Annotated in this window: 197 protein-coding genes, 5 tRNA genes, 7 pseudogenes and 1 riboswitch; of the genes and pseudogenes, 92 read left to right on the top strand and 117 right to left on the bottom strand. The window is 69.3% G+C overall.

Features of this window, described 5'->3' with window-relative positions; genetic code table 11:
* Positions 1-22: 22 nt before the first annotated feature.
* The 4 genes and pseudogenes from ACFYWI_RS14475 to ACFYWI_RS14460 form a co-directional block, all read right to left on the bottom strand.
* On the bottom strand, positions 23-880 hold the full coding sequence (locus tag ACFYWI_RS14475; protein ID WP_389230653.1) for an ABC transporter permease: 858 nt from the start codon (positions 878-880) through the stop codon (positions 23-25).
* Positions 877-1,848: an ATP-binding cassette domain-containing protein gene (locus ACFYWI_RS14470; protein ID WP_389230650.1), complete on the bottom strand. Its 972-nt coding sequence runs from the start codon at positions 1,846-1,848 to the stop codon at positions 877-879. The genes ACFYWI_RS14475 and ACFYWI_RS14470 overlap by 4 nt, the downstream gene beginning before the upstream one ends.
* 101 nt (positions 1,849-1,949) lie before the next feature.
* Positions 1,950-2,503 (bottom strand): annotated as a pseudogene (locus ACFYWI_RS14465) (NADPH-dependent FMN reductase).
* 93 nt (positions 2,504-2,596) lie between these two features.
* Complete coding sequence (locus tag ACFYWI_RS14460) at positions 2,597-2,980, bottom strand: hypothetical protein (RefSeq protein WP_389230647.1); 384 nt, start codon at positions 2,978-2,980, stop codon at positions 2,597-2,599.
* Between the two features lie 177 nt (positions 2,981-3,157).
* Here ACFYWI_RS14460 and ACFYWI_RS14455 point away from each other — a divergent pair, with 177 nt between their 5' ends.
* The 3 genes from ACFYWI_RS14455 to ACFYWI_RS14445 all read left to right on the top strand — a co-directional run bounded on the left by ACFYWI_RS14455 (position 3,158) and on the right by ACFYWI_RS14445 (position 7,316).
* Positions 3,158-4,198 (top strand): endonuclease/exonuclease/phosphatase family protein, encoded by a 1,041-nt coding sequence (locus ACFYWI_RS14455; RefSeq protein ID WP_389230644.1) that lies wholly within the window; start codon positions 3,158-3,160, stop codon positions 4,196-4,198.
* A 99-nt stretch (positions 4,199-4,297) separates the two neighbouring features.
* Positions 4,298-5,242, top strand: coding sequence for an NADP-dependent oxidoreductase (locus tag ACFYWI_RS14450; protein WP_389230641.1), 945 nt, complete (start codon positions 4,298-4,300; stop codon positions 5,240-5,242).
* A 130-nt stretch (positions 5,243-5,372) separates the two neighbouring features.
* On the top strand, positions 5,373-7,316 hold the full coding sequence (locus ACFYWI_RS14445; protein WP_389230972.1) for an FUSC family protein: 1,944 nt from the start codon (positions 5,373-5,375) through the stop codon (positions 7,314-7,316).
* 93 nt (positions 7,317-7,409) lie between these two features.
* Here the strand turns inward: ACFYWI_RS14445 and ACFYWI_RS14440 are convergent, their stop codons facing one another.
* Entirely contained in the window at positions 7,410-7,817 is a 408-nt protein-coding gene (locus ACFYWI_RS14440) for an RNA-binding S4 domain-containing protein (RefSeq protein WP_389230638.1), read from the bottom strand.
* 235 nt (positions 7,818-8,052) lie between these two features.
* Between ACFYWI_RS14440 and ACFYWI_RS14435 the strand changes: the two genes are divergently transcribed.
* Both ACFYWI_RS14435 and ACFYWI_RS14430 read left to right on the top strand, forming a co-directional pair.
* Positions 8,053-9,531 carry an APC family permease gene (locus ACFYWI_RS14435; RefSeq protein WP_389230635.1) on the top strand — a complete coding sequence of 493 codons (1,479 nt, stop codon included), beginning with the start codon at positions 8,053-8,055 and terminating at the stop codon, positions 9,529-9,531.
* A 97-nt stretch (positions 9,532-9,628) separates the two neighbouring features.
* Positions 9,629-10,621, top strand: a complete 993-nt coding sequence (locus ACFYWI_RS14430) for a hypothetical protein (RefSeq protein WP_389230632.1) — start codon at positions 9,629-9,631, stop codon at positions 10,619-10,621.
* An 11-nt stretch (positions 10,622-10,632) separates the two neighbouring features.
* Here the strand turns inward: ACFYWI_RS14430 and ACFYWI_RS14425 are convergent, their stop codons facing one another.
* Positions 10,633-12,684, bottom strand: a complete 2,052-nt coding sequence (locus ACFYWI_RS14425; RefSeq protein WP_389230969.1) for a PhoX family protein — start codon at positions 12,682-12,684, stop codon at positions 10,633-10,635.
* 308 nt (positions 12,685-12,992) lie between these two features.
* Here ACFYWI_RS14425 and ACFYWI_RS14420 point away from each other — a divergent pair, with 308 nt between their 5' ends.
* A complete protein-coding gene (locus ACFYWI_RS14420; protein ID WP_389230629.1) occupies positions 12,993-14,789 on the top strand; it encodes a VWA domain-containing protein in 1,797 nt (598 codons plus the stop codon).
* On the opposite strand, the pseudogene ACFYWI_RS14415 reads toward ACFYWI_RS14420, so the two are convergent.
* Positions 14,789-15,835: pseudogene (locus ACFYWI_RS14415) on the bottom strand (sensor histidine kinase); the annotation flags it as partial. The gene ACFYWI_RS14420 and the pseudogene ACFYWI_RS14415 overlap by 1 nt on opposite strands.
* Before the next feature lie 35 nt (positions 15,836-15,870).
* Complete coding sequence (locus tag ACFYWI_RS14410; protein WP_389230966.1) at positions 15,871-16,524, bottom strand: response regulator transcription factor; 654 nt, start codon at positions 16,522-16,524, stop codon at positions 15,871-15,873.
* Between the two features lie 145 nt (positions 16,525-16,669).
* Between ACFYWI_RS14410 and metG the strand changes: the two genes are divergently transcribed.
* Both metG and ACFYWI_RS14400 read left to right on the top strand, forming a co-directional pair.
* Positions 16,670-18,310 (top strand): methionine--tRNA ligase, encoded by a 1,641-nt coding sequence (gene metG / locus ACFYWI_RS14405; protein ID WP_389230626.1) that lies wholly within the window; start codon positions 16,670-16,672, stop codon positions 18,308-18,310.
* A gap of 244 nt (positions 18,311-18,554) precedes the next feature.
* The gene (locus ACFYWI_RS14400; RefSeq protein ID WP_389230623.1) at positions 18,555-21,614 is read left to right on the top strand and encodes an FG-GAP repeat domain-containing protein; all 3,060 of its coding nucleotides are present in this window, start codon (positions 18,555-18,557) and stop codon (positions 21,612-21,614) included.
* Between the two features lie 223 nt (positions 21,615-21,837).
* On the opposite strand, the gene aspS is transcribed toward ACFYWI_RS14400, so the two are convergent.
* The 4 genes from aspS to ACFYWI_RS14380 form a co-directional block, all read right to left on the bottom strand.
* Positions 21,838-23,637: an aspartate--tRNA ligase gene (gene aspS, locus ACFYWI_RS14395; protein ID WP_389230620.1), complete on the bottom strand. Its 1,800-nt coding sequence runs from the start codon at positions 23,635-23,637 to the stop codon at positions 21,838-21,840.
* Positions 23,638-23,899: 262 nt separating this feature from the next.
* Positions 23,900-24,997 carry an AI-2E family transporter gene (locus ACFYWI_RS14390; RefSeq protein ID WP_389230617.1) on the bottom strand — a complete coding sequence of 366 codons (1,098 nt, stop codon included), beginning with the start codon at positions 24,995-24,997 and terminating at the stop codon, positions 23,900-23,902.
* Positions 24,998-25,125: 128 nt separating this feature from the next.
* Entirely contained in the window at positions 25,126-26,082 is a 957-nt protein-coding gene (locus tag ACFYWI_RS14385; protein ID WP_389230614.1) for a pirin family protein, read from the bottom strand.
* 135 nt (positions 26,083-26,217) lie between these two features.
* On the bottom strand, positions 26,218-26,670 hold the full coding sequence (locus ACFYWI_RS14380; RefSeq protein WP_389230611.1) for an SseB family protein: 453 nt from the start codon (positions 26,668-26,670) through the stop codon (positions 26,218-26,220).
* 218 nt (positions 26,671-26,888) lie between these two features.
* Between ACFYWI_RS14380 and ACFYWI_RS14375 the strand changes: the two genes are divergently transcribed.
* The 4 genes from ACFYWI_RS14375 to ACFYWI_RS14360 all read left to right on the top strand — a co-directional run bounded on the left by ACFYWI_RS14375 (position 26,889) and on the right by ACFYWI_RS14360 (position 31,455).
* Entirely contained in the window at positions 26,889-28,715 is a 1,827-nt protein-coding gene (locus tag ACFYWI_RS14375) for an acyl-CoA dehydrogenase (protein ID WP_389230608.1), read from the top strand.
* A gap of 87 nt (positions 28,716-28,802) precedes the next feature.
* On the top strand, positions 28,803-29,546 hold the full coding sequence (locus ACFYWI_RS14370; RefSeq protein WP_389230605.1) for a hypothetical protein: 744 nt from the start codon (positions 28,803-28,805) through the stop codon (positions 29,544-29,546).
* Positions 29,547-29,709: 163 nt separating this feature from the next.
* A complete protein-coding gene (locus tag ACFYWI_RS14365) occupies positions 29,710-31,008 on the top strand; it encodes a M18 family aminopeptidase (protein WP_389230602.1) in 1,299 nt (432 codons plus the stop codon).
* 75 nt (positions 31,009-31,083) lie between these two features.
* Complete coding sequence (locus ACFYWI_RS14360; RefSeq protein WP_389230599.1) at positions 31,084-31,455, top strand: hypothetical protein; 372 nt, start codon at positions 31,084-31,086, stop codon at positions 31,453-31,455.
* A 65-nt stretch (positions 31,456-31,520) separates the two neighbouring features.
* On the opposite strand, the gene ACFYWI_RS14355 is transcribed toward ACFYWI_RS14360, so the two are convergent.
* Both ACFYWI_RS14355 and ACFYWI_RS14350 read right to left on the bottom strand, forming a co-directional pair.
* Complete coding sequence (locus ACFYWI_RS14355) at positions 31,521-33,311, bottom strand: NHL domain-containing thioredoxin family protein (protein WP_389230596.1); 1,791 nt, start codon at positions 33,309-33,311, stop codon at positions 31,521-31,523.
* Positions 33,312-33,421: 110 nt separating this feature from the next.
* Entirely contained in the window at positions 33,422-34,057 is a 636-nt protein-coding gene (locus ACFYWI_RS14350; protein ID WP_389230593.1) for a TetR/AcrR family transcriptional regulator, read from the bottom strand.
* Between the two features lie 102 nt (positions 34,058-34,159).
* Between ACFYWI_RS14350 and ACFYWI_RS14345 the strand changes: the two genes are divergently transcribed.
* Together ACFYWI_RS14345 and ACFYWI_RS14340 are read left to right on the top strand one after the other, a co-directional pair.
* Positions 34,160-34,345, top strand: coding sequence for a hypothetical protein (locus ACFYWI_RS14345; protein ID WP_389230590.1), 186 nt, complete (start codon positions 34,160-34,162; stop codon positions 34,343-34,345).
* Positions 34,346-34,429: 84 nt separating this feature from the next.
* Positions 34,430-34,819: a VOC family protein gene (locus tag ACFYWI_RS14340; RefSeq protein ID WP_389230963.1), complete on the top strand. Its 390-nt coding sequence runs from the start codon at positions 34,430-34,432 to the stop codon at positions 34,817-34,819.
* Between the two features lie 433 nt (positions 34,820-35,252).
* Here the strand turns inward: ACFYWI_RS14340 and ACFYWI_RS14335 are convergent, their stop codons facing one another.
* Positions 35,253-36,059, bottom strand: coding sequence for a carbon-nitrogen family hydrolase (locus ACFYWI_RS14335; RefSeq protein WP_389230587.1), 807 nt, complete (start codon positions 36,057-36,059; stop codon positions 35,253-35,255).
* A gap of 189 nt (positions 36,060-36,248) precedes the next feature.
* Between ACFYWI_RS14335 and ACFYWI_RS14330 the strand changes: the two genes are divergently transcribed.
* On the top strand, positions 36,249-37,073 hold the full coding sequence (locus tag ACFYWI_RS14330) for a maleylpyruvate isomerase family mycothiol-dependent enzyme (RefSeq protein WP_389230584.1): 825 nt from the start codon (positions 36,249-36,251) through the stop codon (positions 37,071-37,073).
* A gap of 146 nt (positions 37,074-37,219) precedes the next feature.
* On the opposite strand, the gene ACFYWI_RS14325 is transcribed toward ACFYWI_RS14330, so the two are convergent.
* Entirely contained in the window at positions 37,220-38,461 is a 1,242-nt protein-coding gene (locus ACFYWI_RS14325; RefSeq protein ID WP_389230960.1) for a nitrate/nitrite transporter, read from the bottom strand.
* Positions 38,462-38,523: 62 nt separating this feature from the next.
* Positions 38,524-39,177: a GntR family transcriptional regulator gene (locus ACFYWI_RS14320; RefSeq protein ID WP_389230581.1), complete on the bottom strand. Its 654-nt coding sequence runs from the start codon at positions 39,175-39,177 to the stop codon at positions 38,524-38,526.
* A gap of 165 nt (positions 39,178-39,342) precedes the next feature.
* Between ACFYWI_RS14320 and ACFYWI_RS14315 the strand changes: the two genes are divergently transcribed.
* Positions 39,343-40,236, top strand: coding sequence for a D-alanyl-D-alanine carboxypeptidase family protein (locus ACFYWI_RS14315; RefSeq protein WP_389230578.1), 894 nt, complete (start codon positions 39,343-39,345; stop codon positions 40,234-40,236).
* Between the two features lie 89 nt (positions 40,237-40,325).
* Here ACFYWI_RS14315 and ACFYWI_RS14310 read toward each other — a convergent pair whose 3' ends face one another.
* From ACFYWI_RS14310 to pdhA (ACFYWI_RS14300), 3 genes are read right to left on the bottom strand one after another with little or no spacing between them, the layout of a single operon-like run.
* Positions 40,326-41,768 (bottom strand): dihydrolipoamide acetyltransferase family protein, encoded by a 1,443-nt coding sequence (locus ACFYWI_RS14310; RefSeq protein ID WP_389230575.1) that lies wholly within the window; start codon positions 41,766-41,768, stop codon positions 40,326-40,328.
* 14 nt (positions 41,769-41,782) lie between these two features.
* Positions 41,783-42,763 (bottom strand): alpha-ketoacid dehydrogenase subunit beta, encoded by a 981-nt coding sequence (locus tag ACFYWI_RS14305; protein ID WP_389230572.1) that lies wholly within the window; start codon positions 42,761-42,763, stop codon positions 41,783-41,785.
* A 2-nt stretch (positions 42,764-42,765) separates the two neighbouring features.
* On the bottom strand, positions 42,766-43,923 hold the full coding sequence (gene pdhA / locus ACFYWI_RS14300) for a pyruvate dehydrogenase (acetyl-transferring) E1 component subunit alpha (protein WP_389230568.1): 1,158 nt from the start codon (positions 43,921-43,923) through the stop codon (positions 42,766-42,768).
* 689 nt (positions 43,924-44,612) lie between these two features.
* On the opposite strand from pdhA (ACFYWI_RS14300), the gene ACFYWI_RS14295 reads away from it, so the two are divergent.
* Positions 44,613-45,620, top strand: coding sequence for a phosphotransferase (locus tag ACFYWI_RS14295; protein WP_389230565.1), 1,008 nt, complete (start codon positions 44,613-44,615; stop codon positions 45,618-45,620).
* 106 nt (positions 45,621-45,726) lie between these two features.
* Here the strand turns inward: ACFYWI_RS14295 and ACFYWI_RS14290 are convergent, their stop codons facing one another.
* Positions 45,727-47,250, bottom strand: a complete 1,524-nt coding sequence (locus ACFYWI_RS14290; protein WP_389230562.1) for a protein kinase — start codon at positions 47,248-47,250, stop codon at positions 45,727-45,729.
* 386 nt (positions 47,251-47,636) lie between these two features.
* On the opposite strand from ACFYWI_RS14290, the gene ACFYWI_RS14285 reads away from it, so the two are divergent.
* The 6 genes from ACFYWI_RS14285 (at position 47,637) to ACFYWI_RS14260 (ending at position 55,134) form a co-directional block, all read left to right on the top strand.
* Positions 47,637-49,256 (top strand): protein kinase, encoded by a 1,620-nt coding sequence (locus ACFYWI_RS14285; protein WP_389230559.1) that lies wholly within the window; start codon positions 47,637-47,639, stop codon positions 49,254-49,256.
* Positions 49,257-49,428: 172 nt separating this feature from the next.
* The gene (locus ACFYWI_RS14280) at positions 49,429-49,911 is read left to right on the top strand and encodes a hypothetical protein (RefSeq protein WP_389230556.1); all 483 of its coding nucleotides are present in this window, start codon (positions 49,429-49,431) and stop codon (positions 49,909-49,911) included.
* 84 nt (positions 49,912-49,995) lie between these two features.
* Positions 49,996-50,661, top strand: coding sequence for a PadR family transcriptional regulator (locus ACFYWI_RS14275; protein ID WP_389230554.1), 666 nt, complete (start codon positions 49,996-49,998; stop codon positions 50,659-50,661).
* 211 nt (positions 50,662-50,872) lie between these two features.
* The gene (locus ACFYWI_RS14270; RefSeq protein WP_389230551.1) at positions 50,873-51,625 is read left to right on the top strand and encodes an ABC transporter ATP-binding protein; all 753 of its coding nucleotides are present in this window, start codon (positions 50,873-50,875) and stop codon (positions 51,623-51,625) included.
* Complete coding sequence (locus ACFYWI_RS14265; protein ID WP_389230548.1) at positions 51,622-54,483, top strand: FtsX-like permease family protein; 2,862 nt, start codon at positions 51,622-51,624, stop codon at positions 54,481-54,483. The genes ACFYWI_RS14270 and ACFYWI_RS14265 overlap by 4 nt, the downstream gene beginning before the upstream one ends.
* Before the next feature lie 108 nt (positions 54,484-54,591).
* Complete coding sequence (locus ACFYWI_RS14260; RefSeq protein WP_389230546.1) at positions 54,592-55,134, top strand: bacterial proteasome activator family protein; 543 nt, start codon at positions 54,592-54,594, stop codon at positions 55,132-55,134.
* A gap of 172 nt (positions 55,135-55,306) precedes the next feature.
* On the opposite strand, the gene ACFYWI_RS14255 is transcribed toward ACFYWI_RS14260, so the two are convergent.
* The 7 genes from ACFYWI_RS14255 to pdhA (ACFYWI_RS14225) all read right to left on the bottom strand — a co-directional run bounded on the left by ACFYWI_RS14255 (position 55,307) and on the right by pdhA (ACFYWI_RS14225) (position 63,387).
* The gene (locus tag ACFYWI_RS14255; protein WP_389230544.1) at positions 55,307-56,317 is read right to left on the bottom strand and encodes an NAD(P)H-quinone oxidoreductase; all 1,011 of its coding nucleotides are present in this window, start codon (positions 56,315-56,317) and stop codon (positions 55,307-55,309) included.
* Between the two features lie 10 nt (positions 56,318-56,327).
* A complete protein-coding gene (locus ACFYWI_RS14250; RefSeq protein WP_389230957.1) occupies positions 56,328-57,383 on the bottom strand; it encodes a potassium channel family protein in 1,056 nt (351 codons plus the stop codon).
* A gap of 20 nt (positions 57,384-57,403) precedes the next feature.
* Positions 57,404-58,810, bottom strand: a complete 1,407-nt coding sequence (locus tag ACFYWI_RS14245) for a molybdopterin molybdotransferase MoeA (protein ID WP_389230541.1) — start codon at positions 58,808-58,810, stop codon at positions 57,404-57,406.
* Positions 58,807-59,754 (bottom strand): NTP transferase domain-containing protein, encoded by a 948-nt coding sequence (locus ACFYWI_RS14240; RefSeq protein ID WP_389230538.1) that lies wholly within the window; start codon positions 59,752-59,754, stop codon positions 58,807-58,809. Before ACFYWI_RS14240 ends, ACFYWI_RS14245 begins: the two co-directional genes overlap by 4 nt.
* 107 nt (positions 59,755-59,861) lie before the next feature.
* Complete coding sequence (locus ACFYWI_RS14235; RefSeq protein WP_389230535.1) at positions 59,862-61,247, bottom strand: dihydrolipoamide acetyltransferase family protein; 1,386 nt, start codon at positions 61,245-61,247, stop codon at positions 59,862-59,864.
* Positions 61,247-62,251 carry an alpha-ketoacid dehydrogenase subunit beta gene (locus ACFYWI_RS14230; protein WP_389230532.1) on the bottom strand — a complete coding sequence of 335 codons (1,005 nt, stop codon included), beginning with the start codon at positions 62,249-62,251 and terminating at the stop codon, positions 61,247-61,249. The genes ACFYWI_RS14235 and ACFYWI_RS14230 overlap by 1 nt, the downstream gene beginning before the upstream one ends.
* Positions 62,248-63,387: a pyruvate dehydrogenase (acetyl-transferring) E1 component subunit alpha gene (gene pdhA / locus ACFYWI_RS14225; RefSeq protein ID WP_389230955.1), complete on the bottom strand. Its 1,140-nt coding sequence runs from the start codon at positions 63,385-63,387 to the stop codon at positions 62,248-62,250. Before pdhA (ACFYWI_RS14225) ends, ACFYWI_RS14230 begins: the two co-directional genes overlap by 4 nt.
* 239 nt (positions 63,388-63,626) lie before the next feature.
* Between pdhA (ACFYWI_RS14225) and ACFYWI_RS14220 the strand changes: the two genes are divergently transcribed.
* Entirely contained in the window at positions 63,627-64,178 is a 552-nt protein-coding gene (locus ACFYWI_RS14220; protein WP_389230952.1) for an Lrp/AsnC family transcriptional regulator, read from the top strand.
* Between the two features lie 145 nt (positions 64,179-64,323).
* Here ACFYWI_RS14220 and ACFYWI_RS14215 read toward each other — a convergent pair whose 3' ends face one another.
* Both ACFYWI_RS14215 and ACFYWI_RS14210 read right to left on the bottom strand, forming a co-directional pair.
* Positions 64,324-64,917 (bottom strand): TetR/AcrR family transcriptional regulator, encoded by a 594-nt coding sequence (locus ACFYWI_RS14215; protein WP_389230529.1) that lies wholly within the window; start codon positions 64,915-64,917, stop codon positions 64,324-64,326.
* Positions 64,917-66,431 (bottom strand): 3-hydroxyacyl-CoA dehydrogenase, encoded by a 1,515-nt coding sequence (locus tag ACFYWI_RS14210; RefSeq protein ID WP_389230526.1) that lies wholly within the window; start codon positions 66,429-66,431, stop codon positions 64,917-64,919. The genes ACFYWI_RS14215 and ACFYWI_RS14210 overlap by 1 nt, the downstream gene beginning before the upstream one ends.
* A 123-nt stretch (positions 66,432-66,554) precedes the next feature.
* Between ACFYWI_RS14210 and paaN the strand changes: the two genes are divergently transcribed.
* Positions 66,555-68,231: a phenylacetic acid degradation protein PaaN gene (gene paaN, locus ACFYWI_RS14205; protein ID WP_389230523.1), complete on the top strand. Its 1,677-nt coding sequence runs from the start codon at positions 66,555-66,557 to the stop codon at positions 68,229-68,231.
* A 151-nt stretch (positions 68,232-68,382) separates the two neighbouring features.
* Here paaN and ACFYWI_RS14200 read toward each other — a convergent pair whose 3' ends face one another.
* The 4 genes and pseudogenes from ACFYWI_RS14200 to ACFYWI_RS14185 all read right to left on the bottom strand — a co-directional run.
* Complete coding sequence (locus ACFYWI_RS14200; RefSeq protein ID WP_389230520.1) at positions 68,383-68,889, bottom strand: hypothetical protein; 507 nt, start codon at positions 68,887-68,889, stop codon at positions 68,383-68,385.
* 344 nt (positions 68,890-69,233) lie between these two features.
* Positions 69,234-69,650: pseudogene (locus ACFYWI_RS14195) on the bottom strand (TrmH family RNA methyltransferase); the annotation flags it as partial.
* Positions 69,651-69,660: 10 nt separating this feature from the next.
* Positions 69,661-70,461 (bottom strand): TrmH family RNA methyltransferase, encoded by an 801-nt coding sequence (locus ACFYWI_RS14190; RefSeq protein ID WP_389230517.1) that lies wholly within the window; start codon positions 70,459-70,461, stop codon positions 69,661-69,663.
* Between the two features lie 115 nt (positions 70,462-70,576).
* A pseudogene (locus tag ACFYWI_RS14185) lies at positions 70,577-70,676 on the bottom strand (holo-ACP synthase); the annotation flags it as partial.
* Positions 70,677-70,918: 242 nt separating this feature from the next.
* Here ACFYWI_RS14185 and ACFYWI_RS14180 point away from each other — a divergent pair.
* A complete protein-coding gene (locus tag ACFYWI_RS14180; protein WP_389230514.1) occupies positions 70,919-73,270 on the top strand; it encodes a hypothetical protein in 2,352 nt (783 codons plus the stop codon).
* Positions 73,271-73,611: 341 nt separating this feature from the next.
* Here the strand turns inward: ACFYWI_RS14180 and ACFYWI_RS14175 are convergent, their stop codons facing one another.
* Both ACFYWI_RS14175 and ACFYWI_RS14170 read right to left on the bottom strand, forming a co-directional pair.
* The gene (locus ACFYWI_RS14175; protein WP_389230511.1) at positions 73,612-74,814 is read right to left on the bottom strand and encodes an HTTM domain-containing protein; all 1,203 of its coding nucleotides are present in this window, start codon (positions 74,812-74,814) and stop codon (positions 73,612-73,614) included.
* Positions 74,811-75,665, bottom strand: coding sequence for a DUF5819 family protein (locus tag ACFYWI_RS14170; RefSeq protein WP_389230508.1), 855 nt, complete (start codon positions 75,663-75,665; stop codon positions 74,811-74,813). The genes ACFYWI_RS14175 and ACFYWI_RS14170 overlap by 4 nt, the downstream gene beginning before the upstream one ends.
* 112 nt (positions 75,666-75,777) lie before the next feature.
* On the opposite strand from ACFYWI_RS14170, the gene paaA reads away from it, so the two are divergent.
* The 6 genes from paaA to ACFYWI_RS14140 all read left to right on the top strand — a co-directional run bounded on the left by paaA (position 75,778) and on the right by ACFYWI_RS14140 (position 80,604).
* Positions 75,778-76,746: a 1,2-phenylacetyl-CoA epoxidase subunit PaaA gene (paaA, locus tag ACFYWI_RS14165; RefSeq protein WP_389230505.1), complete on the top strand. Its 969-nt coding sequence runs from the start codon at positions 75,778-75,780 to the stop codon at positions 76,744-76,746.
* Positions 76,743-77,033: a 1,2-phenylacetyl-CoA epoxidase subunit PaaB gene (gene paaB / locus ACFYWI_RS14160; protein WP_389230502.1), complete on the top strand. Its 291-nt coding sequence runs from the start codon at positions 76,743-76,745 to the stop codon at positions 77,031-77,033. The genes paaA and paaB overlap by 4 nt, the downstream gene beginning before the upstream one ends.
* A 92-nt stretch (positions 77,034-77,125) precedes the next feature.
* Positions 77,126-77,791 (top strand): 1,2-phenylacetyl-CoA epoxidase subunit PaaC, encoded by a 666-nt coding sequence (gene paaC / locus ACFYWI_RS14155; RefSeq protein WP_389230949.1) that lies wholly within the window; start codon positions 77,126-77,128, stop codon positions 77,789-77,791.
* Positions 77,785-78,324, top strand: coding sequence for a 1,2-phenylacetyl-CoA epoxidase subunit PaaD (gene paaD / locus ACFYWI_RS14150; RefSeq protein ID WP_389230499.1), 540 nt, complete (start codon positions 77,785-77,787; stop codon positions 78,322-78,324). Before paaC ends, paaD begins: the two co-directional genes overlap by 7 nt.
* Positions 78,325-79,380, top strand: coding sequence for a 2Fe-2S iron-sulfur cluster-binding protein (locus tag ACFYWI_RS14145; RefSeq protein WP_389230496.1), 1,056 nt, complete (start codon positions 78,325-78,327; stop codon positions 79,378-79,380).
* 90 nt (positions 79,381-79,470) lie between these two features.
* On the top strand, positions 79,471-80,604 hold the full coding sequence (locus tag ACFYWI_RS14140) for an acyl-CoA dehydrogenase family protein (protein ID WP_389230493.1): 1,134 nt from the start codon (positions 79,471-79,473) through the stop codon (positions 80,602-80,604).
* Between the two features lie 122 nt (positions 80,605-80,726).
* On the opposite strand, the gene ACFYWI_RS14135 is transcribed toward ACFYWI_RS14140, so the two are convergent.
* The 4 genes from ACFYWI_RS14135 to ACFYWI_RS14120 form a co-directional block, all read right to left on the bottom strand.
* The gene (locus ACFYWI_RS14135; protein WP_389230490.1) at positions 80,727-81,071 is read right to left on the bottom strand and encodes a rhodanese-like domain-containing protein; all 345 of its coding nucleotides are present in this window, start codon (positions 81,069-81,071) and stop codon (positions 80,727-80,729) included.
* Positions 81,072-81,135: 64 nt separating this feature from the next.
* On the bottom strand, positions 81,136-81,981 hold the full coding sequence (locus tag ACFYWI_RS14130) for a hypothetical protein (protein WP_389230487.1): 846 nt from the start codon (positions 81,979-81,981) through the stop codon (positions 81,136-81,138).
* Between the two features lie 34 nt (positions 81,982-82,015).
* Positions 82,016-83,485 carry a DUF2252 domain-containing protein gene (locus ACFYWI_RS14125; protein ID WP_389230484.1) on the bottom strand — a complete coding sequence of 490 codons (1,470 nt, stop codon included), beginning with the start codon at positions 83,483-83,485 and terminating at the stop codon, positions 82,016-82,018.
* A 165-nt stretch (positions 83,486-83,650) separates the two neighbouring features.
* The gene (locus tag ACFYWI_RS14120; protein ID WP_389230481.1) at positions 83,651-84,013 is read right to left on the bottom strand and encodes a winged helix-turn-helix transcriptional regulator; all 363 of its coding nucleotides are present in this window, start codon (positions 84,011-84,013) and stop codon (positions 83,651-83,653) included.
* Between the two features lie 123 nt (positions 84,014-84,136).
* Here ACFYWI_RS14120 and ACFYWI_RS14115 point away from each other — a divergent pair, with 123 nt between their 5' ends.
* Positions 84,137-84,748, top strand: a complete 612-nt coding sequence (locus tag ACFYWI_RS14115; protein WP_389230478.1) for an FMN-dependent NADH-azoreductase — start codon at positions 84,137-84,139, stop codon at positions 84,746-84,748.
* Between the two features lie 343 nt (positions 84,749-85,091).
* Here the strand turns inward: ACFYWI_RS14115 and ACFYWI_RS14110 are convergent, their stop codons facing one another.
* The 3 genes from ACFYWI_RS14110 to ACFYWI_RS14100 all read right to left on the bottom strand — a co-directional run bounded on the left by ACFYWI_RS14110 (position 85,092) and on the right by ACFYWI_RS14100 (position 87,572).
* Complete coding sequence (locus ACFYWI_RS14110; protein ID WP_389230475.1) at positions 85,092-85,826, bottom strand: TIGR03943 family putative permease subunit; 735 nt, start codon at positions 85,824-85,826, stop codon at positions 85,092-85,094.
* Positions 85,823-86,833: a permease gene (locus ACFYWI_RS14105; protein WP_389230472.1), complete on the bottom strand. Its 1,011-nt coding sequence runs from the start codon at positions 86,831-86,833 to the stop codon at positions 85,823-85,825. Before ACFYWI_RS14105 ends, ACFYWI_RS14110 begins: the two co-directional genes overlap by 4 nt.
* Before the next feature lie 652 nt (positions 86,834-87,485).
* A tRNA-Leu gene (locus tag ACFYWI_RS14100) sits at positions 87,486-87,572 on the bottom strand.
* Positions 87,573-87,888: 316 nt separating this feature from the next.
* Here ACFYWI_RS14100 and ACFYWI_RS14095 point away from each other — a divergent pair.
* From ACFYWI_RS14095 to pknB, 6 genes are all read left to right on the top strand, one after another.
* Positions 87,889-88,761, top strand: coding sequence for an FhaA domain-containing protein (locus tag ACFYWI_RS14095; protein ID WP_389230469.1), 873 nt, complete (start codon positions 87,889-87,891; stop codon positions 88,759-88,761).
* A 10-nt stretch (positions 88,762-88,771) separates the two neighbouring features.
* Positions 88,772-89,284, top strand: a complete 513-nt coding sequence (locus ACFYWI_RS14090) for an FHA domain-containing protein (protein ID WP_389230466.1) — start codon at positions 88,772-88,774, stop codon at positions 89,282-89,284.
* Positions 89,285-89,413: 129 nt separating this feature from the next.
* On the top strand, positions 89,414-90,904 hold the full coding sequence (locus tag ACFYWI_RS14085; RefSeq protein ID WP_389230462.1) for a Stp1/IreP family PP2C-type Ser/Thr phosphatase: 1,491 nt from the start codon (positions 89,414-89,416) through the stop codon (positions 90,902-90,904).
* Positions 90,905-90,928: 24 nt separating this feature from the next.
* Positions 90,929-92,329, top strand: a complete 1,401-nt coding sequence (locus ACFYWI_RS14080; RefSeq protein ID WP_389230459.1) for an FtsW/RodA/SpoVE family cell cycle protein — start codon at positions 90,929-90,931, stop codon at positions 92,327-92,329.
* Positions 92,326-93,789 (top strand): peptidoglycan D,D-transpeptidase FtsI family protein, encoded by a 1,464-nt coding sequence (locus ACFYWI_RS14075; protein ID WP_389230456.1) that lies wholly within the window; start codon positions 92,326-92,328, stop codon positions 93,787-93,789. Before ACFYWI_RS14080 ends, ACFYWI_RS14075 begins: the two co-directional genes overlap by 4 nt.
* A gap of 168 nt (positions 93,790-93,957) precedes the next feature.
* Positions 93,958-95,949 carry a Stk1 family PASTA domain-containing Ser/Thr kinase gene (gene pknB / locus ACFYWI_RS14070; RefSeq protein WP_389230452.1) on the top strand — a complete coding sequence of 664 codons (1,992 nt, stop codon included), beginning with the start codon at positions 93,958-93,960 and terminating at the stop codon, positions 95,947-95,949.
* 92 nt (positions 95,950-96,041) lie between these two features.
* Here the strand turns inward: pknB and ACFYWI_RS14065 are convergent, their stop codons facing one another.
* The 6 genes from ACFYWI_RS14065 to ACFYWI_RS14040 are packed head-to-tail and all read right to left on the bottom strand — an operon-like array spanning position 96,042 to position 100,367.
* A complete protein-coding gene (locus ACFYWI_RS14065) occupies positions 96,042-96,719 on the bottom strand; it encodes a class E sortase (RefSeq protein WP_389230448.1) in 678 nt (225 codons plus the stop codon).
* Between the two features lie 55 nt (positions 96,720-96,774).
* Positions 96,775-98,010 carry a class E sortase gene (locus ACFYWI_RS14060; RefSeq protein ID WP_389230445.1) on the bottom strand — a complete coding sequence of 412 codons (1,236 nt, stop codon included), beginning with the start codon at positions 98,008-98,010 and terminating at the stop codon, positions 96,775-96,777.
* The gene (locus ACFYWI_RS14055; RefSeq protein WP_389230442.1) at positions 98,007-98,645 is read right to left on the bottom strand and encodes an aminodeoxychorismate/anthranilate synthase component II; all 639 of its coding nucleotides are present in this window, start codon (positions 98,643-98,645) and stop codon (positions 98,007-98,009) included. Before ACFYWI_RS14055 ends, ACFYWI_RS14060 begins: the two co-directional genes overlap by 4 nt.
* Positions 98,642-98,875 carry a hypothetical protein gene (locus tag ACFYWI_RS14050; protein ID WP_389230987.1) on the bottom strand — a complete coding sequence of 78 codons (234 nt, stop codon included), beginning with the start codon at positions 98,873-98,875 and terminating at the stop codon, positions 98,642-98,644. The genes ACFYWI_RS14055 and ACFYWI_RS14050 overlap by 4 nt, the downstream gene beginning before the upstream one ends.
* Positions 98,872-99,573: a class E sortase gene (locus ACFYWI_RS14045; RefSeq protein ID WP_389230439.1), complete on the bottom strand. Its 702-nt coding sequence runs from the start codon at positions 99,571-99,573 to the stop codon at positions 98,872-98,874. Before ACFYWI_RS14045 ends, ACFYWI_RS14050 begins: the two co-directional genes overlap by 4 nt.
* Positions 99,574-99,599: 26 nt before the next feature.
* Entirely contained in the window at positions 99,600-100,367 is a 768-nt protein-coding gene (locus ACFYWI_RS14040) for a DUF881 domain-containing protein (protein ID WP_389230436.1), read from the bottom strand.
* A 141-nt stretch (positions 100,368-100,508) separates the two neighbouring features.
* Between ACFYWI_RS14040 and crgA the strand changes: the two genes are divergently transcribed.
* Positions 100,509-100,766 (top strand): cell division protein CrgA, encoded by a 258-nt coding sequence (crgA, locus tag ACFYWI_RS14035; protein WP_389230433.1) that lies wholly within the window; start codon positions 100,509-100,511, stop codon positions 100,764-100,766.
* A gap of 256 nt (positions 100,767-101,022) precedes the next feature.
* Here the strand turns inward: crgA and ACFYWI_RS14030 are convergent, their stop codons facing one another.
* Positions 101,023-101,922: a rhomboid family intramembrane serine protease gene (locus ACFYWI_RS14030; protein ID WP_389230430.1), complete on the bottom strand. Its 900-nt coding sequence runs from the start codon at positions 101,920-101,922 to the stop codon at positions 101,023-101,025.
* 129 nt (positions 101,923-102,051) lie between these two features.
* Complete coding sequence (locus ACFYWI_RS14025; protein ID WP_389230427.1) at positions 102,052-102,585, bottom strand: peptidylprolyl isomerase; 534 nt, start codon at positions 102,583-102,585, stop codon at positions 102,052-102,054.
* Between the two features lie 274 nt (positions 102,586-102,859).
* Between ACFYWI_RS14025 and ACFYWI_RS14020 the strand changes: the two genes are divergently transcribed.
* Positions 102,860-103,540 carry a DUF5324 family protein gene (locus ACFYWI_RS14020; RefSeq protein ID WP_389230424.1) on the top strand — a complete coding sequence of 227 codons (681 nt, stop codon included), beginning with the start codon at positions 102,860-102,862 and terminating at the stop codon, positions 103,538-103,540.
* 208 nt (positions 103,541-103,748) lie between these two features.
* Here the strand turns inward: ACFYWI_RS14020 and ACFYWI_RS14015 are convergent.
* Both ACFYWI_RS14015 and ACFYWI_RS14010 read right to left on the bottom strand, forming a co-directional pair.
* Positions 103,749-104,081 (bottom strand): annotated as a pseudogene (locus ACFYWI_RS14015) (DUF6344 domain-containing protein); the annotation flags it as partial.
* 237 nt (positions 104,082-104,318) lie between these two features.
* A tRNA-Ala gene (locus ACFYWI_RS14010) sits at positions 104,319-104,391 on the bottom strand.
* 191 nt (positions 104,392-104,582) lie between these two features.
* Here ACFYWI_RS14010 and ACFYWI_RS14005 point away from each other — a divergent pair.
* Both ACFYWI_RS14005 and ACFYWI_RS14000 read left to right on the top strand, forming a co-directional pair.
* Positions 104,583-105,131, top strand: coding sequence for a helix-turn-helix domain-containing protein (locus ACFYWI_RS14005; protein WP_389230421.1), 549 nt, complete (start codon positions 104,583-104,585; stop codon positions 105,129-105,131).
* 46 nt (positions 105,132-105,177) lie between these two features.
* Complete coding sequence (locus tag ACFYWI_RS14000) at positions 105,178-106,509, top strand: protein kinase (protein WP_389230418.1); 1,332 nt, start codon at positions 105,178-105,180, stop codon at positions 106,507-106,509.
* 23 nt (positions 106,510-106,532) lie between these two features.
* Here ACFYWI_RS14000 and ACFYWI_RS13995 read toward each other — a convergent pair whose 3' ends face one another.
* From ACFYWI_RS13995 to ACFYWI_RS13985, 3 genes are all read right to left on the bottom strand, one after another.
* Positions 106,533-108,011 (bottom strand): hypothetical protein, encoded by a 1,479-nt coding sequence (locus ACFYWI_RS13995; protein WP_389230415.1) that lies wholly within the window; start codon positions 108,009-108,011, stop codon positions 106,533-106,535.
* Positions 108,008-109,996: a VWA domain-containing protein gene (locus tag ACFYWI_RS13990; protein ID WP_389230412.1), complete on the bottom strand. Its 1,989-nt coding sequence runs from the start codon at positions 109,994-109,996 to the stop codon at positions 108,008-108,010. Before ACFYWI_RS13990 ends, ACFYWI_RS13995 begins: the two co-directional genes overlap by 4 nt.
* A 214-nt stretch (positions 109,997-110,210) precedes the next feature.
* Positions 110,211-110,345 carry a DLW-39 family protein gene (locus ACFYWI_RS13985; protein ID WP_003958712.1) on the bottom strand — a complete coding sequence of 45 codons (135 nt, stop codon included), beginning with the start codon at positions 110,343-110,345 and terminating at the stop codon, positions 110,211-110,213.
* A 556-nt stretch (positions 110,346-110,901) separates the two neighbouring features.
* On the opposite strand from ACFYWI_RS13985, the gene ACFYWI_RS13980 reads away from it, so the two are divergent.
* Positions 110,902-111,390 (top strand): VOC family protein, encoded by a 489-nt coding sequence (locus ACFYWI_RS13980; RefSeq protein WP_389230409.1) that lies wholly within the window; start codon positions 110,902-110,904, stop codon positions 111,388-111,390.
* Between the two features lie 27 nt (positions 111,391-111,417).
* Positions 111,418-111,606 carry a bleomycin resistance protein gene (locus tag ACFYWI_RS13975; RefSeq protein ID WP_389230406.1) on the top strand — a complete coding sequence of 63 codons (189 nt, stop codon included), beginning with the start codon at positions 111,418-111,420 and terminating at the stop codon, positions 111,604-111,606.
* Positions 111,607-112,030: 424 nt separating this feature from the next.
* Here ACFYWI_RS13975 and ACFYWI_RS13970 read toward each other — a convergent pair.
* The 9 genes from ACFYWI_RS13970 to dnaA all read right to left on the bottom strand — a co-directional run bounded on the left by ACFYWI_RS13970 (position 112,031) and on the right by dnaA (position 124,452).
* Positions 112,031-112,107 (bottom strand) — tRNA-Ile (locus ACFYWI_RS13970).
* Between the two features lie 82 nt (positions 112,108-112,189).
* Positions 112,190-112,798 carry a DUF3566 domain-containing protein gene (locus tag ACFYWI_RS13965; protein ID WP_389230403.1) on the bottom strand — a complete coding sequence of 203 codons (609 nt, stop codon included), beginning with the start codon at positions 112,796-112,798 and terminating at the stop codon, positions 112,190-112,192.
* A 114-nt stretch (positions 112,799-112,912) separates the two neighbouring features.
* Positions 112,913-115,531, bottom strand: coding sequence for a DNA gyrase subunit A (gyrA, locus tag ACFYWI_RS13960; protein ID WP_389230400.1), 2,619 nt, complete (start codon positions 115,529-115,531; stop codon positions 112,913-112,915).
* Positions 115,532-115,572: 41 nt separating this feature from the next.
* On the bottom strand, positions 115,573-117,642 hold the full coding sequence (gyrB, locus tag ACFYWI_RS13955; protein WP_389230397.1) for a DNA topoisomerase (ATP-hydrolyzing) subunit B: 2,070 nt from the start codon (positions 117,640-117,642) through the stop codon (positions 115,573-115,575).
* A gap of 340 nt (positions 117,643-117,982) precedes the next feature.
* On the bottom strand, positions 117,983-118,543 hold the full coding sequence (locus ACFYWI_RS13950) for a DUF721 domain-containing protein (RefSeq protein WP_389230394.1): 561 nt from the start codon (positions 118,541-118,543) through the stop codon (positions 117,983-117,985).
* Entirely contained in the window at positions 118,540-119,691 is a 1,152-nt protein-coding gene (gene recF, locus ACFYWI_RS13945) for a DNA replication/repair protein RecF (RefSeq protein ID WP_389230391.1), read from the bottom strand. Before recF ends, ACFYWI_RS13950 begins: the two co-directional genes overlap by 4 nt.
* 56 nt (positions 119,692-119,747) lie before the next feature.
* Positions 119,748-120,626, bottom strand: a complete 879-nt coding sequence (gnd, locus tag ACFYWI_RS13940; protein ID WP_389230387.1) for a phosphogluconate dehydrogenase (NAD(+)-dependent, decarboxylating) — start codon at positions 120,624-120,626, stop codon at positions 119,748-119,750.
* A 91-nt stretch (positions 120,627-120,717) separates the two neighbouring features.
* Positions 120,718-121,848 carry a DNA polymerase III subunit beta gene (gene dnaN, locus ACFYWI_RS13935; RefSeq protein WP_389230383.1) on the bottom strand — a complete coding sequence of 377 codons (1,131 nt, stop codon included), beginning with the start codon at positions 121,846-121,848 and terminating at the stop codon, positions 120,718-120,720.
* Between the two features lie 852 nt (positions 121,849-122,700).
* Complete coding sequence (gene dnaA / locus ACFYWI_RS13930) at positions 122,701-124,452, bottom strand: chromosomal replication initiator protein DnaA (protein ID WP_389230380.1); 1,752 nt, start codon at positions 124,450-124,452, stop codon at positions 122,701-122,703.
* A gap of 360 nt (positions 124,453-124,812) precedes the next feature.
* On the opposite strand from dnaA, the gene rpmH reads away from it, so the two are divergent.
* The 9 genes from rpmH to ACFYWI_RS13885 all read left to right on the top strand — a co-directional run bounded on the left by rpmH (position 124,813) and on the right by ACFYWI_RS13885 (position 131,635).
* On the top strand, positions 124,813-124,950 hold the full coding sequence (rpmH, locus tag ACFYWI_RS13925) for a 50S ribosomal protein L34 (RefSeq protein ID WP_003967884.1): 138 nt from the start codon (positions 124,813-124,815) through the stop codon (positions 124,948-124,950).
* A gap of 17 nt (positions 124,951-124,967) precedes the next feature.
* A complete protein-coding gene (gene rnpA, locus ACFYWI_RS13920; protein ID WP_389230375.1) occupies positions 124,968-125,339 on the top strand; it encodes a ribonuclease P protein component in 372 nt (123 codons plus the stop codon).
* Positions 125,336-125,695, top strand: coding sequence for a membrane protein insertion efficiency factor YidD (gene yidD, locus ACFYWI_RS13915; RefSeq protein WP_389230372.1), 360 nt, complete (start codon positions 125,336-125,338; stop codon positions 125,693-125,695). The genes rnpA and yidD overlap by 4 nt, the downstream gene beginning before the upstream one ends.
* 3 nt (positions 125,696-125,698) lie before the next feature.
* Positions 125,699-126,946 carry a membrane protein insertase YidC gene (gene yidC / locus ACFYWI_RS13910; RefSeq protein ID WP_389230369.1) on the top strand — a complete coding sequence of 416 codons (1,248 nt, stop codon included), beginning with the start codon at positions 125,699-125,701 and terminating at the stop codon, positions 126,944-126,946.
* A 14-nt stretch (positions 126,947-126,960) separates the two neighbouring features.
* Positions 126,961-127,473: a protein jag gene (locus tag ACFYWI_RS13905; protein WP_389230366.1), complete on the top strand. Its 513-nt coding sequence runs from the start codon at positions 126,961-126,963 to the stop codon at positions 127,471-127,473.
* Between the two features lie 113 nt (positions 127,474-127,586).
* Positions 127,587-128,303 (top strand): 16S rRNA (guanine(527)-N(7))-methyltransferase RsmG, encoded by a 717-nt coding sequence (rsmG, locus tag ACFYWI_RS13900; protein WP_389230362.1) that lies wholly within the window; start codon positions 127,587-127,589, stop codon positions 128,301-128,303.
* Between the two features lie 233 nt (positions 128,304-128,536).
* Positions 128,537-129,616 (top strand): ParA family protein, encoded by a 1,080-nt coding sequence (locus ACFYWI_RS13895; protein WP_389230945.1) that lies wholly within the window; start codon positions 128,537-128,539, stop codon positions 129,614-129,616.
* The gene (locus ACFYWI_RS13890; RefSeq protein WP_389230359.1) at positions 129,613-130,707 is read left to right on the top strand and encodes a ParB/RepB/Spo0J family partition protein; all 1,095 of its coding nucleotides are present in this window, start codon (positions 129,613-129,615) and stop codon (positions 130,705-130,707) included. The genes ACFYWI_RS13895 and ACFYWI_RS13890 overlap by 4 nt, the downstream gene beginning before the upstream one ends.
* A gap of 310 nt (positions 130,708-131,017) precedes the next feature.
* A complete protein-coding gene (locus ACFYWI_RS13885) occupies positions 131,018-131,635 on the top strand; it encodes a GNAT family N-acetyltransferase (RefSeq protein ID WP_389230356.1) in 618 nt (205 codons plus the stop codon).
* A gap of 88 nt (positions 131,636-131,723) precedes the next feature.
* On the opposite strand, the gene trxA is transcribed toward ACFYWI_RS13885, so the two are convergent.
* From trxA to ACFYWI_RS13850, 7 genes are all read right to left on the bottom strand, one after another.
* Positions 131,724-132,056 carry a thioredoxin gene (gene trxA / locus ACFYWI_RS13880; protein ID WP_389230353.1) on the bottom strand — a complete coding sequence of 111 codons (333 nt, stop codon included), beginning with the start codon at positions 132,054-132,056 and terminating at the stop codon, positions 131,724-131,726.
* Positions 132,057-132,105: 49 nt separating this feature from the next.
* Positions 132,106-133,080, bottom strand: a complete 975-nt coding sequence (trxB, locus tag ACFYWI_RS13875) for a thioredoxin-disulfide reductase (protein ID WP_389230349.1) — start codon at positions 133,078-133,080, stop codon at positions 132,106-132,108.
* Positions 133,081-133,204: 124 nt separating this feature from the next.
* On the bottom strand, positions 133,205-134,110 hold the full coding sequence (locus ACFYWI_RS13870; RefSeq protein WP_389230346.1) for a hypothetical protein: 906 nt from the start codon (positions 134,108-134,110) through the stop codon (positions 133,205-133,207).
* The gene (sigM, locus tag ACFYWI_RS13865; protein WP_389230343.1) at positions 134,107-134,811 is read right to left on the bottom strand and encodes an RNA polymerase sigma factor SigM; all 705 of its coding nucleotides are present in this window, start codon (positions 134,809-134,811) and stop codon (positions 134,107-134,109) included. The genes ACFYWI_RS13870 and sigM overlap by 4 nt, the downstream gene beginning before the upstream one ends.
* 36 nt (positions 134,812-134,847) lie before the next feature.
* Positions 134,848-136,569 carry a protein kinase family protein gene (locus ACFYWI_RS13860; RefSeq protein WP_389230340.1) on the bottom strand — a complete coding sequence of 574 codons (1,722 nt, stop codon included), beginning with the start codon at positions 136,567-136,569 and terminating at the stop codon, positions 134,848-134,850.
* Positions 136,570-136,688: 119 nt separating this feature from the next.
* Entirely contained in the window at positions 136,689-138,824 is a 2,136-nt protein-coding gene (murJ, locus tag ACFYWI_RS13855; RefSeq protein WP_389230337.1) for a murein biosynthesis integral membrane protein MurJ, read from the bottom strand.
* A 45-nt stretch (positions 138,825-138,869) separates the two neighbouring features.
* A complete protein-coding gene (locus ACFYWI_RS13850; RefSeq protein ID WP_389230334.1) occupies positions 138,870-141,191 on the bottom strand; it encodes a DUF6049 family protein in 2,322 nt (773 codons plus the stop codon).
* Positions 141,192-141,374: 183 nt separating this feature from the next.
* Between ACFYWI_RS13850 and ACFYWI_RS13845 the strand changes: the two genes are divergently transcribed.
* The gene (locus ACFYWI_RS13845; protein WP_389230331.1) at positions 141,375-142,841 is read left to right on the top strand and encodes a CCA tRNA nucleotidyltransferase; all 1,467 of its coding nucleotides are present in this window, start codon (positions 141,375-141,377) and stop codon (positions 142,839-142,841) included.
* 106 nt (positions 142,842-142,947) lie between these two features.
* On the opposite strand, the gene ACFYWI_RS13840 is transcribed toward ACFYWI_RS13845, so the two are convergent.
* The 4 genes from ACFYWI_RS13840 to ACFYWI_RS13825 form a co-directional block, all read right to left on the bottom strand.
* Positions 142,948-143,490 carry a hypothetical protein gene (locus tag ACFYWI_RS13840; protein WP_389230328.1) on the bottom strand — a complete coding sequence of 181 codons (543 nt, stop codon included), beginning with the start codon at positions 143,488-143,490 and terminating at the stop codon, positions 142,948-142,950.
* Positions 143,491-143,538: 48 nt separating this feature from the next.
* Positions 143,539-144,807, bottom strand: a complete 1,269-nt coding sequence (locus ACFYWI_RS13835; RefSeq protein ID WP_389230325.1) for an MFS transporter — start codon at positions 144,805-144,807, stop codon at positions 143,539-143,541.
* A gap of 77 nt (positions 144,808-144,884) precedes the next feature.
* Positions 144,885-145,967, bottom strand: coding sequence for an inositol-3-phosphate synthase (locus ACFYWI_RS13830; RefSeq protein ID WP_389230322.1), 1,083 nt, complete (start codon positions 145,965-145,967; stop codon positions 144,885-144,887).
* A 59-nt stretch (positions 145,968-146,026) separates the two neighbouring features.
* Entirely contained in the window at positions 146,027-146,743 is a 717-nt protein-coding gene (locus ACFYWI_RS13825; protein ID WP_389230319.1) for a helix-turn-helix transcriptional regulator, read from the bottom strand.
* A 371-nt stretch (positions 146,744-147,114) separates the two neighbouring features.
* On the opposite strand from ACFYWI_RS13825, the gene ACFYWI_RS13820 reads away from it, so the two are divergent.
* Both ACFYWI_RS13820 and ACFYWI_RS13815 read left to right on the top strand, forming a co-directional pair.
* Positions 147,115-149,829 carry a transglycosylase domain-containing protein gene (locus ACFYWI_RS13820; protein ID WP_389230316.1) on the top strand — a complete coding sequence of 905 codons (2,715 nt, stop codon included), beginning with the start codon at positions 147,115-147,117 and terminating at the stop codon, positions 149,827-149,829.
* A 117-nt stretch (positions 149,830-149,946) separates the two neighbouring features.
* The gene (locus ACFYWI_RS13815) at positions 149,947-151,485 is read left to right on the top strand and encodes a glycosyltransferase family 87 protein (RefSeq protein WP_389230314.1); all 1,539 of its coding nucleotides are present in this window, start codon (positions 149,947-149,949) and stop codon (positions 151,483-151,485) included.
* A gap of 89 nt (positions 151,486-151,574) precedes the next feature.
* On the opposite strand, the gene ACFYWI_RS13810 is transcribed toward ACFYWI_RS13815, so the two are convergent.
* The 3 genes from ACFYWI_RS13810 to ACFYWI_RS13800 all read right to left on the bottom strand — a co-directional run bounded on the left by ACFYWI_RS13810 (position 151,575) and on the right by ACFYWI_RS13800 (position 154,302).
* Positions 151,575-152,606 (bottom strand): alanine racemase, encoded by a 1,032-nt coding sequence (locus ACFYWI_RS13810; RefSeq protein WP_389230311.1) that lies wholly within the window; start codon positions 152,604-152,606, stop codon positions 151,575-151,577.
* A 94-nt stretch (positions 152,607-152,700) separates the two neighbouring features.
* A complete protein-coding gene (locus ACFYWI_RS13805) occupies positions 152,701-153,819 on the bottom strand; it encodes a lipid II:glycine glycyltransferase FemX (protein ID WP_389230308.1) in 1,119 nt (372 codons plus the stop codon).
* Between the two features lie 168 nt (positions 153,820-153,987).
* A complete protein-coding gene (locus ACFYWI_RS13800) occupies positions 153,988-154,302 on the bottom strand; it encodes a hypothetical protein (protein WP_389230305.1) in 315 nt (104 codons plus the stop codon).
* A 271-nt stretch (positions 154,303-154,573) separates the two neighbouring features.
* Between ACFYWI_RS13800 and rpsF the strand changes: the two genes are divergently transcribed.
* From rpsF to rplI, 4 genes are all read left to right on the top strand, one after another.
* Positions 154,574-154,864: a 30S ribosomal protein S6 gene (gene rpsF / locus ACFYWI_RS13795; RefSeq protein ID WP_004950685.1), complete on the top strand. Its 291-nt coding sequence runs from the start codon at positions 154,574-154,576 to the stop codon at positions 154,862-154,864.
* 73 nt (positions 154,865-154,937) lie between these two features.
* Positions 154,938-155,537, top strand: a complete 600-nt coding sequence (locus ACFYWI_RS13790) for a single-stranded DNA-binding protein (RefSeq protein ID WP_389230302.1) — start codon at positions 154,938-154,940, stop codon at positions 155,535-155,537.
* Positions 155,538-155,580: 43 nt separating this feature from the next.
* Entirely contained in the window at positions 155,581-155,817 is a 237-nt protein-coding gene (gene rpsR, locus ACFYWI_RS13785; RefSeq protein ID WP_003956534.1) for a 30S ribosomal protein S18, read from the top strand.
* A gap of 18 nt (positions 155,818-155,835) precedes the next feature.
* Complete coding sequence (gene rplI / locus ACFYWI_RS13780; protein ID WP_389230299.1) at positions 155,836-156,282, top strand: 50S ribosomal protein L9; 447 nt, start codon at positions 155,836-155,838, stop codon at positions 156,280-156,282.
* A 94-nt stretch (positions 156,283-156,376) separates the two neighbouring features.
* On the opposite strand, the gene ACFYWI_RS13775 is transcribed toward rplI, so the two are convergent.
* Positions 156,377-157,714, bottom strand: coding sequence for an MATE family efflux transporter (locus ACFYWI_RS13775; RefSeq protein ID WP_389230296.1), 1,338 nt, complete (start codon positions 157,712-157,714; stop codon positions 156,377-156,379).
* Between the two features lie 424 nt (positions 157,715-158,138).
* On the opposite strand from ACFYWI_RS13775, the gene dnaB reads away from it, so the two are divergent.
* Positions 158,139-159,620: a replicative DNA helicase gene (dnaB, locus tag ACFYWI_RS13770; RefSeq protein WP_389230293.1), complete on the top strand. Its 1,482-nt coding sequence runs from the start codon at positions 158,139-158,141 to the stop codon at positions 159,618-159,620.
* Positions 159,621-160,047: 427 nt separating this feature from the next.
* Here the strand turns inward: dnaB and ACFYWI_RS13765 are convergent, their stop codons facing one another.
* On the bottom strand, positions 160,048-160,803 hold the full coding sequence (locus ACFYWI_RS13765; protein WP_389230290.1) for a helix-turn-helix domain-containing protein: 756 nt from the start codon (positions 160,801-160,803) through the stop codon (positions 160,048-160,050).
* Between the two features lie 225 nt (positions 160,804-161,028).
* Between ACFYWI_RS13765 and ACFYWI_RS13760 the strand changes: the two genes are divergently transcribed.
* From ACFYWI_RS13760 to ACFYWI_RS13745, 4 genes are all read left to right on the top strand, one after another.
* Positions 161,029-161,700 (top strand): DUF4097 family beta strand repeat-containing protein, encoded by a 672-nt coding sequence (locus ACFYWI_RS13760; RefSeq protein ID WP_389230287.1) that lies wholly within the window; start codon positions 161,029-161,031, stop codon positions 161,698-161,700.
* Between the two features lie 12 nt (positions 161,701-161,712).
* Positions 161,713-162,684 carry an ATP-binding cassette domain-containing protein gene (locus ACFYWI_RS13755; protein WP_389230284.1) on the top strand — a complete coding sequence of 324 codons (972 nt, stop codon included), beginning with the start codon at positions 161,713-161,715 and terminating at the stop codon, positions 162,682-162,684.
* A complete protein-coding gene (locus ACFYWI_RS13750; RefSeq protein ID WP_389230281.1) occupies positions 162,681-163,472 on the top strand; it encodes an ABC transporter permease in 792 nt (263 codons plus the stop codon). Before ACFYWI_RS13755 ends, ACFYWI_RS13750 begins: the two co-directional genes overlap by 4 nt.
* Positions 163,473-163,557: 85 nt before the next feature.
* Positions 163,558-164,946 carry a serine hydrolase domain-containing protein gene (locus tag ACFYWI_RS13745; protein ID WP_389230278.1) on the top strand — a complete coding sequence of 463 codons (1,389 nt, stop codon included), beginning with the start codon at positions 163,558-163,560 and terminating at the stop codon, positions 164,944-164,946.
* A 43-nt stretch (positions 164,947-164,989) separates the two neighbouring features.
* On the opposite strand, the gene ACFYWI_RS13740 is transcribed toward ACFYWI_RS13745, so the two are convergent.
* From ACFYWI_RS13740 to ACFYWI_RS13725, 4 genes are all read right to left on the bottom strand, one after another.
* Positions 164,990-165,442 (bottom strand): GNAT family N-acetyltransferase, encoded by a 453-nt coding sequence (locus ACFYWI_RS13740; RefSeq protein ID WP_389230275.1) that lies wholly within the window; start codon positions 165,440-165,442, stop codon positions 164,990-164,992.
* A 10-nt stretch (positions 165,443-165,452) separates the two neighbouring features.
* Positions 165,453-165,929, bottom strand: a complete 477-nt coding sequence (locus tag ACFYWI_RS13735) for a MarR family winged helix-turn-helix transcriptional regulator (protein ID WP_389230272.1) — start codon at positions 165,927-165,929, stop codon at positions 165,453-165,455.
* A 129-nt stretch (positions 165,930-166,058) separates the two neighbouring features.
* The gene (locus ACFYWI_RS13730; RefSeq protein ID WP_389230269.1) at positions 166,059-166,913 is read right to left on the bottom strand and encodes a GNAT family N-acetyltransferase; all 855 of its coding nucleotides are present in this window, start codon (positions 166,911-166,913) and stop codon (positions 166,059-166,061) included.
* 5 nt (positions 166,914-166,918) lie between these two features.
* Complete coding sequence (locus ACFYWI_RS13725) at positions 166,919-167,464, bottom strand: DUF2269 domain-containing protein (protein ID WP_389230266.1); 546 nt, start codon at positions 167,462-167,464, stop codon at positions 166,919-166,921.
* A 104-nt stretch (positions 167,465-167,568) separates the two neighbouring features.
* Between ACFYWI_RS13725 and ACFYWI_RS13720 the strand changes: the two are divergent.
* Both ACFYWI_RS13720 and ACFYWI_RS13715 read left to right on the top strand, forming a co-directional pair.
* Positions 167,569-167,856: pseudogene (locus ACFYWI_RS13720) on the top strand (HAD hydrolase family protein); the annotation flags it as partial.
* Positions 167,857-168,157: 301 nt separating this feature from the next.
* A complete protein-coding gene (locus ACFYWI_RS13715) occupies positions 168,158-169,684 on the top strand; it encodes a globin domain-containing protein (protein WP_389230263.1) in 1,527 nt (508 codons plus the stop codon).
* Positions 169,685-169,817: 133 nt separating this feature from the next.
* Here ACFYWI_RS13715 and ACFYWI_RS13710 read toward each other — a convergent pair whose 3' ends face one another.
* From ACFYWI_RS13710 to ACFYWI_RS13690, 5 genes are all read right to left on the bottom strand, one after another.
* A complete protein-coding gene (locus tag ACFYWI_RS13710) occupies positions 169,818-170,297 on the bottom strand; it encodes an NUDIX domain-containing protein (protein WP_389230260.1) in 480 nt (159 codons plus the stop codon).
* Between the two features lie 94 nt (positions 170,298-170,391).
* Positions 170,392-171,282 carry a LysR family transcriptional regulator gene (locus tag ACFYWI_RS13705; protein ID WP_389230257.1) on the bottom strand — a complete coding sequence of 297 codons (891 nt, stop codon included), beginning with the start codon at positions 171,280-171,282 and terminating at the stop codon, positions 170,392-170,394.
* A gap of 271 nt (positions 171,283-171,553) precedes the next feature.
* The gene (locus ACFYWI_RS13700) at positions 171,554-172,675 is read right to left on the bottom strand and encodes a cystathionine gamma-lyase (RefSeq protein WP_389230255.1); all 1,122 of its coding nucleotides are present in this window, start codon (positions 172,673-172,675) and stop codon (positions 171,554-171,556) included.
* Entirely contained in the window at positions 172,672-173,169 is a 498-nt protein-coding gene (locus tag ACFYWI_RS13695; RefSeq protein ID WP_389230251.1) for a low molecular weight protein-tyrosine-phosphatase, read from the bottom strand. The genes ACFYWI_RS13700 and ACFYWI_RS13695 overlap by 4 nt, the downstream gene beginning before the upstream one ends.
* Before the next feature lie 7 nt (positions 173,170-173,176).
* Positions 173,177-173,554: a phage holin family protein gene (locus tag ACFYWI_RS13690; RefSeq protein ID WP_389230248.1), complete on the bottom strand. Its 378-nt coding sequence runs from the start codon at positions 173,552-173,554 to the stop codon at positions 173,177-173,179.
* Positions 173,555-173,605: 51 nt separating this feature from the next.
* Between ACFYWI_RS13690 and ACFYWI_RS13685 the strand changes: the two genes are divergently transcribed.
* From ACFYWI_RS13685 to ACFYWI_RS13670, 4 genes are all read left to right on the top strand, one after another.
* Positions 173,606-173,923 carry a cupin domain-containing protein gene (locus ACFYWI_RS13685; protein ID WP_389230245.1) on the top strand — a complete coding sequence of 106 codons (318 nt, stop codon included), beginning with the start codon at positions 173,606-173,608 and terminating at the stop codon, positions 173,921-173,923.
* Between the two features lie 137 nt (positions 173,924-174,060).
* Positions 174,061-174,273 (top strand): DUF5326 family protein, encoded by a 213-nt coding sequence (locus ACFYWI_RS13680; RefSeq protein ID WP_389230942.1) that lies wholly within the window; start codon positions 174,061-174,063, stop codon positions 174,271-174,273.
* 259 nt (positions 174,274-174,532) lie between these two features.
* Positions 174,533-175,300, top strand: coding sequence for an IclR family transcriptional regulator (locus ACFYWI_RS13675; protein WP_389230242.1), 768 nt, complete (start codon positions 174,533-174,535; stop codon positions 175,298-175,300).
* Positions 175,301-175,430: 130 nt separating this feature from the next.
* Complete coding sequence (locus tag ACFYWI_RS13670; RefSeq protein ID WP_389230239.1) at positions 175,431-175,865, top strand: SsgA family sporulation/cell division regulator; 435 nt, start codon at positions 175,431-175,433, stop codon at positions 175,863-175,865.
* A gap of 28 nt (positions 175,866-175,893) precedes the next feature.
* Here ACFYWI_RS13670 and ACFYWI_RS13665 read toward each other — a convergent pair whose 3' ends face one another.
* Complete coding sequence (locus tag ACFYWI_RS13665; protein WP_389230236.1) at positions 175,894-177,243, bottom strand: YibE/F family protein; 1,350 nt, start codon at positions 177,241-177,243, stop codon at positions 175,894-175,896.
* A gap of 71 nt (positions 177,244-177,314) precedes the next feature.
* Positions 177,315-177,428: riboswitch (TPP riboswitch) on the top strand.
* Between ACFYWI_RS13665 and thiC the strand changes: the two genes are divergently transcribed.
* From thiC to ACFYWI_RS13650, 3 genes are all read left to right on the top strand, one after another.
* Entirely contained in the window at positions 177,421-179,211 is a 1,791-nt protein-coding gene (thiC, locus tag ACFYWI_RS13660) for a phosphomethylpyrimidine synthase ThiC (RefSeq protein WP_389230233.1), read from the top strand. It overlaps the preceding riboswitch by 8 nt.
* Positions 179,212-179,473: 262 nt before the next feature.
* On the top strand, positions 179,474-179,719 hold the full coding sequence (locus tag ACFYWI_RS13655; protein WP_389230230.1) for a hypothetical protein: 246 nt from the start codon (positions 179,474-179,476) through the stop codon (positions 179,717-179,719).
* 16 nt (positions 179,720-179,735) lie between these two features.
* The gene (locus ACFYWI_RS13650; RefSeq protein ID WP_389230227.1) at positions 179,736-180,656 is read left to right on the top strand and encodes a DUF2637 domain-containing protein; all 921 of its coding nucleotides are present in this window, start codon (positions 179,736-179,738) and stop codon (positions 180,654-180,656) included.
* Positions 180,657-180,756: 100 nt separating this feature from the next.
* On the opposite strand, the gene ACFYWI_RS13645 is transcribed toward ACFYWI_RS13650, so the two are convergent.
* The 3 genes from ACFYWI_RS13645 to ACFYWI_RS13635 form a co-directional block, all read right to left on the bottom strand.
* Positions 180,757-181,581 (bottom strand): hypothetical protein, encoded by an 825-nt coding sequence (locus ACFYWI_RS13645; RefSeq protein WP_389230224.1) that lies wholly within the window; start codon positions 181,579-181,581, stop codon positions 180,757-180,759.
* Positions 181,582-181,730: 149 nt separating this feature from the next.
* The gene (locus ACFYWI_RS13640) at positions 181,731-182,819 is read right to left on the bottom strand and encodes a metallophosphoesterase (protein ID WP_389230939.1); all 1,089 of its coding nucleotides are present in this window, start codon (positions 182,817-182,819) and stop codon (positions 181,731-181,733) included.
* 159 nt (positions 182,820-182,978) lie between these two features.
* Positions 182,979-184,091, bottom strand: a complete 1,113-nt coding sequence (locus ACFYWI_RS13635; RefSeq protein WP_389230221.1) for a LacI family DNA-binding transcriptional regulator — start codon at positions 184,089-184,091, stop codon at positions 182,979-182,981.
* Positions 184,092-184,463: 372 nt separating this feature from the next.
* Between ACFYWI_RS13635 and hisC the strand changes: the two genes are divergently transcribed.
* The 5 genes from hisC (at position 184,464) to ACFYWI_RS13610 (ending at position 193,045) form a co-directional block, all read left to right on the top strand.
* Positions 184,464-185,543 (top strand): histidinol-phosphate transaminase, encoded by a 1,080-nt coding sequence (gene hisC / locus ACFYWI_RS13630; RefSeq protein ID WP_389230218.1) that lies wholly within the window; start codon positions 184,464-184,466, stop codon positions 185,541-185,543.
* Positions 185,544-185,777: 234 nt separating this feature from the next.
* A complete protein-coding gene (locus tag ACFYWI_RS13625) occupies positions 185,778-187,286 on the top strand; it encodes a cytochrome ubiquinol oxidase subunit I (RefSeq protein WP_389230215.1) in 1,509 nt (502 codons plus the stop codon).
* 20 nt (positions 187,287-187,306) lie between these two features.
* Positions 187,307-188,308, top strand: a complete 1,002-nt coding sequence (gene cydB / locus ACFYWI_RS13620) for a cytochrome d ubiquinol oxidase subunit II (RefSeq protein WP_389230212.1) — start codon at positions 187,307-187,309, stop codon at positions 188,306-188,308.
* A gap of 15 nt (positions 188,309-188,323) precedes the next feature.
* Positions 188,324-191,854, top strand: coding sequence for a thiol reductant ABC exporter subunit CydD (cydD, locus tag ACFYWI_RS13615; RefSeq protein ID WP_389230209.1), 3,531 nt, complete (start codon positions 188,324-188,326; stop codon positions 191,852-191,854).
* A 144-nt stretch (positions 191,855-191,998) separates the two neighbouring features.
* Complete coding sequence (locus ACFYWI_RS13610) at positions 191,999-193,045, top strand: peptidoglycan DD-metalloendopeptidase family protein (protein ID WP_389230205.1); 1,047 nt, start codon at positions 191,999-192,001, stop codon at positions 193,043-193,045.
* 19 nt (positions 193,046-193,064) lie between these two features.
* Here ACFYWI_RS13610 and ACFYWI_RS13605 read toward each other — a convergent pair whose 3' ends face one another.
* A complete protein-coding gene (locus ACFYWI_RS13605; RefSeq protein ID WP_389230202.1) occupies positions 193,065-193,928 on the bottom strand; it encodes a Cof-type HAD-IIB family hydrolase in 864 nt (287 codons plus the stop codon).
* 95 nt (positions 193,929-194,023) lie between these two features.
* Between ACFYWI_RS13605 and ACFYWI_RS13600 the strand changes: the two genes are divergently transcribed.
* Positions 194,024-194,923, top strand: a complete 900-nt coding sequence (locus ACFYWI_RS13600; protein WP_389230199.1) for an LLM class flavin-dependent oxidoreductase — start codon at positions 194,024-194,026, stop codon at positions 194,921-194,923.
* Between the two features lie 87 nt (positions 194,924-195,010).
* Here ACFYWI_RS13600 and ACFYWI_RS13595 read toward each other — a convergent pair whose 3' ends face one another.
* The 3 genes from ACFYWI_RS13595 to ACFYWI_RS13585 all read right to left on the bottom strand — a co-directional run bounded on the left by ACFYWI_RS13595 (position 195,011) and on the right by ACFYWI_RS13585 (position 198,745).
* The gene (locus tag ACFYWI_RS13595; RefSeq protein WP_389230195.1) at positions 195,011-195,580 is read right to left on the bottom strand and encodes an RNA 2'-phosphotransferase; all 570 of its coding nucleotides are present in this window, start codon (positions 195,578-195,580) and stop codon (positions 195,011-195,013) included.
* A 126-nt stretch (positions 195,581-195,706) separates the two neighbouring features.
* Positions 195,707-196,648, bottom strand: coding sequence for a MerR family transcriptional regulator (locus ACFYWI_RS13590; RefSeq protein WP_389230192.1), 942 nt, complete (start codon positions 196,646-196,648; stop codon positions 195,707-195,709).
* Positions 196,649-196,975: 327 nt separating this feature from the next.
* Positions 196,976-198,745, bottom strand: a complete 1,770-nt coding sequence (locus ACFYWI_RS13585; RefSeq protein ID WP_389230936.1) for an SDR family oxidoreductase — start codon at positions 198,743-198,745, stop codon at positions 196,976-196,978.
* 400 nt (positions 198,746-199,145) lie between these two features.
* On the opposite strand from ACFYWI_RS13585, the gene ACFYWI_RS13580 reads away from it, so the two are divergent.
* The 6 genes and pseudogenes from ACFYWI_RS13580 (at position 199,146) to ACFYWI_RS13555 (ending at position 203,855) form a co-directional block, all read left to right on the top strand.
* Positions 199,146-200,111 (top strand): ABC transporter ATP-binding protein, encoded by a 966-nt coding sequence (locus ACFYWI_RS13580; protein WP_389230933.1) that lies wholly within the window; start codon positions 199,146-199,148, stop codon positions 200,109-200,111.
* The gene (locus tag ACFYWI_RS13575; protein WP_389230189.1) at positions 200,108-201,007 is read left to right on the top strand and encodes an ABC transporter permease; all 900 of its coding nucleotides are present in this window, start codon (positions 200,108-200,110) and stop codon (positions 201,005-201,007) included. Before ACFYWI_RS13580 ends, ACFYWI_RS13575 begins: the two co-directional genes overlap by 4 nt.
* Before the next feature lie 49 nt (positions 201,008-201,056).
* Entirely contained in the window at positions 201,057-201,968 is a 912-nt protein-coding gene (locus ACFYWI_RS13570) for an ABC transporter ATP-binding protein (protein WP_389230186.1), read from the top strand.
* Positions 201,969-201,992: 24 nt separating this feature from the next.
* A complete protein-coding gene (locus ACFYWI_RS13565) occupies positions 201,993-202,712 on the top strand; it encodes an ABC transporter permease (RefSeq protein WP_389230183.1) in 720 nt (239 codons plus the stop codon).
* Positions 202,713-202,984: 272 nt separating this feature from the next.
* Positions 202,985-203,440: pseudogene (locus ACFYWI_RS13560) on the top strand (hypothetical protein); the annotation flags it as partial.
* A gap of 328 nt (positions 203,441-203,768) precedes the next feature.
* A tRNA-Ser gene (locus ACFYWI_RS13555) sits at positions 203,769-203,855 on the top strand.
* A gap of 19 nt (positions 203,856-203,874) precedes the next feature.
* Here the strand turns inward: ACFYWI_RS13555 and ACFYWI_RS13550 are convergent.
* The 9 genes from ACFYWI_RS13550 to ACFYWI_RS13510 all read right to left on the bottom strand — a co-directional run bounded on the left by ACFYWI_RS13550 (position 203,875) and on the right by ACFYWI_RS13510 (position 213,664).
* Positions 203,875-204,687: an HAD family hydrolase gene (locus ACFYWI_RS13550; protein WP_389230180.1), complete on the bottom strand. Its 813-nt coding sequence runs from the start codon at positions 204,685-204,687 to the stop codon at positions 203,875-203,877.
* Positions 204,684-205,982 (bottom strand): serine--tRNA ligase, encoded by a 1,299-nt coding sequence (gene serS / locus ACFYWI_RS13545; protein ID WP_389230177.1) that lies wholly within the window; start codon positions 205,980-205,982, stop codon positions 204,684-204,686. Before serS ends, ACFYWI_RS13550 begins: the two co-directional genes overlap by 4 nt.
* Positions 205,983-206,628: 646 nt before the next feature.
* The gene (pheA, locus tag ACFYWI_RS13540; RefSeq protein WP_389230175.1) at positions 206,629-207,564 is read right to left on the bottom strand and encodes a prephenate dehydratase; all 936 of its coding nucleotides are present in this window, start codon (positions 207,562-207,564) and stop codon (positions 206,629-206,631) included.
* 78 nt (positions 207,565-207,642) lie between these two features.
* On the bottom strand, positions 207,643-208,872 hold the full coding sequence (gene efeB / locus ACFYWI_RS13535) for an iron uptake transporter deferrochelatase/peroxidase subunit (RefSeq protein WP_389230172.1): 1,230 nt from the start codon (positions 208,870-208,872) through the stop codon (positions 207,643-207,645).
* Between the two features lie 7 nt (positions 208,873-208,879).
* Positions 208,880-210,817 carry a copper resistance CopC/CopD family protein gene (locus tag ACFYWI_RS13530; RefSeq protein ID WP_389230169.1) on the bottom strand — a complete coding sequence of 646 codons (1,938 nt, stop codon included), beginning with the start codon at positions 210,815-210,817 and terminating at the stop codon, positions 208,880-208,882.
* 23 nt (positions 210,818-210,840) lie between these two features.
* Entirely contained in the window at positions 210,841-211,263 is a 423-nt protein-coding gene (locus ACFYWI_RS13525) for a copper chaperone PCu(A)C (RefSeq protein ID WP_389230930.1), read from the bottom strand.
* Between the two features lie 20 nt (positions 211,264-211,283).
* Positions 211,284-211,988 carry an SCO family protein gene (locus ACFYWI_RS13520; RefSeq protein ID WP_389230166.1) on the bottom strand — a complete coding sequence of 235 codons (705 nt, stop codon included), beginning with the start codon at positions 211,986-211,988 and terminating at the stop codon, positions 211,284-211,286.
* 36 nt (positions 211,989-212,024) lie between these two features.
* Entirely contained in the window at positions 212,025-212,765 is a 741-nt protein-coding gene (locus tag ACFYWI_RS13515) for a YcnI family protein (protein WP_389230162.1), read from the bottom strand.
* 101 nt (positions 212,766-212,866) lie between these two features.
* Entirely contained in the window at positions 212,867-213,664 is a 798-nt protein-coding gene (locus ACFYWI_RS13510; RefSeq protein WP_389230159.1) for a hypothetical protein, read from the bottom strand.
* A gap of 230 nt (positions 213,665-213,894) precedes the next feature.
* Here ACFYWI_RS13510 and ACFYWI_RS13505 point away from each other — a divergent pair, with 230 nt between their 5' ends.
* On the top strand, positions 213,895-214,359 hold the full coding sequence (locus tag ACFYWI_RS13505; protein WP_389230156.1) for an ATP-binding protein: 465 nt from the start codon (positions 213,895-213,897) through the stop codon (positions 214,357-214,359).
* Between the two features lie 32 nt (positions 214,360-214,391).
* On the opposite strand, the gene ACFYWI_RS13500 is transcribed toward ACFYWI_RS13505, so the two are convergent.
* Positions 214,392-215,879 carry an aminopeptidase P family protein gene (locus ACFYWI_RS13500; RefSeq protein WP_389230153.1) on the bottom strand — a complete coding sequence of 496 codons (1,488 nt, stop codon included), beginning with the start codon at positions 215,877-215,879 and terminating at the stop codon, positions 214,392-214,394.
* Positions 215,880-216,020: 141 nt separating this feature from the next.
* Positions 216,021-217,574 (bottom strand): PP2C family protein-serine/threonine phosphatase, encoded by a 1,554-nt coding sequence (locus tag ACFYWI_RS13495; RefSeq protein WP_389230150.1) that lies wholly within the window; start codon positions 217,572-217,574, stop codon positions 216,021-216,023.
* 497 nt (positions 217,575-218,071) lie between these two features.
* Here ACFYWI_RS13495 and ACFYWI_RS13490 point away from each other — a divergent pair, with 497 nt between their 5' ends.
* On the top strand, positions 218,072-218,788 hold the full coding sequence (locus tag ACFYWI_RS13490) for a bifunctional DNA primase/polymerase (protein WP_389230147.1): 717 nt from the start codon (positions 218,072-218,074) through the stop codon (positions 218,786-218,788).
* Positions 218,789-219,028: 240 nt separating this feature from the next.
* Positions 219,029-219,625: a hypothetical protein gene (locus ACFYWI_RS13485; protein WP_389230144.1), complete on the top strand. Its 597-nt coding sequence runs from the start codon at positions 219,029-219,031 to the stop codon at positions 219,623-219,625.
* Positions 219,626-219,821: 196 nt separating this feature from the next.
* On the opposite strand, the gene ACFYWI_RS13480 is transcribed toward ACFYWI_RS13485, so the two are convergent.
* The 3 genes from ACFYWI_RS13480 to ACFYWI_RS13470 form a co-directional block, all read right to left on the bottom strand.
* On the bottom strand, positions 219,822-220,814 hold the full coding sequence (locus ACFYWI_RS13480; protein WP_389230141.1) for a DUF5926 family protein: 993 nt from the start codon (positions 220,812-220,814) through the stop codon (positions 219,822-219,824).
* 194 nt (positions 220,815-221,008) lie between these two features.
* A complete protein-coding gene (locus ACFYWI_RS13475; RefSeq protein ID WP_389230138.1) occupies positions 221,009-221,608 on the bottom strand; it encodes an ATP-binding protein in 600 nt (199 codons plus the stop codon).
* 47 nt (positions 221,609-221,655) lie between these two features.
* A complete protein-coding gene (locus ACFYWI_RS13470) occupies positions 221,656-222,462 on the bottom strand; it encodes a glycerophosphodiester phosphodiesterase (RefSeq protein WP_389230135.1) in 807 nt (268 codons plus the stop codon).
* A gap of 230 nt (positions 222,463-222,692) precedes the next feature.
* Here ACFYWI_RS13470 and ACFYWI_RS13465 point away from each other — a divergent pair, with 230 nt between their 5' ends.
* A complete protein-coding gene (locus ACFYWI_RS13465) occupies positions 222,693-224,168 on the top strand; it encodes a S1C family serine protease (RefSeq protein WP_389230132.1) in 1,476 nt (491 codons plus the stop codon).
* An 88-nt stretch (positions 224,169-224,256) separates the two neighbouring features.
* Positions 224,257-224,343 (top strand) — tRNA-Ser (locus ACFYWI_RS13460).
* A 134-nt stretch (positions 224,344-224,477) separates the two neighbouring features.
* Here ACFYWI_RS13460 and ACFYWI_RS13455 read toward each other — a convergent pair.
* From ACFYWI_RS13455 to ACFYWI_RS13435, 5 genes are all read right to left on the bottom strand, one after another.
* Positions 224,478-224,633, bottom strand: coding sequence for an integrase (locus ACFYWI_RS13455; protein ID WP_389230129.1), 156 nt, complete (start codon positions 224,631-224,633; stop codon positions 224,478-224,480).
* On the bottom strand, positions 224,630-224,872 hold the full coding sequence (locus tag ACFYWI_RS13450; protein ID WP_389230127.1) for a hypothetical protein: 243 nt from the start codon (positions 224,870-224,872) through the stop codon (positions 224,630-224,632). Before ACFYWI_RS13450 ends, ACFYWI_RS13455 begins: the two co-directional genes overlap by 4 nt.
* A 1,468-nt stretch (positions 224,873-226,340) precedes the next feature.
* Positions 226,341-227,720: an FG-GAP-like repeat-containing protein gene (locus tag ACFYWI_RS13445; RefSeq protein ID WP_389230123.1), complete on the bottom strand. Its 1,380-nt coding sequence runs from the start codon at positions 227,718-227,720 to the stop codon at positions 226,341-226,343.
* Between the two features lie 1,343 nt (positions 227,721-229,063).
* A complete protein-coding gene (locus ACFYWI_RS13440) occupies positions 229,064-229,327 on the bottom strand; it encodes a hypothetical protein (protein ID WP_389230120.1) in 264 nt (87 codons plus the stop codon).
* Between the two features lie 668 nt (positions 229,328-229,995).
* Positions 229,996-230,463 (bottom strand): cupin domain-containing protein, encoded by a 468-nt coding sequence (locus ACFYWI_RS13435; RefSeq protein ID WP_389230117.1) that lies wholly within the window; start codon positions 230,461-230,463, stop codon positions 229,996-229,998.
* Between the last annotated feature and the right edge of the window lie 223 nt (positions 230,464-230,686).

The raw sequence follows: 230,686 nt of genomic DNA, 5'->3' as shown, positions 1-230,686 counted from the left end.
GCGGGCGATCGTGGTACGGGGGTCACTTGCGGTTGTAGAGCCGCATCGTCACCGAGCCGAAGACCACCACCAGCGCCGCGGACCAGCCCAGCGACCAGGCGATGTCCGCCGACGGCCACTCGCCTGCCATCAACTCGCGTACCGCCGTGGCCAGATGGGTCACCGGACTGTTGTTGACGAAGGCCTGCAGCCAGCCCGGCATGGTCTTCGGATCGACGAAGACATTGCTCAGGAACGTCAGCGGGAAGATCACCATCATGCTGACGCCCATCACCGACTTCTCGGTGCGCAGCAGCAGGCCGAACATCGTCCAGACCCAGGAGAAGGAGAACGAGAAGACCATCAGCAGCGCGACCCCGAGCAGGATGCCCACCGGACCGCCGTCCGGGCGGTAGCCGATGATCATGCCGACCGTCAGCATCACCACGGAGGCGAGGAAGTAGCGCACGAGGTCGCCGAGCAGATAGCCGACCATCGGGGCCGGGCGCCAGATCGGCAGCGTACGGAAGCGGTCGAAGACGCCCTTGTCGATGTCGGTGTTGACCGCGACGCCCGTGTACATCGTGATCATCACGACGCTCATCACCAGGATGCCCGGCAGCAGGAACTGGATGTACGCCGAGACCGAGCCGGCCAGCGCCCCTCCGAAGAGGTACGTGTACATCAGCACCATCATGATCGGGAACGCCGTCACATCGAAGAGCTGCTCCGGCACATGCTTGATCTTGAGCATGGCCCGCCAGCCGAAGGTCAGCGACGCCGACAGGGCGCTGGGCCGCGGTGGCCGTTCCGTGCCGACCAGCAGCTCGGCCAGATGCTCGGCCTTCGGGGAGTCGAGTGCGATGTCGCCGATGTCCTTGGTGGTGGTCGCGGTGCTCATGCCGCTTTCCCCTTCTTGTCGGTCAGGGCGAGGAAGACCTCGTCCAGGCTGGGCTGGCCCAGCGCGAAGTTGTCCACGGTGATTCCGGTGCGGGCCAGTTCGGCCAGTGCCTGCGCGGCCTGCTCCGCCGCGCCCCGCTCGGTGCCGTGTCCGCCCACCCGGGCGGTCAGCGCGACCGGATCGGCGTCGAGCAGTACTTCCGCACCGAGCGCCGCGGCCAGCACCCGTTCGGCCGAGGGCCGCTGCTCGGCGTCCCGCAGCCGCAGATGCACGGTGCCGGAGCCGACCGATGCCTTCAACTCGCCCTTGGTGCCTTCCGCGATCACCTTGCCGTGGTCGATCACGGCGATCCGGGACGCGAGCTGGTCGGCCTCGTCCAGATACTGCGTCGTCAGCAGCACGGTCGTGCCCTGGGCGACGACCGCGCGCACGATGTCCCAGACCTGGTTGCGGCTGCGCGGGTCGAGGCCGGTGGTCGGCTCGTCGAGGAAGAGCAGGTCCGGCGTGTTCAGGATGGACGCGGCGATGTCGATACGGCGCCGCATGCCGCCCGAGTAGTTTTTCACCTGCTTGTCCGAGGCCTCGGACAAGCCGAAGGCCGCGAGCAGTTGGGCGGACCGGTCCCGGGCGGCCGGCCTGGAGTGGCCGAGCAGCCGGCCCAGCAGCACCAGGTTCTCGCTGCCGGTGAGGTCCTCGTCCACCGAGGCGTACTGACCGGTGAGGCTGACCCTGCTGCGGACCGCGTCCGCGTCCTTCTGTACGTCCTTGCCGAAGACGCGGGCCTCGCCGCCGTCCGGCCGCAGGAGGGTGGCGAGCATCTTCACGGTGGTCGTCTTGCCCGCGCCGTTCGGCCCGAGGACGCCGTAGACCGTGCCGGCCGGCACGGCGAGATCGACACCGTCCACGGCCCGGTTCTCACCGAAGACCTTCACCAGGCCCGCGGTCTCGATCGCCAGTTCTGCAGTCATCGTCAGTTCCTTCGAAGGTCATCGGGAGGGTCGTGGGGAAGTCCACGGGGGTTGACCGCGGTGGCCCGCGGAAGTCATCGGCGACGCCCGGAAACTTCGCGTCAGCAGACATACGGCCGGGCGGCACGGGCCTCACGCAGGGCAAGTCCCCACCACTGGAGCTGGTCGAGCATCAGGGCCGCCGCACGGCCCTGGTCCCTGGGGAGCCCCGTTGAGCAGGTTGATGCTCACCCGTTGCGCAGGGTCACCGTGTGGAGCTCGGTGAACACCGAACCCAGCTGCTCGACCGCGTACAGACCGCTGGACCCGTGGCCGTAGCTGACGAAGGCGACGGGCTTGGTGTGCCATTCGTCGTATGCGCAGTCGATGGCCTGTTGAGTGACGCGGGGAACGAGCGGTTGTACTCGGGCGTCACGACGACGAACGCGTCCGCGCGTGCGAACCCGGCGCTGAACTCCCGCGTCGGCTCGGTGGCCCGGTGGGGACAGCGGGCCGGGAAGTCGAAGTCGACCAGGTCGAGCACCGCCGGCTCCAGATCGGCACGCCGCTCGGCGCACTCCAGGAACCAGCGTCCGATCTGCTCCCCGACCCGCCCCTCCCGCGTACTGCCGATGATCACCGCGACACGCAGCGGCGGTATGTCCTGCTCCCGCACGAGGCGCCTCCCTCCACCGGTCCTCGGCCCTCAGCCGGAAGGCGCGAGAAGGATGCGAGACGTGGTGCTACGCAGGGCTCCGCGTCGGCGGGCTCATGTCTCGTGCACGTACAGGGCGTAGAAGGTCACGAGGCCCACTCCCACACCGACCGCCACGCCGATGCCCGCGGACCTGAGCACGCTGCCGTCGGACAGGCTGGTCAGGAACCCGATACCCGCCGCGGTCAGTGCCCCGTACGCCATGGCCCGCTGCTCACGCAGCAGTTTGTGCTGGATCCGGCCGATTCCGTACGCCAGCGCGCCGAAGACCACCGCGGAGACCAGCCCGAGGAAGAACTGGCTTACGGTGAAGACCCCGCCGTCCTCGAAGCGCTTGAGGACCATGGCGTAGATACCGAAGGACACGCCCAGCAGGACGGGCATCGCCCAACTGAGAGAAACGTGGCGCCGCGCCGGCACCCCTGCGTGTACGGCCATGGCGGAGAGCTCCTTCCCTGGACCCTGCATGTCACCCCTTCAGAGCACACCCGCCGACGGCCCCGGGCAAGTCGGAAGGAGCGGAAGCCGGGGCAGCAGCCGCAACGAAGTCGCCGAAACCGGCGTCCTCACGACAGACGGACATCGCACGGGACATCTCTCGGCTCGGAGGCCGGCTTGGACAGGGCAGCGAGGAACGGCGCGACGACGGACACGGACCCGTCCGGCGCCCGGTACGACGACGCCCCCCTCCGCCCCTCCGGCGGCCGGCGCGCGGCCGCCTGGCTCGCCGGTCTGCTGCTGCTCGTCCCGACCGCTGTCGTCGGATGCCGCCTTGCGGACACCGACGCCGTCACGCCCGTACCGCAGCTGCTCGCGTTCCTGCCCTGGCTGCTGCTGCCTGCCGGGGCCGCTCTGCTGTCGGCGCTGGCGGCGCGCCGCCGCACCCTGGCGGCATGGGCGGCCGTGGTGCTCGCCGTCACCGGCTGGTTGGTCAGGCCCTACGACACCGGGCTGACCGACGATCCGCCCGGGCCCGTCGTCGCCCGACTCGACGTCCTCACCTCGAACGTCGAGTTCGGCGGGGCCACCGCGGCACTCGTGGCCACGATCCGCCGGGAACAGCCCGACCTCGTGTTCGTCCAGGAATGCGACCACCGGTGTGCCGGGGCGCTCGCGGCACAGGTGCCCCGCAGCGACTATCCGTACCGCGAGGTCGTCGAGGGCGGCGGGGCCTCCGGTTCCGCGATCCTCAGCATGCATCCGCTGCGCCCGGCACCCACGATCGACTCCCAGCTCGCCATGCCCGCGGCCACGGCGGTCGTCGCAGGACGGGATGTCAGCCTCCAGCTCGCCCACCCGCTGCCGCCCGTCCCCGGCAGGGTCGGCGACTGGCGCGGGGAACTGGACAGGCTGCGTGAGCGCGCCGCCTCGGCCAAGGGCGGGCCGGCCGTGATCGCCGGCGACTTCAACGCCACCCAGGACCACGCCGCCTTCCGTCGGGTGCTCGACGCGGGCGGTCTGCGCGACAGCGCCACGCTCGCGGGCGCGGCCCGCACACCGAGCTGGCCGGCGTCGGCACGCCGCCCGTTCGGCGCGCAGATCGACCATGTGCTGGTCAGCGAGGACTTCTCGGTGCGCGATGCCCGCTTCATCGACCTGGCGGACACCGACCACCGGTCGCTGCTCGTCCGGCTCGAACTGCACGACGTGCGCTGACCGCCCGTCCGGGTGACAGTGAGGACGGGGCGCGGGGGACCCACAGCCCTGCTCCGGGCTCCCACGGCCGGGCGAGCCGTCAGTCAGGAGGCGTTCGCTATGCGCGCTGTCGCGGTCAAGCGGTTCGGGGCCGAGCCCGAACTTCTCCAGGTCCCCACGCCCGAGCCCGGGCCGGGCGAGCTGCTGGTGAGGGTCGCGTACGCGGCGCTGAACCCCGTCGACCGGCAGATGGCCGACGGAGCGGTCGACGGCCGCGCCGCTCATGAGTTCCCGCTGGTCCTGGGAGTCGATTTCGCGGGCAGGGTGGAGGCCGTGGGCACCGGCAAGAACCGCTTCCGGGTCGGCGACCCGGTGTTCGGGCAGGCCATGCGGCCCCCGGTCGGCGCCGGCACCTTTGCCGAGTACGTCGCCGTGCCGCAGGACGGGCCGATCACGGTCGTGCCCGACGGCCTCGATATGCGCACCGCGGCGATGCTTCCCACCGCCGGGATGACCGCCGCCCAGCTGCTCGCCGTCACGGCCCTGCGCACCGGGCAGAGCCTTCTGGTCATCGGCGCCGCAGGCGGCGTCGGCTGCTGTCTCACCCAGCTGGCGGCGGCCCGCGGCGTCCAGGTGGTGGCGGTGGTGCGGGGCGACGAGAGGCGGCTGATGAGCGGGCTCGGGGCGGACGTCACCGTAGACAGCACCGCCGAGGACGTGGCCGGCGCGGTGCGCGGGGTCCGCCCCGACGGGGTGGACGCCGTTGCCGACCTCGTCTCGGACGGGCCCGGTTCCTTCACCGGATACGCCGGGCTCGTACGGCCCGGTGGACTGGCCGTCGCGACCCGTTTCGCCGCCGGCTCCGTGACGCTCGAGGGCGGAGCCGAGGCGGTCGGCTTCCGGTTGCACGCCTCGTCCACCCTGCTCGACGCGCTCGCCGCGGCGGCGGCCGACGGGGAGCTGCAGACACCGGTCGACGCAGAACTCCCTCTGGAGAAAGCCCCGGAGGCCCTCGCCCGCAGCCGCGTCGAAGGAGCGCGCGGCAAAACGGTCTTCGCCCTGTGAGGGACGACCCGTCGAAGGCTGCCGACCGGGTTGCGCCGGGCGGCCTGTCCGAGGTCTTTGGATGACCATGGGAGAACGTGAGGGCGGAACCGGACGGCGCACGGCACGCCTCGCGCCGCCCGAGTGGCTGATGCGCAGCCTGCGCCCGCAGGCCACGCCCGTCCCGCGGGCCGCCGTCGGCCGCGCCGCGGTCGCACTCGCCGCGCCGCTCGCCGTCGGTCTCGCCGTCGATCAGCCCGCGTACGGGGCGCTGGCGTCGATGGGCGCCCTGTCCGGGGTGATCAGCGACACCGCGGCCGCCTACCGGATGCGCATCCTCACCATCGCGATCCCCCAGCTGTTCGGCATGATCGGCGTCACCCTCGGCACGCTGGTGTACGGGGAGGGCTGGATGGCCGTCGCCGTGCTGAGCCTGGTCGCGCTCCTCTCCGGGATGATCTCGTCGGTCGGCGCGGTCGCCTCCGTGTCCGGACTGCTGCTCCTGCTCAACTCGGTGGTGGGCGCGGGGCTGCCGATGCCCCGACCGTGGTGGCTGGCGCCTGTGCTGCTCGGTGTGGGCGGGCTGTTCGTACTGTTCCTGGCGCTGCTGGCGTGGCCGTGGCGCGGGCGCGCGCCGGAGCAGGCGGCGGTCGCCGCGACATACCGCAGCGTCGCCGAACTCCTCGCGGCGGCGGGCACCGTGCGCTACGACGAGCGCCGCCAGGACGTCACCCAGTCGCTCAACACCTCCTACGACCTGATCCTCGCCCGGCGCGCCCGGGAGCACGGACGCCACAGCCCGCTCGTGGAACTGCTCGCCCAGCTCAATGTGGTCATTCCGCTGGTCGAGGCGGCCGCGGCGGCGCACCGGTACGGGCGCGCCTCGCGGCGCCCCGAGATCGCCGCGGCGGTGCGGGAGCTGGCGGACTCGGTCGCCCTGGGCCGGCGCACCGCGCCCCCGCTGGCGCTGCCCACCCCCGAGGGGCCCGCCGACCGTGCGGTGGACTCGGCGCTGCGCCATGCGTCGGTGGTGGTGCACCAGGCCGACCACGATCCGAGGAATGTGGACGACCGGCTCGGCCGCCCGGCGTCGCTGCGTGTCCGGGTCCGGCGCACGGTCCGCGACGTCCTGCTGTCCGAGCCGTCCTGGCGCTACGGGCTGCGCCTGGCGCTGTGCATCGGGCTCGCGCAGGCGCTGGTGTCGCTGGTGGCGGTGCCCCGCTCGTACTGGGTCCCGCTCACCGTCACCTTCGTCCTCAAACCCGACTTCGGCTCGGTGTTCTCCCGCGCTGTGCTGCGTGCGCTCGGCACGGCGGCCGGCCTGCTCGTCGCCGCGGCCGTGCTGGCGGCGCTGCCGCGACCGGGGTCCCCCACTGCCGAGGGCTACGGGGGATGGTGGGACGTGCCCGTGATGATGGTGCTGGCGGCGCTGATCCCGGCGTTCTCGGCGAAGGGCTACGCCTTCCAGACCGCGGCGATCACCCCGGTGATCCTGCTGCTCTCGGACATCCTCAACCACCAGGGCTTCCATCTGGTGCTGCCACGGCTCGTGGACAGTCTCATCGGCTGTGCGATCGTGCTGGTGGCGGGCTATCTGCTGTGGCCGGAGAGCTGGCACACCCGGATCGGCGACCGCCTGGCGGTGGCGGTCGAGGACACCGGGCGCTATGTGTCGTGCGCGTTCGGCACCGATCCGGATGAGCCGCACGACCACAGTGAACGGGTGCGGCGGCGCAGGCGGCTCTACCGGGATCTGTCGTCCGTACGGTCGGAATTCCAGCGCGCCCTGACCGAGCCACCCCCGACCGGGGCACGGGCCGCCGCCTGGTGGCCGCTGGTCGTGGCGGTCGAGCGGATCGTGGACGCGACGACGGCGGCCCGGGTCAGGGTCGACCACGGGGCCCGGCCGCCGGCCGCGACGGAGGTCGCGGGCATCGAGCAGCAGCTGCGCGAGCTGGCCGAAGGCGTGCGCAGGAGCGAGGTGCTGGTGGAGGTCAGGGCGGATCTGCCGGGCGACGAGGAGGGGGTCCTGGAGCCGCTGCGTCAGGAAGTGCGGGCGGCACGGGCGATCGCGTCACCCGCACCGCGCTCGTGACCCCCGACCGGAGCGCGCCCGGGAACCCGGGTATGCGAGCCGGCACGGCCCGAAGGACCCGAACGATCCGAACGACACGCCCCAGGCCGTGCCTCAGGTCTTCGGCCTGCCCAGACCGTGCAGCCGCTCCAGCTCCCGCCGGTCGCGCTTGGTCGGGCGGCCCGCGCCACGGTCCCGTACCGCGGCCGGGGCCGTGAACTCCCTCGGCGGAGGCGGCGGGCTGTTGTCCACGTAGCACTGCACGGCGACCGGCGGACCCACACGCTTGCGCACGATCTTCGACACGACGACCAGCCGCTCACGGCCCGCGTGGAACACCCGCACCTGGTCGCCGGTCCGCACCGACTGCGCCGGCTTGACCCGCTCGCCATTGACGCGCACATGGCCGGCACGGCAGGCGGCAGCGGCCTGTGAGCGGGTCTTGGTGAGCCGTACGGACCAGATCCATGCGTCGACCCGTACGGACCCCTGGTCCGGCGGGGACGATCCTTCTGAAGCCATGCCCCGACTCTACGACTCCTCGGCCCGGCGGGCCGTGGAGTTGTTTCCGGCGCCGGCCCACCTCGCACCCGCCTCGTGCGGGTGGGGGCACGACCCACCCCCCTCACCACAGCGCACACATCCGACTACGATGCGCACGATCTCCCTTTACGGAGGCGTACTCCTCCGTACCCGGGCGTTCGCTTCTGATGTGCCGTCACACATCGCGCGGTACAAGGGCATTTCGGAGATTTCCATGCGCAGCAGCTCCGGCAGAGGGCTTCGGCCCAATGTCCTCGGGACGTTCGACACCATCGTCATGGCCGTCGCGGGCAGCGCTCCCGCCTACTCGATCGCGGCCACCACCTCCGTACTCGTCGCCGCCGTCGGTCCGGCGGGCCCGGCCGCGCTGCTGTACTGCGCGATACCCATGCTCGGCATCGTCCTCGCCTACGGCAGACTCGGCCGGCTCGACGTCAACGCGGGTGCGGGCTACTCCTGGGTGGGCCGCACCCTCCACCCCTTCCTCGGCTTTCTCTCCGGCTGGGCCCTGGTCGTCTCGACGACGATCTTCATGGTCGCGGGCTCGCTCCCGGCCGGTGCGCTCACGCTCTCGCTCTTCGACCCGGCACTCGCCGAGAACACCGCGCTGGCCACACTCGTCGGCGCCGCCTGGTTCCTTGCCATGCTGCTGGTCGTGCTGGGCGGCGCGCGGCTCACGGTGCGCGCGCAACTTATCCTGTCGGGCGTCGAGTTGGTGATACTGCTGCTCTTCATCGGCGCCGCACTGCTGCGGGGCGGTGGCCAACTGGCCTTCGACTGGTCCTGGTTCGGCTTCTCGCACTTCGAGGGGACGGCCGGATTCGCCTCCGGCGCACTGATCGCCACGTTCTACTACTGGGGCTGGGACGTCACCAGCAACCTCAGTGAGGAGACCCGCAACAGCCGCCGCACCGCCGGACTCGCCGCGCTGGTCGGCGTCGGCATCGTCTTCCTCCTCTTCGAGGCGTGCACGGTCGCGGTGAACATGACCCTGTCCGCCACCGAGATCCGGGCGGCGGGCTCGAACGTCCTGGGCGCGCTCGGCGAGGCCGTCTGGCCCGGGATCGGCGGGAAACTCCTGGTCATCGCAGTCCTGCTGTCGACCGTCGCCACCTTGGAGACCACCTTGATCCAGGTGACGCGCTCCCTGTTCGCGATGGGCCGCGACCGTACGATGCCCGCCGCACTGGGCCGGGTGCACCGCCGCTGGAACACCCCGTGGGCAGCCGTCACCGCCGTCGGCGCGGTGGCGGTCGCGATGTTCGCGGCGTCCACGGCACTCGGCTCGATCGGCGAGGTACTGGGAGCGGCGGTCACCGCGATCGGTCTGCAGATCGCGTTCTACTACGGTCTGGCCGGGATCGCCGCGGTCGTCGCGTACCGCAGGACGCTGCTGCGCTCGCTGCGCGACTTCGTGCTCGGCGGCGCCTGGCCGCTGCTCGGCGCGCTGTTCATGCTGTGGATCTTCGTCGAGTCCCTGGGCGAGCTGAGCGGGGCGGCGATCGCGATCGGCGTCGGCGGACTCGCCACCGGCCTGGTGCCGCTGGTCCGGTACTGGCACCGGGGGAGCCTGTACTACCGGCCGGCCGCCCGGCTCGACGCGACTCACGCCGTCACCTCACAGGATCTCGACGGGGATGGACCGTCCCAGCGCCCGGACTACACCGACCGGGCCCTGGCCACGGACTTCTGACCGACCCGCACCCGCCGCCCGCACCCACCACCCGAATTCACACTCGGACTTCTCACCGCCGAGGGCAACGCCGAGCACACCGAGGGAAGTGCCGCAGATGGCCGCACGACGCCGCTTCATACCCGATTTCGACCCCGCCCACGGCGACCGGCCACTGTCCGACGCCCTGCATGACATCGTTATCGGACGCTGGCAGGGCATCCGTGACCTGCTGTCCGCCACCGGAGACGACTGGGCGTGCCGCACCCACCGGCTGCGGCTGCTCGCCCATGCCGCCGCGGGCTCGTCGGCAGCGGAGAGCTGGCAGATATCCGAGCCCGACAACCCCGACGCGGCGGTGCTGCGCGCGGCGACGGACGTCGTGCGGGTCTTCCACCGGGCGATCGCGGCCGGAGGCGGCCGGGACGGAGACCCCGGAAGCGGTCATGGCGGCGGGGTGGTGGAGCGCGCGCGCCTCGACGTCGCCGTGCGGTCCTGCCTCGCCGCGGCCGCGGCCCACCCCGCCGACCCCATGCCCTGGGTGTCGATGCTGACCGTGGCCCGGCTGTACGAGGACGGGGTGCCGCGGCGCGAACTGCGTCGCTGGTGGGACGAGATGCGCCGGCGCGACCCGTACAACTTCGAGGGCCATGTGCAGCTGCTGCGCTACCACTCGGCGCGCTGGCACGGCACGCACGGCAGGATGTACGACTTCGCGCGGGACGCGGCGGGGGTCTCTCCGCCCGGGTCGCCCCTGCCGGTGCTGATGCAGATCGCCCGGGTGGAGGAGTTCCGCTATATCGCCGCGGCGGCGCAGGGCCGCCAGGTACGCGGCTTCGACCAGCACTGGAAGCACGAGCTGGCGATCGTGGAGATACGGCGCACCTGGCAGCGCTGGATCCTCGGACGCCCCGACGCCCCGGTCGCACCTGAGGAGGTGGGCGAGCTCAACTACCTGGCGCATGCCGCCTGTTACGCGGGACTCGCGACGGAGGCCCGCGAGCTGTTCCAGCTGCTGGGACCGCGGGCGGCGCTGGTCCCCTGGTCGTACACGGGCGATCCGGCGGAGCAGTTCACGAGGTGGCGCACACAGGTGGGCGCCACCTCGTGAACAGCGGATGATCAGACGCCGATGTCGCAGCCGTCCTTGCGCCAGACGGCGACGACCGACGGGCGGACGATCTTGCCCGGGCCGTCGGGCCACACACTCGCGGGCTTCTCGACGGACGCGCCGTCGATCTCGCCCGGGTGCTGTACGGCGACGAGCACACGGCGGTCCTGGATGATAGGACCGCAGGTCTCGGCGCCCGCCGGCACGGTCAGGAACTGCTTGAGCTCACCGCGCTTCTCGCCCCGCGTCGCCACGCCGAACAGGCCGTCGTGCGAGCCGAGCTGGTTGCCGTCCGTCGAGATCCACAGGTTGCCGTGCGGGTCGAAGGCAACATTGTCCGGGCAGGAGATCGGGCTGACCTTGTCCTTCGGGAAGCCCGCGAAGTAGGTGGCGGGGTCGTCCGGGTCGCCCGCGACCAGGAACAGCCGCCAGGCGAAACCGTCGCCCGCCGGGTCGTCCCAGTGCTCGGCGAGCTCCAGGATCTGCCCGTGCTTGTTGGCGTTGCGCGGGTTCGCCTCGTCCGCCGGGGCCTTGCCCGCGGTGCCGCGGTCCTTGTTGTTGGTGAGCGCGACATAGACACGGCCGCTGCGCGGGGACGGCTCGACGTCCTCGGGGCGGTCCATCTTGGTGGCGCCGACCTTGTCACCGGCGAGGCGGGTGAAGACGTACACCTCCTCGGCGCTCATGCCGGGGACGTGCGAGACGTTGCCGGTGGCGAGCGGAATCCACTGGCCGCTGCCGTCGAACTCACCGTCGTTCGGGAGCTTGCCGGTGCCGTCGATCTCGCTGGGCGAGTCGCCCGTCAGCTTGGCGACGTACAGAGTGCCCTCGTCGAGCAGCGTGAGGTTGTGCTCGCGGGCGGCGCGGCTGCTGCCCTTCTTCATCCGCTTCGACGACACGAACTTGTAGAAGTAGTCGAAGCGCTCGTCGTCGCCCATGTAGACGACCGGACGCCCGTCGTCGGTGAGGCGGGGCTGCGCGGCCTCATGCTTGAAGCGGCCCAGCGCGGTGCGCTTGCGGGGCGTGGACTGCGGGTCGTACGGATCGAGCTCGACGACCCACCCGTGGCGGTGCGACTCGTTCGGCTCCTGCGCCACGTCGAAACGCTTGTCGAAACGCTCCCACTTGCGCTCGGTCGCGCCCGCGGCGATGCCGTAGCGCTTGTCGGTCGCGCTGGAACCGTTCGCGAAGTACTGGTTGAAGTTCTCCTCGCCGTGCAGCGTGGTGCCCCACGGGGTGGTGCCGCCGGCGCAGTTGTTCAGCGTTCCGAGCACCTTGGCGCCGGTGGGGTCGGCCGACGTCCTCAGCAGAGCGCTGCCCGCGGCGGGGCCGGTGAGCTCGAACTCGCTGGTCGCGGCCAGGCGGCGGTTGAGGGGGTGCCGAGTGACCGGCGTGAGCTTGCCGCCACGGCTGTGCTCCTGCACCACGACGACGGACAGACCGTGCGCGGCCCAGGCGATCTCGACCTGCTCGCGGGTCGGGTTCGCGGGGTCGTAGCCCCGGAACATCAGGATCTCGTCCGTGTACTCGTGGTTCGCCACGAGAACCTGGCGGCCGCGCTCGCCGTGCAGGGGCAGCAGCGACAGGAAGTCGTTGTTGTAGCCGAACTGCCCGGCCTGGGCCTCGGCCGACTGGTTGTCGGGGTCGAAGGCCGGAGCGCCGCGCAGGATGGGCTCGCCCCAGCGGATGACCACGCTCTGCTCGTAGCCCGCGGGGACGGTGACCTTGTCGTCCTTGTTCGGCGCGACGGGCGCGAAGCGCAGCCCGCGGGCGCCGTCGGGGGTGCTTCCGTGGCCGTGCCCGTGGCCCGGGGTGGCGGCGGCGGGGGCCGCGCCCTGCGCCACGACCGCGCCACCGGCCGCGGCGGCGACGGTCACGACGGCGGCGGCACGCATCATCGAACGCCGCGAAAGGGCGCTGGCTATGACATCGCCGACGTACTCGTTGTCGCTCGTGTTCGGGACCTCATGGAAACAGGCGTCGCCGCAGCGGTAGCGGCAGGTGAGGGCGGAACGTCCGCCTGCGTGCGGATTCGTGTTCAACAGCGGCAGCAGTTTGCGCACTTCGTCCTCCTTCGGCGCACCCTGCGCCGACATGGTGTCGGAATGATTCCGGCCGTGACGTTATGCGGGCACATCTGCACGGCGGCGGACATGACATGAACGCAGGATGAATGCAGCGCGGACGAGGCGCGGTTGAGGTGTGGGGACGGTGACCGAATGTGGCACCCGTGGGACCTCGTGCCGCCCCTCCCCGAACCCGGCCGGAGGGGCCGCTACCCTGCGGCTAACCTTACGTGTCCGCCCTGGCCAGGGTTGTCGGCGCAGGAGCGGACCATCACCGCACCCAACTCATGCGAAAGGCCTCGCCCATGGGTATCCGGAGTTTGCTGCGCAAGGTGTTCGGACGCGACCGCGCTGAGCAGAACGAGTCGGCGGCAGCCTCCGTTCCGCCCCAGACCGAACGCACACAACCGGCCACGCCGACAGTGCCGCCGCAGTCGACGGCGTCCTCCCCGGAGGACCGGGCGGCGGACCTGGTCTCCGCGGCCTTCGACAGCCCGAACCAGCGCTCCGCGTCGGTCCCCTCCCAGACGACGACGTCGCCGGGACGGGAGTCCACGGCCGCGGACGCGGGGACCGCTGCGGAGACCGCCGCGGAGCACGAGCACACTGCGTCCGCGTCGGCCGCGGAGACCGTTGAGGAGGCCGCGGCGGAGTCCGAGGTCACCGGGTCGGTCGCCGAGGCCGCCCCCATCGGGGCGCGCACCAAGGGTGTGGTCGGAGCTCAGGCGACGTCGCCCGAGGCCGAAAGGGAGGCCGAGCCTGCCGAGGCGGAGCCTGCCGAGGCCGCCGCCGAGGCGGACCCGGCCGCGCAGGGCGAGGCTTCCGCGGATGCGGAGCCGCAGGCTGAGCCCCTGGTTGCCGAGACGGAGCCCGTCGCGGCTGCCCAGCCGGAAACGGAGACTCCGGCCGAGGCGACCGCCACCGACGACGAAACGACCCCGGAGGCGGACGCCGGCTCGCAGGAGACTGCGCCCGAGCCGGAAGCGGCCGCAGAGGCCGAAGCGGTCCCGACCGAGGAGGCCGACACCCCCGCCGCCGCCGAGCCGGAGCCGACCGCGGACGCCGCCGCCCCCGCTGCAGCTGAGGCAGAGCACGTCCCGGCTGCCCAGCCGGAAACGGAGACTCCGGCCGAGGCGACCGCCACCGACGACGAAACGACCCCGGAGGCGGACGCCGGCTCGCAGGAGACTGAGCCCGAGCCGGAAGCGGCCGCAGAGGCCGAAGCGGTCCCGACCGAGGAGGCCGACACCCCCGCCGCCGCCGAGCCGGAGCCCGTCCCGGCTGCCGAGGCCGCCGCCGAGCCGGAGGCCGCCGAGGCCGAGGCCGAGGCCATCCCGGCGGACGCCGCCGCCGAGGCCGAGGCGGAGCCCGTCGCGGCCGCCGCCGAGGCGCAGCCCGGCCCGGTGTCCGAGACCGCGGACGACACCGCATCCGCAGGCAAGCCCGCCGTCTCCCGTGCGCGGGTCACGTCCAGTGCGCCCCAGCTCGTCGAGGCCTACAGCGCCGCAGGCGCCGTCCTCAAGAAGCAGGGGCTCAGCGGGGCCCGTGCCCGTGTGTACCTCGTGCTGGACCGGTCCGGGTCGATGCGGCCGTACTTCAAGGACGGCAGCGCCCAGCGGCTCGGCGAGCAGGCCCTCGCGCTCGCCGCGCACCTCCGCGAGGACGCCGCCGTGGACGTCGTCTTCTTCTCGACCGAGATCGACGGCACCGGCGAGCTCACGCTCGACACGTACGAGGGCCGCATCGACGAACTCCACGCCGGCCTCGGCCGCATGGGGCGGACGAACTACCATCTCGCCGTCGAGGAGGTCCTCTCCCTGCACGCCAAGGCGGACACGGACGGCCCAGCGTTCGTGATCTTCCAGACGGACGGCGCGCCCGAGTCCAGGACCGCGGCCACCGCCGCGCTCACCGCGGCCGCCGACAAGCCCGTCTACTGGCAGTTCGTGGCGTTCGGCGAGCACGACGCCAAGGCGTTCGACTATCTGCGCAAGCTCCAGGCCGACAACGCCGGGTTCTTCCACGCCGGCCCCGCGCCCCGCGAGCTCCCGGACGCCGAGCTGTTCGAGGGCGTCCTCGCCTCCTGGCGGCCCCGCTCCTAGGAGACAGGCAGCACCACGGTGACGGCCAGGCCGCCCTCCGGGCCCGGCTCGGCCGTCACCGTGCCGCGGTGGGCGTGGGCGATCGACCGTACGATCGACAGCCCGAGCCCCGCCCCCGGCCCCATCCGGTCCCGGCCCTCGCCCCGCCGGAACGGCTCGAACAGCCCCGGGATGTCCGCCGCGGCGACCACCGGCCCGGTGTTGGTGACCGTCAGGACCCCGCCCTCCACGGCCACGTCCGCCGTCCCGCCCGGCACGTTGTACGCGAGCGCGTTGGCGAGCAGATTGCCCACCAGCCGGGCGAGCAGCGCCCGATTGCCCCGTACGACGCCCCCGCGACCACCGCCCGCGTCCGGCGCCGGGGCCACGTCGTACCTCGCGCACTCCTCGGCCACGACCTCCCCCAGGTCGACGTCCTCGCGCTCCTCCAGCCCCCGGTCGCTGCGCGCCAGCGCGAGCAGTCCGTCGATGAGGCGCTCGCTGCGCCGGTTGGACTCCAGCAGCATGGCCTTCGTGGCGGCCCGTTCCGCCGCCGAGGCATCGTCGCCCAGCCCTACCTGCAGGGCCGTACGCTGCGTGGCCAGCGGCGTGCGCAGTTCGTGCGACGCGTTGGCGATGAACCGCCGCTGGCTGTCGAACGCCCGCTCAAGCCGTGCCAGCAGCGCGTCGATGGTGTCCCCGAGCTCCTTGAGCTCGTCGTCCGGACCGTTCACGGCCATCCTCTTGTGCAGCGTGTGCTCCGACAGCCGCTGCGCCTTCGCCGTCATCCGGTGTACGGGACGCAGCACCCGCCCCGCCGTCCACCACCCCACGACCACCGCGCACGCCGCCGTGCCCAGCAGCGCGAACGCCGACCAGATCAACATCTGCTCCGACGCGGCATCGGACACGTTGGCAGTCAGCCGGTGCACGGTGACCGGCTCCAGCCCCCGGACCTCGCGCATCGCGATCGCCGCCGCCTCGTCCCGCGTACCGACCCGGGACAGCAGATTGACGATCCCGAGCAGACAGGCCCCGAGGACCAGGAAGACCGCCCCGTACACCATTGCGATCCGGGTCCGGATCGTCGAACCGGGCCCGATCACAGCGCATACCCCACGCCCTGCACGGTCCGGATCAGCGCCGGCGCCCCGAGCTTGGCCCGCAGCTTGCTCATACACACCCGTACGGCCCCGGTGAACGGGTCCGCGTGCGCGTCCCAGGCGCGCTCCAGCAGTTCCTCCGCCGAGACCGTCGCCCCGTCCGCCTCCAGCAGGATCTGCAGCACCGCGAACTCCTTCGGGGACAGCTCCAGATCCCGCCCGTCCCGCTCCGCCGTCCTGCGCACGGCGTCCAGCGACACCCCGCGCCGCTCCAGCAGCGGCGGCACGGGCCGGGCGCTGCGCCGCCGCAGTGCCCGCACCCGCGAGACCAGCTCGGGGAACTCGAACGGCTTGCCCAAGTAGTCGTCGGCACCCAGGTCGAGACCCGCCACCCGGTCCTCCATGGCGGATGCGGCGGTGAGCATCAGGATCCGGGTGCGGGCGCCCGATGCCACGAGCGTGCGGGCCACCTCGTCGCCGTGGACACGCGGCAGATCGCGGTCGAGGACGACGACGTCGTAGTCGTGCAGGCCCAGATACGCGAGGGCCGCGTCACCGCTGTAGACGGTGTCGACGGCGAATCCGGCCCGTCGCAGCCCCGTGGCGACCAGCTCGGCCAGCACCTCCTCGTCCTCGGCGACCAGTACCCGCATGCCGCAGCCCTCTCCCTCGGTCATCGCGTCCCCTCCTCCCAGGAGGCGTTTCTACCGGAGAGGATGTTTCGCCGAGGTCTCGTTGGCCCCCGTCCCCTTTTCAGGGGTGTGAGGGGATCTTCCACGGGCCGATAGGATTTCGACCATGGCGGCCACTGAATCTGAGAAGCTGAACTCCGCGGAGCGTCTTCCCCGCGAAGGCGGGGGTGAGCCGGCGTACTACGTATCGACGCCGATTTACTACGTCAACGACGCTCCGCACCTGGGCCACGCCTACACGACCGTCGCAGGCGACGTGCTCACCCGCTGGCACCGCCAGCGTGGCGAGAAGGTGTGGTACCTCACCGGCACGGACGAGCACGGTCAGAAGATCATGCGCACTGCCGAGGCGAACAACGTCACGCCCCAGGAGTGGTGCGACAAGCTCGTCGAGGAGGCATGGAAGCCCCTCTGGGAGCACCTGAACATCGCGAACGACGACTTCATCCGTACGACGGAGAAGCGGCACACGGACCGTGTGCAGGAGTTCGTGCAGGACCTGTACGACAAGGGCGAGATCTACAAGGGCGGGTACGAAGGCCCGTACTGCGTGGGCTGTGAGGAGTACAAGCTCCCCGGCGACCTCATCGAGGCCGAGGACGGCACCAGGCTGTGCCCGATCCACAAGAAGCCGGTGGAGATCCTCAAGGAGGAGAACTACTTCTTCAAGCTGAGCGAGTACGGCCCGAAGCTGCTGGAGTTCTACCAGTCCAACCCGGGGTTCATCCAGCCCGAGTCGGCCCGTAACGAGGTGCTGAACTTCGTCAAGCAGGGCCTTCAGGACCTGTCGATCTCGCGCTCGACCTTCGACTGGGGCGTCCCGGTCCCGTGGGACGAGAAGCACGTCATCTACGTGTGGATCGACGCGCTGCTCAACTATGCGACGGCGGTCGGCTACAACGAGAACCCGGAGAAGTTCGAGGGGACCTTCCCGGCGGACGTGCACCTGATCGGCAAGGACATCCTGCGCTTCCACGCGATCATCTGGCCCGCGATGCTGATGGCGAACGACCTGCCGTTGCCCGGCAGGGTCGCGTGCAACGGCTGGCTGATGGTCGGCGGCGAGAAGATGTCGAAGTCGAACCTGACCGGCATCAAGCCGCAGGATCTGACCTCGCACTTCGGCGTGGACGCCTATCGCTGGTACTTCCTGCGCGCGATCGCGTTCGGCCAGGACGGCTCGTTCTCCTGGGAGGACTTCACCGCCCGCTACACCAGCGAGCTGGCCAACGACTACGGCAACCTCGCCTCGCGTGTCGCGGCGATGGTGGGCAAGTACTTCGACGGCGCGCTGCCCGCGGCGACGGCCGACAGCGACGCCGAGAAGGCCGTCCAGGTCGGTCTGGCGAAGGCGGTAGCCGAGGCGGACCGGAAGATCGGCGACGAGCTGGACTTCCAGGGCGGCATCCTGGCGGTCTTCGACTTCGTGAAGCAGGTCAACGGCTACATCACGGAGCAGGAGCCGTGGAAGGTGGCCAAGGACCGGTCCGAGGCCGGCCAGGCCCGGCTCGCGACGATCCTGTACACGGCCGCGGAGTCGCTGCGGGCCGTGGCGGTCCTGCTGAACCCGGTCATGCCGGACACCTCGCAGAAGCTGTGGGACTCCCTGGGCGCCGAGGCGCCGCTGGGCGCGCTCGCCGACCAGAAGGTCCAGGAGGCGGGCGAGTGGGGCAGGCTCCCGGCCGGCACGACGGTGACGAAGGGTGCGGTGCTGTTCCCGCGCCTGGAGGAGCCGAAGAAGGACTAGCGGGTCCGCGCGGGAACACACGGGGATCTGGGGGTCGCCCCCAGAAGACACAGCCCGCGCCTGGAGGAGCCGAAGAAGGACTGACGGCACTCTCGTACGCGAAACAGGACGGCCCGGGATCTCAGGTCCCGGGCCGTCGTCGTATGATCACGCCGCTTCTGTGTGGAGGGGCGCCGCGGCGCCGGTCATGCGTGTTCGAGCGCCCTCCTCGTACCGCCCTGGAGGGGTTCCGCTCTTGTTCCGCATGCGTACGCGCATCGCCCTGGCCGCCACGGCCCTGCTCACGCTCACCTCCGTCACCGCCGCTCTGCCCGGGCCGGCCACCGCCGTCGCCGCCGGGGCGGTCGAAGGCCAGGAGCTGGTCCTGGCGAGCCCGCGCACCGACATCCCGCGCCCCACGCAGCTCCTGGCGGGCGGCCGCACCGGCTTCCTCCAGCGGCAGGACGACGGCACGAAAACCCTCCTGTGGACGCGGTACTCGGACGGCACGAGCACGCCGGTGCCGCACGACAGCCTCGGCCCCTGCGCCGACATCGAGAAGCCGTGCCCGGCCGGATGGTTCGGGCAGGGCGGGGATCTGATCGCGCAGCCGAACTCCGCCGATCCGGATGTCATCTCCCTGTCGGACGCACAAGGCACGTTCAGCTCGACCGTGTCCACATGGGGCGGCGCGTACCTCGGCACCTTCGGCGAAACGGTCGTCATCGACGACGGCGCCAAGCTCCGCCTCACCGACTTCCCCGAAGGGCAGTCGCGCATCCGCCAGGTGGCGCTCCCCGAGGGCGTCATCTTCGACGGCGGCATGATGACCGCCGGCGACACGGCGGGCGCCGCCCTCGGCTACCGGACCGCCGACGGCGACCACCGCATCGCCTGGGTCGACTTTGCGGCCGGTACCTTCACCGACGTCTACACCGACCTCGCGGACGACCTCGTCCCGCTGCTCGACGACGAACGCATCGGCTGGTACGCGCAGGGCGGTGTCCTCTCCTACAAGTCGCGCACCGCGCCGGACGCCGAGCCCACCACGGTCACGTACCCGTCGCTCGGCGACGCGGACGACGCACGCGCCGTGTTCGCGCACGACCGGCTGCTGGTCACGTCGACCCGCTTCGCGGAGTCCGACGCCGTGAGCCTGTCCCTGACGGGTGACGAGCAGACGCAGCTCACCGGCACCTGGTCCGGCGTCACCGTCCAGCTCCCGGACGGCGACGCCCTGCTGACCGGCGGCTCCGGCGCCACCGACTGGTGGGTGCAGCGGGCGGGCGCTTCCCGGACCAAGGTCGCCCAGGTCCCCCCGTACGAGTACGCCAAGACCGGCATCGCCCTTGACCGGGGCCTGCTGCGCGTCGCCGAGAAGAACGCCACCGGCGACCGCACCAGCACCTGGACGGTGACGGCCGCGTCCGACGGCACGCTCACCGCCTCCGCGCGCGCCACGGGGCAGCCGACCATCGCCAGGTGCGCGTACCCGAAGACCGACTGCCACACCCTGTGGGGCAACGCGGTCGCGGGCGACACCGGCCTGATCACCACAACCGGCGGCAACGACCGCGTCACCGCCCTGGACAGCGACGAGATCCCCATCGACTTCGGCACCCCTTCGGGCGGCACCCTTGTGGACGCGTCGGCGCGTTGGGTGGTCTACCACTCGGGCGGAGCGTCGCCCAAGCAGTACGTCGGCGAGTTCGGCCGGGGCACTCCGCTGCTGACGCGCTCCGTGCGCGCCGCCGCGCTGAGCGGCCCCCTGCTGTGGAGCGCCGACCCTGCGGCCCCGGGCACCCTCACCGCGTACGACCTCGTCTCGAGGAAAACGACCGCGACGATCTCCACCGGCGTCTCCTGCCTGCCCGAGGAACTCCAGGCGGCCGGCCGCTGGGTCTACTGGAGCTGCGCGGACGGCAGCAGCGGAACGTACGACATGAAGTCGAAGTGGCACCGGCGCATGCCCGGCGGCGATCTGCTCCTGGGCGACGGCTTCCTGGTCCGCCACGACCACGCCGCGCACACGCTCAGTGTCGAGGACGCGGCGACGGGCCTCGGCCATGTCCGGGTCACGGACGTGCCGGTGAGCACGGACTCGACGGGAGCCGAACTCCGCCACGACCGGCGCCTGCGCTGGACGATAGACGAGGCCACCGGCCTGGTGGCGTGGATCGGCGCTCTGGACAAGGTGCATGTCGTCCAGGCGGAGGTCACGCCCTCGGCCCACACGGTGTACACCTCCGAGACGGAGAACACCCAGCTGAACCTCAAGTCCCCGGACGTCGGTTCACGTACCTGGCGCGGCAACTGGCTGATGTCCCGTCCGGTCGGCTCCTGGTCCCTCACCTTCACGTCGGCGCAGGGCAAAGTGGTCCGCACGCTGACCGGGGGCGCGGCGCGGACGTCCGTCGACGCCGCGTGGGACGGCAGGTCGAGCAAGAAAAGCCTCTTCCCGAACGGCCCGTACACCTGGCAGCTGAAGGCCGAGGGCGCCACCGTCGCCTCCGGCTCGGGTCAGGTGACCGGCGGCTCCGCCGTCCACCACGACTACGGCGCGTACGCCGACCCCGAGCCCGACGGCCGGGGCGACCTGCTCACCCTGAACTCCTCGGGTGGGCTGACGTACCAGCTGGGCACGGGGCAGGGCACGTTCTCCGGCAAGCGTTCCGGCTCGGGCTGGCCCTCCGGCACCCGCCCCGTCGCCTTCGGCGACCTCAGCGGGGACCGCTGCAACGACGTGCTGATCCGTACGTCGGGCGGCACACTGCGCGCGTACCGACCGGGCTGCGGCGCGGCGGCGACTCCGTCGACCCCCTACACCTCGCTCGGCACGGGCTGGAACCAGTACGACGTCCTCACCTCGCCCGGTGACGTGACGGGCGACGGCCGCCCCGATCTGATCACCCGCGTCACCTCCACCGGGGCCGTGTACCTCCACAAGGCCACGAGCGACGGGAAGTTCGCGGCCCGGGTGAAGCTGTACGCGGACTGGCGCGGCTACAGGAAGGTGATCGGCGCCGGGGACCTGAACGGCGACGGCATCGGCGACCTCCTCGCCCAGGACAAGTCCAACGAGCTCTGGCGCTACAACGGGACCGGCGCGGGCACCTTCGCGGGCCGCGTGAAGGTCTTCGACGACTGGGGCTCCTCGTACAACGCGGTCGTCGGCGTCGGCGACATCACGGGCGACGGCAAGGCCGACCTTGTCTCCCGCGACACCGGCGGAACGCTGTGGCGCAGCGCCGGGAACGGATCGGGGTCGTTCGCGAGCCGGGTCAAGGTCTCCACGGGGTGGGGCGGGTACACGTTCCTGACGTAGCACCCGGATCGGACGACGTCGATCACCTCGACGCCTGACGCGGAATGGCCCGGAACCGGTCACCGGTTCCGGGCCCTCGTGGCGTCTCAGCGGCCCAGCGCCGCCGCGTCCCCCGTCACCACCACCGGCCGGTCGTGTCCGGGCCGACGCCGGGCGCACGGGAAAGCCCCGCACCGCCCGTGGGGGCGATACGGGGCTCCTTGTCCCGTGGTGCCTGCTCGCCCTACTTCTCGGCGGGCTTCTCGCCCGACTTCTCGGCGGGCTTGGCGACCGGCTTGCGCAGCGCGATGTTCAGCTCCCGCAGCCGCGCCTCCTCGAGCTCCGTCGGCGCGCCCATCATCAGGTCCTGGGCGTTGCCGTTGAGCGGGAAGGCGATCGTCTCGCGGATGTTCGGCTCGTCCGCAAGCAGCATCACGATGCGGTCGACGCCCGGGGCGATACCGCCGTGCGGCGGGGCGCCGAACTGGAACGCGCGCAGCATGCCGGAGAACTCGCGCTCGACGGTCTCCCTGGAGTAGCCGGCGATCTCGAACGCCTTGAACATGACCTCGGGCTCGTGGTTACGGATCGCACCGGAGGACAGCTCGACGCCGTTGCAGACGATGTCGTACTGCCAGCCCAGAATGTCCAGCGGGTCCTGCGTCTCGAGGGCCTCGAGGCCGCCCTGCGGCATGGAGAACGGGTTGTGCGAGAAGTCGATCTTGCCGGTCTCCTCGTCCTTCTCGTACATCGGGAAGTCGACGATCCAGGCGAACCGGAACACGCCCTCCTCGAAGTGGCCTGCGCGCTTCGCGGCCTCGACGCGGACCGCGCCCATGATCTTGGAGACCTCGTCGAAGTCGCCTGCACCGAAGAAGACCGCGTGGCCGGGCGCGAGCGAGAGACGCTCGGTGAGGACCTTGACGTTCTCCTCTGTCAGGAACTTGGCGATCGGGCCGCTCAGCGAGCCGTCCTCGCCGACACGCACCCAGGCCAGGCCCTTCGCCCCGTGCTCGACGGCGAACTCACCGAGCCCGTCGAAGAACTTGCGCGACTGGCCGGCGGTGTCCGGCACCGGCAGTGCGCGGACGTGCTTGCCGGCGAAGGCCTTGAACTCCGAGCCCTCGAAGACGTCCGAGATGTCGACCAGCTCGAGCCGGGCCCGCAGGTCCGGCTTGTCGTTGCCGTACTTGAGCATCGACTCGCGGAACGGGATGCGCGGGAAGGGCGAGGTGACGTGGCGGCCGCCTCCGAACTCCTCGAAGAGCTCGGTCATCAGCTTCTCGATCGGCTGGAAGACGTCCTCCTGCTCGACGAAGCTCATCTCGACGTCGAGCTGGTAGAACTCGCCCGGCGAGCGGTCGGCGCGGGCGTCCTCGTCGCGGAAGCAGGGCGCGATCTGGAAGTAGCAGTCGAAGCCGGAGATCATCAGCAGCTGCTTGAACTGCTGCGGGGCCTGCGGCAGTGCGTAGAACTTGCCGGGGTTCAGCCGGGACGGCACCACGAAGTCGCGCGCGCCCTCGGGGGAGGTCGCGGTCAGGATGGGGGTGGCCATCTCGTTGAAGCCGAGCGCGGTCATCTTGTGCCGGATGGCGGAGATGACGGCGGTGCGCAGCATGATGTTGCGGTGCATGCGCTCGCGGCGCAGGTCGAGGAACCGGTACTCCAGGCGGCGCTCCTCGCCCACCCCGTCGTCGGTGTTGATCTGGAACGGCAGCTGCTGGGACGCCCCGAGCACCTCGACCGCGGAGACCTCGACTTCGATCTCGCCGGTGGCCAGATCGGGGTTGATGTTCTCCGCGCCGCGCGAGACGACCTGGCCGTCGACGCGGACGACCGACTCCTTGTTGACCTTGTCGAGGGCCTCGTAGGCGGCGGTGCCGGGGCGGGCGACGAGCTGCGTGATGCCGTAGTGATCGCGCAGATCGATGAAGAGGATGCCACCCAGGTCTCGGCGATTGTGCAGCCAGCCGCTCAGCCGGACGTCGGTACCGACGTCAGAGGCGCGGAGCTCGCCGCAGGTGTGGGACCTGTACCGATGCATCGTCGTTCATCCAGTCTTGGGGATTCGGGTGTGGGCCGGGCCCGTCAAGGTTACCGCCCGGCACCACGTCCCCTCTTTGGCATATACGCGACACCGCTCCGGCGGGTCTTGCACGAGAAGGATCGCCGACCGGGCGGATGGCGTCGTCGGGGTGCCCGGTGCTGACGGAGGTGCTCGCCGACTCGTGGGGCGCCCACTCGTCGGACCTGGATCCGCAGGGCGTGGATCCACGGGGCGAGGACAGGCCGATCCGGTTCGAGCTCTACGAGCCGCCCGCGGAGGGGCCGGGGCGGGACGCTCCGGGAGCCCCACGGCTCTCCTCGGAGCCGTAACGCTCCCGCAGCTCGCCGAACACCCCGAACGCGGCCGCCGTGACCGGCACGGCGAGCAGCATCCCGAGGATCCCGGCGACCGACGCCCCGGCCGTGATCGCCAGCATCACCACGGCGGGATGCATCTGGACCGTGCGGCTCTGGATCATCGGCTGCAGCACATGCCCCTCCAGTACCTGCACGGCCATGACCACGCCCAGCGCCCACAGGGCGATCACCCAGCCCCGCTCGGCGAAGGCGACAAGGATGGCGACCGCGCCGGAGAGGAACGCGCCGAGGTACGGGATGTACGCACCGACGAAGACCAGCGCTCCCAGACCGACCGCGCCGGGCACCCGCAGGATCAGCAGTCCGACCGTGATGCACACGGCGTCGATGAGCGCGATGAACGTCGTCCCGCGCATGAAGCCCTCGACTGCCTCGAAGGCCCGCCGGCCCATGGCCACCAGGACGTCCCCGGTACTGCTCGGCGCGAGCGAGCGCAGCGCGCCGGCGGCCCGGTGCGAGTCCCGCAGGAAGAAGAAGATCAGCAGCAGCGCCAGCACGGCGGTGGCGATCATCTGCCCCACCACGCTCAGCCCCGTGATCACTCCGGAAGCCGCGGTGGAGCCGAACTTCTCGAGCAGGTTCTTCGAGTTCTCGGCGAGGTCCTCCAGCGAGGTCCCGGCGGCCCCGAAATGGTCGGTGATGGCCTGGGCGGCCTGCCGCAGGGCGGCGATGATCTCATCGCCGGTCCCGATCAGCGCGGCGACGACGATGTACGTCGCCCCGCCGACGACCGCGAGCACGGCACAGCAGGTCAGCGCGGCGGCCAGTGAGCGTTGCACCTTCATCTTCAGCAGCCGCCGGTACATCGGTCCGAGCAGCGCGGTCCCGAGCAGCGCGAGCAGTACGGGCGTCACCACGCTCTCGAAGGTGATGATCAGCCAGACTCCGACCGCCATCACCCCGGCGACGAGCAGCGTCAGTGCACACCACGCGCCCACGCGCCGTGCGGCATCGGGGAGGGGCGGCTTCGAGGTCTGCACGCTCCTACGTGATCACGCTGCGGCCGCCGTGTCCCGCCGGGACCCTCAGTCGGGTGACGCCCCGTCAGAATCGGAGCTCCGGATCCCCGCGCGGGGCGGCCCTGATGGTCCGGGCCGCCCCCGCGAGGTCAGGCGCGGGTGACCGGGACCGCCCCGAGCCGGCCGGCCTGGAAGTCCTCGAAGGCCTGCTTCAGCTCGGCGTGACTGTTCATCACGAACGGGCCGTAGTGCGCCATCGGCTCGCGGATCGGCCGGCCTCCGAGCAGGACGATCTCGAGATCGCCGGTGTGCGAGCCGTTCTGGGTGTCGTCCGCCCACACCGTCAGCGCACCGCCGTTGCCGAACACCGCGGTCTGGCCCATGTGGACGGGCCGCCGCTCCTGGCCGACCGCGCCGCGCCCGGCCAGGACGTACGCCAGGCCGTTGAAGTCCTCGCGCCACGGCAGCTCGATCTGCGCTCCCGGCCGCAGCGTCGCGTGGATCATCGTGATCGGGGTGTGGGTGATGCCGGGCCCCTCGTGCCCGTCCAGCTCACCGGCGATGACCCGCAGCAGCGCACCGCCGTCCGGTGAGGTCAGCAGCTGGACCTGGCCACCGCGGATGTCCTGGTAGCGGGGGTCCATCATCTTGTCCGTGGCCGGGAGGTTCACCCACAGCTGGAGCCCGTGGAAGAGCCCGCCCGACACGACGAGGTCCTCCGGCGGCGCCTCGATGTGCAGCAGACCGGAGCCGGCCGTCATCCACTGGGTGTCGCCGTTCTGGATGGTCCCGCCGCCGCCGTTGCTGTCCTGGTGCACGAACGTTCCGTCGATCAGGTACGTGACGGTCTCGAAGCCACGGTGCGGGTGCCAGGGCGTGCCCTTGGGCTCGCCCGGCGCGTAGTCCACCTCGCCCATCTGATCCATCATGATGAACGGGTCGAGGTACTGGTAGTTGATCCCCGCGAACGCGCGCCGCACGGGGAAGCCCTCCCCCTCGAAGCCGCTGGGCGCCGTGGTGACGGCGAGCACGGGCCGCGGGACCGCATCGGCGGGCGCGGTGACGCGCGGCAGGGTGAGCGGGTTCTCGACAGTCACTGCGGGCATGACAGGACCTCCTTGTGCGGCCAATTTTAGTTGAAGAATGAACTTCTAACCATCGGAACACAGAAACGCCCGAGAGGTATTCCTCCCGGGCGCGCATCCCTCGACACCGGCCGCCCGGTGTGACGCACGGCGCCTCTAGCCGTACATCCGCCGCATCGCGAAGTCGACCATCTGCTCCACGGCCTTCGCGTCGAAGACCATTCGGTGGTCACCCTCCATGTCGAGGACGAAGCCGTACCCCGTCGGCAGCAGGTCGATCACCTCGGACCCGGTGATCACGAAGTACTTCGACTCCTTGCCCGCGTATCTGCGCAGCTCCTTGAGCGTGGTGAACATCGGGATGACCGGCTGCTGGGTGTTGTGCAGGGCCAGGAACCCCGGGTTGTCGCCGCGCGGGCAGTAGACCTTCGAGGTCGCGAAGATCTGCTGGAAGTCCTCCGCGGACAGCGACCCGGTCGTGAAGGCCCGCACCGCATCGGCCAGGGACGGCGGCGACGGCTCGGGGTACAGCGGCTGCTCCCCGTAGGAGGGCTGCTGGGGCACGTACTGCTGCTGTTGAGCGCCCGGGGTCTGGTCATAGCCGTACATGCCCGCAAGAGTAACCAGTGAACGTCCGCGCCGACTGCCGGAGCCGGTGTATTGCGCGTATTCCGCCAGACTCCGGGCGCCCGGCCGGGCGGTAGCGAGGCGTGTCACAGATGTCCCGATAGGGGTTGCGTCTTATTACCGACGGGTAGCATCATCGTAGCTACTAACCGGTACGTGGGTAAGAAATCCTCCTCCCGATCCTTAACGGAGCCGTCGCCATGGGGCACTACAAGTCGAATCTCCGCGACATCGAGTTCAACCTCTTCGAGGTCCTCGGGCGCGACAAGCTGTACGGCACCGGCCCGTTCGCGGAGATGGATGTCGACACCGCCAAGTCGATCCTCGAAGAGATCGCCCGTCTCGCCGAGAACGAGCTGGCCGAGTCCTTCGCGGACGCCGACCGCAACCCGCCGGTGTTCGACCCGGCCACCAACACCGCGCCCGTCCCGGAGAGCTTCAAGAAGAGCTACAAGGCCTTCATGGACTCCGAGTACTGGCGTCTGGGCCTGCCCGAGGAGATCGGCGGCACCACCTCGCCGCGCTCCCTGATCTGGTCCTACGCGGAGCTGCTGCTCGGCTCGAACCCGGCCGTCTGGATGTACTCCTCCGGCCCGGCGTTCGCCGGCATCCTCTTCGCAGAGGGCAACGAGGTGCAGAAGAAGATCGCCGAGATCGCGGTCGAGAAGCGCTGGGGCTCCACCATGGTCCTCACCGAGCCGGACGCCGGCTCGGACGTCGGCGCCGGCCGCACCAAGGCCGTGCAGCAGGAGGACGGCTCCTGGCACATCGAGGGCGTGAAGCGCTTCATCACCTCCGGTGAGCACGACATGGAGGAGAACATCCTTCACTACGTGCTGGCCCGCCCCGAGGGCCACGGCCCCGGCACCAAGGGTCTGTCGCTCTTCCTCGTCCCGAAGTTCCACTTCGACTGGGAGACCGGCGAGCTGGGCGAGCGCAACGGCGTGTACGCCACGAACGTCGAGCACAAGATGGGCCTCAAGGCCTCCAACACCTGCGAGATGACGTTCGGCGACCAGCACCCCGCCAAGGGCTGGCTGATCGGTGACAAGCACGACGGCATCCGCCAGATGTTCATGATCATCGAGTTCGCCCGGATGATGGTCGGCACGAAGGCCATCGCCACCCTCTCCACGGGCTACCTGAACGCGCTGGAGTACGCCAAGGAGCGCGTCCAGGGCCAGGACCTGGTGAACTTCGCGGACAAGACCGCGCCCAAGGTGACCATCACCCACCACCCGGACGTGCGCCGTTCGCTGATGACGCAGAAGGCGTACGCCGAGGGCATGCGCGCCCTGGTGCTGTACACCGCCTCCGTCCAGGACGAGATCGCCGTCAAGGAGACCGCCGGCGAGGACGCCGCGTCCCTCGTCGCGCTCAACGACCTGCTGCTGCCGATCGTGAAGGGCTATGGCTCCGAGCGGTCGTACGAGCAGCTGGCCCAGTCGCTGCAGACCTTCGGCGGCTCCGGCTACCTGCAGGAGTACCCGGTCGAGCAGTACATCCGGGACGCCAAGATCGACACCCTCTACGAGGGCACCACCGCCATCCAGGGCCAGGACTACTTCTTCCGGAAGATCGTCCGCGACCAGGGCCAGGCGCTGAACACCCTCTCCGAGGAGATCAAGAAGTTCCTGGCCGTCGGCACTGGCGGCGACGAGCTGGCCCCGGCCCGCGACGCGCTCGCCAAGGCCGCCGTCGACCTGGAGGCGATCGTCGGCACGATGACGAACGACCTCATCGCCACCGGCGAGGACGTCAAGAACATCTACAAGGTCGGCCTCAACACCACCCGCCTGCTGATGGCCTCCGGTGACGTGGTCGTCGCCTACCTGCTGCTGCGCGGTGCGGCCGTCGCAGTGGAGAAGCTCGAGACGGCCTCCGCCAAGGACGTGCCGTTCTACCAGGGCAAGGTCGCGGCCGCGAAGTTCTTCGCCGCCAACGTCCTTCCCGGGGTCTCCGTCGAGCGCGCGCTCGCCGAGACCGTCGACGGCTCCCTGATGGACCTGGACGAGGCCGCTTTCTAGCCAACCCCTCCCGTCCGTGAGGCGGCCCGCTCTCCTTCGGAGGGCGGGCCGCCTCTATGATCGGCCGGTCCGAAAGGGGGCTACGAGATGGCTCAGCGAACCTGTACGAGACAGCGGCCGGCCGCGGCCGCCACCGCGGCACTCGCGGCGGCGGCGCTGCTCACGGGCTGCGTCGGCTCGGACGGTGGCGGCGGCGAGAAGAGCGCCGGCTCCATCGAGGAGGCGGTCGCGGGCTCCGCGAGGCCCCTCACCGAGCAGCAGGCCAGGTCCGTCCTCCCCGACGCGGCAGCGATGCCCGGCCGGCGGGCCCGCGTCCGGCCGGTGGTCGAGCGCATGGACGGCGAGTCCGGGAAGTCCATCTGCCCCGAGACCCACAGGAAGGGCTGCGACGGCGGCCGGTTCCACGGCGTCGCGACCTTTGTCGAGCCCTCCACGAACACCCAGCTCGACTTCTGGCTGATCGCGTACCGGGACGAGAGGTCCGCCGAGAACGCCTACGACACCCTCTGGGACTGGTTCGGCCGCGGCGTCGGCATACAGCCGGAGAGGGTGAGCATCGGCGCCGTCGGCCAGGAGCGCACAGCTCGGCGCGGCGTACCGGGCACCGAGGGCAGTCCCACCGCCGTCGCGCAGATCAGGGTCGGCGCCACCGTGCTGTGGTTGAGCACCGCGAACTCCGGCCCGAGCGGCACCGGCACCGCGGGCGGCCGCGCCGCGAAGAGCACGACAGCCGCCGCCGACGAGCGCCTCAAGGCACTCGCCGGTCTGTTCGCCGGGCGCGCGCAGCAGGCGGAGCGGGGCGAGACGCCCTCGGCGCGCCTCGGCGGATGACCCGGGACGGCCCGGGACAACCGGAAACGGGCAGGCCGGGACATCCGGAAACAGCGCGGGGCGGCCCAGGGCGGGTCCGTGGGGGAGCGGGCCGGCGCACTGCCGACCCCGTGACACGCAGAACGACAATCAGGCCACCTACCCCCCTCGTTAAGGTGAACCCATGAGCAGCAGCACGCCCTCCCGCTTCGACCGCGGCCACACAGACGACCTCATGTCCTTCCTCATGGCCGCCCCCTCGCCGTACCACGCGGTGGCCGCTGCCGCCCAGCGGCTGGAGAAGGCAGGCTTCCGGCAGGTCCTGGAGACCGACGCCTGGGACGGGACGACCGGCGGCAGGTACGTGCTGCGAGGCGGGGCGATCATCGCGTGGTACGTACCTCAGGGCGCCTCCGCGCACACTCCGTTCCGGATCGCCGGGGCGCACACCGACTCCCCCAACCTGCGCGTGAAGCCGCTGCCGGACACCGGCTCGTACGGCTGGCGGCAGATCGCCGTCGAGGTGTACGGCGGCACCCTGCTCAACACCTGGCTGGACCGCGACCTGGGCCTCGCCGGCCGGCTCACCCTGCGCGACGGCAGCCACCGCCTGGTCAACATCGACCGGCCGCTGCTGCGCGTACCGCAGCTCGCCGTCCACCTCGACCGCTCGGTCAACACCGACGGTCTCAAGCTGGACCGGCAACGGCACATGCAGCCCATCTGGGGCCTCGGCGACGCCGAGGAGGGTGACCTCATCCGGTTCCTGGAGCAGGAGTGCGGCCTCGACGAGGGCGAGGTCACCGGCTGGGACCTGATGCCCCACTCCATCGAGCCGCCCGCCTACCTCGGCCGCGACCGCGAACTGCTCGCCGGGCCCCGGATGGACAACCTGGTCTCCGTGCACGCCGCGACGGCGGCGCTCACGGCGGTCGCCGCCTCGGCCGAGCTCCCGTACATCCCGGTGCTCGCCGCCTTCGACCACGAGGAGAACGGCTCCCAGTCCGACACCGGCGCGGACGGGCCGCTGCTCGGATCGGTCCTGGAACGCTCGGTGTTCGCCCGCGGCGGCAGCCTCGAGGACCGGGCGCGCGCCCTCGCGGGCACGATCTGCCTGTCCTCCGACACCGGCCATGCCGTGCACCCCAACTACGGCGAACGGCACGACCCCACGCACCACCCCCGCGCCAACGGCGGTCCGATCCTCAAGGTCAACGTCAACCAGCGGTACGCCACCGACGGCAGCGGCCGCGCCGTGTTCGCGGCGGCGTGCGAACGCGCCGGAGTGCCGTGGCAGACGTTCGTGTCCAACAACGCGATGCCGTGCGGCACCACCATCGGCCCGATCACCGCGGCCCGGCACGGTATCCGGACCGTCGACATCGGTGTGGCGATCCTGTCGATGCACAGCGCGCGCGAGCTGTGCGGCGCCGACGACCCGTATCTGCTGGCCAACGCGCTGACGGCGTTCCTGGCCGGCTGAACTCCCTTTCCGGCAGCCCCGATCGGGACGCCGGCGAAACATCCGGGAAAGGCGCCGCCGGGCACGGTGGTGCCCATGGTTCTGCTCGGTCACACATTCATCGGCGTACAGCACCGGGGCCTGTCGCGCCGCGCCCTGTCCCTGGTGCTCCTCCCGGCGGGCGCCCTGCTCGTCGCCGGCACCTGGTTCCTTGTCCAGCGGTACAACGAACGCCCGCCCTGGGCGCAGGACGTCGCCTACGAGGCGGGTTTCATCCAGGGCTCACGCACCCGGCACGCCGACCCCACCGGCCGGCAGGCGAAGGACCTGCTGGCCGGCGGGTGCGAGCGGCTCGAGGCCACCGGGCTCGCCGGGCTGAAGGCCTCGTACGACCCCGGGCTGTGGGTGGCCGGCTGCCGGGACGGCGCGGTGGGACGCCCGCCTGTGAAGCAGGGCCTGTTCCACTAGGTCCACCGGGGCCCGTGGGTCCCCCCGGGGCCCGGCGCTGGTTCCACGGGCCCCGCCGCGCCGGTCTAACCCTCGTCCATCCCCGCCAGTACGAGCGGCAGCCGGGACGCGCCCCCGGGGGTCACGCGCACCGGAACGCCCCAGTCCTGCTGATGGACATGGCAGGCCGGGTACTCGTTCGCGGGGTCGTCGTCGCACGACGCGGCCATCGCCGAGACATGCAGCACACCCTCGCCGACCATGGGGTCGATCTCCAGCTCGCGGCTCAGGTCGGTGCCCGCGCCGTCCCCGCCGCGCAGCAGCTCGGGAGGCGTGGAGGAGACCAGCAGCCGGGTGGACGGCCCGTAGCGGGTGTCCAGTTTCTGCCCGGCGGGCGCCTGGAAGACCACGTCGAGCCGGAGCGTGCCCGGGGCGACATCGGTGGCGGCGCGCCGGGTGCGGTGGGCGACGGCCTCGACGCGCACCGCCTCCTCGGGAAGCCGCAGCCGGGTCAGCCGGTGCCTCGCCGACTCGACGACCACGATGTCGTCGCCGGCCAGCACGGCACCGCTGGGCTCCCGTACATCCGTTGCCAGTGTGGTCACCTCACCGCTCGCGGGGTCGAAGCGGCGCAGCGCGTGGTTGTAGGTGTCGCTGACCGCCACCGACCCGTCGGGCAGGGCGGTGACGCCCAACGGGTGCTGGAGCAGCGCCTGCCCTGCCTCGCCGTCCCGGTGCCCGAAGTCGAACAGTCCGGTGCCGACGGCCGTGTGCACCACGAGGTCGCGGTCGATCCAGCGCACCGCGGAGGTCTCGGAGTCGGCGATCCACAGCCGCTCCTCGGTCGCGGCGAGCCCGGACGGCTGCGCGAACCATGCCTCGGCGGCGGGCCCGTCGACCAGCCCTTCGTTGGTGGTACCGGCGGCCGCCCGAACCGTGCCTTCGGCCGGGTCGTACGTCCAGAGCTGATGCACCCCGGCCATCGCGATCCACAGCTTGCCGCCCCACCAGGCCACGTCCCACGGCGAGGACAGCGAGACCTCCAGCGCGGGCCCGGAGTCCGGCGATCCCTGCCACCACTGCTTCCCGGTACCGGCCAGCAGCTCGATCACGCCGGTCCCGGGGTCGTAGGCGCGAATGGCGTGATTGACCGTGTCGGCCACGGCGACCCGCCCGTCGGGCAGCAGCGCGAGCCCCTGCGGCTCGTTGAACTCGCCGTCCCCGATCCGCCGCACCACGCTCTCCCCGTCCGCCGCCAGCTCGACGAGCTGATGCCGGGTGGAGTCGGAGACGAGGAAGTTCCCGGAGGGCAGCAGCACTGCCTTCCCGGGGAAGCGCAGATCGGTGGCGACAGGCTCGGGCGGGACGTACGGCCCGTCGCCGCGCCGCAGGGTCCCCTTGTCCGTGTGCTCGGCCTCGAGCTCCTCCACGAGCTTCGCGATGGCGTGCGCATGCCCCTCGCCCGCGTGCTGGGCGACGACATAACCCTCGGGGTCGATGACCACCAGCGTGGGCCAGGCCCGTACGGCGTACTGCTTCCAGGTGGCGAGCTCGGGGTCGTCGAGCACGGGGTGGTGCACCTGGTACCGCTCGACAGCGTCGACGACGGCCCGGTGGTCGGCCTCGTGCACGAACTTGGGCGAGTGGACCCCGATGATCACGACGGTGTCGCGATGCTTCTCCTCGAGCTCGCGCAGCTCGTCGAGTACATGCAGACAGTTCACGCAGCAGAACGTCCAGAAATCGAGGATCACTGTGCGACCTCGAAAATCGGCAAGCGTCAGATCCTTGCCACCGGTGTTGATCCAGCCGCCCCTGCCGATCAACTCGGGGGCTCGGACACGGGCACGTCGGCGGGGCGCGGGCGCATCGTTCATGGGTTCAAGGGTGCCATCCCCCTCGGACGCACTCGCGGGCAGGAAGCCCCCGCCCGTACGCCGCGACGGCAGGAGCGGCTCCGCCCGGGGCGCGGTCGGCCGGAGTGGGGTCAGCGGGTGGCGTAGCCGGCGAGTGCGGGTTCGAGCTGGTCGAAGACGTGGGCGGCTTCGGCGGTGAGGGTGGCGGCGATGTGATCGTTGTCGTGGCCGGCGAGGGTGAGTTCCTGGATGCGGTTGAACAGGAGGCGGTGGGCGGCGCCGAGTTGGGCGGCGGCGGCGCGGGGGGTGATGTCGTCGGGGGCGGCGTCGGTGGCCGAGGCGAGAGCGTCGGCGAGTGCCTGTTCGCGCTGGTCGTGGAGGTCGCGCAGGCGGGCGGTGAGGGTGGGGCTGTCGGCGATCATGCGGGAGAAGTCCGGTCCGGCGAAGCCCGCCACCGGGTCGCGGGCTTCGAGCGCGGCGTCGAAGGCGCGGCGCAGGGCGGTGAGGGCGGATTCCCCGTCGGCGCGCTCCGCGACGGTGCCGGCGAGGCTGTTGGTGAATGCCTCGTGGTGGTCGAGGGCGAGGTCCTCCTTGCGGGCGAAGTAGTTGGTGACCGTCTTCTTGGCGACCCGGGCGGCGGTGGCGATCTCGGCGATGGTCGTCGCCTCGAATCCCTGCTCCATGAACAGGCGGGTGGCGTGGTCGGAGATCAGCTGCCGGGTTTCCAGCTTCTTGGCCTCGCGGAGGCCCGTGGGTTCGACGCTCATGAGGGCAACTTTACCATCGAAGTAAGTTTTTGCTTGACGAAGCAGTGCCACCTATGTAAATTTATATCCGTCGTAAGTTTTCCTTCCGGGAGAGGACCCCGCATGCGCCGCGCCACCCTTGCCACCACCGCCGACATGACCGCCTCCGTCGCCGCGTTCCTCGCCGGCCGGCGCGGCGGTACGGCGGGCCCGGCCCGCACACCCGCCCGTTCCCGCACGGACATGGCGCCGGCCGCCCGCGCGATCAAGCCGACCCGCGTCAACGCCCGTGCACGCCGCACCCCCTGAGCCCGCCGCACAACCCGTTCCACCCGCATGGCCCGTTCCACCCGCACGACCAGCCACACACCGCCGTCACAGAGGGAGTTCCTCATCAACATCACCGCCTCCACCGTGTCCCTGACCGTCGACGACGTCGCCGCCTCCAGGGACTTCTTCACCACCCACTTCGGCTACCGCCAGGTCATGGCCGCGGACGGCTTCGCCTCCCTCGCCCGCGAAGACGCCGCTGTCGACCTCGTACTGCTCCGGCGCGGCACCGAGGTCCTGCCCCCGGAGCAGCGCGATCAGCACGCCGCCGGCCTGATCGTGGCGTTCACCGTCACCGGCATCGCCGACCACGAGGAGCGCCTGCGGCAGGCCGGGGCGCCCATCACGATGCCGCTGCGCGAGGAGCCGTGGGGTGAGCGGCTGTTCCAGGTCACCGACCCCAACGGCGTCGTCGTCCAGCTCGTCGAGTGGACGGCCCCCGTCGGCGCCTGACCCGGCGGCATCGCGCACACAGGTCCTGCGACCGGAGCCGGCGCAGACCCGAAGCAGGCGAGGCGGAGCGTCCCGTACCGTGATGCCGCCGCCGACCGCGGCCGGTTCGTCACCGGCGCGTCCGGCGGGCCAGGCCTCGCCGGCCCGCCCACGAGGCCTACGCTCCGCTGCACTCCGCCCTCGTCGAGATGCGGCAGGACGCGAAGGACGCCGATCCGGCCGAGGCGCCGCTCGCACGGGTCAACAGTGACGAGCCGCCCCTGCGGCTGATCCTCGGCGGCGCGATGTACTCCGTCGCCCAGGACAGCGCCGACCGGCGCAAGGAGGTACGGGCGAGCCGGGAAGGGGTCAGCCGCCCGCCGGGTGAGCCCCGGCCGCGACCGCCGGGCGGGCCGCGCGCAGCCGCTCCGGGAGTGGACTCAGGGGCGAGCCGTCATGACCCGGAGCGCACGTCGGGGGCGGGCAGGCCCAGGCGGCGGTCCTTCAGCGCCGGGAACTGCTCGCGGGTCGCCCTCACCTTCGCCGGGTCCAGGTCCACCGTCAGCACCTCCTCGTCCGGGCCCGCCTCGGCCAGGACCTCGCCCCAGGGGTCGACGACGATGCTGTGGCCGGCCTGTTCGACATCCGCGTGGGTGCCGGCAGTGCCGCAGGCCAGGACATAGGCCTGGTTCTCGACGGCGCGGGCGCGGGCCAGCAGGGTCCAGTGCTCACGGCGGCGGGCGGGCCAGCCTGCGGGGATGACGAGTGCTTCGGCGCCCGCGTCCACCAGACCCCGGAACAGCTCCGGGAAGCGCAGGTCGTAGCAGGTGGCGAGGCCGAGGGTGAGGCCGGGCAGCGGGACGGTCACCAGTTCCTCACCGGCGCCCATCATCACGGCCTCGCCCTTGTCGAAGCCGAAGCGGTGGATCTTGCGGTAGGTGCGGACGAGTTCCCCGGCGGGGGAGATGACGAGGGCGGTGTTGTAGAGGGTGCCGTCGCCGGCCCGTTCGACGACGGAGCCGGCGTGCAGCCAGACCCCGGCGTCGCTCGCGGCCTTCGCCATCGCTTCGTAGGTGGGCCCTGCCGGCTCTTCCGCCTCCTCGGCGAACTGCTGGTAGGCAAACGCTCCGACGGGCCACAGCTCGGGCAGGATCACCAGTTCGACGCCCTGCTGCGCCCGCACCAGGGCGGCCGCACGCCGTCTCCGCGAATTGACCGATTCGTCCGGGTCTACTGCGATCTGGATGAGTGAGGCGCGCACACTACCACCGTCCTGGCATTCGAGCCGTCAACACGGGCCTACGATCGTCACACGAAAGCACTGCCGGGGTGCCTTCGGGCAGCGTACTGTGCACATCCGGGGGCCACCCCCGGACCCCCACAGCGGCGCTGCCAAGCCAGGTGCCCACCACCGTCCAGTTATGCCCGCGTACGACCGCCGAGGGGTCCCGTGACCGTCCATCCCAGCCTCCAGACCTATGTCGACGCCTGGACCCACGCTCTGGAGTCGATAGCCGAGTTGGTGCAGCCACTCGTCGAGGGTGAGTGGAACCGAGCCACACCGTGCCCGGCCTGGTCGGTGCGCGACATCGTGTCGCACGTCATCGGCATGGAGTGCGAGATGCTCGGCGACCCGCGGCCCATTCACACGCTGCCCCGCGATCTCTACCACGTGCGGAGCGAGTTCGCGCGGTACATGGAGATGCAGGTCGATGTGCGCCGCCATCACACGGCCCCCGAGATGACGTCCGAGCTCGAGTACACGATGATCCGCCGGGCCCGTCAGCTGCGCAACGAGAGCCGCGGCCCCGACGCCAGGGTGCGTGCCCCCCTCGGTGCCGAGCAGACCCTTGAACTCGCCATGCGGATGCGCGCGTTCGACACCTGGGTGCACGAGCAGGATCTGCGCACGGCGCTGGGCAGCCCCGGCGGACTCGACTCCCCCGGCGCGTACATCACCCGGGACTGCCTTCTGGAGGCCCTGCCGAAGGTCGTGGCCAAGAACGCGGGCGCGCCCGCGAGTTCGGCCGTCGTGTTCGATGTGCACGGGCCGCTGGAGTTCCTGCGGACCGTGCGGGTGGACGCCGAGGGGCGCGGCACGATCGACGGCGCTCCCTCGCTCGGCCCGCTGGTGACCCTCAGCCTCGACTGGGAGACGTTCTTCCGGCTGGCGTGCGGGCGCGTACGGGCGGCCGCGGTGGCGGACCGGATCAAGGTGGACGGTGACCAGGACCTGGCGGCGGCGATCCTGCGAGAGATCGCGGTGACGCCGTAGGTCCGTCGTCGTGGCTCCGTCGCGGCTCCGCCTCGCAGCTCGGCCGGGACCAGGCCCGTCGCCCCGCCATGGGTACGCCGTGGACCCGTCCGGACCCGTCACAGGTCCTTCGTGGGGGTCGGCGGCCCGGGCGCCGCGCCCGCCCCTCACACCGGGACGTGCACCGCCTCCACCCGGCTCGCCACCAGACGCTCGCGCTCCCGTCGCACGACGCGCGCCCGCAGCCGCAGGATCTGCGAGATCCCGACGGCCTGCAGCAGGAACACCGACGAGAACGCGACCGGGTAGCTGTCCCCGGTGGCGTCCAGCAGCACGCCCACCGCGAGCAACGTGGTCATCGAGGCGACGAAACCACCCATGTTGACGATCCCGGACGCCGTGCCCTGACGCCCGGGCGGATTGGCCGGGCGGGCGAAGTCGAAGCCGATCATCGATGCCGGTCCGCATGTCCCGAGCACCGCGCACAGGGTGATCAGGAGCCACATCGGGGCCTGTTCGCCGGGGTAGGCAAGCGTGGATCCCCACAGCAGTGCCGTCGCGGCGACCGTCCCCAGCGCGAGCGGGGCGCGGGCCGCGTGGTGACGGGCGATGACCTGCCCGTACACCAGGCCGACCACCATGTTGGAGCCGACCACCAGGGTCAGCAGCAGGCCGGCGGTCTCCCGCGACAGCCCCTGGGCCTCGACGAGGAACGGCATGCCCCACAACAGCAGGAACACCATGGCGGGGAACTGGGTCGTGAAGTGCACCCACATGCCGAGCCTGGTGCCCGGCTCCCGCCAGGACTCGGCGATCTGCTTGCGCACGAAGGCGGAACCCGCGTGTTGCGCGGGCGGGGGCTCGTGGCCCTCGGGGTGGTCCTTGAGGAACAGCGCGAGCGGTACGAGGACGGCCAGACCGGCCGCCGCGCTGCCCGCGAAGGTGGCGGTCCAGCCCAGGCCGTGCAGCATCCGGGCGATGACGACGGTGGAGACGAGATTGCCGGCCATGCCGAACAATGCGGCGACCTGCGCGATGAGCGGGCCGCGGCGGGCGGGGAACCAGCGGGAGCCGAGCCGCAGCACACTGATGAACGTCATCGCGTCACCGCAGCCGAGCAGCGCGCGTGAGGCGAGCGCCATGCCGTACGAGGGCGAGAGCGCGAAGCCCAGCTGGCCGGCCGTGAACAGCACCACCCCGATGGTGAGTACCTTCTTGGTGCCCAGGCGGTCGACCATCAGGCCGACGGGTATCTGCATGCCCGCGTACACGAGCAACTGGAGTATGGAGAAGGTGGACAGGGCGGAGGCGTTGACGTCGAAGCGGTCGGCGGCGTCGAGGCCGGCAACGCCGAGCGACGTACGGAAGATGACGGCGACGAAGTACACGCCGACGCCGATGCCCCACATCGCGGCGGCGCGGCGGCCGCCGGGTGGATCACCGGGCAGTGAGACGTCCGAGGCGGCGCCGCTCACCGTGCCTCACCCCGGACCAGCACCTTGACCCAGCTCAGATGACGGTGCACACAGGCGGCCGCGCCCTCGGCGTCGCCCGCTCTGATCCGGTCCAGGATCTCGGCGTGCTCGGTGATGTTCTTGGCGACGCGGTCGGGCTGGGACTGCATCACGGCGACGCCCATCCGCAGCTGACGGTCGCGCAGCTGGTCGTAGAGCCTGGAGAGGATCTCGTTGCCGGCGTGTCTGACGATCTCGGCGTGGAAGCAGCGGTCGGTGACGGCGACGGCGGCCAGGTCCCCCTCGACGGCACGCTGCTTCTGCTCCTCGAGCAGCTCCTCGAGCCGGGTGAGCAGCGCGGCGGAGGCGGGTACGGCCTTGCGTACGGCGAACTCCTCGACCAGCAGGCGGGTCTCGACGACATCCGCGATCTCCTGGGCGGAGACGGCGAGTACGAGGGCCCCCTTCTTGGGGTAGAGCTTGATCAGCCCCTCGACCTCGAGCTTGAGCAGTGCCTCCCGCACGGGAGTGCGGGACACGCCCACGGCTTCGGCGAGTTCACCTTCGGTGAGGAGAGTGCCGCCCTGGTAACGCCGGTCGAGTACGGCCTGCTTGATGTGCATGTAGACACGGTCGGCGGCGGGAGGTTGCTTCAGGGGCGCGGCAGGCATGCACACAGCTTAGATACAACAGGGGTACATCAGACAGTCTCGTCCGTATCGCGAAACCCGTACATCCATCCGGCCCCTTCATGAGTCTTTTCAGCGAGCGGCACCCTTATGTGGCCGCACACCAGGGGCAATTCAGAAAATTCAGGCGCATTCGGAGCGTATAACTTGAAAACAGGCATCAAGGGCATGCGTCGCGCTGTCACCGTGACCCTCACCGCGGGCGCGGTCCTCGCGGGCGGCGCGTTCGCCGGCCAGGCACAGGCAGCCACACTGCCCACGCCCACGATCGTCGCCAAGGGCGGCTTCGTGATGAACAACGGCACGGGGACGACCCTCTTCACCAAGGCCGCCGACACCCGCCGCTCCACCGGCTCCACCACCAAGATCATGACGGCGAAGGTGGTGCTGTCGCAGCCGAACCTCAACCTGGACACCAAGGTCACCATCCAGAAGGCCTACAGCGACTACATCGTCGCCAAGAACGCCTCTCACGCGCGTCTGATCGTCGGCGACAAGGTCACCGTCCGTCAGCTGCTCTACGGGCTGATGCTGCCGTCCGGCTGCGACGCCGCGTACGCGCTCGCCGACAAGTTCGGCACGGGCACCACGCGCGCGGCCCGGGTGAAGTCGTTCATCGGCAAGATGAACAAGTCCGCCGCGGACCTCGGCCTGCGGAACACGCACTTCGACTCGTTCGACGGCATCGGGAACGGCTCCAACTACTCGACGCCGCGCGACCTGACGAAGATCGCCAGCAGTGCGATGAAGAACTCCACGTTCCGCACCGTCGTGAAGACGAAGTCGTACACGGCCAAGACCGTCACGAAGACCGGCGGCACCCGCACCATGCAGCCGTGGGTCAACACGAACAAGCTGCTCGGCACCTACAGCGGAGCGATCGGCGTGAAGACCGGGTCGGGCCCCGAGGCCAAGTACTGCCTGGTCTTCGCCGCGACCCGCAACGGCAAGACGGTCATCGGTACGGTCCTCGCCTCGACGTCCGAGGCCAACCGCACGGCGGACGCGAAGAAGCTCATGGACTACGGCTTCAAGAAGTAGTCCGCCGAAGTGATGCCACGGGCCCCGCGGCCTCGGGGCACGGCGAAGGGCCCGTCGCGCTGCGCGACGGGCCCTTCGCCGTACGGGCGTTACGCCCAGGTGATCAGGCGCTTGGGGTTCTCCAGGATCGCCGCGACATCCGCGAGGACCTTGGAGCCCAGTGCACCGTCGACCAGACGGTGGTCGAAGGACAGCGCCAGCGTGGTGACCTGGCGCGGCTTGACCTTGCCCTTGTGGACCCACGGCTGGAGCTTGATCGCGCCCACCGCGAGGATCGCCGACTCGCCGGGGTTGAGGATCGGCGTTCCGGTGTCGACGCCGAAGACGCCCACGTTGGTGATGGTCACCGTGCCGCCCTGCATCGCCGCCGGAGTGGTCCTGCCCTCGCGGGCGGTGGCGACCAGCTCGCCGAGCGCCTGCGCCAGTTCGGGCAGGGTCATCTCGTGCGCGTCCTTGATGTTCGGCACGATCAGACCGCGCGGGGTGGCCGCCGCGATCCCCAGGTTGACGTAGTGCTTGTGCACGATCTCCTGGTTGGCCTCGTCCCAGGCGGCGTTGACCTCGGGGTTCCGCTTGATCGCGACCAGCAGCGCCTTGGCGATCAGCAGCAGCGGATTGACCCGCAGGCCTGCCATGTCCTTGTCGGCCTTGAGCTCCTCGACGAGCTTCATCGTGCGCGTCACGTCGAGCGTGATGAACTCCGTGACGTGCGGCGCCGTGAAGGCGCTGCCGACCATGGCGGCCGCGGTCGCCTTCCGTACGCCCTTGATCGGGACACGGGTCTCCCGCGCACCGGCGGCAGGCGCCGCCGCCTGTGCCGGGGCCGCCCCTGCCGGAGCAGGCTGCTCGGCGGGCCGGGCCACGGGCGTGACGGGCGCCGCGACCGGCGCGGGAGCGACCGCCGCGTGCACGTCCTCGCGTGTGATGACCCCGTCCGGACCGGTCGGGATGACCTGCGCCAGGTCGACGCCGAGGTCCTTGGCGAGCTTGCGGACCGGCGGCTTGGCCAGCGGGCGCGGACGGTCCGGGGCCGGCGCCCCGTGGCCGTTCATCTCGGCCTGGATCGCGGCGGCCGCGGCCTGCTCCGGAACACCGGGCGTGGCCTTGCGCGGGCGGCGCTTGGTGGAGCTCTCCGCGACGCCGTAGCCGACGAGAACGGGCTGGCGGCGCTGCGGCTCGGCCTTCTCCTCCGGCTCCTGGGCGACTTGCTCAGCGGCCGCGAGCGAGGGCTCGGTGGCGGCCGGCGGCGGCTCCTCGACGAGAGCGGAGCCCGGCGCCACGTCGATCGTGATGATCGACGTGCCGACGTCGACGGTCGCCCCCTCCTCGAAGCGCAGCTCGTGCACCACGCCGTCGTACGGGATCGGCAGCTCGACGGCCGCCTTCGCCGTCTCGACCTCGCACACGACCTGGCCGTCCGTCACGGTGTCACCCGGCTTGACGTACCACTTGAGGATCTCCGCCTCGGTGAGCCCTTCGCCCACGTCGGGCATCTTGAACTCGCGGAAGCGCAGCGAAGTGTCTGCAGTCATGGTCACGGCACTCCTCAGTACGCGAGCGAGCGGTCGACGGCGTCCAGCACCCGGTCCAGACCCGGAAGGTACTCCTCCTCGAGCCTGGCCGGCGGGTACGGGGCATGGAAGCCGCCGACCCGCAGCACCGGGGCCTCGAGGTGGTAGAAGCACCGCTCCGTGAGGCGAGCGGCGATCTCGGCACCCGAGCCGTAGAAGACCGGAGCCTCGTGGACGACGACCAGTCGGCCGGTCTTCTCCACCGAGGTCTGGATGGTGTCGAAATCGATCGGGGACATCGACCGCAGGTCGAGGACCTCCAGCGACTTGCCTTCCTCGGCCGCCGCGGCCGCCGCCTCGAGGCAGACCTTCACCATCGGGCCGTACGCCGCGAGGGTGAGATCGGCGCCCTCACGGGCGACACGGGCCTTGTGCAGCGGGCCGGGGATCGCCTCGACATCGAGCTCGCCCTTGTCCCAGTAGCGCCGCTTCGGCTCGAAGAAGATCACCGGGTCGTCGCTCTGGATGGCCTGCTGGAGCATCCAGTACGCGTCGGACGAGTTCGAGGGCGAGACCACTTTGAGGCCCGGGACATGCGCGAAGAGCGCCTCGGGGGACTCACTGTGGTGCTCGACCGCGCCGATGCCGCCGCCGTAGGGGATGCGGACGACGACCGGCATCTTGATCTTGCCGAGCGCACGGGCGTGCATCTTGGCGAGCTGCGTGACGATCTGGTCGTACGCGGGGAAGACGAACCCGTCGAACTGGATCTCCACCACCGGCCGGTAGCCGCGCAGCGCCAGACCGATCGCTGTGCCGACGATGCCCGACTCGGCGAGCGGGGTGTCGATGACCCGGTCCTCGCCGAAGTCCTTCTGCAGTCCGTCGGTGATCCGGAAGACACCGCCGAGCTTGCCGACGTCCTCGCCCATGATCAGGACCTTGGGGTCGGTCTCGAGGGCCTTGCGCAGCGACTCGTTCAGCGCTTTGGCGAGGGGCAGCTTCTGTACGGCCATGACTAGTTGCCCTCCTCGGCGAACGACGCCTGGTAGGCGGCGAACTGGGCGCGCTCCTCGTCGACGAGCGCGTGCCCGTCCGCGTAGACATTGTCGAAGATCGCCATGTGGTCCGGGTCGGGCATGGCCCGTACCGCCTCGCGCACCCGCTTGGCGAGGGCGTCGCTCTCCTCGTCCAGCGCGGTGAAGAACGCCTCGGCCTCGGGCTTTTCGAGGACCTCGTTCTCCAGATACGTACGCAGCCGCAGGATCGGGTCCTTGGCCTCCCAGGCCACCCGCTCGTCGTCGTGCCGGTACTTCGTGGGGTCGTCCGACGTGGTGTGCGCGCCCATCCGGTAGGTGAACGCCTCGACCAGCGTCGGTCCCTCGCCGCGACGGGCCCGCTCCAGCGCCGACCGGGTCACGGCCAGGCAGGCGAGAACGTCATTGCCGTCGACACGGACGCCCGGGAAGCCGAAGCCCTGCGCGCGCTGGTACAGCGGGACGCGGGTCTGCCTCTCGGTCGGCTCGGAGATCGCCCACTGGTTGTTCTGGCAGAAGAACACGACCGGGGCGTTGTAGACCGCGGAGAAGGTGAACGATTCGGCGACATCGCCCTGGCTGGAGGCGCCGTCGCCGAAGTACGCGATCACGGCCGAGTCGGCGCCGTCCTTGGCCACGCCCATGGCGTACCCGGTGGCGTGCAGCGTCTGCGAGCCGATGACGATCGTGTACAGGTGGAAGTTGTTGGTGTTCGGGTCCCAGCCACCGTGGTTCACACCGCGGAACATGCCGAGCAGATTGGTCGGGTCGACCCCGCGGCACCACGCGACGCCGTGCTCGCGGTAGGTCGGGAAGACGTAGTCGTCGTCGCGCAGGGCGCGTCCCGAGCCGATCTGTGCGGCTTCCTGACCCAGCAGCGAGGCCCACAGCCCCAGCTCGCCCTGCCGCTGCAGGGCGGTGGCCTCCGCGTCGAAGCGGCGCGTGAGGACCATGTCCCGGTACAGCCCGCGCAGCTCGTCGGGGGTCAGGTCGATCTCGTAGTCGGGGTGCTCGACGCGCTCACCCTCGGGCGTCAGCAGCTGTACGAGCTGGGGCTCGGAACTCTGTGGCTTCTTGGCCGCGCTCACGCGCTTGCTGCTGCGTCGCGGTTTGCGCGCGGCAGTGCTCTCCACGGTCACGTGCGTGCTCCTCCGTCGGTCCGGCCCCCGGGTTCGCCGGTGTGGCCTGAGGTCGCCCCTTCCCAAGGCAAGGGGAGGCTCGCCTGTATCCGTACCTGTGCACGGGGTGGGTGCGACTCGGCCGGGATCAGGCGTGACAGGTGCCCCGGCGAGTGCCCTGTCACAGGCACGTTACCCAGTGATTCGCATTACTGCGAAACCCCATTTGACCTGCGATTTTGCTTGGATTTCCAAGTAAATCGAGAAATCGGGGAACTCCTGCTGGTCAGGGCACTGGTTGAGCCTTGCGGGCCACCGGAACACCGGCACGTTATCCCGGCCACCCGGGGGACGGGAAGAGTCAATGTACGAGACTTCTTTAGTACCCGAAAGTGGAAAAATCACTGTATTCCTCTTGCAGGATCATGAGGTTTTCCCGCATGGCGTGAACGGACCGCTCTCCGCCGACGAGGACATCGAGGTCGCAGGCGGGGCACCGCCCGGGCACGGATGCCCTGGTCAGGATCCCGGAGACCCGCCCGGGCGCTGCCGTGCCCGATGATCGGACGGCGGACGGCAAGGCCTTCGATGCCGTCTTTCCGTGCATCCGGCCGGGTCGCTGACCATGCACGCGCCCGCAGCGCCGCCAAGATCTCCTCCGGCACCCCCCGCATCTTCGCCGACACGCTGCGTGATCTAACATCTGGCGGGTGCCGCGCTCATCTGCTACTGCCCCACCTCTCGGTGCGCTCCTGCGCCGATACCGACTCCCGGGCGAGCCGCTCTCCTGCCGGCCTGTCACACAAGGCCTCCTCAACCGCGGCTACCGCCTCGCCACCACCCGCGGGGCGTACTTCCTCAAGCACCACCTCGACGGCGACCAGGAGGCCATCTCGCACCAGCACCGCGCCACCCAGCGGCTCCAGACGCTCGGGGTGCCCGTCGCCCCGCCCGTCGAGGACGCGCACGGCGGCACGGTCGCGCTGATCGGCGGCCACTGCTACGCCCTGCACCCCTGGATCGACGGCCGGCACCGCGACGGCGCACAGCTCACCACCGCCCAGTCCCGGCGGCTCGGCTCCCTCCTCGGCCGGGTGCACACCTGCCTGGCCCATGTCATGGAGCCCGGCCCGGCGGCGCCGCCCGCGTACGAGAGCGCCGATCCTCAGGCGACATTCGCGCTCATCGAGAAACTGCTCGCCCACTCCCGCGCGTCGCACCCCAGGGACTCCTTCGACACCCTCGCCGAGCACCGGCTGCTCCAGCGGCGCACTCTGCTGGCCCGCCATGCCGACCGCAGACCGCCGCCGGGCGGCGGCGGAGGCTGGGTGCACGGAGACTTCCATCCGCTGAACCTGCTGTACCAGGGCGCCGAACCGGCCGCGATCGTCGACTGGGACCGGCTGGGGGTCCAGCCGCGCGCGGAGGAGGCGGTGCGCGCCGCGGCGATCTTCTTCGTACAGCCGGCCGGGGAACTGGAGCTGACCAAGGTACGGGCGTATGCGCGGGCCTACCGGCGCGCGGCGGGGGCGGACGCCGCGGAGCTCGCGGCGGCGGTGCACCGGGTGTGGTGGGAGCGGCTCAACGACTTCTGGATACTGCGGTGGCGCTACCAGCTCCACGACCGAAGGGCCGACCCGCAGTTTCCCGCGGTGTCGGCCCTGGCGGTCTGGTGGACGAGAGAGTACGAAGCGGTGCGCGAGGCGTTCACCAGGTGAGCGGAGGCGGGCAGCCCGCACGGGGGTTTCACCGGGCGGGCAGCTGACGACGGGGCTCGCGAAAGCGGGCACGCCGGGGTTCGCCGGGTGAGCGGTCCCCGGCGGGTCAGCCCTCTCCGCCCGGCAGGCCCGTGTTCCCCACCGATGTGCCGGGCGTCGACGGGTCGCCCGTCGGATCGTCGGTCGGCTCGTCCGTCGGCTCGTCCGTCGGCTCGTCCGTCGGCTGCGTCGGGTCCGCTGTCGTCGGGTCGTCCGTGGGCGTCGGCGTCGGCGTCGGCGTGTAGGACTGCGTGTACGACGGCGTGTACGTGGGCTGCTGGTTGCCGCCGGTCGAGTCGTCCGGCTCCTCCGACGGCGTGGTCTGTTCGTCGGTCGGCGTGGGCTCCGTGTCCGGCGTCGAGGGCGTCTCGGAGATCGTCGTGCTGTCCGCGGGGTCTTTCGTGTCCTTCGCCCGGTCCACCGCGAAGGCGATGCCCGCGACGATCGCTATGACGGCGAGCGCGGCGAACAGCCACATCTTGCCGCGGCCGCCGTTCCTGCCCCCGTGGTGACCGCCGTCGTATCCGCCGTCGTGCGGGTTCACCGGCGGCAGCAGCGGGCTCTGCGAGGTCTCGCCGTGCACGGGGTGCATCGCGGCGGTCGATCCCGCCATGCCCATCGCGGGGGCGGCGCCGCCCTCGTACATCTCGACCGGGCCGGTGTTCCAGGCGCCGTTGTGGCTGCCCTGCTGCTGCAGCATCTGCAGGGCGTACTGCACCAGTCCGCGCATCTCCTCCGCGCTCTGGAACCGGTCGTCCGGGTCCTTCGCGAGCGAGCGCATCACGAGTCCGTCGAGCTCCGGCGGTACGACGTCCGAGGCCTCGGACGGCGGGACCGGGATGTCCTGGACGTGCTGGTAGACGACGGAGAGCGGGGTCTCGCCGGTGAACGGGGGCCGCAGGGCCAGGAGTTCGTAGAGCAGACAGCCCGTGGCGTACAGGTCGGAGCGGTGGTCGACGGCCTTGCCCAGCGCCTGCTCGGGGGAGAGGTACTGCGGCGTTCCCATGACCATGCCGGTCTGGGTCATCGTCGACTGCGCGCCGTGCAGGGCGCGTGCGATGCCGAAGTCCATCACCTTCACCGCACCGGAGTTGGTGATGATGACGTTGGCGGGCTTGATGTCACGGTGCACGATGCCGTGCTGGTGCGAGTAGGCGAGCGCCTCGAGCACACCGGAGACGATGATCAACGCCTGCTCGGGCGGCGGGGCTTCGGCGTTGACCAGCAGGTCGCGGATGGTGCGGCCCTCGACGAGCTCCATCACGATGTAGGGGACGGTCTGGCTTCCGACCACATCCTCGCCGGAGTCGTAGACCGCCACCACCGCATGGTGGTTGAGGCCGGCGACCGACTGCGCCTCACGCGTGAAACGGGCCTTGGAGACCGGGTCCTCGGCAAGGTCCGCGCGCAGCAGCTTCACGGCGACGGTACGGCCCAGCCGTACGTCCTCCGCCGCGAACACCTCGGCCATGCCGCCACGGCCGAGACGGTGCGTCAGACGGTAACGGCCGTCGCCGACCAGTCCGCCGACGCCCCAGGCCTCCACGGACTCCGGCACTCCGCCGCCGTTTGCCTCGGGTTCGGGTGCCATCAGTCCTCGCCGTCGTATCTGTCCGCGTGCGTACTGTGCCTGCGGGGTTCGCCATGTCTCCAGGTGCTGTGCCACGTCACGCTACAGCCTTTGCGCAACCGGCCTGTCCTGAGAGAGACCGGCCATCAAACCTGCTACGCGGCCGGCCGCGCAAATTGCATGCGGTTCCTGTAACGCTTCCGAGACGCTTCTTGTGCGTACGGTCACGGAACGGGCACCTGGCTTGACGTGCAGGACCCCTCGGGCAGACTTGCCCCGTGTAATACGGGATCACGGTCATGTTTTGCGGATCACTGATCACGAGACGTGGATCACGTACACGGAACACGAAGCAACGCGGATCATCGCGGGCCGTCGGGCCTTCGCGCCGAGGGGGATGCACAGTCATGAGCCAGGACGGCGCACAGGGCCGCTATGCGGGTGGTTCGGTCGCGGGCGGCCGGTACCAGCTTCGTGACCTGCTCGGCGAGGGCGGTATGGCCTCCGTCTACCTGGCCTACGACTCCGCCCTCGACCGCCAGGTCGCCATCAAGACACTCCACACCGAGCTGGGGCGCGAGCAGTCCTTCCGCGAGCGGTTCCGGCGTGAGGCACAGGCGGTCGCCAAGCTCTCGCACACCAACATCGTGTCGGTCTTCGACACCGGTGAGGACGAGCTGAACGGCGCGCTGATGCCGTACATCGTCATGGAGTACGTGGAGGGACAGCCCCTCGGGTCGGTGCTGGCCTCGGACATCCAGCAGTACGGCGCGATGCCGGCCGACAAGGCGCTGAAGGTGACCGCCGATGTGCTGGCCGCGCTGGAGACCAGCCATGAGATGGGCCTGGTCCATCGCGACATCAAGCCCGGCAACGTGATGATGACCAAGCGCGGTGTCGTCAAGGTGATGGACTTCGGCATCGCGCGCGCCATGCAGTCCGGTGTCACGTCCATGACGCAGACCGGCATGGTGGTCGGCACCCCGCAGTACCTCTCGCCGGAGCAGGCCCTCGGGCGCGGCGTGGACGCCCGGTCCGACCTGTATTCGGTCGGCATCATGCTCTTCCAGCTGCTGACCGGACGGCTGCCCTTCGAGGCGGACTCGCCCCTGGCCATCGCGTACGCGCATGTACAGGAGGAGCCGGTCGCTCCGTCCACGATCAACCGCTCCGTCACCCCGGCGATGGATGCCCTGGTCGCGCGTGCGCTGAAGAAGAACCCGAACGAGCGTTTTCCGAGCGCCGCCGCGATGCGCGACGAGTGCGCGCGGGTCGGCGCGGCCGGGCAGACCGGTGCACCGATGATCATCGGCGGTGCACCGACGAGCAGTGGTGCGGGCGTGGGCTCGGCGGTCTTCCCACCGCTGGGCCAGTCGACCCCGGCGCCGCAGAGCGTGCAGACGCCGTACCAGCCGGGCCCCTACGGCTCGGCGAGCCCGGCGCCCGCGCCGGCCTCCGGGCCGCACTACGGCTACCCGGCGCCGGGGCCTGCCCCGGTGTACCAGAACCCGGCTCCAATGGCCTCGACGCCGCCTCCCTACTCGATGGCGCCGCACGCGACGCCGGGTACGGCGGGCAGCAGCGGCGGCAAGCGGAACATGCCGGTGATCGTGGGTGCGATCACCGTCTCGCTGCTGGCGATCGGCGGTCTGATCACGGCAATCATGCTGAACAACGAGGACGCGGGCGGGCAGGGGGGCGGCGACCCGACGACGAGCGATTCGCCGGCGGCGGAGGGCTACAAAGGGCCGGAGCGCAGCAGGACCATCGACTCCACGAAGTGCTCGGACGCCAGAGAGGGTCAGAACGACCCGTCCAAGGTCCAGGCGCCCGACTTCGTCTACAAGGACCTGCTGTCCGTGAAGGAGTGCGCGGCAACCCGCGGCTGGAAGATCAATGTGGAGCAGGTCGCCAATGCCCAGTGGGGCAAGGACATCGTGATCACGCAGTTCCCGGCGGCCGATGTGGAGGTTTCGGAGGACAATGCGACCTTCAGCCTCCAGGTCTCCAGCGGCTACCCGGATTAGGTCCGCCGCATACGACGGAACGGCCCGAATACCACGGAACGGCCCGGCACGCGCGCCGCGCGTACGCCGGGCCGTTGGCGCCCCTCTGCCCGAGATGCCGGAAATGTTCCCTCATGTGACGCTGAGTCCACTATCTCGGTGACGGCGATCTCGGCTCGGGAGGGGGCACCTGGTGACTCCGAAGCTCCGCGCTCGGTGCGCGCTCACCGCCGCCTCCCTGTTCCTGCTGACCTCGCCGGTCACCCTCCGCGAGGAGAGCGAGGCCCCCGACCCCGCCCTCGCCCCCACGGCCAATCCCCTCCCCTCGACCTCTTTCGCCGGGCGGCAGGCCGCGGAGGGGCGCCCGCGGCCCGGCCGCCTCGTGCCCGCGACCCCCTCGGACTCCCTTTTGACTGTCGTCCCTCCGACGAGTGCGCCCGACGAGGACACCCCTCCTGGGGAGGACGCAGCACGTGAGGAGGAGGAGCCCGGCGAGGTGTTGGGCACATGGGTGCCGGCGCCGAGCGTCAGCGCGGGCGCAGCGGCCCGCCACCAGGAACCTCGGGCCGCTCCCGGTCCCGCGGGACAGGAGATCTCCCCGCTCTCCCTGGGCGCCGGAATGGCGCTCATGGGGCTCGGAATCGGCTTTCTGGGGCTGCGGCTGCGCCGCCGTTGACTTTCCCGTCCCCCTCAGGACGGATGCGACGAGTCCGTCTGACGATGGTTGCCGTGAGGGGCATACCCGGTATACATACTGAGTATGTCCATCCGCCACGGGCTCCTCGCCCTCCTCGAGCACGGCCCCCGGTACGGCTCCCAGCTCCGTTCGGAGTTCGAGTCCCGCACCGGTGCCACCTGGCCTCTCAACGTCGGGCAGGTCTACACGACCCTCAACCGCCTGGAACGCGACGGCATGGTCGCCCAGAACGGCGCGGACGAGGCCGGCCATGCGCTGTACGTCATCACCGAGGGCGGGCGCGCCGAGCTGAGGAACTGGTTCGAGACGCCCGTGGACCGCACCAGCCCGCCTCGTGACGAGCTGGCCATCAAGCTCGCCATGGCGGTCGGCGCCCCCGGGGTGGACATCCGCGGCGTCATCCAGTCCCAGCGCCATCACACGCTGAAGGCGATGCAGGACTACACGCGTCTGAAGGCCCAGGCACTCGCCGCGATCGAGAGCGGGGGCGCGCAGGAGCGCGACGACGTGGCGTGGCTGCTGGTACTTGAGCAGCTGATCTTCCAGACAGAGGCCGAGGCACGCTGGCTCGACCACTGCGAAGTGCGGCTCATCAGGCTCTCCGCCGCGGCCGGGCGGGGAGCCGGACGCTCGACGGCCGCCACCGGGCCGGCGGCTGCGCCGAGCCCGCCCCCGGCCGTACCGCCGGCCCCGTCGGCGTCGCAGCCCAGGTACCCGTCGGCGCCCTAGCCGACAGCGCGGCGACGCGCGCACACCCGTACCACCACGCACGACGGACCACCGGCCGACAGCCGGACGGGTCCCGCGATCTCCCGGCCCCACGGTTCCGCGACCTCGAGGCCCCACGGCCTCGCCGCCCACGCGGCCCACCCGGCCGACCACATCTGTCCGTACATCCGCTCCGCTCGCATGTACGTATCCGCCCAAGGGGGACCCATCCATGTCCGATCAGCAGTCACAGCAGTCACGGCAACCCGTGCTGCAACTCCAGCAACTCGCCCGAGTGCACGGCAGCGGCGCCACCGAGGTGCACGCCCTGCGGGGGGTCAACCTCGATGTCTTCCCCGGTGAACTGGTCGCCGTCATGGGCCCCTCCGGCTCCGGCAAGTCGACGCTGCTCACCATCGCGGGCGGCCTCGACACCCCCACCGCGGGCCGGGTGATCGTCGAGAACACCGACATCACCACCGCCGGCCGCAAGACGCTCGCCGCCCTGCGCCGCCGCAGCATCGGCTACGTCTTCCAGGACTACAACCTCATCCCGGCCCTCACCGCCGCCGAGAACGTCGCCCTGCCCCGCGAACTCGACGGCGTCTCCGCCCGCAAGGCCCGCGCCGAGGCCGTCGCATCACTCGAGGAGATGGAGCTCGGCCACCTCGCCGACCGCTTCCCCGACGAGATGTCGGGCGGTCAGCAGCAGCGCGTGGCCATAGCCCGCGCCCTGGTCGGCGACCGCCGCCTGGTCCTCGCCGACGAGCCGACCGGTGCCCTGGACTCCGAGACCGGCGAGTCCGTCCTCGCCCTGCTGCGCGCCCGCTGCGACGCCGGAGCGGCCGGCATCCTCGTCACCCATGAGCCGCGCTTCGCGGCCTGGGCCGACCGCGTGGTCTTCCTGCGCGACGGCGCCGTTGTCGACCAGACCGTCCGCAGCCAGGCCGACTCGCTGCTCTCCGGCCAGGCGGCCGAACTGTGATGACCTGGTACCACTCCTGGCGCGCCGCGATCCGGATCGCGCGCCGCGACGCCTGGCGCTCCAAGGGACGCAGTTTCCTCGTCCTGGCGATGATCGCCCTGCCCATCCTCGGCGTGAGCGCCGCGGATCTGACGCTGCGCAGTGCCGAGCTCTCGACCGAGCAGCGCCTTGAGCGTGCGCTGGGCGCCGCGGATGCCCTGCTGTCCGACGCCGGTACGGGCGGTGTGCCCATCCACCAGACGCCGGACGGCCAGAACTACACGCCGGTCGGCGAGTTCGACGGCAGGCCGTGGCCCGATGGCCGGACGGACATCACCAAGGCACTGCCCGCCGGATCCAAGTCCCTCAAGGACTCGACCGGTTATGCCAAGCTCCGCACCACGCATGGTCTGCTGCAGGCGGAGATCCGTGAGCTGGACGCCTCGGAGCCGATGGCCGGGGGCATCCTGGCTCTGCAGAGCGGCCGCTTCCCGCAGAAGCCCGACGAAGTCGCGGCCACCACGCACTTCCTCGAGAGCAGCGGTCTGAAGGTGGGCTCCTCCCTCACCGCGCGGGGGTTCGACCGCGCCTACAGGATCGTCGGCTCCTACGAGCTCCCCGACTCCCTGAAGACGGATCAGGTCAACGCTCTGCCCGGGGCGCTGCTCGCGCCGCTCGACAAGGCACTGAAGGCGGACGAGCTGCCCGGTGTGGACGCGCGCACGACGTATCTGGCGACCGTTTCCGGTGGTTTCACGTGGAACATGGTCAAGGACATCAACGCCAAGGGCGTGATGGTCACTTCGCGCGCGGTGTCCCTGAATCCGCCGGCCGAGGCCGAGGTGCCGATCTACCAGGAGGAAGGCTGGGGCAACTTCGAGGACAGCACCCGCGCCCAGGCGGCGGCCCTCGCCGCGGTCGCCACGGTGGTCGGCCTCGCCATGCTGGAGATCTGTCTGCTGGCCGGTCCCGCGTTCGCGGTCGGCGCCCGGCGTTCGCGACGCCAGCTCGGCCTGGTCGGCGCCAACGGCGGTGACCGCCGCCATATCCGCGCCATCGTCCTCGGCGGCGGTCTGGTGATCGGTGTCGCGGCGGCGGTCGTCGGCACGGTCCTCGGCATCGTCCTCACCTTCGCCCTGCGGCCGGTGCTCGAGGACTACATCGGGCAGCGCTTCGGCAGCTTCGACGTACGGCCCCTCGAGCTGCTCGGGATCGCGCTGCTCGCCGTGCTCACCGGTCTGATGGCGGCAATCGTGCCGGCCGTCACCTCCTCGCGGCAGACGGTGCTGGCCTCGCTCACCGGTCGCCGCGGCGTCCGCAGGAGCAGCCGGGTGCTGCCGGTCATCGGTCTGATCGCGGTGATCGTGGGTGCGGCGATCGCGCTGTACGGCTCCGCGATGACCGAGGAGTTCCTCATCGTCGCCGGCGGCAGCGCCATCGCCGAGCTGGGCGTGGTCGCGCTGACGCCCGCCCTGGTGGGCCTGTTCGGCCGGACCGGACGCATCCTGCCGCTCTCCCCACGGCTCGCGCTGCGCGACGCCGTGCGCAACCGGGGGCGTACGGGACCGGCCGTGGCCGCGGTACTGGCCGCCGTCGCGGGCACGGTCGCGGTGGCCACCTATGCGGCGAGCAGGGACGCCCAGGGCGAGGCGGAGTACCTGGCCCAACTGCCGCACGGCGCCGTCTCGATGGTGATCGAGGAGGGTGCTGGACGGGATGTTCCCTCGGTGCGCAGCACCATTGAGAAGATGCTCCCTGTCGATCTGCGGGCGGATGTGGACCGTATCGCCGTCGGCAGGCCGAGCTGCGGGATGTACGACCCGGGTGAGGGCTGCGGCCGCTACGAGATTGTCGTGCCCAAGGCGAACCAGTGCCCCTTGTGGGCGATGGACCCTGCGAACCCCGACGGCGACCCTGCGGAGAAGTTCAGCAAGGCCGAGCGCCGCAAGCTCGCCAAGGACTGGCGCTGTCTGACCTCTCGGCAGGGCAGCTACACCGACGGCGGTCTGCTGATCGGCGATGCGAAGCTGCTCAAGGTGCTCGGGATCAACGATCCGGCAGCCGAGAAGGCCCTGACCGCCGGAAAGGTCGTCACCCTGGACAAGCGCAACATCGACACCTCCGGCAGGATAGGCATCCGCCTGATCACGGACCTGGAGGCGGCCGACAAGGCCTCCGAGGAGGGCAAGGAGGCGCCGGGCGAGGTCAAGAACCTCCCCGCGCACCAGATCGCGGGCTCGCCCCTCTCGTACGGCGTGGACATCATCGTTCCGGCCGCCACCGCCAAGGCGTCGGGCATCAGGACGGTCCCGTTCGGCGCGTACTACTCCACCGAGAAGATGCCGAGCAGTGAGCAGCGCCAGAAGCTCGACAACGAGCTCGACAAGGTCGGTGCCGACATCAACCTGCGCGTGGAGGAGGGATACACCAGCGAGAACAGCATCATCCTGCTGGCGCTGACCGTCTTCGCCGGGCTCGTCACCATCGGTGCGGCCGGTATCGCCACGGGGCTCGCGCAGGCGGACGCCGAGGCGGATCTGAAGACACTGGCCGCGGTCGGCGCACCGCCGAGGGTCCGCAGGACGCTCAGCGGGTTCCAGTGCGGTGTGGTCGCCGCGATGGGTGTGCTGCTCGGCTCGGCGGCCGGTGTACTGCCGGCGATCGGGCTGCGGCTCACCGAGAAACGCCAGCAGATGAGCTGGTACGAGGAGGCGCTGGACGAGGGCTGGGGCGCGATGGACTCGGTGCCGTACGTGCCGATCATCATCCCCTGGGCGACGCTCGCCGCACTGCTCGTCGCCGTTCCGGTCGGTGCCGCGCTGCTGGCGGCCCTGGTCACGCGCTCCCGTGGCGCTCTGGCCCGCCGCGAGGCGACCTGACGGGCTCGCGGGACCGTTCCTGCTGATTTGTGCCCCCCGGGGAGGGTGGATCACCCTCCCCTGGGGGCACACCGTGTGGTGATGCACATATGCGAGAGAATGGGCGGCATGGAGATGCCGAGGAATGAACGGTCGCAGGAGAGCCCCCAGGTCCTCATCGTGGGACAGGACGGAATGGCGCTCGGCGGCAGTATGGGTGACGACGAGTCGCGCGAGGTCCCGGTGACAGAAATGGTTGAACAGCCTGCGAAGGTCATGCGCATCGGCAGCATGATCAAGCAGCTGCTGGAAGAAGTCAGGGCAGCCCCTCTGGACGAGGCGAGCCGGGTACGGCTCAAGGAGATCCACGCCAGCTCGGTGAAGGAGCTGGAGGACGGCCTCGCCCCCGAACTCGTCGAGGAACTCGAGCGCCTTTCCCTCCCCTTCACCGACGAGGCGATTCCCTCCGAGGCGGAACTGCGCATCGCCCAGGCACAGTTGGTCGGCTGGCTGGAGGGCCTGTTCCACGGGATCCAGACAGCACTGTTCGCCCAGCAGATGGCGGCTCGCGCCCAGTTGGAGCAGATGCGGCGCGCGCTGCCGCCCGGAGCCCCGCACGACGACGAGGACGGCGGGCAGCACGGAGCCATCCGCTCCGGCCCGTACCTCTAGTCACGCCGCCGGAAACGCCGAAGGCCCGGTCCACCGAGGTGGGCCGGGCCTTCGCGTCGCCGTTCACGCCGCGTCGGGATCCGGGTACGACAGGCTACGGACGCGGTGGGGCTTCGGGCACATCGGACTCGGGGTGCGTCGGATTCGGGGGGCGATCACGCGTGGGTGGCGCTCACGTTCGGGGAGACGCTTGGTCGGACGCTTGGGGGGCGATCAGCAGGATCTTGCCGACGTGCGTACCGGACTCCAGCACGCGATGGGCCTCGGCCGCGTCCTGCATCGGCAGCGTACGGTCCACGACCGCTCGAACCCGTCCCGCGGCGATCAGCGGCCAGACATGCTCGCGCACGGCGGCGACGATCGCCGCTTTCTCGCCGAGCGGACGGGCCCGCAGCGATGTCGCCGTGACCGCCCCCCGCTTGGTCAGCAGGGTCGCGAGGTTCAACTGCCCCTTGATACCGCCCTGGAGCCCGATCACGGCGAGGCGGCCGTTGACCGCAAGGGTCTGCACATTGCGATCCAGGTACTTCGCGCCGACGATGTCGAGGATGACGTCCACGCCCGCCCCGTCCGTGGCCTTGCGGATCTCCTCGACGAAGTCCTGCTCGCGGTAGTCGATCAGGATGTCCGCGCCCAGCTCCGCACAGCGGGCCAGCTTCTCGGGGTCGCCCGCCGTGACCGCGACCTTCGCACCGACCGCCTTTGCCAGCTGGATCGCCATCGTGCCGATACCGCTCGCGCCGCCGTGGACGAGCAGGGTCTCGCCCGGCCTCAGGTGGGCGATCATGAACACGTTCGACCACACCGTCGAGGTCGCCTCGGGCAGAGCGGCAGCCGTGACGAGATCCATGCCGTCCGGCACAGGCAGCAGCTGTCCGACGGGCACGGCGACCTTCTCGGCGTAGCCGCCACCCGCCAGCAGGGCGCACACCTCGTCGCCGACGGCCCACCCCGACACTCCCGGCCCCAGCGCCGCGATCCGGCCCGAGCACTCGAGTCCGGGGTACGGGGAGGCGCCGGGCGGCGGGTCGTAGAAGCCCTGGCGCTGCAGGAGATCGGCACGGTTGACGGCACTCGCCACGACCTCGACGAGGACTTCGCCCTCGGCGGGTACGGGATCGGGCACCTCGGTCCACACAAGTACCTCGGGGCCACCGGGTTGGGAAATAGTGATCGCATGCATGGCGGCGAGGCTACTCCGGGGTGCCGTGCGGCGAACCGTTCTGCGCCCGGACGATCGTGATGAGCCGGTCGGTGAGCTGCAGCGGGCTGGCGGCCGGATCGTCGTAACCCAGCAGGCGATGGCCACGCAGCACGCACACCACGAGGTCGTCGGTCTCCCGGACGGTCCGTCCCGCCTCGGCCTTTATCACCGGCCGTTCGATGAGATCGAGACCGCTGCCCTGCTGGATCAGGTCCTCCATCACGGTGCCCGCACTGGGGCTGAGGACGGACAGTCCGAGCAGCCGGCCGGCCGCGCCCGAGCTGGTGATCACCGCATCGGCACCGGACTGACGCACCAGCGGAGCGTTCTCCTCCTCACGGACCGCGGCGACGATCTTCGCGCCCCGGTTGAGCTGACGCGCGGTCAAGGCAACGAGTACCGCGGTGTCATCGCGCTGGGTGGCGATGACGACCTGCTTGGCCTTTTGCAACTCGGCGCGGAGGAGCACATCGCTGCGGGTCGCATCGCCCACGACTCCTACAAAACCTTCGGCGTTGGCGGCCTCGATCACCTTGGCGCTCGGGTCGACGACAACGATCTGGTCCTTCCTCAGACCCGTGGCACACAGCGTCTGCATCGCCGATCGTCCTTTGGTGCCGAAGCCGACGATGACGGTGTGGTCGCGCAAGTTGGACCTCCAGCGGTTCAGCCGCCACTCCTCCCGGGTGCGCTCGGTGAGCACCTCGAGAGTGGTGCCGACCAGGATGATGAGAAAGAGCACCCGCAAGGGGGTGATCAGCAGCACGTTGGTGAGCCGGGCCGTGTCGCTGTGCGGCACGATGTCGCCGTATCCCGTGGTGGAGAGTGTGACGGTCGCGTAGTAGACGGAGTCGAGCAGGTCGACGCTGCCGTCCGCGTTGTCGTGGTAGCCGGCCCGGTCGATCCAGACCAGCAGCACGGTCACCGCCAGCACCCCGAGCGCCATCAGCAGCCGCTTGCCGACCTGCCGCATCGGACGCTCGACGACCCGGCGGGGGAGCTTCACCCGGCTGGTGACCAGGTGTTCATCGGCCTTTCTGGCCATGGCGTCCTGGCCGGGAAGTTTCACGTGAAACACCCTCCGTCGGCGTTCGAAGGGGCCCAGGACGCCGCCCAGGGCAGATCCAGCACTTCCAGCTCGTCACCGGGCTTCGCTCCACCCGGCGGGACGACAGCGAGGCCGTCGGCAGCCGCGATCCCGCGCAGCATGGCCGGCCCGTTGTAGTGCAGCGGGACCAGCTGGTCGTCGCGGTACACCAGAGGCACCAGGCGGGTGTCGTGCGGATGACCGTGCACCTCGTCGCGTACGGGCGCGCTGTACGGCACCGAGTCCCCTCTGCCCGCGAGCCCGCGCAGAAACGGCTCGGCGAGCGTGAGCAGCCCGGACACGGCGGCCAGGGGATTGCCGGGCAGGCCCACCAGATGCCGTCCGGAGGCCAGCCGTGCGAGCAGCATCGGATGGCCGGGGCGTACGGCGACCTGGTCGACCAGCAGCTCGGCGCCCGCCTTCCGGAGCACCGGGTGCACATGATCGACGGGACCGGCTGCCGTGCCGCCCGTGGTGACCAGCAGATCGGCCTCGGAGGTGGTCACCGCCCGGTGGAGGGCCTCGGCGTCATCGCCGAGGCGGCGCGTGACGACGACCTCCGCGCCCAGTGCCCGCAGCCAGGGGCCGATCATCGGTCCGAGCGCGTCGCGGATCAGACCGTCGTGGGGGAGCCCGGCGGTGAGCAGCTCGTCGCCGAGCACAAGGACCTCCACCCGCGGCCGGGCGGCGGTGAGCAGCTCGTCGTATCCGGCTGCCGCGGCAAGGCCGAGGACGGCCGGGGTCACCAGGGCGGCGGTGGGCAGGAGTTGATCGCCCGAGCGGCATTCCTGGCCGCGTGGGCGGATGTCCTGGCCCGGAATCACCTCGCGCTCGGCGTGCAGCAGGTGCCTGGCGGCATCGACGCGGGCGTGCTCGCTGCGGATCACCGCGGTGGTGTCGGGCGGAATGCGGGCTCCGGTGGCGATCCGTACGGCCGTACCGTCGGGCAACGGCTGGTTGTCACCGTGTCCGGCCAGGATCGAGCCGTCGTCGTCCACGGCCCATGGCCCAGGGCCCGCGACGGCCCAGCCGTCCATGGCGGAGGTGTCGAACGACGGCAGGTCGCACAGAGCCGTGAGCGGCTCGGCGAGTACCTGGCCGAGTGCCTGGTCGAGTGCCACGCGCCGGGTACGCGTCGCGGCGGTGCGTCCGATGCGCGCGGACAGGGCCCGGGCCACGGGCCACGGGGTGGCGCGGTGCCGTTGGTGCGCCGGGCCGGTGCGGGCGGCATTGGATCCGGCACGTCCCTCGGCAGGAATGCCGGAGGACGGTTTCCTGCCCGGCCTCGAACCGACCAGGGCGAGCGCGTCGTCCACGCCGTCCAGCTCGGCCTCTTCCGGTTCGGCGCCGGCGTGAGTGCCGCCCTCGGGCTCGCGAGCGGTCATCCTGCGTCGGCCTCGCCACTCGCATCGGCGTCGGCCTGGTCGGCGTCGGTCCTGACCGCGCTGCTCGTGTCGGCGGCGGCCTGGTCGGCCTCCTCGGCCCAGCGATGGGCGAGTGCCACGGCCTTGCGGGAGGCCTCGGCAACCGCTTCGGGACCACCGTCCGCCTTGGCCGCCGCATAGCCCACCAGGAAGGTGGTGAGCGGCGCGGCGGGCCTCGCAACGCCGTGCGCGGCGTCGCGAGCGAGATCGAGAAGGACGCCGATGTCGACGTCCAATTCGATGCCGAGTTCATCCTTGACTGCGGTGATCCATTCGTCCAGCACGGTCCCATGCTCTCTGATGCGGGCCCGGGCTGCGGAGATGTCCTCCCAGGTGTCGCAGTCGAAGGAGGCGAGCGAATCGGTCTCGATCCGGGCGAAATCGAGTTCCTGGGTCAGTAGACGCAGCGGCAGGCCGGAAAGGCTGCCGTGTTCGGCTGCGAGGAGAGCAAGCTCACGTCGCAGCGGCTCGGTGCGGTACGCGGCGACAAGGGGCTGGTCACGGCCGTCGGAGTCGGTCAGAAGGACCGCCTCCCTGGCACGGGCGGCAGCGGTGTCGACGGCCAGGGCCCCGATCAGCTGCCGCACCGTCCCCTCCCCCAGGAACGGCAGGTCGGCCGAGAGCACCAGAACGACCGGGGCTCCGGCCTGGCGCACTCCCGCGTCGAGCGCCGCCAGCGGACCGCCGCCGGGCGGCTCCTCGCGCGCCCATACGACGGGGTGCGCGGTGGTCCGACGGCCGCCGACGACAACGGTGCGCCGGGCATCGCGGCACGCCCCGAGCACCCGGTCGAGGAGAGCGCGCCCGCCCACGCTCACCGCCGGCTTGTCCGCCCCGCCCAGGCGCTTCGCGGCACCTCCGGCAAGCACGACGGCGTCATAGGAGGCAGCGCTGTACGCGGTCACTCCTGAAGTATGGGCCGCGATCGCCGGGGTGGGGAGCCCCGATCGGATCCGCCTCTCCGGGCTGTCCTGCGGATCAGCCCTCCCCGGGCCTTTTCCCTGCGTCGGTCCTACAGGCTCCGCAGCAGCACGGTGGGATGCTCCACGCAGTCGGCCACATAGCGCAGGAACCCGCCCGCGGTGCCGCCGTCGCAGACCCGGTGGTCGAAGGTGAGCGAGAGCTGGACGACCTGGCGCACGGCCAGCTCGCCCTGGTGGACCCACGGCTTCGGCACGATCCGGCCGACACCGAGCATCGCGGCCTCCGGGTGGTTGATGATCGGCGTGGAGCCGTCGACACCGAACACCCCGTAGTTGTTCAGCGTGAAGGTCCCGCCGGTCAGATCCGCCGGGGTCAGCGTCCCCTGCCGTGCGGCCTCCGTCAGCCGTGCGAACTCGGCCGTGAGCGACTCCGCGGAGCGGCTGTGCGCATCCTTCACGACGGGAACGACCAGGCCCCGCTCGGTCTGTGCCGCGAAGCCGAGATGCACCTCGGGAAGCCGCACGATCTCCCGTGCGTCCATGTCCACCGTCGAGTTGAGCTCCGGGTGGCGGGCGAGCGCGGCGGTGCAGATCCGGGCGAGCAGTGCGAGGAGCGAGATCTTCGGCCCGCCGGCGGCGTTCATCGCCGTCCGCGCCGCCATCAGCTCGGTCGCGTCCGCGTCGACCCAGCAGGTGGCGTCAGGGATCTCGTGCCGGCTGCGGGAGAGCTTGTCCGCCACGGCACCGCGGACGCCGCGCAGCGCAATGCGCTCACCCTGCGCACCGCGTCCACGGATGGCCGCCGCGGCGACGGCCGTGGTGGGCTCCGGGGCCGTCGGTGCCGCTGCGGCACGCATGGCCTGCTCGACATCGGCCCGCAGGATCAGACCGTCGGGTCCCGAACCGGTCAGCCGGCGCAGGTCGAGGCCGTTCTCCCGGGCCAGCTTGCGCACCAGGGGCGAGATGACGGCCACCGGCCCGTCCTGTGCACCACGGCTGTGCACCGGTGCCTGCACGGGCGCGGCGGCGGGGGGCGTGGGAGCCGGCGTCGGCACGGCCGCCGCGGGCACTGCCGGGCGGATACGTCGACGACGGGCTGCCGGCGCTCGCGTTCCGTAGCCGACCAGCACATTGCCGGACGACTCGGCGGTGTCCCCCTTCCCCGAGGAACCGCCGGCAGCCGCGGCACCCGGGGCGTCCGGGGCCGCGGGTGCGCCGGCCGGCTCCATGGCGCCGACCGCCACGGTCAGCAAGGGCGCGCCCACGGGCAGCTCCGTGCCCTCCTCACCGAAGCGCGCGGTGACCACGCCTCCGTACGGGCACGGCACCTCGACCATCGCCTTGGCCGTCTCGACCTCGACGACCGGCTGGTCGATGGCCACGACATCGCCGACGGCCACCAGCCAGCGGACGATCTCGGCCTCGGTCAGCCCTTCGCCGAGGTCCGGCAGCTTGAACTCCAGCACCTGGGCCATCAGTTCCCCGCCTCCCACTGCAGCCGTGCCACCGCGTCGAGCACACGGTCCACGCCCGGCAGATGATGCCGCTCCAGCATCGGCGGCGGATAGGGAATGTCGAACCCGGCGACCCTCAGCACGGGCGCCTCCAGGTGGTGGAAGCAGCGCTCTGTCACCCGTGCGGCGATCTCCCCTCCGGGGCCGCCGAAACCGGTCGACTCATGGACGACGACTGCCCGGCCCGTGCGCCGCACGGATGCGCAGACCGTCTCGTCGTCGAACGGCACGAGCGAGCGGAGATCGACGACCTCCAGGTCCCAGCCCTCGGCCGCGGCCGCCTCGGCGGCCTCCATGCACACCGGCACCGAAGGACCGTAAGTGATGAGCGTGGCGCTGCGGCCCGCGCGGCGCACCACGGCTTTGCCGATCGGCTCGACCGCGGTCGGCGCCTCGGGCGACCACTGCGCCTTCGACCAGTACAGCCGCTTCGGCTCCAGGACCACCACAGGGTCGTCGGAGGCGATCGCGGCGCGCAGCAGCCCGTACGCGTCGTCGACGGTCGCGGGCGTGACGACATGGAGCCCCGGAGTCGCCATGTAGTACGCCTCGGAGGAGTCGCTGTGGTGCTCGACGCCGCCGATCCCGCCGCCGTACGGCACGCGGACCGTGATCGGCAGGGGCATGCCGCCCCGGGTGCGGTTGCGCATCCGGGCGACGTGGCTGATGAGCTGCTCGAACGCCGGGTACGCGAAGGCGTCGAACTGCATCTCGACGACCGGCCGCAGCCCGTACATCGCCATGCCGACGGCCGTACCGAGGATGCCGGCCTCGGCCAGCGGGGTGTCAGTACAGCGGTCGTCGCCGAACTCCTTGGCGAGCCCGTCCGTGACCCGGAAGACGCCGCCCAGCGTGCCGACGTCCTCGCCCAGCACATGGACCGTGGGGTCCTCGGCCATCGAGTCGCGCATCGCGCGCTGCAGGGCCTGGGCCATCGTCGCGGGCTTCACCGCGGCCGTGGTCATCGTGCTTCTCCCTCTGCTTCCAGCTCGGCCCGCAGCAGCGCCGCCTGCTCACGGAGCTGGGTGGTCTGCTCGGCGTAGACGTGGCCGAACAGGTCCATCGGGTCCAGCACCGGGTCGGCGTTCATCCGCTCGCGCAATGCGGCGGCCATCGTCTCGGCCGCGTCCGCCGCGGCCTGCCTGGTGTCCTCGTCCAGCAGTCCCCGCTGCGTCAGCTCCCGCTCCAGCAGCCGGATCGGATCGTGCTCCCGCCAGGTCTCGACCTCGCTGTCACCGCGGTAGCGGGTCGCGTCGTCGGCGTTCGTGTGGGCTTCGATGCGGTAGGTGACGGCCTCGATCAGGGTGGGCCCGCCGCCGCTCCTGGCGCGGGCCATGGAGGCACCGAGCACTTCGTGCACCGCGGCCACGTCGTTGCCGTCGACGAGCCGGCCCGGCATGCCGTACCCGACCGCCTTGTGAGCCAGGGAGGGGGCCGCGGTCTGCTTCGCGAGCGGCACGGAGATCGCGAAGCCGTTGTTCTGCACGAGGAAGACGACCGGGGCCTTCCATACGGCGGCGAAGTTCAGCGCCTCGTGGAAGTCGCCCTCGCTGGTGCCGCCGTCGCCGACCATGGCCAGCGCCACGACGTCGTCGCCCTTGAGGCGGGCGGCGTGCGCGAGACCGACGGCGTGGGGCAGCTGGGTGGCGAGCGGCGTGCACAGGGGCGCGATGCGGTGCTCGTGCGGGTCGTATCCGGTGTGCCAGTCGCCGCGCAGCAGGGTGAGGGCCTGCACGGGGTCAAGTCCGCGCGCCACGGCCGCGAGCGTGTCGCGGTAGCTCGGGAAGAGCCAGTCCTGCTCCTCGAGGGCCATCGCCGCGGCCACCTCGCACGCCTCCTGCCCGGTGGTCGACGGGTAGACAGCGAGCCTGCCCTGCTTGGTCAGCGCGGTCGCCTGGGCGTTGTACCGACGGCCGCGCACCAGCTCGGCGTACAGCCGCAACAGCAGCTCGGGATCGGCCTTGGCCGCGGCTTCCGTGCCGAGCACGCGGTACGGCTCCGGGTCCGGGAGCAGCGGTGCGGGATCGGTGCGGGGCTGCCACGCCGGAGGCGGGGTGGGCCGGTAGGCGGCAGCGGCACCGGGAAGCTCCTGGACCGTCATGCTGCTCTTTCTCAACGCGAGCACCTCCTCGTGGGAGCGACGAAGACAGCGACACGAATGCGACGACGCATGCGAGTGCGAGGCAGCGCGGGTGTGGCGCGCCTCACCTACCGATTGTTCGGTCGTGGACGCAATTTGGCTACAGGCACCGGCAGCCTGTGGACAAACGGTTCTCCACAGCTTCAGATGGAGACAGGTCGTCCATACGAGGAAGGCGGGGGGACGTGGCAGCTGAACAAATGGCCGAGGGCGGTGGCCGCACGGAGCAGACACCTCCGGCCCGCCCGCTCGATGCGATCGACCGGGACATCCTGCGCATGCTCCAAACGGACGGTCGCGCGTCGATCCGCTCGGTGGCCGAACGGGTGCACGTCTCGCGCGCCAACGCGTACGCCCGCATCAACCGGCTCATCGACGACGGCGTGATCCGGGGCTTCAGCGCGCGCGTCGACCACGAGCGGGCGGGACAGGGCGCGTCCGCCTACATCACGCTCAAGATCGTGCAGAACTCGTGGCGCACGGTGCGCGAGCAGTTGCAGGCCCTTCCGGGCGCCGCGCACATCGCTCTGGTCAGCGGGGACTTCGACGTCCTGCTGCTGGTGCACACCCCGGACAACCGCACCCTGCGCGAGCTGGTCCTGACCAGGCTCCAGTCCATCCCCGAGGTGTTGTCCACGCGCACGCTGCTGGTCTTCGAGGAGACGGACCTCGAACCGGTCCCCGGACCGGTGACGGGCGTGGGGACGGGCGTCGGCGCGGGCCTCGCGGCGGACGACGACCCGCTCCAGTAGCCGGCCGGCCGCCGACCCCGAACGCAGTGTTCTGCGGCCCAAACGCGGTTCTCCGGCCCCCGCGGCGCTGGGGCCCGCCCGGCCCGACCGCGTCGCTCGGGCCCGGCCCCGCCCGGGACACACCGCCGAGATCCCGTATGCGGCCCTATGGGCCCGTGCGCAACCCGTCGAACGCCAGCCGCACGACCGTCTCGGCCACCTGGTCGCCGTCGTAGCCGCCGGCCGGCTGCGGGCGGTACCACTCGACCAGGGAGTTCACCATGCCGAACAGCAGACGCGTCGCCAGCCGGATGTCGACATCGGCCCGCAGATCGCCGTCCGCCGCGGCCGCCTTCAACAGGTCGGCGACCCGCTGGTCGAACTCACGGCGGCGCTCCATCGCCCACCGTTCGGTCGTCGTGTTGCCCCGGACACGCAGCAGCAGCGTCACATAGGGCAGCTCGGCCATCAGCACCTCGACCGTGCGCCGGGTGACGTACTCGACCCGCTCGATGGCCCGTCCCCCCACCGCGCCCGGTTCCTCGAGAATCGCGAACAGAGCGTCGAGCGCCCGGCTCACGGCTCTGCGCAGCAGCTCCTCCTTGCCCGCGACATGGTGGTAGATCGAGGACTTGGAGATGCCGGCCGCTTTGGAGAGGTGCTCCATGGAGGTGCCGTCGTACCCACGCTCGTTGAAGACGCGTACGGCGACGGAGAGCAGCGTCTCGGGGGTGTACGTGTCCCGTCTGGCAGTGGCCATCAGTTGTCCCCCTCGCCTTCCGAGAAGGCACGGCGCTTGGAGCCGAGGGACGGCGCGTAACGGCCGGTGGGGTAGTGGTCGTGGAGGGTGTCCAGCAACCCGCAGACCCAGCTGAAACCCAGCCTCTCGCCCCACTCCAGGGGGCCTGCCGGATAGTTGACGCCGAGCCGCATCGCGGTGTCGATGTCCTCGGCGGATGCGACGCCGCGCTCGAGCGCGTCCACGGCGAAGTCCGCCAGCATCGCGACCGTACGGGCGACGATCATGCCGGGTACGTCGCCGATGAGCGAGACGTCCTTGCCGAGCGCCTGGAAGAGACCGATGGCGTCCTGGACGGCACCGGGCATGCTCCTGCGGGTGTCCTCGGAGGTGGACAGCGCGATCCGGGTCGCCTTCCCGTAGTCCAGGGCGAGGTCGAAGGAGATGGCGCCGTCCTCGTACCCGAACGACGCCGCACCGTCCACGAGGCGCAGCTGCGCGCCTCCCGCCAGGGTTATGAAGCCGTTCCCGGGCTTTCGGAGGACGGTGATCCCGGCCCGCCGCATGAGTTCGACCAGGGGCTCGGCGGGCCCGAGCTCGCCGTGGACGGTGACGCTCCGCGGGGCGGGAGCCGGCGGTTCGGTACGCGCCCGGGGGCGCTCGGCCCCGTCCGCGTACGAGAACCAGCCGTGCCCCGACTTCCGGCCGTGGCGCCCCGACTCGACGAGCCGGCGCTGGGCCAGGGACGGTGTGAACTTCGTGCTCCGGAAGAAGGAATCCCACACGGAGCGGGTGACCGCCTCGTTGACGTCCTGGCCGATCAGGTCGGTCAGCTCGAACGGACCCATCCGGAAGCCGCCGCACTCGCGCAGGACCGCGTCGACGGTGGCGGGGTCGGCGCCCCGCTCCTCGTGGACGGCGAACGCTTCGGCGTAGAAGGGCCTGGCGATGCGATTGACGATGAAGCCGGGGGTGTCCGTGCAGCGCACCGGGGTCTTGCCCCAGCCTTTCGCCGTCTCGTACGCGCGCGTGGCGGCGGTCTCCTCGGTGGCGAAGCCGCTGACGACCTCGACGAGGGGGAGCAGCGGCGCCGGGTTGAAGAAATGCAGTCCGACGAAGCGGCCGGGCAGCCGCAGTGCGCCCGCGATGGCGGTGACGGAGAGCGAGGAGGTGTTGGTGGCCAGCAGGCAGTCGTCGGCGACGATCTTCTCCAGTGCACCGAAGAGCTCCTGCTTGACAGGAAGCTCTTCGAGGATCGCCTCGACGACGAGCGCGGCGTCGGCGAGCTCGGCGAGCTCCGCTGCCGCGAGGAGCCGGCCGCGGGCCGCGTCGCGCCCGGCGGCGTCCAGCCGGCCCTTGTCGACCATCCGGTCCAGACGGGCGCCGATGGCCTCGGCGGCTTCCGCGGCCCGACCGGGGACGGCGTCGTAGAGACATACGGGATGGCCCGCGACGAGGGCCACCTGGGCGATGCCCTGTCCCATCGTGCCCGTGCCGACCACGGCGACGGTACGACTCTTATCGATGGCGGTCATGGAGGCGATCCTTCCCGATGAGTTTTCCACAGGTTCGACAGGCCCCCTTGTACCGACCGATCGTTCGGTTACTCTAACTCTGTCAATCCTCCCCTGCCCAGCTCGACGAGGAGTTGGTCCGTCATGCAGCTGACCGAGACCCACCGGCCCACGCTCGACCAGGCCCTCGAAGCGATCCGCACGCGCGCCTACTGGTCCCCGCACCCCGAGCACCCCAAGGCGTACGGCGAAAGCGCACCGGCCGATGGCCTGGCTGCCTTCGAGGCCCTGCGCGGCACCCGCTTCGACCTGGACCAGCCAGGCACGGACGGCTGGACCGGCGGCGAAGTCTCGCCGTACGGCCTGGAGTTGGGCATCGAGTACCCCCATCCGGACCTCGACGTCCTGCTGCCCGCGATGCGCGCGGGCATGGCCGCCTGGCGCGAGGCGGGACCTGAGACCCGCGCACTGGTCTGTGTGGAGATCCTGGCCCGGATCAGCGCCCGCACCCATGAGTTCGCGCACGCGGTGATGCACACCAGCGGGCAGGCCTTCATGATGGCGTTCCAGGCCGGCGGCCCGCACGCCCAGGACCGTGGCCTGGAGGCGGTGGCGTATGCGTACGAGGAGCAGATCCGTACCCCCGCCGCGGCCCACTGGTCCAAGCCGCAGGGCAAGCGCGACCCCCTTGAACTGCAGAAGACCTTCACCACGGCGGGCCGCGGCATCTCCCTCCTGATCGGCTGCAACACCTTCCCGACGTGGAACGGCTACCCGGGCCTCTTCGCCTCGCTGGCCACCGGCAACCCGGTCCTGGTCAAGCCGCACCCGCGGGCCGTGCTTCCCCTGGCACTCACCGTGCGCGTGGCGCGCGAGGTGCTCGCCGAGGCCGGCTTCGATCCGAACCTGGTAGCTCTGGCCGCCGAGCAGCCCGGCGAGGGGATCGCGAAGACCCTGGCGGTCCGTCCCGAGATCAAGATCATCGACTACACCGGCTCCACCGCCTTCGGCGACTGGCTGGAGACGCACGCCCGCCAGGCGCAGGTCTACACGGAGAAGGCCGGCGTCAACACGGTCGTCGTCGACTCCACCGACGACTACAAGGGAATGCTCTCCAACCTGGCCTTCTCGCTGTCGCTGTACAGCGGCCAGATGTGCACCACCCCGCAGAACGTGCTGATCCCGCGGGACGGCGTCACGACGGACGCCGGACCCAAGACGTACGACGAGGTGGCCGCCGACCTCGCGGCCGCGGTGAACGGCCTGCTCGGCGACGACGCCCGGGCGAATGCCCTGCTCGGCGCGCTGGTCAACCCCGATGTGAAGGCCCGCCTCGAGGCGGCGGCCCACCTCGGCGAAGTGGCCCTGGCATCGCGTGAGGTCGCCAATCCGGAGTTCCCCGGCGCGACGGTGCGCACACCGGTCATCGTCAAGCTCGACGGTGCCCGCAAGCTGTGGGAGTCGCCCGACGCCGAGGTGGCCTATCTGTCGGAGTGCTTCGGCCCGGTGTCCTTCGCCGTCGCCGTGGACTCCACGGCGGACGCCCTGGACCTGTTGCGGCGCACGGTCCGCGACAAGGGCGCGATGACGGTCGGCGCGTACACCACCTCGGAGGCCACGGAGCGCGCGATCGAGGAGGTCTGCCTGGAGGAGTCGGCGCAGCTCTCCCTGAACCTCACGGGCGGCGTGTACGTCAACCAGACCGCGGCGTTCTCCGACTTCCACGGCTCGGGCGGCAACCCCGCGGCGAACGCGGCACTGTGCGACGGCGCGTTCGTCTCCAACCGCTTCCGTGTGGTGGAGGTCCGGCGCCAGGCCTGACGGCCACCGGTATCCGTTGGTCCCCCGGGCTGGCCCGGGGGACCAACGGGCCGGAACCGTGGCGCAGAAGCCGGTGTGTGGGGGCCAGAAGCGCCTGGCGGCGCCGCCTTGACCGGTGGAAAAGGGTGGCGGGTCGAGTACCGGCCCGGGGTCACAGGCCCCGGCGCAGCACGTCGGCAATCTGTTCCGGCGTTCCGATCGCGAGGAACATGGCCTGTTCGGACGGGTCCCCTTCTGCCTGCGCCGATGCAGACAGAAGGCCCTGGGCGCACACCGAGCCGAGCAGCCGCTGCCGTACCCGGCGAGCGACCTCGCTGCCCCGCAGCAGCATCGCCAGGACGAGCACGGCCTGCCGGGTGAAGACACCGAGCTGCCGCCGGGCTGCCATCGCGCCGGGCATATTGACGGCGAGGAAGCCGCGCAGCTCCTCGCCCTGCAGCCGCCGGTAGCCGCAGCCGCCCAGTTCTCCCGCGTGCTTGCGCACGGCCCGCCGCAGGGCGACCGCGTCGACCTCGAAGTGGTCCGCGAGCATGGCCGCCGTCACATGCTCGCCGTCCGGCATCAGCTCAAGGGGCTTGGTGCCGTCGAGTGCGTCCGTGCGGTGGGTCAGGGCGGCACGCAGGGCACGTGTCCGCAGGAGCGCCTCCTCTGCGTACATCGGCCCTCCTGGGGTCGTAAGGGACACGGGAATCGCTCCACCGGCGCCGCTCGGCTCTGCTGCCGCATCCCAAGTCGACGTTGCGCTCGACGGTGTAAACGACACAGCTGTCCGAAAGTCACACTTTCCCCTCGACGGAACGCGCACCGCTCAGCCGCCTGAGCAGGCCGGACAGGCGGACACTGAACCCGCGGACCGACGGACCGACGGACCGGCGGACCGACGGACCGACGGACCGACGGACCGACGGACCGGCGGACGCCGAGCCCGCGGACGGGGGCGGGCGGCCCGCCAGGCCTGCCGATCGGGTGAACAGGCGACCGGCGATCCGGCGGACCAGTGGGTCAGCGGACGGCAGGCGGAGGCGGAATGTCCGCGTCCCTGAACCCAGGCGTGCATGCGATCGCCGCGGCCGCCCCGGTATCGATCGAGCGGGTCGAGCCGGACTGGGCGATCGAGCACACCATCGCCGCGTGCTTGCGGGCCTCCTCGGTCAGCCCGGCCCCTCCTGCCCGAACAGCAGCACGATCGCCGCGTCGGCTCGGTGCGCTCCGGCGGCACAGCCGCGGGCAGGTTGTCGATCCCGATGACCGGCAGGTCCGCCGCCGCCCACTCGGTCAGGGATGCCGTGTCCGGGTGATGGCGCACACGCTGATAGCGGTCGGTGACCATGGCGCCCGCCGGTTCCGGCGCCGGCGTCCCACGATGTGGATCTCCCCGGCGAGACACGCGCTGGCCGTCCGCACCACGGAGCCGATGCTGGAGTGTCGGTTACACAACGGGTCTGGCGAGCCCTCGATCGTCATGGGGGTCTGGTCCCTGTAGTGGACCTCCCCAGTGGAACAGCGCCATGGCCACGCTGGTGGCAAGGTTGTAGCTCGATACCTGGGGCCGCATGGGAAGTGCCAGGAGCTTGGTTGCCCGGCCACGGAGCTCGGGCGAGACCCCGTGCCGCTCGGAGCCGAATACCAGCAGCGCATCACCGGGGACAGCCACAGACCTGATGTCCTCCCCCTCGGGGTCCAGGACGTACGTCGGGCCCGGTGGAAGATCACCGGAGGGGAGCCGTTCGACGGCGGTGGCGAAGTGGAGACCCGCGCCCGCCCTCACGGCGTTGGGGTGCCACGGGTCCACGTCGCCGGTAGTGACGACGCCTGTGGCCCCAAAACCGGCAGCAAGACGAACCACGGCCCCGACGTTCCCGAGATTGCGCGGGTTGTCCAGAACGACGATCGGTGACGCCCGTGGCAGCCGCACCAACCCCGCCACGTTTGTCTGCCGGCTTCGCCTGGTGGCCAGAGCGGCCACCTGTGTGGGGTGAACCCTCGGCACCAGTTCCCGCAAGATCTTTCCTGGTACCTCGACGACAAGATCCCTGATGCGGTCCGTCACGTCGTCGGCGAGCGAAGCAGCCAGTGCCAGGGCGGCCTCTTTGTCGCTGGTGACTGCGACTCGTACGTCGGCTCCGAAACGGAGCGCGTGTTTCAGCGCATGGAAGCCGTCGAGCAGCACAGTGTCGTCAGGCGCACTCTCCCACTGCAGTACAGCCCTCGTGGCATCGTCATCGCTCATCGCCTCAGGCTACGGTGTCGAACAGCCGCTCTCCCGCATCGCATAACACCCTATGGGCCCCTGGTCGGTGGTCTGCGCCCCGCCCGCATCGCGCCGGTGTACTTCTCGCCCTGCTCTCCAGGAACAGCCGTTGCGCCGGTACGGGCCGTCCGCCGCAGCGACGCCTCGAACCGGTCGGTCTCGGCCACGTCGATACCGACCCCGATGATGCTCATGCGAGCACCTTACGGACCTCTCTTCCTCTCAAGCACCGCGCGTTTCGGAACTGAGGATGGCGGAACAAGTATCCGGGCCATCTGTATATGTACGAACTATTGGTGACACCCGTCAAATCTGGGTTAATTGTCGGATGACGGATCATCGGGGCGGGCGTCCGAACCGTGCACGCACACAATTCCGCAAATCCCTGTGGGCCATCAGTGGATTGAACTCGATATCGACAACCTTCCTCATCACCGTGTCCCCCTTCATAATCCTCACCGGCCTGTACCAGGGCTCAACCCCCTGGTACTTGGTCCTGCTCATTGCCCTTGCACCCCTGAGCCTGGTCATGGCGGTCGGCGCGGACCGAAGCATCGGTAAGCAGGTGACGTCCCGTCTGCTGGCCGGTCTGGACGAGCGAAAACCCACGGGTGACCGCGACTACGTGCTCTATCTCCGCTCGTTCTTCGTCGACGCCGACCTGTCGAGAACGGACAAGGCGGGCGGTTCGAACTTCTTGACGTCCCTGGTCGGCTACTTCGGCTACCGGGACCCCGACGGTCGCGACAGCACCTGGGAGAGCCGCCTCACCCACCTGTTCCAGTGCTTCGGCCGCGTGGTGGCGGTCGGTCGCCCCGCAGAGCCCCTCCCGCCCCTGGGAGCCCGTCGCTTCTACATGCCTCCGGCCGGCCAGGGCTGGAAGAAAGAGGTCGCCAAGGCCATCAGCGGGGCCCGGCTGGTGGTCATTGTCGCCGCCATCGGTCAGGACGCCGGTCGTGCCGAAGGCACTCTGTGGGAATACTCTGAGGCTGTACGCGTGCTCCCACCGTCCCGTGTGCTGCTGGTCGCCTGCGGTGAGCGCGAGGACTATGAGCGCTTCCGCGCCGGAGCCGCCGAGTACTTCCGGGAGCGGGCGGCAGAACTCCGTATGGCCGGGGAGGAATTACCACCGGCGCCGGTGCTCCCGAATTGGGTGGAGCCGCAGCGGCCGTCGAAGCTGAGGCGGGGCTTTCCGCTGCGGGGAGTCGTCCGCTTCGACACCGGCTGGGCCACCGAGTTCGTGCCTTTCGACCCCACCGCGGAACGGGGCCTGACGCCGTACGCGCGCTGGCGCAGGACCGTGCATACCCAGGTCGAACCCTGGATGGATGAATGCGAGGACCGGTTGCCGGGGCAGGCCGTGTACCCGGGGACACACCACTGGCACTGGCACCTCAAAGTGTTCGGCGCCCTGGTCCTCGGCTGGCTGGCGACATACTGCGCCCAGCACTGGGGCCGTCTTCTGCTGCCCCAGAAGCTCGGGCTGTGCGTGGATGTGGTCTTCGCGCTTGCCGCGCTGGCGCGGCTGGCCGACATGGCCCGCAACATGAGCCGTTCGGACGTGGAGGTCTCGGACGAGGAGGAGAGCGAAGAGGGCGCAGACAGGCCTCCGAGTTCTTCGGAAACGCCGTCGATTCCCGCCCGAACGGAGTACGTCGTCACCAAGTTCGTGGCTCGGTGGCCCGGCCGCTTCGGCATCGGTCTCTTCGTCACCAGGATCTACCGCGACAAGGACCTGAGGCACGTCGATCCTCCTGCTCGCCGTCCTTTCTGGTCCGTCCGCACCGCGAGGATGCCGCTGACCCCTTTCCGTACGGAGCGGCAGTGGCCGGGGGGCTTCGTCCTGCGCGGCCGGGCGTTGGACGTCGTGCAGATCGAACGCGACAGCCATATGACGAGCCGTCAGTTCGGCCAACGGGCCCTGCTCCGCCTCGCCGGCGCCGTGGGCACGGTCGTCGGTACGGCCGTCGGAGTCTTCCGAGTCCGGACCGGCGGCCAGATGCTCGGGGCATCGGCGCTCGGCCTTCTATCCGCGTACTGGTTCTGGTTCCGATCCCGCAATGACTTCAACCGAATGAGCCGCATGCGGTGGCGCCCCCGCGTACCCGAGGACCTGGCCGGGGAGCCCTGTGTGCTGTACCTCCGCCCGCATCCCGACGATCCGGTCCCCCCGTCCCCCTGGCAGGGCCCCCTGGACGTCGACCTGCACACGGTCTTCGTCGAAACAGCCCTGTTCAGGGTCGGACACGTGCCGCAAGCGTCGCCGCCCACCGTCCTGGCCCGACTGCCCCTCCCCGCGGACGGCCGGCAGGCCACGCTCACCGCCGCCCTGCCCCACTGCGGGCTGGTCGTCATCCCGGTGACCGGCACCAGCTCAGCAACCCTCTGGCAGTTGACCGAAGCCGTACGCCTCATCCCGCCCTCCCGTCTGCTCCTTCTCCTCCTCCCCGGAGAAGACGCCGCCGAGGAGTACGCCCGCTTCCGCCAGGCCGCCGCAGAGGCGTTCGCGGAGCGTGCGGCCTCGCTCCCCGAGGCCGCGCGAGCGGACTTCCGCCCCCTGTGTCTGCCCCTGGAGCTACCGGACGCGGCACCGCCCGGCCAACGCGAACCGGCCCTGCGCGCCGCGATCCACTTCGCCGAGGACTGGACACCGGCCGTCCTGCGCTTCAGCCCCGTGGACACCGCCTCCGGCGAGGTCCCCCGCCGCACACAGCTCCTGCGCATCCGGGCGGAACTGCAGCCGATCCTCGCCGGCCTGTCCCCGGCGCAGGAACAGCCGGTCGGCTAGGCCGTTTCCTTCGGGTGAAGATCCGACGCCTACCGGGGGGACGTGTCCAAGGAGGGCTCATGGACGCTCACAGGCGTGACGCCATGGGCGCGCATCTCGGCCTCGATCTTCACTGCTTCCGACGCTCCCTGCCGCGCGAGGCGCGAGAGCATCGTGATCACGACCGCGTCATATCCCGGTGCGCACCGCTTCCGTCAGGGGTGCTGGTCGAAGACATGGCGCCGGTCGCCGTCGGCCGGCAGCGCGGGGTCGTACCGCTCGCTCTGCGGCCAGGGCATAAGGGGCGGCCCGACGCCGATCTCGGGGGCCCTCGCCCTACTGAATCGGTTCTTCGGTGGTGCTCACCCGACGAACTTACGGGGCCGGTCCTCGCTTCCCCGCCGCCGCTGCCGCGGGATGTCCACCCGTGCGCGGACCCGGTCCCGTCTGCGTGACATCCATGCCCCCAGCCCCACCAGAAAAGCGGTCGGCAGGAAGACGGCGTCGGCGGCGATCATGGCGAGGGAGAAGAAAGGCAGCCCGAGCAGGACGGCGATGGCGGCGTGCTCGAGCATCATGCCCACCAGCAGGACGTTCTTGACGCGCCGGTTGAAGAGCGTGAAGGGGAAGGCGACCTGCACGATGACCGTGCCGTACGTCAGCACCATCACCATCACGCCACCGGCGGCGAGCAGGTCGGAGACGGCCGGCCAGGGCGCGAAGTAGTCCAGCTTGAGCGGGTAGTAGAGCGCGGTACCGTCCTGCCATCGCGAGCCCTGGATCTTGTACCAGCCTGCGGTCGCGTAGATCAGGCAGACCTCGGCCATGATCAGGACGATGGCCGCGTTGTGAACGAGGTTGGCAAGGACGTCGAGGAAGGTGCGCGGCTCGCTGTCCGCCGCGTAACGGCTCACCGCCCACCACACGCCGTGGAAGATCCACAGCGCCCAGAACAGGGCGAAGATCCACCACTCCCCGCCGACCCGGCCCACCACCGTCCCTATGAAGAGCAGCACGCCGAAGACCGTCCACAGGGCCGGGCCCACCCGGTCCCGCCCGCCGGAGTGCGCACTACGGCGTGCGTCCAGGGACCACACCTGCGCACACCGGGTCAGCACCAGGTAGATCGCCATCAGATGGATGACGTTGTCGCCGCCGTCGCCCACGAAGATCGAGCGGTTCTGCAGCGACAGCACACCGACCATGAAGACCGCGGACACGGCCCGGGTGTGCCAGCCGAGCATCAGCAGCAGGCTGGAGAGCACGGATATGCCGTACACGAACTCGAACCAGAGCGGGCCGTCCGACCACAGCAGCACAGTGAACGCGTCATTGCCCGCGATCAGCTGCTCGGCCATGGCATGGCTCCATGGACCGTCGGGCCCGTAGAGCGCATGCCGGTGGGGCAGCTCGCGCAGCAGGAACAGCAGCCAGGTCGCGCCGAAGCCGATCCGCACGATCGCGCTCTGATGCGGGCCGAGAGCCGTGGAGGTGATGTGCTGGACCGCGCGGGCGATTCTGTGACCCGTGGCGTGCTCCGTCGTGTGGTCCGAGGTACGACTCACCGGCTCACCTCGGCACGGTCGTTCTCTGCGCCCTCGGGAAGGTCCGCGGCGGTGATCAGCCACCACGGCAGCTGCCGGTAGGCGGGGCGGGTGTCGATCTTCTCGTCGCTCCAGGCCGGGGCCTCGACCGACCGTGTGGCCGACCTGAGCTGGATGCGCGCGACCGGCCCGCCGAGATCGCGGCCGTCCATGCGCACCATCACGATGCGGCGGAGGTAGCTCTCGGCAAGCCGACCGCGCAGCCCGTTCGGACGGTTCTCGCCGTCGTGCGAGCCGAGGTAGAAGTCCCAGCCGCGACGGAGCTGGTTCTGGTGGATATGGCTGGGGAGGAGATTGCCCCGGATCGCCCGGCCGTCCTCGGCCGACAGGTCGATCCAGTCGCTGGTGCGGCGGCTGCCGTCGGAGGAGGTGTACTCGGCACGCACCTCGACGGCGATGTTCTGCTGGAGCGGGTTGGGGGCGAAGAGCTTCCAGTTCTGCTCGAACTCGGGGTAGACCCACCCGTCCACCGCCTTCCCGTGCTGCTTGGTCACGGTGTTGGAGGGGGCGACATGGAAGAAGACCATGGCGAGGTGGACGCAGCCGAGCACGGCAATGAGCGCGAGGCAGACGGCCGCGGCGGCCTGGTACGGGAGGGACAGGCCGGCCATACCGCCGATGCGGGCGGGCGGCGCGGTGCCGGCGGCCGGGGGCTGGGCCGGGGAGGGGACTGTCGGCATGGACGGCGCGGGAGCCGGCAGGGGCGGCGCGGGAGCCGGGCGGGTTTCCGGCTGGTGGGCGTGGTGGGGCCGAGGCTGCCCGGAGCCCAGGCTGCCGGTGCCCTCGACGCCCTCGTGCTCGTAGGAATCCATCCCGCCCCGATCCCGATCGGCCCACTGCCGTTATCCACAGGGTTGACACCCTACGGGCCGTCGACTCACCATTGAAGTCAATGAACCGAACGATCGGTCGGTAGGGGTCCGGATGACGGCAGTGACAGCGGAGACGTACGAGGCGGCGTTCGACGCTGCCGTGGCGGCCGACGAGCGCATCGAGCCGCGTGACTGGATGCCGGAGGCGTACCGGGCCTCACTGGTCCGCCAGATGGCACAGCATGCGCACTCCGAGATCATCGGCATGCAGCCGGAGGCGAACTGGATCACTCGCGCACCCTCACTGCGCCGCAAGGCGATCCTGATGGCCAAGGTGCAGGACGAGGCCGGTCACGGCCTGTATCTGTACAGCGCGGCGGAGACCCTCGGCACCAGCCGCGACGAGCTGCTCGACAGACTCCACACCGGCCGCCAGAAGTACTCCTCGATCTTCAACTACCCCACGCTGACCTGGGCCGACGTCGGCGCGATCGGCTGGCTGGTGGACGGGGCGGCGATCACCAACCAGGTGCCGCTGTGCCGCTGCTCGTACGGGCCTTACGCCCGCGCGATGGTGCGGATCTGCAAGGAGGAGTCCTTCCACCAGCGCCAGGGGTACGAGCTGCTGCTCACCCTGTCGCAGGGGACACCTGAGCAGCACGCGATGGCACAGGACGCGGTCGACCGCTGGTGGTGGCCCTCGCTGATGATGTTCGGCCCGCCGGACGACGCTTCGGCGCACTCGGCGCAGTCCATGGCCTGGAAGATCAAGCGGCATTCGAACGACGAGCTGCGTCAGCGCTTCGTGGACATCTGTGTCCCGCAGGCAGAAGCCCTGGGACTCAGCCTCCCCGACCCGGACCTGCGCTGGAACGAGGAGCGGGGTCACCACGACTTCGGCGCGATCGACTGGGCCGAGTTCCAGGAGGTCCTCAAGGGCAACGGCCCCTGCAACGAACAGCGGATCAACCAGCGCCGTCTTGCGCACGAAGAGGGCGCCTGGGTCCGGGCCGCGGCCGCGGCCTACGCGGACAAGCACCAAGCGGCACAGCACACCGAGTCCCTGGAGGCGACGGCATGAGCAGCTCGACCGAATGGCCGCTGTGGGAGGTCTTCGTGCGCTCGCGCCGCGGGCTGTCCCACACCCACGCGGGCAGCCTGCACGCCCCGGACGCGGAGATGGCACTGCGCAACGCCCGCGACCTCTACACCCGGCGCAACGAAGGCGTCTCGATATGGGTGGTGCCCTCCACCGCGGTGACCGCGTCCTCGCCGGACGAGAAGGATCCGTTCTTCGAGCCGGCCGCCGACAAGCCCTACAGGCACCCGACCTTCTACGAGATCCCGGAAGGGGTGAAGCACCTGTGACCACGCCCCAGCAGACCGCACCGACCGCGCCCGTCACACCGCCGACCGCGGCGGTACACGCCGCGGCACTCGCGCTCGGGGACGACGCCCTCGTGCTCTCGCACCGGCTGGGGGAGTGGGCCGGCCATGCACCCGTCCTGGAGGAGGATGTCGCGCTGGCCAATATCGCCCTGGACCTGCTGGGCCAGGCACGCGTGCTGCTCTCCCTCGTAGGGGACGAGGACGAGCTCGCGTATCTGCGTGAGGAGCGGGCCTTCCGCAATCTCCAGCTGGTCGAGCAGCCGAACGGCGACTTCGCGCACACCATCGCCCGCCAGTTCTACTTCTCCGTCTACCAGCGCCTGCTGTACGGGCAGCTGGCGGCCGGGGACGGCCCGTTCGCCGGGCTGGCCGCGAAGGCGGTCAAGGAGGTGGCGTACCACCAGGACCACGCAGAGCACTGGATCGCACGACTGGGTGACGGCACCGCCGAGAGCCATGAGCGGATGCAGCGGGCCTGCGACGCACTGTGGCGGTTCACCGGTGAGATGTTCCGGCCGGTGGAAGGTGTGGACGTCGACTGGCAGGCGCTTCACGTCAGCTGGCTGGAGATCGTCACGCCCGTACTGGAGCGCGCGACGCTGACCGTGCCGACCGGCCCGCGCGGCGGCGCCTGGTCTGCAGGCGCGGGCCGCCAGGGTCTGCACACCGAGTCGTTCGGGCGGATGCTCGCCGAGATGCAGCACCTGCACCGCAGCCACCCGGGGGCATCATGGTGACGGAGACGACCCGCGCCGGTGGGGCGGTCCGTACGGCCGATGCGGCCGAGACGAGGCTCGAGGAGGAGCTGCGCAGACTGGCCGGCTCCGTACCCGACCCGGAGCTTCCGGTGCTGACCCTTGAGGAGCTCGGTGTGGTCCGCGGGGTCCATGTGATCGGACCGGGAAGGGTCGAGGTCGAGCTGACCCCCACGTACACCGGCTGTCCGGCGATCGAGGCGATGACCTCGGACATCGAGCAGGTGCTGCACAACCACGGGGTCGCGGACGTCTCGGTGGTCAGGGTGCTCACGCCGGCCTGGTCGACGGACGACATCAGCGTGGAAGGGCGGCGCAAGCTCGCCGAGTTCGGCATAGCCCCGCCCCGCCCGCACACGGCGGACGGCCCGGTGCCGCTCACGCTCTCCGTGCGCTGCCCGCACTGTGGCTCGACCGACACCGAACTGCTGAGCAGGTTCTCCTCCACGGCCTGCAAGGCCCTGCGTCGCTGTGCCTCGTGTCGAGAGCCTTTCGACCACTTCAAGGAGTTGTAGATGTTCCATCCGCTCCACGTCAGCGCGGTCGAACAGCTCACCGACGACTCGGTGGCCGTCACCCTCGATGTGCCGGCCGAGCTGCGCGAGACCTTCCGCCACACCCCCGGCCAGCATCTGGCACTGCGCCGGATCGTGCAGGGCGAGGAGATCCGCCGCACGTACTCGATCTGCTCACCGGCCGCCCCCGAGGGCGTCGATCCCGTGCTGCGCGTGGGCATCCGTCTGGTCGACGGCGGTGAGTTCTCGACGTACGCACTCAAGGAACTCGCTGTCGGAGACACCGTCGAGGTCATGGCTCCGATGGGCCGCTTCCTGCTGTACCCGCGCCCCGGACGCTTCGCGGCGGTCGTCGGCGGCAGTGGGATCACCCCGGTGCTGTCGATGGCGGCGACGCTGCTGGCGCAGGAACCGGAGTCCCGGTTCTGCCTGATCCGGAGCGACCGCACCGCGGCATCGACGATGTTCCTGGACGAGGTCGCCGACCTCAAGGACCGCTTCCCGGACCGTTTTCAGCTGGTCACAACCCTCTCCCGGGAGGAGCAGCAGGCGGGCCTTCCGTCCGGACGCCTCGATCAGGAGCGGCTGACGGCTCTGCTTCCCGCACTGCTCCCGGTGGCCGATGTGGACGGTTGGTTCCTGTGCGGGCCGTTCGGGCTGGTCCAGGGTGCCGAGCGGACCCTGCGCGGGCTAGGCGTGGACCGGAGCCGTATCCATCAGGAGATCTTCCATGTCGACGACGGCTCGGCGCCCGTGGCCGCCGCGGTGCCCGCGCCGGCGCATGCCACACTGACCGCGACGCTCGACGGCCGGTCGGGCAAGTGGCCGGTGCAGGAAGGCGAGTCGCTTCTGGAGACGGTGCTGCGCAGCCGTGCCGATGCGCCGTACGCGTGCAAGGGCGGCGTCTGCGGCACCTGCCGGGCGTTTCTGGTGAAGGGCGAGGTGCGGATGGACCGCAACTTCGCGCTGGAGCCGGAGGAGACCGGTGCGGGCTATGTGCTGGCCTGTCAGTCGCATCCGGCGACATCGGAAGTGGAGCTCGACTTCGACCGCTGACTGTCCACCCCTCACCATTCCCTTCCCCCAGAACCTGCTCTATCTTGACGGTCCGTCAGATTGCGCGGTGCGTCGTGGGAGGACTGGGCTGTGGACTTCACCTTCACCGAGGAGCAGCAGGCGGCCGTCGAGGCCGCGAGGGCGGTCTTCTCGGGCGTCGCGCCCGACGGAGTGCCTAGCCCGGCGCTCATGGCCGGTGCGGTGGCCGACGATTTCGACCGGCCGCTGTGGTCGAAGCTCGCTGATGCCGATCTGCTGAGTCTGGTTCTGTCGCAGCAGTACGGCGGGGCCGGTCTGGACCCCATCGCGCTCTGCCTGGTCCTGCGCGAGTCCGGAAAAGTCCTGGCCCGGGTTCCCCTGCTGGAGAGCAATGCGGTCGCGATGACCGTGGAGCGTTACGGCAGCGGGGAGTTGGGCGCCCGGCTGCTGCCCGGCGCCGGTCGCGGCGAACTGGTGCTCACGGTCGGGGCCAACGGCCGCACCGGCCACGACCCCGCCGAACTGGCCGTCACCGCCCGCCAGGACCAGGACGGCTGGGTGCTCGACGGGGTGCAGACGGGGGTGCCCTGGGCACACTGTGCGGACCTTGTCGCCGTCCCCGCCCATACCGGCACGGGCCACGCGGTGCTCGCCCTGGTGCCACGGGCCCACGAGGGCCTCACCCTCGTTGAGCAGGTCTCCACGAGCGGGGAACGCCTCGCCGAGGTACGGCTCGATACCGTGCGCATCGACAGCCGGAACCTGATCGATGCCGAGGGTGCCTGGGAATGGCTGCGCGGGCTGCTCGCCACGGGTACCTGCGCGTTGGCCCTGGGCCTCGGGGAGAGGGTGCTCGCGATGACGAGCACATACACCGGCAAGCGCGAGCAGTTCGGCTTCCCGGTCGCCACGTTCCAGGCCGTTGCCGTCCAGGCTGCCGACCGGTACATCGATCTGCGGGCCATGGAGGCCACGCTCTGGCAGGCCGCCTGGCGGATCAGCACGGGGGCCGGCGGTGCGCTGCCCGCTTCGGGCGACATCGCGGTGGCGAAGATCTGGGCCTCGGAAGGCGTGCGCCGCATCGTCCAGACCGCGCAGCATCTGCACGGCGGCTTCGGTGCGGACACCGACTACCCACTGCACCGCTACCACGCCTGGGCAAAGCAGCTCGAGCTCTCCCTCGGCCCGGCCGCGGCCCATGAAGAGGCCCTGGGCGATCTACTGGCCGCCCATCCCCTTGGCTGAGGGCCGTCACACGAGCACGCCATCGCCACAGGAGGGCCCAGTCGGCCCCGAGCGGCCCGGAGACCAGTGGAGCAGGTCCTGATCGAGCAGGTACGGGCCAGGCGGATCAGGATCGGGCGCGGTCAGAGAACAGAGGCCGGGGTGCCGTCGTCGGTGACCATCGGGCGACCCGCGCCGTCCCAGGCAAGCATGCCGCCGTCGATGTTCACCGCGTCGATGCCCTGCTGCACCAGATACTGCGTGACCTGGGCGGAACGCCCGCCGACCCGGCACATCACATAGGCGGGGCGCCCGTCCGCCAGCGCCTCGGTGACCTCGCCGAAACGGGCAACGAAGTCACTCATCGGCACGTGCAGCGCACCCTCGACATGTCCGGCCGCCCATTCGTCGGCCTCCCGGACGTCCAGCACCAAGCCGTCGGACGGAACCGCCGCGGCTTCCACCGTGGGCAGCGGTGCGAAATTCATGGATCATGCCTTCTCTCGTGCGTAACCGACAGGTCTCCCGGACTCCCCGAGGGCCCCGGAAAACCTACTCCACCAGACCGGCCAGTTCCGCCTCACGCTCGGCCACCTGTGCCAGAAGCTGCTCGGCGATCTCCTCCAGCAGCCGGTCGGGGTCCTCGGGCGCCATCCGCAGCATCGCGCCGATCGCGCTCTCCTCCAGCTCCTTGGCGACCGCGGCCAGCAGCTCCTTGCGCTGCGCGAGCCACTCCAGCCGCGCATAGAGCTCCTCGCTCTCGCTGAGCTGTGGCTCGGCCGGCACCGGCCCGGCCTCCCACTCCTCGGCCAGCTCCCTCAGCAACGCCTCGTCCCCGAGCGCGTACGCCGCGTTCACGCGCGCGATGAACTCGTCCCGCCGCGCTCGCTCGGTCTCCTCCTGCGCCAGATCCGGATGCGCCTTGCGGGCCAGTTCGCGGTAGAGCTTGCGCGCCTCCTCGCTCGGCCGTACCCGCTTCGGTGCTCGCACGGGCTGGTCGTTGAGCATCGCGGCGGCCTCGGGAGAGAGGCCGTCGGAGTCCATCCAGCCGTGGAACAGCTCGTCGACGCCAGGCATCGGCATCACCATGGCCCGCGCTTCCTGCGCCTTGCGCAGATCCTCCGGGTCCCCGGTCCGTGCGGCCCGCGCCTCGGCGATCCGGGCGTCCAGCTCGTCCAGCCGGGCATACATCGGACCGAGCTTCTGGTGATGCAGCCGGGAGAAGTTCTCCACCTCCACCCGGAACGTCTCCAGCGCGATCTCGAACTCGATCAGCGCCTGCTCGGCCGCGCGCACGGCCGTCGCCAGCCGTGCCTCGGGCCGCGACAGCGCGTCCTGCTGCGCGTCGCTCTCGTCGTCGTTCCGGGTCGTCGGCCCCCCGGCGGCATCCTGGGTCACCCGACCAGCGTACGGGCGCGCGCGGGCAAACCGGTCACACCCCCGTCTCGGCGGCGATGCGTCCGCTCTTGACGGCTGCCAGCAGATCCGCGTGATCCGCTTCCGTGCGGTCCGCGTAGGCCACCGCGAAGGCGGCCACCGCCTCGTCCAGCTCCTCGCTCTTGCCGCAGTACCCGGCGATCAGCCGCGGGTCGGCGCTGTGGGCGTGAGCCCTGGCCAGCAGAGCGCCGGTCATCCGCCCGTAGTCGTCGAACTGCTCGGGGGCGAGTGCCGCGGGGTCCACGCTGCCCTTGCGGTTTCTGAACTGCCGTACCTGGAAAGGCCGTCCGTCCGCCGTCGTCCAGCCCAGCAGTATGTCGCTGACCACCTGCATCCGCTTCTGGCCGAGCACCACGCGGCGGCCCTCGTGTTCCACCTCGGGCACCTGGAACCCTGCGGCCGCCAGATGAGGCAGCAGGACCGAGGGCCTTGCCTCCTTCACCTGGAGCACCAGCGGCTCGCCTCGGTGATCGAGCAGCAGCACGACATACGACCGCGTGCCCACGCTCCCGGTCCCCACCACCCGGAACGCCACATCGTGGATCGCGTAGCGGCCGAACAGGGGATGCCTGTCTTCCGAGACCGTGCTCAGATACGGGCCCAGCGATGCCGCGACCGAGGCCGCCTCCGCGTCCGGCACCCGCCGCAGAACCGGCGGCGCGTCCACGAAACGGCGTCCTCGTGCCAGGTCGCCGTTCACGGGCTCCGTCGACCTGGCCGCGAAGCGCGCACTGGTGTTCCTGCGGGCCTTCGCCTCCACCGTCTCGAGGGTGCCGAGCAGATCCCGGGCGTCCGCGTGCGAGACGAGCTCCTCGTCTGCGATCGCGTTCCACGCGTCGAGCGCCGGCATCTTCGCCAGCAGCCGCATGGTGCGCCGGTAGGCACCGACCGTATCGAACGCGGCCGCCCTGCAGACGTCCTCGTCGGCACCCGCCACGCGGCCCGCCAGCACCAGCGACACCGCGAGCCGCTTGATGTCCCACTCCCACGGGCCGACTGCGGTCTCGTCGAAGTCGTTCAGATCCATGACGAGCTTGCCTCGCGGGTCCCCGTACAACCCGAAGTTCGCCGCGTGGGCGTCCCCGCAGATCTGTGCGCTCACCCGGGTCACCGGGGTGCCCACCAGATCGTGGGCCATCAGCCCGGCCGCGCCCCGCAGGAAAGCGAAGGGCGAGGCTGCCATACGCCCCACCCGGATGGGCGTCAGCTCCGGCACCCGGCCGCGGTTGGACTCCTCGACGGCCTGGACCGCGTCGGGCCGCTGCGCCGTCGGCCGCAGCACATCGTGCGAGGCCCGCGGCACCCGGCCCCGCAGGGCCTTGCCCGCCTCCTTCGGGGACTTCGCGCCGCCCGCCCCCGTGCCTTCCCGCGGCGCGAAGCCCGGCACCGCCGGAATACGCCCGTCGCCACCGGTCCCACCGGACTCCGGCGCTCCGGCCGACGCCGATGAATCGGATCCACTCATGACCCGTTGCCTCCCCCGGCGCCGCACGCCATCAACATCAACTGCCGATGACCGTACCGGCGGCGCCCGGCCACCGTCTCCCCCTGTGGACAACCCTTCTGCATCGTGCCGGGACGAAACAGCGTCATCAGCCCTGCCCCTGGTCACTCAGCAGTCGGCCCCTGATCAGCAGGTGCCGGCATCGCCCATCGAGAGATGGTTCTCCGCCCAGGTCGCCAGTTCCTTGAGCGCGGGTTCCATCGCCGCACCGGCCTCGGTCAGCCGGTAGGCGACGCGCAGCGGCGGCCCCTCGTCGACCTCCCGTACGACCAGCCCCGCGGCCCCGAGCTCGGTCAGCCGATCGGACAGCATGCGCTCGCTGATGCCCGGAATCGCCCGCCGCAACTCCGCGAAGTGGACGGGGCGCTGCATCAGCACGGACACGATCATCCCCGTCCAGCGCTTCCCGAACAGCTCGAAGACGCGCGTGATGCCGCCGTCGACCTTCTTGCAGGTCTCTTCGCTGTGGGCCGCGCCGTGGTCCGCCATGCGTCCAGAGTACTGCGCGAGGACTAGGGACTTACAAAAAATAAGCTACTGTGTTATCAATAGGTACGTACGGAAATTCTGTTTGCGCGCCCCACTTCGCGCAGTTCCCCTCTGGAGCCCCTCATGGCCACGTTGCTGCACCTCGACTCCGCCGTCTTCCCGCAGGGTTCGGCGTCCCGCGACATCACCGCGACGTTCGTCAAGGCCTGGCTGGAGCAGCACCCGGAGGGCAAGGTCGTCTACCGCGACCTCGCCGCCGCTCCCCTTCCTCACCTGGACATCGCCGCCGTCTCCGCCGGAGTGGACGATGCGCTGCGCGCCGAGCTCGCAGCCGAGCTGGAAGCAGCCGACGCCGTGTTGATCGGGGCGCCGATGTACAACTTCTCGATCCCGTCCACCCTCAAGGCATGGCTCGACCAGGTCATCATCGTCGGCCACAACGTGGGCCCGGACGGGCCGGTCGCCGGCACCCCGGTCACCGTCGTCGCCAGCCGCGGCGGCTCGTACGCCCCCGGCACACCGCGCGAGGACTTCGAGTTCGTCCAGAACTACCTGGAGAAGGTGTTCACCGGCATGCTCGGCGCCGAGGTCGACTTCATCGTCCCGGAGCTCACCCTGGCCCGCTCCAAGCCCGAGATGGCCGAGCTCATCCCGCTCGCCGACGCCTCCCGCACCAAGGCCTTCGACGAGGCCGCCGAGAAGGCCAAGGCCCTGGCCGCGCGTCTCGCCGCCTGAGCGCACTGCTCACGGGCAACCCGCTCACCGGCATCACGTGGAACATCCGCGGAGGCACCCTCCCCGGATGTTCCACGTGAAACATCGCTCGGCACCAGGGCGCCCGACCTTCACGCCAGGTCACCTCGGTGAAGCGGGGGACCGGCGCTTCCGCGACCAGGCCGGGCAGGGACGACGACGGGGTGCGACAGCGCGGCAACGTGGGTGGCCCGAGCCCGCCATGGACGGGTTGGTGCGGCTCGGCCGTATTCGGATGGCGACCTCCTTGCCCGTCAGCGCCACCACTCTTCACCTTTGCCCACTCATGGGCGGCTTGCTCGGGCCGATGGCGCACTCGACCCCTTCAGTCTTCGTACTGGTTGTGCGGGGCAGGGACCGGTCTGGCCCGGCTGATGTCGATGAACGGGATGTCGCCGTCGTTGACGGGGTCTTTGGTCTGTTTGCTGGTGTAGGTGCCGGTGACTTCGATCCAGGTGTCGGGTTGCAGGATGGGGGGAATTCGCCCGGACAGGCCGATCTTGACGGGTTGAGCGTCTGCAGCGCAGCAGTTGAGGACCATGCGGGTGAGGTAGGGCGCGCCGCTGCGGTCGAGGGTGATGAAGCCGGTGATTTTGATCCGCCGGTCGCCGAGGGAGTGACCGTGGTCGTAAGCGGCGCGGCCGGCGTAGTCGACGACGCCGAGCCGGAGGGGGTCGTCGGCGGGGAGGGCGGGGAAGCCCAAGGGTTCCTGCAGGGCCGTGCCGGTGCGCATGGCGCTGTATGAACCCAGTGCGGGTGGGGCGACCAGGATGAGAGCGAACAGGGGCAGGACGAGGAGCCAGGAGATCCGTGGTTCACGGTGGGCGTGGCCGCGCTGGTCGTGGTGCTCACGCTCGGGCTGGTTCTCGTGGGTCGCGCGCGGCCGTCGCAGTTCGTACCGGACGGTGGCGATGGCGGCGACGATCAGGACGATGCCGGCCACGAGCAGCAACGGGCGCAGCCCGGCCTTGACGTAGCGCAGGTAGAGGTCGGTGAGGCCGGCGCGCAGCACCGCCCCGCCGAGGAGGAACAGCACGGCTGCTTGCGCCTGCCGGTTCACAGCAGGACCGCCCCGACCGGGACCGACACCAGGACGGCCAGGGTGAAGGTGGCGGGGGCGAACCGCAGCGCGAAGCCCCGGCCGAACGTGGCGGCCTGCATGGCGAACAGTTTCAGGTCGATCATCGGTCCGACGACGAGGAATGCGAGCCGGGCGGTGAGCGAGAACTGGGACAGGGACGCGGCCACGAATGCGTCGGCCTCGGAGCAGATCGACAACACCACCGCGAGGAACGCCAGGGCGAGGATCGACACCAGAGGGTTGTTGGCCGCGGTGTGCAGCCAGCCGGCCGGTACCACGGTCTTGAGCGTGGCCGCAGCCATCGCGCCGACGACGAGGAAGCCGCCGGCGTGCATCACGTCGTGCCGTACGGATCCCCAGAACGCCGCCCCCTTGCTGAGGCCGTCGAACGACGGATGGGTCGGTGGGCGCATCCAGTCGGTGCGGCCCAGCCGTTGCCACAACCAGCCCATCGCGCACGCCACGAGCAGACTCGCCACGAACCGGGCGAGGACCATCTGCGGGTTGCCGGGGAACGCGACGGCGGTGGCGGCAAGCACGATGGGGTTGATCGCCGGGGCGGACAGCAGGAACGCCAACGCCGCAGCGGGTGTGACACCCCGGCGTACCAGCGCCCCGGCCACCGGCACGGAGGCACACTCGCAGCCCGGCAGGAGGGCCCCGGCCATCCCTGCCACCGGTACCGCCAGGGAGGGCTGTCCCGGCAGCGCGCGGGCGAAAAACGATGGTGGGACGAACACCGCGATGATCGCCGACAGCAGCACACCGAGGACGAGGAAGGGCAAGGCCTGGACGACCACCGCGACGAACACGGTCATCCAACTCTGCATCACAGGCGCGGACAACGCCCGACGGATCGGCCCCTGAAGCCCAACCACCAGAAGCAGCAGCATGGTCAGCCCGAGAGATGAGTTGAACTGCCGACCCTGCGGATCGTCCGCCTCACGGTCGTCGATCCGCGTCGGGGCTGCTTTGGTGGTGATCACGGGTGAGGCACCTCCGGTGCGGGCTTCGTGGGTCGGTTCCCCCTCCACCTTCAGTACGCCGGTTCCGGCACAGCTGCTCACTCTTCCCGTGGCGTTTGAATACGCATTGTTCAGTGGGTGGTTGGGAGGCGGGTGGGGGGTGCGAGACCGTCGCCTCCACTGAAGGAGCCACGCACTGGCAGGCTCCGAGGCCGGCGACGAAGCAAGGGCAGAAGGTCTGCTGCCGGCTGCGGAACAGTGTCGAGGGCTACCACGGCTACGCGAGGAACCCGCTCGCGCAAACATGCTGCTCGTCTTCCAGCTCACCCACGCCAACCGCCGGAAGATCAAGAACTGGGTCGAGACCCTCGCGCTCAACGGAGAGCGGCCCCGCAGGCGCACCCCCACCATCGACGCCGAACCGAGCCACTGGGCGGCTGGACCCCCACCGGCTACCTCGCACCGACCGGCTAGCGATCAACTCCGGCCGCGCCTGCTGAAGATCAACCAAAGATGAGGGCCCACACCGTGACGCATGCCACGGTGTGGTCTCTTTCACGTGAAAACCACCCGAATCCGCCCCAAGCCGGGGCCGCCCTGCTCCCGGACAACGAGAAACGGGCCCTCACCAGGACTTTCGTCTCTGGTGAGAACCCGTTTCGTCGGTTTCTCCTGGTGCGCGAGGGGGGAGTTGAACCCCCACGCCCTTGCGGGCACTGGAACCTGAATCCAGCGCGTCTGCCTATTCCGCCACCCGCGCATTGGGTGTTGTCGTCGGGTGCCTCACTCGTGCGGTGTGACCCCCTGGCGACATGCAGAAGATTAGCACGCTGCGAAGGGTGGAATCACATCCGTTTGTTTCGGGGCCCCCTCGAGCGAACAGGGAACGAAGTGCGGCGGCCCCCACTCCTCCAGGGTGCTCCCGGAGTGCGGGACACTGTCAGGAGGCCGCCTCTACGATCCGTGTGAGGGGTGACACTCATCGACGGGGCAGACAAGGGGAACCAGCCGATTTCCCGACGCGTGGATACGATCAGTAAGCAGTACCAGGACGACGACGACGGAGGAGGTGCCCCATGGGAGTCATGAAGCGTTTCGAGCAGCGTCTCGAAGGTCTGGTCAACGGCACCTTCGCCAAGGTGTTCAAGTCCGAGGTCCAGCCCGTCGAGATCGCGGGCGCCCTCCAGCGGGAGTGCGACAACAACGCGACGATCTGGAACCGCGAGCGGACGGTCGTCCCCAACGACTTCATCGTCGAGCTCAGCGCGCCCGACTTCGAGCGCCTGAGCCCGTACTCCGGCCAGCTCGGCGACGAGCTCTCCGGCCTGGTGCGCGACTACGCCAAGCAGCAGCGCTACACCTTCATGGGCCCGATCAAGGTCCATCTGGAGAAGGCCGACGACCTCGACACCGGTCTGTACCGGGTGCGCAGCCGCACTCTCGCGTCGAGTACGTCACAGAGCCCCGGCGGCCCCGCAGGAGGCGCCGCCCAGCAGGGCGCTGCCCGCGGCGGCTACGGCTACCCTCCCCCTGCCTTCGGCGCGGGGGCTCCCGCCGCCGGCGCACCTCCCATGCCGGCCGCCCCGCCGCCCGGCATGCCCTCGGACCGCCGCCCCGGCCCCTCAGTGGGCGGGCGCGCGCCCGGCCCCGGCGCCATGCCGGGCACTCAAGTACGACGTTGGATCGAGATCAACGGCACACGCCATCAGATCTCCCGCCCGACGCTGGTGCTGGGTCGCAGCACCGACGCCGATGTGCGGATCGACGACCCCGGCGTTTCGCGCCGGCACTGTGAGATCCGGACCGGAACGCCCTCGACGATCCAGGATCTCGGGTCTACCAACGGCATCGTGGTAGACGGGCAGCACACCACCCGCGCTACGCTCCGCGACGGCTCGCGGATCGTCGTGGGCAGCACCACCATCGTTTACCGGCAAGCCGAAGGGTGAAGCGGGGGCAATGTCAGAGCTGACCCTGACGGTCATGCGGCTAGGTTTTCTGGCCGTCCTGTGGCTGTTCGTGATCGTGGCCGTACAGGTCATCCGCAGCGACCTGTTCGGTACGCGCGTCACGCAGCGCGGCTCACGCCGCACTGCCGACGCGCGTCCCCAGCAGGCTCGCCAGACCGCCGCGCCGCCGCAGCAGCGGCAGCAGGCAGGCGGTCGCCAGCGCCGTGGGGCGCCCACCAAACTGGTCGTGTCCGAAGGCACCCTCACCGGCACCACGGTCACCCTGCAGGGGCAGACCATCACCCTGGGCCGGGCGCACGACTCGACAATCGTGCTGGACGACGACTACGCCTCCAGCAGGCATGCCAGGATCTACCCGGACCGTGACGGCCAGTGGATCGTCGAGGATCTCGGGTCCACCAACGGCACATATCTCGATCGGACCCGACTCACCACCCCGACACCGATTCCGCTGGGTGCGCCGATCCGCATCGGCAAGACCGTCATCGAGCTGCGGAAGTAGTACGACAATGAGCGAGCGGAGCGAGCGAGCCGCAGCGGTCCCGGCAGCGGACCGGCACGGGCTCCCGACCGGAGGGTGGGCAGTGTGGCTCGAGACCGGCTGTACCCCGAGCCGACGGGCGAGGTGCGCATGAGTCTGTCTCTGCGTTTCGCCGCCGGATCGCACAAAGGCATGATCCGGGAGGGCAACGAGGACTCCGGTTACGCCGGCCCCCGTCTTCTGGCCATTGCCGACGGCATGGGCGGCCAGGCCGCCGGCGAGGTCGCCTCCTCGGAGGTCATCTCCACACTCGTCACGCTCGACGACGACGTGCCCGGCTCGGACATCCTCACCTCGCTCGGCACCGCCGTACAGCGCGCCAACGACCAGCTGCGGATGATGGTCGAGGAGGACCCCCAGCTCGAGGGCATGGGCACGACGCTCACCGCACTGCTGTGGACCGGCCAGAGGCTCGGCCTCGTGCACGTCGGCGACTCCCGCGCGTACCTGCTGCGCGACGGGGTGCTGACCCAGATCACCCAGGACCACACCTGGGTGCAGCGGCTGGTCGACGAGGGCCGGATCACCGAAGAGGAAGCCACCACCCACCCGCAGCGCTCCCTGCTGATGCGCGCGCTGGGCAGCGGCGACCATGTCGAGCCCGACCTCTCCATCCGCGAGGTCCGCGCCGGCGACCGCTATCTGATCTGCTCCGACGGGCTTTCCGGCGTCGTCTCCCACCAGACGATGGAGGACACCCTCGCCAGCTACCAGGGCCCGCAGGAGACCGTGCAGGACCTGATCCAGCTCGCCCTGCGCGGCGGCGGCCCAGACAACATCACGTGCATCGTCGCCGACGTCCTCGACACCGACTCCGGCGACACCCTCGCCGGGCAGCTCAGCGACACCCCGGTCGTCGTCGGCGCGGTCGCCGAGAACCAGCACCAGCTGAACGACGGCGGCGCCATGCAGACCCCGGCAGGACGCGCCGCGGGCCTCGGCCGCCAGGTCCCGCCCCCCGGCGGCTCCTTCGGCCCGCCCGGCAGCGGTGACTCCGGCTACGGCGGCATGCCGCCCGAAGGCAGCTTCGGGGCCTACAGCGACGAGGACTTCGTCAAGCCGGGCAGCGGCCGCAAGTGGCTGAAGCGCTCGTTCTACATCGTCCTCGCCCTGGCGGTCGTGGGCGGCGGTCTGTACGGCGGTTACCGCTGGACCCAGACCCAGTACTACGTCGGCTCCAAGGACGAGCACGTCGCGCTCTACCGGGGCATCAGCCAGGACCTCGCCTGGGTCTCGCTCTCGGAGGTCGAGAAGGACCATCCCGAGATCGAACTCAAGTACCTCCCGCCCTACCAGCGCAAGCAGGTCGAGGCGACGATCACGGAGGACGGCCTGACCAAGGCCCGCGCGAAGATCGATGAGCTCGCCCAGCAGGCGTCCGCCTGCAAGAAGGACGAGCAGCGCCGCGACGCGGCCGACCGCGCGAGCACTCCGCCGCCGGGCGAGGGCCAGGCAGGCGGCACCGCCGGTACGCCCGAGTCCCAGAACGCCAAGACCAAGCCGAACGCAGCCACTCCCACTCCGAGTCCCAGCCTCTCGGAGGAGGAGCAGAAGCTGGCCTCGAACTGCGGCAAGCAGTAAAGGCTGTAGGGGGCCTTCTCCACCATGAGCGTTGTCACCAACACGACCACGATCGGCGCGATTGACGCACCGAGCCGTCGCAACACCGAGCTGATGCTGCTCGTCTTCGCCGTCGCGATCTCGGTTTTTGCGTACGCCAACGTGGGCCTCGCCATCAACGGCGCACTCCCGGCGGGCATGCTCGGCTACGGCATCGGGCTCGCCCTGCTGGCCGGCGTCAGCCACCTCGTGGTGCGCAAGTTCGCGCCGTACGCGGACCCACTGCTGCTGCCGCTGGCGACGCTCCTGAACGGCTTCGGGCTGGCTCTCATCTGGCGTCTGGACCAGTCTCCGCGCTTCCAGTCCCTCAAGACGTTCGCCCCCGCCGCCTCCAAGCAGCTGCTGTTCTCGGCAGTCGGCGTCGCCCTGTTCATCGGCGTGCTTATGCTGCTCAAGGACCACCGCATCCTGCAGCGCTACACCTACATCTCCATGGTGGTATCGCTGTTCCTGCTGGTCCTGCCGATGTTCTTCCCCGCGGTCAACGGTGCCAAGATCTGGATCAACATCCCCGGCGTCGGCACTTTGCAGCCCGGAGAGTTCGCCAAGATCGTCATCGCGGTGTTCTTCTCCGGCTACCTCATGGTCAAACGCGACGCCCTGGCCCTGGCCAGTCGGCGCTTCATGGGGCTGTACCTGCCCCGCGGCCGCGACCTGGGGCCGATCCTGGTCGTCTGGGCGATGTCGATCCTCATCCTGGTCTTCGAGACGGACCTCGGAACCTCGCTGCTGTTCTTCGGCATGTTCGTCGTGATGCTGTACGTCGCTACGGAGCGCACCAGCTGGATCGTCTTCGGTCTGCTGATGTCCGCAGCCGGCGCCGTCGGGGTCGCCACCTTCGAACCGCACGTCCAGGATCGCGTCACCGCCTGGCTCGACCCGTTCGCCGGCTACGGCAAGATCCCCGCCAGCGAGCAGATCGCGAAGTCCCTCATGGCCTTCGGCTCCGGCGGCACCCTCGGTACCGGCCTCGGTCAGGGCCACTCCGACCTGATCGGCTTCGCCGCCAACTCCGACTTCATCCTCGCCACGGTCGGCGAGGAACTCGGCCTCGCCGGGATGATGGCCGTACTGCTCATCTATGGCCTGATCGTCGAACGCGGCGTCCGCACCGCCCTCGCCGCCCGCGATCCCTTCGGCAAGCTCCTCGCCATCGGTCTCTCCGGCGCCTTCGCCATCCAGGTGTTCGTCGTCGCCGGCGGTGTCATGGGTCTCATTCCGCTGACGGGTATGACGATGCCGTTCATCGCGCAAGGCGGTTCCTCCGTGATCGCGAACTGGGCCCTGATCGGCATCCTGATCCGGATCAGCGACACCGCGCGCCGTCCCGCGCCCGCCCCCGCCCCGTCCCCCGACGCCGAGATGACCCAGGTGGTCCGACCGTGAACAAGCCCCTGCGCCGGATCGCGATCTTCTGCGGGCTGCTCGTCCTCGCCCTGCTGATCCGGGACAACTGGCTCCAGTACGTACGCGCCGACGAGCTGAACTCCCACAAGCACAACCGCCGCGTCCAGATCGAGCGCTACGCCTATGAGCGCGGCAACATCATCGTCGACGGCAAGGCCATCACCGGCTCGGTCGAGACGAACGACAACGACTTCAAGTACAAGCGCACCTACGTCAACGGACCCATGTGGGCACCCGTGACCGGATACGCCTCGCAGGCGTACGACGCCAACCAGATCGAGAAGCTCGAGGACGGCATCCTCAGCGGCAACTCCGACCAGCTCTTCTTCGACCGCACGATGGCGATGTTCACCGGCGACAAGAAGACGGGTGGCAACGTCGTCACCACCCTCAGCGGGGCCGCGCAGAAGGCCGCCTACGAAGGTCTCGGGTCCAAGAAGGGCGCCGTCGCGGCCATCGACCCGCAGACCGGGAAGATCCTCGCCCTGGCCTCCACCCCCTCGTACGACCCCGCCTCGTTCGCCGGCTACTCCGCCAAGGACGAGAAGGCGTGGATCGCGCTCGAGAAGGACAAGGACAAGCCCAAGCTCAACCGCGCCCTGCGCGAGGTCTACCCGCCCGGATCCACCTTCAAGGTGCTCACCGCCGCGGCTGCCCTGGAGCACGGCAAGGTCACGGACATCGACGCGCCGACCGAGACCCCCGACCCGTACATCCTGCCGAACACGAACCGGGAGATGGTCAACCACGCCAGCGGTTGCGAGAACGCCAGCCTGAACCGGGCCATGGAGGTCTCCTGCAACTCCGTCTTCGCCAAGCTCGGTGACGATGTCGGCCGCGAGGACATGGTGAAGATGGCCGAGAAGTTCGGCTTCAACAACCCCGAGATCGACACCCCGGTCCGGGCCGCCGCGTCCGTCTACGACAAGAACATGGACAAGCCCCAGAACGCGCTGTCGTCCATCGGTCAGTTCAACACCGCAGCCACCCCGCTCCAGATGGCCATGGTCACCGCGGCGATCGCCAACGACGGCAAGCTGATGAAGCCGTACATGATCGACAAGAAGGTGGCGCCCAACCTGGACCTCATCGAGCAGACCGAACCGGAGGAGATGAGCCGGCCGATCTCCGCGGAGAACGCCCAGCTGCTCCAGCGGATGATGGAGAACGTCGTCGAGAAGGGCACCGGCACCAAGGCGGCGATCGGCAACGGCATCACGGTCGGCGGCAAGACCGGTACGGCCCAGCACGGCGAGAACAACAGCAAGAACCCGTACGCGTGGTTCATCTCGTACGCGAAGGACAGCAACGGATCGCCTGTCGCCGTCGCGGTCGTCGTCGAGGACAGCGAGGCCAAGCGCGACGACATCTCCGGCGGCGGTCTCGCCGCCCCGATCGCCAAGGCCGTGATGCAGGCGGTACTCGATGGAAAGAAGTGACGAGAATCACGCCCGGCTTCCATACCTGCACATTGCGATACCGGTCGGGTATCAGCTGACGGTTGCGGGCGGATCAGGTCGGACGTGGCCGGTAGCGTATGCGCGAACAGCACACCGGCGGGCCACACGAGGGTGCGGTCGGGACTGACGGAGAGGGCTGGATCAGTTATGGAAGAGCCGCGTCGCCTCGGCGGCCGGTATGAACTGGGCTCGGTGCTCGGCCGTGGTGGCATGGCCGAGGTGTACCTCGCCCACGACACCCGGCTCGGTCGCACCGTCGCCGTGAAGACGCTGCGGGCCGACCTTGCCCGTGACCCGTCCTTCCAGGCCCGGTTCCGCCGTGAGGCCCAGTCGGCCGCCTCGCTCAACCACCCGGCGATCGTCGCTGTCTACGACACCGGCGAGGACTACGTGGACGGGGTCTCGATCCCGTACATCGTCATGGAGTACGTCGACGGATCCACGCTCCGGGAGCTTCTGCACTCCGGTCGCAAGCTGCTGCCCGAGCGCACGCTGGAGATGACGATCGGCATCCTCCAGGCGCTGGAGTACTCCCACCGCAACGGGATCGTCCACCGTGACATCAAGCCGGCGAACGTCATGCTGACGCGCACCGGCCAGGTCAAGGTGATGGACTTCGGCATCGCCCGCGCCATGGGCGACTCCGGCATGACCATGACCCAGACCGCGGCCGTCATCGGCACGGCCCAGTACCTCTCCCCGGAGCAGGCCAAGGGCGAGCAGGTCGATGCGCGCTCAGACCTCTACTCCACCGGCTGTCTGCTCTACGAGCTCCTCACCGTCCGTCCCCCCTTCGTGGGCGACTCCCCGGTGGCGGTGGCCTATCAGCACGTACGGGAGGAACCGCAGCCGCCCAGCAACTTCGACCCCGAGATCACGCCCGAGATGGACGCGATCGTGTTGAAGGCCCTGGTCAAGGACCCCGACTACCGCTACCAGTCCGCCGACGAGATGCGCGCCGACATCGAGGCCTGCCTCGACGGCCAGCCGGTCGCGGCGACGGCGGCGATGGGCGCGGTCGGCTACGGCGGCTTCTCTCCCGACGACCAGGCCACCACGGCACTGCGCCAGGCCGACGCAGGCGGCCAGACGTCGATGCTGCCGCCCATGAACCCCGACGACGGGAGCTTCGGCGGGTACGACGACCGTCCGGACCGCCGCCGGCAGAAGAAGTCGAACACCTCGACGATCCTGCTGGTGGTCGCGGGCATCCTGGTGCTTATCGGTGCGGTCCTGATCGGCAAGGCGGTGTTCGGCGGCGACGGCGGCGCCGGCGGTCAGGTGGCCGTGCCGCGGCTGGTGGGCAAGTCACTCGACGAGGCACGCATCACGGCCAGGAACGCGCACGTGAAGGTCCAGCAGTCCGACACGCAGCGCTGCGAGCAGCCCAAGGGCAGCATCTGCAGCCAGGTCCCCGAGAACGGCAAGATGGACGAGGGCGACACCGTCCAGGTGGTCGTCTCCGAGGGTGCGCCCCTGGTCGAGGTTCCCGACGTCGTCGACAAGGACGTGGACCGGGCGACGGAGATCCTGGAGAAGAAGAAGTTCGGCGTCGAGTTCGTGGAAGTCGAGTCCGCCGACAAGGATCCCGGCACGGTCCTGAAGCAGGATCCGGCGGGCGAGACCAAGGCCGAGACGGGCACCAAGGTGACCCTGACGGTCGCCAAGCAGACCAAGGTGGACATTCCGCCGGTGGTCGGCCAGCAGTTCGACGCAGCGAAGTCCCAGCTCGAGGTGCTCGGGTTCAAGGTCGAACGAGTCGACGTCGATGCGGAGAAGCCGGCGAACGAGGTCGTCGCGCAGAACCCGACGGGCAAGGCGGCCAAGAACACCAAGATCACCCTGCAGGTCTCCAAGGGCCCGCAGACGCCCCAGGTCCCCGTTCCCCAGATCCGGGGTGTGACGGTCGCCCAGGCCAAGCAGATGCTGGCCCAGAGCGGCTTCACGACCGTCGCCTTCGCCCAGAACAGCCCGCAGGACGACAACGCCGTGGTCCTGAACTCCGACCCGCAGCCCGGCACCCCGGTCGACCCGACCACCACGACGGTCACACTCACGACCGTCGGCGGCGGAGGCAACAACGGCGGAGGCAACAACGGCGGAGGCGGCTTCATCGGAGGCGGCATCGGCGACGACTGACGCTCCTGCGCACAGCCCGCACAGCACCACGCATGCAGCGAGCCCCGGCACCCACCAAGGGTGCCGGGGCTCGCTGCTGTACCGCCCTGCGTCTAACGCAGCTCGGTGGGCGGTGTGCGGGCGTTGTCGACCTTCTCCGTACGCTCCAGCTCGCCCCACACGATGTACCGGTAGTCCGACGTGTAGACCGGCGTACAGGTGGTCAGCGTGATGTAGCGGCCGGGCTTGGTCCTGCCCGACTCCTTCGGGACCGGCCGGAGCACCTCCACGTTGAACTTCGAGGTCTCCGGGAGCCTGCCGTAGACCTTGTAGACGTACCAGGTGTCCCGGGTCTCGAAGACGATCGGATCGCCGTCCTTGAGCTTGTGGATGTTGTGGAACTTCGCGCCGTGCCCGTCCCGGTGCGCGGCGAGCGTGAAGTTGCCCTTGTCGTCCCAGGGGAGCCCGGACTTGATCGGATCCGTGTAGTAGCCGGCGATGCCGTTGTTCAGGGCCTCGGTGTCGGTGCCCTTCTTCACCAGGACCTCGCCACTGCCCATGGCCGGTACGTGGAGGAAGCCGATGCCGTCCTTGGTGTCGAGTTCGCCCGGGCCACTGCTGGCCCAGCCGTCGCGGATCCGGTCGCCCTGCTTGGAGGCCTCCCGGTCCGCGAGAACATTCGTCCACCACAGCGAGTAGACGACGAAGAGCCCCAGCACCACGCCTGCGGTGATCAGCAGCTCTCCGAACACACTGATGGCGCCGGAGATCCGGCCTCGAGCACGTGCCACTGCACCTGTTCCCGTCTTGAAGTCCTCGGCGTTTCAGCGTTCGAGCGTCGCGGTGTCAGCCGACGAGTGCATCGGGTTTGCCCTTGCTGCGCGGCCGTTCCTCGACCATCTTGCCCCACACGATCATTCGGTACGTACTCGTGAATTCCGGCGTACAGGTCGTCAGGGTGATGTACCTGCCGGGCTGGGTGAACCCGGAACCCTGCGGCACCGGAGCGATCACGCTCACGTTCGACGGAGACGTCTGGGGGAGGATGCTCTCCATCCGATACGTGTAGTAGGTGTCCTGCGTCTCGACGACGATCGGGTCACCCGGCTGGAGCTGGTTGATGTAGCGGAACGGTTCACCGTGGGTGTTGCGGTGGCCGGCGACCGCGAAGTTGCCCTGCTTGTCCTCGGGCATCGCGGTCTTGAGCTTCCCCTCGCCGTAATGGCCGACCATCCCGCGGTCGAGGACGTCCTTCTTGCTGATGCCTTCGGCGATCGGCACGACGACATCCAGCTTGGGGATGTACATGATGGCGAAGCCCTGACCCGGTTCGAACGCATCGGGCTTGCGGCCCTTCGCCCAGCCGTCCTGGATCTTGTTCGCCTCGGCGCTGGCTTCCTGGCCGGCGAGTATGTTCGTCCACCACAGCTGATAGGTGACGAACAGCAGCATCAGTACACCGAAGGTGATGAACAGCTCCCCGATCGCGCGACTGGCGATGACCGCCGGACTGTCCTTGAGCGCACGCGCCGCACGACGGGCCTCGACGCGCGACAAAGGCTTCGCCGGCATGCCGGTGGCCCCCGGGGCCGTGGCGGCCCCCGGGGCGCCCTCAGGGCGCCTGCGGCCCCGTCCCTTGGCAGCCCTGCGGCGTTCCGCGCGGCCGGGACCGGGCCGGGGCTCGGTGGCTCGCCGGGTGTCCGACGTGCGCAGGGCGACGGTCTCGTCGTCCGGCGCCGGAATCGCGCCGGTCACGCGAAGCTGCTCCGGTTCCGGTACCGGTGCCTGCGCCGGCAACGAGGCGACGGCCGGCTCGGGCGGGGACGCCTGCCGCGCGTGCGAAGGCTGCGCGTACCAGTCCCGCTGGTATCCCTCGGGGTCGTACCACTCCTGTGGCTGCTGTGGCTCCTGCTGACGTGGTGCGTCCCCGGCACCGGGATCATCCGTCGCCCGGTACCACGGTGAGCCGGGCTCCCCCTGCGGCAGCGGGTCCGTCAGTGGGTCGTACCCCGGCTCGTACCCGTTGTCGTATTCGTACTCGCGCTCGTAGTCGTGCTCGTGGCCGGGGCGCACGGCACTCACGCCACAGCCTTGCCCACCACCGGTGCGAGCCCCGCCGAACGCCCGACCGCCCCTGCGTCGCCGCACTGCACCAGCCAGTTGGCGAGCATCAGATGGCCATGCTCGGTGAGGACCGACTCGGGGTGGAACTGCACGCCCTCGACGGCCAGTTCACGGTGCCGCAGTCCCATGATGATGCCGTCGGCCGTACGCGCCGTGACCTCCAGCTCGTCGGGAAGATCGGCCGGAACAGCGGCCAGGGAGTGGTACCGGGTCGCGGTGAACGGCGACGGCAGCCCCGCGAACACGCCCTTGCCCTGGTGCGTGACCGGCGAAGTCTTACCGTGCAGCAGCTCCGGGGCGCGGTCCACCACACCGCCGTAGGCCACCGCCATCGACTGCATCCCCAGGCAGACACCGAACACGGGCACGCCCGTGGCCGCGCAGTGGCGCACCATCTCGATGCACACACCGGCCTGTTCGGGCGCGCCCGGGCCCGGGGACAGCAGCACACCGTCGAAGCCGTCCTGTGCGTGCTCGAGCGCGACCTCGTCATTGCGCACCACTTCGCACTGGGCGCCGAGCTGGTACAGGTACTGCACGAGGTTGAAGACGAAGCTGTCGTAGTTGTCCACCACGAGAATCCGTGCGCTCACCTGCCCGCCCCTTCCCCGTCAACCGTCACATCGTTGAACGGGAGCAGCGGCTCCGCCCACGGGAAGACGTACTGGAACAGCACATAGACGACCGCCAGAGCCAGCACGAGCGAGATGACTGCCCGCACCCATGCGTTGCCCGGCAGATGCCGCCAGATCCAGCCGTACATGCCGTCCCTTTCCGTTCGGTACGGGACCAGAGTAGAGGGCTGCAGGGGTGCGTGGGTCACCTGCGCAAAGCTTCCGGTCTGCCGTCGGTCACAGGCTGCGTGGCATCCAGATGGGCCCAGACCACGAGCCGGTGGCTGCTGCCCCACTCCGGCTCGCAGGTCGTCAGCGTCAGATACCGCCCTGGCGTGTCGAACGGAGCCGCGCCGGATCTCAGCGGCCGCGGTACGGGGCCGATGACGCCGATGTCGCTCGGGACGGTCCGGTACGGCCTGTTCACGACGCGGTAGGTGAACCACGTCGTGCCGTCCGACAGCACGACCGCATCCCCGGGACGCAGCCGCGGAAAGTCCTTGAAGGGGTCTCCGTACGTGCGCCGATGACCCGCGACGGCGAAGTTTCCCCTTCCGCCCAGCAACGCGGTGGAGCCGTAGTGCCCGAGCCCCTTCTTGAGAACGCCCGCCCCGGTGCCCTCCAGGACCGGCCAGTCCCACCCCCCACCGAAACGCGGGACGTACATCACCGCAAAGGGTCTGCCGGCCTCGTACGCCGTGGGGGCCGGCGGCGCGGTGTGCTCCGGGGCGCCGGGCTCCAAGGGGGTCTCGGCCCAGGTCCGTTGGAGGCGGTCGATCTGCCCCTGTGTGGCGCTGTCTGCCTTGATTCCGGTCCAGAACAGCACGTACACGACAAAGAGCACGATCAAGGTGCCGACGGTGATGCACAGTTCACTCAACGTCCGCACAAGGACACGCACGGACACCGTCTCCCCCAGAACTGCTCCAGGAACTACTTCACGGGCTTCGCGTAGTGGAGATCCACTGTGCCCGAGTAGCCGGGGAGAGTCACCGCCCCGAGCTCGTCCACTTTCCAGCCGAGGCCGTACGCCTGCACATACAACTGGTAGTTCTCGATCGCCGGTGATTGTGCGAGCGCCTTCTTCAGCGCCTTCTGGTCACCGACAGCGGTGATCTTGTAGGGCGGCGAGTAGACGCGGCCCTGGAGGATCAGCGTGTTGCCCACGCACCGCACGGCGCTGGTGGAGATCAGCCGCTGGTCCATCACCCGGATGCCGCGCGCACCGCCCTGCCACAGCGCGTTGACGACGGCTTGCAGATCCTGCTGGTGGATGACCAGGTCATTGGCCTGCGGCTCGGGGTAGCCGGGCGCCGCCCGGGCGTTGGGCGGGGCGTCGTTCAGGGTGACGGTCAGAGCCTGGCCCCTGATCGCCTCGGTGCCGGCCGCCTTCTCCAGCGCCTTCAGCTTGGCATCCTCGGCCCGTGTGGAGCCGTCGTCGCGCTGTGCGAGCGAGTCGACGTCATCGCGCACCGACACCATGGATTCCTCGAGCGTGCCGTTCTTGTCGCTGCGCTGCTTGATCAGGTCGGAGAGCTTGAGCATCGAGGCGTCCGTACGCAGATCGGTACCCCTGGCGGTGTTGAAGCTGGTCACGAAGATCAGTCCGGCCAGGGCGAACACAGCGGCCGTCAGCAGGCGGACCGGCTTCCAGGACGATCGGCGAACCGGCCCTTGGGTGGAGTCGGCAGAATTGCTCAACGTACCCTTATCTCCTTCGGCGCCACGGAAGCACTACGCTAACGGACGCCCGGGGGAGGCAGTGGCCCCCCTCGCTTCCAGCCCCGGCGCCAGCCACAGTTCCCTGCGCGGTCACGCAGCGCATCGACAGGAGAGTCCCTCGTGCCGAAGTCACGTATCCGCAAGAAGGCCGACTTCACGCCGCCGCCGGCAGCGAAGCAGGCGACGAACATAAAGCTGACGAGCCGCAGCTGGGTCGCCCCGGTGATGCTCGCGCTGTTCCTGATCGGGCTTGCCTGGATCGTTCTGTTCTATGTGACCGAGGGCGACCTGCCGATCAAGAGCTTCGGCAACTGGAACATCGTGGCCGGCTTCGGCTTCATCGCCGCCGGCTTCGGCGTCTCCACCCAGTGGAAGTAGCTGCTCCGCAGCCATGCCGTCAAGCTGTGCCCTGAGTTATCCACACCGTTGTCCACAGCGGGGGAAAAGGTCAGAAGATCTGTGGATAACTCTCCAGCCGTTGACGCCGGTGTGACCGCATCGGCCATGCGCGTGAAGCAATCCGCCCCTTGTCTCTTCTGGGAAACCCCAGCTCAGAGACAAGGGGCACGCTTGTTCCCCACAGCTTGCACAAGATCCGGCACGCGCTGTGGACAACTTTGGGGAAAGCCCGCGCTCAGGCGAGCGCGGCGGATCTGGCGATCACTGCCACGACCAGGGTCAGGAGCGTCGCCGCACAAACGCCCCCCTGCACCAGGTTGCGGTGCTCGCGCGGTGCGTAGAGCAGACCGACAGTGACCAGGGCGCCGATGATCAGGCCACCGATGTGGCCCTGCCAGGAGATGTTCTCCCGGGTGAATGTGAAGATCAGGTTGATCGCGAGGATCACCGCGACCGGCCGGATGTCGAGGTTCGTGCGCCGCGCGAGCACCACCAGCGCGCCCATCAGGCCGAAGACGGCTCCCGAAGCGCCCAACGACGGCTGGTTCCCGGGCGCCAGCAGATACGCCAGGACGCTGCCGCCCAGGCCGGAGAGCAGATAGACGGCGAGATAACGGATGCGGCCCAGCTCCGGCTCCACCAACCGGCCCAGGAACCACAGGCCGAGCAGGTTGAACGCGATGTGCGGCACCTCTTCGTGCAGGAACACCGCGGTGATCAGGCGGTACCACTCGCCGTCCGCCACTCCCACGATCTCGTCGCCGAGCTGTGGGCTGCGTGCGTATCCGATCAGCTCCGTCTCGGCGACGAACCGCTCACCGAGCGCGAGCACCAGAACGAACACCGCGGCGTTGATCGCGAGGAGGATCTTGGTGATCAGCATCGGGTCGGCTGTCACCGCACCGCCCGCGACCGTCCGCGGCTGGTTGGCACCCGGCGCGTGCCCCGTACCGGATCCGGTCCGTACGCACTCCGGGCACTGGAAGCCGACCGACGCGCTGACCATGCAGTCCGTGCAGATCGGCCGCTCGCAGCGGGTGCAGCGGATGCCGGTCTCCCTGCCCGGATGCCGGTAGCAGACGGGCAGGCCGTGAGAGTCCTGCGGCTCCTGCGGACGGTCCGACGCCTGCTCCATGAGATCCCCTCATCCTTCCGAGCTCACAACCTCGCCCCGTCCATCCTTACGGACGGACGGGGCGAAAAGGTTCCCCGGGGAACAAGCCGCGGGTCAGCGGAGGACCGCCTGTGGATCAGCCCTCACCGCTCAGCCCTTGCGGGTCTCCACGACGACGGACTCGATCACGACGTCGTTGACCGGGCGGTCGGTGCGCGGGTTGGTCTGGGCGGCGGCGATCGCGTCCACGACCTTCTTGCCGGCGTCGCCGGTGACCTCGCCGAAAATGGTGTGCTTGCGCGTCAGCCAGGCGGTGGGCGACACGGTGATGAAGAACTGCGAGCCGTTGGTGCCCGGGCCCGCGTTGGCCATGGCCAGCAGGTACGGCTTGTCGAACGCGAGGTCCGGGTGGAACTCGTCCGCGAACTCGTAGCCCGGGCCACCCGTGCCGTTGCCGAGCGGGTCACCGCCCTGGATCATGAAACCGCTGATCACGCGGTGGAAGACCGTGCCGTCGTACAGCTTGTCCGTGGACTTCTTCCCGGTCGCCGGGTTGGTCCATTCACGCTCGCCCTTGGCGAGTTCCACGAAGTTCTTGACCGTCTTGGGCGCGTGGTTCGGCAGAAGCCGGATCTCGATGTCGCCTTGGTTGGTCCTGAGGGTGGCGTAAAGCTCCTCGGCCACGTTCTGCCTTCCGTAAGTCGTCTCTGACGTCTCACGATCCTCGCACGGAAGGGTTGGTTACACGGAAAAGCCGCCGAGTCGTCGCCGCACGGGCGCGTTTTGGGGGGAACCATGGCATCGTCGTCCGCAAGCTCCCGACATGACCCGGATGCCCGCCCCGCATGCCGAGACGGCCCTCAACGGGCATGATTTTCAATCGGGTGGACAGGCGAAAACTGTGCCCAACTGGGGATAACCCCCAGTCCCCCAGAACGCCACCGAGGAGGAGGATCCCGTGACCCGCATGGACAGCGTGCGCGCCGCGACCGATACGGCGAGGGAAAGCGTGCTGCACGCCGCGGAAGTGGTGGCGCCCTACGCCGGCACGGCCAAGGACCAAGCCGCCCATTACGCGAACGAGGCGCGCGTGAGGATCGCGCCAACAGTCTCCCGGGCTGCTCAGCAGGCCCGTGTCCAGTACGGCGCACGTGTTGCGCCGCATGTGCCGCCGAAGGTCGACGAGGCTGCTCACCGGGCTGCGGTACAGGCCCGTAAGGCCGCTCGTCAGGCGGCTGAATACACCGTTCCGCGTATCGAGCACGCGGTTGCCGTCGCCAAGCCCGTGGGGGACGAGGCCGCGGCCCGTTCAGCTGCCGCTCTGGCCGCGCTGCGCGGACAGGTGACGGCGAAGGAGATTCAGAAGCTGGTGCGCAAGCACAAGCGGCGCTCCGCCGCCGGACACGTCGCCAAGGCCCTCGCGGGCTTCGCCGTACTGGCCGGCGCGGCTTTCGCCGCCTGGAAGTGGTGGGACAAGCAGGCAAACCCCGACTGGCTGGTCGAGCCGCCCGCCGCGACGGAGGTCTCCGACCGTGCCGCGCTGTCGTCCCTCGACGGCAGTCCCCAGTCCGGTCTCGACCCGGACGTCCAGGCGAAGCAGGACGACGCAGAGGCGAGGGATCGCGACGACCGTCGCTGACCGTGTGCCCTGCCCGTGGTCGACGGCGCCGGGAGTGCTGAACGCTCCCGGCGCTTCACGCCGCGGTCGTGTACGCGGCGCGTGCGGCGGGGACGGCGGTGCCCACACGGTGCACGGGCTGCGCGAAGAGCGCGGTACGGCCTGCGCGGGCGGCACGCTTGGAGCCCGTGTCCGCGGCGGCCGCGGCAGGGGCGGAGTCGGCTGCGGCAGGCGCGAAGATGTCCGTGGCGTCGGCTTCGAGCGCGGGCAGATGGCGGGGGGCGGGCGAGGAGCCATGGGCCTCGGCGCCGATGCGCTGCTTGATGGTGGGCGGCAGCGACCGGTCGCGTGCCGTTGGCAGCCGGCGGGTACTCGGCCTTCCGCGCTGCGCCGGCACGCCGCCCCGGGCAGCCTGCGGACGGGCCTTGACCGGCTCGTCGGGCGTCCGGACCGCGGGCTGCGCCGCGGCGGGGGCGGCGGTGGTGAGCCCCACCGAGGCAAGCAGGGCGAAGAACGCGGTGATGAACGCGTTCCACAGATTCCTGACCTTGAAGGCGGCCATAACCCCTCACTTTCGGGTTGAGCGCTTTACATACCTTCCTCATGATGTGTACGCATCTCGAGAAGTGCGGGAGCGACGCCGTCGCTGTGCAGTTCTTCTGATCAACACCACCCGGACGGTCCAACCCGGAGCGCGAGCGAGCCCTGAAGGCTGTATGGGGCCTGTGCTCGCGCCGGTCGGACAGACGAAAAGGGCGCTCCGATCTGTTCCTCACAGATCGGAGCGCCCTTGGTGCTGTGGAGCCTAGGGGAGTCGAACCCCTGACATCTGCCATGCAAAGACAGCGCTCTACCAACTGAGCTAAGGCCCCGGGATGGGTGGACACGACCGAGAAGAAACGCGCCTCGGCCACCGCCGCGAACCAGAGTACCGGGTCACCCCCGTGATCCTGCAAAAGGATTGGGACTCCGGTTGGGACTCCCCGTCGGCGACCACGCTCCGTAAGATGCACGACAAGGTTCGCAGCAGCGAAGCCGCTTGGGGAAGCGATGGGGAGACGCAATGGACGCAGCGCAGCAGGAAACGACCGCAAGAGCCAGAGAACTGCAGCGCAGCTGGTACGGGGAGCCCCTCGGCGCCCTCTTCCGCCGACTCATCGACGACCTGGGACTGAACCAGGCGAGGCTCGCTGCCGTACTCGGCCTTTCCGCCCCGATGCTCTCCCAACTGATGAGCGGCCAGCGCGCCAAGATCGGCAATCCGGCGGTGGTCCAGCGGGTCCAGGCGCTGCAGGAGCTGGCAAGTCAGGTCGCCGACGGCAGCGTCAGCGCCGTCGAGGCCACCGGCCGGATGGACGAGATCAAGAAGTCGCAGGGCGGCTCCGTCCTCACGGGCACCAGCCAGTCCACGAGCAGCTCGGGTGCACCGACGGTGCGCCGCGTGGTGCGTGAGATCCAGTCGCTGCTGCGCTCGGTGTCGGCGGCAGGCGACATCATCGATGCGGCGGACTCCCTCGCCCCGAGCCACCCGGAGCTGGCAGAGTTCCTCCGGGTGTACGGTGCCGGGCGCACGGCCGACGCGGTCGCCCACTACGAGTCGCACCAGAGCTGACCGAGGCAGACGCCTCCACGAGGAATCCGGGAGCTGGCGCAGCACAATGGGTGAGGTCTTCGCTGGTCGGTATGAACTGATCGACCCGATCGGACGCGGTGGAGTGGGCGCGGTCTGGCGTGCCTGGGACCACCGGCGTCGCCGGTATGTGGCGGCGAAAGTGCTGCAGCAGAGCGATGCGCACACCCTGCTGCGCTTCGTCCGCGAACAGGCACTGCGCATCGATCACCCTCATGTCCTGGCGCCGGCCAGCTGGGCAGCGGACGACGACAAGGTGCTGTTCACCATGGATCTGGTGAACGGCGGGTCGCTGGCGCACGTCATCGGCGACTACGGTCCGCTGCCTCCCCGGTTCGTGTGCACCTTGCTCGATCAGCTGTTGTCCGGACTTGCCGCGGTGCACGCGGAGGGGGTCGTGCACCGCGACATCAAGCCGGCCAACATCCTGATGGACGCCACCGGAAGGGGTCGGCCGCATCTGCGGGTATCCGACTTCGGGATCTCCATGCGCAAGGGTGAGCCGCGCCTGACCGAGACCAACTATGTGGTGGGCACGCCCGGTTACTTCGCGCCTGAGCAGATGCTGGGCGCGGAGCCGGACTTCACCGCCGATCTGTTCGCGGTCGGCCTGGTCGGGCTCTATCTGCTCGAGGGCAAGAAGCCGGATTCCCGTGCCCTGGTCGAGCACTTCGCCGACCACGGCACACCTGCCGCCCCCCAGGGCGTACCGGAGCCGTTGTGGCAGGTGCTGGCCGGCCTGCTGCAGCCCGACCCGCAGGCACGGTTCAAGACCGCGACAGGGGCGCGCAAGGCGCTCACGGCAGCGGTCGAGATGCTTCCCGACCTCACGCTCGACGAGGAGCCCGTCGAGATCTTCGACCAACTCGGCCCGCTTCCCGGCGGTTTCGGCCCGAACGGCCCCGAGCAGGCCGCGACCGGGCGCGAGCAGGCCGCGCCCGCCCAGCCGCTGCCGCTGCCGCCGTCGGAGACCGGCAGCTTCCATCTGGCCCCGCCGCCGCAGCAGCCGGCCGTGCGGCAGCAGCCCGCACAGCAGAGCCATGCGGCGCAGCCGGCCACTCCACCCCCCGTGCCGCTCCCGGCGGAGCCCACGCCGACCCCGGCTCCCGCTTCTGCCCCCGTACCCACGCATCCCGCTTCCCCCCATCACGCAGCGGTGCCCGGGCAGCCCTCCTATGTGCCTGGCGCCCCGGCGCCGTACGAACAGCCTTCTCCTCTTGCTTACACCGCTCAGGGTCCGCAGGTTCCACGCGCCGCCGTACAAAAGCGGCCGGGACCGCCCCCGAAGGTCGCGGTCCCGGTCCTGCTCGTCGCACTGCTGTGTTTCGCGGTGGGCATCTGGGCCCTGACCCAGTCCTGAGCCACAGCCGCCGTGCTCCGGGCCTACTGGGCCGGCGGTGGTCCGTACGGCCCCGGCCCATAGCCCTGGCTGCGGGCCTGGTCCTGATGCGGCCCCTGGACCGGCGGGTAGCCGTATCCCGGCTGCGCCGGCCCCGGGCCGTACGCCGGCGTCATGTCCTGTGCGTAGCCCTGTCCGTACCCCTGCGCCTGCGCGGGGAACGGAGCCGGTTCCACGAACGCCGGCGTTCGCCGCCGGGCGAGCAGCACCCAGGCCCCGAGCCCCAGGATCAGCACGGCCCCAGCACCGATCCCGGCCGCGGCCACCAGCTTCATCGTGTCGCTCTTCGCCGCCTCCGGCGCACTCCTGCCGCTGTCGGCCGCCTCCCGGTCTTCCCCGGTGACCTGGAAGTCCCCGGCCGGCCCGGCGTACTGGGGCCCTGACTTCGCCTCACCTTCGACATTGACCCGCAGGGTCAGGTGGAGCGGCTTCTTGCCGTACTCCTCTGCGATCTCCGGGCTGAGCGTCACCGACAGGTAGTACCAGCCGGCGAAGCGCATGGCGCTGGTGGAGTCGTTGGAGTCGTAGCGGTTCTCGTACGCCACAGGCGGCAGCGGCTCGAGCGCGATGGACTTCTGCTTGCCGTCGTAGAACACACTCGACTCGTCGTCGACGAACCCGCGCGCCGGATTGTGCAGGGCGAGCACAAAGGCGTTGCTGACGCTGCCGCTCGCGTCGCCCGTCGGGCTGGTGCCGAGGTCGGCGCTGGCGAACAACTGCTGGCCCCAGTTCACCGGCACCCGGTAGAAGAGCGTCCGGCCGGGCGCGATCTCGTCCTGCCACTCGCCCTCCTTGAGACTGGTGGCGTCAAGGAAGCTGGTACCGCCGTGACGCTTCTGCGGGCCGCCCGCCGGCGCCGCTGGCGACGCGGACGGCCAGTTCTCGGGTGCCTGGGTGCCCGCGCCCGTCTTCAGCCCCGGCTCGGAGGCGAAGCGGATCTCCACGTCCCACGGCTCGGGCGTGGATGTGGGGTCACTGGTCCGCTGCAGGAGCACGTAGTAGGCGCCTGCCTCCTGACAGTTGGTGTTCTTCGGGTCGATCCTGCGCCCGGCGTAAGCCGCGACCGGCCGGGGGTAGGTGGCGGAGCCGAACATGGCGTCATGGCTCGAGCACTTGGTACCCGAGCGGTCCTCGATGCTCACCTCGAGCTTGTCCGGGTAGGCGACTTTGGTGCCCAGCTTGGGTACGGCCACCGCCGAGACGTACGCGTTGGACTTGGCGTCGAGATCGATGCGGTAGTAGCGCTTCTCGTCCGGCTTGATCGTGTCCCTGTAGGTCGACCCGGCCTCGAGCGGGGGCCCGTCGCTGTTGACCGCCGTGCCCCGGACGCTCTTCGCCTCACTGTCGAAGGTGTACGGGTTGGGTTCCCCCGCCGCCGACGCCTGCCCGGCCAGCACCGCCACCGCGCACACCGCCGCCAGTCCGGCCAGCATCACCCGGCCCCTGCCGCGCTGCCTGTTCACGCGCCTCTCCCTGTGTTCGATGTACCTGTCGGGTAGCCGGACGGACCTGTCGCCGCCGTCGTCCTGCGCCGTGCCAGTACGAACACCACGGCCGCGAGGAGTACCGCCCCGCCGCCCACGGCCCCTGCGATCACGACGCCGGACCATCCTGCCCCGTCGGCCGCTTTGCTGTCTGCGCCCGTGGGCGAATCGCCCTTCTTGTCTGCCAGGCCCGCCGCTCCCTCGTCGTCGCGTTCCCCGAGCGTGGGGGCGTCGTGCTGGGGACCGGCCAGTTCGGTGCCCAGCACGGCCACCCGAAGCACCACGCCGATCCGCGGGTTCTCGGCGATCTCGGCGGCCTTGGCGCCCAGGGTGACGGCGATGTAGAAGCCGCCCTTGGTGTGCACGGGGATGACGTTCGGGTGGGACTCGTGGCGATTGGTCCAGGCGACGGGAACCGTGCCCATCTTCAGCGCCATGGGGCGCCCGTTGTAGATGGTCTGCGGGTTGAACTCGCCGGTGCCGCCGCCGACCGGCGCGCGCGCGGGCGTGAACACCTGGGTGGCTCCGTAGGACCACACCGAGGACGCGCCCTGGACAGTCGGCTCGTTGGCGAACTCCACGTCGTAGCGCAGCTGCTGTCCCCAGCCGACCGGGACCTTGTACCAGAGGGTCTGCGACGGCAGGAGCCTGTCCCGCCACACGCCCTGTCCGATCTGCTTGGCATCGTTGAAGCCCGTACCGCCGGTCACGTCCTGTGGATTGCCGGTCGGCAGTGCGGCGTCCTTGTCGCCCTTGCCGTACTCGGGCTGCGACTGGGCCGGCGTGACCCCCGTGGCCAGTGGCTCCTCGACGCCGTACATCAGCTCCAGCGGCCAGCGCGCCGCGTCCGAACCCGGCTTGGACTCGCGCTCGACGACCAGCCAGTAGCGGCCCGCCTTGTCGCAGCCGCCGCTGCCCTTGGGGCTCGGAATGCGGGCAACCGCTGAGGTCAGGGGGGTGGCGCCCTCCTCCTGGAAGAAGTGCTCGCTGCTGGACTCACAGGCGCTGCCGGTGCCGTACGTGATCTTCGTACGCAGCGCGTCGAGGGTGTCGACCGCCGCCCCGGGATGCGGCACGGCCGTCGCCGAGAAGTCCACCGTCGACGTCCCGTCCAGGTCGACGGCGTAGTACCGCTTCTCACCGGGACCGATGGTGTCCAGGTACTGCCCCGGCGTGAGCGCGGGCGCGGCATCACGGGTCGGCGTGCCCTCGACCGGCTTGCCGCGGAAGCGGTAACCGTCCGCGGACAGCTGCGCCGAACGCTGCAGCTGCCGGGCCAGCGCCTTGGCGTCGGGGGCGTCGTAGTAGCGGCCGTTGCCGGCCCGCGCGATGCACTCCAGCTGCTGCCGGGCAGCCCCGCGCACCTGGAAGCCGACGGTGTCGATCCGCAGCCCGATGCCGTCCTTGGCGAGTTGCCCCGCGACCTCGCAGGGCTGTGGTCCACCGGAGCCGGCGCAGTTGTCGTCCCCGTCGGAGACCAGCAGGATCGTACGGGCGCCGATCGTGCCGTCCGCGGGCTTGGGAAGGTCCTGTGCGGCCTTCTGCAGTGAGAGCCCGATGGGCGTGTCCCCCTTGGGCTGTACGGCGCCCACCGCCTGTTTCATGCCCGCCCGGTCCAGCGGCCGCACCGGCAGTGCCAAGCGGGTGTCCGTGCAGCCCTTGGGCTGGTCGGCCCCGTAGACGCGCAGTCCGGTCGGAAAGCCGCTGGGAAGCGCGTCGACGACCGTTCCCACGGCGGTACGGGCGGACTCCATCCGGGTGCGTCCCGTGCCGTCGTCGTCGGCCATGGAACCCGAGGAGTCGAGCACCATCACCAGGCCGCTTCTGCCGTCCCCGTGCGGCGCCCGTTCCCCCGGACCGGACCGCTCCGCCGCACCCGCGGTGGGCAGTGGCCCGGCCGCCAGGGTGAGCAATGCCGCTCCGATCGTTGCCGCCGTCGCACGGCGGCGCAGTCGTGCTTTCACCGTGTCCCCTCCCGTAACCCCGATGTTTGCTCTTGCAAGCTAGTGATTTGCGGGGGTGAACACAAGAAGATCACTGTCACGGTCCCGCAACAGGACCGCTCGCACCGCCGAACAGCACGCGCAAAGCCTCCCGACAGCCCTGAAGAGCACCGGGACAGCACGAAGCCCCGGCCGCTTGCGCGGCCGGGGCCCGTGATTCCAAGACTGCTGCGTCTCACACACCCGAACCTGCGGGCACGGAGTCGGTCGCCTCCGTCCACAGATCCTGCTCGGCGCGATCCGCCTGGATCTGGCGGTACACGAGGAGCCCGCCGATGGCGGCCAGTGCGACCAGGAGAAGCTTCTTCACCGCGCGACCTCGTCTTTCCTTGACGTATGAGGACTTCTGGCGCCCGACTATACACACCGACCGATACCGATCGGTGACCTGCGTACGCCCCGGGCTCCCCTCAACTCGGCCCCAGCACAAAGAGATCTGCCCGAGGGCGACATTCTGTCCGGGCCGGTCTCCGCTGCGCTGCGCACAGGGTGCCGACCCGAGCCTCGTCCTTTTCAGGTCGGCCCCCGAGCGCTGCTGCACCATGTGACCCAGCGGGTGCTCCTGCGGCTCACACCACACGGCCGTAGCGCCCTCAGCGGGACGGCCCGCATATCGAGACTCCAGGTCGCACTGTCGAACGGCACCGCGGCCCTCAGCGTCCCATGTGGTCCGCGTACAGGCCTCGTTCCGGGACCTCGACCTTCACGCCGGGGAGGATGAGCTCATCGCGCCAGAATTTGTCCAATAAGCGACAATTATGATATCAGCCGGTCCACGGATGACCCAGAGTCGGCGCTCGGGTTCCCGCCGCTGGCCGCTTATCAGGGGTCATGACCGAACCGGGCATCCGTCAGGAGAGGTCGATATGAGCACCCTGCAAGCACATCAGGACGACGCAACGGACGTGGTCAAAGATCCGACCATCAATATGAGCCTCGAGGTCATCGTCATCCCTGTGGCCGACGTCGACCGTGCCCTGCGCTTCTACAGGAGCCTGGGGTGGCGGCTCGACGCGGACTACGAAGCCGGCCCGGAGTTCCGGATCGTGCAGGTGACGCCACCGGGATCCGTGGGCTCGGTCATCTTCGGCCGCGGGGTCACCCCCGTGGCACCGGGCTCCGCCCAGGGTCTCTACCTCGTGGTCTTCGACATCGACCGAGCCCGCGCTGACCTGGTCGGCAGGGGCGTTGACGTCAGCGAGGTCTTCCACAATGTCTACGACAGCGGCGTCCAGGAGCCGGTGAACGGCCCCGACCCGGAGCGTCGCAGCTACGCCTCGTACGCCTCGTTCAGTGACCCGGACGGCAATGGGTGGTTGCTGCAAGAGGTCCAGGTGCGACTGCCCGGACGGTGACTCCGGCACGGCGGAGGAGGTTCCGCCATGAACGTCACTGCGTTGACAGAACTCTTGCGTGAGACCGCGGAGCACCACGGTCCGTACGAGGCGACGGCCCCGGAGCACAACTGGTGGGACTGGTATGCCGCGTACATGGTCGCCCGTGAGAACGGCCGGACTCCCGACGAGGCGGCCGGCGACGCCGCGCTCCACATGGAACCGCTGCTGCGCTGAAGGCCGACTGCGACGTCGTCGTCATCGGTGCAGGGCCACCGGGCGAGCGGACAGGCGGTTGACGACGTGGAGGGAGCGGAGGGAACGGACACGCCGGTGCGGACGGCCCTGGCAACGAGGCGGGTTCTCCACAACGCCCTCACCCGGGCACGGCTCGAAGCTCCTGACGCGCAACGTCGCTGAGCTGGTGGACATGCCGAAGGTGAGCAAGGGGAGGACACGCCCTGGTCGGCGTGCGAGGCGATCGAGTTCCTGCGGAAAAGCCGGATCAGTATGACGATGGACATCTGCACACACGTTGTGGATGACGATCAGCGGGAAGCGGCGGCGCTGCCGGCCGACCTCGTGGAAGATCCGCTTCTCGGCTGATGTCAGCCGGAAATGTCAAAAGCCCCCAACCTTGATCGGCTGGGGGCCTCTGTACTGGTGGGGCTAACAGGATTTGAACCTGTGGCCTCATCCTTATCAGGGATGCGCTCTAACCAACTGAGCTATAGCCCCGCCGCGCTGCGCGCTGACCTCTGAAGATTAGCGCACACGACGGGCAGCGCCAAAATCGGTAACCGCCGGCCGCTGACCGGGCCTATTCGTCCTCGGCGAGCGTGAGCTCCACACCACCGACGAAACCGGCGGAGAGGTTGTAGATGAAGGCTCCGAGGGTGGCCAGCGCTGTGGCCAGCACCACATCGATCACCGCGATGACCGACGTGAACACGAGCACCCGCGGCAGCGACAGGAACGACTGAAGGTCGAAGCCGTTGCTCTCGTTGGAGCCGGTGGCCTCGCTGATCGTGCCGCCGACCGTCGAGAAGACGCCCATCGCGTCCATGACCATCCACAGCACCGCCGCCGCGACCACTGTGCAGATGCCCAGCGCGATCGACAGCAGGAAGCTGACCTTCATCACCGACCACGGGTCGGCCTTGGCCACCCGCAGCCGCGCCTTGCGCGTACGGGGCTGAGTGCTCGCCCCGGTGCGCGGCCGACGCACGGCGGCGGCCGCCTGCTGTCCGGTCCGCTGCTGCCCGCCCTGCGTACCGCCTCCGCCCTGTGGCGTGGCGTATGCCTGCGGCGGGTGATAGGGCTGCCCCGCCTGCTGCTGCCCCGCAGGCGGGGCAGGCTGCTGCGGGGCGGGCTGCTGCCCACCGGTGTACATCTCGTACGGGGGCTGAGGCCCCCGGGTGTCCGTCACCGTAATCCCCCTGCCTTCGGCGGGGCTGCCCCCACCCTGGGAGTCCGCGGCAGAGCCACGGGCACCGTTCGCTCCCGAATCAACCGATCCGGCGCCCGTGGCTCCACTCACGCTCTACTCCTCGTGCTCCCCGGCCGAGGGCTCGTTGCCCTCGACCGTCGCCTCTACCGTCTCAACGCCGGCCTCTTCGGTCCCGTCGACCTCTACGGTCCCCTCGACCTCTTCGGCCTCACGGCCGGCCTCGGCGTTGCGAGCGATACCGACTACGGCATCGCGCTTGCCCAGGTTGATCAGTTGGACGCCCATGGTGTCACGGCCCGTCTCCCTGACTTCATTGACTCGCGTACGAATCACACCGCCACCGAGCGTGATGGCGAGGATCTCGTCGGTCTCCTCGACCACCAGCGCACCCACGAGCGAACCGCGGTCCTCCACGATCTTGGCGGCCTTGATACCGAGGCCGCCACGGCCCTGGACGCGGTAGTCGTCGACAGCGGTCCGCTTCGCGTACCCGCCGTCGGTGGCAGTGAACACGAAAGTACCGGGCCGCACCACATTCATCGAGAGGAGCTCGTCTCCTTCGCGGAAACTCATCCCCTTGACACCGGAGGTCGCACGTCCCATGGGACGCAGTGCTTCGTCCGTGGCGGTGAAGCGGATCGACTGAGCCTTCTTGCTGATGAGCAGCAGATCGTCCTCGGCCGACACCAGCTCGGCGCCGATCAGCTCGTCGTCGCTGCCGGCCTCCGTCTCCCGGAGGTTGATCGCGATGACACCGCCCGAGCGCGGGGAGTCGTAGTCCTTGAGCGAGGTCTTCTTCACCAGACCGGCCTTGGTGGCGAGGACCAGATACGGCGCGGCCTCGTAGTCGCGGATCGCGAGGATCTCGGCGATCTGCTCATCGGGCTGGAAGGCCAGCAGATTGGCGACGTGCTGGCCGCGCGCATCGCGGCCGGCGTCCGGCAGCTCGTACGCCTTGGCCCGGTAGACCCGGCCCTTGTTGGTGAAGAACAGCAGCCAGTGGTGCGTCGTGGAGACGAAGAAGTGGTCGACGATGTCGTCTTCCTTCAGCTTCGTACCGCGCACGCCCTTGCCGCCGCGCTTCTGCGAGCGGTAGTCGTCCGTCTTCGTACGCTTCACATAGCCGCCACGCGTGATGGTGACGACGATGTCCTCCTCGGCGATGAGGTCCTCGATGGACATGTCACCGTCGAAGGGCACCAGCTTGGAGCGCCGGTCGTCGCCGAACTTCTCGACGATGACGGCCAGTTCCTCGCTGACGATGCCGCGCTGCTTCTCGGGCGAGGCAAGGATCTCGTTGTACTCGTTGATCTTCGCCTGCAGCTCGTCGTGTTCCTGCACGATCTTCTGGCGCTCCAGGGCGGCCAGTCGGCGCAGCTGCATCTCGAGAATGGCGTTGGCCTGGATCTCGTCGATCTGCAGCAGGTCCATCAGGCCCCCACGCGCGACCTCGACCGTGTCACTGCGCCGGATCAGCGCGATGACCTCGTCGATCGCGTCCAGTGCCTTGAGCAGACCGCGCAGAATGTGCGCCCGCTCCTCGGCCTTGCGCAGGCGGAACTTCGTCCGCCGGACGATGACCTCGATCTGGTGCGTCACCCAGTGGCGGATGAACGCGTCCAGCGAGAGCGTGCGCGGCACACCGTCGACCAGCGCCAGCATGTTGGCGCCGAAGTTCGTCTGCAGATCGGTGTGCTTGTAGAGGTTGTTGAGGACGACCTTGGCGACGGCGTCGCGCTTGAGCACAATGACCAGACGCTGGCCGGTGCGCGAGGACGTCTCGTCGCGGACGTCGGCGATGCCGCCGATCTTGCCGTCCTTGACGAGGTCGGCGATCTTCTGCGCGAGGTTGTCCGGGTTGACCTGGTACGGAAGCTCCGTGACCACCAGGCACTGACGATTCTGGATCTCCTCGACCTCGACGACCGCGCGCATCGTGATGGAGCCGCGACCGGTGCGGTACGCCTCCTCGATGCCCTTGCGGCCCACGACCAGAGCACCGGACGGGAAGTCCGGGCCCTTGATCCGCTCGATGAGCGCGTCGAGCAGCTCCTCGTGCGAAGCGTCCGGGTGCTCCAGCGCCCACTGCGCGCCGGCCGCGACCTCGCGCAGATTGTGCGGCGGGATGTTGGTCGCCATACCGACCGCGATACCGGCCGAGCCGTTGACCAGGAGGTTCGGGAAGCGCGCCGGCAGGACCGTCGGCTCCTGGTTGCGGCCGTCGTAGTTGTCCTGGAAGTCGACGGTCTCCTCGTCGATGTCCCGGAGCATCTCCATCGACTGCGGCATCAGCTTGCACTCGGTGTACCGCATGGCGGCGGCCGGGTCGTTGCCCGGAGAGCCGAAGTTGCCGTTGGAGTCCACCAGCGGCATGCGCATCGACCACGGCTGGGCCAGCCGGACCAGGGCGTCGTAGATCGAGGAGTCGCCGTGCGGGTGGTACGTACCCATGACGTCGCCGACGACGCGGGCGCACTTGTAGAAGCCCTTCTCGGGCCGGTAGCCGCCGTCGTACATCGCGTACAGCACGCGGCGGTGGACAGGCTTGAGGCCGTCCCGTACGTCGGGCAGCGCGCGCGAGACGATGACGGACATCGCGTAGTCGAGGTAGGAGCGCTGCATCTCGGTCTCGAGCCCGACGGGCTCGATCCGCAGCTGCGGCCCTTCCTCTTCTTCGGTTTCTGTGGTGACAGGAGTGTTCTCGTCGGCCATTGCTGGTCTTCAGTCCTTTCGTGCGGTCAGCTGAGACCGACTCAGATGTCGAGGAAGCGGACGTCCTTGGCATTGCGCTGGATGAACGAGCGCCGTGCCTCTACGTCCTCGCCCATCAGCACCGAGAACAGGTCGTCGGCCTGCGCGGCGTCGTCCAGGGTGACCTGGCCGAGAACGCGGTGCTCGATGTCCATCGTGGTGATGCGCAGCTCCTCGGCGTTCATCTCGCCGAGACCCTTGAAGCGCTGGATCGAGTCTTCCCTGATGCGCTTGCCCGACTGCTTGCCGAGCTGGATCAGGGCGTCGCGCTCGCGGTCGGAGTACGCGTACTCGAAGTCGTCACGCCCCCACTTGATCTTGTACAGGGGCGGGCGGGAGAGGAACACGTGCCCGGCCTCGACCAGCGGACGCATGAAGCGGAACAGGAACGTCAGCAGCAGCGTGTTGATGTGCTGGCCGTCGACGTCGGCGTCCGCCATGAGAATGATCTTGTGATAGCGGAGCTTGGCGATGTCGAAGTCCTCGTGGACTCCGGTGCCGAAGGCCGAGATCAGTGCCTGGACCTCGGTGTTCTGCAGGATCTTGTCGATCCGGGCCTTCTCGACGTTCAGGATCTTGCCCCGGATCGGCAGGATCGCCTGGTACATCGGGTTACGGCCGGACTTGGCCGAGCCGCCGGCGGAGTCACCCTCGACGATGAAGATCTCGCACTTGGTGGGGTCGTTCGACTGGCAGTCGGACAGCTTGCCGGGCAGCGAGGCGCTCTCCAGCAGGCCCTTGCGGCGGGTCAGATCACGCGCCTTGCGGGCCGCGACCCGGGCCGTGGCGGCCTGGATCGACTTGCGGATGATGTCCGTGGCCTCGTTGGGGTTGCGGTCGAACCAGTCGTTGAGGTGCTCGTGCACGACCTTCTGCACGAAGGTCTTCGCCTCCGTGTTGCCCAGCTTGGTCTTGGTCTGGCCCTCGAACTGCGGCTCGCCCAGCTTGACGGAGATGATCGCCGTCAGACCCTCACGGATGTCCTCGCCAGTGAGATTGTCGTCCTTCTCGCGCAGCAGTTTCTTCTCGCGCGCGTACCGGTTGACCAGGCCCGTCAGCGCGGCACGGAAGCCCTCTTCGTGCGTACCGCCCTCGTGCGTGTGGATCGTGTTGGCGAACGAGTACACACCCTCGGTGTACTGCGAGTTCCACTGCATCGCGATCTCGACCGAGAGCATCCGCTCCCTGTCTTCCGACTCCACGTCGATGACGGTGGGGTGGATCAGCTCGCCCTTGCGGGAGTTCAGGTACTTCACGAAGTCGACGATGCCGCCCTCGTAGTGGTACGTGACCGTCCGGGCCGGCGGCTCCTCGGCCGCCTCGGCGTCGGGGTCGTCGGCGCCGACCGTCGCCTTCGCGGACTCGCGCTCGTCCGTCAGCGTCAGGGTGAGGCCCTTGTTGAGGAAGGCCATCTCCTGGAAACGGCGCGAGAGCGTCTCGAAGGAGTACTCGGTGGTCTCGAAGATGTCCGGGTCGGCCCAGAAGGTGACCGACGTGCCGGAGTCCTCGACCGCCTCGTGCTTCTCCAGCGGCCCTGTGGGCACACCCTGCTTGTACTCCTGCGTCCAGCGGAAGCCGTCGCGCTTGATATCGACCGCGACCTTGGTCGACAGGGCGTTCACGACCGACACACCGACGCCGTGCAGACCACCGGAGACGGCGTAACCGCCGCCGCCGAACTTGCCGCCCGCGTGCAGGACGGTGAGGACGACCTCTACAGCCGGCTTCTTCTCCACCGGGTGCATGTCGACCGGGATACCTCGGCCGTTGTCGACCACCCGTACGCCGCCATCGGCGAGGATCGTGACGTCGATTCGGGTCGCGTGCCCGGCCAGGGCCTCGTCGACGGAGTTGTCGACGACCTCTTGCACAAGGTGGTGCAGTCCACGCTCACCGGTCGAGCCGATGTACATGCCAGGCCGCTTGCGGACCGCGTCCAAACCCTCGAGGACGGTGATCGCGCTGGCGTCGTACGACGAGCCGGACTCGCCGTTTCCCCCGGCAGCAGTGGAAGGAATGTTCTCGTTGGGGTTGCCGGAATCGGCCACGAAGCGCCCTTTCTGGCACAGCACAAGCCGTTCTCCGGGCTACCGGGAGCGGCTGCGTCGTTCGGCATTAATCGACGTCCCGCGACAGTAGCGGGATTGTCCACCAGTCTACCGGTACCACGGACACTCATGGGGGTTTGCCGGTGGCTGAGTCCGCATGTGCCGCCCTGAACCCCGTCCGTCCGACTCCCCATATTCGGGAAGGGGCTCCAGGAGGCTCACACGGGCGCCAGGCGCTTCGGGCTGTCAACCGTCCACTACCGTGAGGGACGCCTCACCCGCCTCGCCCGTTTTCTCCTGCCGCACAGCCGTGATCCAGGGGCCCGCAAGAAACGGAGGGGCCCCCTCCGACCCGTCCCCGGGCTCAGCCGTACGTGTCCCCGGGCCCCGTGCTCCCCGGTGCCCGCAAGGGTCCGAACCTGCGCGGCGGCCCGCCCGGGCCCAGCACCTTGATCAGCCGTACCGTGCCCTGGCCCAGGTCCTCGTTCAGCCGGGCCACCAGCCGCGGCGCCAGCAGGCGCAGCTGGGTCGCCCACGCCGTCGAATCGCACTGCACCGTCAGCACACGCTCGTCCGGATCGTCGTCGTACCGGAGCGGAAGGCAGTGCTTGGCCAGGTCCTCGCCGACGATCTGCGGCCAGCGGCCCATCACACCGCCCACGGCGGCCGGGGTCTCCCAGCCTCGCTCGGTGATCAGCCGGTTGATCGCAGCGCCCAGGGGCAGCGGATCCCGCCCGTCCGCTCGCGCCCCCGACCGCAGACCGCCGCCCCGGCGGGCCTGCTTCTTCTGCTGCGCCGCGGCGCCGCGGGCCTTCGCCTGCTCCTTGGCCGCGCGCAGGGCCACGCGCGCCAGGTCCACACCCGACGATTCGGGCACCATCGGGGTATTCGGCTCCACCGGACGCTCGCTGCCCTCGCCGCTCATACCCGCTCCACCGCCCCGTCGGCCACCGCATACCGCGCGCCGGCCAGCACACGGGGGACGTCGTCATCGACCGCGGCGGTCACCAGGACCTGCTCACCCGGAGCCACCAGCTCCGCCAGCCGCTCCCGCCGACGGGCATCCAGCTCCGCGAACACGTCGTCGAGCACCAGGACCGGTTCGTTGCCCTCGGCCCGCAGCAGGTCGTACGACGCCAGTCGCAGCGCGAGCGCGTACGACCAGGACTCGCCGTGGCTGGCGTATCCCTTGGCCGGCAGCTGCCCCAGTTTGAGCACCAGCTCGTCGCGGTGCGGCCCGACCAGCGTCACGCCCCGCTCGATCTCCTGCTTGCGCACCTCGGCGAGCGCCGCCGTCAACTGCTGGAACAGCTCCTCGCGGGTGCCCTGTTCCACGCGCTCCAGCGGCTGCTCCGCCAGCTGCCCGGCGGCGGAGGAACGGTACTCCAGCGCAACCGGGCCGCCCCCGGGAGCCAGCGCCTCGTACGCCTTGTCGGTCAGCGGCTGGAGCGCCGCGATCAGATCCATCCGTTGCGCCAGGACCTCCGCGCCGACCCGCGCCAGATGCTGGTCCCATACGTCGAGCGTCGACAGATCGGCCCCGCGGCCGCCGTGCCGGCGTGCCATCGCCGCCGACTTGAGCAGCGTGTTGCGCTGCCTGAGCACGCGCTCGTAGTCGGAGCGCACCCCCGCCATCCGCGGCGACCGTGCGGTGATCAGCTCGTCGAGGAACCGCCGCCGCTCCCCGGGATCTCCCTTGACCAGGGCCAGATCCTCCGGCGCGAACAGCACCGTCCGTACGATCCCCAGCACATCACGCGGCCTGACCTGCGACGACCGGTTGATACGTGCCCGGTTCGCCTTGCCCGGATTGAGCTCGAGCTCGACCAGCTGCGACCGCTCGCCCTGTCTGACCGCGGCCCGGATCACCGCCCGGTCCGCCCCCATCCGCACCAGCGGGGCATCGGAGGAAACCCGGTGGCTGGCCAGCGTCGCCAGATAGCCGACCGCCTCGACGAGATTGGTCTTGCCCTGCCCGTTCGCCCCCACGAAAGCGGTGACGCCCGGATCCAGAGGGACCTCGACCCGGGCGTACGAGCGGAAGTCGGCCAGCGACAGATGCGTGACATGCATGGTGTGCGCCGACCTTCCCCCGGCTGCTGTGCACCGAGGGGCGCACAGCCTGTGGACTACTTCTTCGACTCGACCGCGTGGCCGCCGAACTGGTTGCGCAGCGCGGCGATCATCTTCATCTGCGGGGAGTCGTCCTGGCGGGACGCGAACCGCGCGAACAGCGACGCGGTGATCGCCGGCAGCGGCACGGCGTGGTCGATGGCGGCTTCCACGGTCCACCGGCCCTCACCGGAGTCCTGTGCAAAACCACGCAGCTTGTCGAGGTGCTCGTCGTCGTCCAGCGCCTCGACTGCGAGGTCGAGCAGCCAGGAGCGGATGACGGTGCCCGCCTGCCAGGAGCGGAACACCTCGCGCACGTCGGTGACCGAGTCGACCTTCTCCAGGAGCTCCCAGCCCTCGGCGTAAGCCTGCATCATCGCGTACTCGATGCCGTTGTGGACCATCTTGGCGAAGTGACCGGCGCCGACCTTGCCCGCGTGGACCGCGCCGAAGTCACCTTCGGGCTTGAGCGCATCGAAGATCGGCTGCACCTTCGCGACGTTCTCGGCGTCGCCGCCGTACATCAGCGCGTAGCCGTTCTCCAGGCCCCAGACACCGCCCGAGACACCGCAGTCCACAAAGCCGATGCCCCTGGCCGCGAGCTCCTCGGCGTGCTTCTCGTCGTCCGTCCAGCGGGAATTTCCGCCGTCCACCACCACATCGCCGGGCTCGAGGAGTTCGCCGAGCTCGTCGATCGTCGACTGGGTGGCCGCCCCGGCCGGGACCATGACCCACACGACCCGCGGACCCTTGAGCTTGCCCACCAGCTCCTGCAGGCCGGCGACGTCGGCGAGGTCGGGGTTGCGGTCGAATCCGACGACGGTGTGACCCGCGAGGCGGATGCGCTCACGCATGTTGCCGCCCATCTTGCCGAGACCGACGAGACCGAGCTCCATCAGATGATTCCTCAATCGTTGTGTGCAGTTGGTACCCGCGTCCGAGCCTACGCCCGCACACGGGTGCACACCTGTGGGGTCAGCCGCTCACTCAGCCGCTCAGACGGACCGGCATGATCAGGTACTTGTACGCCTCGTCCGCCTCGGCATCCATGGCCGGTTTGCCACTCAACAGCGCGGGCTTGGTGGAGGTGGTGAACGAGAGCTGGGCGACGGGCGAGTCGATCGCGCTCAGCCCGTCCAGCAGGAAGGTCGGGTTGAAGGCGATCGAGATGTCGTCGCCGTCCAGCTGCGCGTCGACGCGCTCCACAGCCTGTGCATCGTCACTGGAGCCGGCCTCCAGGATCAGCACGCCCTGCTCGAAGCTGAGACGCACCGGGGTGTTCCGCTCGGCGACCAGAGCCACACGCTTGACAGCCTCGACGAACGGCGCGGTCTCGATGACAGCGATCGAGTTGAACTCGGTGGGGAACAGCGTCCGGTACTTCGGCAGGTCGCCTTCGAGCAGCCGGGTCGTGGTGCGCCGTCCGGCGCCTTCGAAACCGATCAGCCCCTCGCCCGCACCGGAGCCGGAAAGCGCCAGAGTGACCGTGTCCCCACTGGTCAACGCCTTGGCGGTGTCCAGCAGCGTCTTGGCGGGCACCAGGGCGACGGCGGAGGCGTCCGGGCTCTCGGGCTTCCACAGGAACTCGCGGACCGCGAAGCGGTAGCGGTCGGTGGAGGCCAGCGTGACGGTGTCGCCCTCGATCTCGATACGGACACCGGTCAGCACGGGGAGCGTGTCGTCGCGGCCGGCGGCGATGGCGACCTGGGCGGCTGCGGAGGCGAAGACCTCACCGGGAACGGTGCCGGTCGCGGTCGGCATCTGCGGCAGCGCCGGGTACTCCTCCACCGGCAGGGTGTGGAGGGTGAACCGCGAGGAGCCGCAGACCACGGTCGCCCGTACACCGTCTGTGGAAATCTCCACCGGCCGGTTGGGAAGCGCGCGGCAGATGTCGGCGAGCAGGCGGCCGGAGACGAGCACGGTCCCGTCCTCGTCCACCTCCGCCTCCACCGAGACGCGCGCCGAGACCTCGTAGTCGAAGCTCGAGAAGCTGAGGGCGCCGTTCTCCGCCTTCAGAAGAAGGCCTGCGAGGACGGGCGCCGGCGGACGGGCCGGAAGGCTACGGGCCACCCAGGCCACCGCCTCCGCGAGTACATCGCGCTCCACCCGGATCTTCACCGGAACCGCCTCCTGCTGTTGCTGGCTCGCCCTTGCTGGCTTTCGTCGTCGGCTGTGTCGCCGGGGACCAGTCTGACGTACGGCGCCGACAGTCGGTGCGGGTCGGGGTCAAGTCGTGGCGAGGGGCGGGCGGGGCTCCGGGCTCGAGTTGTGCACAGGGCCTTCTTCGAAGCGGATTCCCGGTTAACTCTGAGTGGGAGTAGTAGTAGGGCCTGTGGAAACGGTGGATAACCCCGTCTGCGCAGGTCAGGCCCGATTTTTTGTCCACTGCACCTGTGGGCGGAAGCCGTGGACAACCCGGTGCATCTGTGGACACGCGAAAGTTCTGCACACCTGATGCACAGCATCGTGGGAGTTCTCCCCAGCACTGTCCCCAGCTTTACCCACCTTCCCCACAGGGCAATCGAGCGCCTTGGTGTGACGGCTTTCACTCGACCCGGTGAGCACGGGTGTTTCGTTGCCGAACAGTGGACACCGGTGTGGACAAGCTGTGGGCAACACGGCAGCACCTGTGGGCTGCCGGTGGACAACAGGGATCAAGACCTGTGGACGCATTTTGTGTCCACAGTCTGTGGAGTCCGGTTGGCCACAAATCCACAACCTGTTGACCTGGTGCGATGAGATCTCGGGCGGTCGGCCTGTGGATGGGATCGGGACAACTTCCCGGTCCCCAGGCTGTGGAAGGAAGATCGCCCTCGGATCTGTGGAGAACTGCCGCCGGCCGATCCGTATTCGAACACCGCAGAGGTGCGCAGGGGACGCGCACCACGGTGTGCGGGACGACGAAGGGCGCTCCGGGATCATCCCGGAGCGCCCTCGAAGGTTCTTTTCGGCGCTGTGCCGACGGCTCGGTCAGCCGTTCTTGATGCGGTTGGTGAGCTCGGTGACCTGGTTGTAGATGGACCGTCGCTCGGCCATCAGCGCGCGGATCTTGCGGTCCGCGTGCATCACGGTCGTGTGGTCACGGCCGCCGAACTGCGCACCGATCTTCGGCAGCGAGAGATCCGTGAGCTCCCTGCACAGGTACATCGCGATCTGGCGCGCCGTCACCAGCACCCGGCTGCGTGACGATCCGCAGAGATCTTCCACTGTGAGGCCGAAGTAGTCGGCGGTGGCGGCCATGATGGCGGTCGCGGTGATCTCGGGGGCGGAGTCCTCGCCGCCGGGGATGAGGTCCTTGAGCACGATCTCGGTGAGACCGAGATCCACCGGTTGTCGGTTGAGAGACGCGAACGCCGTCACCCGGATCAGCGCGCCCTCCAGTTCGCGGATGTTGCGCGAGATACGGGAGGCGATGAACTCCAGTACCTCCGGCGGGGCGTTGAGCTGCTCCTGCACGGCCTTCTTGCGCAGGATCGCGATACGCGTCTCCAGCTCCGGCGGCTGCACATCGGTGGTCAGACCCCACTCGAACCGGTTGCGCAGCCGGTCCTCGAGTGTGACCAGCTGCTTGGGCGGGCGGTCCGAGGACAGCACGATCTGCTTGTTCGCGTTGTGGAGCGTGTTGAAGGTGTGGAAGAACTCCTCCTGCGTCGACTCCTTGCTCGCCAGGAACTGGATGTCATCGACCAGCAGGATGTCCACATCCCGGTAGCGCTTGCGGAAGGCGTCGCCCTTGCCGTCGCGGATCGAGTTGATGAACTCGTTCGTGAACTCCTCGGAGCTGACGTACCGCACCCGGGTGCCCGGGTAGAGGCTGCGCGCGTAGTGCCCGATGGCATGCAGCAGGTGCGTCTTGCCGAGCCCCGACTCCCCGTAGATGAACAGGGGGTTGTACGCCTTGGCAGGTGCCTCGGCGACGGCGACGGCGGCGGCGTGGGCGAAGCGGTTGGACGCACCGATGACGAACGTGTCGAAGAGGTACTTCGGGTTGAGACGGGCGTGCGGTTCGCCCGGTCCCGGCGCCGGCGCGGGCTGGGCGCCCAATGGCCCGGGCGCTCCCGAGGGGCCGCCGCGGTGCCGGCCCTGGGACTCGGGCATGTCATGGCGCTCCGGGCGCGGCTCGTACTGCCTGCGCTCGGGCGGCTGCGACGGCCGGTAGTCGTGCTGGGGCCGACGCGGCGAGGCGTAGGGATCGCGGTCCTGGAAGCCGCCGAGCCTCGGCTGCTGCCAGGACAGGTCCTCCTGGGTCCGCGGCCAGGCGCCGGGCTCCGGGCGCTGCTGCTGATAGTCGGGGTAGGCGGGGCGGGCGGTCGGCAGTCCGTCGTCGGCCGTCGGGCGATGCCCGTACGGGTCGTACGGGTCGCTCTGGCGCGGCTCGTCGTGCTGGGGGCCCTGATAGCGCGGCGCCTGCTGTCCGGCGGGCGGCGCCGGAGGAGCCGGAGCTTCGCCCGCGGAGTCGTCGACGGTGATCGCGATCCGGATCGGGCGGCCGCACTCGCGGCTCAGGGTGTCGCTGATGAGCGGAGCCAGCCGGCCTTCGAGGACGCGCTTGCCCCACTCGTTGGGGACGGCCAGCAGCGCGGTGTCGGCCACGAGGGCGAGCGGCTGGCACCGCTCGATCCACTGTTTGTCCTTGGGCTCGATGCCTTGCTGACCATCGGCGAGTAGGTGTTCCAGCACTCGTGGCCACACTGCGGCAAGATCGGCAGGTACGTCAGCCACAGGGCACGCTCTCTCGCAGGTCCCACGAATGTGTGGTTCTCGGGACGGGATAGGAAGACAGGCAGAAAAAGTTTCGGAGTCCAGCCACGGTAGTCAGGGCGACCCACGTGGTTCAAGTTGTTGTCCACAGCCTGTGCACAGTGGACCCTGCCGTGGGCCTGGTTTGACCGGATGGCGTAGCCGCGCGTACCGTAACCAGGTCGAGTTGTCGATGGCTGCTGCCGCCTGCCTCCGATGGGCAAAGATCACGGTCTGTGATCGTGAAGCGGTGCACTCGGGCGTAAACGCGAGCTACTCGTGGGCGCACGGTGACAGCCAGGCGATGTCCCGCCATCTACGAATCATTTCTGGAGCCCCCGAGTGAGCAAGCGCACCTTCCAGCCGAACAACCGTCGTCGCGCCAAGACCCACGGCTTCCGCCTGCGGATGCGCACCCGTGCCGGCCGCGCGATTCTCGCGAACCGCCGTGGCAAGGGCCGCAGCAGCCTGTCCGCCTGACGTTTACAGGTCATGACGTGCTGCCTACCGAGAATCGGCTGAGGCGGCGCGAGGACTTCGCGACTGCAGTACGGCGAGGACGCCGGGCCGGCCGCCCGCTACTCGTCGTCCATCTACGCAGCGGCACAACGGACCCGCACGCGCCTGGGGAGAGCGCTCCCCCGACGTGTGCGGGTTTCGTCGTGAGCAAGGCAGTGGGTGGTGCAGTGGTACGCAACAAGGTCAAGCGGAGACTGCGCCACCTCATGCGGGATCGGCTCTCCGAGCTGCCCCCCGGTAGCCTGGTGGTCGTACGGGCGCTGCCCGGCGCGGGCGACGCCGACCATGACCAGCTGGCCCGAGACCTGGACGCCGCGCTTCAGCGGCTGCTGGGAGGGGGCGCGCGATGAAGTACCCGCTGCTGGCTCTGATCAAGCTGTACCAGTGGACGATCAGCCCGCTACTGGGGCCTGTCTGCAGGTACTACCCGTCGTGTTCCCACTACGGATACACGGCCATCGACCGGCACGGCGCGGTGAAGGGCACTGCTCTCACCGCCTGGCGCATTCTGCGGTGCAATCCGTGGTCGCCGGGCGGAGTCGACCATGTGCCTCCGCGCAAGCGTCCGCGGTGGCACGAAATGCTGCGCGATGCGTTGCGTGGCAGCAAGGGCGGGGACTCCGCCGCTGATGTGCCTACGGCCGGCTCGGCCCCAGAGACCCTGAGTCCGGCCGCAGAGACCTCGCCCAATGCTCAAGGAGCCTGATTAGTGGACACGATTGCCAGTCTCTTCAGTTTTATCACCACACCTGTCTCGTGGATCATCGTCCAGTTCCACACGCTCTACGGGGCGATGTTCGGCCCGGACACGGGCTGGGCTTGGGGACTGTCCATCGTGTCGCTGGTGGTCCTTATCCGGATCTGCCTGATCCCGCTCTTTGTGAAGCAGATCAAGGCGACCCGGAACATGCAGGCGCTCCAGCCGAAGATGAAGGCGATCCAGGAGCGGTACAAGAGCGACAAGCAGCGTCAGTCCGAAGAGATGATGAAGCTGTACAAGGAGACGGGCACCAATCCACTCTCCTCGTGCCTTCCGATCCTCGCCCAGTCGCCGTTCTTCTTCGCTCTCTACCACGTGCTCAGCAAGATCGCCTCGGGTGACCCGGTCGGTGTTCTGAACCAGGAGCTGGTGAACAGCGCGCGGCAGGCTCACATTTTCGGTGCTCCGATCGCTGCGAAGTTCATGGACAGCCCGGCTACGGTCGAGGCGCTCAACGCGACCCTTCTCGACGTCCGCGTCGTCACCTCGATCATGATCATCATGATGTCTGCGTCGCAGTTCTACACGCAGCGCCAGCTGATGCAGAAGAACGTCGACCTCACCGTCAAGACGCCGTACATGCAGCAGCAGAAGATGCTGATGTACATCTTCCCGCTGATCTTCGCCGTCATGGGTATCAACTTCCCCGTCGGTGTCCTTGTCTACTGGCTGACCACCAACGTGTGGACGATGGGCCAGCAGATGTACGTGATCAACCAGAACCCGACGCCGGGCAGCAAGGCTCAGGACAACTACCTGCAGCGTCTGCTCAAGAGCGTCACCGCCCACGGAGAGGTCCGGTCGCGACGCAAGCGCAACGTGGTCCAGGCAATCGTGGCCAAGGGCGTCGATCGCAACGACAACGAGCGCCGCTTCATCACCGCTCTGGCCAAGGCCGGCCTGACCGCGCAGGCGGACGGCACTGTCGCCAAGAGCGAGACCGCCGTGGCCGAGGCCGAGGGCGGCGCTGCGCAGAGGCGTCAGCAGCCCAAGCGTCAGACCAAGGCGAAGCGTCAGGCGACCGGAACCCAGGCCGGTGCGGCCAAGAGCTCCGAGGACGACTCCGAGTCGAAGACCTCGCTGCAGAAGGACGAGTCGAAGCCAGGTGGCGCCAAGCCCGCCGGTTCCGCACGCCAGCCCAAGCCCGCACAGCGCAAGGGCCAGCAGCGGCCCAAGCACCCGTCCTCCAAGAAGTAAGAAGGAGTCGATCCGTGACGGAAGGCACCATCTCCGCCGCCACCGAAGGTGGCGACACCCTGACCCGCCTGGAGCAGGAAGGGGAGATCGCGGCTGACTACCTCGAGGGTCTGCTCGACATCGCCGACCTCGACGGTGACATCGACATGGACGTCGAGGCGGACCGCGCTGCGGTCTCGATCATCAGCGACACGGCCAGCAGGGATCTGCAGAAGCTCGTGGGCCGCGACGGAGAGGTCCTCGAAGCTCTCCAGGAACTCACGCGTCTCGCCGTGCACCGGGAGACCGGTGACCGCAGCCGGCTGATGCTGGACATCGCGGGCTTCCGCGCCAGGAAGCGCACCGAGCTCGCCGAGCTCGGTGCCAAGACCGCCGCCGAGGTGAAGAGCACCGGCGAGCCGGTGAAGATGAACCCGATGACGCCCTTCGAGCGCAAGGTCGTCCATGACGCGGTCGCGGCCGCGGGTCTGCGCAGTGAGTCCGAGGGCGAGGAGCCGCAGCGCTTCGTCGTCGTGCTTCCTGCCTGACCCTCACCGATCCTCGGCCCCGTCTGTTGCGCAGGCGGGGCCGACCTTTGTCAGCCTGATAGTCAGCCATCACAGTCCACATTGCGGCAGTGCGGTACGGAAGGACGGTTCCCGTGACGGAGGCAGCAGAGCTTCCCCAAGCGCCCGAGGCGGCGCGGACGGTCTTCGGAGAGTTCTTTCCGGAGGCTGTGCGGTACGCGGAGCTGCTCGCGGACGCGGGAGTCAAGCGTGGTCTGATCGGCCCTCGTGAGGTGCCGCGGCTGTGGGAGCGGCATCTGCTGAACTGTGCGGTGCTTTCCGAGGTCGTCCCGGAGGGTGTCACCGTCTGCGATGTCGGCTCAGGCGCCGGTCTCCCGGGCATTCCACTGGCCCTGGTCCGCCCGGATCTGAAGATCACGCTGTTGGAACCGCTGCTGCGCCGGACGAACTTCCTCCAGGAAGTCGTCGAACTGCTGGGGCTGGATCATGTGACCGTGGTGCGGGGCCGCGCCGAGGAAGTGCTCGGGAAGCTGTCCCCGGTACATGTCGTCACGGCCCGCGCGGTGGCTCCGCTGGACCGGCTGGCCGGCTGGGGTGTTCCTCTGCTTCGTCCGTACGGCGAGATGCTGGCTCTCAAGGGCGACACTGCCGAGGAAGAGATCCAAGGCGCGCGTGCCGCACTGAGCAAGCTCGGTGTGGTGGAAACCACAGTGCTCCATGTCGGCGAGGGGATCGTCGATCCGCCGTCCACTGTGGTGCGGGTAGAGGTGGGGGAGAGTCCTGGCGGCGTGCGATTCGCGGCGAAGCGGGCCAAAGCCGCACGGACGAGCCGTACACGGCGGCGTCGCTGAGCCGGACAAGCTTCCATACGTACGCATTTCGGAGTGTCTTCGCGGCGTAGTGCTGCGGCGCGGGCATCGTGTTTCACGTGAAACGTCGCTCACTGCTGCAGGGAATCATCAGCCGAGGCCGCGCGGCCGCCCCGATGAAGGGCCGCAAGCCCCTCGTGAGGGGTAGGGAATTGTCCACAGAGGTGGTTTCCTCCACAGAACCACCTGCCTCGCTGGTTCGCGACCCCGAAAGCATGGCAGGCTCTGCTCATTGCGAGCTTGAAGTCGAGGAGAGTGAATCCTTGCGGTCCGACGCCAACATCGCGGGACCGATGACCGATCCGGTCCCCGGTCCCCGTACCGAGTCGCCGGGAGACGATGTTTCACGTGAAACACCGCCTCCCCCGATGGACGACACCCCCATCGGCCGTGCTGCACAGCTGGCCGTGGAGGCGCTGGGGCGCGCCGGTGAAGGTCTGCCCCGGCCTGAGCAGACGCGCGTCATGGTCGTCGCCAACCAGAAGGGCGGCGTAGGGAAGACCACCACCACGGTCAACCTCGCTGCCTCGCTGGCCCTGCACGGCGCGCGCGTCCTGGTGGTCGACCTGGATCCACAGGGCAACGCCTCGACAGCACTGGGGATCGATCACCACGCAGAAGTCCCCTCGATCTATGACGTCCTGGTGGAGAGCAAGCCGCTCGCCGATGTGGTCCAGCCGGTTCCGGACGTCGAAGGCCTCTTCTGCGCCCCCGCCACCATCGATCTCGCCGGTGCGGAGATCGAGCTGGTGTCGCTGGTGGCGCGGGAGAGTCGACTGCAGCGTGCGATCCAGGCATATGAGCAGCCGCTGGACTACATCCTCATCGACTGCCCTCCCTCGCTGGGCCTGCTGACCGTCAATGCCATGGTCGCCGGCGCCGAGGTACTGATCCCCATCCAGTGCGAGTACTACGCGCTGGAGGGGCTCGGACAGCTACTGCGCAATGTCGACCTTGTGCGAGGGCACCTCAATCCTGCGCTGCATGTGTCGACCATCCTGCTCACCATGTATGACGGCAGGACTCGGCTCGCCTCGCAGGTGGCGGACGAGGTCCGCAGTCACTTCGCTGAGGAAGTCCTGCGAACGAGCATCCCGCGTTCGGTGCGTATTTCGGAGGCGCCGAGCTATGGGCAGACGGTGCTGACCTACGATCCTGGTTCGAGTGGCTCTCTCTCGTACCTCGAAGCAGCCCGTGAGATCGCGCTGCGCGGTGTCGGGGTCCACTACGACCCGCACCATGCCCACGTGGGCGGCCAGAACACTCAGCAGAACATGTCGGAGGGGATTCAGTGAGCGAGCGACGTAGAGGTTTGGGGCGTGGGCTCGGTGCACTGATCCCGGCTGCTCCCCAGGAGCAGACGCCGGCATCCGGGGCTACCCCCTCTTCGGGATCAGCACACGTGCTGACCGCAGAGCGGGGAGTGGCAGCCGCGAAGGTCACCACACTGCCTGCTGCGGCGGCGGCGCCGGAAGCGACGGCGTCTGTGCCGGAGTCGGAGGCCGCAGTGCGCCCCGCCGAGCCGGCCGGAGCCCACTTTGCCGAGGTGCCGCTTGATGCGATCACGCCGAACCCCCGGCAGCCGCGTGAGGTGTTCGACGAGGACGCTCTGGCGGAGCTGGTCACCTCGATCAAGGAGGTGGGTCTTCTCCAACCGGTTGTGGTGCGTCAGCTGGGTCCGGACCGCTATGAGCTGATCATGGGCGAACGCCGCTGGCGGGCCTGCCGCGAGGCGGGCCTCGATCGGATCCCTGCGATCGTCCGGCACACCGATGACGAAAAGCTCCTTCTGGACGCGCTGCTGGAGAACCTGCACCGTGCCCAGCTGAATCCGCTGGAGGAGGCTGCGGCCTACGACCAGTTGCTGAAGGACTTCAACTGCACCCACGACCAGCTGGCGGACCGCATCGGGCGTTCGCGCCCGCAGGTGTCCAACACGCTGCGACTGCTGCGGCTGTCGCCCCCGGTTCAGCGCCGGGTGGCGGCCGGGGTCCTCTCGGCGGGGCATGCGCGTGCGCTGCTCGCTGTGGACGACTCCGACGAGCAGGACCGGCTGGCGCACCGGATCGTGGCCGAAGGGCTGTCGGTCCGAGCGGTCGAGGAGATTGTGACGCTGATCAACTCGAATCCCAGGAGCACCACCAAGCCGAAGGGGCCCCGAGCCGGCACCCGGCTGTCGCCGGCGCTCACCGATCTTGCCTCACGCCTCTCGGACCGCTTCGAGACGAGAGTGAAGGTCGACCTCGGTCAAAAGAAGGGAAAGATCGTCGTCGAGTTCGCCTCGATAGATGATCTGGAGCGGATCCTCGGCACGCTGGCTCCGGGAGAGGGGCGGGTCCTGGAGAAGGGGCTCGGCGAGGAGCCCGCGGAGGGCGACGAGGACTGACGTCTCCGGAAGATCCCTTTCGGCAGGGCGGGTTGTGTTCCACATTCAGCGGAACACAACCCGCCCTTTGCCGTCGTGCGGTACCCGTGCCGGGGCTGTGTGGATACGATGCGTTCTGGTACGGCGCATCCACCTTGAGCCACTTCAGAGGGAGAGCGAGGGCCATGCGATCTGTGAGCCGCAGCCAACTGGTGACAGTCGGTCTGGGACTTGGAGCGGTAGGCGGATTCGTGAGCAGCCTGCTTCGGGAGCGAAGCGCGCTGGCAGCCGCTCGCAGCGTGGCACACAAGGGAAGTGAGGTAGAGCCTTCATGGGGCGTCGGTTCGCACCACTCACGCTGGACAACCTTTCGGACCTTCCCAAGCGCTGTCGGGCGTGTGTCTTCTGGGAGCTTGATCCAGTCAGCGGAGAAGCTGCCGTAAAGGCTGGAACTCCAGAGCTGGAGAAAGAGGCCTGGATCTCTGCCGTGCTTCTTGAGTGGGGTTCGTGCGGCCGTGTGGTCTACGTCGACGAGGTGCCCGTCGGCTTTGTTCTCTACGCGCCGCCGGCGTATGTGCCGCGTTCCACAGCCTTTCCCACGAGTCCCGTCTCGGCGGACGCGGTTCAGCTGATGACCGCGTGGATCATGCCGGGGTATCAGGGCCAGGGCTTGGGCCGGGTGATTGTGCAGACTGTCGCCAAGGATCTGTTGAGGCGTGGAGTCAGGGCGATCGAGGCGTTCGGTGATGCTCGCTGGAGGGAGCCGGCGTGTGTGCTTCCCGCCGACCATCTGCTGGCCGTGGGCTTCAAGACCGTACGTCCGCATCCGACATACCCCCGGCTGAGGCTGGAGCTGAGGACCACCCTGTCGTGGAAGGAAGATGTGGAGCTGGCGCTCGACCGTCTGCTGGGTGCTGTGCAAAAAGAGCCGGTGCTGCGGCCGCTGTGACCGAGAACGCGAGAATGGGCTCATCCTCGAGGGATGAGCCCATTCGTGTTCCCGGCGGTCGTTGTTTCACGTGAAACAACGACGCTGGCTACTCGCCGATGAAGGCCTCCAGGTCGCGGACGATCGCGGCCTTCGGCTTGGCGCCGACGATCGTCTTGGCGACCTCACCGTTCTGGTACACGTTCAGCGTCGGGATGGACATGACGCCGTACTTGGCGGCGGTGGCCGGGTTCTCATCGATGTTGAGCTTCACGACCTCGATCTTTTCGCCGTGCTCGGCCGCGATGGCTTCGAGGGACGGGGCGATCTGGCGGCACGGACCGCACCAGGCGGCCCAGAAGTCCACCAGTACCGGCTTGTCGCTCTTGAGGACGTCCTCCTCGAAGGAGTCGTCAGTCACGTTCTTCAGGGCGCCGGCCACGGCGACCTCCTTAATCTTTTACGGGGTGTGCGGGGGTGGGGTGCAGGGGTCAGACGACAGGGGTCTTCTCGGGCTCGGCAGCCTTCTCGCTGTCCGAGAGCGCAGCGAGGAAGCGCTCGGCGTCGAGGGCTGCGGAGCAACCGGTGCCGGCGGCAGTGATGGCCTGGCGGTAGGTGTGGTCGACGACATCGCCGGCGCCGAAGACCCCCGTCAGGTTGGTGCGCGTGGACGGGGCGTCCACCTTCAGATAGCCGTCGTCGTCCAACTCGAGCTGGCCCTTGAACAGCTCGGTCCGCGGGTCGTGGCCCACAGCGATGAAGAGGCCCGTCACCGGGAGTTCGGACAGCTTGCTCGTCTTCGTATCGCGCAGCGTGAGGCCGGTGAGCTTCTGCTCGCCCTGGATCACTGCGACTTCGCTGTCCCAGGCGAAGGAGATCTTCGGGTCGGCGAACGCGCGGTCCTGCATCGCCTTGGAGGCGCGCAGCGTGTCACGGCGGTGGACGATGGTGACGGACTTGGCGAAGCGGGAGAGGAAGGTCGCCTCTTCCATCGCGGTGTCACCGCCACCGATGACGGCGATGTCCTGGTCCTTGAAGAAGAACCCGTCACACGTCGCACACCAGGAGACGCCACGACCGGACAGTGCGTCCTCGTTGGGCAGGCCCAGCTTGCGGTGCTGCGAACCGGTGGTGATGATCACGGACTTGGCGCGGTGGACCGCACCGGCGGTGTCGGTGACGGTCTTGATCTCACCCGTGAGGTCGACGTTCACGACATCGTCCGGAACGAGCTCCGCGCCGAAGCGCTCCGCCTGGGCACGCATGTTGTCCATGAGGTCGGGGCCCATGATGCCGTCCCTGAACCCGGGGAAGTTCTCCACCTCGGTCGTGTTCATCAGCGCACCACCGGCGGTCACGGCCCCCTCGAACACCAGCGGCTGCAACGACGCGCGCGCGGTGTAGAGCGCGGCTGTATAGCCCGCGGGCCCGGAGCCGATGATGATCACGTTACGGACGTCGCTCACGGGTTGTTTCCTCGTCTCTGCAGACTGCCTACTGCCTACGGGGCCGGTTCAAGGACTCTCACCCCACCCAACGGATCCTACGGGGCTTGCATTCCCGCAGTGTCAGAGCGGCACAGGCGATATATCAGTGGCGAGGGTAGGTCTGCGTCATCAGGAGCTTTCCCGCGGACTTGGACCGGGTATCGACGCAGGCCGCCTCGACGACATAGGCCTGGACCCGGGTGCTGTCGGTGGAGTGTGCCATCACCAGGAGGTAGGCATTGACGCCTTCGTACACGCCTCGCTCAACGGCGAGGGGCGTCTCAGGGCGTCCTGTGCCCTGTTGAACGCATGCGGGCACGGTGGTGTTCGACGTGGCCTTGGGAGAGACCGTCGACGCTCCCAGATCCTCCGAGGGCCCCTTCTCCATCCTTGGCTCCGCCTGCGCCGGGCCGGCCGCGAGCAGTGACTGCACACGCTGCTGGAGGGCGGAGCCGGAGAAGTCCTGACTGTCACCGGCCGTGGAGCTGGCGCTCGCCTCTTTCTTGGCGGTGTCCGATGCACCACCCGTAGGGGACTGAGCCGACTGGAACAGCATCACGCTCACTCCGACCGCAGCGGCGCCGAAGACAGCCCCGAGGACCGCTGCACGGCGGCGCCGTGTCGTGTGGCTGCGGCGGCCGGGGCCGGTCGCCGCATGAGGGCGCCCGGCAGGCCGGTCGGCGGGCGCAGTCTCTGCAGCGGAGGGCGTCCGCTGTGTTTCACGTGAAACATGAGCGCTCTCGCCGGGAGCGGTTGCGTCCAGAAGCGCCTCGGCGGCCAGCGCGGCATCGATCCGGCCGGCGATGTCGGCCGGCATCCGGTGAGCCCCGGGCAGTGTGCCGAGCAGCCCGCGGATTTCTTCCAGTGACGTACGTACGTCTGCACACAGGACACAGCTGTCCAGATGCTGCCGTAGATCCGCCGCACGCGCCGGAGAGAGAAGGCCCTCGGTGAGGTCGGAGATTTCCGAGACGTCCGGGTGCCGGGCCGTGCCGGTCGTCGATGTCACGTGCGCCCACCTCCGCCCTTCACAGCCGCAGGGTCACTCGGCCCTGTGTCGCTCGTTCCCGACGCCGGTGGGACGGATGTCCCCGGCGTCCGGTTCCTTCCCCTGCTGATATCGGCCCTATCCCCGGAATCGCCACGCAGATGGGTGAGCATGGGCAGCAGTCGTGCCCGGCCCCGTGCGCATCGGCTCTTCACCGTTCCGGTCGGCACATCCAGTACGCGAGCCGCCTCTGCCACCGGGTAGCCCTGCATATCCACCAGGACCAGGGCGGCGCGCTGATCCACCGGGAGCGTCGCCAGTGCGGCCAGGAGCTCGCGGTGCAGATCCTGGCGCTCGGCGGGGGCTTCGGCCGACTCGTGTGGCTCCAGGAGCTGCTCCAGACGCTCCGTGTCGTCGACGGGCGAGGTCTTGCGGGACGCTGCCTTGCGCGCCCGGTCCAGACAGGCGTTCACGGTGATGCGGTGAAGCCAAGTGGTGACCGCGGACTGGCCACGGAAGGTATGGGCGGCACGAAAGGCCGAGACGAGTGCGTCCTGGACGGCGTCGGCGGCCTCCTCACGGTCGCCCAGGGTGCGCAGGGCAACAGCCCAGAGCCTGTCCCGGTGACGCCGTACGAGTTCACCGAAGGCCTCCGGATCCCCCGATACATGGAGGGCCAGGAGATCTGCGTCGCCGAGTTCCCCGAATGCCCCAGTGGTCATCCCTCCTCCCCTCCGCACTCTTCCACCGGAATCCGGTCAGCCGAGCACCTTGATCTCGGAGATTCCCCCACGGAACGCGCTCGGCGATCCGTCCGTCGGCAATTCGGTGATGCGGATCAGCACGTATCGCGTGCGCACCGGCTTGCTCAATGTGCTCTCCACGGTGTCCCCCACAGTCTCGAGCTCGGTCAGGCGTTGGGGGAAGTCGGAGAGTCCGGCCGGATCCGCAGCGCTCTCGGCGGCCGCGAGCACCTCGGCCTTCTGGCCGGAGCGATACATGGCGACCTTGACCCCGGAGACGTCCTGCACGCTGCCGAGGTCCACGATGATCCCGCTGCCCTGCCGGCGATTGGTGTAGTTGCCGAAGTTGGCGTAGTTCGTGTACTGCGGGGTGACCCAGGCGGTGCCTGTCTCACCGTCGACGGCATTGGGGACGTCCCTGAGCTGTATCCCCGACCCGCTGGGCATGAACTCCCGGGCTCCGGTGATCTGCAGGGGCACGGCAGGCTTCGTCGGCTTGTTGTCGTTCGTGCCACCCGTGCCCGTCTGGCTGTTCTTGGGATCGGTCGAGGCGTCGTCCTCGTCGAGCAGCTTGTCGGCCACCTGCCAGCTGCCCAGGCCGAGCGCAGCGATGAGCAGCGCGGACACGGCCCACTTGAGGACCCTGCCCGTGCGGCTCTGCAGGGGGGCCGGAGGGGTGGCCACCGACTGGACGGCCGCCGTACTGGGGCGTGTCTGGGGACGCCCGTAGGTGCCCTGCTGATAGGTCGTGCGCTGGTAGTCGGGCGGCGAGGTGAAGACGGGCTCCGGCGGACGGATGCGCGGCATCGCGGCGACGGCCTTGGACAGCTCATCGGGCGTGGTGCACGGCGACTCCTGGCGGGAGGCGGTGGCACCGTCGTTGACCAGAGCCCGCATGGCAAGCTCGGAGAGCCCGCGGTGCACTCCTGCTCGCACCTGGTCGGGAGCGATCAGGCCGACACCCTTGGGCAGGCCCGACAGACCGTAGGCGTTGTTCTCGTAGGGCCAGCGCTGGGTCAGTGCTGCGTACAGCAGGGCGCCGATCGCCTCGGTGTCGGTGCGCTGCGGGCGGTCGGCGGAGATGCCGCGCAGGGCGGCGTTCACCGCGAGCCCGCGGATCCGGTACTGCCCGGTCGACGTCCGCAGGACCGCGCTCGGAGTGAGCCGAAGGTGAGCAAGTCCCTCACGGTGGGCCGCGGCCATGGCCTGGGAGACCTGCTCGACGAGCTGATACGCGTCATGCGGCTCCAAGGGGCCGGAGGCGAGCAGCGCGGTCAGTTCAACGGCGTCCGGGAGCCACTCGTGCACGACATAGACGAGGTCGTTCTCCTCGACGGCGTCAAGGACCTGAACGAATCGCGGGTCGCCCAGCAGAGCGGAGGAGCGGGCCGCCGCGAGGACGGAACGTGCCCGGGGGTGATCGGCGGGGAGGAGATGCACGCCGACAGCGCGCCGCAGCTTCTCGTCGACTGCACGCCAACTGCTGAAACCGTCCAGACGGGTGACGCACTCCTCAAGTCGGTAGCGTCTGGCCAGCTTGTGACCACTGTGCAGTTCGGGCGTCGAGATGGAGGGTTCGCCATCCTGCCGCTCGGTGCCCGGGTCCGGTGCGGTCTTCTCTGCCGCCTTTTGGGATTCCGTCGCCCCGTCGGTCGTGGCCTTGTCCGCCTGAGCGGTCAGCGGGTCGTCTCCGCTGTTGTCGGCCACGTCGACGGCAGCCGTGCTACGTTCCGCCACCGTCGTTCCTGCCTCCCCATCCGTTGCGCCATATCCAACAGCCATGCCAATTGTGCCCACAGTCCGGCGCTATGCACGACACGCGGGGTCCGCTGATGGTTGTGCGGGACATCGTGTGCTCAGCGTCCCAGTCGCCCGCGGACCATACCGACCATGGCGTTGAGCTCCTCGATGCGCATCCGCTTGGCGGCGACGAAGAAGACACCCAGCAGTGCGATTCCGCCGGCCGCCAACGCCACCAGCGAACCAGCGGCGCCATGGCCGAGGCCCTTCATGACACCGAACGCGATCACACCGGCGACGGCAGCCGCAGGCATGGAGGCCATGGCCAGTCGCGCGTACGTCCGCATGACGTGTGCGCCGTCCAGATCGCCGCCCAGACGGTTCTTGAGCCGTCGCCAGGCAATGCCCACACCGACGGCGTACGCAAGCCCGTAGGAGGCCGCCATGCCCACGACGGCCCACCGGGAAGGCAGCAGCGCGTAGGAGAGGGCGGAGGCACCGGCATTCACCAGCGCCACAATGACGGTGTTGTAGAAGGGGGTTCGGGTGTCCTCGTACGCGTAGAAGCCACGCAGCACGACGTACTGCACCGAGTACGGGATGAGGCCGAGACCGAAGGCCATGAGAATGAATCCCATGCCCTGGGCCGCTTCGAGGCCGCTGGAGGCGAAGAGCAGCGTGGACATCGGGACACCGAGCGCGAGGAACGCGAACGCGACCGGGACGATCGCGACCGCGGAGTTGCGCAGGCCCTGGGAGATGTCGTCACGTACGGCGCCCGGGTCGCCGTCGTGGGCGGCGCGTGAGATACGGGGCAGCAGGGCGGCCATGACAGACACGGTGATGATCGCCTGCGGCATGCCCCAGATCAGCTGTGCGTTGGTGTAGGCGATGAAGCCCGCCCCCTGCCTCCCGGACGCCTCACCGGCCGCGGTGGCCAGTTGGGTGACGACCAGGACGCCCGCCTGGTTGGCGAGGACGAACAGGACGGTCCACTTCGCCAGCTTCACGGTCTTGCCGAGACCGTGGCCCTTCCAGTCGAAGCGCGGGCGGAAGCGGAAGCCGGTCTCCCGCAGGTAGGGGATCATCGCCAGTGCCTGCACGACAAGGCCGAGCAGCGTGCCCACACCGAGCAGCCGGACACCTTCCGGCGGGATCGTCTGGACTCCCATCTGGGACTCGGCAGAGGTGCCGTACACCCAGATGAACAGCCCGAACGTGGTGATCATGACGATGTTGTTGAGGACCGGGGTCCACATCATCGCGCCGAACTTGCCGCGGGCGTTGAGGATCTGCCCCATGACGACATGCACGCCCATGAAGAAGATCGTGGGCAGGCAGTAACGGGCGAAGGTCACGGCGACGCTGTTGGCGGCCTGATCGTTGGCGATCGTGTCCGACATCAACCGGATCAGGAGTGGAGCAGCGAACACCGCGGCGGCGACGATGACGCCGAGCGCCACCATGACGAGTGTGAGGAGGCGGTTGGCGTAGGCCTCGCCGCCGTCCTCGTCGTTCTTCATCGCGCGCACCAGCTGCGGCACAAAGACCGAGTTGAGGCCGCCGCCGACGGTGAGGATGTAGATCATCGTCGGCAGGGTGTACGCGACGGTGAACACGTCACCGAGCAGCGCTGCCCCGAGTGCCGCGGTGATCACCAGGCTGCGCACAAATCCGGTGAGCCGGGAGACGAGCGTGCCCGCCGCCATCACCGCGCTGGACTTCAGGAGGCCTGAGGCGCGGCCCGCAGGCTTCTTGCGAGCGGGAGTCGGGTTCGGCTCGGGGGCGGGGGTCGGTGCACCCGACGCCTGCTGATCCCGGAAGAGATGCGCGAAGGCGTCGGGTTTCGGCTTGTCCTCCGAGGCCCGGGTGACCAGGTCATCCACGCCCGTGAACTCGGTGGTCCTGGCGTCGTCACCATAGGGAAGCCGGCGGGAGGGGCCGTCGGGCTCGGGTGGCGGCGTCTGTGCCCAGACACGCGGATCGGGCGCGTACGGCGACGTGGGCGGCTGCTGGTACATCGGCTGCGGCTCCTGGTAGGTGCCAGGAGGCGGCGGCGGGTGGGCCGAGCGGTCGTAGAGCGCCTCTGTCACGGGGTCCTGGGCGGACAGGTCCTGTGCCTGGAACGGGTCGGGGGCGTAGGCGTCCTGGACATAGGGGTCCTGGGTGTACGGATCCGGGTCGGGCTGCTGCGGCGGCACCGGGCCTCCGCCCGCGCCCTGACCGCGGTCACCGTCGTACGGCGCGTTCATCGCTACCCCACCTCATCGTCCCCGGCCGGCCGGCCACGACATCGCTCAACGGTCCACTTTCTCACCAGCGTCGGACGGGTTGCCGCTTTCCGGTTCGGTGTCCGGTGTCAGGTCACTCGCCTGCCCAGGATCCGGGTCCGCGATGTCACCTTCCGCGCCCGCCGCGGCCTCTTCTCCCGTCGGCGTCGCCTTGCGTGCGGCCGCGCGCTTGCGCTGCGTGTACATCCTGACGCCTGCGAGGACGAGGAGCAGGACACCGCCGGCCAGGACGAGCATCACCGTCGGGGTGATCTCGGAGACCTTCACGGTGAAGGTCATCGACCGACCGTACGGCTTGCCGTCCTCGGTGTAGAGCTGGCCGGTCATCTGGACCTGGCCGTTGGCGTTGGCCACGGCGGGGAACTTCACCGTCTGGCTGTGGCCGCCCTCGACGGTGATCGGTTGCTCGGCGACACCCTTGTCGTCGTCGAGATTGAGGCGGGTGGGGTTCTCCGACCTCAGCCGCAGCACCAGATGATCGATTCCCTGGACCAGTTTGTTCTGCACCGTTACCGGGATGGTCGCGCTGCGCCCGGACAGGGTCACGTCCGACTTCTCGATCAGCTGCACCTCCCCGGTCAGGCTCTGCAGATAGTTCCGGACGCTCTTGCGGTACTGCTCGGCGGCCACGGGATTACCGCGCCAGGACACGGAGAGTTCGCGGTCGATCGCCCGGCCGAAGGGCGTCTCCACACGGTCGTCCTTCGTGAGGATGACCGTGAACTTGTCGAGGGTGTCCTGGGTGGTCCTGATGTCCTGGAAGGCCTCGGCCGGCAGCTCCTGCTTCCGCAGCGTGGCGGGGTACCGGGAGGAGCCGGGCACCTTCGTGTTGGCGTCGGCGTCCGGCTCGGCGTCCGCGGCGGCCGCCAGGTCGAGCGGCTGCGTCCACAGGCGGCTGTCGAGGGCGTGCAGTGCCCGCGCCATGGACTGGGCCTGGGCTGCCGTGGGCATCCGCTGCGGAGCGACCACGACGCTTCGCTGCTTGGCCGGCTGCTGATGGGTCAGCGCCAGCGTCTGGGCGAGGAACTTCTGGACCGCGAGCGTCGAGTCGCCGGCGTTGGTCATGTCGCCCTGGAAGGCGGTGGAGAGCCGCACGTCGGCCACGACAGCCGTCGTGCCGCCTCCGATGGGGCGTGCTGCGGTGGGGGTGTAGTTGAGATCGTCCTGGAGGCTGTCACTGCGGGCGATCACGTTGTGGGCACCGGCCGACGTGGCGACGTCGACGATCGAGGAGTCGATCTGGCCGTCCACAGGCCAGGCGAAGTCGATGGACGGCTTCACATGGAGGATCGTCTCCACCGTCGTCTCGGCCACCTCGGTGGCCGGCTGCAGGTGGCTGAGCGAACCGGAAACGGCCTTGCCGCGGCGGGCGAGGGACGCGAGGTCGGGGTCGGCGAACGGCAGCGCGACCACCTTGCGACCCCGCACGGCGGCATCGAGGGAACTGAGCCAGCGCTTGGCGATCGCCTGGTTCTTGCCCGGGACCGTGGAGTTTCCGCTCTTGACCCGGTAATTCCGCGTCATGGCATCCACCGTCGCCAACAGGTCCGGGTCGATGACCCAGGTGACGGGCAGGTCGTTGCCGAGACTGACCATCTGCTCGAGCCGGCCGCCGGGTGCGAGCTCCGTGGCCAGCGTCTCGTCCTCGAATACCGGCGTCTGCTGTTCGTCCGACCCCGTTTCCGACGTGAGGTGCGTCGATGAGATCAGCGGCCAGAGGTACGTGAGGCGGGTCTTCTCCTCGGTGCCCTCCGGCTGCCAGGGCAGGAAGGTCCGCTCGATGCCCAGCACCTGGTCGTACCCCAGAGCCGGGGTCCGGCCGCTCAGGGAAACTCCGAGCTGGTAGACACCGCCGTCGTCGTCGAGATCGAGTTCGTCGGCCGGGACCGAGAGTGTGAAGTCCCGGCTGATCCCGGAAGCGAGCTTCGGGATATCTACCGAGTACTTGTCGTCGATCGCCGGAGCGTCGAGTCCCGGGGTGAAGCCGGTCTGCTCGGCGGCGCTGTCGATGGCAATCCTGCCGGACAGCTTCGGCCCCACGCCCAGATCGATATGGGCGTCCGTTACGGGCTGCTTGCCCTTGTTGACCACCGTGCCGGAGATGGTGATCTTGTCGTCCTTGCCGGGTGTGGCAGGCGCCACAGTGTCGAGCGACACATCGACGGTCCGCGACCCGGTGGGGTCCTCGGCGGCGTACGCCGACGGAGCGGCCGGACCGCACAGCAGTCCGGCCACGAGCGGGACGCCGGTGATCACGGAGGCTGTGCGACGCAGCCACCGGCGGGCAGGAGAAGCACTCATCCCCTGGAAGTCTGCCGCCTCCGCCACGTACACGCCCGTCCCTCGTCGTCTGCTGTCACTGCTGGTCTCTGGTTCCTGCGTCCACGCATGGTAACGAGGTGCGCTGTGTCGAAGTGCCGCGGAGTGCCCCACAAGATCGGAGGGGACCCTGGGGGGGGCCGCCATAAACGGGGACGCTCCGGTCGGCCCGGGCACGTACCCTTTTCTGTTGTGCCGAACGCCAATGAAGACAACCCCACTGCACTGAGTCAGGTGCAGCACCGCGCGGTCAGCGAACTGCTGCGGGTGTCCCCCGTCGCCGACGACCTTGCACGCCGATTCCAGGAGGCCGGGTTCAGCCTCGCCCTGGTCGGTGGCTCGGTTCGCGATGCTCTGCTCGGGCGACTCGGCAATGACCTCGATTTTACGACGGACGCGCGCCCTGAGGACGTCCTGAAGATCATTCGACCCTGGGCGGACTCTGTCTGGGACGTCGGCATCGCCTTCGGCACGGTCGGCGCCCAGAAGGACGGCTGTGTCGCGGACGCTGTGCAGCGCTTCCAGATCGAGGTCACCACGTACCGCTCGGAGGCGTACGACAGGACCTCTCGCAAGCCCGAGGTGTCCTACGGCGACTCGATCGAGGAAGACCTGGTGCGGCGCGACTTCACGGTGAACGCGATGGCCGTGGCGCTGCCGGAGAAGGAGTTCATCGATCCGCATGGCGGACTGAACGACCTTGCCGCGCGCATCCTGCGCACGCCCGGCACCCCTGAGGAGTCTTTCTCCGATGATCCGCTGCGGATGATGCGGGCCGCCCGGTTCGCGGCGCAGCTGGACTTCGAGGTGGCCCCCGAGGTGGTCGCCGCGATGAAGGCGATGGCGCAGCGCATCGAGATCGTCTCCGCCGAAAGGGTGCGTGACGAACTGAACAAGCTCGTGCTCTCGGCATACCCCCGCAAGGGCCTGGCCCTGCTCGTCGACACCGGACTCGCCGACCACGTGCTGCCCGAGCTGCCGGCGCTTCGGCTGGAGAGTGATGAGCACCACCGCCACAAGGACGTCTACGAGCACTCGCTGACGGTGCTGGATCAGGCCATCGCCCTGGAAGAGGACGGCCCGGATCTGGTACTGAGGCTGGCTGCCCTGCTGCATGACATCGGAAAGCCGAGGACTCGGCGCTTCGAGAACGACGGGCGCGTCTCCTTCCACCACCACGAGGTGGTGGGCGCGAAGATGACCAAGAAGCGGATGGCCGCGCTCAAGTACTCCAACGAGATGGTCAAGGACGTCTCACGGCTGGTGGAGCTGCATCTGCGCTTCCACGGCTACGGCACCGGGGAGTGGACCGACTCGGCGGTCCGGCGGTACGTACGCGACGCCGGCCCACTGCTGACCCGGCTGCACAAGCTGACCCGCTCCGACTGCACCACACGGAACAAGCGGAAGTCGGGCGCCCTCTCGCGGGCCTACGACGGGCTCGAGGAACGCATCGCGCAGCTGCAGGAGCAGGAGGAGCTGGATGCCATCAGGCCTGACCTGAACGGCAACCAGATCCAGGAGATTCTGGGCGTTGGCCCCGGGCCGGTGATCGGCAAGGCTTACGCCTTCCTGCTGGAGCTGCGGCTGGAGAACGGTCCGATGGAGCACGATGAGGCGGTCGCCGCGCTCAAGGAGTGGTGGGCTACCCAGGGCTGAGGGTGAAGCGGTGCGATGTTTCACGTGAAACATCGCACCCGGATCCGAGTGTGGCGTACGCGAGGGTCGATGTTTCACGTGAAACATCGACCCTCGCGTCATGTGCCTACTTCGTGAGCTGGTCCAGGCAGAGCACGAACTGCTTGCCCGAGCTGCGGCGGCCTCCGCTGGTCTGCTCGAAGTAGCCGACGTCGGACTTGCCCTCGCAGATCTTTGTGTCCGAGGTGTCGGAGTGCACCGAGACCACCTTGAAGGCGGCCTTTGTGTCGCCGCATTCCACCACCTCGAGGTCTGGGGAGACCTCGTTCCCGCTGTTCTTGAGGCAGTCGCCGGCCTTCGCGGTGTCGGCGTCGTCGCGGCTCATGAACCAGAAGACACCGAAAGTGATCACGGCCAGGACGGCCACGACTATCTTGAGCTTCGTCTTGAGCCCGAGTCCGCCGCCGGAGGCCGCCGGGGGCGGGGGTGGAGCGCCCCACTGCTGCTGAGGCGGGTACGGCTGCTGCGGTTGCGTCGGGTATCCGTACCCGGGCTGAGGCTGCTGAGGGGGTTGCTGCTGGGGATTGCCATAGCCGGGCTGCGGCGGCTGCTGTGCATACGGATCCGGATGCCCGTAGGCACCCTGTCCCGGCTGTGGCGGATAGCTCATATGGGAGTCCCCCTGAGGACGAGTGAGTGTCGAGTTGACGCGCGCACGCTATATCACCGGGCCAATGTGCTTCCAGCGGGCGAGAGTTGCTGCAACCGCCGCGTAGATCACCGCGATCACGACGACCAGAGGGACCGACCGGCCGTCAGCCGGCAGCATCAGGGCGGCAATGGCCGCAGCGACCACGAAGGCGACGTTGAACAGCACGTCGTAGAGGGAGAAGACCCGGCCCCGGAAGGCGTCGTCCACGGATGTCTGCACCACCGTGTCCGTGGCGATCTTCGCGCTCTGCGTGATGAGTCCCAGTACGAAGGCCGCGATCAGTATCGGCAGCGGGGCGAACGGCAGTCCCAGGGCCGGTTCGAGGACAGCGGCGGCGGCCGCACAGGTGACCATCCACCCGGCCCGGCCGAGTCGCCCGATCGCCCACGGGGACACCACGGCCGCGGCGAAGAACCCTGCGCCCGAGACGGCGACGGCGAGGCCGAGAAGCGCCAGGCCCTCCGACTCGGTGTCGGACCAGGAGTAGCGGCACAGCATGAGCACCATCACGGTCAGTGCGCCGTAGCAGAAGCGCAACAGCGTCATTGCGGCAAGCACCCGGGCCGCGGAGCGGCGCTCGGCCAGATGCCGGAGCCCGCCCACCAGTCCGCGTGCGGTGGAGGCGATCGCGGCGCCCAGCCGGGGCTGAACCAATTCCGGCTCAGGTCCGAGCAGTTCGCGTGGCATGCGCAGTGACGCGAGTGCCGAGCAGAGATAGAGCGCGGCTCCGACCAGTACGACGGCCGAATCGGAGTCCGAAGCCACCAGGCGCACCGCAAAGGCGAGTCCGCCGCCGGCGGTCGCGGCGAGCGTCCCGGCTGTCGGCGAGAGGGAGTTGGCCATGACCAGACGCTCCGCGTCGACCACCCGGGGCAGCGCCGCCGAGAGCCCCGCCAGTACGAATCGGTTGACCGCGGTGACGGACAGCGCGGAGGCGTAGAAGAGCCAGTCGGGTACGGAGGCGAGGACCAGCAGCGCCGTGCAGCCAGCGAGCAGGGCGCGCAGCAGGTTGCCGTAGAGAAGGACCTGGCGGCGCTGCCAGCGGTCGAGCAGGACGCCGGCGAAGGGGCCGATCACCGAATAGGGCAGCAGCAGTACGGCCATGGCGGAGGCGATCGCCGCTGCCGAGGTCTGTTTCTCGGGGGAGAAGACCACGTACGTGGCGAGCGCGACCTGATAGACACCGTCGGCCGACTGGGACAACAGCCGTACGGCGAGCAACCGGCGGAAGTCGGTCAGGCGCAGGAGTACGCGCAGATCACGTACGACAGGCATGCGATCAAGCGTCACACACGAGGAGGGCCCCCGGGCGGATTACCCGGGGTCCCTCCTCGATGGTGCGGAACGAACGCTTAGTGATCGACCTCGCCCTTGATGAACTTCTCGACGTTCTCACGAGCCTCGTCGTCGAAGTACTGAACCGGCGGGGATTTCATGAAGTACGAGGACGCGGAGAGGATCGGGCCGCCGATGCCGCGGTCCTTGGCGATCTTCGCGGCGCGCACGGCGTCGATGATGACACCGGCGGAGTTCGGGGAGTCCCAGACCTCGAGCTTGTACTCCAGGTTCAGCGGAACGTCACCGAAGGCGCGGCCCTCGAGACGCACGTAGGCCCACTTGCGGTCGTCGAGCCAGGCCACGTAGTCCGACGGGCCGATGTGGACGTTCTTCTCGCCCATGTCACGGTCCGGGATCTGCGAGGTGACGGCCTGCGTCTTCGAGATCTTCTTGGACTCCAGGCGCTCACGCTCGAGCATGTTCTTGAAGTCCATGTTGCCGCCGACGTTCAGCTGCATGGTGCGGTCCAGGATGACGCCCCGGTCCTCGAACAGCTTCGCCATGACGCGGTGCGTGATGGTGGCGCCGACCTGCGACTTGATGTCGTCGCCGACGATCGGGACACCGGCCTCGGTGAACTTGTCCGCCCACTCCTTGGTACCGGCGATGAAGACCGGCAGGGCGTTGACGAACGCGACCTTGGCGTCGATGGCGCACTGCGCGTAGTACTTCGCAGCGTCCTCGGAACCGACGGGCAGGTAGCAGACCAGGACGTCGACCTGCTTGTCCTTGAGGATCTGGACGATGTCGACCGGGGCCTCGGCGGACTCCTCGATGGTCTGGCGGTAGTACTTGCCCAGGCCGTCCAGGGTGTGGCCGCGCTGCACGGTGATGCCGGTGGACGGCACGTCGCAGATCTTGATGGTGTTGTTCTCGCTGGCGCCGATGGCGTCCGAGAGGTCGAGGCCGACCTTCTTGGCATCCACGTCGAAGGCGGCGACGAACTCGACGTCGCGGACGTGGTACTCGCCGAACTGAACGTGCATCAGACCCGGCACCTTGCCGGCCGGGTCGGCGTCCTTGTAGTACTCGACGCCCTGCACCAGCGAGGCGGCGCAGTTACCCACGCCGACAATGGCTACGCGAACCGAACCCATTCCGGTTGCTCCCTGTGTGATCTCGGTATTCCGGATGAAACCCTGCGGACCGCAGGGCTTCACTTGGCGGTGTCGTCGGACGGATCCGGCGGGGTGGGGCCTTCGGGAGGTGTCCCTCCGGAAGGCTCGGCACCCATGTGCCGGGGCAGGCCGCCCGTCTCTCCAGATGTGTTGTCCTGCTGAGCGGTGTTCCCGGTGGAGGGCCCCCGCTGCTCCCGCCCCGCCCGCTCGCTCTCGATGAGCTCGTTCAGCCAGCGCACCTCGCGCTCCACCGACTCCATGCCGTGCCGCTGCAGCTCGAGCGTGTAGTCGTCGAGGCGCTCGCGGGTGCGGACCAGGGAGGCACGCATCTTCTCCAGACGCTCCTCCAGCCGGCTGCGCCGGCCCTCCAGCACCCGCATCCGCACGTCGCGCTCCGTCTGCCCGAAGAAGGCGAAGCGGGCCGCGAAGTGCTCGTCCTCCCAGGTGTCGGGACCGGTGTGCGAGAGCAGCTCCTCGAAGTGCTCCTTACCTTCGGCCGTCAATCGGTAGACGATCTTGGCGCGTCGCCCTGCGAGTGATGCGGCGAGGGCGTCCTCTGGAGCACTTCCCGGTTCCTCGATCAACCAGCCGTTGGCGACCAGCGTCTTGAGGCAGGGGTAGAGAGTCCCGTAACTGAAGGCACGGAAGATCCCCAGCGAGGTGTTGAGCCGTTTGCGCAGCTCGTATCCGTGCATGGGGGCTTCACGGAGCAGACCCAGCACGGCGAACTCGAGGATGCCGGAGCGTCTGCTCATCGTCTCCTCCTTGCCGTGCCGGTCATGTGTGACGCGCTGATGTGTCGTGCTGATGTATCGACTCGATACATCAGCACGATAGAGCGGCGCTCCCCGTGCGACAAGTGGGGCCATAGTGAGCGACATCACATCCCCGATTCGGCGGAGGCGAGTTGTCTGATTTGGGGTGAACTTCGGGCCTAGGCGGTTTTTGAGCGTGCGTAGTCTGTGCGGCATGCAGACCACCGGGAACCATGTGACGTCGCCACGCGTCATCGCCGTGGATGCACCGCGGATGAGCTCTTCACCAAGTTCGTCCGTATCCATTTCGGGGGGACCGGAACTCAACTGCCGCTTCCAGGCGTCTCGCCTGCCCGAGGAGTAGTCGTTCGATGAGCGAGCACCGTCGCAAACCGCCGCAGCCCCAGGATGGCGGGCGCGCCGCGGCCAGACGCGCCGCCCAGCAGCCTTCGGGGCGCCGCGCAGCCCCGCCGCGGGGCGCCGCATCAGCCTCCCCTTCCGCCGCCTACGGCGACGAGCCCACCTACGGCGGCCGCGCCGAGGCCCGCCGTGCCGCACAGCGCGGCGGCAGTCGCCGACGCGTGGAGGAGACGGCAGGCGCCGGCCATGGAGGGCGGGCCGGCGGTGGCCGGCGCGGCGGTGGTGGAGGCGGGGGTCATGAGGGTCCCGGCCGCGCCCGGGGCGGCAGCCCCGGCAGGAAGCGCCTGATCGACTACCCACGCCACAACAAGTACGGATGGCGCCGCTGGGTGCCGTCCTGGAAGCTGGTCACCGGGCTCTGCCTCGGCTTCCTCGGCAGCCTGATGACGGCCGCGACGATCGCGTACGCCATGGTCGGTATCCCGGACCAGGCCAAGACCGCCAAGGCGCAGAACAACGTCTACCTCTGGGACGACGGCTCGCAGATGGCCGCCACCGGGGGTGAGATCAACCGGCAGATCATTCCCATCGGGAAGATTCCGGTGGCGATGCAGAACGCCGTCATCTCGGCGGAGAACAAGACGTTCAGGGACGACTCCGGCATCGACCCGATGGGTATCACCCGCGCCCTGTTCAACATGGCCCGGGGCCAGCAGACCCAGGGTGGCTCGACCATCACCCAGCAGTACGTCAAGAACGCTCGGCTGGACAACCAGGACCAGACTCTGAGCCGTAAGTTCGAGGAGCTGTTCGTCTCCATCAAGGTCGGTACCGAGATGGACAAGCCGGACATCATGGAGGGCTATCTCAACACGTCGTACTACGGCCGCGGCGCGTACGGCATCCAGGCCGCCGCCCGCACGTACTACAAGAAGGACGCCGAGAAGCTCAACGCCAGTGAGTGCGCCGTCCTCGCCTCGCTGCTCAAGGGCGCGACGTACTACGACCCGCACGGCGCCCGGGAGATCGACACCAAGGCGACCGCGGAGGCCAACAGGGAACGGGCCGAGAAGCGCTGGAAGTGGATCCTCGACGAGATGGTCAAGGACAACCACCTGACGGCCACCGACCGGAGCAAGTTCACGAAGTTCCCCATGCCCGCACCGCCTCGTAAGGGCGCACAGCTGGGCGGTCAGGTCGGCTACCTCGTGGACCTGGCCAAGGCCTACGTCGTCAACAACAGCGATGGGCAGATCACCCCGGAGAAGCTTTCCCAGGGCGGCTACAGGATCCAGACGACCTTCAACAAGAAGAAGGTCCGGGACCTCGAGAGGGCCGTCCAGAAGGTCCGGAAAGAGAACATCGACCCCAAGAAGCGGCCGACGAAGGACACCCACGTCCAGTTCGGCGGTGCCTCCGTCGAGCCGGAGACCGGCAAGATCGTGGCGATCTACGGCGGAACGGACGCGACGAAGCACTTCACCAACAATGCCGACACGACCGGTGCCCAGGTCGGCTCGACGTTCAAGCCGTTCGTCCTCGCCGCCGCGATGCGCGACGGTGTGCGCAACCCCGAATTCGGCCCGGATCAGGGGCTTGACGCCCGGACCCTCGTCGACCCGGACCAGAGCCGCTACAGCGGCAAGAACAAGCTCAAGATCAAGAACTATGACGGTTCCATCTGGCGCAACGAGAAGGGAGAGGAGTGGCTGCAGCGCAACGACGGCGATGAGTCGTACGGCAACATCGATCTGCGCGAAGCCATGATCCACTCCGCCAACTCGCCGTTCGTGCAGCTCGGCATGGACATCGGTATTCCCACGGTCAGGCAGGCGGCCATGGATGCCGGACTGCTCGAGGCCAGTCTGTCCGGGTCGAACGTCCCGTCGTTCTCGATCGGTATCTCCTCGCCCAGCGCCATCCGCATGGCCGGCGCGTACGCGACCTTCGCGGCCAACGGCGAGCAGCGCGACCCGTACTCGGTCGAGTGGGTCGAGAACGGTCATGACGAGAAGATCTACGAACACACAAACGACGCTGAGCGAGCCTTCTCCAAGGCCGTCGCGACCAATGTGACGGACGTGCTCCAGGACGTCGTCGACGACCCCGAGGGAACCGGCCGCAACGCCCGTCTTCCCGGGCGCCAGGTCGCCGGCAAGACCGGTACCACCGACGGCAACAAGTCGGCGTGGTTCGTCGGCTACACACCGCAGCTGTCGACCGCCATCGACATGTACCGCCTCGACGACAACGAGAAGAGCGGCAAGCCGCGCGAGTTCGAGGAGATGTACGGCACCGGCGGGCAGGACAAGATCCACGGTGCGTCGTTCCCGTCCGAGATCTGGCAGGACTACATGTCGGACGCGCTCGAGGGCGCGAAGTTCCTCGAGTTCGACGAGCCCGAGCCCATTGGTGAGGCCGTCTGGGGCGGCGGTGCGGTCAGCCCGTCGCCGACGCCGAGCGACACCCCGTCCCCGAGCCCGTCGGACACCCCGTCGGAGACGCCGTCCCCGACGCCGTCCATCACTCCCGGCCGGCCGACGGAGTCGTGCGACCCGTGGGCGGACTGGACCTGCACCGATGGCGGCACCAGCACCGGAAATGATCAGGGCGGTGTCACCGGCGGGCCGACGCCCAGTCCTACCCCATCGCCGGGCACGAACGGCAATGGTGGTGGCAACGGGGGCAAGGACGGCGGCGCCTTCATCGGAGGCTCGGACGGTTAGCCGCAGCCGCCCCGGTACCACCACGAGGGCCGTCGCTCCCGGAACGCACAGCACCTGTGCCCACCGGGAGCGGCGGCCCTCGCCGTAGCCCCCGTCCCGTACGGCAGGATGTGCAGCATGCCCAGCGCAGAAGAGACGAGCGTGTACGAGGACCGTGCCGACGTACGCCCCACACGGCGCGACCGGATCGCCGCGGCCGGCAGTGAACTGATCGGCGGCCCGGCCGGCCGCTGGGCCCTGCGCGGCGGCAGCGGCCGGTTCACGCCGGTGCGGGTCATCGCCCTCGTGACCATTGGCATGTTCGCGCTCGGCATGATGCAGAAGTGGCCCTGCTACAACTGGGCCTGGTTCCGGGGGACCAGCTCCCAGTACACGCACGCCTGCTACTCCGACATCCCGCATCTCTACCTGGGGCGCGGCTTCTCGGAAGGCCGCATCCCGTACTTCGACCGGCTGCCCGGCGACATGGAGTTCCTCGAGTACCCGGTCCTGACGGGGCTGTTCATGCAGGTCGCCGCGTGGATCACTCAGGTGCCGTCCTGGCTGGGCCTCGCCGAGGGCGACATCCAGCAGCAGGAACAGATGTACTGGATGGTCAACGCGGGCATGCTGATGCTCTGCGCCGTGATCATCGCCGTGTGCGTGGCCCGCACCCACCGCAACCGTCCCTGGGACGCACTGCTCGTTGCCCTGGCGCCGGCCTTCGCGCTCACCGCCACCATCAACTGGGACCTGTTCGCCGTGGCGCTCACCGCCGCGGCGATGCTGATGTGGTCCCGCGGCAGAGTCCTCGCTTTCGGCATCCTCATCGGGCTCGCCACAGCCGCCAAGTTCTATCCCGGCCTGCTTCTCGCGGTGCTGCTGGTGCTCTGCTGGCGCGCCGGGAAATGGCGGGAATTCTTCACCGCGGCGCTCGGGGCCGCCGGCGCCTGGCTGATCGTGAACCTGCCGGTCATGCTGCTCGCGCCGGAGGGCTGGAAGAAGTTCTACAGCTTCAGCGAGGAACGGCAGATCGACTTCGGCTCGTTCTGGCTGATCATCACGCAGCGCACCGGCGAGCCGATCGAGGTGGAATCGGTCAACACCTACGCCTCGCTGTTGGTGCTCCTGGCCCTTGTCGGCGTCGGCGTGCTGACCCTCTGCGCACCGCGCCGTCCTCGCTTCGCCCAGCTCGCCTTCCTGCTGGTCGCCGCCTTCATCCTCACCAACAAGGTCTACTCACCGCAGTACGTACTGTGGCTGATTCCGCTCGCCGCCCTCGCCCGGCCCCGCTGGCGTGACTTCCTGATCTGGCAGGCGTGCGAGGTCATGTACTTCCTGGGCATCTGGACGTACCTCGCCTACACCACCAGCCCCAAGCACCAGGGACTGCCGCCCGAGGGCTACCAGGTCGCCATCGCCCTGCATCTGCTGGGCACCCTGTACCTGTGCGCCGTGATCGTGCGCGACATCCTCATGCCGGAGCGCGACGAGGTGCGCCGCGACGGCTCGGACGACCCTTCGGGCGGCGTGCTCGACGGGGCCCCCGACGTGTTCGTCGTGGGTCCCGCGGCCCATCCGCCGCGGCACGCGGCGCACGCCGTGGAAGGCCCGCTCGTCGAATGGGGCACCCGGCCTCACAGCGGCCCGGGGAGCGATCCCCGGCCGTCGTCCTAGGCCCCCTGGCCCCGACGGCCCTGGCAGCCCCGTCCCGAGCCCGTCACAGTGTGGGGCGGCGCGGGGCCGCCCACGCCGCCTGATCCGCCCTAACGGTCCACGAGCCGGTCGAACTGCGTCGTCGTATGACGCAGATGAGCGACCAGCTCGTCACCGACCCTCGGCTCCTGCGCATCGGCAGGAACGAACAGGATCGACACCTGCATGTGCGGCGGCTCGGCGAACCAGCGCTGCTTGCCCGCCCACACGAACGGCGACAGATTGCGGTTGACCGTCGCCAGACCCGCACGCGCCACACCCTTGGCCCGCGGCATCACACCGTGCATCGCCTTCGGCGCCTCGAGGCCGACGCCGTGCGACGTACCGCCGGCCACCACCACGAGCCACCCGTCGGAGGCCGCCTTCTGCTGGCGGTAGCCGAAACGGTCGCCCTTGGTGACCCGTGTGACATCGAGAACCGAACCGCGGTACTCGGTGGACTCGTGGTCGCCCAGCCACAGCCGGGTGCCGATACGTGCCCGGAACCGGGTCTGCGGGAACTGCTGCTGGAGCCGCGCCTGTTCCTCGGCACGCAGATGGCTGACGAACATCGTGTGCAGCGGCAGCCTCGCCACACGCAGCCGGTCCATCCAGCCGATGATCTCCTCGACCGCGTCCGAGCCGTCCGTGCGGTCCAGCGGCAGGTGCAGCGCGAAGCCCTCCAGCCGTACGTCCTCGATGGCCGCGTGCAGCTGGCCCAGCTCCTGCTCGGTGATGCCGTGCCGCTTCATCGAGCTCATGCACTCGATGACGACGCGTGCCCCCACCAGGGCGTGGACACCGTCGACGGAGGACACCGACCGAATCACCCGGTCAGGCAGCGGCACCGGCTCCTCGCCGCGCCGGAACGGTGTCAGCACCAGCAGGTCGCCGCCGAACCAGTCCTTGATCCGCGCCGCTTCGTACGTCGTGCCCACGGCGAGCATGTCGGAACCGAAGCGCGCCGCCTCGTCCGCGAGCCGCTCATGACCGAAGCCGTAGCCGTTGCCCTTGCAGACGGGTACGAGTCCGGGGAACTGGTCGATCACCGACTTCTGGTGCGCCCGCCAGCGTGCGGTGTCTACGTAGAGGGAGAGCGCCATGGCCGGCCCGGAACCTTTCTGGTGGCTGCGGTGTATCAGAGATATGCACGAGATTACGGAGTCGCCCGCGGTAACGGAGCCGTCCGCGGTGCCGTCAGCGACGCGACATGTAGATGTCGAGCGCCTTGTGGAGCAGCTTGTTGAGCGGGAAGTCCCACTCACCCACGTACTCGACGGCCTCGCCGCCGGTGCCGACCTTGAACTGGATCAGACCGAACAGGTGGTCCGTCTCGTCCAGGGAGTCGCTGATGCCCCGCAGGTCGTAGACCGTGGCGCCCATGGCGTACGCGTCGCGCAGCATCCGCCACTGCATCGCGTTCGAGGGCCGGACCTCGCGCCCGATGTTGTCCGAGGCGCCGTACGAGTACCAGACATGGCCCCCGACGACCAGCATCGTCGCCGCCGAGAGGTTCACCCCGTCGTGGCGCGCGAAATACAGGCGCATGCGATTCGGGTCCTCGCTGTTCAGCACCGTCCACATGCGCTGGAAGTACGACAGCGGGCGCGGCCGGAAGCGGTCCCGTTCGGCCGTGATCTCGTACAGCCGCTGCCACTCGGCCAGATCCTCGTAACCGCCCTGGACGACCTCGACACCGGCCTTCTCGGCCTTCTTGATGTTGCGTCGCCACAGCTGGTTGAAGCCCTTGAGGACGTCGTCGAGGGACCGGTTCGCCAGGGGCACCTGATAGACGTAGCGAGGCTGCACATCACCGAAGCCGGCGCCGCCGTCCTCGCCCTGCTGCCAGCCCATCTTCCGCAGCCGGTCGGCCACTTCGAACGCGCGGGGCTCGACGTGGGTTGCCTCCACGTCTCGCAGGCGCTTCACGTCGGGGTCCTGGATACCGGCCTTGATCGCCGGCGCGTCCCAGCGCCGGATGACCACCGGCGGGCCCATCTTCACGGAGAAGGCACCCTGGTTCTTCAGATGCGCCAGCATCGGCTGCAGCCAGTCGTCCAGGTTCGGGGCGTACCAGTTGATCACCGGCCCCTCGGGCAGATACGCGAGGTACCGCTTGATCTTGGGGAGCTGCCGGTACAGGACCAGGCCGGCACCCACCAGCTGATCGTTCTTGTCGAACCAGCCCAGGTTCTCCGAGCGCCATTCCGTCTTCACGTCCGCCCACGCCGGGACCTGGCAGTGACTGGCCGCGGGCAGGCTCTGGATATAGGCCAGATGCTGCTCACGGCTGATGGTCCTCAGGGTCAGGCTCATGCGGGGCGCTCCTCGGCAGGTGTGTCCCCATGGGTACAGGGGCTCCGGCTCTCGCGCCGAAGCCTACTGGGCGGGGGAAGAACTCCGGATGGCTGTACGCAAGAGCGTCGTTCGGCCGTGTCCGCTCGTGCCCTTCCCGGCCCGGCAACCCACCTGCCGAGGAACCCGCTACCCGAGAACTCCTCCGAAGAGCCCGCCGTTCGCCATGCCCAGGTAGAACCCCACCGCCGAGGCACCCAGGCCGATGATCAGCGCGAAGCGCTCACGGGTCGTCTCCGAGATGAACTGCCCGTACGCGCCCGTCAGGATTCCGATCAGCCCGGCCCACGAGCTCAGCAGATGCAGGTTGTGGAACATCGCCGAGACGAAGGCCAGAGCACCGAGCACCAGCGTCGCGGCGAGCAGGGTGTCCTGGAGGGGATGAGGCTTGTGATCCGTGGCGAGCAGGGAAACGGAGGGATGGGGTCGCGTTGCCTGTGCCATGAGGCACCTCCTGGCCTTGCCGGAAGGCGGCGCATCGTAGTGGTGCGCCCACCCGATGTGTACAGATTGCGTCCGTCGGGCACCGGATTTCAACCGGAAGCGGGTGTGCGGGTACTCTGTACGGTCTGCACCGGTGTCTGCCCAGGCCAGAACACAGTCCCAGCTCGACGAGAGGGGATTGTCAGTGGGGGCGGATACCGTTGCTCACGCATCACGACCCTCCTGCCACGGAACGACCGTGGCCGCTGAGTCCAAAGGAGGTGGGTTTTACATGCGTCACTACGAGGTGATGGTCATCCTCGACCCCGATCTCGAGGAGCGCGCTGTCTCCCCGCTGATCGAGAACTTCCTCTCCGTCGTCCGTGAGGGCAACGGAAAGGTTGAGAAGGTCGACACCTGGGGCCGTCGTCGTCTCGCTTACGAGATCAAGAAGAAGCCCGAGGGCATCTACTCGGTCATCGACCTGCAGGCCGAGCCTGCGGTCGTCAAGGAGCTCGACCGCCAGATGAACCTGAACGAGTCGGTCCTCCGGACCAAGGTCCTCCGTCCCGAGACCCACTGAGCATCTAGCTCAGAGGTCATCGGGTTCGAGTAGCAGCAAGCAGCCAGAAGCAATCCCGCCGAGAGGTTCACCCATGGCAGGCGAGACCGTCATCACGGTCGTCGGCAATCTTGTCGACGACCCCGAGCTGCGCTTCACCCCGTCCGGTGCGGCGGTCGCGAAGTTCCGTGTCGCGTCCACTCCCCGCACCTTCGACCGTCAGACCAATGAGTGGAAGGACGGCGAAAGCCTCTTCCTCACCTGCTCGGTCTGGCGTCAGGCGGCGGAGAACGTCGCCGAGTCGCTCCAGCGCGGCATGCGCGTCGTCGTGCAGGGCCGCCTGAAGCAGCGGTCGTACGAGGACCGCGAGGGCGTCAAGCGCACGGTCTACGAGCTGGACGTCGAGGAAGTCGGCCCCAGTCTCAAGAACGCCACGGCCAAGGTCACCAAGACCACCGGTCGCGGTGGCCAGGGCGGCTACGGCGGCGGCCAGCAGGGCGGCGGCAACTGGGGCGGCGGCCCCGGCGGTGGTCAGCAGCAGGGCAGCGGCGGTGCACCCGCCGACGACCCCTGGGCCACCAGCGCGCCGGCCGGCGGCGGCCAGCAGGGCCAGCAGGGTGGGGGCAGCTGGGGCGGCAGCTCCGGCAGCTCCGGCGGTTCCGGCGGCGGCTACTCGGACGAGCCGCCCTTCTAAGGGCAGCTCGTACCCCACTTCTTGATCACACAGGAGATACACCATGGCGAAGCCGCCTGTGCGCAAGCCTAAGAAGAAGGTCTGCGCGTTCTGCAAGGACAAGACCGTATACGTGGACTACAAGGACACGAACATGCTGCGGAAGTTCATTTCCGACCGCGGCAAGATCCGTGCCCGCCGCGTTACCGGCAACTGCACGCAGCATCAGCGTGACGTCGCCACGGCCGTCAAGAACAGCCGTGAGATGGCGCTGCTGCCCTACACGTCCACCGCGCGATAAGGGAAGGGTGACCGAAACATGAAGATCATCCTCACCCACGAGGTCTCTGGCCTCGGTGCCGCCGGCGACGTCGTGGACGTCAAGGACGGCTACGCTCGCAACTACCTGATCCCGCGCGGTTTCGCGATCCGCTGGACCAAGGGCGGCGAGAAGGACGTGGCGCAGATCCGCCGCGCCCGCAAGATCCACGAGATCGCCACCATCGAGCAGGCCAACTCCATCAAGGGCCAGCTCGAGGCCGTCAAGGTGCGCCTGGCCGTTCGCTCCGGCGACGCCGGCCGCCTCTTCGGCTCCGTCACCCCGGCCGACATCGCCTCGGCGATCAAGGCCGCCGGTGGTCCGGAGGTCGACAAGCGTCGCGTCGAGCTCGGTTCGCCGATCAAGACCCTGGGCTCGCACCAGGTGTCCGTGCGTCTGCACCCCGAGGTTGCCGCACAGCTCGGTGTCGAGGTCGTCGCCGCGTAAGCGCAGCGATCAGCTCTGCAGAGCATAGGAAGGGCCGCATCCTCTGGGATGCGGCCCTTCGCCGTCGCACGCTGTGTTTCACGTGAAACGGCGGTCAGCGCGTCGCGCCCGTGACGATCCACCGGCCGGAACGGGCGCGCCACCAGAGCGTCAGCATCCGCACGGCCATCATCAGCGTCATGGCCCACCACAGGGCTGCCAGCCCACCGCCGAGGCTGGGTATCAACAGGGCGACCGGTGCGAACACCGCCAGCGTCAGCAGCATCGCCCAGGCCAGATACGGCCCGTCGCCCGCGCCCATAAGTACACCGTCCAGGACGAAGACCACGCCGGCGATCGGCTGGGACACGGCGACAACCAGCAGGACGGGAAGCAGCGTGTCCTGCACTGCCTGGTCGCCGGTGAACAGGGGGATGAAGAGGGGGCGCGCCAGTACCACCAGGACCCCGAGCACCACACCCGAGGCCACCCCCCACTCGACCATGCGCCGGCATGCCTGCCGAGCGCCCTCTGCATCACCCGCACCGAGATAGCGACCGATGATCGCCTGGCCGGCAATGGCAATGGCATCGAGCGCGAAGGCCAGCAGGCTCCAGAGGGCGAGCACCACCTGATGCGCGGCGATATCCGTGTCGCCGAGGCGGGCGGCGACAGCCGTGGCAATCAGCAGCACCGCCCGCAGCGAGAGGGTACGGACCAGCAGCGGCAGACCTGCCTGGGCGCTGGCCCGTATCCCGGCTGCGTCCGGTCGCAGCGACGCATGGTGCCTGCGCGCCCCGCGCACCACGACGACCAGATAGGCGGCCGCCATACCGCACTGGGCGATCACAGTGCCCCAGGCGGAGCCCGCGATACCGAGGCCGGCACCGTAGACCAGGGCGGCATTGAGTCCTGCGTTGGCCGCGAATCCGCCGATCGCGACATACAGGGGGGTCTTCGTGTCCTGCAGTCCGCGCAGCACACCGGTGGCGGCGAGCACGATCAGCATCGCAGGAATGCCGAAGCCGGAGATGCGCAGATAGGTGATGGCATGGGGAGCCGCAGTGTCGGAAGCGCCGAAGAGGTCGACCAGCCACGGGGCCCCCGGGAGCGTGACCGCGATGACGGCGACGCCGAGGACAAGGGCCAGCCAGATCCCGTCCATGCCCTGCCGGATGGCTGACGGGAGATCGCCCGCGCCGACGCGTCGCGCAACGGCGGCCGTGGTGGCGTAGGCGAGAAAGACGAAGATGCTCACGGCCGTCGTCAGCAGCGCGGCGGCGATGCCGAGCCCCGCCAGCTGGGGGGTGCCGAGATGGCCGACGATGGCACTGTCGACGATCACGAAGAGCGGCTCTGCGACGAGTGCGCCGAAGGCCGGGACAGCGAGCGAGATGATCTCTCGGTCATGCTGCCGTCGACGGGCCTTCGATGCCGCGGGGGCCTGTGTCATGGCATCAATCTAATCTTCCACAGGTAAGAGATGCAATCGCCTTGCAGTCCTTACGGATGCGGGGGTGGTGCGCTCTTCCGCGTGCCGTTTGTTCTGATCTTGGCCCAGTCGGGAAAGTTTTTCTCCCCCACAGCCGGTGGATGGAAAAGTGCCAGGTCAGAGGCGTTAGGTGAGGGCGGCTATGAATTTGTCCACAGTGCTGTCCCCCGGTCCGTGCACAGGTTCCGGAGGGTTCTCCACAGCATCTGGTCCGTCGTCCACATGGCCTGTGGATAACCAGATTGGCTGAAGGTGCCGCCGGGCCTACCGTGGACCGTCGCCCGACTCGCCGGAAGCGGGGTTCGGCGGCCTGGTATGTCAGTGCTGTGCCGTAGAAAGAGTGGCACCGCGAGGTCCGTGGAACGGACGGGAGGAGGTGGGCGGGGTGAGCATTTCCGAGCCCTTGGACGACCCGTGGGCGGCCGAAACCAGCCCCAGCGACCGTCTGCCCGCGTCCCGCCGCCGCCGCGACGAAGGCCGTGGACGCGACGACCAGCACGACCGGGGCAGTGAGAGCGGGGGCTGGGACGGAGGGTCGTCCGGCTTCGAGCGCGTACCTCCTCAGGACCTGGACGCCGAGCAGTCGGTGCTCGGCGGCATGCTGCTCTCCAAGGACGCGATCGCCGACGTCGTGGAGATCATCAAGGGCCACGACTTCTACCGGCCCGCCCACGAGACGGTCTTCCAGGCAATTCTTGACCTGTATGCCAAGGGTGAGCCCGCCGACCCCATCACGGTCGCCGCGGAGCTGGTCAAGCGTGGCGAGATCACCAGGGTGGGCGGAGCTCCGTATCTGCACACGCTGGTCCAGTCGGTGCCGACCGCGGCCAACGCGTCGTACTACGCGGAGATCGTTCATGAGCGCGCGGTCCTGCGCAGGCTGGTGGAGGCCGGCACCAAGATCACGCAGATGGGGTACGCAGCCGACGGAGACGTCGACGAGATCGTCAACTCCGCGCAGGCCGAGATCTATGCCGTCACCGAACAGCGCACCAGCGAGGACTACCTGCCGCTCGGCGACATCATGGAAGGCGCGCTCGACGAGATCGAGGCCATCGGCTCGCGCAGCGGTGAGATGACCGGTGTGCCGACCGGGTTCACGGACTTCGACTCGCTGACGAACGGGCTGCACCCGGGTCAGATGATCGTGATCGCGGCCCGTCCCGCCATGGGTAAGTCGACGCTGGCACTGGACTTCGCGCGGGCCGCCTCGATCAAGAACAACCTTCCCAGCGTGATCTTCTCCCTCGAGATGGGCCGTAACGAGATCGCGATGCGCCTGCTGTCCGCAGAGGCGCGGGTGGCGTTGCATCACATGCGGTCCGGGACGATGACGGACGAGGACTGGACGCGTCTCGCGCGCCGCATGCCGGATGTGTCGCAGGCCCCGCTCTACATCGATGACTCACCGAACCTCTCGATGATGGAGATCCGGGCGAAGTGCCGCCGGCTCAAGCAGCGCAACGATCTGAAGCTCGTGGTCATCGACTATCTGCAGCTGATGCAGTCCGGCGGCTCCAAGCGGGCCGAGAGCCGTCAGCAAGAGGTCTCGGACATGTCCCGGAACCTGAAGCTGCTCGCCAAGGAGCTCGAACTTCCGGTGATCGCGCTCTCCCAGCTGAACCGTGGCCCGGAGCAGCGTACGGACAAGAAGCCGATGGTCTCCGACCTGCGTGAGTCGGGGTCGATCGAGCAGGATGCGGACATGGTCATCCTGTTGCACCGCGAGGACGCGTACGAGAAGGAGTCGCCGCGCGCGGGCGAGGCAGATCTGATCGTGGCCAAGCACCGTAACGGTCCGACGGCGACGATCACGGTGGCCTTCCAGGGGCACTATTCGCGCTTTGTGGACATGGCGCAGACCTGATTCCTCAGCTGTAGGCTCGCCTTTCCGATGTCCCTTTCTCTTTGACGATGGCCTTTTTCTGGCCCAAGGGACAAGGCAGTGAGACGAACTCCCGTCTGATCGTTCGCCCGTACTAGTGCTGATCCCGAGTCGGCGCCCCCAGCAGCAGCGGCACCGCATGACGTCGCCGGTCTGTCGAACGTGAACCCCCACGGCGCCTTCCGTCTGGACATGGACACCCGGCTCGACCTGGGGCCGGCCGTGGCCGTGCCCCACCCCCGTACTCCGGCGGATGCCGCCACCCGATCAGCCACGAAGCTGCGCTGAAGGACATGCCGACCTCAGCGCCCCCGCATGAACGAGGCCGCCTGGCGGGCGAGCGATGGGGTCGGCTCTGACTGAAGGATCCGGCGCGGGCACCACTGGCTGTGGCCATCAAGACGGTTGTCTATCCGCGATCTGAACTTGGCTCGGCAGTGCCGCCTGAGGTCGTTTCGGGTTTCGTGTAGAGGACCTCGCGGACCTGCTCCGCGGCGCGGAGGATGCTTTCGCTGATGAAGTCGCTGAAGCGGGCGATGTTCTCCAGGCGGGCGGCGGCCGGGGTGTCGCTGCCGAGGATGCCGACGCCCTGCCGTGCGGTCTCGGCGACCTGGGCGATGCCGCGGGCGCTGGCGATCGTCGACTGGTACCAGACGTCGTCGTCGACGAAGTAGCGCTCGCGGCGGCGTTCGTCGCGTTCCCGGCGGATGAGGCCCTGATCTTCGAGGAACGCGATCGCCTTGGAAACGGACGCCGGGCTGACCTGGAGGTGCTGGACGAGTTCGGACGCGGTGAGGCTGCCCGCGTCGGCGATAAAGAGGGAGGTCAGCACCCGAGCCGTCATCTTGGGCAGGCCCTGTTGCATCAGGAGGGTGGTGAACGCCTCCTCGTACTCGCGCACGGCCTCGTCGTCGCGCCCGTGGCCCTGCACCGGCGCCCCCTGCCCTCGGGGCGAGGCCGGCCTGCGCCGGTGGGCGCGGCGTTCGGTGGCGCGGTGGGCCAGGTCGGAGCGGTAGGCGGTGGGGCCGCCGTTCCGCATCACCTCACGCGTGATCGTCGAGGTGGGGCGGTCGAGGCGTCTGGCGATCTCCGCGTAGGCGAGCCCGTCGGCCAGCCCCAGCGCGATCTGCTGGCGTTCCTGCTGGGTGAGCCTGCCTCCTGGCATCGCGATCTCCCTCCGTGCTTCCTTGATGGGCCTCCAGTATAGCGTTCACTCTTAATTCATTGCAACGAACAGGGTAACGATTGTTGCATTAGAATCAAATCCATTGCAACGACTTACCTGCTCTGAACAGCCAGGATAGTGATCATGCGCAACGACTGTGTTGTCAGATCTTTGAATGCAACGTAGCGTTTCTAGCATCAGAAACGACGTACGAAGGAGAGCACGATGCAGAAGTTCGACACCCCCGCCCCGGTCTCCGCCGTCCTCGACATCCCCGCGGGACGCATCCGGTTCATCGCCGCCGACCGGGCCGACACCACGGTCGAGGTCCTGCCCGCGGACGCCTCGAAGGGCCGCGACGTGAAGGCGGCGGAGCAGACCACGGTCGAATACGGCGATGGCGTCCTGCGGATCGAGGCCTCACCGGCGAAGAACCGGATCCTCGGCAGCTCCGGATCCATCGAGGTGACCATCCAGCTGCCCTCCGGCTCCAGCATCGAGGCGAAGACGGCCAGCGCCGAATGCCGGGGCGTCGGACGGCTCGGCGACGTCGCCTTCGAGGGCGCGCATGGCTCGGTCAAGCTCGACGAGGCCGCGAGCGCCCGCCTCACCCTCCTCGCCGGCGACGTCTCGGTCGGCCGCCTGGGCGGCCCCGCGGAGATCAGCACCCAAAAGGGCGACGTCCACATCGCCGAGGCGGTGCGCGGCACGGTCGTGCTGCGCACCGAGTCCGGCGACGTGTCGGTCGGCGCCGCCCGCGGAGTATCTGCCTCCCTGGACGCCGGCACCACGTACGGCCGGATCCACAACGCGCTCAAGAACACTGACGGCGCCGCCGCCGGCCTGAACATCCACGCGTCCACCGCCTATGGCGACATCACCACCCGCAGCCTCTGAGGAGCACCCATCATGACCAACCTGGCCATCGCGGCGAACGGGCTGCGCAAGTCCTACGGCGACAAGGTCGTGCTCGACGGCGTCGACCTGGTCGTCCCCGAAGGAACGATCTTCTCCCTGCTCGGCCCGAACGGCGCCGGCAAGACCACCGCCGTGAAGATCCTCTCCACCCTCATCTCTGCCGACCCGGGCACCGGCGACATCCATATCGGTGGCCACAACCTGGCCACCGACCCCCAGGCGGTGCGTGCCGCGATCGGCGTCACCGGCCAGTTCTCCGCCGTCGACGGGCTGATCACCGGCGAGGAGAACATGCTCCTCATGGCGGACCTGCACCACCTCTCCCGCAGCGAGGGGCGGCGCACCGCCGCCGAGCTGCTGGAGCGCTTCGACCTGGTCGAGGAGGCGAAGAAGCCCGCCTCCACCTACTCGGGCGGCATGAAGCGCCGCCTGGACATCGCCATGACGCTGGTCGGCAACCCGCGGATCATCTTCCTCGACGAGCCGACTACCGGCCTCGACCCGCGCTCCCGGCACAACATGTGGCAGATCATCCGCGAGCTGGTCTCCGACGGCGTCACCGTCTTCCTCACCACCCAGTACCTGGAGGAGGCCGACGAACTCGCCGACCGCATCGCCGTGCTCAACGACGGCAAGATCGCCGCCCAGGGCACCGCCGAGGAGCTGAAGCGGCTGATCCCCGGCGGACACGTGCGGCTGCGCTTCGCCGACCCGGCCGCGTACCAGAGCGCCGCCCTCGCCCTGCGCGAGGTCACCCGGGACGACGAGGCACTGGCGCTGCAGATCCCCAGCGACGGCAGTCAGCGCGAGCTGCGCTCCATCCTCGACTGGCTGGACTCCACCGGCATCGAGGCGGACGAGCTGACCGTGCACACCCCCGACCTCGACGACGTGTTCTTCGCCCTGACCGGCACCGACCCGCAGCCCGGCCTGCCCAGCCAGCCCAAGGAGGCTGTCCGATGAGCTCCCTCTCCCTACGCGACTCGTCCACGATGCTGCGCCGCAACCTCCTGCACGCGCGGCGCTATCCGTCCCTCACCCTGAACCTGCTGCTCACCCCGATCATGTTGCTGTTGCTCTTCGTCTACATCTTCGGCGACACGATGAGCTCGGGCATCAGCGGCGGTCCGGACCGCTCCGCATACATCGCGTATGTCGTCCCGGGCTTGCTGCTGATGACCATCGGCAGCACCGTGGTCGGAACCGCGGTGTCCGTCTCCAACGACATGACCGAGGGCATCATCGCCCGCTTCCGCACGATGGCGATCCACCGGCCTTCGGTGCTCGTCGGGCACGTCGTCGGCAGCGTGCTGCAGTCGATCACGAGCGTGGTCCTCGTGGGCGCTGTCGCCGTGGCCATCGGCTTCCGGTCCACGGACGCAACCGCCCTGGAGTGGCTGGCGGCGTTCGGGCTGCTCGTGCTCTTCGCCATGGCGCTCACCTGGATCGCGGTCGGCATGGGCCTGATCAGCCCGAACGCCGAGGCCGCCAGCAACAACGCGATGCCGCTGATCCTGCTGCCGCTCCTCTCCAGCGCCTTCACCCCGGTCGACTCCATGCCCGGCTGGTTCCAGCCGATCGCCGAGTACCAGCCGTTCACGCCCGCCATCGAAACCCTGCGGGGCCTGCTGCTCGGCAGCGAGATCGGCCACCACGGGTGGCTCGCCGTCGCCTGGTGCCTGGGTCTCGCGGTGCTCGGCTACTTCTGGTCGACCTCGAAGTTCAACCGCGACCCGAAGCAACCGCGATGACAGCGCGGGCCGCCTCCCGCACTTGTGTTCCGCGCGCCGCGTAATGCGGTCGACGCGGCGGGTCGGCACCGGTACACCTGCCCCCATGACGTCATCCTTGGAAGAACTGCTTCCCGGTACCCGGCGAGCCCTTCTGCATCGCATCGCCGTCGCGCAGACCGAGGGACGCGCACCCTCGCTCGTTGCCGCCGTGCAGCGCGATGGGCACCTGGTGTGGACCGGGTCGCGAAGCTCGGTCGACGGGCATGCGCCTGACGCCGACACCCAGTACCGCATCGGCTCCATCACCAAGACGTTCACGGCAGTTCTGGTGATGCGGCTGCGCGACGAGGGGCTGCTCGATCTGAACGAGCCCTTGGAGAAGCATCTGCCCGGCACGGGCGTGGGTGAGGTGACCATCGCTCAGCTTCTGGGCCACAGCGCGGGTTTGAGCGCCGAGTCCCCCGCCCCATGGTGGGAGAGGACCCCGGGGTCGGTGCGACCCGAGCTTGCCGATGTGCTGGGTGAGCAGACGCGGTTGCACCCGCCCGGCCGGCGACACCACTACTCCAACCCCGGCTACACCCTGCTGGGTGCGCTGGTCGGGACAGTGCGTGGCGTGTCGTGGGAGGAGGTGCTGCGCCGCGAGGTTCTGGAGCCCCTGGCGCTGAAACGAACGAGTGTGCAGCCCCGGATGCCGCATGCGGGCGGTTGGGCGGTGCACCCGTGGGCGGATGTGATGCTGCCCGAGCCGTCCGAGGACCTCGGTCTGATGGCTCCGGCCGGGCAGCTCTGGTCCACCGCCGCGGATCTCTGTCGTTTCGCCGCCTTCCTCGCCGAAGGCGACGATCGTGTCCTGAGCGCCGCGTCCGTGCGCGAGATGCGTACTCCCTCCGTGCCGCCCGAGATCGAGGACTGGGAGAACCTGTACGGCCTCGGCCTGCAGATCGTGCGGAGGGGCGGGCGCACCCTGATCGGGCACGGTGGTTCGTTGCCGGGCTTCTTGGCAGGGCTGTGGGTGAGTGTGGAGGACGGCGTCGGGGCGGTGGCGCTCGCCAACGTCACCTCTGGGCCACCGACCGGGGTGGTCGCAGGCGACCTCGTGGGGATCGTGGCGGAAGCCGAACCGCGTATCCCCGAGCCTTGGCGTCCCTTGCCGGAGGTCGGCCAGGCGTTGCTGGAGCTGACCGGTCCCTGGTACTGGGGTACGTATGCCTACGGCCTGCGCCTGGTCGCTGATGGCGGCCTCGAGCTGGAACCGCTGCAAGGAGGGGGCCGGAAGTCGCGTTTCGTCGCGGCCCCGGGGCAGACGGAGACGTGGGCCGGTCTCGATGGCTACTACGCGGGGGAGACGCTGCGTGTGGTGCGTCGCGAGGACGGCTCGGTGAGCCATCTGGACCTGGGGTCGTTCGCCTTCACGCGTGAGCCCTACGAGCCGGGTGACGCGGTTCCCGGCGGTGTGGACAAGGACGGCTGGCGCGGACTGAGCGTATGAGCCGGACGATGTTTCACGTGAAACCGACATGTGACGGGGTGCTTCAGATGCTCAACTTGAAGCCGATGTGGGAGGCCTCGAACCCGAGCCGTTCGTAGAAGCGGTGGGCGTCGGTACGGGTGACGTCCGACGTGAGCTGCACCAGTTGGCAGCCTTGGCGGCGTGATTCATCGATGGCCCATTCGATGAGCAGGGTGCCAAGGCCGCTGCCGCGTTCGTCGGCGTGGACACGTACGCCCTCGATGATCGAGCGCGTGGAGCCGCGGCGGGACAACCCGGGAATGATCGTGAGCTGAAGGACGCCGACGACCCGTCCTCCGCGCACCGCGACAGTCTGATGCTGGTTCGGGTCACCGGCCATGCGCTCGAAGGCGGCGGTGTACGGGGAGAGGTTGTCCGGCGACTCCCGCTGGGCGCCGAGCGGGTCGTCGGCGAGCATTGTCACGATCGCCGGGAGGTCTTCGCGTACGGCGGCGCGTATCTGCGGATCGTTCATGATCCGCAGACTACGCAGTGTCCGTCGGCCGGCCGGGGGCCCGGAGCTGTTCGACGGCCCTCACCAGCGGGGCGAGCTCAGGGTTCTTGGCCGCTTCGTCGAGGGCCTCGCGCAGGGCGGTGTCGTTGGTGGGACGGGCTTCGGCGAGGAGCTGAAGGCCCGCTTCGCTGACGTCGGTGTAGATGCCGCGGCGGTCGGTGGGGCACAGGTAGCGGGACAGCAGGCCACGGTCCTCGAGTCGGGTGACGAGTCGCGTGGTGGCGCTCTGGCTCAGGACCACGGCATCGGCGACCTGCTTCATCTGCAGGTGGCCGCCTTCGCCCTCGTGCTGGCGGCTGAGGACATCGAGGAGTGAGTACTCACGGGCGCTCAGGCCGTGCCCGGTCTCGAGGGCTCGCTCGATGTGGGCCTCGATCTTCCCGTGCAGCAGCGAGAGGGCGCACCAGCCCTGGGACAGGGCGGTGAGGCCTGGGTCGGTCGCTGTCATCTGTGTCTCCTCCTCGTCCTCGGCTCCCAGCGTGGTGGCATCCAGGATAGACGATCGACGCAATATACGGCGCTTGCAACTAATTACTGGGGTGCCGCCGTCGCCGTGGAGGGCTCGTGTCGGTCCGGCCTACCCCGCGGCGACCGTGAGCGGGGCGAAGCGGCGCGTCCAGTCACCGGGAAGGAAGGTGATGCCGTAGGTCATCACGGCGTTGAAGGCGACCGGCTCCAGTCCGCGCTCCTTCACCCAGGCGAGGAGTTCTTCGTGACGTACGTCGATGTCCGTCCGCAGCGGACGGTCCGTCCTGGAGGCCAGGGCGGTGATCAGCGCCTTGGCGGTCTGTGTGTCCCGGGCGATCAGCGGGCCGATGACATGAGTGTTCATATTGGGCCAGAGTGCGGCGTACCCGATCAGCACTCCGTCCTCCTCCGCCACCAGCAGGTGGTCGGCGAAGCCGGGCAGCCGCGTGATCATGTGGGTGCGGTCCTGACCGAAGACCTCGGTATCCAACCGCAGCAGAGTGGGAAGGTCCTCGGCGACCGCCGGACGGGTCGCCACAGCGACCGCCGGGCCCGAGGGGGTGAACCGGCCGCGGACCATTTCCGCGCGGCCCGTGAGGGTGAAGCCCAGTTCCTCGTACAGAGGCTTGCCGCTGGGGGTGGCATGAAGGGTGAGCGGGGTGTCCTTGGCCTCCGCCAGCACGTGCTCCATAAGGCGGCGTCCGATCCCCTGGCGGGAGTACCGCTCGGCGACAAGCACCATGCCGATCGCGGCGAGCCCCGCACCGTACGAGGTCAGTACGCAGGCGGCCGTCAGGCCCTTGCCGTCAGGGGCGTCGATCCCGTAGCCGGTTCCGGCCGTCACCAGCAGACCCCATTTGTGGTCCTCGCGTGGCCAGCCGCGGTCTTCGGAGAGATCGGCGCAGGACACGACGTCCTTCGAGGTCAGACGCCTGATGGGGAGATCGGAGAGCGGTGACGGCATGGGGATCAGGCTGTCCGACCCAGTGATCGTTTGTCCAGCGCTTTTGCCGAAGCGGTCGATGCGCGCAGTCGACGGCCGTGCCTTGTGAGACCCCATGGTTTGAGGACGGAGATGACCGTCATGAAGACATAGGCGCTCAGGGAGACGGCGGGGCCCATCACCAGGTCGAGAGGGTCGGCGAGCACACCGCCCGAGGCGAGGGTGTCGGCCGCGCTGTTGACTCCCGGACGCAGCGCGAAGACGGAGGCCGTGGTGGTGATGAGGGTGAGCCAGAACTTCGTGAGGACCCAGCGGTGCCTGGCCAGTCCCCATATGGTGCCCAGGGACAGGACGAGGCCACTGAGCAGCGTGAGCAGTGCGAGCGGGAGCACGAGCCAGTCGGTGAAGACCTTCATCGAGCGGCATGCGGCTTCGGCCATGGCCGCGGATCTCGTGGTGTTGGCCGTGAGGGCAAGCGCCAGCAGGCCGAGAGTAAGCCCGAGCCAGCCCGCGGAGGCGGTGACATGGAGGACGAGGATGGTCCGGCGAACGGGACGCTTGAGTGGTTTCACGTGAAACACAGTGCCGGGCTGAGGTGGTCGGTCGCGTCTGACAGCGGGAGTAATCGCGGGTACTAACCTCGGCGTACATGCCGGACATGGAGAACGGACCGAGGCACGGTTCGCGCTTTCCGGATCTTCCTTTCAGCCGGCCGGTGGAGCCAACGGGGATTCTCAGTGCTGCCGCGAAGGTGAAGATCGCGAACCGGCTCTGTGCAGAGTTCGGGGTAGGTCTGGACGCATGTGTTGCTTATGGTGATTCCATGTCGGACGCTGAGATCTTCGCGTCGGTGCCCACGAGGGTGGCAGTGAATGCCGATCACCATCTGACCGGCCTGGCTACGCACAGCTATACGGGGAGAGATCTTCGCGAGACCTATGAACTCGTGCGAACCCAGGAGTAGTTCAGGTCTTGGGGAGGCAGAAGAGGCCCCGAATATGGGCATGGGGGAAATGCAGCCTAACGGGATATCAGGGGCTGATGCCCGGACTTTCCGCTCTTTGTGCTGTGCAGCGGCACCACCTGGCATGCTGCGACGACGGGTGCTGCGGGCAATGACTCGATCCAGGGCCACCCGCCCCGATTCGGCGCACGGCCGAGGTTAGTGTGGGCCTGCAAAGTCCTGAGACAGAGCGGGGAATCGAGCACGTTCCGGAGGCGGAAGTGCGTGGACCGACCCAGAGATGTTCGAGGCGAGGCAGACAATGGACGCTCCGACCACTACGTCGGCCGAGAACGGCACTCCAGGTGACAGCGGCGGTGACGGCTGGTTCACCCCTCGTAAACAGCCGGCCGAGGGGCGGCCGGCCGAGGGTGCGCAGGACGCGGACGACACCGGGCAGGACCGGATAGTCACCCCGAGCCGCTCGTTCGCCTCCATACGACCGGTGGGCTCCGGTGCCTCTCGGGCCGCAGAGGGTCTTGGCACCGCGCACGCTCCAAGAGGGCACCCTGTTCACGGGGCGGCGCCGCACGAGGCAGCCCCCAGGCGCGACGAGTCCCCGGCCACCCACAGCGAACCGGCCCCGCGCACCGCACCGGCCTCCGGCACCGGGCCGCTGCCGCGGACCGAGCCCACACCGGCCGCCTCCCCGGCCGCCCCGGCACGCCAGGCCTCGCCCGATGCGGTTCTCATCCGCCGCACGATGACGGAGGTCGCCGCCGTCGCCGACAAGGTCACCTCGTACTTCTACGCTTTGCTCTTCGTGCGCCACCCCGAACTGCGCTCCATGTTTCCCGTCGCGATGGATGCCCAGCGCGACCGCCTTCTCAAGGCGTTGCTGACCGCGGCCGACCATATGGACAACGCTGCCGTGCTGACCGACTACCTGCAGCACCTGGGCCGCGGCCATCGCAAGTACGGCACGCAGCCCGCGCACTACCCGGCGGTCGGCGAGGCCCTGATCGGGGCGCTGAGCCGGTACGCGACCTCGACCTGGAACGAGGAGACCGAGGCCGCGTGGGTGCGCACCTACACCACGATCTCGCAGATCATGATCGATGCTGCCGCCGAGAACGAGCGCCGTGCGCCTGCCTGGTGGCAGGCCGAAGTGGTGTCGCACGATCTGCGCACCCCCGACATAGCGATCGTCACCGTGCGTCCGGACCAGCCGTACGCGTTCCTGGCAGGCCAGTACACGAGTCTGGAGACGCCTTGGTGGCCGCGCATCTGGCGGCACTACTCCTTCGCCGGAGCGCCCAGGACCGACGGTCTGCTGTCCTTTCACGTCAAGGCGGTTCCGGCCGGATGGGTCTCCAATGCCCTGGTGCACCACGCCCGTCCCGGCGATGTGCTGCGGCTGGGGCCGCCCGCCGGTTCGATGACGGTCGACCACAGCACCGACAACGGGCTGCTGTGTCTGGGCGGCGGCACCGGCATCGCGCCCATCAAGGCGCTGGTCGAGGATGTGGCCAAGCACGGCGAGATGCGTCCGGTGGAGGTCTTCTACGGGGCGCGCACCGACTACGACCTGTACGACATCGACACCATGCTGCGTCTCCAGCAGACGCATCCGTGGCTGTCGGTGCGGCCGGTGGTCGACGATCGCGCGCAGTTCCCGGACGCTGTACGGGAGTTCGGCCGCAATGGGCCGTGGAACGAGTACGACGCCTATCTCTCCGGCCCTCCCGGGATGATCCGCAGCGGTGTGGACGCGCTGCGGGGCATGGGGATCCCCTCGGACCGCATCCGCCATGACTCGCTCGAGGAGCTCGTGGCGGCCGCCAACTAGGTCCTGTCCGCCCGGACAGGACCTGGCTGCAGCGGCCCGCGGCGGACCAGGCCCGATGTTGACGCCCCGGACCGCTTCAACCCTCATGCCCCGGACGGGCCCGTCCCGCCGGAGCCGGCCCCGGGCCGCCCGGTCAGCCGAGGTCCGGGGCATGCATGGCCCGCACGCCCTCGATGTTGCCGTCCAGGTAGTGCCGCAGGGAGAGCGGTACGAGGTGGACGGCGGCAATCCCGACGCGACTGAACGGCACGCGCACGATCTCGTACTCCCCGGAGGGTTCGTCGATCTCGGGGCCGTGCCGCAGGGAAGGGTCCATGGACTCCAGCCGGCAGACGAAGAAGTGCTGCACCTTCACCCCGGTCACCCCGCCGTCCGCGATGTGCTCGACTGTGTCGACGAAGCACGGCACCACATCGGTGATCTTTGCGCCGAGCTCTTCGTCCACCTCCCGGTGGAGGGCGTCGACCACGGTGGCATCCTCGGGCTCGACCCCGCCGCCGGGGGTGAGCCAGTAGGGGTCCACGCCGGGCTTGGTGCGCTTGATCAGGACGAGGTCGTCGCCGTCGAGCAGGATGGCGCGTGCGGTGCGCTTGACCACGGGTCGTTCGGTCATGGCAAGAGAGTGGCCCACGCCGGCGGATCTGAAACGCGGGCCCCGGGAAACTCTCGCCGTCGGGGGCTTTCGGGACGCTCGGTACTGTTCGCGCTCACCAGTCGACGGCCGCGCGCAGCAGCCACTCATGGGCCCGGGCGATGTGCGGATGAGCGAGCGTGCCGGTGCGTATCACCAGGAAATAGGTGCGCAGCGGAGGCACGGGAGGGTCGAGAAGGGCGACGACGCGGCCTCGTTCCAGGGCGTCCTCGCACAGATAGCGCGGCAGTACGGCGAGCCCCGCGCCGCTTGCGGTGGTTTCCAGCACGGCCCGCAGGTCGGGCGCGATGACGGCGCCCGCCGCGGCCGGCCGGGAGTCGAACACGGCGCTCCAGTAGCGCGAGACGAGGGGTAAGGACTCATGGACCTCCACCACCGGAAGCTGTTCGAGGACCACATGGCCCTTGCGCAGTACGGCGGGCCCCAGGCGGGCGGCCCAGCGGGGGGCAGCGACCAGAACGTGCTCCTCGTCGCACAGGGCGGCCGCGGTGAGCAGCCCGCCGCGGGGGCGGGCGGTGGTGATGGCGACGTCATGGTGTCCGGCGGCGAGCCCCTCGAGGGTCTCCTCCGCATTGCCGAACGAGGCGCGCAACGCCAGTCCCTGGCCTATCAGCGGGGTGAGGGCCGGCAGGGCACGCAGTGAGGTGAACTCGGGAGGCCCGGCAAGGTGCAGGGTCCGGATGCCCGTCTCGTCGTCGAGTCCGGCCTCGGCTATCTCCACCAGCGCGTCCAGGTGCGGGGCGGCCCGATGGGCGAGCTCGTCGCCGATGGTGGTGGGGGTGACGCCGCGGGCCTGGCGAAGGAAGAGGGGGCGGCCGAGCTGCCGCTCCAGGGTGCGGATCTGCCCGGTGACGGCGGGCTGGGACAGTCCGAGCAGAGCGGCGGCGCGCGTGAAGGAGCCGGCCCGGTGCACCGTGACGAACGTGCGCAGCAGGGCCAGATCCATGCCATGCCCCTCCCGATCCGACGTTGCCCCGAACCCGGCCAACTATAAATAAGTCGATAGGTCTCTGTCGCTACCGTGATTGGACACTGACGCAGAGTCAACTAGCCTTGTCCGCATGGTTCTTTGCGCGTAGGAACCGGGACGGTCCGAGCCATGAGGGGGGAGGCTCGGACCGTCCGTTGTACGTAGCCGTGCTAAGCGCGCCTGCGTAGCGGCGGCTACGTCCCCCTCCCACGGCCGTGCCCTCATCTGCCTCGCGGCCGGACCACCGCTACTTCGCCGCCTCGTCGAGCGCTTGCAGCACATCGGCCACCAGGTCGTCGGCGTCCTCGGCGCCCGCGGAGAAACGGATGAAGCCCTCCGGGACGGCGTCACCGCCCCAGCGGCCACGGCGTTCGGCGGTGGAGCGCACGCCGCCGAAGCTGGTGGCGTCGTCTACCAGCCGCAGACTGCCGAGGAAGCGCTCCGCGTGCGCGCGGTCGGGCAGCACGAAGGACACCACGCAACCGAAGCGCCGCATCTGCCGCGCGGCGGTCCGGTGCGAGGGGTCGGTGGGCAGCCCCGGGTACCGCAGCCCGCTCACCTCCACGCGCCCGTCGAGCGCATGGGCCAGTGCGAGCGCGTTGGCGCACTGGCGGTCGGCGCGCAGCTGGAGGGTGGCCAGCGAGCGGTGCGCGAGCCATGCCTCCATCGGGCCCGGGATCGCCCCGGCGATCTTGCGCCAGCGCCGTACACCCGCCGCCAGTTCGGCGTCACGACAGGTCACGTGGCCGAGCAGGATGTCACCGTGGCCCGTCATCCCCTTGGTGTCACTGGCGACCGAGAAGTCCGCACCGAGCTCCAGCGGCCGTTGCCCCAGCGGGGTGGCGAGGGTGTTGTCGACGGCGACGAGTGCCCCCGCGGCATGCGCCGCATGGGCGAGCCGCCGTACGTCGCACACATCGAGACCAGGATTGGAGGGGGTCTCGAGCCACAGCAGTCGCGCCCCGTCCAGGACGGACAGCTGTGCGTCGTCTCCGGTAGGTGCGGTCCGCACCTGGATGCCGTAGGCCTCGAGCTGGGCCCGCACCATCGGCAGCACCTGGTAGCCGTCGGCGGGCAGCACGACCGTGTCGCCCGCCCTCAGCTGCGAGAAGAGCACGGCGGAGACCGCTGCCATCCCGGAGGCGAAGGTGAGCGTCTCGACGTCTTCTCCGGGCGCCTCCAGTTCACCGATGGCCCGTTCCAGATGGGTCCAGGTCGGGTTGTCGTCGCGACCGTAGGTGTAAGGGCCCGTCGCCTCGCCGGGGAGGTGGAAGTGGGCTGCGAAGACCGGCCCAGGCAGGGGCGGCTCGTACTTCACCGGTTCGGGCAGGCCCGCCCGTACGGCTCTGGTGCCGTCTCCGACCGTCATGCCAGGTGCTCCTCAACTGCTGTCCGTACGGCGGCGAGCAGGCCCTCGCTCGCCGCCTCCACCATCTCAAGGCAGTCCTCGAAGTCGTCCGTGCCGCCGTAGTAGGGGTCGGGCACGTCCAGGTCGTCGGGTTGCCTGGGGTCGTAAGCCCGCAGCAGCCGCACCTTCGCGGCGTCCGCGGGCGTCGGTGCGAGCCCTCGCAGGGCTCGCAGATGTCCTTCGTCCAGCGCGATCACAAGATCGAGCCGGGTGAACCAGGCGGCATGGAACTGGCGGGCGGTGTGCGCGCTCGCGTAGCCGGCCGCTTCCAGGACGGCAACGGTGCGCGGGTCTGCGCCGTTGCCTTCGTGCCAGCCTCCGGTGCCGGCACTGTCCGCCTCGACGGTAGCCGTCAGCCCCGCTTCCTCGATGCGTGCGCGGAAGACGGACTCGGCCATCGGCGAGCGGCATATGTTGCCGGTGCACACGAAGCAGACGCGATACGGGGTTCTCACGCGGTGTTCAGTCCTTGTCGGGCAGGGCGACGTTCAGTGCCCACGAGACTATGGAGATGATCAGGCCGCCGAGCACGGCGGTCCAGAAGCCTTCGACGTGGAAGTTCAGGCCGAGCTCGTCGGCGAGCCATGAGGTCAGGAGCAGCATCAGGGCGTTGATCACCAGGGTGATCAGGCCGAGGGTGAGGATGAACAGCGGCAGGGTGAGCAGTTTCACCACGGGTTTGACCAGGAAGTTCACCAGACCGAAGAGCAGGGCCACCAGGATCAGTGACAGTGTCTTCTTGCCGGTGGAGTCGCCGGTGAGGGTGATGTCCTGCATCAGCCAGATGGCCACCGCGAGGGCGCCAGCATTGGCGATCGTCTTGACTACAAAATTCGTCATGTGTCTGATCGTGGCAGACGTGATCGGGCCAAGTGGAGGGGCTGAAGGGCGATGAAAGCATTCCGACTCGATGAACTGGAGGCGGAGCGCGCCGCGAACGACGGGGCTTACCTCCAGTTTCTGCGCGAGCGGAACATGTCCGTCGGGCTGTACGCGCTCGACGCGGGCGAGACCGACCCTCAGCTGCCCCACAACCAGGACGAGGTCTACTTCGTCGTCAGCGGCCGGGCCTCCATCACCGTGGGCATGGAAACCACGCAGGTGGGGCGTGGCAGTGTCGTGTACGTGCCCGCGGGAGTGCCGCACAAGTTCCACCACATCAGCGAGGATCTGCGGGTGATGGTGGTCTTTTCTCCCCCCGAGAGCTGAGGGCGACCCTGACCGATCCCTAGGGGTTCGGTCAGGGGAGATCAAGGGCTCGCGGGCCCCCGGATGCCCCTGTCTCGCGCCTAGCATCGATGGCAGATACGCGAAGAGGCTCAGAGAAACGAGGTAGGACGATGGCTGTGCGGGAGATGTTCACGGGGATGCCGTGGTGGGTGAAGTGGGTTGCCGTGCCCGTCATCGCCCTTGTGGTGTTCGGTGGGCTCATTGCGAGCGTCGTCACCTTTGTGATCGGACTGCTCTTCAAGGTGTTGGTCTTCGTCGCCCTTGTCGGTGGACTCGTGTTCGTCGTACGGAAGTTCATGGCCTCCACCGGCTCGCGCAGCGACTGGTAGGGCGACCGGAAGCAGCCTGTACGACTGTTAGCCCGGCCGGGGGAACGCTCCCGTCGAACCCCGCCCTTGGGCCGATGCTGCCATTAGAGTGGCAAATCTTCGCCGCCCCTGGGGCAATTCCCCGGACGACAGCCGTCTGACCAGCACTTTCAGAGTTGCTGAGACTGAATTCCGGCTCGGTGCCCGAGTGTGCGGCGGCCGCGCGGGGGCGGCCCCCGCGGGCGGGCGGGATGCCCGTCACCACGCCTGGGGGTGACCTGTGGCCGGGTCTACGAACGCCGCTCCTACCCTGATCGGCTCGGTGCAGCGGGCGCTGAGACTGCTGGAGGCGGCGGGCGCCCATCCGGACGGAGCCCCCGCGAAGCAGCTCGCCCGCGCGGCCGGGATTCCGCTGCCCACCGCCTATCATCTGCTGCGCACCCTGACCCATGAGGACTATCTGCGCCGGGAGAAGGGCCTGTTCGCCCTCGGCGCGGCGGTCGGTCGGCTGGCCATCGGCGGCACGGTGCAGAATCGTCGCACCACCCTCGAGGACTTGCTGGCGCACTGGCGGGACACGATCGGCGTTCCGGTCTACTGCGCGGTCTACCGCGAGGACGAGATCGAACTCGTCGCGGTCGCCGACACCCCCCATGCCCCCGCCGTGACGGAGTGGGCCGACTTCCGGGAGACCGGTCATGCGCATGCGCTGGGGCAGTGCCTGCTGAGCCAGCTCGACGAGCGGGCCCGCCGTGATCATCTGGACCGTCATCCCGTGCAGCCCGTGACTCCGCACTCCGTGCGCGACCGGCGCACGCTGCTGGAACGGCTCTCCTGCGTCGGGCGCCCGGAGGTAGTGGTCGAGCGTCAGGAGTACGCGATCGGCACGGTGTGTGCGGCCATTCCCGTCACGGCCGGTTCGGCCGCGGCCACCGTGGCCATTTCGCTGCCCCTCCACCAGGAGGAACGGCTGCTCCCCGCGGTGGAACAACTACGCCATGGCGTCGGTGGACTTCTGGGGTCACTCGCGTTCTCTATCAGTATCTGAAAAATCACTCCTTGTGATCTGCTAGCGCTTCCACCACGCTTGCGTCAAGAGGGCCAACGGGGATCGTTCCTGGCCGTTTTCCTGCTTTGTCAGCACGGTTCATTCAGCTTCATCACCTGCGAGGTATGTGATGCGCGAGTCGGTCCAGGCCGAGGTCTTGATGAGTTTCCTTGTCTCCGAGGAGCTCTCCTTCCGGATCCCGGTGGAGCTCAACTACGAGATGGGGGACCCCTATGCGGTGCGGATGACGTTCCACCTGCCCGGTGATGCGCCGGTGACCTGGGCATTCGGGCGTGAATTGCTGCTCGACGGGATCAACCGGCCCAGCGGGGACGGCGATGTGCACATCGCGCCGGCCGAGCCCGAGGGCCTGTCCGACGTCAGGATCCGGCTCCGGGTCGGGAGCGACTCGGCGCTGTTCCGGGCGGGCGCGGCACCGCTCGTGGCGTTCCTGGACCGTACGGACAAGCTGGTTCCCCTCGGCCGGGAGCGCACGCTCAGCGACTTCGAGGACAGTCTGGAGGCGGAGCTCGGGCGCATCCTTGCCGAGGAGAGCGCCGGCTGACCCGAGCCGTACTCATGACCGCCCGCGGTTACTTCTTGCGCCGCCGGCCCCGGCCGCCGTGTCCCGGCGATCCGCCCAGCGCAGCGGGCGATCCGGTCTGCGCTGCCGCGGCTGCGGGCCGGTCGGCGGAAACCACCAGCGCCGCGAGCGCCGTGGTCACGGGGACGGAGGCGACCAGACCGATCGACCCCACCAGGGTCCGCACGATTTCCTGCGCGACCACCTCGCTGTTGGCCACGGTGCCCACGCTGGACTCTGCGATCGAGAAGAGCAGCAGCAAGGGCAACGCCGCGCCCGCATAGGCGAGTACGAGCGTGTTGACGACGGACGCGATGTGGTCGCGGCCGATGCGGATGCCCGCCCGGTAGAGAGCGCGCGAGCCCATGGCCGGATCGGCCTGATGGAGTTCCCAGACCGCAGACGTCTGGGTGACCGTCACATCGTCGAGCACACCGAGCGAGCCGATGATGATGCCGGCGAGCAGCAGACCGCTCATGTCGATGTCCGGATACAGGCCATGGATCAGGCCCGTGTAGTCGTCCGTGTTCCCGCTCAGGAACGCCCAGTCGATGAACAGCGATCCGAGCAGCCCGATCAGCAGCAGTGAGATGAGCGTGCCGATCACCGCGACCGAGGTGCGTGCGGTCAGCCCGTGGCACATGTAGAGCGCGATCAGCATGATGGCGCTGGCCCCGACGACCGCGACGATCAGCGGATTGGACCCCTGGAGGATCGCGGGCAGGATGAACAGGGTCAGCACGGCGAACGAGATGACGAGCGAGATCAGTGCCATCACGCCCCGCATCCGCCCCACCAGCACCACTGCCAGGGCGAAGATCCCGGCCAGCACCATCATCGGCAGCCCACGGTCGACGTCGGTCACCGAGTACTGGAGATCTGGCGGCGCATCGGGTGCGTAGGCCACCACCACTCCCTGGCCCTCGTGCAGTTGCCGCGGCGCGTCCGGCTGGACGATCTCGGTGAAGGTACGGCCCTTGTCCTTGCCGCTGGTGACCTCGACGGTGGCCTTGCCGCAACTGCCCTGCTGCGCCTCCACAGCCTTGCGTCCCTCGGGCGTCGAGGTGTCGCCGGTGGGTGGAACCTGGCCGACGTTCACGTCCTTGCAGTCGACCTGCTCGACCTTGACCACCTTGCCCTGCTCGGTCTGCCGGTCGAAGCCCACACCGGTGCGCTCATGACCCGGCACTCCGCCCGGCCACAGCACGACGAGGCCGACGAACACCGCTGTGGCGAACGGGATCAGTACCGCGGCGATGACCTTGCGAAGATGCTGCGAGACGGGCGCTGCGGGCCCGTGACTGTGCGTATGGCCAGGGGCGTGGCCCTGCGGCTCGGGGGTGTGCGGCGATGAGGTCACGGGCCGATCATCGCAAGAACGAGAGGGGCCCACTGTTCAGCACGCCAGATGTGACGCTAGCGTGGTGGGACCTTTGCACACGCGGGAGCTCGGAGCACCGGGCTGAGAGGGCGCTGACGAAGCTGCGCCGACCGCCGAACCTGTTACCGGGTAATGCCGGCGTAGGGAGTAGGTCTCATGACCGTATCGGACGCACGCACGCCTGCCTTGACGCAGATCGACGAGGCCGGGAAGTCCATCGGCTGGCACAAGGGATACGTCGAGGGCTCGCGCCCCGATCTCCTGGTGCCGGTGCGCACAGTGCACCTCACCAATGGCAAGGACGTGACGCTGTACGACACGTCCGGTCCGTACACCGATCCCGCCGTGGAGACCGATGTCCGCCGTGGGCTGTCGCCGGTGCGGGAGAACTGGATCATCGGCCGCGGTGACACCGAGGAGTACGCGGGCCGCCCGGTCCGCCCCGAGGACGACGGGATCAAGCACACTTCGCCGCGCGGAGGGCTGCGCAATCTCGACGCGGTCTTCCCGGGCCGTCCGCGTCAGCCGCGCAGGGGCCGCGACGGGCAGGCGGTGACGCAGCTCGCGTATGCGCGCCGGGGCGAGATCACGCCGGAGATGGAGTACGTCGCCATCCGCGAGAACGTCTCGCCCGAGGTGGTGCGTGAGGAGATCGCGGCAGGCCGGGCCGTCCTCCCGGCGAATGTGAACCATCCGGAGATCGAGCCGATGATCATCGGCAAGCGGTTCCTGGTGAAGGTCAACGCCAACATCGGCAACTCCGCGGTCACCTCCTCCATCGAGGAGGAGGTCGAGAAGATGACCTGGGCGACGCGTTGGGGCGCCGACACGGTGATGGACCTGTCCACCGGCCGCAACATCCACACCACGCGCGAGTGGGTGCTGCGCAACTCCCCCGTCCCGATCGGCACGGTGCCGCTCTACCAGGCCCTCGAGAAGGTCGACGGCAAGGCCGAGGAGCTGTCCTGGGAGATCTACAAGGACACTGTCATCGAGCAGGCGGAGCAGGGCGTCGACTACATGACGGTCCACGCGGGCGTGCTGCTGCGGTACGTCCCGCTGACCGCGCGCCGCAAGACAGGGATCGTCTCCCGCGGCGGCTCAATCATGGCGGCCTGGTGTCTGGCGCACCACAAGGAGTCGTTCCTGTACGAGAACTTCGAGGAGCTCTGCGAGATCCTCGCCTCGTACGACGTGACCTACTCCCTCGGTGACGGTCTGCGCCCCGGTTCTATCGCGGATGCCAACGACGAGGCGCAGTTCGCGGAACTGCGGACGCTGGGGGAGCTCAACTCGATCGCCAAGCGGTACAACGTGCAGACGATGATCGAGGGTCCGGGACATGTCCCGATGCACAAGATCAAGGAGAACATCGACCTTCAGCAGGAGATCTGCGAGGAGGCGCCCTTCTACACCCTGGGGCCCCTGACGACCGATGTGGCGCCCGCCTACGACCACATCACCTCAGGCATCGGTGCGGCGATGATCGCCTGGTGGGGCACCGCGATGCTCTGCTACGTCACGCCCAAGGAGCACCTGGGCCTGCCCAACCGGGACGATGTGAAGACCGGCGTCATCACGTACAAGATCGCGGCACATGCGGCGGACCTGGCCAAGGGGCACCCGGGGGCACAGGAGTGGGACGACGCGCTGTCGGACGCCCGGTTCGAGTTCCGGTGGGAGGACCAGTTCAATCTGGCACTCGACCCGGACACGGCACGGGAGTTCCACGACGAGACGCTGCCGGCCGAACCGGCGAAGACCGCGCACTTCTGCTCCATGTGCGGTCCGAAGTTCTGCTCGATGAAGATCAGTCGAAGCATCGCAGAGCAGTTCGGCGGTGACGACGGGGTGACCAGCCCTGACGACATCCACGCCGGGATGATGGCCAAGTCGGCCGAGTTCGCCGCACAGGGGAACCGGATCTACCTTCCTCTCGCCGAGTAACCCCCGGCAGCCCAGCGTTTCGGCGCGCGCACGCTCCCGATCCCTGCGGATCCGGGAGCGTGCCTCGTCCCACCGCTCAGGTCCACCCTGCCGCTAGAGGTTGCCGACCGACGCTCTCTTCGTACAAAGCGATGGAATGCCTGGAGAAATCGCCTATTCGGCGTAATGACATCACCCGGTTGCCGCGCACCAGGGTTATGGATGCGGTCGTTGTTGGACTATGACGAGAGCACAGAACTCGCCCGCCCTTACTGCCTGGCGTGTGGCCGGCGCTGATGCAGCGCAGTGGGCCTTTATCCCCGGCTCTTCCCAGCGCGCACCGGGGGGTAACGCGACGCTCCACTACAAGGACCAGCGCATCGAGCTGACGTACTCCTCCTCGGTGCTGGGTGACTTTCTGACGGTGATGGGCCAGATTCAGGCCGATTTCCACCGACGGTCGAACAGGGCGCACGTGTCGTCGATCATGCACGGCGACGGATGGACGGGGCGAAGCCTCCATGTATGACGAGTACGGCTCGTTCGTGTCAGCAACCGCACATCCGAATGTGAGCGGCTATGCCACATGGGTTGACCCGTATGCCACCTCCCCCAGGGACTCGCTGGGCGATCACCAGCCGATGGCTCCTCTCGGACTGGAGACCCTTGACGCGTCGTGGGATCCCGCGGTGGAACTGCAGCAGCTGCTGCTGCAGCCCCCTGACGGCCATGAATTCTGCAGCGCCTCTTCCGGTTATGGCCGCACGTCCGAATCACTGAAGGACAGTGCGCTCGTAGGGCTGAGTGGAGCCACCGCCGAACTGCCGCACGTACGGCCCGCGTCTCCCGGCCATCGTCGGCGGGCTCCCGCACGGAGCCCCAGTTTCACTCTGGTGCAGACAGCCAGCTTCTCCATTGCCGCACTGACCGTCGTCATCGTCTCCATGGTCAGCGTTTTCGGGGGCATGGTCGCCCTGGACCCGCTGCGCGACTTTGCCGAGTCACGCACCTCCCAGGGCCTGATCGGCTGGTGGCCGCTTCTGGTCTACGGGCCCTGGATGGTGGCGTCTCTCTGCATCCTGCATGCGTCGCTGCATCAGCGCCGGACGGTGCACTCCTGGTCCGTCGTCCTGTTCTTCTCCACCGTCGCCACCTGGTTGTGCGTGACGCAAGCACCCAGGACGCTCACCGACGCCGCCACCGCCGCACTGCCTCCCCTCGCAGCACTGGCCTGTTTCCAACAACTCGTCCGGCTCATCACCTTGGTTCGGCCACCCCGCCAGAGCACCCCGCGCCACCGCACCCGTGTCTCGTCCTTTGCCGGCCGGCGCGCGTCCGCCGCACGTGTCGGCAAGGCCCCGCGCACGTCACTGCGTGAGTCGGACCGGACGGCCCCCCATAAGCAAGAGTCTTCGAGAACCGCCTTTCCCCGGCAGCATTCGCCTCAGCGGGGCTGGTTCCTCTAGCGCCGTTCTCCGACCCGCCGACTGATCCTCCGGCGGCCGAGCGTCCCCCAGGACATTCCTGGGGGACGCTTTTGTGAAGCGCGACCTGGGGCGGGTGTCGTTACTCCGGCTGGTGTTCGGGGCCGCCGAAGTCGGGGCTGGAGAAGTCCGGACTGGTGAAGGTCGGCCGCTGTCCCGCGGTCGAGCCCTCACTGGGGCTCGAGAAGTCGGGACCGCTGTAGCCGATCTTGGGGATACGGCTCACCGGGCGGGGCGGTCGAGCAGAGGCAGGGTCGGCACTGGGGTCGTCCAGGGCAGCACGCAGGAAGGGCAGGATTCCCCGTTCCAGCAGGGCGTGGCGCCAGGCGTCCTTGGCACGGGCGACCTCGTCCGGCAGCTCCCCTGTGGTCTCCTCGGCCGCGACCTGGGTGGCACCGTTGCGCAGGGCGGTGAGGAGCAGCGCCACGGCGGCGACCAGGATCGCTCCCGCGGTGAGAGCCCCGAAGAACCAGCCGGCGGTGAGCAGGGTGCCGGCGAAGGACGCGGTCGGGCTGAGCATTTGCAGGATGTAGCCGACGAGCAGGAATATCAGAGCGGCGGTGCCCGCGAGCACCGGCGCCAGAACGGCGATCACGGCGGCGAAGCCCGCGCCGCTCCCGTCGGCCTCGTCCGCAGTGGCGAGGCCGGAGGCGCGCTCGGATGTGGTGGCCGCAGGAGTGCGTGCTTGTGAGCGGATCTTTACGTAGTGATCGTATTCGGCAGCGGCCGACGTGGTGATCAGCGCCGTCGCGTTCAGCGCCATGGTGCGCAGTTGTTCGGCGTTGAGGCGCAGCCCCACGGCCGCGAGGTCCGGACGTTCACGGGCGTTGCGCAGCGCGTCGTCGAGGATCCGCTCGTATTCGGCGCGGTCCTCGGTCAGCAGGTGCGGAGCGCTGTTCATGTGCATCCCCCGATGCTCCGTAGGGCCCGGATTTCCTGCATGTGCGGGAGGGTTGGGCGGAAACGGAGGAGAGTCTGCTACGGATAAGCCGATGGTAGAGCGGTTACCGCGGGGGGTGACAGGGGGTTTCCATAAATCGCCCGGTGCCGTGCGGTTCAGTTGGACAGGGGGAGTTGCACGACAAGGAGCTTTCCGGCCATGGTCACGCCGCCGTCCATGGCGATCGCAAGCCCGTCGGCGTACACGTGCGGGCCCTCGACGACGGGACGCTCCCCGTCCTCGCCTTCCTCGGTGCCGACCTCGCCCAGCAGGTACGGGATGGGGCTGTGGCCGTGCACCACGCGTCCGCCGCCGTAGGTGGAGAGCAGTTCGCGCACCGCCTGGGGACCTGCCTCGTCGCGGAAGGCGAAGCGCTTGGTGAACTTGCGGAACAGGTCCCAGCACTCGTCCGCGTCGTTGCGGGTGAGGATCGCGTGCACGGTGTCGTTGACGTCCGCGATGGTGGAGCCGTAGTCGAGGTAGGCGGTCGTGTCGGAGTGCAGCAGCAGGTGGCCCTCCTCCTCGACCACGGCGTCGAGCCGCGCCATCCACTGCAGATGCACTTCCTGCAGCCGGTCCATGTCGGCCTTCTGGCCGCCGTTGAGCAGCCAGGCGGCCTGGAAGGTGGCGGTGCCCGCGCCGGAGTTGACGGGAGTGTCACCGAAACGCTTGGCGCCGAGCAGCAGCAGCTCGTGGTTGCCCATCAGCGCCTTGCAGTAGCCGCCGGCGGCGGCCGCTTCGGCGGACAGCCGCATGACGAGGTCGATGACGCCGATGCCGTCGGGGCCCCGGTCGGTGAAGTCGCCGAGGAACCACAGGCGGGCATTGCCCGCGGCCCAGTTGCCTTCGGCGTCGATGAGACCCTGCTCGGCCAGTGCCGCGACGAGTTCGTCGAGGTAGCCGTGGACATCGCCGACGACATAGAGCGGGCCGAGCCCCTCGGGCGCGGGCTGCTCGTCGGCGTCGACCTGGACCTGGACGGTGTCGCCGGGGCCGCCGCGATTGATCACCGGGAGATCGCGGGCGGTGGGGGTGTAGCCCTCCGGCGGTTCACCCTCGGGGAAGACGTTTCCGGGATGGCTGGAGTCCATCGCCTCTGACTGCACGGGCACCTGCGCGTACGGCGGTACGCGGAAATCGCGCAACGTCGCCGTCCGCACCACGGGTCCTTGACCGGCCCCCTGAGTCATCGACCCCTCCACCACCGTCGCGCCGCCGTTCACCTTTCGGCCCAGCCTGGTCGGGGTGGTCCGCGGTGTCGTTCGCCCATCATAGGAATGAGCCCGGCGCTGTGTGACGCACCAGGGGTGGTGAATCCGCGTGCACCCCTGGTTCACCGACCGTTTCGTCCCGATTGGGAAGGTCTAGTCCTTCTCTGGTGAGCGCGGGGCGCTCACGGTCGTGCGTGGAGGGCGGCGCTGCGACGACGTCCGGACGATCAGTTCGGTCGGTATCACCTGCTCGACCGGCCGGTCTTCGTCGACTCCCTCGATCGCGTCGATGAGTAACTGGACGACCGCGGTGCCGATCCGCCGCGGCTTGAGCGAGAGCGTGGTGATCGGCGGCTCGGTGGTGGCGTAGACGGTCGACTCGCTGCAGCACACGAGGAGCAGATCGTCCGGGACGCGCAGGCCGTAGCGGCGGGCGGCGGCCAGCAGATCGGTGCCGTTGGGGTCGAAGAGCCCGTAGACGGCATCGGGCCGGTCGGGACGGGCGAGCAGCCGGTCGGCGGCCACGGCCCCCGCGCGCGGGTCGTGGGCCGGGTAGGACTCGTACACCGGGTCCTGTCCGACGCGTTCGCACCAGTTGAGATACGCGGTGGTCGACAGGCGGGTGTACGTGTCGGTGGTGGTGCCGGTGAGCAGGCCGATCCGGCGGGCGCCGGCGGCGGCGAGATGGTCCAGCAGATCGAGTACGGCCGCTTCGTGGTCGTTGTCCACCCAGGCGGTGACCGGGAGGGTGCCGGCCGGGCGTCCGTCGGAGACGACGGGCAGACCCTGACGGACCAGCTCGGTGACGACCGGGTCGTGGTCGGAGGGATCGATGACGACGGTGCCGTCGAGGGCGACGTTCGACCAGACGTCATGGCGTGAGGTGGCGGGCAGGATGACGAGGGCGTAGCCGCGTGCGAGCGCGGCGGAGGTCGCGGCTCTGGCCATTTCGGCGAAGTACGCGAATTCCGTGAAGGTGAAAGGTTCATCCCCGTAGGTCGTCACCGTCAGACCGATCAAGCCCGACTTCCCGGTACGGAGGGTGCGGGCCGCGGCGGACGGGCGGTAGCCCAGTCGGTCGGCGACCTCACGGACATGCCGACGGGTGGCGTCCGGGAGCCGGCCCTTCCCGTTGAGTGCGTCGGAGACAGTCGTGATGGAGACCCCGGCGGCGGCGGCCACGTCTCGGATGCCCGCCCGACCTCGCCGGCTGCCCCGGCGGGATGTATCCGTCCGGCTCACCTGATGCTTCCCTGCTGCTGTCATGGCGAGCCGATAGTAGGGCTCGCACGGGTGGTAGAGCCGGTCGCATATGCGCGTACTGACAGGCACGTTTTTGCATGATCATTAACAATCAATGGCCATGGAAGCAAAGGGAGTTGTGGCCTGTTGGCGTGGTGTCTCGGGTGTCGGGCCACGCGAGCCTGTTGAAGGGCCCAGGTTGCGAAGAGGTCTCAACTCACCATTACGAGGGACGCGCGCCACGGAGTGAGCCACCGGCGCGCGCCAGGGTGGGGCGCTCCCCCCTTTCGTTGCCGCCGGCCATTCGCAGTGGGCGCGAATCCTCATAAGGTAAGGAGTATTGGTGAGCGGTACCGATGTGTACGGCCCGAGGTCGACGGTCGAGGAGGACCTGCGGTGAGCGAGACGAGTCCCAAGCTGCGCGCCGAGCTGGACGGCATCCCCACGTACAAGCCGGGCAAGCCGGCGGCAGCCGGTGGCCCGGTCGCCTACAAGCTGTCGTCCAACGAGAACCCCTATCCGCCGCTGCCGGGCGTGATGGAGAGCGTGATCGCGGCGAGTCAGGGGTTCAACCGCTACCCGGACATGGCCTGCACCGGTCTGATGAACGAGCTCTCGGACCGTTTCGGGGTGCCGTTGACGCACCTGGCGACCGGTACCGGATCGGTGGGCGTCGCCCAGTCGCTGCTGCAGTCCACCTCCGGACCCGGTGACGAGGTGATCTACGCCTGGCGCTCCTTCGAGGCGTACCCGATCATCACCCGGATCAGCGGGGCGAAGCCGGTGGAGGTGCCGCTGACCGCCGGTGAGGTGCACGACCTGGACGCCATGGCCGATGCGGTCACCGAGCGGACCCGGCTGATCTTCGTCTGCAACCCCAACAACCCGACCGGCACCGTGGTGCGCCGGGCCGAGCTGGAGCGGTTCCTGGACCGGGTGCCGTCGGATGTGCTGGTGGTGCTGGACGAGGCCTACCGGGAGTTCATCCGCGACGCGGATGTCCCCGACGGCCTCGAGATCTACCGCGAGCGTCCGAACGTGGCAGTGCTGCGCACCTTCTCCAAGGCGTACGGCCTGGCGGGGCTGCGGGTCGGCTTCGCCGTTGCCCCTGAGCCGGTGGCCGCCGCCCTGCGCAAGACCGCGGTTCCCTTCGGCGTCACGCAGCTCGCGCAGGACGCGGCGGTGGCGTCGCTGCGGGCCGAGGACGAGCTGCTCGGGCGGGTCGGCTCGCTGGTGTGCGAACGCGCCAAGGTGTACGAGGGCCTGGTCGAGCAGGGCTGGACGGTGCCCGAGACCCAGGCGAACTTCGTCTGGCTGCGTCTTGGCGCGCACACTCTCGACTTCGCGGCCGCCTGCGAGAAGGCGGGTGTGGTCGTACGGCCCTTCGCGGGTGAGGGGGTGCGGGTCACGATCGGGGAGTCCGAGGCCAACGAACTGTTCCTGCACACCGCGGCGACCTTCCGCAAGGAGCTGTAGCCCGGCCGCGCCGGGCTCTCTCCGGCATCGCACCCCCCGTGAGCGAGGCGCTCACGGGGGGTTTTCTCGGTTGGGGGCGTTGGGGGACCCCCGGTCGACGGCCCCGAATGCGTGTGCGCCATAATGCTTGTGAATGTGAACGCGTTCACAAGCTCGATCGCTTTCTCCCGTCATCGGGCGAATCGGCCCCGGGTGAACAGCCGCTGTGATCATGGCGAGTAAGGAGATGACGACGTGGACCTGGCTCTGGCGCCGGAAACCCTGGCGCGTTGGCAGTTCGGCATCACCACCGTCTACCACTTCCTCTTCGTCCCCCTGACGATCTCGCTCGCCGCGCTCACCGCCGGCCTGCAGACCGCCTGGGTGCGCACGGAGAACGAGAAATACCTCAGGGCCACCAAGTTCTGGGGCAAGCTCTTTCTGATCAACATCGCCATGGGCGTCGTCACGGGGATCGTGCAGGAGTTCCAGTTCGGCATGAACTGGTCGGACTACTCGCGCTTCGTCGGCGACATCTTCGGCGCCCCGCTCGCCTTCGAGGCGCTGATCGCGTTCTTCTTCGAGTCGACCTTCGTCGGACTGTGGATCTTCGGCTGGGACAAGCTGCCGAAGAAGATCCATCTCGCCTGCATCTGGATGGTCTCGATCGGCACCATCCTGTCCGCGTACTTCATCCTCGCGGCCAACTCCTGGATGCAGCACCCGGTCGGCTACCGGATCAACGAGGAACGCGGGCGGGCCGAGCTCACCGACTTCTGGCAGGTCCTCACCCAGAACACCGCGCTCACCCAGTTCTTCCACACCATGACGGCCGCCTTCCTCGTCGGCGGCGCCTTCTTGGCCGGCATCTCCGCCTTCCATCTGGCCCGCAGGAAGCACATCCCGGTGATGCGCACCTCGCTGCGGCTCGGGCTGGTCACCATCGCGATCGCCGGACTGCTCACCGCCGTCAGTGGTGACCTGCTCGGCAAGGTCATGTTCAAGCAGCAGCCCATGAAGATGGCCGCCGCCGAGGCGCTCTGGGACGGCGAGGCGCCCGCGCCCTTCTCGATCTTCGCCTACGGGGACGTCGACGCCGGCCACAACAAGGTGGCGATAGAGGTCCCGGGCCTGCTGTCCTTCCTGGCCAACGACGACTTCGACTCGTATGTCCCGGGCATCAACGACGTCAACAAGGCGGAGCAGGAGAGGTTCGGCCCCGGCGACTACCGGCCCAACATCCCCGTCGCCTACTGGGGCTTCCGCTGGATGATCGGCTTCGGGATGGCATCCCTCGGCATCGGCATGCTCGGCCTCTGGCTGACCCGCAGGAAGTTCCTTCTGCCGCCCGCGCTGCGGACCTCCGAGGACGAGGTCCCGCATCTGGTCCTCTTCCGGAACAAGGCGCTGAGCCCCCGGCTGAGCAGGTGGTACTGGCTCATCGCCCTGTGGACCATGGCGTTCCCGCTGATCGCCAACTCCTGGGGCTGGATCTTCACCGAGATGGGCCGCCAGCCCTGGGTCGTCTACGGCGTGCTGCGCACGCGGGATGCGGTGTCCCCCGGTGTCTCCCAGGCCGAGGTCCTCACCTCGATGACCGTCTTCACCCTGCTATACGCGGTGCTCGCCGTGATCGAGGTCCGGCTGCTGGTGAAGTACGTCAAGGCCGGACCGCCCGAGCTCACCGAGGCCGACCTCAATCCGCCCACCAGGATCGGCGGCGACGACCGTGACGCCGACCGCCCGATGGCCTTCTCGTACTGAGACCGCTGAGGAGCTGAGGCATGGAACTCCACGACGTCTGGTTCGTACTCATCGCCGTCCTGTGGATCGGCTACTTCTTCCTGGAGGGATTCGACTTCGGAGTCGGCGTCCTGACGAAGCTGCTGGCCAGGGACCGGAGCGAGCGGCGCGTCCTGATCAACACCATAGGACCCGTCTGGGACGGCAACGAAGTGTGGCTGCTGACCGCCGGTGGCGCGACCTTCGCCGCCTTTCCCGAGTGGTACGCCACGCTCTTCTCCGGCTTCTATCTGCCCCTGCTGTCCATCCTGGTCTGTCTGATCGTGCGCGGGGTCGCCTTCGAGTACCGGCACAAGCGCAGCGAGGAGCGCTGGCAGACCAACTGGGAGCACGCGATCTTCTGGACCTCGCTGCTTCCGGCCCTGCTGTGGGGTGTGGCGTTCGGCAACATCGTGCGCGGAGTGAAGATCGACGAGAACAAGGAGTACGTCGGCTCCTTCTTCGACCTCCTCAACCCGTACGCGCTCCTGGGCGGGCTGGTGACGCTCACGCTCTTCACCTTCCATGGCGCGGTGTTCGCCGCGCTGAAGACGGTGGGGGACATCAGGACCAGGGCCCGGGCACTGGCGCTGAAGCTCGGACTGCTCACGGCCGTGGTGGCGCTCGGATTTCTGCTCTGGACCCAGATCTCGCGCGGTGACGGCACCAGCCTGATCGCGATGATCGTCGCGGTGGCGGCGCTGGTCGGGGCGGTCGTAGCCATCAAGGCGGGCCGCGAGGGCTGGTCGTTCGCACTGTCGGGGGTGACCATCGCGGCAGCCGTGGCGATGCTGTTCCTCACCCTCTTCCCGAACGTCATGCCGTCCTCGCTCAATGACGCCTGGAGCCTGACGGTCACCAACGCCTCGTCGAGCCCGTACACGTTGAAGATCATGACGTGGTGTGCTGGTATCGCCGCGCCGCTCGTCATGCTCTACCAGGGCTGGACGTACTGGGTGTTCCGCAAGCGGATCGGCACCCAGCACATCGCCGATGCCCATTAGCGGGGGATGTTTCACGTGAAACCGATCGACCCGCGACTGCTCCGGTACGCCCGGGCCACCCGGCACTTCCTGATCGCGGTGGTGGCCCTCGGGCTGGCCGGGGCGGCGCTGGTCATCGCCCAGGCGATGCTGATCGCCGAGGTCGTGGTCGGTGCGTTCCAGCAGGGGCTGACCACCTCCGGTTCGGCGACGCCGCTCGCGCTGCTCGCGGCGGTCGCTCTCGGCCGGGCGGCCGTGGCCTGGTTGACGGAACTGGCCGCGCACCGGGCAAGCGCCGCGGTCAAGTCGGAGCTCCGCGGCCGACTGCTGGAGCGTGCCGCGGAGCTGGGCCCGGACTGGCTGAGCGGGCAGCGCAGTGGATCGCTCGTCGCGCTCGCGACGCGTGGCATCGACGCACTGGACGACTACTTCTCGCGCTACCTGCCACAGCTGGGGCTCGCGGTGGTGGTGCCGGTCGCGGTGCTGGCGCGGATCGTGACCGAGGACTGGATCTCGGCCGCGGTCATCGTGGTGACGCTGCCGCTGATCCCTCTGTTCATGGTGCTGATCGGCTGGGCGACACAGGCCCGGATGGACCGTCAGTGGCATGTGCTGTCCCGGCTGTCGGGTCACTTCCTGGACGTGGTCGCCGGCCTGCCGACCCTGAAGGTGTTCGGGCGGGCGAAGGCACAGGCCGAGTCGATCCGGGCCATCACCTCCCAGTACCGGCAGGCGACCCTGCGCACTCTGAGGATCGCGTTCCTGTCGTCGTTCGCACTGGAGTTGCTGTCGACCCTGTCGGTGGCGCTGGTCGCGGTCGGCATCGGTATGCGGCTCGTCCATGGTGACCTGGATCTGTACACGGGTCTGGTGATCCTGATGCTGGCGCCCGAGGCGTATCTGCCGATCCGCCAGGTCGGCGCGCAGTATCACGCGGCGGCGGAGGGGCTGTCGGCCGCGGAGGAGATCTTCGAGGTGCTGGGCACCCAGCCACGGGCGGCGGGTACGGGCCGGGTGCCGGACACGCTCCGGCTGGAGCTCGACGCGGTGACCGTGCGGCACGAGGGGCGCGATGAGGCCTCGCTGGATGCGGCCTCTCTCGTGGTGGAGCCCGGCGAGACGGTCGCGTTGGTCGGGGAGAGCGGGGTCGGGAAGTCGACGCTGCTGAATGTGCTGCTGGGCTTTGCCGTGCCCGCCGAAGGGCAGGTGCGTATCGGCGGTACGGACCTGGCCGATCTCGATCCCGACCAGTGGAGGGAGCAGATCGCCTGGGTGCCCCAGCGGCCGTATCTGTTCGCCGGGACGATCGCTGAGAACGTCCGGCTCGCGCGGCCGGACGCCGATGACACGGCGGTGCATGCGGCGCTGCGGGAGGCAGAGGCGTACGACTTCGTCTCCGCACTCCCCCTGGGCGCGGGCACCTGGCTCGGCGAGGACGGGGCGGGACTCTCGGCCGGGCAGCGGCAACGGCTCGCGCTGGCCCGGGCGTTCCTCGCGGACCGGCCGCTCCTGCTGCTCGACGAACCCACCGCGGCACTCGACGGCGAGACGGAGGCGGGCATCGCCCGGGCCGTGGGACGTCTGGCGCGCGGGCGGACGGTGCTGCTCGTCGTGCACCGTCCCGCGCTGCTGGCCGTGGCGGACCGGGTGGTCACGCTCACCCGGCGCAGTGCCCCCGCGCCAGAGGGCGGACGTACCGAAGAAGGTGCTGCGCCCGTCGGACCAGGGACACGTTCCGTGCCGGAAGAGCTGCCGACCCGAACCGCGAACGCGCAGGTGTCCCCTCAGTCGGAGCCGCGCTCGCCGCTGGCGCGGGTGCGGGCGGCCGCCGGGGAACTGCGCGGTCGGCTCGTTCTCGCACTGGCGCTGGGCAGTGTGGCGCTCGGGTCCGCCGTGGGGCTGATGGCGGTGTCCGGTTGGCTGATCTCCCGCGCGTCCGAACAGCCGCCCGTGCTCTATCTGATGGTGGCTGTGACGGCGACCCGGGCCTTCGGTATCGGACGGGCCGTCTTTCGTTACGCGGAGCGGCTCGTGTCCCACGATGCCGTGCTGCGGATGCTCGCCGAGATGCGGGTGTCGGTCTACCGCAGGCTGGAGCGGATCGCCCCCGCCGGGCTGCGCCGTGCCCGACGTGGGGACCTGCTCTCACGGCTGGTCGCCGATGTGGACGCCCTCCAGGACTATTGGCTGCGCTGGCTGCTGCCCGCGGGGACAGCCGCTGTCGTCGGAGCGGCGTCCGTCACGTTCACGGCATGGCTGCTGCCCGAGGCCGGTGCGGTCCTCGCCGCCGGGCTGCTCGCCGCAGGAGTGGGCGTGCCGATGGCCGGGGCGGCGTTCGCGCGCCGGGCCGAGGGGCGGCTGGCCACCGCGCGAGGGACACTGGCCGGCCGCATCGCCGATCTGCTCGGCGGGACGGCCGAGTTGACGATCGGCGGAGCGCTGAAGCGGTGGCTCGCAGGAGCACGCGAGGCGGACCGGGAGCTCACTCGTATCGCCGCCCGGGGTGCGGCTGCGACGGCGCTCGGCGCCGGCCTCTCCGCGCTGGTATGCGGCCTGACCGTGGTGTGCGCCGCGTTCGTCGGGGTCCAGGCCGTGCGGGACGGGCGGCTCGACGGGGTCAGTCTGGCGGTCGTCGTGCTGACACCGCTCGCCGCGTTCGAAGCGGTCACAGGACTGCCCCTGGCCGTCCAGTACCGCCAGCGGGTCAGGCGTAGCGCCGCGCGGGTGTACGAGGTGCTGGACGCGCCCGTCCCGGTGCAGGAACCGCGTCAGCCTGCCGCCCCGCCGGGCACGGCGTTCCCACTCGAGCTGCGAGGGATCTGCGCCCGCCACCCGGACCAGCGGCGGGACGCGCTCGAAGACTTCGACCTGACGCTGACGGCCGGACAGCGGATCGCGGTCGTCGGAGCGTCGGGATCGGGAAAGACGACCCTTGCCCAGCTGCTGCTGCGCTTCCTGGACCTCCGCACGGGGACGTACACCATCGGTGGAGTGACCGCGGCGGCAATGGACGAGGACGCGGTGCGCACGTTCGTGGGGCTGTGCGCGCAGGATGCCCATCTCTTCGACAGCTCCCTGCGCGAGAACCTCAGGCTCGCCCGCACCGCGGCCACGGAGGAGGAGCTGCGGCAGGCGCTGCGTGACGCCCGGCTGCTGGAGTGGGTCGATGCCCTGCCCCACGGTCTCGACACACTCGTGGGCGAGCACGGTGCGCGGCTTTCCGGCGGTCAGCGCCAGAGGCTGGCACTGGCGCGTGCGCTGCTTGCCCGGTTCCCGGTGCTGATGCTCGACGAGCCGGCCGAGCACCTCGATCTCGCAACGGCCGATGCGCTGACCGCCGATCTGCTGGCGGCGACCGAGAGCCGCGCCGCCGAAGGTGTGGCGACCGTGCTGATCACGCACCGGCTGCGTGGTCTGGAAGCAGTCGACGAGATCGTCGTTCTGGAGGAGGGGCGCTGCGTGCAGCGCGGCCGGTACGAGGAGCTCGCCGATGTCGACGGGCCGCTGCGCCGGATGCTGGAGCGGGAGAGGGCCGCAGACCTGCTCAGTACCCGACTTCCTGTCTGACACGGGACGTACCGGCCGGGGGCAGTGCCCGGACCGGAGGATCAGGTCCGCCGTTGCCCCGGTCGCGACGGTCACTGGGCCAGGTGGCCGTACGACACCTCAGCGGTACGGGAAATCACACCGGCGCCGGGTGACGATCCGTGGATGTGCTTGAGACACCGCGACCGGCTGCTGCTCGTTCCCGTGGTGCTGTGCACGCTCCTCGGCACGGCAGTACCCACCGCCACCGCGTCCGACGGCCCCGGTCCCGCCCTCAGCGTCGAAGTCGCGCGCCTGTACGAGGAGGCGGGCAGGGCCACCGAGCAGTACGAGCGGGGAAGGCGCGCGGCCGAGGCGCAGGGTGCCTCGGCCGACAAACTCCAGCGCCAGCTGACGCGGAAGCGGCGCACCCTTGGTGCCATCCACGACGCCCTCGGCGCTGTCGCCCGTGACCAGTACCGCACCGGCAGTCCGCTGGTCCACGCTGCCGGGCTGCTGCTCGCCGACAACCCCGAGGAGCTGATGCGGGCACGGCGGCTGGCCTGGCAGGCGGAGGTGGCGGTCAACCGGCTGCTGGAGCGGGCCAGGCAGGCCGAGCGGCGGCTGGCGCGGGCAGAGGACCGGGCCCGGGCCGCCTGGCGCGACCTCGACGCCCGCCGCGCCCGGCTCGCCGACATCAAGCGCGGCATCGAGACCAAGCTGGAGAGCGCGCAGTGGGATCTGCAGGGTGAGGCGGACCGCAGTGTGGCGGCGGGCGCGTGTGCCGGCCCCGTGCGGCTCAAGCAGCCGGGGGGCGTGCCGCGGGGTTCGGAGTGGGTGACGCCGGTGGAGAAGTACAGCCTGTCCGCCGGTTTCGACAGTGCGGGTGAGCGCTGGGCGCACCGGCACACCGGGCAGGACTTCGCGGTGGGCATCGGGGCGCCCGCGCGGTCGGTCGGAGCGGGCCGGGTCGTGTCCGTCTCGTGCGGCGGAGGGTTCGGCATCGAGATCGTTATCCAGCACCCGAACGGCTACTACTCGCAGTATGCGCACCTGGCGGCTGTAACCGTCGACACCGGCGAGCAGGTGCGCGCCGGGCAGTGGATCGGCCAGGCGGGCACCACGGGCAACTCGACGGGGCCGCACCTGCATTTCGAGGTGCGGCTCACGCCGTATCTGGGCTCCGGGGTGGATCCGGTGGCCTGGCTGAAGGAGCGCGGGGTGTTTCTCTGAGCACGCCGCCGACCGGTGGTCAGCGCTGCTGCTTCTGCCGCCGGGCGAGGATCTCCTCGATCACCACGGCGACGCCGTCCTCGTTGTTGGCTATCGTCCGCCCGGAAGCCGCTGCTATCACATCGGGGTGGGCGTTGCCCATCGCGTACGAGGTCCCCGCCCAGGTCAGCATCTCCACGTCGTTGGGCATGTCCCCGAACGCCACGACCTCGTCGGCGGAGATCCCGCGCTGCGCACAGCACAGCGCGAGGGTGCTCGCCTTGCTCACTCCCAGGCCGCTGATCTCCAGCAGCGCGGTCGGGCTGGAGCGGGTGAAGGACGCGAGCTGACCGGCGGCGGTGCGCGCGAGGGTGAGGAAGCCGTCGGGCGTCAGCTCGGGATGCTGGGCGAGCAGTTTGATCACCGGGGCGCCCTCGCCGGGCCGCTCCTCGCTCAGCAGCTTCTCGGCGGTGGCGACGGTCGCCCCGGGGTCGAGGTGGAACGGGGGATAGTGCGGCTCGTAGTGGATGCCGGTCGCCAGCTCGACCGCGAAGGAGGTGCCGGGGGCGGCGTCGCGCAGCGTACGTACGACATCCAGAGCACGAGCCCGCGGCAGATCGCGGACCTCCAGCAGCTTCCCGCCCGCATGCAGATCCACCACGGCCGCGCCGTTTGCGCAGATGGCGAGGCCGTGGCCGTGGACGTGGTCGCTGACGACATCCATCCAGCGGGCCGGCCTGCCGGTGACGAAGAAGACCTCGATCCCGGCCTCCTCCGCGGCGGCGAGCGCGGCGATGGTGCGGTCCGAGACGGACTTGTCGTCGCGCAGCAGGGTGCCGTCGAGGTCGGTGGCGATCAGCCGGGGGCTGGTGGGCAGGGGGCGGGAATCGATAGCTGAGGTCACCGATCCATTCTCCCGTACCGTGCTGCACGTGCGTGCGGCCGCCCGCACATCTGAGTGAGTACCAGGGGGTGGCTCGGGGGACGTACGCTCGACGCATGCGTTTGAGTACCGTGATCCTTCCTGTCCGCGCCTGGCGTCAAGGCGGTCGTGACGAGTGGCTGCGCGCCGAGCAGCTCGGTTTTCACGCCGCGTACACCTATGACCACCTGTCGTGGCGGACCTTTCGGGACGGTCCCTGGTACGGCGCGGTGCCCACCCTGACCGCCGCGGCGGCCGCCACCGAGCGGCTGAGGCTGGGCACGCTGGTGACCTCTCCGAACTTCCGGCACCCGGTCACCCTGGCCAAGGACCTGATCTCGCTGGACGACGTCTCGGGCGGACGGATCACGCTGGGCATCGGCGCCGGCGGTACGGGCTTCGACGCGACGGCGATGGGCCAGGAGGCATGGACGCCCAGGGAACGGGCAGAACGCTTCGCCGAGTTCGTGCCCCTGCTCGACCGGCTGCTGACCGAGGACTCCGTGACCTACGAGGGGACCTTCTACTCGGCGGTCGAGGCCCGCAACATCCCCGGCTGCGTACAGCGGCCCCGCCTGCCCTTCGCCGTCGCCGCGACCGGGCCGCGAGGGTTGAGGCTGGCGGCGGAGCACGGCCAGTCATGGGTGACCACCGGTGACCCGAAGCTCTTCGAGACCGGGACCCCCGAGGAGTCCCGTGAGGCCATCCGCGGCCAGATGGCGAAGCTCGCCAAGGCATGTGCCGACGTCGGCCGGGAGGCGTCCGCGATCGACAAGATCCTGCTCACCGGCTTCACCCCCGATCGGGACCGGCCGCTTCGGTCACTGGACGCCTTCGTCGACTTCGCGGGCAGGCACTTCGAGCTCGGCTTCGACGAGATCGTCGTCCACTCGCCCATTCCCGACTCGGACTTCGCCGCCGACCAGGCGGTCTTCGAGCAGATCGCGACCGAGGGCCTGGCCCAGCTGGGCGGCTGAGGGGGCGACGTGCCGGGCCTGGCCCAGCGCCCGGCGACTCGCTGTCTCTTCCGTCGTGTTGTTCCGGTCGACGCCTGCTCGACCGGGCTATGAGTCCGGAAAGCTGATGAACTGCGGCGGCACGGCGGCAGTGAGCCAGACTCCGTTCGCGCTCACCTGGAAGATGTGGCCGGCCCGGTGCATCGCGCCGGATCGCACCGACAGGACGACCGGACGGCCGCGGCGTGCGCCGACCCGGGTCGCGGTCTCGCGATCGGGCGACAGATGGACATCGTGGCGGCTCATGGGGCGCAGCCCCTCGGCGCGGATCGCGTCCAGGCTGCGGACGCCGGTGCCGTGGTACAGGTACTCGGGCGGTTCCGCCCGCGGGAGGCCCAGGTCGACCTCGACGGTGTGGCCCTGGTTGGCGCGGATGCGGTCACCGTCAATGGTGAAACGCCGCTTGTCGTTGACGGCGACCACATGGTCGAGCTCGGCGCGGGTGAAGCGGAATCCGTTCTCGGCCGCCGCACGCATCAGTTCGTCGATCGGCACCCAGCCGTTCGCGTCGAGAGTGATGCCGATCCGTTCCGGCTGGTGGCGCAGATGCTTGGAGAGGTACTTCGACACCTTGACGGTGCGCCGCTCGTCGGGCGTGGCGTCGGATCTTTCGTTCATCCCGTCAGGGTGCACGGGAGAAGGTCATCGACGCCACTGTAAAAATTTGGCACTCAGGTTTGATCCACAGCCAACTAGTGTTATCCACAGGGGAATTGGCGATTCTGTGGACAACAGTCCTGTGATTTAACCCTTTTGGTCAAATTGTTCCACATGGCGACGAGTTGAGGCGAGAGAGTCCAAGGCGCGTGCCTGCAGCTCCCGTTCGGTCGCGGCGGCAATGAACGCGGCGGTGTGCTCCTCGCCAACCAGAGCCTGAACCGCCTGGATTGTCCGAGCGGGCAGTGTCACCGCCCGGTGCTCGATCCCCACCGCGGGCGACCCGTCCGCCCTCAGGTGCTGTTGCAGGTGAAGTGTCGCGAATGTCCTCATGGCGCGGGCCAGTTCGGCGTCCATCGTGTGCTGTGCGAGCGGACGAAGCCGCCGGACCAAGGACGCCGCCTCGGCCGCATCCGCGTCCGTGGGCGGTCTGTGTTCCAGATAGCGGGCGAAGACGTGCTCGGTGGTGAACTCGAGGAAACGCGAAGCAATGTGCTCGATCTGGCCGCGAAGTTCTCTCAGATGGGCGGAGATTGCGGGGAGCGGCACGCCCGCGGCATGCAACTCGATGGCCACAGAGAGCTCTTGGGGACTGGGCACGAGGAACTCGTCGCTCTTGCCCGGTACGCTTTCCAGCACGCCCAGTTCCACCGCCTCGGCCAGCGACTCCTCGTCCGGCTTCCCGCCGAACCTCTCCTCCAGCTCCGCCCGTGAGATACGGGTCGCTTCCTCGTCGGTCCAAGGCCCCTGCACCTCGGCCACGAGCCCGAGCACTCCGCCGAGGCCGCGCCCCGTGTCCCATGCCTCCAGCAACTCCTTGATCGAGGCCAGTGTGTAGCCACGGTCGAGCAGGTCGGCGATCTGCCGCAGGCGCGTGAGGTGGGGGGAGCCGTAGACGTTGGAACGACCGCGCCGCTCGGGTTTGGGCAGCAGTCCGCGGTCCTGGTAGGCGCGGATCGTACGGACCGTGGCACCACTGCGGTGCGCGAGATCCTCGATCCGGTACTCGGCGACTGACGGTTCGGACAAGGCCGCTCCCTCGATGACAGTCCGCCTACGGCAAGGCGGCGCGGCCCGCCGTGCCCGCCTCGGCACGGGCCGCGAGCGAAGCCGCGAGTTGTGCGACGGCCGTGCTCAGCGATCCCTCGTGCGAGGGATCGTACGACCGCCGGGCACAGCCGGGTACGGCCGTACCCCGCCGCCGGCCGCGCACGGACCGCAGTCCGCCGGGAACGCCGGGCACGGGTCGCAGGCCGGCGGGGCGCCTGCTGCTGAACAGGAAGGGTCCGGGGCAGACAGACTGTCTGCCGGGCATGGGGCCCGCCCGGCAGGCCGGCTGCGCCTGCTGACCCGGGATCACAGCCGTGGCTCCATCCTCGCAATCGCGCGCAGTGCCCTCGGCCCGAACCGCGACAGGAAATACGTGGTTCTGGCCTCGGGTGTCACGGGCACGACCGCCTCGTTGTCCACGACCGCCCGCAGGATCGCGTCGGCCACCTTCTCCGGCGGGTAGTTGCGCAGCCGGTACAGCCGCGCGGCCCGCTGCTGCCGGCGCTTCTCCTCGGCCTCGTCCACACCCGCGAAGCGCGTCGTGGCCGTGATGTTGGTGTTCACGATTCCGGGGCAGATCGCCGAGACACCGATGCCCTTGCCCGCGAGCTCCGCGCGCAGACACTCGCTGAGCATCAGCACAGCCGCCTTCGAGGTGCTGTACGCGGGCAGCACCCTGGAGGGCTGGTACGCCGCCGCGGACGCGGTGTTGACGATATGGCCGCCCTGTCCGCGCTCGGCCATCTGCCTGCCGAACAGCCGACAGCCGTGGATGACGCCCCACAGATTGACGTCCAGGACCTTCCGCCAGTCCTCGGCGCTGGTGTCGAGGAACGAGCCCGACACCCCGATGCCCGCGTTGTTGACCAGCACGTCCACCACGCCGTACTCGGCGGCGACCTTCGCGGCGAGCTTCTCCATCGCCTGCTCGTCGCTGACGTCCACCGTCTCGTCCCACGCTTCGGGCGCGCCGGCCAGTCGTGACATCTCCGCCGTCCGGGTCACTCCCCGCGCATCCCGGTCGACAGCCACGACCCGTGCACCCGCCTGCGCGAACGCGAGCGCCGTGGCCCGCCCGATGCCGCTGGCCGCACCCGTCACCAGCACGAGCTGTCCGCCGAACCGCTCGGCGTACGGCCCCCGGGGGACGGGCGCCGTCGCGGCCGTGCCGGCCGGACGGCCCTCGTGCGTGGTGACGAACTCGGCTATCCAGGAAGTCAGTTGGTCCGGCCTGGTACGTGGTACCCAGTGCTTGGCCGACAGCGTGCGCCGGGTCAAGTGTGGGACCCAGGTGCCCAGGTCGTCGTAGAGCCGCTCCGAGAGGAAGGCGTCTCCGGTCGGAGTGATCAGCTGGACGGGTACATGGGCATACGCATCGTCGCGCGGTCGGCGCAGCCGGGCCCGGACATTGTCCCGGTACAGCCACGCTCCGTGCGCGGCGTCCTGGGGCAGCGAGGCCGTGGGGTAGTCACCGGCCGGGAGTTTCTCGACCCGCTGCAGGATCTTCGGCCACCGCCTGCCCAGCGGTCCGCGCCAGGCGAGCTCGGGCAATACCGGCGTATGCAGCATGTACACGTACCAGGACTTGGCGCCCTGGCCGAGGAGCTGGCCGGCCCTGCGCGGTGTCGGCCGGCGCATCCGCCGTTTGATCCAGTGCCCGAAGTGGTCGAGGGAGGGCCCGGACATGGAGGTGAAGGAGGCGATCCGGCCCTCGGTGCGCCGGACGGTGACAAACTCCCAGGCCTGGACCGATCCCCAGTCGTGGCCGACCAGATGCACCGGCCGGTCCGGGCTCACCGCGTCGGCGACGGCCAGGAAGTCGTCCGTCAGCTTCTCGAGCGTGAAGCCGCCGCGCAGCGGGGTGGGCGCGCTGGAGCGGCCGTGCCCCCGGACGTCGTAGAGCACCACATGTAAGCGGTCCGCCAGCCTGGTCGCGACCTTGGACCAGACCTCCTTGCTGTCCGGATAGCCGTGCACCAGAATCACGGTCGGCCGGCTCTCGTCGCCCAGCTCGGCGACGCACAGTTCGATCCCGCCCGTACGGATCCGGCGCTCGCGTGCCCCGGCGATACTCACGCCGGCGCTCACGCCGACTTCTCCGAGGGGCCTGCGCCGGCCTCTCCTTTGCCCGGCGCTCGCTCGGTCCCCCGGGGCTTCCGCTGCGCCGCGAGGGCCTTCGCGTGGCCGCCGGCGAGGCGCTGGACGCCCCTGAATCCCCGTACAGCCGCGGTCAGTTCGCTTGCCACTGCTGAGGTCATGCCACCCCGTCCCGTGAGCGGTGCGCACTCGTAACTTGACACTGATGAATGTGACAATGCCCGACGGCTGCGTCAAGAGGCGTGCACGGCCTGTGGAAAACCGGTACCAGCCTCTGGTCGCAGACCCCCTACGGGTCCGTACCTCTGGAGTCGGACATGGATCCGGCCGCAGGGCTGACGCCACGTGTGTCGTGCGCCACTACCTTCGAGGTGTGACTGTGATCGCGACCGAAAGCCTGAGCAAGCGGTTCCCGAGGGTGACCGCGCTTGACCGGCTCTCGTTGGACATCGGCCCCGGTGTGACCGGCCTGGTGGGCGCCAACGGAGCCGGCAAGTCCACGTTGATCAAGATCCTGCTGGGGCTGTCCCCCGCCACGGAGGGCCGGGCCGCTGTGCTCGGACTCGATGTCGCCACCAGCGGCTCCGAGATCCGTGAGCGCGTCGGCTACATGCCCGAGCACGACTGCCTGCCGCCAGACGTCTCGGCCACCGAGTTCGTCGTCCATATGGCGCGCATGTCCGGGCTCCCCCCGGCGGCCGCCCGCGAGCGCACCGCGGACACCTTGCGCCACGTCGGTCTGTACGAGGAGCGCTACCGCCCCATCGGCGGCTACTCGACCGGTATGAAGCAGCGCGTCAAGCTCGCGCAAGCCCTGGTCCACGACCCGCGGCTGGTGCTTCTGGACGAGCCGACCAACGGACTGGACCCGGTCGGCCGCGACGAGATGCTCGGTCTGATCCGCCGGATCCACACCGACTTCGGCATCTCCGTCCTTGTCACCTCGCATCTGCTCGGTGAGCTCGAGCGCACCTGCGACCATGTCGTCGTCATCGACGGCGGCGCCCTGTTGCGCTCCAGTTCCACCAGCGACTTCACCCAGACCACCGCGACCCTCGCGGTCGAGGTCACCGACTCCGACACGCACCCCGACGGCACGGCCGCGCTGCGCGAGGCCCTCGTCGCGGCCGGCGTGACCCTGCACGCTGCTGTGGAGGACGGGCTGCCCGGCGCGGGCCACATCCTGCTGCTGGAGGCGAGCGGCGACCAGACGTACGACCTCGTCCGCGACACCGTGGCCGACCTCGGCCTCGGTCTTGTACGGATGGAACAGCGCCGCCACCACATCGCGGAGGTCTTCCGCCCACAGGCCGCGGCCCAGCCCATGGAGGTGCCGGCCCGATGAGCACGCAGACCCCCGAGACGACACGTATCCACAACATCGGATACCGCAACTACGACGGAGCGCGCCTCGGCCGCGCCTATGCACGCCGCTCGCTCTACTCGCAGTCGCTGCGGGGCGCGTACGGACTGGGGCGCAGCGCCAAGTCCAAGGTGCTGCCGATGATCCTCTTCGGGATCATGTGCCTGGTCGCGGCGATCATCGTGTCCGTTGCCATCGCCGTACCGAACCAGACGGACCTGGTGCTGAAGTACACGCGCTTCGCCATCGTCATGCAGGCGCTGATCGGACTCTTCCTGGCCGCCCAGGCCCCCCAGTCCGTCTCCCGCGATCTGCGGTTCAAGAGCATTCCGCTGTACTTCTCACGGCCCATCGAGCGTGCCGACTACGTCCTCGCCAAGTACGCGGCGATGGCGTCGGCACTCTTCGTCCTCACGGCGACGCCGCTGCTGATCCTCTACATCGGCTCGCTGCTGGCGAAGTTCGACTTCGCCCACCAGACCAAGGGATTCGCGCAGGGACTGGTCTCCGTGGCCCTCTTCTCGCTCCTCTTCGCCGGAATCGGCCTGGTGCTGGCCGCGCTCACCCCGCGTCGCGGATTCGGTGTCGCCGCGGTCATCGCCACCCTCACCATCTCCTACGGAGCGGTCTCCACCCTCCAGGGGATCGCGTACGGGACGGACAACGTCGACGCCATTCAGTGGCTCGGCCTCTTCTCGCCGATCACGCTGATCGACGGCGTACAGACCGCGTTCCTCGGCGCCTCCTCCGCATTCCCGGGCGGTGAGCAGGCGGCGCCGGGCGCGGCCGCGGGCGCGGTCTATCTGCTGGTCGTCCTCGCTCTGATCGCCGGCTCGTACGCCGTCCTGATGCGCCGCTACCGGAAGGTCGGGCTGTGACCACCCCCCTGTCGCCCACCACCACCCTTCTAAGGATTGGGCTGCGCCCATGAGCACTATCCACATCGAGCACACCTCGCGCTGGTTCGGCAATGTGGTGGCTGTCAACGACGTGACGATGTCCATCGGGCCCGGCGTCACCGGCCTGCTCGGCCCCAACGGCGCGGGCAAGTCGACGCTGATCAACATGATGGCCGGCTTCCTCGCGCCCTCGACGGGCACGGTCACCCTCGACGGACAGCCGATCTGGCGCAACGAGCGGATCTACCGGCACATCGGCATCGTCCCCGAGCGCGAGGCGATGTACGACTTCCTCACCGGCCGCGAATTCGTCGTAGCCAACGCCGAGTTGCACGGCCTGGGCAAGGCCGAGGCGCACAGGGCGCTGGCCACGGTCGAGATGGAGTACGCGCAGGACCGCAAGATCGCCACCTACAGCAAGGGCATGCGCCAGCGCGTGAAGATGGCCTCGGCGCTGGTGCACGAGCCGTCCGTGCTGCTGCTCGACGAACCGTTCAACGGCATGGACCCGCGTCAGCGCATGCAGTTGATGGACCTGCTGCGGCGCATGGGCGCCGAGGGCCGTACGGTCCTGTTCTCCTCCCACATCCTGGAGGAGGTCGAACAGCTCGCCTCCCACATCGAGGTGATCGTCGCCGGCCGTCACGCGGCCAGTGGGGACTTCCGCAGGATCCGCCGGCTGATGACGGACCGCCCGCACCGCTATCTCGTGCGGTCGTCGGACGACCGTGCGCTGGCCGCGGCCCTGATCGCCGACCCTTCCACGGCAGGGATCGAAGTCGACCTCGCCGAGGGAGCGTTGCGCATCCAGGCCGTCGACTTCGGCCGGTTCACCGAGCTGCTGCCGCGTGTCGCGCGTGAGCACTCCATCCGGCTGCTGACGGTATCGCCGTCCGACGAGTCCCTCGAGTCCGTCTTCTCCTACCTCGTAGCGGCCTGAGCGGCCTGAAAGGAGCTGTCAGCGATGTACGACCCCACAGTCGCCCGGCTCACCTACCGGGCCCTGCTCGGCCGTCGCCGGGCCGCGATCCTCTTCGTGCTGCCCGCCCTCCTGCTGGTGATCGCGGGCGCGGTGCGTGCCCTCAACGGCGTCGACGACCAGGTCGCCGCCGATGTGCTCGGCGGCTTCGCGCTCGCCACGATGGTGCCGCTGATCGGTGTCATCGCCGGTACGGGAGCCATCGGACCGGAGATCGACGACGGATCGATCGTCTATCTGCTGGCCAAGCCGGTGAAGCGGCCGACGATCATCGTCACCAAGCTGACCGTGGCGATCGCCGTGACCATGGCGTTCTCCGCCATCCCCACGTTCATCGCGGGGATGATCCTGAACGGCAACGGCCAGCAGGTCGCGGTGGCGTACACCGTCGCGACACTCGTCGCCTCGATCGCCTACAGTGCGCTGTTCCTTCTGCTGGGCACGGTCAGCCGCCATGCGGTGGTCATCGGACTGGTCTATGCCCTGGTGTGGGAGACCCTCTTCGGCAGCCTGGTGGCCGGGGCACGCACGCTGAGCGTCCAGCAGTGGGCGCTGTCGCTCGCCGAGAACGTCGCGGGCGAGGGCATGGTCAGTTCGGACGTCGGTCTTCCGCTGGCGTCGGCGCTGCTGGCCGGGGTGACCGTCGTGGCGACGTGGTATGCGGGCCAGAAGCTGCGGGGGCTCAAGCTGGCCGGCGAGGAGTGAGTCGGCGATCCGCTGACTCCTCGGCCCCTGCCCTGATCGGCGGGGGCCGAGACATATCGCGTAACTGTACGTTTATCGGCTCGTTGTGCACCGTGCGTGGAGGCAACTTGAGTTCGTAGCGTCGAGCGTTCGTGAAGTCGGGGATTGCCGGTGCCGGCGGTGAATTCACTGTCCGGGCCGGTCATTGAGTGAGTGGCACCGTGAGCCGACCTCCACCCCTGTGCCCGGGGAGAGGGCCGTCCAGCAACGGTTCACGAACGGAAGGCATCCCCATGCCATCGGAAATCGCCCTGCTCGAGTCGCGCGCGATGCGCGTCGAGCATGCGGGGCGGGTCGAGGTGCTCGACAAGGTGAAGGCGCTCGCCCTGCTCCCTGACAGCATGCACGTATCCACAGAGGGGGTCGCGCGGTACTTCGAAGTATCCACAGACGTCATCAGGCAGTTGACGTCGCGACACCGCGAGGAGCTCGCCGAGAGTGGGATGCAGGTGCTTCGCTGCTCTGACCTGCGTGAATATCAGAGTGACAACATGTCACTCTGATCCGTGGGTGAGGGAAGTTATCCACAGCGCCGCTCCAGTCTCACCCTCTTCCCACGCCGTGCAGTGCTCAACGTCGCCATGCTCCTGCGCGACAGTGACATCGCCCGCCGCGTGCGTACCTACCTCCTCGACGCCGAAGAGGGCTGGCGCGCGGGCTACGCACAACCGGCTGTGCGAACTGTCCGACGACATGAGACGGATGGACGCCAGGATGGATGACGTCGCCCATCAGCTGAGGGATCTGCGTCGCCGCAGGCGCCGCTGATAATTCGGTGGCGCTGGATCGCACACCCCGGCACAGTAGGTGAGCCGGGACAGCACATCAGTGCGACCGGCGCCACCGACCGGGAGAGGAGCGCGGCGATGACCGAGAGTTCGAGTCCGAGTCCGTCGTGCTCCCGTCGAGGCGGCACCCGGCAGGCGGCGGAGTAGTCATCACACTCCGTACGGCCGCCGGGCGGCCGCCCAGGGGGCGGCCGCTTCGAGCGCGCATCTGCGCGGGCCGCCCCCTCCCGGAGGATTGGCCGAGTGGTAAGGCACCGGCTTGCTAAGCCGTAGTCGGGGCACCGACCCCGCGCGCGTTCGATCCGCGCATCCTCCGCACATGACCTGCTGAAGCCCTATCGGCCGAGCAGCTGCTCCAGGATCACCGCGATGCCGTCGTGCTCGTTCGATGCCGTGATCTCATGGGCCACGGCCTTGAGTTCGTCGTGTGCGTTGGCCATCGCCACGCCGTGCGCCGCCCAGCCGAACATGGGGATGTCGTTCGGCATGTCGCCGAAGGCGATCGTGTCCGCCGCCCGGAGCCCCAGGCGGCGTGCGGCGAGCGAGAGCCCGGTGGCCTTGCTGAGCCCCAGCGGCAGGATCTCCACGATGCCCTGACCCGCCATCACCACGTCCACCAGTGCGCCGGCCGTCTGCCTGGCCGCCTTCGTGAGCGCGTCGTCGTCGAGTGCCGGATGCTGGATGTACACCTTGTTCACCGGCGCGGACCACAGCTCGGCCGGGTCGTCGATCGCCATGACCGGCAGCGGGCCTTCCTGTACCCGGTAGCCGGGGGCCACCAGGACCTCGCCCTCGAGCCCGTCGCGGCTCGCGGCCAGTGCCAGCGGCCCGATCTCCGCCTCGATCTTGGCGAGCGCGAGGCCGGCCAGTTGCCGGTCCAGCGTCACCGACGTCAGCAGCCGGTGCTCGCCCGCGTGATAGACCTGCGCGCCCTGCCCGCACACCGCGAGTCCGTCGTACCCCAGGTCGTCCAGGATGTGGCGGGTCCACGGCACGGACCGCCCGGTGACGACGATGTGCGCGGCGCCCGCCGCCGTGACGGCGGCGAGTGCGTCGCGCGTGCGCCGGGAGACCGTTTCGTCACCACGCAGCAGCGTGCCGTCGAGATCGGTTGCGACGAGTTTGTACGGGAAGAGGGCCGGACTCACTTGGAGGTCGGCTTCAGGCCGTTCTTCAGCGGCTCGAGCGTGGCCCGGCCCCCCAGGTAAGGGCGCAGCACCTCGGGCACCCGCACCGAACCGTCGGCGAGCTGGTGGTTCTCGAGGATCGCCACGATGGTGCGCGGTACGGCGCAGAGCGTGCCGTTCAGCGTCGCCAGTGGCTGCACCTTCTTGCCGTCGCGCAGGCGGACGGACAGACGGCGCGCCTGGAAGCTGTCGCAGTTCGAGGCGGAGGTCAGCTCGCGGTACTTGCCCTGGGTCGGGATCCACGCCTCGCAGTCGTACTTGCGCGAGGCGGAAGCGCCGAGGTCACCGGTGGCGACGTCGATCACCTGGAAGGGCAGTTCGAGGCTGGTCAGCCACTGCTTCTCCCACTCCAGGAGACGCTTGTGCTCGGCCTCCGCGTCCTCCGGGGCGACGTACGAGAACATCTCGACCTTGTCGAACTGGTGGACGCGGAAGATGCCGCGGGTGTCCTTGCCGTACGTGCCGGCCTCGCGGCGGAAGCAGGGCGAGAAGCCCGCGTACCGCAGCGGCAGCTTGTCGGCGTCGATGATCTCGTCCATGTGGTACGCGGCGAGCGGGACCTCGGAGGTACCGACCAGGTAGAGGTCGTCCTTCTCCAGGTGGTACACGTTCTCCGCGGCCTGGCCGAGGAAGCCTGTGCCCTCCATGGCGCGCGGGCGGACCAGCGCCGGGGTCAGCATGGGGGTGAAGCCGGCCTCGGTGGCCTGCGCGATCGCCGCGTTCACGAGGGCGAGCTCCAGCAGTGCGCCCACGCCGGTCAGGTAGTAGAAGCGCGAGCCCGACACCTTGGCGCCGCGTTCGACGTCGATGGCGCCGAGCGCCTCGCCGATTTCCAGGTGGTCCTTGGGCTCGAAGCCCTCGGCACCGAAGTCGCGGATGGTGCCGTGCGTCTCGAGGACGACGAAGTCCTCCTCGCCTCCGACGGGGACGTCCTCGTGGACGACGTTCCCGAGCTGGAGAAGCAGTCGGCGGGTCTCTTCGTCGGCCTCGTTCTGCTCGGCTTCGGCGGCCTTGACGTCGGCCTTCAGCTGCTCGGCCTTCTTCAGCAACTCGGAGCGCTCTTCGGGCGTGGCCCTGGGAATGAGCTTTCCGAGCGACTTCTGCTCGGAGCGGAGTTCGTCGAAGCGGACGCCGGACGACCTGCGCCGCTCATCGGCCGAGATCAGGGCGTCGACAAGGTCGACGTCCTCTCCACGGGCGCGCTGGGAGGCGCGAACACGGTCGGGGTCCTCACGGAGCAGGCGAAGGTCAATCACCCCACCAGGCTACCGGTGCCGACTCCGGCCACCCACCCGATATTGCCTTGCGTGTCACTTTGTCTGAATTGCCGGAATTGTAAAGTCGGCGGGTGAATCGTGGAGCGGACGTCGGGCCCGGCTTCGATGTGTGCCGCCTATTCGCGAAAAGGGGGCACGCGCCGCACGGCCGTGTTCGTTCAATCAAGATCCACAAACCGTGTGGGGGGCGGCACTTGACCGCCCTTGTCCACAGGGGTGTGTCGCTCCCCGAAAGTTATCCACAGCCTGTGTGGGGGGGCTGTGGATTGCGGAAGTGATCATTCCGAAAGGCGCATGCGGAGCGAAGGATTCCCAGCCCAAACCCACCCCACGCGCTCATTCGGGTGGGAATTCCTCGCTCCAAAGAGTTGATCAATGGAATTGAGGTGACAGTGGCGGACAGGAGCCGACCTGGGCCGCTGTGGACGGAAGTGGGATTGGTGGGGCGATTTGTCGACCATGCGGCATTGCGTTGTCGACTTGTCCCCAGGTCGAGATGCGTGCCTGTGGACAACTCCTGTGGATAACGAAAATCTGCAGGTAGGACCGGAAGGGGAACAGCCGGGAACGGCCCGGGGGGTGACGGGCGAGCGGCAGGAAAAGGGGAAGGAAACGGCGGAATGCCTCAGGCCCGGCCGTCCTGGCAGCGTGCCAGCCAGTCCGACGCAGCCGTGAATTCGGCGTCCGACGTTCCGGACCGCAGCGGCCTCACGTCCGCCACCGCCACTCCGGCCCGAGGATATGAACCGAGGAAGCGCACCTTCGGGCAGATCCGCTTCAGCCCCATCAGCGCCTCACCGACGCGCCGGTCCGAGATATGGCCCTCGGCGTCGACGGCGAAGCAGTAGTTGCCGATGCCCGCGCCCGTCGGGCGGGACTGGATCAGCATCAGGTTCACCCCGCGCACCGCGAACTCCTGGAGCAGTTCCAGCAGCGCACCGGGGTGGTCGTCGCCCAGCCAGATGACCACGGACGTCTTGTCCGCTCCCGTCGGCGCGGCAGGCCTGGCCGGCCGGCCCACCAGGACGAAGCGCGTCTCCGCGTTCTCCGCGTCATGGATCTCGGTGACCAGCGGCTCGAGGCCGTACGTGGCTGCCGCGAACTCGCCCGCGAACGCCGCGTCGTACCGTCCCTCCTGCACCAGCCGCGCGCCGTCCGCGTTGGATGCCGCCGACTCCCACAGGGCGTCCGGCAGATTCGCCCGCAGCCAGTTGCGCACCTGCGGCTGGGCGACCGGATGGCCGGTCACCGTCTTCACCTCCGACAGCTTGGTACCGGGGCGCACCAGCAGGGCGAAGGCGATGGGCAGCAGCACCTCGCGGTAGATCATCAACGGCTCGCCCGACGCCAGTTCGTCGAGGGTGGCGGTGACACCGCCCTCCACGGAGTTCTCGATCGGCACGAGGGCGGCCGCGGCTTCCCCGTTGCGCACGGCATCGAGCGCCGTGGGCACGGAGACCATCGGGACGAGCTCGCGGGTGGCGGCTTCCGGGAGAGTGCGCAGGGCGGCTTCGGTGAAGGTGCCCTCGGGACCGAGATAGGTGAAGCGCGTGGCCGACATACCGTCACCCTAATGGGCCGTACGCATCCGTGATTCGCGCCGCCGGGTCACCCCGTCGCCCACCCATGACCGCGCGGCCTACGCCTCGAGCAACCGCTGCCCCACGTACTCGCCCTTCCTCGGCCCGCCCGGCACCGCGAACAGCCCGCTCGCCTCGTGCCGGATGAAGGGCGACAGCGCGTCGCCCCGGTCGAGCTTGCGCTGCACCGGTACGAAGCCGCGCAGCGGATCGGCCTGCCAGCAGATGAAGAGCAGCCCGGCGTCGGGAGTGCCGTCGGGCCCGATCCCGTCATGGAAGGAGAACGGCCTGCGCAGCATCGCCGCCCCGCCGTTCTGCTCCGGGGCGGAGATACGGGCGTGGGCGTTGTCGGGAATGACGAGCTTCCCGTCCGGGCCCGTCGCGTCGAGCGCGAGCTCCGTCGTCTCGGATCCGCCGGTCAGCGGAGCGCCATCGGCCTTGCGTCGCCCTATGACCTGTTCCTGTTTCTTCAGGGAGAGCTTCTCCCAGTCGTCGAGGAGCATCCGGATCCGGCGTACGACGGCGTACGAGCCCCCCGCCATCCATCCGTGCCCGGACTCGTCCGGCACGAAGATCCGCTGCTGGAAGTCGGGTTCCGACGGTTTCGGATTGCGGGTGCCGTCGACCTGCCCCATCAGATTGCGTGCGGTCATCGGCCGGGCGGTGGCCCCCGGCGAACGGTTGAAGCCGTTCATCTGCCAGCGCACCCGGGCCGCCTCGCCCGCCGCCTTCTGGATCGCGCGCAGCGCGTGAAAGGCCACCAACGCGTCGTCCGCGCCGATCTGCACCCACAGGTCGCCCCCCGAACGGCCCGGATCCAGGTGTTCGGAGGAGAACGGCGGCAGCGGGTCCAGCTCCCGCGGCCGCTGCGCCACCAGGGACGTACGGTCGAAGAAGGTGCGACCGAACCCGAAGGTGACGGTCAGCGAGGACGGGCCGGCATCCAGAGCGATGCCCGTGTCGCCGTCGGGGGCCGTGCGGCCCGCCATCAGCTCGGCCGCCAGCGCGGACCAGCGCCGCATGAGCGCGGCGGCTTCCTTACGCCCGGCACCGGCGGTGAGATCGAAGGCGATCAGATGACCGTGGGACTGCAGCGGGTCCGTGATTCCGGGCTGGTGTGTGCCGTGGAAGGCGATGCCGGTGGAGCCGACCGCGGTCAGTGCGGTGGGGGTGTCATCGGCGGCGGCGTACGCAGCCGCTCCGCCTGCGGCGCCCAGGACGAGCCCGGTGGCACCTGCCGCGCCGGCGGCACCGAGCAGGCGCCGCCGGGAGATGTCGTTGTCACTCACGGGTGGATCAGCCGATCTTGATGTTCTTCTCGACGGTCGTCTGGTCGATGTCGGAGGTCCGTACGGTCACTTTGACCTGCCAGGTGCCGGGCATCGGGATCTGGACCGCGCCGGCGCTCCAGTGTCCTGCGGTAATGCGGTCGGGCGTGATCGGCAGCGGGCCGATCTGCTTCGCCTTCAGGGTGAAGGACACCTTCAGCTCGGGGGCGTCCAGCGGCTTTCCGTCCGGGGACTCGGCCCGCACCTGCATCTCGTTGGCGCCGGAGCGTGCGGGGTCGAGACTCAGCCGCAGGGTGCCCCTGCCGCGTGGACCACCCGTGTCGAAGGGCAGCTTGATCTCGGTGGGGCCGGGGGGAGCCTCCTGGGCGGCCGGGGTGGCGCCTGCCTTGGCTGCCGCCTCCTGCGTACGGCCCGGCTCGGTGGCGGTGAGTACGGTCGTCACGGCCAGCAGGACCACCGCGACACCCGTCTCCGCCAGTACGGAGCGGCGCAGTCCGGAACGCTCGGCGTCGGATTCCCGTACCCGCCTCCGCTCGGCCGTGGCCACGGCCACCTTCTGGCGGGCGAGCTGGGCGGCACGCGCCGGGTCCTGACCGGCCTCGGCCACATCGCTCTCGGCCTCGCCTGCTTCGGCCTCACCAGTCTCTTCGGCCTCTGCGGCCTCTTCGACCTGTTCGGACTCGGCCTCCGGCACCTCGGCGAGCCGCGCGGTCCACCTTCGGGAGATCCAGGCGACGGCGACCATGACGCCGACGAGCCCTACCTTGAGCAGCAACAACTGCCCGTACGAGGTCCCGGTCAGCGCCGACCAGGAGCCGATCTGCCGCCAGGACTGGTAGATCCCGGTCACGGCGAGCACGACCACGCTGGTGAACGCGACCGTGGAGAAGCGCCGTACCGCCGTGCGTTCGATGGACGGACCACGGAAGAGGGCCGTAAGCAGCGTGGCGAGACCACCGAGCCAGGCCGCGACCGCCAGCAGATGCAGGACGTCCACCGGCATCGCAAGGCCCGGCTGGACACCGGTGGAAGCGTGCTCGGACAGCGCCCAGGTTGCGGCGACCCCCGCCGCGACGACCGTGCCGCCGACGGCCAGGCCGAAGGTGAGGTCCTTCTTCTCCCGCTCGTCCTCGCGCTTCGCGTATGCCCCGAACAGCACGGCGATGAACAGCGCGGCCGCACCCAGCAGCAGCAGCCGGGAGACGAGGGCCGCGCCGGTCTTGGTCTCCAGTACGTCCCGCAGGCCCCCGAGGTCGAAGGTGTCGGCGAGCCTGCCCGAACCGGTATAGGGGGTGCGCAGCAGCAGCATCGCGAAGGTGGCCGCGGTGAGGGTGACCCAGCCCTGGACGACCAGGTGCTGTACGGCTCGTACGCCGGCGCCGCGCTGCCAGCAGACGAGTACGAAGGCCGCGCCGCCGGCGAGCAGGATGAAGCCGCCGTAGGAGGCGTAGCGCGCGACCCCGTAGAGGAAGCCGACGACTCCGCCGCCTGCCTGCTGGTCGGGGAGCGCGACGGTGGTCTTCGAGGGCGCGCCGATGGAGAAGGTGAAGGCTCCCGAGACGGGGTGGCTGTCCGCGGAGACGGCCTGCCAGGCCACCGTGTAGGTGCCGTCGGGCAGTCCGGCGTTCAGATGGACGCCGTAGACGATGCTGCCGCCGGTGCCCAGCTCGCGGACCTCGGCCTTGTCGGCACGTTTGCCGCTGGGCTCCAGGACCCGGATCGAGTCGTCTCCCATGGCGATCTGCTCGGAGAAGGTGAGCGTGACCTCCTTGGGAGCGGTGGCGACCACCGCCCCGTCCTTCGGGTTGCTCCCGGTCAGTGCGGCATGGGCCGACGCGGGGCTCGCGCCGGCGAGCAGTGCGCCGAGGAGCGTGCCGACGATCACGGCCGCGGCGAGCAGCAGCCGGACCGGAGATGGCCCGAAGCGCGGGGCGGTGGCTGTCATGGCGTGGTCGATCCCCTCGGTGCTCAGTGGTGCTTCGGGTTGTACGTGGGTTCCTTGACGGGAAGCTCAACCGTGATCGGGTCGGACTTCTCGAAGTGGAGCTCCACGGACACCTTCTGGCCCTGCTTCGGCTTCTGCTTGAGCGCCATGAACATGATGTGGCTGCCACCGCGTTCGAGGTCGAGCGAGCCGTCCGCGGGGACGTCGAAGGCCGGCACCTGGCGCATCTTCTGGTCGGTCGTCTCGTGGATCGTGACGTCGTCGGAGATGTCGCTGGTGACGGCGGTGAGCTTGTCGCCCGCGCCGCCGTTGTTGACGACGGTCAGGAACCCGGCGGCCATGTCGCCGACGGGCTGGGGCATGAACGCCCCGCTGACCTTCAACTCGGGTTCGCTGCCGGCCGAGCAGCCTGCCAGTGCCAGGCTCGCGGTGACGGCCATGGCCATGGCGAGGGGGGCGCGGCGTATCACGGCTTCTCCCCCTTGATCAGCTTCGGGAGGTCCTCGGCGTACTCCTCGGCCCTGGTGTCCTCGCCGTACAGGACGTAGCCCGCGTCGTTCCTCGGGGAGAAGGCGATGACCTGGGCACCGTGCATGGAGACGAACTTGCCGTCCTTCTCCTTGATCGGCGGGTCGATGCCGATGCCGATCTGGCGGGCCCCCGCCTGGATGGTCGGGAAGTCGCCGGTGAGTCCGATGAAGGAGGGATCGCCCGCGCTGGGAAGCCACTTGGCGAGCTCGGCCGGGGTGTCCCGCTCGGGGTCGGTGGTGACGAACACGACCTGGAGCTTGTCACGGTCGGCCTTGGGGAGCTCCTTCATGGCGATGGCGATGTTGCTCATCGTCAGGGGGCAGACGTCGGGGCAGTGCGTGTAGCCGAAGTAGATCAGCGTCGGCTTGCCCTTGGTCTGCTCCCGCAGGTCGAACTTCCTGCCGCGGGTGTCGGTCAGCACGAGGTCCGGCTTGGTGAACGGCTGCGTGAGGACGGTCGCGGCCTTGGCGGCCGGCTCGGTCGAGACCTCGCCGACCGGTGCCTTCGAGGCGTCGTCGTTTCCGCCCTGCGCGAGGGCGAATCCGGCCGCGACCGCGAACGCGGCCGCGCCGGCGATCGCCACGGCCAGCGGGGCGCGCCGGCTGCGGCGGGGCTTCTCGTCGTTCTTCGGGTTGTGCATCAGGTTCTCTTTCACGGAAGGGCCCGGAGCGGCCGGTCAGGCGGACCGACGGCGGCCGGCCAGGACGCCGAAGGCCACACCGGCGGCACCGACGAGGATGCCGACGACGCCCAGGACGCGGGCGGTCGTGTCACTGCCCGCGGAGGAGGCGGCGGGCTCGTCGTGGTGGTCGGCACTCGTGCCGTCGCCCTTGTCGTCCGTTGCGGCCGCGCCTGCCGCACCGCCGCCGTGGTGGTCCCCGGTGGCGGCCGAGAGCTTCAGTACGGGCGCGGGCGACTCGGGCTCCTCGCCGCCCTCCTTCGGCTCCTCGATCCAGCGGACGACATCCTTGTTGTCGTACGTCTGGACGGCCTTGAAGACCAACTGGTCGGCGTCCTCGGGCAGCTGGCCGATCGAGAGCGGGAACTGCTGGAACTGGCCCGGGGCGATCTTGGAACCGTCCGCGGTCCAGGTGACCTTGGTGGCGGCCTCGGTGATCTGCTTGCCGTGCAGCTCGAGCGGCTTGTCCAGCGTGGACTTGGTGACCTCGACCTTCCAGCCCGGCACCGGCTGCGGCATCACGGACGCCAGGGGGTGATCGGTCGGCAGGCTGACCTCGAGCTTGACCGTCGAGGCGTTGTCGCGCTCGTTGGGGACCTTGAAGTTGACGGTGGCGTAGCTGCCCTTGGCCGCTTCTCCCTGCGGCTGCACGCTGACGTGCGCGAAGGCCGAGCCGGAGAACAGCAGCACGGAGGAGGCGGCGAGACCGGTGGCGAGCGCGATGCGGGAAACGTTCATGAGAGGGGAACACTCCACGGTGAGGAGGGGCAAGGAGAGGGGGTGTGCCGGGCACAGGGGTGCGCGGGCACCGCGACACCACTCCTGTCGAGTGGGTCGCGTCAGGCTGCGAGAACCACGGCCGGCGGCCCGCGACTGATCACCGTGTGCGCAAGTTCCTCCCCCGCCGCCGTCGGCGCCGGGGTGCCGGCCGCCGCCGGTACCGGGCGCAGAACCGGCTCCGGGACGTCCACCAGACCCGCGCGCAGGGTACGCAGCAGTACGAGGGCGGACCGCAGCGCGCGCAGCCACGCCACTTCGGCGACCTCATGGGCCGAGTCGGCCGACAGCCGCATCAGGCGGAGCAGTGCCGCATCCCCGCGGCGCAGCAGTACACCGGTCGCGAGCGCGGCCAGCAGATGCCCGAGCACCATGGGCAGGCTGGGCACCAGACCGGGCACGGCAGCTGCCTCGGCGACGTGGGTGTGGGCGGCATGCTGTGCGGCCGGGTCGAGGCCGGCCATTGTGACGATGCGCCGGGCGTCGGCAGGCGTCATGGACGCCGCACCCGCCCCGCAGGCCAGCTTGGCAGCCATTCTGATGAGCGTGTCGTCCGCCGTCGGTGCGAGCCGCAGGTGCTGCTGCCCGATCACGAACAGGGTGTGCAGCGCGAGCTGTCCGACGGCCAGCGCTCCGGCGATGGACGGCAGCGAACGCTCCCGGCCCGCGAACGGCACGACCAGGGCGAACACCCCGGCGAAGCCGAGCGTCAGGGTCCACCAGGGCACGGCCGCGCAGGCGGCCAGCACATGTCCCGTCCCGGACAGCACGACACAGACCGCGGTGAACACCGCGGCCCGCAGCAGCCGCAGACCGGCTCCGGTGCGTGCGCAACAACGTGCGCAATAAGGGGACGACATGGCCGGGTCATCATCGCACTGCGTCATCGGCGACCGTACGGCAGGTCCGGAAGATCCCCTTTGCCGACATGGACAGCGCCCTGAATTACGTATTCCGGGCGCTGTCATACACCGGGTCCGCAGCATCGCGCATCCGCCGAATGAGGGGTATCACATCAAAGGTGTGCTTACGGACCGTGTGGAGGGGCAATACGTATCGGTATGTCGAGCCGCGGCCGGGAGGCTGGAGCATGAGCATCTGGTGGTCACTCCATTTGCGGCGCGAGGCTGCGAGCGTCCCGCTCGCGCGGCGGCTTCTGCTCGGCACCATGGAGACCGCGGGCGTGGACCCGGACATCTCCTACGATCTCTCGGTCGCCCTGAGCGAGGCGTGTGCGAACGCGGTGGAGCACGGCGGTGACCTGCACTCCGGCGAAGCCTCTGCCGCGTACCGGGTCACGGCGTATCTGGACGGCGAGAAGTGCCGTATCGAGGTGGCGGACTCGGGACCGGGCTTTCCCGTCCCGTGCGGCGGGCCGTACGGGCCGGGTGACGCGACGGCGCCACCGCCCACGGCGGAGAGCGGCCGCGGGCTCTGTCTGATCGAGCAGCTCGCCGACCATGTGCATGTCCGCAATCGCCCGGGGCACGGCGCAGTGGTCAGCTTCGACAAGATCCTCAAATGGCGGGAGGGCGCGCTGCTCAGGGTTTCCTGAGCAGCGAGCCCTCCCTTGTGCCGTGCGGCGCGTCAGCCCTGCTTGAGGGCGGCCATCCAGGTCTCGATCTCGTCGGACCGGCGCGGCAGCGCCGCCGAGAGGTTCCGGTTGCCGTTCTCGGTGACCAGGATGTCGTCCTCGATCCGGACGCCGATACCGCGGTACTCCTGCGGCACCGTCAGATCGTCGGCCTGGAAGTAGAGACCGGGCTCCACGGTCAGGCACATGCCCGGCTCCAGCGTGCCGTCGACGTACGCCTCGGTGCGCGCGGCGGCGCAGTCGTGGACGTCCATGCCGAGCATGTGACCGGTGCCGTGCAGCGTCCAGCGACGCTGAAGCCCGAGCTCGAGCACGCGCTCCACCGGGCCCTCGACCAGACCCCACTCGACGAGCTTTTCGGCGAGCACGCGCTGCGCGGCGTCGTGGAAGTCGCGGTACTTGGCACCCGGCCTGACCGCCGCGATACCGGCCTCCTGGGCCTCGTACACCGCGTCGTAGATCTTGCGCTGGAGCTCGGTGAACCGGCCGTTGATCGGCAGGGTGCGCGTGATGTCGGCGGTGTAGAGGGTGTGGGTCTCCACGCCGGCATCCAGCAGCAGCAGCTCGCCGGAACGGACCGGGCCGTCGTTGCGCACCCAGTGGAGGGTGGTGGCGTGGGGGCCTGCGGCGCAGATGGAGCCGTAACCGACGTCATTGCCCTCGACGCGGGCACGCAGGAAGAACGTGCCCTCGATGTAGCGCTCGCTGGTGGCCTCGGCCTTGTCCAGGACCTTGACGACGTCCTCGAAGCCGCGCGCGGTGGAGTCGCACGCCTTCTGCAGCTCGCCGATCTCGAACTCGTCCTTCACGGCGCGCGCCTCGGAGAGGTGGACCCGCAGCTCCTCGTCGCGCTCCGCTGTGACCTTGTCGGTCAGCGCGGCCTCGATGGCGGCGTCATGACCGCGTACGACGCGGACGGGCCCGGTCGCCTCGCGCAGCGAGCCGGCCAGCTCGCGTACATCGTCGGCGGGGATCCCGAGCAGCTGCTCGGCCTCGGCGAGGGAGTGGCGGCGGCCCACCCACAGCTCGCCCTGGCCCGACAGCCAGAACTCGCCGTTCTCGCGGTTGGAGCGGGGCAGCAGATGAATGGTCGCCTCGTGACCGTCGCCCGTGGGCTCCAGCACCAGGACGCCGTCCTCGGTCTGGTCACCGGTCAGGTACGCGTACTCGGTGGAGGCCCGGAAGCTGTACTCGGTGTCGTTCGAGCGGGTCTTCAGGTTGCCCGCGGGGATCACCAGCCGCTCGCCCGGGAAGCGCGCCGAGAGCGCGGCACGACGGGCGGCGGTCTGCTCGGCCTGCGCGAGGGGCTCGAGCCCGTGCAGCTCGGTGTCGGCCCAGCCCGTCGTCATGTTCTCGGCCAGCTCGTCGGACACGCCCGGGTACAGGCCGTTCTTGCGCTGCTTGATCGGCTGCTCTTCCTCTTCCGGGCCCGCTGCGGTAGCAGCGAGATCGGATTCTGCCGGGGTGAGCTCCTCGGCCACGTCTGCCTCCTGGGCCTCTCGGCCTTGTCCGATACGACATTGGACCCCTGCTTGCCGGTCGGGCTTTTCGGGCAGGGGTGACCCCTCCATCGTATGTGCGACGGAAAGGCGGCTCCGGGAGTGGGAGATACCAGTTGGTAATCAGTCAAAACGGGCGGCTAGCAGGACGACGTCCTCGCCGCTGTCCCTCTGGTCCAGGCCGTCCGGCAGCATGGTGCGCAGCACGTGGTCGGCGATCGCGGCCGGATCGCTGCGGGCCGCCTTCGGCGTGCTCGCGGCCGCCGAGTGCAGCCGGGCGAATGCCCGGTCCATGGAGTCGCCGGTGCGCCGCAGCAGTCCGTCGGTATAGAGCAGCACCGTTTCTCCCGGCTCCGGAGAAAGTTCCACGCTGGGCGCCTCCCAGCAGGCGAGCATCCCCAGCGGAGCCGACAGCGACGTTTCGACGAACTCGGTACGCCGCTCGCCGACCACCAGCGGCGGGGTGTGCCCGGCCCCGGCCAGCACGATCTTGCGGGCGGCCGGCTCGGCGTACGCAAACAGCGCGGTAGCGGTACGGGCGGGCTCGGTCAGGCGCAGCAGCAGCTCCAGATCGGACAGCACGGCGACCGGGTCCTCGCCCTCCATCACGGCGTACGCCCGCAGGGACGCGCGCAGCCGGCCCATCGCCGCCAGTGCGCTCGGCCCGGACCCGCTGACCGATCCGACCGCGAGTCCCAGGGCGCCCTCGGGCAGCGGCAGCGCGTCGTACCAGTCGCCGCCGCCGCGCGGGCCGGTGCGGTGCCGGGCGGCGAGCTGGACACCCGGAAGGCGGGGCAGCCGACTGGGCAGCAGCTCCTCGGCGACGGTCGCCACGGTGGCGCGGGCGTGCTCCAGCTCCAGCATGCGGGCCAGGTGCTCGGTGGCGTAGCGCATGTAGAGGCCGACGAGATGGCACTGACGCTCCCCGGGGGTGGCCGGCTCGTCGTACATCCAGACGGCCGCGCCGAGCGTGCCGGACTCCTCGGTGGCGAGCGCGAGGGTGTAGCTGGCGGCGTACCCCAGGCGGATCGCGACCTCGCGGTGCCGGGGGTCGAGTGCCGGGTCGCCGAGCAGATCGGGGTGGGCGACGGGCTGCGGAACGGCGCAATGCCCGGGGTGCCCTGCTCGAGCGGGGAGGCCTTCCAGGATCCTGCCGTACGCGGTCGCACTGCGAGGGACGGTCTCGATGTGGCCGAGGTCGGCGTGGGTCAGGCCGAGGCCTCTGGCGAGCGAGCGGCTGCCGGCGCCTTCGAAGGAGTCGTCGCGCACGGGGCCCAGGGACGGTTCGAGGACGACCATGCCGCGCCGGGCGCCGACCAGCGCGGCTCCGGCGTGCAGGAGTTCATCGAGCGCCTCGTCGAGTGAGGCGGTTCGGGCCAGTCGCTCCGTCAGTTCGTGGAGGGTGGTCAGGTCGGAGACCCAGCCGGCCAGCCGGTCCTGAATCACCGCGCCCGGTGCGGGCGGGACGGAAGGCAGCGGTCCGGCAGCGGCGGCAGTGTGCGTGGGACCGGAGACCGTTGAATCGATTCCGGCCACTTTCGGCAGGTGAGGGGCGCTCATGGCAGCCGGCTTTCCGGCAGCCGCGTTTCGCTCAATAGCATCGCAAACCCCCATGTCATTCTGCGCCGCTATCAATGCATCCACATGTACACGCACACGTAAGGTGATGTCCAGCATTGTCCCGGTGGGATCAGTGGTGTCTGAGGGACGGCTAACTTGGCCGAAAAATGCTCCCTATGGCGGTTGATTGCGGTCTGCTGAGGGTGTTCGGCATGGGGGATCCCCACAGAGCGAAGGCTCGAAGGGGAGCGTCGTTCCATACGTGACGGGTACGTAAACGGTGATGGTCAGGGGCAGTTGGAACAGCCTCGGAACCTGGCGGCGGACCACGGCGTCCTAACAGCCGGAGCCGCGCCTCATCCCCGAGTGGCGGGGAAGGTTACAGCGGGACAGTGAAGCGCCAGGCGCGCGCCACCCCCCGCCACGCGTTTAATGGACTACAGCCCCACGTTGGGCCCCCCGGGCGGCGAACCTGCCGCCGATGGAGTGGGGGCCGCCCATGCCACCGGCAAGGGCGGTGACGCGCCGATCAGTACGCATTTGTACGCACAGTGAAGAGCTGCACACATGGTGTGATGTGGACCCCGGCGTTCAACGGAAAGGAACGAGCGCTCATGCGCGAGATCCTCGGAAGGCGACGCAGGCTCCGGAACCGGCGTAAGAGGGGGCCTGTACAGCTCGACGCAGCGCTCACCTGCGCCGTCGAGTGGCAATGGCCCGTACTGCCCGGTGTGGGACTGCCGGCGGCCGGCGGTCGCGGTGACCGCGGGCGTGACTGCCCCTGCCCCGACCCCGAGTGCGTCGTACCCGGCGCACACCCCTTCGACCCCGGCATCCTGGCGGCGACCACCGATGAGCGCATGGTGCGCTGGTGGTGGACCAACCGGCCCGCCGCCCCGATCGTGCTGGCCACCGGAGGTCGCGCGCCGTGCGCGCTGAGCCTGCCGGCCGTCGCCGCCGCCCGTGCTCTGTCGGAGCTCGACCGGACGGGCATGCGGCTCGGGCCGGTCGTCGCGACGCCCACGCGGTGGTCGATCCTCGTGGCTCCGTACACCCTCGAGCAGCTCGGCGAGCTGCTCTTCGTCAAGGACTGCGTACCGAGTTCACTTCGCTTCCACAGCGACGGCGGCTATCTGGTGCTGCCCCCGTCGGAGACGGGAACCGGGCAGGTGCGCTGGGAGCGGGCTCCGCTGCCCGGTTCCGCGACGCCCTGGCTGCCGGATGTGGAGGCGGTGGTGGACGCACTGGTCGAGGCGAGCGCATCCGGCGCCCCGGACAACAGCGGTCTTTATCCGCCGGAGGCGGGCGAGGGCAGCAGGCTCGCGTACTGACGCCGGTCGGTGGCGCCGACCGGCGTCACCGACTCCGGCGCCGCCCCTGCCGGGCGGCGGTACCGCGACAGCTACTGCGGCCCAGCTCTGTCACCCGCACCTGTGTCGTACCTCTGTCACTCGTACGGGTAGGAGCTGGGCCGAGTTGCGCTGGATACGCGCGCGGCGGCGTCTGCGTCCGCATTCCGCCGATATCGTCGGGCCACCCTATGAATTCCCCCGCAAGCCGACAGGTGGCCCATGAATCTCCGCATGATCGGGCTTGCCGTCGTGGTGGTGGCGGCCACGCTGCTGCCGCTCGCCGCCTCGGCGGGATCCGCCCATGGACCCGGCCCGGAAAACGGCTCGGTTCCCGCGGACGACGCGAAAGATGACGCCGGACTGCTCCACGGCATCGATGCACCGGAAATCTCCGATGTGATCGGTGGGGCGGACGGGTCGGATGGGTCCACCGTGCTGGACGGGGGTGAGTCCCATCGACCGCTGACGGCCGCGCAATGTGGGCCGGAACTCGCCTCCCCCGAAGGTGTCGAAGTGCAGACATGTGTGCTGACCGAGGGACGCGACACCTGGGCGCGTACGTATTACCGCAATGCGACGGGCAAGGAATTGACGTCCGTGCTCACCCTCATGGGGCCTGGGGGGCGCACTCTGCAGACGAACTGCGCGGTCGAGGCGGGAGATGAGCCGGGTACCTGTGACACTCCGCGGGAGCCCTCGCGGGGTGCGGCTTCGGCGTATTGGGCGGTGGCGGAGTTCGCGGCTTCCGGTGCTGCGGGTGAGGGACCGCTGGTCCTGCGGTCGACGAGCAACTCCCGAACGCCCGGGCGGCGTTGACCGCGCGGCGCGCTTCCATGGGAATGGAAGCGCCCGGTCGCTGGCGACGGGGGATGCACCAGCGACCGGGCTTCTAGAACGGTAACAAGAGATCTGGGGTTCGCAAATTCGATCTCTGGTATTCGGACAGGGATTTACCTGTCGACAGGGCGAGTTGTGACTGGAGTCACCTATCGGTCGACAGAAACCGTCACTCTCAGCTGAGAGTCACTTGGCGGTTGGTGAGCCCGCCCCGCGCCCTGCGCTCCTCCGCTGTGAGCGGAGCGTCGCTCGTGAGGGCCTCGGCGAGCCGCTCGGCGAACTCGGCCGCGGGCTTCTCGCACTCCTCGGCACCCATCGCGCTCGGCAGGTCCCACACGGGGACCATCAGCCCATGGGCACGGAAGGAACCGACCAGCCGGGTCCCCTCGCCGAGCGAGGTGCCCCCGGCGGCGTGCAGACGGGCGAGCGCGTCCAGGAGCCGCTCCTCGGGGTGCGGCATGACCCAGCGCAGGTGGTTCTTCTCCGGGGTCTCGCACCAGTAGGCGGAGTCCACACCCGACAACTTCACGGTCGGGATCGCCGCGGCGTTCGCGCGCTCGAGGGAGGCGGAGACCTCCGGGGAGGCGTGCTCGGCCGATTCGGGAACCCAGAACTCGAAGCCGGAGTGGACGACGGGCTCGAACGGGGCCGCAGGGTCCAGCAGGTCCTGCAGCCGTACGCCGTCGGCCGCGGAGCCGCCGGCGGTGACCGGCGTACCCGGCTCGGCGGTCAGCGCGCGCTGCAGGGTGGCGCCGAGGTCGCGGCTGAGGTCGCCGGAGGGCGTGTCGTTCTGCAGCCCGAGCAGTACGGAGCCGTCGTCGCGGCGCAGTGCGGGCCAGGCCATCGGCAGTACCGTCGCGAGGGTCACCGACGGCACGCCCTCGGGCAGTCCGCCCTTCAGGGTCAGGGCGACGGTCGCGGCCGGCACCAGCTCGCGCAGCGCCACCCAGTCGCATTCGCCCGGCAGGCCCTCGAAGGGGCGCTGGACCAGTTCGGTCACGGCGTGCGAGGCGGCCCGGCCGTGACAGGCCTTGTAGCGGCGGCCGGATCCGCAGGGGCAGGGCTCGCGGGCTCCCACCACCGGAACCGGCTCGTTCACGCCTGTGGCGCGGGCCCCGTCCTTGAGCTGAGGCTTCGTTGCCTTCGTCTGGGGGCGCTTCTTGGCCATGGTGTGGCTTTCTCCCGATTGCGGCAGTGCTGTGTCGGGCGCGAGCCTAGCCGTCCGTGCAGCCGACGTGAGTGCGGATCGTCGTTCCGGGCTGTCGGTTCGTCAGTCTGCCTCGCCGGCCGGCTGTGGACCGTGGCGCCGGCCCACCTCCTTGGCCCACCGTTCGGTCCACCCCGGTCCACCGCTTTGGTCCTTCAGTCCAGATCGTCGAAGGAGTCCGCGAACTCGAACGAGGGACCTGTGACGCGCGTAGCGAAATCCTCGTGACGATGCCCTTCGGTGACGATCACCCACACGGTGACCTCACCACTCGCGCTGTCGCGCACGCCCCAGTCCTGGGCAAGCGCGCTGATGATGTTGAGCCCGCGGCCGCCACGTGCGGTGACCGAGGGCGTGGCCGGAACCGGTCGGGTCGGACCGCCTCCATCCGTCACCTCGACCGTCAGTCCGCCTGCTGTGTCGACGGTCCAGGCTGCGCGGACGTCCCCGTCGCCCACCTCGGCGTGTCCCAGCGGTCTGCCATGACGACATGCATTGCTGAGTAGCTCGGAAAGGATCAGAACGGCATCGTCGACGACTGTTTCGGACAATCCACTGCGCCTGAGCTGCTTGCGCATCCGCTGTCGAGCCTCACCCACGCCCGCAGGGCCATGGGGTACGGCCATGCTCGACGACGTGGGCACCTCCTGTGCCACCACAAACGCCACCCCCGAGACCTCCTTTGCCCCACGCCACGGTGTGAATGCCCCAATGGACTGGACCGGAAACCGGCCAAGCGCAGGCCAGTGACGCACTCGTAACGATCGAGTACGGAGCGAACGCGCCGGTGCACTCCCTGTTATCAGGGTGACGGGCGGCCCAGCTGGGACAGAACCTGTTTGGGGCGGTTGGTGATGATTGCCTCCACGCCCAGCTGTGCGCAGAGTTCCACGTCCTCCGGCTCGTTGACCGTCCAGACATGGACACGATGGCCCGCCCGGTGCAGCCGGGCGATGTAGGAAGGGTGGTTGCGGACGATCCTGATGCCCGGTCCCGCGATCCGCGAGCCGGCAGGGAGCCGCCCGTCGCGCAGCCGGGGCGTCATGAACTGCATCAGATAGACGGTGGGGATGTGCGGTGCGGCCCCCGCGATCCGGTGCAGGGAGCGGGCCGAGAAGCTCATGATGCGCACGGGCGATTCCTCGGGTGCCGACGGCGCATCCAGTCCGAAGCGCTGCAGCAACTGCAACAGCCGCTCCTCCACCTGTCCCGCCCAGCGGGTGGGGTGCTTCGTCTCGATGGCCAGCTCCACACGGCGGCCCGCATCGGCCACCAGCTCCAGCAGCTGTTCCAGGGTGAGTACAGAGGTGAGAGAGGGGTCTCTCCAGTCGGGGCTCTCCGCCGCGTCCTTCCAGGACCCGAAGTCGAGAGCGGCGAGATCCGCGAGCTCGAGGGCGGAGACGGCACCACGGCCGTTGGAGGTGCGGTTCACGCGGCGGTCGTGGACGCAGACGAGGTGACCGTCGGCGGTGAGACGTACATCGCACTCGAGCGCGTCCGCGCCGTCCTCGATCGCCCTGCGGTAGGCGGCGAGGGTGTGCTCGGGGGCGTCTTCGGAGGCGCCCCGGTGGGCGACGACCTGAATATTGTGCTGCCGTGCTTGAGTCACCGCGTCATGGTGTCACCGTGACGGGGTAGGCGGGAGCCTGGGTGGGACACAAGCCGCCCGGAAGCTGTTCGGACGCTGCGCGCGCGTCCGTTTTGTCGCAAGTAAAGGATTGCCGGAATACGCACAGGTGCCGCTTACAGTGGCCTGACGTGCTGTGGGAAAAGCTGGCGACACACAACCGACGTGCATTCTGCCGTGCAACCTGACGTGGACCCTGAGGAGAAAGAGCTGTGAGCACCGAGAACGAGGGCAACGCGGTTCCGGCCGCCCCGTCCGTACCTCCAGTGCCGGTCGCCGCTCCCGACGGAACGCCTGCGTCCGAGCACGCCACGAGCACCCCGCCTCCCCTTCCCTCCTCAGAACCGGCGACGGTGGCCTCGGCCGGGCAACCCCCCCAGCCCGAGCCGGCCCCGCCGCCCGCACCGGCACCGGCAGCCGCGCCCACATGGGCGCAGCGCGCCGGCGCCGCGTGGCCGCCGCCCCCGCCCACGGACCCCTCCCATGAGGGCGGGGGCAGCGGCGGTCCCGTCTGGGGCTCGCCCGTCCCGGTGGCGGACTCCCCGCGCCGCAAGCGCACCGGCGGCGCGGTCGCCGCCGTACTCGCCGCGGCGCTGGTCGCGGGGGGCGTCGGCGGCGGCATCGGGTACTGGGCAGCAGAGCACAACGACGACCCCTTCGACTCGACCACCGTTTCCGCGGCCGACGCGCCCCGGGACCTGAAGCGCGAGCCCGGCACGGTCGCCGCGGTGGCGGGCAAGGCCCTGCCGAGCGTGGTCACCATCGAGGCGCAGTCGGGCGGCGCAGGCCTCGAGGGCGCCGAGGGCGAGGCCGGCACGGGCACCGGCTTCGTGTACGACAGGGAAGGCCACATCCTCACCAACAACCACGTGGTGGCCTCCGCCGCCGATGGCGGCACGCTCTCGGCGACGTTCTCGAACGGCAAGAAGTACGACGCCGAGGTCGTCGGTCGCGCCCAGGGCTACGACGTCGCCGTCCTGAAGCTGAAGAACGCCCCCTCCGGACTGACCCCGCTGGCCCTCGGCAATTCGGACAGGGTCGCGGTCGGCGACTCGACCATCGCGATCGGTGCGCCCTTCGGCCTGTCGAACACCGTCACGACCGGCATCATCAGCGCGAAGAACCGCCCGGTCGCCTCCGGCGACGGCTCCAGCGGCAAGAACTCGTACATGAGCGCGCTGCAGACCGACGCGTCCATCAACCCGGGCAACTCCGGAGGCCCGCTGCTGGACTCGCGCGGTGCGGTCATCGGCATCAACTCGGCCATCCAGTCGGCAGGCAACGGGGGCTTCGGCCAGTCCCAGGCCGGCTCGATCGGCCTCGGTTTCGCCATCCCCGTCAATCAGGCGAAGACGGTGGCCCAGCAGCTGATCAAGTCGGGCAAGCCGGTGTACCCGGTGATCGGCGCGACGGTCGACATGACGGGCGAGGACGCGGGCGCCAAGATCGCCGCCCAGGGCGCGGGCGGCACTCCTGCCGTGAGCGCGAACGGCCCGGCGGCGAAGGCCGGTCTGAAGCCGGGCGACGTCATCACCAAGTTCAACGGCAAGCCGGTCGACAGCGGTCCGACCCTGATCAGCGAGATCTGGACCCATAAGCCGGGGGACAAGGTGACGCTGACGTACGAGCGCGACGGCAAGGAGCGCAAGGCCGAGGTGACGCTGGGCGAGCGCGAGGGCGACAACTGACCCGGCCCGCACCGCCGGGAACGCGGCTGCGTCCCATGGCCGGGGCCCGGTAGGCTGTAGCCCGCTCCGCCCCAGGTGGCGGGGTCCGGGTGGGTTGCCCGAGCGGCCTAAGGGAACGGTCTTGAAAACCGTCGTGGCAGCGATGTCACCGTGGGTTCAAATCCCACACCCACCGCACAGGTCAGCGTAGGTGCTGGTCAGAAGGGGTGTCTCCGGATCGGGGACACCCCTTCTGTGTTGACCTTGTCTCACTCGTATCCCATTGCTGACCAGGGTGTGTGGCCAACCTGTGGCCAGGATCCGGCAGGGTCAGGAGGTTGCCTCATCGTCCGTTGCCTGCTCGGCAAAGCCCTGGTCGATCAGGTCGTTCATCCGCTCTTCCTCACCGTCCAGCACCTTCGCGTAGTACCGCTGAAGCACCGCGATGCTCTGTCCTGCACGCCGGGCAGTCTCAGCGAGGCTCACCCCGGAACGCAGCCAGAAGACACGCAGGCGTGGCGCAAGTCGTACGGGATCCGTGCGAGCGGCGATGCCACCTGGGCGGGAGTGAGCGCAAGGCGCCGCGCTTCCTTCCACACCGCCCCGTACTCCTGCGAACGGACGGGGCCGCCACGGACAGCGCAGAACAGCCGGCCGTCACTTCCGGTGCCGAACTGCTCGATGTGCTCACGCAGCAACAGGACCAGTGCGGGCGGGATCGGCACGCGGCGGACGGTCCTTCTCGCACGATGCTTGAGCCCCCGCTCTTCGTAGGGCTTTCCATCGTCGGTCCACCCAGAGCCGACCTGCGGGCGGGCGCCGGACAGATCCAGTCGGCCCCATCCGGTCTCGGGAAGGGTGCACTGATCGATGCTGAGGGCGGACACCTCCTCTGGACGCAAGGCGCCGTAGTACATGCACCCGAAGAACGCTGTTAGGTGCTCGCCACGCGGCCCCTGGCTGCGCACAGCCCACTCGTTCAAGTAGTAGCGGCCAGGCGGGAGATGAAGTTGGTGTGCGTTCGTTCGCCAGCATTCGCCACCCTCGAACTACCGCCTGCGCCACCGGAGCGCCGGTTAGCTTGTGGATGGTCCGATGCGTCTCTCTCCCGCACGCCTGCCTGAATCGGGTGGGTCCCAACCCTGTTGGGAACATTGAGAGATGGGAGATCGGATCAGATGGTGCGATCGACACGACGGAGACAGCGCCGCAAGCGAAGCCAGTTACCGGACTGGGTTCAGTTGGCGGCCCTGGTTCTTACGGCGGTCACTGCCATCGCGGGGTGCGTCGAGCAATTTATGTGATGCGCCAGAGGTAGTCCGGACGGCTGGTGGGGTGCAAGCGAGCCCGACCGCGATCTACTCGGCCGGACCCGCCTGTTGCCCCGCATGTGGGCCTGGCTTCGGGGTGTCGCCCGGAGCCAGGCCCTATGCGTAGGGGGAACCTTTCGGCTCCACGAAGAGGAAACCTCAAGTTGCCAGGAGCATCAACCTTCCAATCCAGAACCATGATCCAGATCGTGGCGAAAACCCGTAGCGAATCAGTGGCGTTGATAGGTGGCGCGGCACCCATCGCACGTAGATCATTTAGAAGTGCCTGGTGAGCGCCTTGTGAGGGGTGGCGAATCCTGGCGAATGGTGGCCCTGCCAAGACACTGCCAGACAGGTGCCCCCACCACGGTGACCATTCGCTGGCACAGCACTAGCCGGATCGGTCAGGCCGATCATTCCGGCCGCTGCGGGCCCCGGGGGGCGCTGCCGGACGGGGGTTGCTTGGGTTGCGGTACGGGGTGAACGGGTGTCGTGCCCACAGCAGGAGACTTCTCCAGCCGGCTCGTTGTCCTGGTCCTTGTCCAGTGCGCTGACGGACACCATGGTTCACCTCCATACATGCACCCCCTCTGAGCTGCCGCGTGAACGTCCGTGAATGCTGGTGAATGGCCATGCGGACAGTTGGAAAGCGTGTTGGGGGCAGCCCCTCACGAGTTCGAATCTCGTATCCTCTGCCAGTGCCTCACCAGGCACGATGTCGAAGGGCCCCACCGTTCGCGGTGGGGCCCTTCGAGGTTGTCCGTCTCAGTCGCCCATCCTCAGGCAGACGTCGGCGGTTCCCAGAGCATGTCTCCGACTTGCTGTGCTCCTTGGGGGTCCACGGCCACGGGCGTCGTGCCGGTGGCCGGTAACAGGGGTGAGGTCAGTCGAGGAAGGCGCCGCCCACGTCGGGCAGTTCGTACGAGCCGGTGGCCGTCGGTCCGGTGGACGAGCCGGGCAGGACGCGGCCGCCGGAGGACGCGGCAACGGCGAGGTCCGCCTTGCCGTCGGAGTTGGAGTCGCGCAGGCGGAGACTATGGCCGAAGGACTCGTACTCCTCGGAGCTGCCCGTGACGGACTGCGGGATCCAGGAGGAGCGGGAGCCGGACAGACCGCCGGAGCCGCCGCGGAAGAGGTGAATGCCGCCCTGGTCCTCCTGGCCGTCCACGTCTTCGTGGGGGACGCCTACCACGAGATCCGCGTAGCCGTCGCCGTTGGAGTCGGCGGCCGACACGTCGTAGGCGAAGTTGTCGTCGGCCTCGGGGGTGCCCGCCACGCCGGTGCTCGCCTGCGTGAACTTCGCCGAGCGGGTGCTGCTGGGGCCGGACGAGGTGCCGTACCAGATGTTCACCGCGCCCTTGCCGCTGCTCTCGTCGGGCTCGCCGATGGCGATGTCGCCGTAACCGTCCTTGTCGAAGTCTCCGATGGCGGCGTTGAGGCCGGAGTAGTTCTGTCCGGCGGCGAGGGTCTTGGAGGATCCCGAGGACAGCCCGGTGGAGGTGCCCTTGAGGAACCAGGCGCGGACGTTCCAGTCGGTGCCGGACGCCTGCAATCCGAGGACCACCAGGTCCGCCTTGCCGTCGCCGTCGACCTTGCCGACGGCCAGGCCGGACGAGTACCAGCCGGCATCCGGCTTGTCGATCTTGCTGACGCTGCCTGTGGTGCCGGACTTGGTGAACCCGCCCCGGTACAGCCAGGTCTCGCTGCCGCCGATGACCGCCAGGTCGGGGGAGCCGTCGCCGGTGAAGTCGCCGGTCGCCAGGTCGCTGCCGAAGTGGCCGTAAGCGCCGCTCTTCGGCGCGATGCTGGTGCCGCCGGACAGGCCGGACGCGGAGCCCCAGACAACAGTCACCGAGCCGCGGTACTCGTCGTCGCCCACGTGCTCCGTGGGATTGCCCACGACAAGGTCCGCGTAGCCGTCCTTGTTCAGGTCGGCGCCGGCCAGGCTTTCGCCGAACATGTCGTCTTCCTCGCCCGCGCCGGGGACGCCAGGGCTGTCCTGGTGGATCACTTGGGTGTGCGAGGTGTCCAGGCCGTGGGCGCTGCCGTAAGTGATCGTGAGGGCGCCGCCGGACCAGCCGTCCGGCCCCGAGATGCCGCTGTAGGCGTTGCCGTACGCGATGTCCCGGTATCCGTCGCCATTGAAGTCGTCGTAGTGCTTGGCCACCGCGGCGGAGGCCGGGGCCGGGGTGAGGGCGAGCAGGCCGGTGGTCAGCGTGGCCGCGGCGGCTGTCGCCAGGGCGAGGCGGACGTGCTGGTGCATGCGGGACTCCTGCTGCTTGCGGGGGAGCGCGGTGGGGCGCTGCTGATCGATGAGGTACGTTCGGCCTGCATTCGCCCACAACTGGGCCGGGACTTGGCCTTGGTGTGGCTGGGCGGGCGGCGTACGGGAGACCGCTGGAGGGGCCTGAGGGTTGTACGGAGCCGTTGAGAAAACTCAAGTTTTCTGGCAGTGGACAACCGCCCAGCGACGAGCATCACATGGCGTCCGCCTGCGCGTGGCCCAACCGTGCCCTACGGAGCGGTCAACAGCGGTCAACCTGGGTACTGAGAAGCCCTGCCGAGCGCGCCCCTGGTCTCCGGCATATCCGCAGGTCAGAGCTCACATGACCGACAACCGCAGGGGCAATGCCGCGTAGGCGCCCGTCAGCCCTGCGGGGCGAATGCCCTGCCCGCGTCCTGATGCGGCAACGGTACCCATCCATCGATCGCCTTGCGGGCTCTTGCATAGCGCCGGCCCGAACGAAACGGCTCTGGCCCGAGGCCAGAGCCAAGGTCATCCCGGCGGACAGCCTGCTCGTGCCATGGTGGCGAGACCGGCTCTAGGGCCATGGGGCGGCCGTCTCATTCAGCTACGTCCGTGCCCGTTCAGCCGGGTGCCGCAGCAGGCACGAACCAGGCAGCCAATTGCCCATGAACGCGGGTGAACGGCCCGCACACAGTCCAGCAGCCCACCAACAGACTTGGAAAGCGTGCGCCGCCCGAGCTGATGTTTGGCCGTGGAGAAGGAACGCGCGGCCAACCTGTGGCCAAGTAGGTGGTCCGGGACAACACTCTGGGGCATAGACCGAGGTCAGGAACCTGAGGGCCGCCCTGACAAGCCGGTCTTGAAAACCGTCGTGGCAGTGATGTCACCGTGGGTTCAAATCCCACACCCACCGCGTATGGCACATATGGCCAGGTGAGAAGGGGTGTCCGGAGCTTCCGGGCACCCCTCTCCTGTTCGAACGTCTCACGATTGCTCGCTTGGATCCCGGCTTTGACCAGGGTGTGTGCCTGGAGAGCCGGGTTGTCGGGCTGCGCGCATACTGCTGCTGCCTGCCGGTAGTAGGTGACGGCCCTCTCAGGATCGACAGACTTCGACAAGTGGGCGCTGGCGCGCGTCCTGCGCCTGGCGGACGGTCTGCAGACGGGTTTTTGAGGGCGCACACGTCGCGGTGGTGCACAGCGCCGGTCAGCCGGGCGACGGCCTGCGCCCGGGACAGCTGGCGGCGTGCCGTACGGGCACGGGTGGGCACATACGGTGGCGGCCGCCGCGGCTGTGCACCACAGCGGCCGCGATGAGGGTGGTCATGGTGCTCACCTCCTCCTTGTGGGGTGTTGGGGTCATGGGGTGGGCGGCCTCGCCGCCGCGGTGCCCAGAGCCCGCTCGTCGTGGGCGGCCTGCGTCGCGGTCGGCAGGGACGGCCAGTACGTGAACTGGGTTGCGGTGTGGTCCTCGACCGACCGGAGCGCGGCCTGGTGCTGCGGGGATCCCGGGAACACGCCCGCCCGGGCCCCGGCCTTGAAGCGGCGCCAGGCCCATGCGGCGGCCGCGTACGTAGCGCCGACAGCGGCGCCGATCGGGTAGAGGAGAGCAAGGTTGGCCATGGCGGGGCCTCCTGTCGATGTGGTGGGGCCCCGCCTTTCGGGGCTGTTCGCTGGTGAGCTCCGGCTGCTCGTGCTCGAAGGCGCGCTCCTGGTCCTCCGGCGTGAGGGTCCGGTAGCAGGCGCCACAGAGGTGCTCGTCGGCGAAGCGGCCAGTCGCCTCGTGCCGGTCGCCTTACTGCGGGAAAGTCAGCGGGTGACGGTGGGGTGGCCACCGCAACCCGGGCAGCGCCGCCGGACAGGGTCTCGACCGCAGCGTCTGCGTCGAGGTGGTGCGGCTTGTAGGCGACGGAGATGTGCACGGTGCCCATACGTAGGGTTCTGATGAACCGCAGGTCCGCGTCGGACGGGATGCTTTTGGTCATCGGGCCTGCTGCGCCCAGTGAGTGCGGCGCCTGGCGAGCGATCCGCTGCGGTCGCTGCGGTCCGAGGCGCGGCAACCGGCGTCGCAGTAGGCGGCGTCGGAGCGCTTGCGGAGCCGGCCGCCGCTTGCGCCGCATGGGGTGTCCTTGGTGCAGTCCGGGCACCAGTCGATGGGGTCGATGCAGTCGCCGCACCATGCGCAGTGACGTGATCACGAAGGCGGGGATCGCCACGCCGAGCGGAGCGGCGTGCCGTCCTGCGTTGGATGCGGGGCGGCGGGTGGGGGCGGACGCGGTGGGGGCGGATGGTCAGCGAGGTGGTCCGATGATGCGGTTGCCGCGCAGGGCGGCGGCTTCGGCGAGCTTGTCCTTGGTGATCTCGAACCCGTCGGGGCGGGGGGTGGTGACGTCGCGTCCGGCGTGCCGGAACATTTCCTCTATGCCCGCGGGGGTGGCGATGAGGAGGAGGTCTGCGCGGTCGGATGTGATGCGGTAGCCATGGGGGATGTTGCGGGGCAGGTAGACGACGCCGCCTTCGGACAGTTCGTGGCGTTCGTCTCCGACCCATACGAGTGCCTCGCCCTTGAGGAGGAGGAACACCTCGTCCTCGCGGGTGTGGAGGTGGAAGGGCGGGGCCTCGCCCTTGTGGATGTCGAACCGTCCGACAGTGAGCTGTCCTTCGGTGGCCTGGCTGTCGAGCAGGATCGTGAACAGCCCGCCGTCGAGCCATTCAAGGGTCTGCTGCTGGCTGGGCTGGGCGAGGTAGGCCATGGTCATGGCGGTCTCCGGGGTGGGTGGGGTGGCTGGCGTGGGCGAGTCGGGCGGGGAGGAGGCCGACGCCGGCGACGACCTGGACGCGGGGCCCTGTTGAAGGGCGGTAAGCATGGGGTAGACGGTGCAGACGCCGTCAGTCACACCGGTGGTGGCACCACGGGCTGTTCGGATGGCCTGAGTCGGGCGTCAGGATCGGCGCAGTGACGTGATCACGAATGCGGGGATC

Origin of the sequence: Streptomyces sp. NPDC002889 (assembly GCF_042888425.1) — a bacterium.
GTDB lineage: Bacteria > Actinomycetota > Actinomycetes > Streptomycetales > Streptomycetaceae > Streptomyces.
The sequence above is the reverse complement of the archived record's forward strand: the minus strand, read 5'-3'. Positions and strand labels throughout refer to the sequence as shown.

Bases quoted from the DNA above. Each gene is read 5' to 3' on its own strand.
- ACFYWI_RS14030 (WP_389230430.1), bottom strand. From the start codon at position 101,922: ATGGAGCAGGCGTCGGACCGTCCGCAGGAGCCGCAGGACTCTCACGGC.
- ACFYWI_RS13730 (WP_389230269.1), bottom strand. From the start codon at position 166,913: ATGCCGTCACCGCTCTCCGATCTCCCCATCAGGCGTCTGACCTCGAAG.
- ACFYWI_RS14410 (WP_389230966.1), bottom strand. From the start codon at position 16,524: ATGCGGGTACTGGTCGCCGAGGACGAGGAGGTGCTGGCCGAGCTGGTC.
- ACFYWI_RS13775 (WP_389230296.1), bottom strand. From the start codon at position 157,714: ATGACACAGGCCCCCGCGGCATCGAAGGCCCGTCGACGGCAGCATGAC.
- ACFYWI_RS14120 (WP_389230481.1), bottom strand. From the start codon at position 84,013: ATGGCGGACCACGGCGCGGCCCACAGCGAAGAGACCTGCAAGAAGGTC.
- ACFYWI_RS14450 (WP_389230641.1), top strand. From the start codon at position 4,298: ATGCGCGCTGTCGCGGTCAAGCGGTTCGGGGCCGAGCCCGAACTTCTC.
- paaN (WP_389230523.1), top strand. From the start codon at position 66,555: ATGCAGCTGACCGAGACCCACCGGCCCACGCTCGACCAGGCCCTCGAA.
- ACFYWI_RS13815 (WP_389230314.1), top strand. From the start codon at position 149,947: ATGCCCAGCGCAGAAGAGACGAGCGTGTACGAGGACCGTGCCGACGTA.
- ACFYWI_RS14345 (WP_389230590.1), top strand. From the start codon at position 34,160: ATGCGCCGCGCCACCCTTGCCACCACCGCCGACATGACCGCCTCCGTC.
- ACFYWI_RS13820 (WP_389230316.1), top strand. From the start codon at position 147,115: ATGAGCGAGCACCGTCGCAAACCGCCGCAGCCCCAGGATGGCGGGCGC.
- ACFYWI_RS14375 (WP_389230608.1), top strand. From the start codon at position 26,889: ATGGGGCACTACAAGTCGAATCTCCGCGACATCGAGTTCAACCTCTTC.
- ACFYWI_RS13575 (WP_389230189.1), top strand. From the start codon at position 200,108: ATGAGCACGCAGACCCCCGAGACGACACGTATCCACAACATCGGATAC.
- ACFYWI_RS13830 (WP_389230322.1), bottom strand. From the start codon at position 145,967: ATGGGTTCGGTTCGCGTAGCCATTGTCGGCGTGGGTAACTGCGCCGCC.
- ACFYWI_RS13825 (WP_389230319.1), bottom strand. From the start codon at position 146,743: ATGAGCAGACGCTCCGGCATCCTCGAGTTCGCCGTGCTGGGTCTGCTC.
- ACFYWI_RS13805 (WP_389230308.1), bottom strand. From the start codon at position 153,819: ATGAGCCTGACCCTGAGGACCATCAGCCGTGAGCAGCATCTGGCCTAT.
- ACFYWI_RS13760 (WP_389230287.1), top strand. From the start codon at position 161,029: ATGCAGAAGTTCGACACCCCCGCCCCGGTCTCCGCCGTCCTCGACATC.
- ACFYWI_RS13485 (WP_389230144.1), top strand. From the start codon at position 219,029: ATGAATCTCCGCATGATCGGGCTTGCCGTCGTGGTGGTGGCGGCCACG.
- pknB (WP_389230452.1), top strand. From the start codon at position 93,958: ATGGAAGAGCCGCGTCGCCTCGGCGGCCGGTATGAACTGGGCTCGGTG.
- ACFYWI_RS14170 (WP_389230508.1), bottom strand. From the start codon at position 75,665: ATGGATTCCTACGAGCACGAGGGCGTCGAGGGCACCGGCAGCCTGGGC.
- ACFYWI_RS14235 (WP_389230535.1), bottom strand. From the start codon at position 61,247: ATGGCCCAGGTGCTGGAGTTCAAGCTGCCGGACCTCGGCGAAGGGCTG.
- ACFYWI_RS13530 (WP_389230169.1), bottom strand. From the start codon at position 210,817: ATGACAGCCACCGCCCCGCGCTTCGGGCCATCTCCGGTCCGGCTGCTG.
- paaB (WP_389230502.1), top strand. From the start codon at position 76,743: ATGAGCAGCTCGACCGAATGGCCGCTGTGGGAGGTCTTCGTGCGCTCG.
- gnd (WP_389230387.1), bottom strand. From the start codon at position 120,626: ATGGAGCTCGGTCTCGTCGGTCTCGGCAAGATGGGCGGCAACATGCGT.
- ACFYWI_RS14210 (WP_389230526.1), bottom strand. From the start codon at position 66,431: ATGACCGCCATCGATAAGAGTCGTACCGTCGCCGTGGTCGGCACGGGC.
- ACFYWI_RS14310 (WP_389230575.1), bottom strand. From the start codon at position 41,768: ATGACTGCAGACACTTCGCTGCGCTTCCGCGAGTTCAAGATGCCCGAC.
- ACFYWI_RS13520 (WP_389230166.1), bottom strand. From the start codon at position 211,988: ATGCACAACCCGAAGAACGACGAGAAGCCCCGCCGCAGCCGGCGCGCC.
- ACFYWI_RS14200 (WP_389230520.1), bottom strand. From the start codon at position 68,889: ATGTACGCAGAGGAGGCGCTCCTGCGGACACGTGCCCTGCGTGCCGCC.
- ACFYWI_RS14270 (WP_389230551.1), top strand. From the start codon at position 50,873: ATGTCCGATCAGCAGTCACAGCAGTCACGGCAACCCGTGCTGCAACTC.
- ACFYWI_RS14475 (WP_389230653.1), bottom strand. From the start codon at position 880: ATGAGCACCGCGACCACCACCAAGGACATCGGCGACATCGCACTCGAC.
- ACFYWI_RS14260 (WP_389230546.1), top strand. From the start codon at position 54,592: ATGGAGATGCCGAGGAATGAACGGTCGCAGGAGAGCCCCCAGGTCCTC.
- murJ (WP_389230337.1), bottom strand. From the start codon at position 138,824: ATGAACGCGCCGTACGACGGTGACCGCGGTCAGGGCGCGGGCGGAGGC.
- ACFYWI_RS13715 (WP_389230263.1), top strand. From the start codon at position 168,158: ATGGACGCTCCGACCACTACGTCGGCCGAGAACGGCACTCCAGGTGAC.
- ACFYWI_RS14435 (WP_389230635.1), top strand. From the start codon at position 8,053: ATGCGCAGCAGCTCCGGCAGAGGGCTTCGGCCCAATGTCCTCGGGACG.
- ACFYWI_RS13610 (WP_389230205.1), top strand. From the start codon at position 191,999: ATGTGCTTGAGACACCGCGACCGGCTGCTGCTCGTTCCCGTGGTGCTG.
- ACFYWI_RS14135 (WP_389230490.1), bottom strand. From the start codon at position 81,071: ATGAATTTCGCACCGCTGCCCACGGTGGAAGCCGCGGCGGTTCCGTCC.
- ACFYWI_RS14145 (WP_389230496.1), top strand. From the start codon at position 78,325: ATGTTCCATCCGCTCCACGTCAGCGCGGTCGAACAGCTCACCGACGAC.
- ACFYWI_RS13445 (WP_389230123.1), bottom strand. From the start codon at position 227,720: ATGCACCAGCACGTCCGCCTCGCCCTGGCGACAGCCGCCGCGGCCACG.
- ACFYWI_RS14285 (WP_389230559.1), top strand. From the start codon at position 47,637: ATGAGCCAGGACGGCGCACAGGGCCGCTATGCGGGTGGTTCGGTCGCG.
- ACFYWI_RS13980 (WP_389230409.1), top strand. From the start codon at position 110,902: ATGAGCACCCTGCAAGCACATCAGGACGACGCAACGGACGTGGTCAAA.
- ACFYWI_RS14460 (WP_389230647.1), bottom strand. From the start codon at position 2,980: ATGGCCGTACACGCAGGGGTGCCGGCGCGGCGCCACGTTTCTCTCAGT.
- ACFYWI_RS14125 (WP_389230484.1), bottom strand. From the start codon at position 83,485: ATGAGTGGATCCGATTCATCGGCGTCGGCCGGAGCGCCGGAGTCCGGT.
- ACFYWI_RS13895 (WP_389230945.1), top strand. From the start codon at position 128,537: ATGGCAGGCTCTGCTCATTGCGAGCTTGAAGTCGAGGAGAGTGAATCC.
- ACFYWI_RS14090 (WP_389230466.1), top strand. From the start codon at position 88,772: ATGTCAGAGCTGACCCTGACGGTCATGCGGCTAGGTTTTCTGGCCGTC.
- ACFYWI_RS13705 (WP_389230257.1), bottom strand. From the start codon at position 171,282: ATGGATCTGGCCCTGCTGCGCACGTTCGTCACGGTGCACCGGGCCGGC.
- ACFYWI_RS13975 (WP_389230406.1), top strand. From the start codon at position 111,418: ATGAACGTCACTGCGTTGACAGAACTCTTGCGTGAGACCGCGGAGCAC.
- ACFYWI_RS14370 (WP_389230605.1), top strand. From the start codon at position 28,803: ATGGCTCAGCGAACCTGTACGAGACAGCGGCCGGCCGCGGCCGCCACC.
- ACFYWI_RS14385 (WP_389230614.1), bottom strand. From the start codon at position 26,082: ATGCCCGCAGTGACTGTCGAGAACCCGCTCACCCTGCCGCGCGTCACC.
- paaD (WP_389230499.1), top strand. From the start codon at position 77,785: ATGGTGACGGAGACGACCCGCGCCGGTGGGGCGGTCCGTACGGCCGAT.
- ACFYWI_RS13510 (WP_389230159.1), bottom strand. From the start codon at position 213,664: ATGTCGTCCCCTTATTGCGCACGTTGTTGCGCACGCACCGGAGCCGGT.
- pheA (WP_389230175.1), bottom strand. From the start codon at position 207,564: ATGTCGGCCACGCGCTTCACCTATCTCGGTCCCGAGGGCACCTTCACC.
- ACFYWI_RS14215 (WP_389230529.1), bottom strand. From the start codon at position 64,917: ATGGCCACTGCCAGACGGGACACGTACACCCCCGAGACGCTGCTCTCC.
- ACFYWI_RS13645 (WP_389230224.1), bottom strand. From the start codon at position 181,581: ATGCACATGAACAGCGCTCCGCACCTGCTGACCGAGGACCGCGCCGAA.
- ACFYWI_RS14255 (WP_389230544.1), bottom strand. From the start codon at position 56,317: ATGCATGCGATCACTATTTCCCAACCCGGTGGCCCCGAGGTACTTGTG.
- yidD (WP_389230372.1), top strand. From the start codon at position 125,336: ATGAAGTACCCGCTGCTGGCTCTGATCAAGCTGTACCAGTGGACGATC.
- ACFYWI_RS13685 (WP_389230245.1), top strand. From the start codon at position 173,606: ATGAAAGCATTCCGACTCGATGAACTGGAGGCGGAGCGCGCCGCGAAC.
- ACFYWI_RS13515 (WP_389230162.1), bottom strand. From the start codon at position 212,765: ATGAACGTTTCCCGCATCGCGCTCGCCACCGGTCTCGCCGCCTCCTCC.
- gyrA (WP_389230400.1), bottom strand. From the start codon at position 115,531: ATGGCCGACGAGAACACTCCTGTCACCACAGAAACCGAAGAAGAGGAA.
- ACFYWI_RS14360 (WP_389230599.1), top strand. From the start codon at position 31,084: ATGGTTCTGCTCGGTCACACATTCATCGGCGTACAGCACCGGGGCCTG.
- ACFYWI_RS14000 (WP_389230418.1), top strand. From the start codon at position 105,178: ATGGGTGAGGTCTTCGCTGGTCGGTATGAACTGATCGACCCGATCGGA.
- ACFYWI_RS13490 (WP_389230147.1), top strand. From the start codon at position 218,072: ATGCGCGAGATCCTCGGAAGGCGACGCAGGCTCCGGAACCGGCGTAAG.
- ACFYWI_RS14320 (WP_389230581.1), bottom strand. From the start codon at position 39,177: ATGCCTGCCGCGCCCCTGAAGCAACCTCCCGCCGCCGACCGTGTCTAC.
- ACFYWI_RS13755 (WP_389230284.1), top strand. From the start codon at position 161,713: ATGACCAACCTGGCCATCGCGGCGAACGGGCTGCGCAAGTCCTACGGC.
- ACFYWI_RS13670 (WP_389230239.1), top strand. From the start codon at position 175,431: ATGCGCGAGTCGGTCCAGGCCGAGGTCTTGATGAGTTTCCTTGTCTCC.
- aspS (WP_389230620.1), bottom strand. From the start codon at position 23,637: ATGCATCGGTACAGGTCCCACACCTGCGGCGAGCTCCGCGCCTCTGAC.
- ACFYWI_RS13750 (WP_389230281.1), top strand. From the start codon at position 162,681: ATGAGCTCCCTCTCCCTACGCGACTCGTCCACGATGCTGCGCCGCAAC.
- ACFYWI_RS13495 (WP_389230150.1), bottom strand. From the start codon at position 217,574: ATGCTGGACATCACCTTACGTGTGCGTGTACATGTGGATGCATTGATA.
- ACFYWI_RS14445 (WP_389230972.1), top strand. From the start codon at position 5,373: ATGCGCAGCCTGCGCCCGCAGGCCACGCCCGTCCCGCGGGCCGCCGTC.
- ACFYWI_RS14355 (WP_389230596.1), bottom strand. From the start codon at position 33,311: ATGAACGATGCGCCCGCGCCCCGCCGACGTGCCCGTGTCCGAGCCCCC.
- ACFYWI_RS13835 (WP_389230325.1), bottom strand. From the start codon at position 144,807: ATGCCTGTCGTACGTGATCTGCGCGTACTCCTGCGCCTGACCGACTTC.
- ACFYWI_RS13600 (WP_389230199.1), top strand. From the start codon at position 194,024: ATGCGTTTGAGTACCGTGATCCTTCCTGTCCGCGCCTGGCGTCAAGGC.
- pdhA (WP_389230955.1), bottom strand. From the start codon at position 63,387: ATGACGGTCCAGGAGCTTCCCGGTGCCGCTGCCGCCTACCGGCCCACC.
- ACFYWI_RS13690 (WP_389230248.1), bottom strand. From the start codon at position 173,554: ATGACGAATTTTGTAGTCAAGACGATCGCCAATGCTGGCGCCCTCGCG.
- ACFYWI_RS13525 (WP_389230930.1), bottom strand. From the start codon at position 211,263: ATGGCCATGGCCGTCACCGCGAGCCTGGCACTGGCAGGCTGCTCGGCC.
- ACFYWI_RS14420 (WP_389230629.1), top strand. From the start codon at position 12,993: ATGGGTATCCGGAGTTTGCTGCGCAAGGTGTTCGGACGCGACCGCGCT.
- ACFYWI_RS13950 (WP_389230394.1), bottom strand. From the start codon at position 118,543: ATGAGCGGCGAGGGCAGCGAGCGTCCGGTGGAGCCGAATACCCCGATG.
- ACFYWI_RS13745 (WP_389230278.1), top strand. From the start codon at position 163,558: ATGACGTCATCCTTGGAAGAACTGCTTCCCGGTACCCGGCGAGCCCTT.
- ACFYWI_RS14325 (WP_389230960.1), bottom strand. From the start codon at position 38,461: ATGTGGGGCATCGGCGTCGGCGTGTACTTCGTCGCCGTCATCTTCCGT.
- ACFYWI_RS13595 (WP_389230195.1), bottom strand. From the start codon at position 195,580: ATGAACGAAAGATCCGACGCCACGCCCGACGAGCGGCGCACCGTCAAG.
- ACFYWI_RS13710 (WP_389230260.1), bottom strand. From the start codon at position 170,297: ATGACCGAACGACCCGTGGTCAAGCGCACCGCACGCGCCATCCTGCTC.
- rplI (WP_389230299.1), top strand. From the start codon at position 155,836: ATGAAGATCATCCTCACCCACGAGGTCTCTGGCCTCGGTGCCGCCGGC.
- ACFYWI_RS13635 (WP_389230221.1), bottom strand. From the start codon at position 184,091: ATGACAGCAGCAGGGAAGCATCAGGTGAGCCGGACGGATACATCCCGC.
- ACFYWI_RS14365 (WP_389230602.1), top strand. From the start codon at position 29,710: ATGAGCAGCAGCACGCCCTCCCGCTTCGACCGCGGCCACACAGACGAC.
- ACFYWI_RS14470 (WP_389230650.1), bottom strand. From the start codon at position 1,848: ATGACTGCAGAACTGGCGATCGAGACCGCGGGCCTGGTGAAGGTCTTC.
- sigM (WP_389230343.1), bottom strand. From the start codon at position 134,811: ATGACCACTGGGGCATTCGGGGAACTCGGCGACGCAGATCTCCTGGCC.
- rpsF (WP_004950685.1), top strand. From the start codon at position 154,574: ATGCGTCACTACGAGGTGATGGTCATCCTCGACCCCGATCTCGAGGAG.
- cydB (WP_389230212.1), top strand. From the start codon at position 187,307: ATGGAACTCCACGACGTCTGGTTCGTACTCATCGCCGTCCTGTGGATC.
- ACFYWI_RS13565 (WP_389230183.1), top strand. From the start codon at position 201,993: ATGTACGACCCCACAGTCGCCCGGCTCACCTACCGGGCCCTGCTCGGC.
- ACFYWI_RS14085 (WP_389230462.1), top strand. From the start codon at position 89,414: ATGAGTCTGTCTCTGCGTTTCGCCGCCGGATCGCACAAAGGCATGATC.
- ACFYWI_RS14275 (WP_389230554.1), top strand. From the start codon at position 49,996: ATGTCCATCCGCCACGGGCTCCTCGCCCTCCTCGAGCACGGCCCCCGG.
- ACFYWI_RS13700 (WP_389230255.1), bottom strand. From the start codon at position 172,675: ATGACGGTCGGAGACGGCACCAGAGCCGTACGGGCGGGCCTGCCCGAA.
- ACFYWI_RS13810 (WP_389230311.1), bottom strand. From the start codon at position 152,606: ATGGCGCTCTCCCTCTACGTAGACACCGCACGCTGGCGGGCGCACCAG.
- ACFYWI_RS13480 (WP_389230141.1), bottom strand. From the start codon at position 220,814: ATGGCCAAGAAGCGCCCCCAGACGAAGGCAACGAAGCCTCAGCTCAAG.
- ACFYWI_RS13885 (WP_389230356.1), top strand. From the start codon at position 131,018: ATGGGGCGTCGGTTCGCACCACTCACGCTGGACAACCTTTCGGACCTT.
- rpsR (WP_003956534.1), top strand. From the start codon at position 155,581: ATGGCGAAGCCGCCTGTGCGCAAGCCTAAGAAGAAGGTCTGCGCGTTC.
- ACFYWI_RS14230 (WP_389230532.1), bottom strand. From the start codon at position 62,251: ATGACCACGGCCGCGGTGAAGCCCGCGACGATGGCCCAGGCCCTGCAG.
- ACFYWI_RS13840 (WP_389230328.1), bottom strand. From the start codon at position 143,490: ATGAGCTATCCGCCACAGCCGGGACAGGGTGCCTACGGGCATCCGGAT.
- ACFYWI_RS14095 (WP_389230469.1), top strand. From the start codon at position 87,889: ATGGGAGTCATGAAGCGTTTCGAGCAGCGTCTCGAAGGTCTGGTCAAC.
- recF (WP_389230391.1), bottom strand. From the start codon at position 119,691: ATGCATGTCACGCATCTGTCGCTGGCCGACTTCCGCTCGTACGCCCGG.
- ACFYWI_RS14245 (WP_389230541.1), bottom strand. From the start codon at position 58,810: ATGACCGCTCGCGAGCCCGAGGGCGGCACTCACGCCGGCGCCGAACCG.
- ACFYWI_RS14190 (WP_389230517.1), bottom strand. From the start codon at position 70,461: ATGAGCGATGACGATGCCACGAGGGCTGTACTGCAGTGGGAGAGTGCG.
- ACFYWI_RS14305 (WP_389230572.1), bottom strand. From the start codon at position 42,763: ATGGCCGTACAGAAGCTGCCCCTCGCCAAAGCGCTGAACGAGTCGCTG.
- ACFYWI_RS13440 (WP_389230120.1), bottom strand. From the start codon at position 229,327: ATGGCCAACCTTGCTCTCCTCTACCCGATCGGCGCCGCTGTCGGCGCT.
- ACFYWI_RS14115 (WP_389230478.1), top strand. From the start codon at position 84,137: ATGGCCACGTTGCTGCACCTCGACTCCGCCGTCTTCCCGCAGGGTTCG.
- ACFYWI_RS13735 (WP_389230272.1), bottom strand. From the start codon at position 165,929: ATGACAGCGACCGACCCAGGCCTCACCGCCCTGTCCCAGGGCTGGTGC.
- ACFYWI_RS14250 (WP_389230957.1), bottom strand. From the start codon at position 57,383: ATGGCCAGAAAGGCCGATGAACACCTGGTCACCAGCCGGGTGAAGCTC.
- ACFYWI_RS13435 (WP_389230117.1), bottom strand. From the start codon at position 230,463: ATGACCATGGCCTACCTCGCCCAGCCCAGCCAGCAGCAGACCCTTGAA.
- ACFYWI_RS14430 (WP_389230632.1), top strand. From the start codon at position 9,629: ATGGCCGCACGACGCCGCTTCATACCCGATTTCGACCCCGCCCACGGC.
- ACFYWI_RS14080 (WP_389230459.1), top strand. From the start codon at position 90,929: ATGAGCGTTGTCACCAACACGACCACGATCGGCGCGATTGACGCACCG.
- ACFYWI_RS13765 (WP_389230290.1), bottom strand. From the start codon at position 160,803: ATGCCAGGAGGCAGGCTCACCCAGCAGGAACGCCAGCAGATCGCGCTG.
- ACFYWI_RS14220 (WP_389230952.1), top strand. From the start codon at position 63,627: ATGGCCGAGGGCGGTGGCCGCACGGAGCAGACACCTCCGGCCCGCCCG.
- ACFYWI_RS14350 (WP_389230593.1), bottom strand. From the start codon at position 34,057: ATGAGCGTCGAACCCACGGGCCTCCGCGAGGCCAAGAAGCTGGAAACC.
- ACFYWI_RS14005 (WP_389230421.1), top strand. From the start codon at position 104,583: ATGGACGCAGCGCAGCAGGAAACGACCGCAAGAGCCAGAGAACTGCAG.
- ACFYWI_RS13570 (WP_389230186.1), top strand. From the start codon at position 201,057: ATGAGCACTATCCACATCGAGCACACCTCGCGCTGGTTCGGCAATGTG.
- ACFYWI_RS13740 (WP_389230275.1), bottom strand. From the start codon at position 165,442: ATGAACGATCCGCAGATACGCGCCGCCGTACGCGAAGACCTCCCGGCG.
- ACFYWI_RS14380 (WP_389230611.1), bottom strand. From the start codon at position 26,670: ATGTACGGCTATGACCAGACCCCGGGCGCTCAACAGCAGCAGTACGTG.
- ACFYWI_RS14440 (WP_389230638.1), bottom strand. From the start codon at position 7,817: ATGGCTTCAGAAGGATCGTCCCCGCCGGACCAGGGGTCCGTACGGGTC.
- ACFYWI_RS14400 (WP_389230623.1), top strand. From the start codon at position 18,555: ATGCGTACGCGCATCGCCCTGGCCGCCACGGCCCTGCTCACGCTCACC.
- paaA (WP_389230505.1), top strand. From the start codon at position 75,778: ATGACGGCAGTGACAGCGGAGACGTACGAGGCGGCGTTCGACGCTGCC.
- metG (WP_389230626.1), top strand. From the start codon at position 16,670: ATGGCGGCCACTGAATCTGAGAAGCTGAACTCCGCGGAGCGTCTTCCC.
- ACFYWI_RS13505 (WP_389230156.1), top strand. From the start codon at position 213,895: ATGAGCATCTGGTGGTCACTCCATTTGCGGCGCGAGGCTGCGAGCGTC.
- ACFYWI_RS13790 (WP_389230302.1), top strand. From the start codon at position 154,938: ATGGCAGGCGAGACCGTCATCACGGTCGTCGGCAATCTTGTCGACGAC.
- thiC (WP_389230233.1), top strand. From the start codon at position 177,421: ATGACCGTATCGGACGCACGCACGCCTGCCTTGACGCAGATCGACGAG.
- ACFYWI_RS13800 (WP_389230305.1), bottom strand. From the start codon at position 154,302: ATGGCACAGGCAACGCGACCCCATCCCTCCGTTTCCCTGCTCGCCACG.
- ACFYWI_RS14290 (WP_389230562.1), bottom strand. From the start codon at position 47,250: ATGGCACCCGAACCCGAGGCAAACGGCGGCGGAGTGCCGGAGTCCGTG.